201 protein-coding genes, 1 tRNA gene and 1 other RNA gene (1 of these 203 cut by a window edge) are annotated in these 194,703 nt (G+C 66.7%); 90 read left to right on the plus strand and 113 right to left on the minus strand.

The features are described from left to right. A protein-coding gene (locus tag ACSQ3M_RS14480) for an ABC transporter transmembrane domain-containing protein (RefSeq protein ID WP_436150766.1) crosses the window boundary here: on the plus strand, window positions 1-376 show its 3' portion. It extends 1,403 nt beyond the left edge of the window; 376 of the gene's 1,779 nt are visible here — the last part of the coding sequence; its start codon lies off the left edge, out of view; the stop codon is at window positions 374-376. Here the strand turns inward: ACSQ3M_RS14480 and ACSQ3M_RS14485 are convergent. The 5 genes from ACSQ3M_RS14485 to ACSQ3M_RS14505 all read right to left on the minus strand — a co-directional run bounded on the left by ACSQ3M_RS14485 (window position 362) and on the right by ACSQ3M_RS14505 (window position 6,376). Further along, window positions 362-2,101, minus strand: coding sequence for an ankyrin repeat domain-containing protein (locus ACSQ3M_RS14485; protein ID WP_436150767.1), 1,740 nt, complete (start codon window positions 2,099-2,101; stop codon window positions 362-364). The two genes, ACSQ3M_RS14480 and ACSQ3M_RS14485, sit on opposite strands and share 15 nt — an antisense overlap. Before the next feature lie 383 nt (window positions 2,102-2,484). Then, window positions 2,485-3,675, minus strand: coding sequence for an ABC transporter substrate-binding protein (locus tag ACSQ3M_RS14490; protein WP_436150768.1), 1,191 nt, complete (start codon window positions 3,673-3,675; stop codon window positions 2,485-2,487). A gap of 39 nt (window positions 3,676-3,714) precedes the next feature. After that, a complete protein-coding gene (locus ACSQ3M_RS14495; protein ID WP_436150769.1) occupies window positions 3,715-4,737 on the minus strand; it encodes an N-acetylglucosamine-6-phosphate deacetylase in 1,023 nt (340 codons plus the stop codon). Between the two features lie 6 nt (window positions 4,738-4,743). Further along, window positions 4,744-5,487 (minus strand): glucosamine-6-phosphate deaminase, encoded by a 744-nt coding sequence (locus ACSQ3M_RS14500; RefSeq protein WP_436150770.1) that lies wholly within the window; start codon window positions 5,485-5,487, stop codon window positions 4,744-4,746. A 247-nt stretch (window positions 5,488-5,734) separates the two neighbouring features. After that, window positions 5,735-6,376, minus strand: a complete 642-nt coding sequence (locus ACSQ3M_RS14505) for a glutathione S-transferase family protein (protein ID WP_436150771.1) — start codon at window positions 6,374-6,376, stop codon at window positions 5,735-5,737. A 160-nt stretch (window positions 6,377-6,536) separates the two neighbouring features. Here ACSQ3M_RS14505 and ACSQ3M_RS14510 point away from each other — a divergent pair, with 160 nt between their 5' ends. The 3 genes from ACSQ3M_RS14510 (at window position 6,537) to ACSQ3M_RS14520 (ending at window position 7,633) form a co-directional block, all read left to right on the plus strand. Further along, the gene (locus tag ACSQ3M_RS14510) at window positions 6,537-6,818 is read left to right on the plus strand and encodes a putative quinol monooxygenase (protein ID WP_436150772.1); all 282 of its coding nucleotides are present in this window, start codon (window positions 6,537-6,539) and stop codon (window positions 6,816-6,818) included. 118 nt (window positions 6,819-6,936) lie between these two features. After that, a complete protein-coding gene (locus ACSQ3M_RS14515) occupies window positions 6,937-7,281 on the plus strand; it encodes an ArsR/SmtB family transcription factor (protein WP_436150773.1) in 345 nt (114 codons plus the stop codon). Continuing rightward, the gene (locus ACSQ3M_RS14520) at window positions 7,241-7,633 is read left to right on the plus strand and encodes a VOC family protein (protein WP_436150774.1); all 393 of its coding nucleotides are present in this window, start codon (window positions 7,241-7,243) and stop codon (window positions 7,631-7,633) included. Before ACSQ3M_RS14515 ends, ACSQ3M_RS14520 begins: the two co-directional genes overlap by 41 nt. Before the next feature lie 28 nt (window positions 7,634-7,661). Here the strand turns inward: ACSQ3M_RS14520 and ACSQ3M_RS14525 are convergent, their stop codons facing one another. The 15 genes from ACSQ3M_RS14525 to ACSQ3M_RS14595 form a co-directional block, all read right to left on the minus strand. Next, window positions 7,662-8,678, minus strand: coding sequence for a peptidoglycan -binding protein (locus ACSQ3M_RS14525; protein ID WP_436150775.1), 1,017 nt, complete (start codon window positions 8,676-8,678; stop codon window positions 7,662-7,664). A 52-nt stretch (window positions 8,679-8,730) separates the two neighbouring features. After that, entirely contained in the window at window positions 8,731-9,786 is a 1,056-nt protein-coding gene (locus ACSQ3M_RS14530) for a flagellar motor protein MotA (RefSeq protein WP_436150776.1), read from the minus strand. An 86-nt stretch (window positions 9,787-9,872) separates the two neighbouring features. Next, a complete protein-coding gene (locus tag ACSQ3M_RS14535; RefSeq protein ID WP_436150777.1) occupies window positions 9,873-10,661 on the minus strand; it encodes an inositol monophosphatase family protein in 789 nt (262 codons plus the stop codon). Between the two features lie 99 nt (window positions 10,662-10,760). Continuing rightward, complete coding sequence (locus ACSQ3M_RS14540; RefSeq protein WP_436150778.1) at window positions 10,761-11,687, minus strand: tetratricopeptide repeat protein; 927 nt, start codon at window positions 11,685-11,687, stop codon at window positions 10,761-10,763. Then, window positions 11,684-12,337: a thiamine phosphate synthase gene (locus ACSQ3M_RS14545; protein ID WP_436150779.1), complete on the minus strand. Its 654-nt coding sequence runs from the start codon at window positions 12,335-12,337 to the stop codon at window positions 11,684-11,686. The genes ACSQ3M_RS14540 and ACSQ3M_RS14545 overlap by 4 nt, the downstream gene beginning before the upstream one ends. Then, window positions 12,334-13,488, minus strand: a complete 1,155-nt coding sequence (locus ACSQ3M_RS14550) for a benzoate/H(+) symporter BenE family transporter (RefSeq protein ID WP_436150780.1) — start codon at window positions 13,486-13,488, stop codon at window positions 12,334-12,336. Before ACSQ3M_RS14550 ends, ACSQ3M_RS14545 begins: the two co-directional genes overlap by 4 nt. Next, complete coding sequence (locus ACSQ3M_RS14555) at window positions 13,488-14,321, minus strand: TIGR00282 family metallophosphoesterase (protein WP_436150781.1); 834 nt, start codon at window positions 14,319-14,321, stop codon at window positions 13,488-13,490. Before ACSQ3M_RS14555 ends, ACSQ3M_RS14550 begins: the two co-directional genes overlap by 1 nt. 185 nt (window positions 14,322-14,506) lie before the next feature. Continuing rightward, entirely contained in the window at window positions 14,507-15,082 is a 576-nt protein-coding gene (locus tag ACSQ3M_RS14560) for a 5-formyltetrahydrofolate cyclo-ligase (RefSeq protein ID WP_436150782.1), read from the minus strand. 7 nt (window positions 15,083-15,089) lie between these two features. Next, window positions 15,090-15,245: non-coding RNA, 6S RNA (ssrS, locus tag ACSQ3M_RS14565), on the minus strand. A 183-nt stretch (window positions 15,246-15,428) separates the two neighbouring features. Next, window positions 15,429-16,493, minus strand: a complete 1,065-nt coding sequence (locus tag ACSQ3M_RS14570; RefSeq protein ID WP_436150783.1) for a D-alanine--D-alanine ligase family protein — start codon at window positions 16,491-16,493, stop codon at window positions 15,429-15,431. A 149-nt stretch (window positions 16,494-16,642) separates the two neighbouring features. After that, window positions 16,643-17,068, minus strand: coding sequence for a hypothetical protein (locus ACSQ3M_RS14575; protein ID WP_436150784.1), 426 nt, complete (start codon window positions 17,066-17,068; stop codon window positions 16,643-16,645). 30 nt (window positions 17,069-17,098) lie between these two features. Next, a complete protein-coding gene (locus ACSQ3M_RS14580) occupies window positions 17,099-17,467 on the minus strand; it encodes a cell division protein ZapA (RefSeq protein ID WP_436150785.1) in 369 nt (122 codons plus the stop codon). Further along, complete coding sequence (locus ACSQ3M_RS14585; RefSeq protein ID WP_436150786.1) at window positions 17,467-17,775, minus strand: DUF4164 family protein; 309 nt, start codon at window positions 17,773-17,775, stop codon at window positions 17,467-17,469. The genes ACSQ3M_RS14580 and ACSQ3M_RS14585 overlap by 1 nt, the downstream gene beginning before the upstream one ends. A 173-nt stretch (window positions 17,776-17,948) precedes the next feature. Further along, window positions 17,949-18,476, minus strand: a complete 528-nt coding sequence (gene rcdA, locus ACSQ3M_RS14590; RefSeq protein ID WP_436150787.1) for a protease adaptor protein RcdA — start codon at window positions 18,474-18,476, stop codon at window positions 17,949-17,951. Window positions 18,477-18,909: 433 nt separating this feature from the next. Continuing rightward, on the minus strand, window positions 18,910-19,110 hold the full coding sequence (locus tag ACSQ3M_RS14595) for a DUF1192 domain-containing protein (protein WP_436150788.1): 201 nt from the start codon (window positions 19,108-19,110) through the stop codon (window positions 18,910-18,912). A 78-nt stretch (window positions 19,111-19,188) separates the two neighbouring features. Between ACSQ3M_RS14595 and ACSQ3M_RS14600 the strand changes: the two genes are divergently transcribed. The 3 genes from ACSQ3M_RS14600 (at window position 19,189) to ACSQ3M_RS14610 (ending at window position 21,984) form a co-directional block, all read left to right on the plus strand. Continuing rightward, window positions 19,189-20,187 (plus strand): NAD(P)H-quinone oxidoreductase, encoded by a 999-nt coding sequence (locus ACSQ3M_RS14600; protein WP_436150789.1) that lies wholly within the window; start codon window positions 19,189-19,191, stop codon window positions 20,185-20,187. Window positions 20,188-20,334: 147 nt separating this feature from the next. Continuing rightward, window positions 20,335-21,063 carry a DUF1013 domain-containing protein gene (locus ACSQ3M_RS14605; protein ID WP_436150790.1) on the plus strand — a complete coding sequence of 243 codons (729 nt, stop codon included), beginning with the start codon at window positions 20,335-20,337 and terminating at the stop codon, window positions 21,061-21,063. Window positions 21,064-21,099: 36 nt separating this feature from the next. Further along, window positions 21,100-21,984: an MBL fold metallo-hydrolase gene (locus ACSQ3M_RS14610; RefSeq protein WP_436150791.1), complete on the plus strand. Its 885-nt coding sequence runs from the start codon at window positions 21,100-21,102 to the stop codon at window positions 21,982-21,984. Window positions 21,985-22,000: 16 nt separating this feature from the next. On the opposite strand, the gene ACSQ3M_RS14615 is transcribed toward ACSQ3M_RS14610, so the two are convergent. From ACSQ3M_RS14615 to ACSQ3M_RS14625, 3 genes are all read right to left on the minus strand, one after another. Further along, the gene (locus ACSQ3M_RS14615; RefSeq protein WP_436150792.1) at window positions 22,001-23,695 is read right to left on the minus strand and encodes a methyl-accepting chemotaxis protein; all 1,695 of its coding nucleotides are present in this window, start codon (window positions 23,693-23,695) and stop codon (window positions 22,001-22,003) included. Beyond that, a complete protein-coding gene (locus ACSQ3M_RS14620; protein ID WP_436150793.1) occupies window positions 23,692-24,015 on the minus strand; it encodes a hypothetical protein in 324 nt (107 codons plus the stop codon). Before ACSQ3M_RS14620 ends, ACSQ3M_RS14615 begins: the two co-directional genes overlap by 4 nt. Before the next feature lie 95 nt (window positions 24,016-24,110). Beyond that, the gene (locus ACSQ3M_RS14625; protein ID WP_436150794.1) at window positions 24,111-26,027 is read right to left on the minus strand and encodes a propionyl-CoA synthetase; all 1,917 of its coding nucleotides are present in this window, start codon (window positions 26,025-26,027) and stop codon (window positions 24,111-24,113) included. Between the two features lie 183 nt (window positions 26,028-26,210). On the opposite strand from ACSQ3M_RS14625, the gene ACSQ3M_RS14630 reads away from it, so the two are divergent. The 3 genes from ACSQ3M_RS14630 (at window position 26,211) to ACSQ3M_RS14640 (ending at window position 29,223) form a co-directional block, all read left to right on the plus strand. Further along, the gene (locus ACSQ3M_RS14630) at window positions 26,211-26,969 is read left to right on the plus strand and encodes a sulfite exporter TauE/SafE family protein (protein WP_436150795.1); all 759 of its coding nucleotides are present in this window, start codon (window positions 26,211-26,213) and stop codon (window positions 26,967-26,969) included. Window positions 26,970-27,031: 62 nt separating this feature from the next. Then, window positions 27,032-28,660 carry an acyl-CoA synthetase gene (locus ACSQ3M_RS14635; protein ID WP_436150796.1) on the plus strand — a complete coding sequence of 543 codons (1,629 nt, stop codon included), beginning with the start codon at window positions 27,032-27,034 and terminating at the stop codon, window positions 28,658-28,660. 92 nt (window positions 28,661-28,752) lie between these two features. Next, on the plus strand, window positions 28,753-29,223 hold the full coding sequence (locus ACSQ3M_RS14640; RefSeq protein WP_436150797.1) for a hypothetical protein: 471 nt from the start codon (window positions 28,753-28,755) through the stop codon (window positions 29,221-29,223). 187 nt (window positions 29,224-29,410) lie between these two features. Here the strand turns inward: ACSQ3M_RS14640 and ACSQ3M_RS14645 are convergent, their stop codons facing one another. The 7 genes from ACSQ3M_RS14645 to ACSQ3M_RS14675 form a co-directional block, all read right to left on the minus strand. Beyond that, the gene (locus ACSQ3M_RS14645; RefSeq protein WP_436150798.1) at window positions 29,411-29,911 is read right to left on the minus strand and encodes a hypothetical protein; all 501 of its coding nucleotides are present in this window, start codon (window positions 29,909-29,911) and stop codon (window positions 29,411-29,413) included. A 27-nt stretch (window positions 29,912-29,938) separates the two neighbouring features. Continuing rightward, window positions 29,939-30,841, minus strand: a complete 903-nt coding sequence (locus tag ACSQ3M_RS14650; protein ID WP_436150799.1) for a diguanylate cyclase domain-containing protein — start codon at window positions 30,839-30,841, stop codon at window positions 29,939-29,941. Between the two features lie 110 nt (window positions 30,842-30,951). Continuing rightward, entirely contained in the window at window positions 30,952-32,055 is a 1,104-nt protein-coding gene (gene argE, locus ACSQ3M_RS14655; protein WP_436150800.1) for an acetylornithine deacetylase, read from the minus strand. A gap of 8 nt (window positions 32,056-32,063) precedes the next feature. Next, entirely contained in the window at window positions 32,064-33,011 is a 948-nt protein-coding gene (locus tag ACSQ3M_RS14660) for a DMT family transporter (RefSeq protein ID WP_436150801.1), read from the minus strand. Between the two features lie 8 nt (window positions 33,012-33,019). After that, window positions 33,020-33,739 carry an alanyl-tRNA editing protein gene (locus tag ACSQ3M_RS14665; RefSeq protein ID WP_436150802.1) on the minus strand — a complete coding sequence of 240 codons (720 nt, stop codon included), beginning with the start codon at window positions 33,737-33,739 and terminating at the stop codon, window positions 33,020-33,022. A 68-nt stretch (window positions 33,740-33,807) separates the two neighbouring features. Further along, a complete protein-coding gene (locus ACSQ3M_RS14670) occupies window positions 33,808-34,653 on the minus strand; it encodes an AraC family transcriptional regulator (protein WP_436150803.1) in 846 nt (281 codons plus the stop codon). Between the two features lie 228 nt (window positions 34,654-34,881). Continuing rightward, entirely contained in the window at window positions 34,882-35,070 is a 189-nt protein-coding gene (locus ACSQ3M_RS14675; protein WP_436150804.1) for a YdcH family protein, read from the minus strand. Window positions 35,071-35,301: 231 nt separating this feature from the next. Here ACSQ3M_RS14675 and ACSQ3M_RS14680 point away from each other — a divergent pair, with 231 nt between their 5' ends. The 5 genes from ACSQ3M_RS14680 to ACSQ3M_RS14700 all read left to right on the plus strand — a co-directional run bounded on the left by ACSQ3M_RS14680 (window position 35,302) and on the right by ACSQ3M_RS14700 (window position 38,687). After that, complete coding sequence (locus tag ACSQ3M_RS14680; RefSeq protein WP_057190632.1) at window positions 35,302-35,520, plus strand: YdcH family protein; 219 nt, start codon at window positions 35,302-35,304, stop codon at window positions 35,518-35,520. Between the two features lie 103 nt (window positions 35,521-35,623). After that, window positions 35,624-36,121, plus strand: coding sequence for a 5-(carboxyamino)imidazole ribonucleotide mutase (gene purE / locus ACSQ3M_RS14685; RefSeq protein ID WP_436150805.1), 498 nt, complete (start codon window positions 35,624-35,626; stop codon window positions 36,119-36,121). Then, window positions 36,118-37,218, plus strand: a complete 1,101-nt coding sequence (locus ACSQ3M_RS14690) for a 5-(carboxyamino)imidazole ribonucleotide synthase (protein ID WP_436150806.1) — start codon at window positions 36,118-36,120, stop codon at window positions 37,216-37,218. The genes purE and ACSQ3M_RS14690 overlap by 4 nt, the downstream gene beginning before the upstream one ends. Window positions 37,219-37,389: 171 nt before the next feature. Further along, window positions 37,390-37,644 carry a 30S ribosomal protein S21 gene (rpsU, locus tag ACSQ3M_RS14695; RefSeq protein WP_436150807.1) on the plus strand — a complete coding sequence of 85 codons (255 nt, stop codon included), beginning with the start codon at window positions 37,390-37,392 and terminating at the stop codon, window positions 37,642-37,644. Between the two features lie 194 nt (window positions 37,645-37,838). After that, window positions 37,839-38,687, plus strand: a complete 849-nt coding sequence (locus ACSQ3M_RS14700; RefSeq protein ID WP_436150808.1) for a tetratricopeptide repeat protein — start codon at window positions 37,839-37,841, stop codon at window positions 38,685-38,687. A 9-nt stretch (window positions 38,688-38,696) separates the two neighbouring features. Here ACSQ3M_RS14700 and ACSQ3M_RS14705 read toward each other — a convergent pair whose 3' ends face one another. The 19 genes from ACSQ3M_RS14705 to argH all read right to left on the minus strand — a co-directional run bounded on the left by ACSQ3M_RS14705 (window position 38,697) and on the right by argH (window position 55,071). Then, complete coding sequence (locus tag ACSQ3M_RS14705; protein ID WP_436150809.1) at window positions 38,697-39,551, minus strand: alpha/beta hydrolase; 855 nt, start codon at window positions 39,549-39,551, stop codon at window positions 38,697-38,699. Between the two features lie 88 nt (window positions 39,552-39,639). Next, entirely contained in the window at window positions 39,640-41,046 is a 1,407-nt protein-coding gene (locus ACSQ3M_RS14710) for an NAD(P)(+) transhydrogenase (Re/Si-specific) subunit beta (RefSeq protein WP_129159923.1), read from the minus strand. Window positions 41,047-41,051: 5 nt separating this feature from the next. Further along, complete coding sequence (locus ACSQ3M_RS14715; RefSeq protein WP_126115929.1) at window positions 41,052-41,483, minus strand: NAD(P) transhydrogenase subunit alpha; 432 nt, start codon at window positions 41,481-41,483, stop codon at window positions 41,052-41,054. A 25-nt stretch (window positions 41,484-41,508) separates the two neighbouring features. Further along, the gene (locus ACSQ3M_RS14720) at window positions 41,509-42,648 is read right to left on the minus strand and encodes a Re/Si-specific NAD(P)(+) transhydrogenase subunit alpha (protein ID WP_436150810.1); all 1,140 of its coding nucleotides are present in this window, start codon (window positions 42,646-42,648) and stop codon (window positions 41,509-41,511) included. A 133-nt stretch (window positions 42,649-42,781) separates the two neighbouring features. Next, entirely contained in the window at window positions 42,782-43,066 is a 285-nt protein-coding gene (locus ACSQ3M_RS14725) for an aa3-type cytochrome c oxidase subunit IV (protein ID WP_436150811.1), read from the minus strand. A gap of 182 nt (window positions 43,067-43,248) precedes the next feature. After that, a complete protein-coding gene (locus ACSQ3M_RS14730) occupies window positions 43,249-43,860 on the minus strand; it encodes a hypothetical protein (protein ID WP_436150812.1) in 612 nt (203 codons plus the stop codon). 57 nt (window positions 43,861-43,917) lie between these two features. Continuing rightward, window positions 43,918-45,282, minus strand: a complete 1,365-nt coding sequence (locus ACSQ3M_RS14735) for an ABC1 kinase family protein (protein ID WP_436150813.1) — start codon at window positions 45,280-45,282, stop codon at window positions 43,918-43,920. Between the two features lie 74 nt (window positions 45,283-45,356). Next, on the minus strand, window positions 45,357-45,770 hold the full coding sequence (locus ACSQ3M_RS14740) for an OsmC family protein (protein ID WP_436150814.1): 414 nt from the start codon (window positions 45,768-45,770) through the stop codon (window positions 45,357-45,359). A gap of 65 nt (window positions 45,771-45,835) precedes the next feature. After that, the gene (locus tag ACSQ3M_RS14745; RefSeq protein ID WP_436150815.1) at window positions 45,836-46,711 is read right to left on the minus strand and encodes a 3-keto-5-aminohexanoate cleavage protein; all 876 of its coding nucleotides are present in this window, start codon (window positions 46,709-46,711) and stop codon (window positions 45,836-45,838) included. Then, window positions 46,708-47,103 carry a type II toxin-antitoxin system death-on-curing family toxin gene (locus ACSQ3M_RS14750; protein WP_436150816.1) on the minus strand — a complete coding sequence of 132 codons (396 nt, stop codon included), beginning with the start codon at window positions 47,101-47,103 and terminating at the stop codon, window positions 46,708-46,710. Before ACSQ3M_RS14750 ends, ACSQ3M_RS14745 begins: the two co-directional genes overlap by 4 nt. Further along, entirely contained in the window at window positions 47,100-47,360 is a 261-nt protein-coding gene (locus tag ACSQ3M_RS14755; RefSeq protein ID WP_436150817.1) for an AbrB/MazE/SpoVT family DNA-binding domain-containing protein, read from the minus strand. The genes ACSQ3M_RS14750 and ACSQ3M_RS14755 overlap by 4 nt, the downstream gene beginning before the upstream one ends. Window positions 47,361-47,438: 78 nt before the next feature. Beyond that, the gene (locus ACSQ3M_RS14760; protein ID WP_436150818.1) at window positions 47,439-48,068 is read right to left on the minus strand and encodes a hypothetical protein; all 630 of its coding nucleotides are present in this window, start codon (window positions 48,066-48,068) and stop codon (window positions 47,439-47,441) included. Beyond that, the gene (locus ACSQ3M_RS14765; protein ID WP_436150819.1) at window positions 48,065-49,069 is read right to left on the minus strand and encodes a zinc-dependent alcohol dehydrogenase; all 1,005 of its coding nucleotides are present in this window, start codon (window positions 49,067-49,069) and stop codon (window positions 48,065-48,067) included. The genes ACSQ3M_RS14760 and ACSQ3M_RS14765 overlap by 4 nt, the downstream gene beginning before the upstream one ends. Before the next feature lie 10 nt (window positions 49,070-49,079). Continuing rightward, window positions 49,080-50,060, minus strand: a complete 981-nt coding sequence (locus ACSQ3M_RS14770; protein ID WP_436150820.1) for a Bug family tripartite tricarboxylate transporter substrate binding protein — start codon at window positions 50,058-50,060, stop codon at window positions 49,080-49,082. Between the two features lie 86 nt (window positions 50,061-50,146). After that, on the minus strand, window positions 50,147-51,040 hold the full coding sequence (locus ACSQ3M_RS14775) for a LysR family transcriptional regulator (protein ID WP_436150821.1): 894 nt from the start codon (window positions 51,038-51,040) through the stop codon (window positions 50,147-50,149). 80 nt (window positions 51,041-51,120) lie between these two features. After that, window positions 51,121-51,951, minus strand: coding sequence for an ABC transporter substrate-binding protein (locus ACSQ3M_RS14780; protein ID WP_436150822.1), 831 nt, complete (start codon window positions 51,949-51,951; stop codon window positions 51,121-51,123). 44 nt (window positions 51,952-51,995) lie between these two features. Beyond that, window positions 51,996-52,760 (minus strand): amino acid ABC transporter ATP-binding protein, encoded by a 765-nt coding sequence (locus ACSQ3M_RS14785; protein ID WP_436150974.1) that lies wholly within the window; start codon window positions 52,758-52,760, stop codon window positions 51,996-51,998. Window positions 52,761-52,765: 5 nt separating this feature from the next. Then, entirely contained in the window at window positions 52,766-53,659 is an 894-nt protein-coding gene (locus ACSQ3M_RS14790) for an amino acid ABC transporter permease (protein WP_436150823.1), read from the minus strand. Beyond that, window positions 53,656-55,071: an argininosuccinate lyase gene (argH, locus tag ACSQ3M_RS14795; RefSeq protein ID WP_436150824.1), complete on the minus strand. Its 1,416-nt coding sequence runs from the start codon at window positions 55,069-55,071 to the stop codon at window positions 53,656-53,658. Before argH ends, ACSQ3M_RS14790 begins: the two co-directional genes overlap by 4 nt. Before the next feature lie 94 nt (window positions 55,072-55,165). On the opposite strand from argH, the gene ACSQ3M_RS14800 reads away from it, so the two are divergent. The 4 genes from ACSQ3M_RS14800 to ACSQ3M_RS14815 all read left to right on the plus strand — a co-directional run bounded on the left by ACSQ3M_RS14800 (window position 55,166) and on the right by ACSQ3M_RS14815 (window position 59,458). Next, entirely contained in the window at window positions 55,166-56,071 is a 906-nt protein-coding gene (locus ACSQ3M_RS14800; protein ID WP_436150825.1) for a LysR family transcriptional regulator, read from the plus strand. A 55-nt stretch (window positions 56,072-56,126) separates the two neighbouring features. Continuing rightward, on the plus strand, window positions 56,127-57,020 hold the full coding sequence (gene rfbD / locus ACSQ3M_RS14805; RefSeq protein ID WP_436150826.1) for a dTDP-4-dehydrorhamnose reductase: 894 nt from the start codon (window positions 56,127-56,129) through the stop codon (window positions 57,018-57,020). Window positions 57,021-57,031: 11 nt separating this feature from the next. Next, window positions 57,032-57,910 carry a glucose-1-phosphate thymidylyltransferase RfbA gene (rfbA, locus tag ACSQ3M_RS14810; RefSeq protein WP_436150827.1) on the plus strand — a complete coding sequence of 293 codons (879 nt, stop codon included), beginning with the start codon at window positions 57,032-57,034 and terminating at the stop codon, window positions 57,908-57,910. 120 nt (window positions 57,911-58,030) lie between these two features. After that, on the plus strand, window positions 58,031-59,458 hold the full coding sequence (locus tag ACSQ3M_RS14815; RefSeq protein ID WP_436150828.1) for an FAD-binding oxidoreductase: 1,428 nt from the start codon (window positions 58,031-58,033) through the stop codon (window positions 59,456-59,458). A 45-nt stretch (window positions 59,459-59,503) separates the two neighbouring features. Here the strand turns inward: ACSQ3M_RS14815 and ACSQ3M_RS14820 are convergent, their stop codons facing one another. From ACSQ3M_RS14820 to ACSQ3M_RS14830, 3 genes are all read right to left on the minus strand, one after another. After that, window positions 59,504-60,982, minus strand: coding sequence for an aldehyde dehydrogenase family protein (locus tag ACSQ3M_RS14820; protein ID WP_436150829.1), 1,479 nt, complete (start codon window positions 60,980-60,982; stop codon window positions 59,504-59,506). A 109-nt stretch (window positions 60,983-61,091) separates the two neighbouring features. Then, complete coding sequence (locus ACSQ3M_RS14825; protein ID WP_436150830.1) at window positions 61,092-62,762, minus strand: thiamine pyrophosphate-dependent enzyme; 1,671 nt, start codon at window positions 62,760-62,762, stop codon at window positions 61,092-61,094. Between the two features lie 44 nt (window positions 62,763-62,806). Further along, entirely contained in the window at window positions 62,807-63,976 is a 1,170-nt protein-coding gene (locus ACSQ3M_RS14830; protein WP_436150831.1) for an amino acid aminotransferase, read from the minus strand. 152 nt (window positions 63,977-64,128) lie between these two features. Between ACSQ3M_RS14830 and ACSQ3M_RS14835 the strand changes: the two genes are divergently transcribed. Further along, window positions 64,129-64,596, plus strand: coding sequence for an Lrp/AsnC family transcriptional regulator (locus ACSQ3M_RS14835; protein ID WP_436150832.1), 468 nt, complete (start codon window positions 64,129-64,131; stop codon window positions 64,594-64,596). Between the two features lie 47 nt (window positions 64,597-64,643). Here ACSQ3M_RS14835 and hpaD read toward each other — a convergent pair whose 3' ends face one another. From hpaD to ACSQ3M_RS14850, 3 genes are read right to left on the minus strand one after another with little or no spacing between them, the layout of a single operon-like run. Then, the gene (gene hpaD, locus ACSQ3M_RS14840) at window positions 64,644-65,624 is read right to left on the minus strand and encodes a 3,4-dihydroxyphenylacetate 2,3-dioxygenase (protein ID WP_436150833.1); all 981 of its coding nucleotides are present in this window, start codon (window positions 65,622-65,624) and stop codon (window positions 64,644-64,646) included. 45 nt (window positions 65,625-65,669) lie between these two features. Next, window positions 65,670-67,208 carry a 5-carboxymethyl-2-hydroxymuconate semialdehyde dehydrogenase gene (hpaE, locus tag ACSQ3M_RS14845; RefSeq protein WP_436150834.1) on the minus strand — a complete coding sequence of 513 codons (1,539 nt, stop codon included), beginning with the start codon at window positions 67,206-67,208 and terminating at the stop codon, window positions 65,670-65,672. Next, window positions 67,205-67,600, minus strand: coding sequence for a 5-carboxymethyl-2-hydroxymuconate Delta-isomerase (locus tag ACSQ3M_RS14850; RefSeq protein WP_436150835.1), 396 nt, complete (start codon window positions 67,598-67,600; stop codon window positions 67,205-67,207). Before ACSQ3M_RS14850 ends, hpaE begins: the two co-directional genes overlap by 4 nt. Before the next feature lie 134 nt (window positions 67,601-67,734). On the opposite strand from ACSQ3M_RS14850, the gene hpaR reads away from it, so the two are divergent. Then, window positions 67,735-68,229, plus strand: coding sequence for a homoprotocatechuate degradation operon regulator HpaR (gene hpaR, locus ACSQ3M_RS14855; protein ID WP_436150975.1), 495 nt, complete (start codon window positions 67,735-67,737; stop codon window positions 68,227-68,229). 19 nt (window positions 68,230-68,248) lie between these two features. Here the strand turns inward: hpaR and ACSQ3M_RS14860 are convergent, their stop codons facing one another. Then, on the minus strand, window positions 68,249-69,169 hold the full coding sequence (locus ACSQ3M_RS14860; protein WP_436150836.1) for a dihydrodipicolinate synthase family protein: 921 nt from the start codon (window positions 69,167-69,169) through the stop codon (window positions 68,249-68,251). A gap of 100 nt (window positions 69,170-69,269) precedes the next feature. Here ACSQ3M_RS14860 and ACSQ3M_RS14865 point away from each other — a divergent pair, with 100 nt between their 5' ends. From ACSQ3M_RS14865 to ACSQ3M_RS14885, 5 genes are all read left to right on the plus strand, one after another. Continuing rightward, the gene (locus ACSQ3M_RS14865; protein ID WP_436150837.1) at window positions 69,270-70,016 is read left to right on the plus strand and encodes a FadR/GntR family transcriptional regulator; all 747 of its coding nucleotides are present in this window, start codon (window positions 69,270-69,272) and stop codon (window positions 70,014-70,016) included. Beyond that, window positions 70,013-70,981: a tripartite tricarboxylate transporter substrate binding protein gene (locus ACSQ3M_RS14870; protein WP_436150838.1), complete on the plus strand. Its 969-nt coding sequence runs from the start codon at window positions 70,013-70,015 to the stop codon at window positions 70,979-70,981. The genes ACSQ3M_RS14865 and ACSQ3M_RS14870 overlap by 4 nt, the downstream gene beginning before the upstream one ends. A gap of 189 nt (window positions 70,982-71,170) precedes the next feature. Then, window positions 71,171-71,644, plus strand: a complete 474-nt coding sequence (locus ACSQ3M_RS14875; RefSeq protein WP_436150839.1) for a tripartite tricarboxylate transporter TctB family protein — start codon at window positions 71,171-71,173, stop codon at window positions 71,642-71,644. Between the two features lie 6 nt (window positions 71,645-71,650). After that, window positions 71,651-73,156: a tripartite tricarboxylate transporter permease gene (locus ACSQ3M_RS14880; RefSeq protein WP_436150840.1), complete on the plus strand. Its 1,506-nt coding sequence runs from the start codon at window positions 71,651-71,653 to the stop codon at window positions 73,154-73,156. A 145-nt stretch (window positions 73,157-73,301) separates the two neighbouring features. Further along, window positions 73,302-74,066: an HpcH/HpaI aldolase family protein gene (locus ACSQ3M_RS14885; RefSeq protein ID WP_436150841.1), complete on the plus strand. Its 765-nt coding sequence runs from the start codon at window positions 73,302-73,304 to the stop codon at window positions 74,064-74,066. Here ACSQ3M_RS14885 and ACSQ3M_RS14890 read toward each other — a convergent pair. The 3 genes from ACSQ3M_RS14890 to ACSQ3M_RS14900 form a co-directional block, all read right to left on the minus strand. Continuing rightward, a complete protein-coding gene (locus tag ACSQ3M_RS14890; RefSeq protein WP_436150842.1) occupies window positions 74,063-75,022 on the minus strand; it encodes a Bug family tripartite tricarboxylate transporter substrate binding protein in 960 nt (319 codons plus the stop codon). The two genes, ACSQ3M_RS14885 and ACSQ3M_RS14890, sit on opposite strands and share 4 nt — an antisense overlap. 269 nt (window positions 75,023-75,291) lie before the next feature. Beyond that, window positions 75,292-75,768: a MarR family winged helix-turn-helix transcriptional regulator gene (locus ACSQ3M_RS14895; RefSeq protein WP_436150843.1), complete on the minus strand. Its 477-nt coding sequence runs from the start codon at window positions 75,766-75,768 to the stop codon at window positions 75,292-75,294. A gap of 313 nt (window positions 75,769-76,081) precedes the next feature. Beyond that, entirely contained in the window at window positions 76,082-76,246 is a 165-nt protein-coding gene (locus ACSQ3M_RS14900) for a hypothetical protein (RefSeq protein WP_436150844.1), read from the minus strand. A 23-nt stretch (window positions 76,247-76,269) separates the two neighbouring features. On the opposite strand from ACSQ3M_RS14900, the gene ACSQ3M_RS14905 reads away from it, so the two are divergent. From ACSQ3M_RS14905 to ACSQ3M_RS14945, 9 genes are all read left to right on the plus strand, one after another. Then, window positions 76,270-77,052, plus strand: coding sequence for a class II aldolase/adducin family protein (locus ACSQ3M_RS14905; RefSeq protein WP_436150845.1), 783 nt, complete (start codon window positions 76,270-76,272; stop codon window positions 77,050-77,052). 56 nt (window positions 77,053-77,108) lie between these two features. Beyond that, the gene (locus tag ACSQ3M_RS14910) at window positions 77,109-79,061 is read left to right on the plus strand and encodes an FAD-binding monooxygenase (RefSeq protein ID WP_436150846.1); all 1,953 of its coding nucleotides are present in this window, start codon (window positions 77,109-77,111) and stop codon (window positions 79,059-79,061) included. Between the two features lie 250 nt (window positions 79,062-79,311). Further along, the gene (locus ACSQ3M_RS14915) at window positions 79,312-80,343 is read left to right on the plus strand and encodes an ABC transporter substrate-binding protein (protein ID WP_436150847.1); all 1,032 of its coding nucleotides are present in this window, start codon (window positions 79,312-79,314) and stop codon (window positions 80,341-80,343) included. An 8-nt stretch (window positions 80,344-80,351) separates the two neighbouring features. Further along, complete coding sequence (locus tag ACSQ3M_RS14920; protein WP_436150848.1) at window positions 80,352-81,233, plus strand: ABC transporter ATP-binding protein; 882 nt, start codon at window positions 80,352-80,354, stop codon at window positions 81,231-81,233. Next, a complete protein-coding gene (locus ACSQ3M_RS14925; protein ID WP_436150849.1) occupies window positions 81,230-82,099 on the plus strand; it encodes an ABC transporter permease in 870 nt (289 codons plus the stop codon). The genes ACSQ3M_RS14920 and ACSQ3M_RS14925 overlap by 4 nt, the downstream gene beginning before the upstream one ends. Next, the gene (locus ACSQ3M_RS14930; protein WP_436150850.1) at window positions 82,099-83,025 is read left to right on the plus strand and encodes an NADPH-dependent oxidoreductase; all 927 of its coding nucleotides are present in this window, start codon (window positions 82,099-82,101) and stop codon (window positions 83,023-83,025) included. The genes ACSQ3M_RS14925 and ACSQ3M_RS14930 overlap by 1 nt, the downstream gene beginning before the upstream one ends. Window positions 83,026-83,098: 73 nt before the next feature. Further along, window positions 83,099-84,223: a RuBisCO large subunit C-terminal-like domain-containing protein gene (locus tag ACSQ3M_RS14935; protein ID WP_436150851.1), complete on the plus strand. Its 1,125-nt coding sequence runs from the start codon at window positions 83,099-83,101 to the stop codon at window positions 84,221-84,223. Continuing rightward, entirely contained in the window at window positions 84,216-84,680 is a 465-nt protein-coding gene (locus ACSQ3M_RS14940) for a cupin domain-containing protein (RefSeq protein WP_436150852.1), read from the plus strand. The genes ACSQ3M_RS14935 and ACSQ3M_RS14940 overlap by 8 nt, the downstream gene beginning before the upstream one ends. A gap of 135 nt (window positions 84,681-84,815) precedes the next feature. Beyond that, window positions 84,816-85,265: an RrF2 family transcriptional regulator gene (locus tag ACSQ3M_RS14945; protein ID WP_436150853.1), complete on the plus strand. Its 450-nt coding sequence runs from the start codon at window positions 84,816-84,818 to the stop codon at window positions 85,263-85,265. A gap of 64 nt (window positions 85,266-85,329) precedes the next feature. Here ACSQ3M_RS14945 and ACSQ3M_RS14950 read toward each other — a convergent pair whose 3' ends face one another. The 3 genes from ACSQ3M_RS14950 to ACSQ3M_RS14960 all read right to left on the minus strand — a co-directional run bounded on the left by ACSQ3M_RS14950 (window position 85,330) and on the right by ACSQ3M_RS14960 (window position 88,522). Beyond that, window positions 85,330-86,907, minus strand: a complete 1,578-nt coding sequence (locus tag ACSQ3M_RS14950) for a carboxylesterase/lipase family protein (protein ID WP_436150854.1) — start codon at window positions 86,905-86,907, stop codon at window positions 85,330-85,332. A 292-nt stretch (window positions 86,908-87,199) separates the two neighbouring features. After that, a tRNA-Glu gene (locus tag ACSQ3M_RS14955) sits at window positions 87,200-87,274 on the minus strand. A gap of 117 nt (window positions 87,275-87,391) precedes the next feature. Beyond that, on the minus strand, window positions 87,392-88,522 hold the full coding sequence (locus ACSQ3M_RS14960) for an alkene reductase (RefSeq protein WP_436150855.1): 1,131 nt from the start codon (window positions 88,520-88,522) through the stop codon (window positions 87,392-87,394). Between the two features lie 179 nt (window positions 88,523-88,701). On the opposite strand from ACSQ3M_RS14960, the gene ACSQ3M_RS14965 reads away from it, so the two are divergent. The 4 genes from ACSQ3M_RS14965 (at window position 88,702) to ACSQ3M_RS14980 (ending at window position 91,265) form a co-directional block, all read left to right on the plus strand. Continuing rightward, the gene (locus ACSQ3M_RS14965) at window positions 88,702-89,502 is read left to right on the plus strand and encodes a ComF family protein (RefSeq protein ID WP_436150856.1); all 801 of its coding nucleotides are present in this window, start codon (window positions 88,702-88,704) and stop codon (window positions 89,500-89,502) included. A gap of 56 nt (window positions 89,503-89,558) precedes the next feature. Then, window positions 89,559-89,819: a glutaredoxin 3 gene (gene grxC, locus ACSQ3M_RS14970; RefSeq protein ID WP_436150857.1), complete on the plus strand. Its 261-nt coding sequence runs from the start codon at window positions 89,559-89,561 to the stop codon at window positions 89,817-89,819. A 10-nt stretch (window positions 89,820-89,829) separates the two neighbouring features. Next, window positions 89,830-90,693 carry a carbon-nitrogen hydrolase family protein gene (locus ACSQ3M_RS14975; protein ID WP_436150858.1) on the plus strand — a complete coding sequence of 288 codons (864 nt, stop codon included), beginning with the start codon at window positions 89,830-89,832 and terminating at the stop codon, window positions 90,691-90,693. A gap of 74 nt (window positions 90,694-90,767) precedes the next feature. Continuing rightward, window positions 90,768-91,265 carry a DUF1178 family protein gene (locus ACSQ3M_RS14980; protein ID WP_436150859.1) on the plus strand — a complete coding sequence of 166 codons (498 nt, stop codon included), beginning with the start codon at window positions 90,768-90,770 and terminating at the stop codon, window positions 91,263-91,265. Between the two features lie 14 nt (window positions 91,266-91,279). Here ACSQ3M_RS14980 and ACSQ3M_RS14985 read toward each other — a convergent pair whose 3' ends face one another. Both ACSQ3M_RS14985 and ACSQ3M_RS14990 read right to left on the minus strand, forming a co-directional pair. Then, on the minus strand, window positions 91,280-91,768 hold the full coding sequence (locus tag ACSQ3M_RS14985) for a hypothetical protein (protein WP_436150860.1): 489 nt from the start codon (window positions 91,766-91,768) through the stop codon (window positions 91,280-91,282). Between the two features lie 85 nt (window positions 91,769-91,853). After that, window positions 91,854-92,438: a TetR/AcrR family transcriptional regulator gene (locus ACSQ3M_RS14990; protein WP_436150861.1), complete on the minus strand. Its 585-nt coding sequence runs from the start codon at window positions 92,436-92,438 to the stop codon at window positions 91,854-91,856. Between the two features lie 122 nt (window positions 92,439-92,560). On the opposite strand from ACSQ3M_RS14990, the gene ACSQ3M_RS14995 reads away from it, so the two are divergent. Genes ACSQ3M_RS14995 through ACSQ3M_RS15005 form a run of 3 tightly spaced genes read left to right on the plus strand, consistent with a single transcriptional unit; the run spans window position 92,561 to window position 95,025 of the window. Beyond that, window positions 92,561-92,959 (plus strand): MarR family winged helix-turn-helix transcriptional regulator, encoded by a 399-nt coding sequence (locus ACSQ3M_RS14995; RefSeq protein ID WP_436150862.1) that lies wholly within the window; start codon window positions 92,561-92,563, stop codon window positions 92,957-92,959. Window positions 92,960-93,004: 45 nt separating this feature from the next. Continuing rightward, the gene (locus ACSQ3M_RS15000; protein WP_436150863.1) at window positions 93,005-94,318 is read left to right on the plus strand and encodes an MFS transporter; all 1,314 of its coding nucleotides are present in this window, start codon (window positions 93,005-93,007) and stop codon (window positions 94,316-94,318) included. A 14-nt stretch (window positions 94,319-94,332) separates the two neighbouring features. After that, window positions 94,333-95,025 (plus strand): SDR family NAD(P)-dependent oxidoreductase, encoded by a 693-nt coding sequence (locus ACSQ3M_RS15005; protein ID WP_436150864.1) that lies wholly within the window; start codon window positions 94,333-94,335, stop codon window positions 95,023-95,025. Between the two features lie 7 nt (window positions 95,026-95,032). On the opposite strand, the gene ACSQ3M_RS15010 is transcribed toward ACSQ3M_RS15005, so the two are convergent. Then, window positions 95,033-95,695, minus strand: a complete 663-nt coding sequence (locus ACSQ3M_RS15010) for an RraA family protein (RefSeq protein WP_436150865.1) — start codon at window positions 95,693-95,695, stop codon at window positions 95,033-95,035. Window positions 95,696-95,726: 31 nt separating this feature from the next. After that, entirely contained in the window at window positions 95,727-96,971 is a 1,245-nt protein-coding gene (locus ACSQ3M_RS15015) for a PLP-dependent aminotransferase family protein (RefSeq protein WP_436150866.1), read from the minus strand. A 153-nt stretch (window positions 96,972-97,124) separates the two neighbouring features. Here ACSQ3M_RS15015 and ACSQ3M_RS15020 point away from each other — a divergent pair, with 153 nt between their 5' ends. Further along, the gene (locus ACSQ3M_RS15020; RefSeq protein ID WP_436150867.1) at window positions 97,125-97,649 is read left to right on the plus strand and encodes an Lrp/AsnC family transcriptional regulator; all 525 of its coding nucleotides are present in this window, start codon (window positions 97,125-97,127) and stop codon (window positions 97,647-97,649) included. Between the two features lie 12 nt (window positions 97,650-97,661). On the opposite strand, the gene ACSQ3M_RS15025 is transcribed toward ACSQ3M_RS15020, so the two are convergent. Continuing rightward, a complete protein-coding gene (locus ACSQ3M_RS15025) occupies window positions 97,662-99,002 on the minus strand; it encodes an amidohydrolase family protein (protein WP_436150868.1) in 1,341 nt (446 codons plus the stop codon). 331 nt (window positions 99,003-99,333) lie between these two features. Between ACSQ3M_RS15025 and ACSQ3M_RS15030 the strand changes: the two genes are divergently transcribed. Next, complete coding sequence (locus ACSQ3M_RS15030) at window positions 99,334-101,337, plus strand: methylmalonyl-CoA mutase family protein (RefSeq protein WP_436150869.1); 2,004 nt, start codon at window positions 99,334-99,336, stop codon at window positions 101,335-101,337. A gap of 181 nt (window positions 101,338-101,518) precedes the next feature. Beyond that, a complete protein-coding gene (locus ACSQ3M_RS15035; protein WP_436150870.1) occupies window positions 101,519-102,526 on the plus strand; it encodes a trypsin-like serine peptidase in 1,008 nt (335 codons plus the stop codon). 12 nt (window positions 102,527-102,538) lie between these two features. Here ACSQ3M_RS15035 and ACSQ3M_RS15040 read toward each other — a convergent pair whose 3' ends face one another. The 3 genes from ACSQ3M_RS15040 to ACSQ3M_RS15050 form a co-directional block, all read right to left on the minus strand. Next, entirely contained in the window at window positions 102,539-103,411 is an 873-nt protein-coding gene (locus ACSQ3M_RS15040; RefSeq protein ID WP_436150871.1) for an urea carboxylase-associated family protein, read from the minus strand. 73 nt (window positions 103,412-103,484) lie between these two features. Then, a complete protein-coding gene (locus tag ACSQ3M_RS15045; RefSeq protein WP_436150872.1) occupies window positions 103,485-104,177 on the minus strand; it encodes a J domain-containing protein in 693 nt (230 codons plus the stop codon). Window positions 104,178-104,278: 101 nt separating this feature from the next. Next, on the minus strand, window positions 104,279-105,913 hold the full coding sequence (locus ACSQ3M_RS15050) for a M14 family metallopeptidase (RefSeq protein WP_436150873.1): 1,635 nt from the start codon (window positions 105,911-105,913) through the stop codon (window positions 104,279-104,281). 103 nt (window positions 105,914-106,016) lie between these two features. On the opposite strand from ACSQ3M_RS15050, the gene ACSQ3M_RS15055 reads away from it, so the two are divergent. Next, entirely contained in the window at window positions 106,017-106,280 is a 264-nt protein-coding gene (locus ACSQ3M_RS15055) for a BolA family protein (RefSeq protein ID WP_436150976.1), read from the plus strand. 3 nt (window positions 106,281-106,283) lie between these two features. Here ACSQ3M_RS15055 and ACSQ3M_RS15060 read toward each other — a convergent pair whose 3' ends face one another. The 5 genes from ACSQ3M_RS15060 to ACSQ3M_RS15080 form a co-directional block, all read right to left on the minus strand. After that, on the minus strand, window positions 106,284-107,477 hold the full coding sequence (locus ACSQ3M_RS15060) for an MFS transporter (RefSeq protein WP_436150874.1): 1,194 nt from the start codon (window positions 107,475-107,477) through the stop codon (window positions 106,284-106,286). A gap of 61 nt (window positions 107,478-107,538) precedes the next feature. After that, window positions 107,539-108,708: an acetyl-CoA acetyltransferase gene (locus tag ACSQ3M_RS15065; RefSeq protein ID WP_436150875.1), complete on the minus strand. Its 1,170-nt coding sequence runs from the start codon at window positions 108,706-108,708 to the stop codon at window positions 107,539-107,541. 221 nt (window positions 108,709-108,929) lie between these two features. Further along, window positions 108,930-109,316 carry a DUF4087 domain-containing protein gene (locus ACSQ3M_RS15070; protein WP_436150876.1) on the minus strand — a complete coding sequence of 129 codons (387 nt, stop codon included), beginning with the start codon at window positions 109,314-109,316 and terminating at the stop codon, window positions 108,930-108,932. Continuing rightward, entirely contained in the window at window positions 109,313-110,266 is a 954-nt protein-coding gene (locus tag ACSQ3M_RS15075) for a glycoside hydrolase family 19 protein (RefSeq protein WP_436150877.1), read from the minus strand. Before ACSQ3M_RS15075 ends, ACSQ3M_RS15070 begins: the two co-directional genes overlap by 4 nt. Before the next feature lie 68 nt (window positions 110,267-110,334). Continuing rightward, entirely contained in the window at window positions 110,335-111,237 is a 903-nt protein-coding gene (locus ACSQ3M_RS15080) for an EamA family transporter (RefSeq protein ID WP_436150878.1), read from the minus strand. 188 nt (window positions 111,238-111,425) lie between these two features. On the opposite strand from ACSQ3M_RS15080, the gene ACSQ3M_RS15085 reads away from it, so the two are divergent. The 4 genes from ACSQ3M_RS15085 to ACSQ3M_RS15100 all read left to right on the plus strand — a co-directional run bounded on the left by ACSQ3M_RS15085 (window position 111,426) and on the right by ACSQ3M_RS15100 (window position 116,260). Next, window positions 111,426-112,994, plus strand: a complete 1,569-nt coding sequence (locus ACSQ3M_RS15085) for a serine hydrolase (RefSeq protein WP_436150879.1) — start codon at window positions 111,426-111,428, stop codon at window positions 112,992-112,994. Between the two features lie 13 nt (window positions 112,995-113,007). Further along, window positions 113,008-113,925, plus strand: coding sequence for a DMT family transporter (locus tag ACSQ3M_RS15090; RefSeq protein ID WP_436150880.1), 918 nt, complete (start codon window positions 113,008-113,010; stop codon window positions 113,923-113,925). A 5-nt stretch (window positions 113,926-113,930) separates the two neighbouring features. Further along, window positions 113,931-115,040, plus strand: coding sequence for a CobW family GTP-binding protein (locus ACSQ3M_RS15095; RefSeq protein ID WP_436150881.1), 1,110 nt, complete (start codon window positions 113,931-113,933; stop codon window positions 115,038-115,040). Window positions 115,041-115,165: 125 nt separating this feature from the next. Further along, window positions 115,166-116,260: a GNAT family N-acetyltransferase gene (locus ACSQ3M_RS15100; protein WP_436150882.1), complete on the plus strand. Its 1,095-nt coding sequence runs from the start codon at window positions 115,166-115,168 to the stop codon at window positions 116,258-116,260. Here the strand turns inward: ACSQ3M_RS15100 and ACSQ3M_RS15105 are convergent. The 3 genes from ACSQ3M_RS15105 to ACSQ3M_RS15115 form a co-directional block, all read right to left on the minus strand. Further along, complete coding sequence (locus tag ACSQ3M_RS15105; RefSeq protein WP_436150883.1) at window positions 116,232-117,848, minus strand: acyl-CoA synthetase; 1,617 nt, start codon at window positions 117,846-117,848, stop codon at window positions 116,232-116,234. The genes ACSQ3M_RS15100 and ACSQ3M_RS15105 overlap by 29 nt on opposite strands. A 198-nt stretch (window positions 117,849-118,046) precedes the next feature. Next, window positions 118,047-119,105 (minus strand): ABC transporter substrate-binding protein, encoded by a 1,059-nt coding sequence (locus ACSQ3M_RS15110; RefSeq protein ID WP_436150884.1) that lies wholly within the window; start codon window positions 119,103-119,105, stop codon window positions 118,047-118,049. 189 nt (window positions 119,106-119,294) lie between these two features. Then, entirely contained in the window at window positions 119,295-119,768 is a 474-nt protein-coding gene (locus tag ACSQ3M_RS15115) for an Lrp/AsnC ligand binding domain-containing protein (protein ID WP_152012054.1), read from the minus strand. A gap of 113 nt (window positions 119,769-119,881) precedes the next feature. Here ACSQ3M_RS15115 and putA point away from each other — a divergent pair, with 113 nt between their 5' ends. Further along, entirely contained in the window at window positions 119,882-122,998 is a 3,117-nt protein-coding gene (putA, locus tag ACSQ3M_RS15120; protein ID WP_436150885.1) for a bifunctional proline dehydrogenase/L-glutamate gamma-semialdehyde dehydrogenase PutA, read from the plus strand. Between the two features lie 121 nt (window positions 122,999-123,119). Here the strand turns inward: putA and ACSQ3M_RS15125 are convergent, their stop codons facing one another. The 3 genes from ACSQ3M_RS15125 to ACSQ3M_RS15135 form a co-directional block, all read right to left on the minus strand. Continuing rightward, a complete protein-coding gene (locus ACSQ3M_RS15125; protein ID WP_436150886.1) occupies window positions 123,120-123,584 on the minus strand; it encodes a hypothetical protein in 465 nt (154 codons plus the stop codon). Window positions 123,585-123,687: 103 nt separating this feature from the next. After that, a complete protein-coding gene (locus tag ACSQ3M_RS15130) occupies window positions 123,688-123,948 on the minus strand; it encodes a hypothetical protein (RefSeq protein ID WP_436150887.1) in 261 nt (86 codons plus the stop codon). 302 nt (window positions 123,949-124,250) lie between these two features. Then, window positions 124,251-124,601, minus strand: a complete 351-nt coding sequence (locus ACSQ3M_RS15135) for a hypothetical protein (protein WP_436150888.1) — start codon at window positions 124,599-124,601, stop codon at window positions 124,251-124,253. A gap of 760 nt (window positions 124,602-125,361) precedes the next feature. Here ACSQ3M_RS15135 and ACSQ3M_RS15140 point away from each other — a divergent pair. Next, window positions 125,362-125,739 (plus strand): GIY-YIG nuclease family protein, encoded by a 378-nt coding sequence (locus ACSQ3M_RS15140; protein ID WP_436150889.1) that lies wholly within the window; start codon window positions 125,362-125,364, stop codon window positions 125,737-125,739. A 366-nt stretch (window positions 125,740-126,105) separates the two neighbouring features. Here the strand turns inward: ACSQ3M_RS15140 and ACSQ3M_RS15145 are convergent, their stop codons facing one another. Next, complete coding sequence (locus ACSQ3M_RS15145) at window positions 126,106-126,948, minus strand: hypothetical protein (protein WP_436150890.1); 843 nt, start codon at window positions 126,946-126,948, stop codon at window positions 126,106-126,108. Between the two features lie 887 nt (window positions 126,949-127,835). Between ACSQ3M_RS15145 and ACSQ3M_RS15150 the strand changes: the two genes are divergently transcribed. From ACSQ3M_RS15150 to ACSQ3M_RS15160, 3 genes are all read left to right on the plus strand, one after another. Then, window positions 127,836-129,014: a phosphoserine transaminase gene (locus ACSQ3M_RS15150; protein WP_436150891.1), complete on the plus strand. Its 1,179-nt coding sequence runs from the start codon at window positions 127,836-127,838 to the stop codon at window positions 129,012-129,014. Window positions 129,015-129,185: 171 nt separating this feature from the next. Continuing rightward, complete coding sequence (serA, locus tag ACSQ3M_RS15155; protein ID WP_436150892.1) at window positions 129,186-130,775, plus strand: phosphoglycerate dehydrogenase; 1,590 nt, start codon at window positions 129,186-129,188, stop codon at window positions 130,773-130,775. Between the two features lie 54 nt (window positions 130,776-130,829). After that, on the plus strand, window positions 130,830-131,075 hold the full coding sequence (locus ACSQ3M_RS15160) for a DUF1902 domain-containing protein (protein WP_436150893.1): 246 nt from the start codon (window positions 130,830-130,832) through the stop codon (window positions 131,073-131,075). Here the strand turns inward: ACSQ3M_RS15160 and ACSQ3M_RS15165 are convergent. Then, window positions 131,033-131,938, minus strand: a complete 906-nt coding sequence (locus ACSQ3M_RS15165; protein ID WP_436150894.1) for a sigma-70 family RNA polymerase sigma factor — start codon at window positions 131,936-131,938, stop codon at window positions 131,033-131,035. The two genes, ACSQ3M_RS15160 and ACSQ3M_RS15165, sit on opposite strands and share 43 nt — an antisense overlap. A gap of 44 nt (window positions 131,939-131,982) precedes the next feature. Next, window positions 131,983-132,369: an antibiotic biosynthesis monooxygenase family protein gene (locus ACSQ3M_RS15170; RefSeq protein ID WP_436150895.1), complete on the minus strand. Its 387-nt coding sequence runs from the start codon at window positions 132,367-132,369 to the stop codon at window positions 131,983-131,985. Between the two features lie 239 nt (window positions 132,370-132,608). Between ACSQ3M_RS15170 and bla the strand changes: the two genes are divergently transcribed. The 4 genes from bla (at window position 132,609) to ACSQ3M_RS15190 (ending at window position 134,731) form a co-directional block, all read left to right on the plus strand. Beyond that, window positions 132,609-133,610, plus strand: a complete 1,002-nt coding sequence (gene bla / locus ACSQ3M_RS15175; protein ID WP_436150896.1) for a class A beta-lactamase — start codon at window positions 132,609-132,611, stop codon at window positions 133,608-133,610. 229 nt (window positions 133,611-133,839) lie between these two features. Continuing rightward, window positions 133,840-134,049, plus strand: coding sequence for a cold-shock protein (locus ACSQ3M_RS15180; protein ID WP_057191831.1), 210 nt, complete (start codon window positions 133,840-133,842; stop codon window positions 134,047-134,049). 149 nt (window positions 134,050-134,198) lie between these two features. Next, window positions 134,199-134,459 carry a 30S ribosomal protein S21 gene (gene rpsU / locus ACSQ3M_RS15185; protein WP_436150897.1) on the plus strand — a complete coding sequence of 87 codons (261 nt, stop codon included), beginning with the start codon at window positions 134,199-134,201 and terminating at the stop codon, window positions 134,457-134,459. A 23-nt stretch (window positions 134,460-134,482) separates the two neighbouring features. After that, complete coding sequence (locus ACSQ3M_RS15190) at window positions 134,483-134,731, plus strand: hypothetical protein (RefSeq protein WP_436150898.1); 249 nt, start codon at window positions 134,483-134,485, stop codon at window positions 134,729-134,731. 148 nt (window positions 134,732-134,879) lie between these two features. On the opposite strand, the gene ACSQ3M_RS15195 is transcribed toward ACSQ3M_RS15190, so the two are convergent. Continuing rightward, window positions 134,880-135,788: a DMT family transporter gene (locus ACSQ3M_RS15195; protein WP_436150899.1), complete on the minus strand. Its 909-nt coding sequence runs from the start codon at window positions 135,786-135,788 to the stop codon at window positions 134,880-134,882. Between the two features lie 113 nt (window positions 135,789-135,901). Here ACSQ3M_RS15195 and ACSQ3M_RS15200 point away from each other — a divergent pair, with 113 nt between their 5' ends. Then, window positions 135,902-136,783 (plus strand): type 1 glutamine amidotransferase, encoded by an 882-nt coding sequence (locus ACSQ3M_RS15200; RefSeq protein ID WP_436150900.1) that lies wholly within the window; start codon window positions 135,902-135,904, stop codon window positions 136,781-136,783. A gap of 208 nt (window positions 136,784-136,991) precedes the next feature. Here ACSQ3M_RS15200 and ACSQ3M_RS15205 read toward each other — a convergent pair whose 3' ends face one another. Together ACSQ3M_RS15205 and ACSQ3M_RS15210 are read right to left on the minus strand one after the other, a co-directional pair. Next, complete coding sequence (locus ACSQ3M_RS15205; RefSeq protein ID WP_436150901.1) at window positions 136,992-137,474, minus strand: hypothetical protein; 483 nt, start codon at window positions 137,472-137,474, stop codon at window positions 136,992-136,994. Between the two features lie 269 nt (window positions 137,475-137,743). Next, window positions 137,744-138,349 (minus strand): NAD(P)H-dependent oxidoreductase, encoded by a 606-nt coding sequence (locus tag ACSQ3M_RS15210; RefSeq protein ID WP_436150902.1) that lies wholly within the window; start codon window positions 138,347-138,349, stop codon window positions 137,744-137,746. Between the two features lie 78 nt (window positions 138,350-138,427). On the opposite strand from ACSQ3M_RS15210, the gene ACSQ3M_RS15215 reads away from it, so the two are divergent. The 4 genes from ACSQ3M_RS15215 to ACSQ3M_RS15230 all read left to right on the plus strand — a co-directional run bounded on the left by ACSQ3M_RS15215 (window position 138,428) and on the right by ACSQ3M_RS15230 (window position 143,664). Then, window positions 138,428-139,036 (plus strand): TetR/AcrR family transcriptional regulator, encoded by a 609-nt coding sequence (locus ACSQ3M_RS15215; protein WP_436150903.1) that lies wholly within the window; start codon window positions 138,428-138,430, stop codon window positions 139,034-139,036. Between the two features lie 81 nt (window positions 139,037-139,117). Beyond that, window positions 139,118-140,740 carry an ABC-F family ATP-binding cassette domain-containing protein gene (locus ACSQ3M_RS15220; protein WP_436150904.1) on the plus strand — a complete coding sequence of 541 codons (1,623 nt, stop codon included), beginning with the start codon at window positions 139,118-139,120 and terminating at the stop codon, window positions 140,738-140,740. Window positions 140,741-140,891: 151 nt separating this feature from the next. After that, complete coding sequence (locus tag ACSQ3M_RS15225) at window positions 140,892-141,803, plus strand: hypothetical protein (protein ID WP_436150905.1); 912 nt, start codon at window positions 140,892-140,894, stop codon at window positions 141,801-141,803. Window positions 141,804-141,984: 181 nt separating this feature from the next. Next, window positions 141,985-143,664 carry a mucoidy inhibitor MuiA family protein gene (locus ACSQ3M_RS15230; protein ID WP_436150906.1) on the plus strand — a complete coding sequence of 560 codons (1,680 nt, stop codon included), beginning with the start codon at window positions 141,985-141,987 and terminating at the stop codon, window positions 143,662-143,664. A gap of 222 nt (window positions 143,665-143,886) precedes the next feature. Here the strand turns inward: ACSQ3M_RS15230 and ACSQ3M_RS15235 are convergent, their stop codons facing one another. From ACSQ3M_RS15235 to ACSQ3M_RS15245, 3 genes are all read right to left on the minus strand, one after another. Beyond that, window positions 143,887-145,098: an amidohydrolase gene (locus ACSQ3M_RS15235; RefSeq protein WP_436150907.1), complete on the minus strand. Its 1,212-nt coding sequence runs from the start codon at window positions 145,096-145,098 to the stop codon at window positions 143,887-143,889. A 184-nt stretch (window positions 145,099-145,282) separates the two neighbouring features. After that, entirely contained in the window at window positions 145,283-145,861 is a 579-nt protein-coding gene (locus ACSQ3M_RS15240) for a tyrosine phosphatase family protein (protein WP_436150908.1), read from the minus strand. A gap of 88 nt (window positions 145,862-145,949) precedes the next feature. Then, window positions 145,950-146,516: a dihydrofolate reductase family protein gene (locus ACSQ3M_RS15245; RefSeq protein WP_436150909.1), complete on the minus strand. Its 567-nt coding sequence runs from the start codon at window positions 146,514-146,516 to the stop codon at window positions 145,950-145,952. A gap of 245 nt (window positions 146,517-146,761) precedes the next feature. On the opposite strand from ACSQ3M_RS15245, the gene ACSQ3M_RS15250 reads away from it, so the two are divergent. Beyond that, window positions 146,762-148,054, plus strand: a complete 1,293-nt coding sequence (locus ACSQ3M_RS15250) for an adenylosuccinate synthase (RefSeq protein ID WP_436150910.1) — start codon at window positions 146,762-146,764, stop codon at window positions 148,052-148,054. A gap of 31 nt (window positions 148,055-148,085) precedes the next feature. Further along, complete coding sequence (locus ACSQ3M_RS15255; protein WP_436150911.1) at window positions 148,086-149,309, plus strand: histidine kinase; 1,224 nt, start codon at window positions 148,086-148,088, stop codon at window positions 149,307-149,309. A gap of 15 nt (window positions 149,310-149,324) precedes the next feature. On the opposite strand, the gene ACSQ3M_RS15260 is transcribed toward ACSQ3M_RS15255, so the two are convergent. Together ACSQ3M_RS15260 and ACSQ3M_RS15265 are read right to left on the minus strand one after the other, a co-directional pair. Further along, entirely contained in the window at window positions 149,325-150,716 is a 1,392-nt protein-coding gene (locus ACSQ3M_RS15260; protein WP_436150912.1) for a hypothetical protein, read from the minus strand. Window positions 150,717-150,863: 147 nt separating this feature from the next. After that, window positions 150,864-152,486: a peptide chain release factor 3 gene (locus ACSQ3M_RS15265; protein WP_436150913.1), complete on the minus strand. Its 1,623-nt coding sequence runs from the start codon at window positions 152,484-152,486 to the stop codon at window positions 150,864-150,866. A gap of 72 nt (window positions 152,487-152,558) precedes the next feature. On the opposite strand from ACSQ3M_RS15265, the gene ACSQ3M_RS15270 reads away from it, so the two are divergent. Together ACSQ3M_RS15270 and ACSQ3M_RS15275 are read left to right on the plus strand one after the other, a co-directional pair. Beyond that, complete coding sequence (locus ACSQ3M_RS15270; protein WP_436150914.1) at window positions 152,559-153,152, plus strand: DUF1989 domain-containing protein; 594 nt, start codon at window positions 152,559-152,561, stop codon at window positions 153,150-153,152. A gap of 139 nt (window positions 153,153-153,291) precedes the next feature. Then, window positions 153,292-154,974 (plus strand): methyl-accepting chemotaxis protein, encoded by a 1,683-nt coding sequence (locus ACSQ3M_RS15275; protein ID WP_436150915.1) that lies wholly within the window; start codon window positions 153,292-153,294, stop codon window positions 154,972-154,974. 17 nt (window positions 154,975-154,991) lie between these two features. Here ACSQ3M_RS15275 and ACSQ3M_RS15280 read toward each other — a convergent pair whose 3' ends face one another. The 5 genes from ACSQ3M_RS15280 to ACSQ3M_RS15300 all read right to left on the minus strand — a co-directional run bounded on the left by ACSQ3M_RS15280 (window position 154,992) and on the right by ACSQ3M_RS15300 (window position 158,707). Further along, a complete protein-coding gene (locus tag ACSQ3M_RS15280) occupies window positions 154,992-155,753 on the minus strand; it encodes an ABC transporter permease (protein WP_436150916.1) in 762 nt (253 codons plus the stop codon). Next, window positions 155,750-156,676, minus strand: a complete 927-nt coding sequence (locus ACSQ3M_RS15285) for an ABC transporter ATP-binding protein (RefSeq protein ID WP_436093495.1) — start codon at window positions 156,674-156,676, stop codon at window positions 155,750-155,752. The genes ACSQ3M_RS15280 and ACSQ3M_RS15285 overlap by 4 nt, the downstream gene beginning before the upstream one ends. Before the next feature lie 296 nt (window positions 156,677-156,972). Further along, entirely contained in the window at window positions 156,973-157,470 is a 498-nt protein-coding gene (locus tag ACSQ3M_RS15290; RefSeq protein WP_436150917.1) for a hypothetical protein, read from the minus strand. 93 nt (window positions 157,471-157,563) lie between these two features. Continuing rightward, window positions 157,564-158,190 carry a hypothetical protein gene (locus ACSQ3M_RS15295; RefSeq protein WP_436150918.1) on the minus strand — a complete coding sequence of 209 codons (627 nt, stop codon included), beginning with the start codon at window positions 158,188-158,190 and terminating at the stop codon, window positions 157,564-157,566. Between the two features lie 37 nt (window positions 158,191-158,227). Next, window positions 158,228-158,707 (minus strand): DUF29 domain-containing protein, encoded by a 480-nt coding sequence (locus tag ACSQ3M_RS15300; RefSeq protein ID WP_436150919.1) that lies wholly within the window; start codon window positions 158,705-158,707, stop codon window positions 158,228-158,230. Between the two features lie 227 nt (window positions 158,708-158,934). Here ACSQ3M_RS15300 and ACSQ3M_RS15305 point away from each other — a divergent pair, with 227 nt between their 5' ends. Next, a complete protein-coding gene (locus ACSQ3M_RS15305; RefSeq protein ID WP_436150920.1) occupies window positions 158,935-160,227 on the plus strand; it encodes a DUF3422 family protein in 1,293 nt (430 codons plus the stop codon). A gap of 209 nt (window positions 160,228-160,436) precedes the next feature. Here ACSQ3M_RS15305 and ACSQ3M_RS15310 read toward each other — a convergent pair whose 3' ends face one another. The 5 genes from ACSQ3M_RS15310 to ACSQ3M_RS15330 form a co-directional block, all read right to left on the minus strand. Continuing rightward, window positions 160,437-160,994 carry a L,D-transpeptidase gene (locus ACSQ3M_RS15310; protein ID WP_436150921.1) on the minus strand — a complete coding sequence of 186 codons (558 nt, stop codon included), beginning with the start codon at window positions 160,992-160,994 and terminating at the stop codon, window positions 160,437-160,439. Between the two features lie 65 nt (window positions 160,995-161,059). After that, window positions 161,060-162,295, minus strand: coding sequence for an FtsX-like permease family protein (locus ACSQ3M_RS15315; RefSeq protein WP_436150922.1), 1,236 nt, complete (start codon window positions 162,293-162,295; stop codon window positions 161,060-161,062). Next, window positions 162,292-163,017, minus strand: a complete 726-nt coding sequence (locus ACSQ3M_RS15320; protein ID WP_436150923.1) for an ABC transporter ATP-binding protein — start codon at window positions 163,015-163,017, stop codon at window positions 162,292-162,294. Before ACSQ3M_RS15320 ends, ACSQ3M_RS15315 begins: the two co-directional genes overlap by 4 nt. Further along, window positions 162,995-163,411: a hypothetical protein gene (locus ACSQ3M_RS15325; RefSeq protein WP_436150924.1), complete on the minus strand. Its 417-nt coding sequence runs from the start codon at window positions 163,409-163,411 to the stop codon at window positions 162,995-162,997. Before ACSQ3M_RS15325 ends, ACSQ3M_RS15320 begins: the two co-directional genes overlap by 23 nt. Before the next feature lie 74 nt (window positions 163,412-163,485). Beyond that, window positions 163,486-165,225, minus strand: coding sequence for an alkaline phosphatase (locus ACSQ3M_RS15330; protein ID WP_436150925.1), 1,740 nt, complete (start codon window positions 165,223-165,225; stop codon window positions 163,486-163,488). A gap of 252 nt (window positions 165,226-165,477) precedes the next feature. Here ACSQ3M_RS15330 and ACSQ3M_RS15335 point away from each other — a divergent pair, with 252 nt between their 5' ends. Together ACSQ3M_RS15335 and ACSQ3M_RS15340 are read left to right on the plus strand one after the other, a co-directional pair. After that, entirely contained in the window at window positions 165,478-166,113 is a 636-nt protein-coding gene (locus ACSQ3M_RS15335; protein WP_436150926.1) for a class I SAM-dependent methyltransferase, read from the plus strand. A 155-nt stretch (window positions 166,114-166,268) separates the two neighbouring features. Next, complete coding sequence (locus tag ACSQ3M_RS15340) at window positions 166,269-166,886, plus strand: glutathione S-transferase family protein (protein WP_436150927.1); 618 nt, start codon at window positions 166,269-166,271, stop codon at window positions 166,884-166,886. A gap of 6 nt (window positions 166,887-166,892) precedes the next feature. On the opposite strand, the gene cynS is transcribed toward ACSQ3M_RS15340, so the two are convergent. Together cynS and ACSQ3M_RS15350 are read right to left on the minus strand one after the other, a co-directional pair. Continuing rightward, window positions 166,893-167,381: a cyanase gene (cynS, locus tag ACSQ3M_RS15345; protein WP_436150928.1), complete on the minus strand. Its 489-nt coding sequence runs from the start codon at window positions 167,379-167,381 to the stop codon at window positions 166,893-166,895. Window positions 167,382-167,488: 107 nt separating this feature from the next. Continuing rightward, window positions 167,489-168,430, minus strand: a complete 942-nt coding sequence (locus ACSQ3M_RS15350; RefSeq protein ID WP_436150929.1) for a pentapeptide repeat-containing protein — start codon at window positions 168,428-168,430, stop codon at window positions 167,489-167,491. A gap of 243 nt (window positions 168,431-168,673) precedes the next feature. On the opposite strand from ACSQ3M_RS15350, the gene ACSQ3M_RS15355 reads away from it, so the two are divergent. From ACSQ3M_RS15355 to rnk, 4 genes are all read left to right on the plus strand, one after another. After that, window positions 168,674-169,042 (plus strand): transporter, encoded by a 369-nt coding sequence (locus ACSQ3M_RS15355; RefSeq protein WP_436150930.1) that lies wholly within the window; start codon window positions 168,674-168,676, stop codon window positions 169,040-169,042. 122 nt (window positions 169,043-169,164) lie between these two features. Beyond that, window positions 169,165-170,157 carry an NAD-dependent epimerase/dehydratase family protein gene (locus ACSQ3M_RS15360; protein WP_436150931.1) on the plus strand — a complete coding sequence of 331 codons (993 nt, stop codon included), beginning with the start codon at window positions 169,165-169,167 and terminating at the stop codon, window positions 170,155-170,157. Continuing rightward, complete coding sequence (locus tag ACSQ3M_RS15365) at window positions 170,154-171,602, plus strand: aspartate aminotransferase family protein (protein WP_436150932.1); 1,449 nt, start codon at window positions 170,154-170,156, stop codon at window positions 171,600-171,602. The genes ACSQ3M_RS15360 and ACSQ3M_RS15365 overlap by 4 nt, the downstream gene beginning before the upstream one ends. Window positions 171,603-171,944: 342 nt before the next feature. Continuing rightward, entirely contained in the window at window positions 171,945-172,361 is a 417-nt protein-coding gene (rnk, locus tag ACSQ3M_RS15370; protein ID WP_436150977.1) for a nucleoside diphosphate kinase regulator, read from the plus strand. 6 nt (window positions 172,362-172,367) lie between these two features. On the opposite strand, the gene ACSQ3M_RS15375 is transcribed toward rnk, so the two are convergent. The 3 genes from ACSQ3M_RS15375 to ACSQ3M_RS15385 form a co-directional block, all read right to left on the minus strand. Next, window positions 172,368-173,678, minus strand: a complete 1,311-nt coding sequence (locus ACSQ3M_RS15375) for an FAD-binding oxidoreductase (RefSeq protein ID WP_436150933.1) — start codon at window positions 173,676-173,678, stop codon at window positions 172,368-172,370. After that, window positions 173,675-174,601, minus strand: coding sequence for a UbiA family prenyltransferase (locus ACSQ3M_RS15380; protein WP_436150934.1), 927 nt, complete (start codon window positions 174,599-174,601; stop codon window positions 173,675-173,677). The genes ACSQ3M_RS15375 and ACSQ3M_RS15380 overlap by 4 nt, the downstream gene beginning before the upstream one ends. 136 nt (window positions 174,602-174,737) lie before the next feature. Continuing rightward, on the minus strand, window positions 174,738-175,781 hold the full coding sequence (locus tag ACSQ3M_RS15385; RefSeq protein WP_436150935.1) for an MBL fold metallo-hydrolase: 1,044 nt from the start codon (window positions 175,779-175,781) through the stop codon (window positions 174,738-174,740). A 94-nt stretch (window positions 175,782-175,875) separates the two neighbouring features. Here ACSQ3M_RS15385 and ACSQ3M_RS15390 point away from each other — a divergent pair, with 94 nt between their 5' ends. Both ACSQ3M_RS15390 and ACSQ3M_RS15395 read left to right on the plus strand, forming a co-directional pair. After that, entirely contained in the window at window positions 175,876-176,802 is a 927-nt protein-coding gene (locus ACSQ3M_RS15390; RefSeq protein ID WP_436150936.1) for a tyrosine recombinase XerC, read from the plus strand. An 84-nt stretch (window positions 176,803-176,886) separates the two neighbouring features. After that, window positions 176,887-177,468, plus strand: a complete 582-nt coding sequence (locus tag ACSQ3M_RS15395; RefSeq protein WP_436150937.1) for a DUF4337 domain-containing protein — start codon at window positions 176,887-176,889, stop codon at window positions 177,466-177,468. 21 nt (window positions 177,469-177,489) lie between these two features. On the opposite strand, the gene ACSQ3M_RS15400 is transcribed toward ACSQ3M_RS15395, so the two are convergent. Further along, complete coding sequence (locus tag ACSQ3M_RS15400) at window positions 177,490-178,290, minus strand: SDR family NAD(P)-dependent oxidoreductase (protein ID WP_436150938.1); 801 nt, start codon at window positions 178,288-178,290, stop codon at window positions 177,490-177,492. A 208-nt stretch (window positions 178,291-178,498) separates the two neighbouring features. Between ACSQ3M_RS15400 and ACSQ3M_RS15405 the strand changes: the two genes are divergently transcribed. The 5 genes from ACSQ3M_RS15405 to ACSQ3M_RS15425 are packed head-to-tail and all read left to right on the plus strand — an operon-like array spanning window position 178,499 to window position 180,403. Beyond that, a complete protein-coding gene (locus tag ACSQ3M_RS15405; RefSeq protein WP_284172841.1) occupies window positions 178,499-178,822 on the plus strand; it encodes an ArsR/SmtB family transcription factor in 324 nt (107 codons plus the stop codon). Continuing rightward, on the plus strand, window positions 178,819-179,250 hold the full coding sequence (locus ACSQ3M_RS15410; protein WP_436150939.1) for an SRPBCC family protein: 432 nt from the start codon (window positions 178,819-178,821) through the stop codon (window positions 179,248-179,250). The genes ACSQ3M_RS15405 and ACSQ3M_RS15410 overlap by 4 nt, the downstream gene beginning before the upstream one ends. A gap of 2 nt (window positions 179,251-179,252) precedes the next feature. Continuing rightward, a complete protein-coding gene (locus tag ACSQ3M_RS15415) occupies window positions 179,253-179,507 on the plus strand; it encodes a hypothetical protein (RefSeq protein ID WP_436150940.1) in 255 nt (84 codons plus the stop codon). Between the two features lie 10 nt (window positions 179,508-179,517). Beyond that, a complete protein-coding gene (locus ACSQ3M_RS15420; RefSeq protein ID WP_436150941.1) occupies window positions 179,518-179,970 on the plus strand; it encodes a DUF1801 domain-containing protein in 453 nt (150 codons plus the stop codon). Between the two features lie 25 nt (window positions 179,971-179,995). After that, entirely contained in the window at window positions 179,996-180,403 is a 408-nt protein-coding gene (locus ACSQ3M_RS15425) for a DUF1801 domain-containing protein (RefSeq protein WP_436150942.1), read from the plus strand. Window positions 180,404-180,631: 228 nt separating this feature from the next. On the opposite strand, the gene ACSQ3M_RS15430 is transcribed toward ACSQ3M_RS15425, so the two are convergent. From ACSQ3M_RS15430 to ACSQ3M_RS15450, 5 genes are all read right to left on the minus strand, one after another. Further along, window positions 180,632-182,038, minus strand: a complete 1,407-nt coding sequence (locus ACSQ3M_RS15430; RefSeq protein WP_436150943.1) for an amidase — start codon at window positions 182,036-182,038, stop codon at window positions 180,632-180,634. Between the two features lie 27 nt (window positions 182,039-182,065). After that, window positions 182,066-182,923, minus strand: coding sequence for an ABC transporter permease (locus ACSQ3M_RS15435; RefSeq protein WP_436150944.1), 858 nt, complete (start codon window positions 182,921-182,923; stop codon window positions 182,066-182,068). Next, window positions 182,920-183,867 (minus strand): ABC transporter permease, encoded by a 948-nt coding sequence (locus ACSQ3M_RS15440; RefSeq protein ID WP_436150945.1) that lies wholly within the window; start codon window positions 183,865-183,867, stop codon window positions 182,920-182,922. Before ACSQ3M_RS15440 ends, ACSQ3M_RS15435 begins: the two co-directional genes overlap by 4 nt. 229 nt (window positions 183,868-184,096) lie before the next feature. Then, the gene (locus ACSQ3M_RS15445) at window positions 184,097-185,587 is read right to left on the minus strand and encodes an ABC transporter substrate-binding protein (RefSeq protein WP_436150946.1); all 1,491 of its coding nucleotides are present in this window, start codon (window positions 185,585-185,587) and stop codon (window positions 184,097-184,099) included. 184 nt (window positions 185,588-185,771) lie between these two features. Beyond that, window positions 185,772-186,509, minus strand: a complete 738-nt coding sequence (locus ACSQ3M_RS15450) for a GntR family transcriptional regulator (protein WP_436150947.1) — start codon at window positions 186,507-186,509, stop codon at window positions 185,772-185,774. A gap of 161 nt (window positions 186,510-186,670) precedes the next feature. Between ACSQ3M_RS15450 and uxaC the strand changes: the two genes are divergently transcribed. The 8 genes from uxaC to ACSQ3M_RS15490 all read left to right on the plus strand — a co-directional run bounded on the left by uxaC (window position 186,671) and on the right by ACSQ3M_RS15490 (window position 194,558). Continuing rightward, complete coding sequence (uxaC, locus tag ACSQ3M_RS15455; RefSeq protein ID WP_436150948.1) at window positions 186,671-188,074, plus strand: glucuronate isomerase; 1,404 nt, start codon at window positions 186,671-186,673, stop codon at window positions 188,072-188,074. Next, window positions 188,071-188,922 (plus strand): 5-dehydro-4-deoxy-D-glucuronate isomerase, encoded by an 852-nt coding sequence (kduI, locus tag ACSQ3M_RS15460; protein WP_436150949.1) that lies wholly within the window; start codon window positions 188,071-188,073, stop codon window positions 188,920-188,922. Before uxaC ends, kduI begins: the two co-directional genes overlap by 4 nt. Continuing rightward, window positions 188,922-189,686, plus strand: a complete 765-nt coding sequence (kduD, locus tag ACSQ3M_RS15465; RefSeq protein ID WP_436150950.1) for a 2-dehydro-3-deoxy-D-gluconate 5-dehydrogenase KduD — start codon at window positions 188,922-188,924, stop codon at window positions 189,684-189,686. Before kduI ends, kduD begins: the two co-directional genes overlap by 1 nt. Next, window positions 189,683-190,024 (plus strand): cupin domain-containing protein, encoded by a 342-nt coding sequence (locus tag ACSQ3M_RS15470; RefSeq protein WP_436150951.1) that lies wholly within the window; start codon window positions 189,683-189,685, stop codon window positions 190,022-190,024. The genes kduD and ACSQ3M_RS15470 overlap by 4 nt, the downstream gene beginning before the upstream one ends. A 95-nt stretch (window positions 190,025-190,119) precedes the next feature. Beyond that, window positions 190,120-191,103 carry a TRAP transporter substrate-binding protein gene (locus ACSQ3M_RS15475; RefSeq protein WP_436150952.1) on the plus strand — a complete coding sequence of 328 codons (984 nt, stop codon included), beginning with the start codon at window positions 190,120-190,122 and terminating at the stop codon, window positions 191,101-191,103. Between the two features lie 171 nt (window positions 191,104-191,274). Beyond that, window positions 191,275-191,808: a TRAP transporter small permease gene (locus tag ACSQ3M_RS15480; RefSeq protein WP_436150953.1), complete on the plus strand. Its 534-nt coding sequence runs from the start codon at window positions 191,275-191,277 to the stop codon at window positions 191,806-191,808. Window positions 191,809-191,811: 3 nt separating this feature from the next. Further along, a complete protein-coding gene (locus ACSQ3M_RS15485; RefSeq protein ID WP_436150954.1) occupies window positions 191,812-193,092 on the plus strand; it encodes a TRAP transporter large permease in 1,281 nt (426 codons plus the stop codon). Next, window positions 193,089-194,558, plus strand: a complete 1,470-nt coding sequence (locus ACSQ3M_RS15490; RefSeq protein ID WP_436150955.1) for a mannitol dehydrogenase family protein — start codon at window positions 193,089-193,091, stop codon at window positions 194,556-194,558. The genes ACSQ3M_RS15485 and ACSQ3M_RS15490 overlap by 4 nt, the downstream gene beginning before the upstream one ends. Window positions 194,559-194,703: the final 145 nt, after the last annotated feature.

Here is a 194,703-nt window from a genome sequence, read left to right on the forward strand (position 1 = left end):
CTTCATCCGGGCCTTGCCTGACGGCTACGACACCGTCATCGGCGAGCGCGGCGTCACGCTCTCGGGCGGCCAGCGCCAGCGTCTCGCCATCGCGCGGGCCGTGCTGAAGGACGCGCCGATCCTGCTGCTCGACGAGGCGACCTCGGCGCTCGATTCGGAAAGCGAGCGCGCCGTGCAGGACGCGCTCGACCGGTTGATGCAGGGGCGGACCACGTTGGTCGTGGCCCACCGGCTCGCCACCATCCTCTCCGCCGACCGCATCCTGGTGATGGAGGACGGGCGGGTCGTCGAGGAAGGCACGCATGCCGCCCTCGTCGCCAAGGGCGGGCTTTATGCACGCCTCGCCGCGCTCCAGTTCGGGCTAGAGGCTGCCTAGTAAGCCTGCCGGCTGGAGAGCCGCTTCCAGCAGCGTCGCGGCGTCCAGCAGCCCTCGCTTGCGAGCCGCCTGCGCGGGCGTCAGCTCCTGCTTGTTTCGCGCAGCCGGATCAGCCCCCGCCGCCAACAGGAATTCGACGAGATCGCAGGCGCTGGTGTCGTCGTCCGGCAGGCGGAACAGCGGCGGCTCGCCCGAGCGTGCCGGCGCATTGGCGAGTGCCAGCTCCTTGGCGAACAGGAGCTCCAGCCGCTCGATCTCGCCAGCCTCGCACAAGGCTTCAATATCGTGGCTGCGCGAGGCCAGATAGATCTGCGCGGCGCTTGCACCCTGATGGCGAGCCCAGCCGAGCGGGGTCGAGCCATAGCGGCGCTCGATCGGATCGATCTCGGCACCCGCCTCGACCAGCAGCGCGACAATCTCGATCGCGTCGCTGCCAGCCGCCTCGTGCAAGGCACGAACGCCGTCGCGCATCTCGGCATCCGGCGAGACGCCGAGATGTAGCGCGAGCGCCGCGATCTCCGGCTTGTTCTGCCGGATCGCGACCAGCAGCGGTGCCGGGGCGACCCGGAAATCCGGATTGCCGTCGAGCAAACGGCGCGCCTCGGCTTCATCGCCCCGCGCGATCGCAGCAGTGAAGGCTTCCTGCCCGCTGAGTTCGACCGGGCTCGCGCCGTTGTCGACCAGAAGGCGAACGAGATCGCTGCGGCCGTCGAGCATGGCCTGCTTGACCAGGCTCTGCTTCGAATAGGCGTTGACCGCCTGGGCCCGGGCACCATGGGCGAGGAGCCAGGCGGCCCGCCTGGGCTGTCGCGGCACGGCGTTGCCGAGCAAGTAATCGAGCGGCGGCGCCGGCAATTCGCGCACTGGTTCGCGCCAGCGCGCGCCCTCCCCGCGCTTCTCCGTTTCGCTCCAGAGCAGGTCAAGCCAGGTGACATCGTCGGCACCGAGCGACGAGTTGTAGAGCGCCTGGCCGTTGAGCGGATCGGCGCCGCGGGCGACCAGGAGCCGCGCCAGCGCCTCAGCCTGCGGATGCGAGGGCTGGTTGCTCTCGCCGCCGCCGATGATGCCGGTCAGCGGGGTGAAATGGTTGGTGCCGTCGCTGAACAGCGCGTTCGGATCGGCGCCATGGTCGAGCAGCAGCTGCGCGATCGCGATGCCGTTGCGCGACAAGGCTTCGTTCGGCAGGCGCGTGAAGGCGAGGCGAACCAGCGGCGTCCAGCCGTCGAATCCGCTCGGCCTGTCCGCGAGCGCGGCGTCCTTGCTGAGCAAGGCGCTGACGACACCGAGGTCATGTGCGGCGACGGCGGTATGGATGCTGTCGGCGGCGATCTCCGGATGCCGTTCGAGCAGGCGCTGGGCGAGCGCGCCGCGTGCCGGCCGGTCGGCCTCGTACTCGCCCCAGCTTTGCGTTCCCGGCCTGACGCCGTAGCGCAGCGCCGACTTTTCCAGGAACAGCGCGACGAGCGCGGCGTGTCCGCGCGCCGCAGCCTCGCGCGCCGCGAGTTCCTGCTTGAGCGCGGCCCAACTCGCCAGCCCGTAGTCGCGGGCAAGCGCATGCTGGACCTCGCGTAGCTTGGCCTTGCCGGCATGGTTCGGGATCAGCTTGCGGAAACGGGCGAGCGCCTCAGGCTCTCCGGCCGCGATCTCCTTCAGCCAGCGCTTGGCCTGGCGGCGGATCGTCTCGAGGTTCGAGCGGGGCGTGAGTTCGCGGGTGGGATCGGACATGGGTCTTCCTTCCGAGAAAAGCCTGATGTCCGCTCGACAGGCCGGAAGAAAGCGATGATGCGATGTCGTCGCTTGGATATGGGTGGGAGCAGGCTCCCTTGCCGCGGACTGGTGGCGCCCCATGCGCTCTGCGGCGATGAAAAGCGCATGGCGGCGGTGGAGTCAATCGCTGGCGATGCCCGGCCACAACGCCCTCTTCCTTCTCCCGGATGGGAGAAGGTGGCGCGGAGCGCCGGATGAGGGCCTGCGAGTAAACCAGAGAGGCAAGACGACAGCCACAGCCATAATGACTAGCGGCAGTCCCTCACCCCTGCCCCTCTCCCACCCGGGAGAGGGGTTCCTCGCGCTATCAGTCATGGTCGCACTGACCATGACGCCCGAGCTCACTTCGCCCGCTTGGCCCCCACCAGCTCGTCCCACTTCCTGAAGGCGACGACCATTTTGTCGGGCTTCAGCGGCAGCTCGATCGGGTTATTGGCGATGAGGTCGGCATATTCCGGCCGGCCGAACTCGGCGATGACTTTCTGGCTCGCCTCGGGCGCCAGCGAGAGCGGCACGTTCTTCACCGCTGGGCCGGGATAGAGATAGCCCTCGTCATAGGAATAGGCCTGCATCTTCGGCGTCAGCACATGCGCCATGATGTCGAGCACGACTGCCAGTCGGTCGTTCGGCAGGCCCTTCGGCACGCACATGAAGAAGGCGTCCGAGACCCAGTGGAAGCCCTTCAGTGTCTGGATCTTCGCCTCCTTGGGCACGATGCCAAGCGCGCGCGGATTGATGTCCCAGCCGGTGGTCGAGATGATGATGTCGCGCGAGCCGTCACCGAACTCCTTCATCGTCGCACCGGTGCCGGCCGGATAGTACTCGATGTACTGGCCGAGCTCCTGCAGATAGGCCCAGGTCTTGTCCCAGCCGCCGACCGGATCCTGCGGGTCCTTGTCGCCGAGGATGTAGGGCAGGCCCATCATGAAGGTGCGTCCCGGGCCGGAATTGGTCGGGCGGGCATACATGAACTTGTTCGGATTGGCCTTGGCCCAGGCCAGCAGTTCCTCGGCCGTGGTCGGCGGGGTCTTGACCCGGTCCGGCATATATTCCAGCAGCGGGCCGGACGGGTAGTAGTTGACGACGACGCCGAAGCCGTCGCCCTGGACCTTGTGCAGGTTGAGCGCGGCCGGCTCGTAATTGGCCTCGATGTTCGGGAACTTGTCAGAGAAGTCCGGCAGGATCTTCTGCCAGAGCTTCTGGTCGAGGCCGGCGGCAAGGCCGTCGCTGCCGGTCAGGATCAGGTCGAGGTCGACCTTGCCGGCATCCTGCTGCGCCTTGAGCTTGCTGGCGAGTTCGGGCGCCGGCGCCTTCACGAAAGCGATGCGCGAGACCAGCTTGGGATTGGCGGCGCGGTAATCCTCAAACGCCTTCTGCATCAAAGCGAGCGCACCGCCGACATCCATGACGCTGATGACGACGGGGCTCGTCGGCAGCGGCGGCGAGGCGGCGAATGCCGGGCCGCCAGCGGCAAGCGCGCCGAGGCCACCGAGAACGGTGCGGCGGTCGATGCCATGAAGATGCTTGGTCATTGCCTTCCCCCCTTTGTTGTCGCGCCGTTTCAGCGGCGCTCATGCGTCGTAGCGACGTTCCTGATCGGCGATGCGGACCCGCCTGACGAAAAGGTCATCCGACCACTCGACCTCGCCCTCCGCAAGCGCGATGCCATGCGCCTCGAGCGCCGGCCGGATCGCGGCGAGCGCGTGGCTTCCCGCCATAGCGAAGGCCTGCGCGGGCGTCGCGATGCCCCAGGCGACGACATTGCGCACGGCCTCATCCAGGCAGAGCGCCGAGCCGGCGAGCAGTCCCGCTTCCTGCCGGACCGAGCCATCCGGCATGCGATCGACGGCCATGCCGGCGAAATGATAGCGACCGACCGGCGCGGCGGCGGCCACCACCGCATCGGTGACCAGGATCGAACGCTCGAAGCCCTTGGCCCGGATCAGCGCGGCGAGCGCCCTGGGGTGGACATGGATGCCGTCGGCGATGAAGCCGGCCATCAGCCTGTCCTCCGCGAGTTGGGCGAAGATCGGGTTGGCGAGCTTGTGCAGGGTCTGCGGCAGGCCGTTGCCGAGATGGGTCGAGAGCGAGAGTCCGGCATCAGCTGCTGCCGAAACCTGATCGAAATCGGCGGCCGAATGCCCGATGGCGACGATTTTGCCGCCGTCGGCCAGAGTTTTCGTCAGCGCGACCGCGCCTTCGCGCTCGGCGGCGAGCGTCACCATCAGGATCGGGCGCGACAGGCCGCGTTCGACCTCGGCGATCAGCTCCGGCCTTGCCGCCGTCATCGCCTGCGGCGGGTGGCAGCCATGATAGCCCGGCGCGGGGTTCAGGAATGGGCCTTCGAGATGATAGCCCGGGCACATCAGCGGGCCGAGCCTGCTGCCGGCGACGGCCGCGTCGAGCGCGCGGAATCGCTCGGCCAGTTCTTGCGGATGGGCGGTGATGATCGTCGGCAGGCAGTGCGTGACGCCGGTCGCCAGCATCGCCTCCAGTGCCCGGTCGAGATCGGCCGCCGTGATCGCCGGGTCGTTGAAATCGACGCCGGCGAAGCCGTTGATCTGGAGATCGACGAGGCCGGGCGAGATGGGCATCTGCCCTCAGCCCTTTTTCAGCAGCGAGGCCGCCGGCGGGTCGAGGAACAGCACCGTGTTGGGATGGCGCTGCAGGATCGAGGCCGGGTGCAGCGGCGTGATCTCGCCTTCGAGCGCATCCTTCACCGCCTGCGCCTTGCGGGCGTCCGGCACCGAAAGCACGATCAGCTCGCTCTTCAGGATCTGGCGGATGCTCATCGAGATCGCCTGTTCCGGCACCGCGGCAAGGCTCTCGAACCAGCCCTCGCCGAATTGCTGGTTGCGGCAGGCTTCGTCGAGGGTGACCACGATATAGGGCTCGTCGGTCTCGAAATCGGCCGGCGGATCGTTGAAGGCGAGATGGCAGTTCTCGCCGAAACCGGCGAAGCAGAGATCGATGCGGCGTCCGGCGATCAGCCCATTGAGGCGCTTCGTCTCGGCGACGGGATCACCCTCGCCATTGACGGGGATGAAGGCCGGCTTGACCGGGAGTTGAGCGAGGAAGCGCTCTTCCAGATAGCCGCGGAAGCTCGCCGGATGGGTCTCAGGCAGGCCAACATATTCGTCGAGATGAAAGGCGGTAACCTTCGACCAGTCGATGCCCTCGGCGGCGACGAGATTCTGCAGCATCTCGAACTGGCTCGCGCCGGTGGCGACGATGATCGTCGCCTCGCCATGGCGGGCGATCGCGGCCCGGATCGTCTCCGCTCCGAGCTTCGCAGCCTGCCGTCCGAGCTCGTTCTTGTCTGGGGTGATGCGGATATCGATCATGCTGTTCCTGCCCGGCACGGCTACGGCTTTCACCGCGTGGTATACTACCATACAAGACCTCATGCTAGCACGCGCGGGAGGCGGCGCACCTATCGCAAAGGCATGACGCGCTGCAGCTTTTCGCAGGATTTGCGCGCATAGGTTTCGGCTACTCCGGGGGTTCACCCTAAGGGCGCCCGCGTAGAAGGGCAGCGGAGCGCTGGAGGTAAATTGCGGTAGCCTTCGACCCCAAGCGGAACTCTCAACTCTAAATCCACGGCTGCGGAATATGCTCTTGTGCATGGACCCGCTGCACGGCAGGTCGGTCGATCATGCGCTGCAAATAGGTCCCTAACTGTGGTCGACTGGCAGCAGAGCGAGGCATCCCGCGCGACCATCGAGCGAGGGTGAACAGGTAGGCATCAACGGCGGAATAGACGTCACCTAAAAACCAGGGACCACCATGCCGTGCCAGTTCTTCTTCCACGCGATCAAATTGAGCATCAACGCGTCGCTCCGCTGCTTCCCGCACCTCTGCTTGCGCGTCGGGGGATGCGGCGACCTTGTTGGGATGTAGATACAGCGACAGATTGGCATGTAGTGCCGTAGAGAGCCACATGAGCCACTTGTAGAATTGCGGCCTTAGCGCGCTGCCTTGCTTCGGTATAAGTGCCGTATCTGACTGCAAATCAAGCAAATATAAAATGATTGCCGTGCTTTCATAGAGAACGATGTCCCCGTCTTCGAGCGTGGGAACGAGACCATCTGGATGTAAGGTGAGGTACGATGGGTTTTTGCTTGGTCCCTTATGCAGATTGACGAATGATAATTCGTAATCGACCCCAATCTCTTCAATTACGATGTGGGCGGCAAGGCTTATGAAGCCTGGATAGTAGTGAAGACGCACCATGCCGAAGCCACTTTCTCGCGTATTCTGCGCTGACGGTCCTTAGCTGACGCCCCCAAGGATGGCGGTCAAGCTCATAAATTCGTCGACGAATGCCCGCATCCCACCCGCTCCGGACCCTCAGCCGACCCCGCGCGTTCCCCTCTAAACAGGAGCAACGCGCATGATCATCATCGCCGGCTACACACTGACCGAGGCCGACAAGCGCGACGCAGCCGTGGCGGCCCATGCCGAGATGGTGGCGCGGGCACGCCAGCATGAGGGCTGCCTCGATCTCTCGATCAGCGCCGATTCCGTCGACCCCGAACGCATCAACATCTTCGAGCGCTGGCGGGACCACCAGCCCCTCGATGCCTGGCGCGAGGTCGCCAACCCGCCCAAGGTCGAGCGGCGCGAAACCCGTGTAAAGCTCTATCGCACCGACAAGGCCGAGGAGCCCTTCTGAGCCAAGCGGCGCGGCCGCAGGCCAATCCAGATCGGTAGGCCGGGCATCAGGAACCAGCGGCCTCTTATCATGCAACCAGATAATTGCATGACGGATGCCCACGTGCTAGCAACGGCTCATGGATCTCGATCGCCTCTTCCGGGCGCTGGCCGATCCGACGCGGCGCCGCATGCTGGGCGAGCTCACCGAGCGGGACGGCCAGACGCTGTTCGAGCTGCATGTCCGCTTGGTCAGCTGGCACGGGGCGAGCCTGTCCCGGCAGGCCCTGTCGAAGCATCTGCAGCTGTTGGAGGAGGCCGGCCTGGTCCGAACCGAATGGCGCTGGCGCAGCAAGCATCATTTCCTCGAGCGCGTGCCGCTGCGGCAGATGTGGGATGTGTGGATGCGGCCGCTGGCCGAGCCGCCGGAGAAGGAGAGGACGGATGCCGATCAAGATCGTCGTGACGAGCGTGCTGGTCGATGACCAGGACAAGGCGCTGCGCTTCTACCGCGACATTTTGGGCTTTGTGCCGAAGCACGACATCCCGATGGGCAAGCATCGCTGGCTGACCCTGACCTCGTCCGGTGATCCGGACGGCGTCGAGCTCCTGCTTGAGCCGGACGAGCACCCTGCCGCGCAGCCCTGGAAGACCGCGCTCGTTGCCGACGGCATCCCGGCGACCTCCTTCGGGGTCGAGGACGTCCATGCCGAGCATGCGCGGCTATCGGCGCTCGGCGTCGCCTTCACCCAGCCACCGGTCCATCTCGGCCCGGTCACTACCGCGGTCTTCGACGACACCTGCGGCAACCTGATCCAGATCGCCCAGCGGCATTGAGGAGCTGGCCGCTGCGACGGTCCTTCCCTCACCGCTCGGTGATCTTGAACTCGATCCTGCGATTGCGGCGCCAGGCGTCGTCGTTGTTGGCGACGTCGAGCGGCTGGAACTCGCCGAAGCCGGTCGCGGCGATGCGGTCGGCGGGGATACCCTTGCTGACCAGGTATTCGACCACGGCGACGGCGCGCGCCGTCGACAGGTTCCAGTTCGAGGGGAACTGAGCCGAGCGGATCGGCCGATTGTCGGTGTGGCCGTCGACGCGCAGGATCCAAGGCAGGTCCGGCGGCATTTCGCGCCCGAGATCGACGATGATGGCGCCGAGCTTGTCGAGTTCGCCGCGTCCCTCCGGCTTCAGCACGGCCTGGCCGGCGTCGAAAAAGACCTCGGACTGGAAGACGAAGCGGTCGCCGACGACGCGGATATCGGGGCGGGTACCGAGCACCTGGCGCAGGCGGCCGAAGAAGTCGGAGCGATAGCGCGCCAGCTCCTGCACGCGCTGGGCCAGCGCGACGTTGAGGCGCGAGCCGAGCTCCGAAATGCGCGTCTGCGATTCCTTGTCTTTGGCCTCGGCCGCGCCGATCGCCTCCTCCAGCGCCGCAAGCTGGCGGCGCATGGCGACGATCTGCTGGTTGACCATCTCGACGGTCGCCTGCGCCTTGGCGGAGAGCTGCTTTTCGGCGTCGAGCGCCTTCTGCGTGTCAGCGAGTTGAGCAGGCGCATTCTTGTTCGAGGAATCGAGCAGGCCCTGCACACGTGAGCGCTCAGCCTGTTCGCTCGTCAGCGAGGATTGCAGCAAAGCGAGCGAATCCTTGGCTTCCTTGCCGGTCGATCGTTCGAGCGCGAGCAGGTCGCTGAGCTCGGAGATCTGGCGGTTCAGCCGGTCGAGCACCGTGTCCCGGCCGCTGATCTCCTGCGACAGGAAGAACTGGCCGAGGACGAAGACCGAGAGCAGGAAGACGATGCCGATCAGCATCGTCGAGAGCGCATCGACGAAGCCCGGCCAGAAGTTGGTCTCTTCCCGGCGATGCGCGCGTGAGAGGGCCATGCTCAGCCTTTCCTCCGATCAGCGCCTGCGATGCCGCAGCACCATGGCAGGGTCATGACTCGCCCACCCGTTCGGCGGCGAGGCGCTCGATCAGACGCTTGAGGTCCTTCTCGCGCACGGCCTGCGCCTCGACCCAGTCGCGGATGAGTTGCTGCTCCGAGCGCATATGCTGGACGAGCCCCTGGATGCCCTCGGCGAGATTGGCGAGCGCCTGCGTCGCGGCGCGGTTGTTGCCCCCGTCCTGCATCGCCGCCTGCAGCTTGTCGAGGCGCTCGACCACGACGTCGCCCGAGGCGGGCCCGGCGACCGACATCGCCGGCAGGATCGTCGCGAAGTTCGCTGTCGTGGAGCCGAGATAGTCTTCGACCTCGTTGCGGAACCGGCGCTGCGCCTGGCCGAGCTGCAGATCGAGAAAGCCGAGCAGAACCGCGCCCGCAATGCCGAACAGCGAGGCCGAGAAGGACAGGGCCATGCCGGCGAGCGGTGCGGCGAGGCCCGTCTTGAGCTCGTCGAAGAGCACGCCGGATTCCGCGCCGGTGCGCAGGCTCTTGATGACGTTACCGATCGACGAGATGGTGTCGAGCAGGCCCCAGAACGTACCGAGCAGGCCGAGGAAGACCAGAAGTCCAGCGATATAGCGCAGCACCTCGCGCCCGTCGTCGAGCCGGACCGCAATCGATTCGAGCAGCGTCGCAGCCTGGGCCGGGGCGAGCGTGCGACGCTCCAGCGCCGGCAGAACGGCGCCGAGCGGGCTGATCACCTGGTTGCGCCGGATCGCCACGCCCGCCGGATTGGCGGCGAGACGGGTGGCGGCGCGCGCCTCGCTATCGACGCGCCAGAGCTCGCGCAGCGTGATCAGTATGCCGACAGCGAGCGCGCCGAGGATCAGGCCGTTGAGGCCGGGATTGGCCATGACGGCGGTGATGAGGCTGCCGTGCAGGATGTAGACGAGGAAGCCGATCAGCGCGAGGAAGACCAGCGCGCGGAGAAAATAGCGCAGCGGACGGGAGAATCGGAACGTCTGCGGCCGATGCATCGCCGTCGCCGAGCTTCCCTCAGCCAGGGGCTCCAGCGGCTGGACCTCGGGGGCCGCCTCGTCATTGGCCATGCCTGCTCATCCGATCCGGTTTCGTCGCGGCGGCGACTGTCGCCTCCCGCCACGCAAGGATCAAGCAGGAAACGCCCTGCGTTTCGTCAAAGAACCGTCTTGAGGGCTGCGCGCAACGCCGGCTCGCCGGCTTCGTTGCCGCAGATTACATCCTTGGCTGATGTCGGCTGCTTGCCATCGAGCGTGCCGAAAGTGCCGCCCGCCTCGCGCACCATGACCGCGCCGGCGCCGAAATCCCAGGTATTGAGGCCGCGCTCCCAATAGGCGTCCATGCGGCCGGCGGCGACATAGGCGATGTCGAGCGCGGCCGAGCCCATGCGCCGGACATTGGCGAAGCGGCTCATCACGGCGCCGAGTTCCTTCAGGAAGAGCGGGTGCCCGCCCTTGCCGATATGAGGCACGCCCATGCCGATCAGCATATCCGGCGATTCGCGGCGGCCGGAGACGCGCATGCGGCGGTTGTTGACATAGGCGCCCTTGCCCTTCTCGGCGATGAAGAGCTCGTCCTTGGCGGCGTCGTAGACCACGCCGGCGATGAACTGGTTGTCGCGCTCCAGCGCCACCGAGATGTTCCAGTGCGGGATGCCGCGCAGGAAGTTGTGGGTGCCGTCGAGCGGGTCGACATGCCAGCGATTGCTCTCGTCGGTCCCGACGACGACGCCGCTCTCTTCCATGACGAAGCCGTAGCCCGGCCGCGCCTTCTCCAGCGCCGCGCGCAGGATTTCCTCGGCCTTGTGGTCGGCCTTGGAAACGAAGTCGCCCGGGCCCTTGGCCAGGACCTGCAGGTTCTCGACCTCGCCGAAATCGCGCTTCAGCGAACGCGACGCCTTCATCACGGCATCGGTCATCACGGTCATCAGGGGCGAGCGGATCATTATCAAAACCTCCGGCGCTCGAAGCGCGGCAGAATGGAACGGACTATCAAAGAGCGGCAGTCGTTGGACAGCGCCGGCTACGTGGCGCGAATTTCGCCGTCACTTGCTCGGTTGGCTCGGCGTCGTCAAGGCCGTGGCCTCGATCCGGTCGGCAGCGAGGCGGGCGGCACGGGCGCGCTGCTCCGGCGAAAGCCGCTCCAGAACCTGGTCGAGCGTGGCATCGGACAGGCCTTGCGCGCGGGCGGCGAGGTGCCAGGCGGCAGCTTCCGAGAGATCCGGGGAGATGGCGCGGCCGAACTGGTAGAGCTTGGCCAGGCGGTTCTGCGCGATGGCGTTGCCCTTGTTGGCGGCGCGGATGAAGAGCTTCACCGCGGCGCGCTCGTCCTTGGCGACGCCGTCACCGTTGAACAGCATGATCGCGTACTCGACTTCGCCGGCGATGAGGCCGCTGGCGGCGGCCTTGCCCATCCACTCGGCTGCGATCCCGTCATCCTGCGGCACACCGCGGCCCATCTTGTAGAGCACGGCGAGTGCATGCTGGGCGTCGCCGAGGCCGGCGGAGGCAGCAACCCTGAGGCAGCCGATGGCGCGCTGGTCGTCCTGTGGCTGCCCTGTCGCGAGCAAAGCGAGGGCGAGATTGTAGTTGGCGGCGGGGTGGCCGGCGGCAGCGGCTTTCTCAAGCAGGGCGCCGGCCTTCTTCGGCTCACGCGGCAGGCCGCGCCCCTCCAGCATCGCCATGGCGAGTGCAAAGGTGGCGTTGACATCGCCCTTGTCGGCCGCGAGCCGATACCAGTCTGCTGCGGCCTTGGCGTCGTCACGAACACCGAGTCCCTGGCGATAGATCTCGCCGAGCAGCGTCATCGCCGCAGCGTCGTTCTGATCGGCCTCGAGCCGCTTCAGGGCCTCCGACTGGGCACGCCGATAATGTCCGGCCTGATAGGCGCCGTAAGCGAGGTCCAGCACCGGCCCCGCCGCAGCGGCCGGTAATGTGAGCGTCAGGGCGAGCGCGGTCAGCGCAAGCCTCATCGCGCGATCCTGCGGGCGTGCTGGGCCGCGATCGCAGCATCGGCGTCGGTGACCGCAGCACGGATATCGACACCTTCGGCGAACACCCATTCGCCGAGCGCGACAAACTCGGCGCCGGTCTCGATCAGGGTCGGAACGGAATCGGCGTCCGGGCAATAGGCGATGCAGGGCGTCTCGAAGATCTCGGCCCACCAGGAAGCGCGTTCGATCACCGCCGGCAAGGGCGGCAGCGAACCGTCCGGCCGCGGCTCGCCGAACATGACGTAGTCGACGCCGGCCTCGCCCATATCCATGGCGTCATGGCGCGAGCGCAGGCCCCCTACCCCGATGATGCGTTCCTGCTTCAGGCTGGAACGCGCCTCGGCGATCACATCGGCACCTTGGGTCAAATGGACGCCGTCGGCGCCGCCGCGGCTGGCGACCTGGGCCGAGGCCTCGACCACCAAAGCGACGTTCTGCGCCTGCACAGCTGGAGCCAGCGCCTTGACCCGTTCGGTCAGGCTGCGCTCGTCGCCGGGCGCGAGCCGCAGCAGCACGGCGGCGACATCGCCGCCGGCGAAGGCCTGCATCAGGCGAAAGGAGATCGCGCCGGGATCCAGGATCGGCGGCGTGACGAGCATCAGGCGGGTGCGGGGCGGGTTCGTAGTCATGATCTTGCGCGCAAACGGCCTGCGGCGTGATCCAATGTCAAGACCATAAGCCCGGCGACGAGGCTCCAGAAGGCGGAACCGACACCGAACAGGGAGAGGCTCGAGGCCGCCACGGCGAAGGTAACGACCCCAGCGAAGCGATCCTTGTCGCTCCCCATCGCCTGGCCGAGCGCGCCCGTCAGCGAGCCGACGAGGCCGAGGCCGGCGACCGCGACGATCAGCGCCTTCGGCATGGCAAGGATCAGCGCGAGCAGGAGACCGGCGGTAGCGGCGATGGCGAGCCAGAGAAAGCCGTACCAGATGCCGGCCTTCCAGCGCTCCTTTGGGTCAGGGTGGGTGTCGGCGCCGGTGCAGATCGAGGCGCTGATCGCCGCCATGTTGACCATATGGGCTCCGGTCGGCGCCGTCAGGGCCGACATCAGGCCGGTGACGAACAGGCAGGAGGCGGTCGGCGGCTGGTAGCCCGCGGCGCGCAGCACAGCGAAACCCGGCAGGTTCTGCGCCGCCATGGTGACGAGATAGAGCGGGATGCCGATGCCGACGATCGCAGTCAGATCGAAATGCGGAGCGATCAGCTCGATATGCGTCAGCGCCACCGGCCCGGCCGGCAGCGTCGCGGTGCCGGTGGCGAAGGCAAGCGCGAGACCCGCACCCAGCGCCGCGATGACGCCGAGGAAGGGGTTCCACAACCGCGCCAGCAGGAAGATGACGAGGAGCGTCAGCACCAAAGCCGGCTGCAGCTTCATCTCGTCGAAGACGGCGACGACGAAGCGGAAGATCACGCCCGCAAGCATGGCCGCGGCGATGCTCATCGGAATGCGCTCGACCAGCGCACCGAGCGGGCGGAAGGCGGCGGTCGCCATCATCAGCGCGGCGGCAGCGAGGAAGGCGCCGACGGCCGAGGCCATATCGACACCGCTCGCAGCCGCGATCAGCGCCGCGCCCGGCGTCGACCAGGCGCAGATGATCGGCATGCGGTGCCGCCAGGACAGGATCAGGCTGGCGAGCCCCTTGGCGATGGCGAGCCCGGCGAGCCAGGAGACGGTCTGTCCCGGCGTTGCGCCGAGCGCCTGCGCGGCGGCGAGGATCACCGCGACCGAGGCCGCATAGCCGACGAAGACGGCGACAAGCGCGGAAAAGAGCTGCGACATCAGCCGCCCTGCTGATCCCAGGCCGTCGGCCAGGTTTCGGCAAGCGTCGCGCCGAGGCGAACGGGCCAGGCCCCTTTGGCGAGGCCAGTCCGGTCGTCGGTCTCGACGGCAATGCCCGACAATGTGCCCTCGCCGAGCGCCGGCTCCAGCCGCGAGCCCGGCGTCTTCTGCAGGAAGCGGCGGATCGACTCCTCCTTCTGCATGCCGAGGATCGAGTCGTAGTCGCCGCACATGCCGGCATCGGACTGATAGGCGGTGCCGGCCGGCAGCACGCGCGTGTCCGAGGTCGGGACATGGGTGTGGGTGCCGACGACCAGGCTTGCCCGGCCATCGAGATAATAGGCCATGGCGAGCTTCTCGCTGGTCGCCTCGGCATGCACGTCGACGATGACGGCGTCAGCCGCCTCGCGCAGCGGACAGGCGGCAAGCTCGCGATCGAGCGCCGCGAAGGGGTCGTCGAGCGCGTCCATGAACAGCCGGCCCATGACGTTGACGACGAGGACGCGCGCGCCGTTGCGCGCCTCGACCACGGTCGCGCCACGGCCAGGCGTGCCGGGCGGGTAATTTGCTGGCCGGATCAGGCGCGGCTGGCGCTCAATGAAGACCATCGCCTCGCGCTGGTCCCAGGAATGATTGCCGAGCGTGACGACATCGGCGCCGGCAGCGAGGGTCTCGTCGCAGATCGCCTCGGTGATGCCGAAGCCGCCCGCAGCGTTCTCGCCATTGATGACGACGCAATCGAGCTTCCAGCGCTCGCGCAGGCCAGGCAGGCGGTCCTGGACGGCGAGGCGGCCGGCGCGCCCGACGATGTCGCCGAGAAAGAGTAGACGCATGTCAATATCCAACGATTGGGCCGCCCCATCACGGCCCGTCCTGTCGCGCTTTCACGCAAAATGCGGTCGTCCCGGGCCCCCTCGGGCCACGCGGTACGACGTCGCGGTTTGGAGGAAAACACGGCGGGACAACTGCGTCTTGAATGAAAGGCGCGCCTGCTAATGACGTGATCACCGCAGCGAAATCAACCGCAGCGGATCGCTTCGTCCTGCGTCACGATCCAGTCGAGGCGGCGGTCATGCGCCTCCGCCGGAACTTCGGTGATCTCCTGCGCGGCATAGGCGATGCCGATGGTCAGGGCCGGCTCGAGCTCGGCGATGACGCGGTCGTAATAGCCCTTGCCGTAGCCGATCCGGTAGCCGCGCCGGTCGAAGGCGGCGAGCGGCACGATCAGAATTGTGGGCTTGACCTCCGGCTCCTCGGGGCTCGGCACCAGCGTGCCGAAGCCGCCGGGGACGATCGGCTCCCAGGGCGCCCAGCGCCGGAAAAGCATGCGCTTCTCGATGATCGCCGGCAGGCAAAGTGGCAACCCGCGCTCGTGCAGCGCTTCCAGAATCGGGCGCGGATCGGCCTCCGAGCGCATCGGCCAATAGGCCGAGACCGGCCCTTGCGCGAACACCGGCAGCGCCAGGGCGCGCGCGACGATCGCCTCGTCCCAGATCAGGCGCTCGTCGAGATCGAGGCCGTCGCGCCGGGCGAGCGCCTCGGCACGCAGCGCGGCCTTGCGAGGAGAGGGAATGGGAGAGACGGCATCGGTCATGGGCGAGTGCGGAGCCACCTTGGCCGTGGAGATTTCGATCCCGGGACACCTACAAAGTAGGTGGGCGCCGTGTGTCCGGGTCCAGGGACCCGGTCAGGGACAGCTCCCTAGGGAGTCGTATGGGCCCGGGAATACATAACTCGCACGCACCAGGCAGCCCCGCCAAGCCAAGGTAGGATGCATGCCGGCAAAGCGCCAGAGGCGTTTGGTGGAAGGTGTGGGAATTTCGTGCCGTTGGCAGGCCTGCCGATAACCTACCAATCTCCTCGCGGGTCGTCCCGGGCGACCGGAGGGAGACCCGGGATGACCAAGGATTGGGGGGCCACTCGCCGGCGGGCGGCCCGCCTCAGGCACCACGCGCGATCCCGTGACGGATCACCCGGTCGATCAAATCGGGATAGGCGATGCCACTGGCCGCGAGCGCCTTCGGGAACATGCTGATGTCGGTGAAGCCGGGAATGGTGTTGATCTCGTTGACCAGTGCGCTGCCGTCAGGCCGCAGGAAGAAATCGACGCGGGCCATGCCGTCGCAGCCAAGCGCGTAGAAGGCGCGCTTGGCGAGCACCTGCAGGCTCGTGATGACGTCCTCGGGCAGGTCGGCCGGAACCTCGACGCGGGCGCCGTCCTCGTCGAGGTATTTGGCCTCATAGGTGTAGAAGCCATGGCTGGCGGCGGCGACGATCTCGCCCGGCAGCGAGACGATCGTCTCGCCATCGGCCTGCTCCAGCACGCTGAGCTCGATCTCGCGGCCTTCGATGAACTCCTCGACCAGAACGACGCGGTCGTGCCGGAAGGCCTCGGCGAGCGCTGTCGCGAAAGTCTCGGCACTCGTCGCCTTGCTGACGCCGACCGAGGAGCCCTGCCGGGCCGGCTTGACGAAGAGCGGCAGGCCGAGCGCGGCGCTGGCCTCAGCGAAGCTCAGCGCCTCGCCCTGCCGGACGGTGAGCGAGCGGGCAACGCCCAGGCCGGCCTCGCGCAACAACCGCTTGGCGATGTCCTTGTCGAGCGCATTGGCCGAGCCGACGATGCCGCAGCCGGCGAGCGGGATGCCGGCGACCGCAGCCAGCCCCTGGACCGAACCGTCCTCGCCGTCGAGGCCGTGCAGCACCGGGAAGAGCACGTCGATCTTCTGGAGCGTTTGCGGCGCGGCCCCATCTTGCAGGCGCAGGAGACGCCCGCCCCCGCCGGGCAGCAGGCAGATCTCGGCGCCGTCCTGCGGGATCGGATCAGGCAGGACGCCGTTCTGCAGTTCGAGCTCGCGCCATTGCCCGGCCCTGGTGATCAGGATCGGCACGACGTCGTACTTCGCCTTGTCGATCGCCTTCACCACATTGGTGGCGGACATCAGCGAGACCTCGTGCTCGGCCGATTTGCCACCAAGAAGAATTGCCACCCGCACCCTGTCGCTCATCGTCCCTGCCTTCATCGAGTCGCTTCAGCTGCGAGCGTCAGTCGGGCATGATTGAGGAATTGCAAAGGCAGGCCGGGATAAAAAGGGAGCCAGGCGAGGCAGGCCTCCGGTCGATCAGTTCAAAGCCGTTTTGGCAAGCCCCTGCAACTTCACGTTTCCAGAGATTCACTCGATGGCCGCGGCCCAAGCCAAAATAGCTTGGTCCACAAGATAAAATATGCCGCGTACCAGCCGAAAAACATTGACATTCTTGTTATTTGCGAACGTGAATGAATAGTACTCCCAAGTAATGGGGCGCCATCTATCTCAATCTTTTTTGCCATAAGAACAAATAAAAACCCGATAAAGAGAAAAGCTAAAGTCAATATCTTAATTTCAATGATTTTTTCTTGATGATGAGTTTTGCGCATGAGATATGCGGCGATTGTAACCCAGAAAGTTATATAAATAACCCATTTAAAAATTATATCTTCAAAAAGAAATGGAATTAGCGCAGTAACAACAAAATCAACGATCAGAAGTGCAATGGCCGTCCGCGTTGTTTCGGCAGGGAATCTTAATTTCAGTGCCTTCATCGAATTGATGTCTGCATCTGCTTCTCAAAATCAACCCGTCTGCCCAGGCAGCAGGCTCCGCGCCACCCCCTCGATGCGCTCGGCAGCCACCAGGAGGGCTGCTGCCGCCTTCTCCTCGACCTCGCCGGCGCGTTGGTCGGCGCTACCCGCGTCGCCCTGGATCGATTGCAGCCGGCCTTCGAGCGTCTCGACCTTCTTCTTCAGCTCGCTGACCTCATCGGCGACCATCAGCGCCGCCATGACGTGCAGGCGCATGTCGCCGATCTCGCCGAAAGCCTGGCGCATCTCCTCGATCTTGCCGTCGTAGAAGCTAGCGAGCCCCTCCAGATGCGGCTCCTCGCCCTCGCCGCACGCCATGCGGTAGGCCTTGCCGGAGATGGTGACGTTGACCTGGGGCATCAGGCGTCCTGTTCGGCTTCTTCGTCAGGGCGGACTTCGACGCGCGCGATAACCTCTGCGAGCGCCGTCATGGCACGGTCGAGCTTGCGATCAACCTCTTCCGCGACGCCCTGGACCTGGCCGATCCGGGCCATGGCACCGTCCAGCTCGACGGCGAGGCGAGCGCGGTCGTCCTGCATCAGGGTCAGCTCGGTTTCGAGATTGCCACGGCCACGCTCGACCTCAAGCCGCCTGCGGGCGGCTGCTTCGAGCTGGCCGAGCGCGCTTTCGAGGCGCGACAGGGCGTGATCCAGTTCTGGAGACGCCACGCTTCCTCCTCTGCTGGCCGGCCAAGCCGGCTCATCCGATTCGGAAGCCTAGTTTAACAAATATGAGCGTGGAAAGCGCTTCGGGTGTCCCGAGAGCCCGTGCAGGAGCCTAGGCAGTGGATATCCTGCATTCAGCGACGGTGCGGATGGGTCGAAACGACGAGCGAGCCGCTTCAGCGCAGCAGACCGAGCCGCGCCTGCAGGCTTTCGAGCTGGCCGCGCACCGGGTTCACCGCGACGGGTCGGCCCGTACCCGACATCTGCTCCTCGAGATGGCGAATGCGCTCCTGCAGGCGGCTCGAATGGACGACGAGGTCGCGCAGGCGCTGCGGCAGGTGCTCCGCCTCGGCATTGGTCGGCTGCAGCATCGATTCGGCGATACGTACCCTGTTGTGCTCGTTGCGCGCCTGCTCGGCGCTCATCTCGCCCTCGGCAACGGCGCGCTGCACCAGCAGCCAGGAGGCGATCTGCATCAGGCGCGTCGTCAGGCGCATGCTCTCGGTCGCATAGGTCAGCGAGACCTCGCGCGGCAGCGCCGCCGACTCGGCACGCCCCTCCCCGTCGAGATAGGATGCGGTTGCCTCGACGAGGCCCATTCCTTCGCGGAAGAGCTGCATGAACGCGTCCGACTTGACGAAGCCGCGCGCGAACGAGATCGCGCCGTCCTCGGTCTCGGGCCTCAGCATCGTCAGATCGGTCATACCCATGTCTCCAATCGGCACAATGGCGCGCGATTAAAGGACGCGACGCCGACTCCTGCCGGGACATCGCAAGGATAACGCCATGGTGTTGTCTGCGCCGCGGTAACGTGTCGTTAAGGTTAACGATGCGATGGTCCGGCCCGGCGACGCCCCGCCCGCTCGGCCAGTCCGGGCCGCAGGCAAAAAAAGAGCCGCCCCGAAGGCGGCTCGAAGGTCAACAGGGAGGCGTCAAACAGAGTGGGCAGGAGCCACTCGACATCCAGACAAACTGGATGATGCGATTCATACTTTGGAATCGTTAAGCGACCGTTAACGGCGCTCGAAAATGCGACAAATTCGAACGATTCTGGTTCACCGCGTGAACCAGCTTCACGTCGAAGCGGTCGCTACAGGAGCTCGCTGAGCAATACGCCGTTCAAGGCGCGGTTCCGCCTCAAGCCTTCGCCTTGAAGAAGGCATCGGCGGCCGAGCGCGAGGCAGTCTTCTTCTCCAGCGCCTCCTTCAGCCGCGCGACCTCCGCTTCGAGAAGGGCGATCCGCTCGCCGAGCTCGGCGACGGCGAGTTGCGACAGGTCCTGCCCGATCTCGTGAACCCGCTTGGGCGCCGGGCGGTCGTCGTCGAGAAATCCAGCCATCGCAGCCTCGCCTTGCATCCTCCGGACGCGGGAGCTTAATCGGACGCGAACGCCAGCACCACAGGCGAGGAGATTGCCATGACCACCCTGCCCGCGATGATGACCGCCATCGGCTTCGATGCCCCCGGCGGCCCGGAGGTCCTTAAAGCCCAGCAGCGCCCCGTGCCGCGGCCCGGTCCCGGCCAGGTCCTGGTCCATGTCGCGGTCGCCGGCGTCAACCGGCCCGACGTGCTGCAGCGCATGGGCGGCTACGCCCCGCCTCCCGGCGCCTCCGATATCCCCGGTCTCGAGATCGCCGGCCGGATCGTCGCCCTCGGCGAAGGCGTCTCGCGCTACGAGGTCGGTGACCAGGTCTGCGCGCTCGTCGCCGGCGGCGGCTATGCTGAGTATGCCGTGGTCCATGAGGACAATGCCCTGCCGATCCCGGCCGGGCTATCGCTGGAGGAGGCCGGCGCGATCCCGGAGACCTATTTCACCGTCTGGACCAATGTCTTCCAGCGCGGCGGCTTGAAGAAGGGCGAGAGCTTCATGGTGCATGGCGGCACCTCGGGCATCGGCACCACCGCGATCCAGCTCGCCAAGGCCTTCGGCGCCACGGTTCTGGCGACCGCCGGATCCGACGAGAAATGCGCCGCCTGCCGCGAACTCGGCGCCGACCACGCCATCAACTACCGCAGCGAGGATTTCGTCGCCGCTGCGAAGGCGGCAACCGGCGGGCGCGGCGTCGACCTGATCCTCGACATGGTCGGCGGCGACTACATCAACCGCAACTACGACGCCGCCGCCGAGAGCGGCCGCATTGTCCAGATCGCCTTCCTCAACGGGCCGAAAGCCGAAGTCGACTTCCGCCGCCTGATGATGAAGCGGTTGACCCATACCGGCTCGACGCTGCGCCCGCGCACGATTCCCGAGAAGGCAGCGATCGCACGCGAGCTCGAGGAGAAGGTCTGGCCCCTGCTGACGGGACGGCGCTGCAAGCCGGTGATCCACGCCCGCTTCCCGCTCGAACAGGCAGCGGAGGCGCACCGGCTGATGGAGAGCAACGCCCATATCGGCAAGATCGTGCTGACGGTGTGACCTCTGTTTTCGCTTTCCGTGGACAGCGATCACGGCTTTGCCTATAACGCGCGCCATCCTGCTCATCGTTGATGATTTGGATGACCGGCCGGGGCGGCCGGTCTGCGCAAGAGAGCTATTGCCCTCGACATTCCAGGAGACGAGCCCGTGTCACAAACGCCGCTGATGCCGAAAGCCACCGCGGTCTGGCTGGTCGAGAACACCTCGCTGACCTTTGAGCAGATCGCCGAGTTCTGCAAATTGCATCCGCTCGAGGTTCGCGGCATCGCCGACGGTGAAGTCGCCGCCGGCATCAAGGGGCTCGACCCGATCACCTCCGGCCAGCTCACCCGCGAGGAGCTCGAGCGCGCCGCCAAGAACCCGGCGCACCAGCTCAAGCTCGCCGAGCGCAAGGTCAAGGTGCCCGAGATCAAGCGCACCAAGGGGCCGCGCTACACCCCGGTCTCCAAGCGCCAGGACCGCCCGAACGCGATCCTCTGGCTGCTGCGCAACCATCCCGAGCTGAAGGACGCGCAGATCATCCGCCTGATCGGCACGACCAAGACGACCATTGCCCAGATTCGCGACCGCACCCACTGGAACGCCCAGCAGCTGCAGCCGATCGATCCGGTCAGCCTCGGCCTGTCGTCGCAGATCGACCTCGATTTCGAGGTGGGACGCGCCGCCAAGGATCGTCCGGCCATGATCGTGCCGGAGATCGGCTCGACCCTGCTCCCCGCCGAGGTGACGACCGCGCCGCAGCCGGTGCCTGCCTCGCAGCCCTTCGCTGATATGAGCCGACCGAAGCGCGAGGAAGAGGAGAAGATCGACGTCGACTCCGTCTTCGCCAAGCTGAAGCAGCTCAAGCGCCCGGCCGAGGACGACGACGAACACTGAAGCCTGGACCGCTGGGACAACCGAGGGCGGGAGACAGTGACCACCGATCTCGCCTTCACCTTCCTCGGCAGCGGCGCACCACCCGTCAGCCTGCGCCGCGCCGGCCCCGCCCATCTTGTCGAGGCCGGTGGTGTCAAGGTTCTGGTCGATTGCGGCTCTGGCGTCAGCCAGCGCCTCGTCGCCGCCGGACATGCCGGGGCGCAGATCGACGCGCTCATCGTCACCCATGAGCATTCCGACCATCTGGTCGACTTCTACCAGCTCGTCGTCTCATCCTGGCACCAGGGCCGCAACCGGCCCTGGCGCGTGATCGCGCCGGAACCGGCGCTCGCCAATATGCGCGGGCAATACGAAGCCTTCGCCCGCGAACGCGCTTTGCGCATCGCCTTCGAGAAGCGACCGGACGCGACCGGTCTCGAGGTCGTCTTCGAGGAATTGCGCGAAGGTCCGGTAACCGGGCTCGGCGCTCTCGCTATCGAGGCCTTCCTCGTCGACCACAAGCCGGTCGAGCCTGCCTTCGGGCTCAAATTGTCGGCGGCCGGCAGCACTATCGTCTTCTCCGGCGACACGCGCCTGACGCCGTCGCTGAAGCAGGCTGCGCAGGGCTGCGACCTGCTGGTTTGCGAGGTCTTCATCGACAGCCAGATGCCGGTCACCGCCGGCGTGCGCTCGGCCGAGACCGTCGCCTCGGTCCAGAGCTATCACATGACCCCGGCAGTCGTGGCTGGTCTTGCCGAGCGCGCCGGCGTCAAGGCGCTGGCGCTGACCCATCTCGTCCCGCCGGGAGCCGACACAGCCGCGCTCTTCGCCGAGGTGCGCGCCGGCGGCTATGCCGGCCCGCTGATCGTCGGCGAGGATCTGATGCAGCTGGAATTGCCGGCGCGTTTGCTGCGCTGGAACGGCGCCGCCCTGGGGTTCTGATCACCGGCGCGAACACTCAGGCAGCCCGGCGCAGCCCCGCACGATCCTGCGCGCCGCCAAGCCGGAAGCCTCCTGCCAGTTTTGCAACCGCTTCGGCGGCCTCCGCCATGCCGCGCCCGGCGGCAGCGGTGCGCGCCGCCGCCTGGGCATTGTCCTGGGTGGCGGCATCGATCTCGACCAGCGCCCGCTCGATCGCGCCGACGCCTTGCGACTGCTCTGCTGTCGCCTGGCTGATCTCTCCGAAGGCCTGCGCGACCTCCTCGACCTCGCCGGAGATGGTGGTGAGGCTGGCGCCGGCTTCGCGCACCAGTTTCACCCCTTCGTCGACATGCACCTTGGTCTCGCTGATCAGTGCCCGCACGTCGCGTGCCGCATCGGCCGATTGCTGGGCGAGCCGGCGGACCTCGGTCGCGACCACGGCGAAGCCGCGGCCACCCTCACCCGCCCGCGCCGCCTCGACCGAGGCATTCAGCGCCAGGAGATTGGTCTGGAAGGCGAGCCCGTCCATGACCTCGACGATGTCGACGATCCGGCGCGACTGCTGATCGATCTTGTCGATGGCCTCGACGGCGCGTTCGGCCACCGCAACGCCGGCTCCGGCATCGTCGGCGGTCGCGCGCGCCTTGCGCGCTGCCGCCTGAACGATATCGGTGGTCTGGCGCACCGTTGCCGCGATCTCCTCGATGACGCTGGAGGTATCCTGGATCGCATTGGCCTGGCTTTGCCCGCGCTGCGACAGATCGAGCGTCGCCGAGAGGATGTCCTCAGCAGCCATGCGCGTCTGCCCTGCGTTCTGCACCACCGCTGCCAGCGCCCCGGCCAGCGCTTCCGTCGAGCGATTGAAGTTGCCGGCGACGGCGGCAAGCCGTCCCTCGAAGCGGGTCGACATTCGCGCTGTCAGATCGCCGTCGGCGAGGGCTGCGAGGGCCTGGTCTGTCTCGTCCAGGAAGCTCTCGCAGGCCCCGGTCAGCTCGTCGATGCCGCGCACCAGCGCGCTGAAGCGGCCGAGCTCGGCGGTCTGCGCGGTCCGGACTGAAAAGTCACCGCGCTTGGCCGCATCGACCACGACCGAGACCGCCTCGATCAACCGCGCCTCGATCTCGCCCCGGCCAGTTTCCGCCTCTGCGCTGTCATGGCGCAGCGCCTCGGCGCTCTCCTGGTTCAGCAGCGCCGTGGCCGCCGCCTCGTCGGCCTGGTCGAGTGCAGCCGCGAGCCGGTGCGCAATCCAGGTCAGCGCTCCCGCCTCCGCCAGCAAGATAACGGCATGGACGACGACGCGAAGAAACTCGCTGCCATCGGGGAACACCGCCGCCGGATAGGCGAAGTTGAGGACGAGGTGGTGCACCGCCACGACCGCGGTCGCAGCGACGATCGAGCGCCAGCAGCACCAGGCCGTCATCACCGCGAGCGCCGCGAAGAAAGCCATGTGCAGGTCGATCTGGTAGCGCGTGCCCTCGCAGGCGAAGACCAGCAGCGCCACCTGCCCGTTCACCGCGATGGTGGAGGTCAGGCGCGTCGAGAGGCCGATCCCATCCGAGCGCCAGGCCAGCGTCGTGGCTGCGGCCAGCAGGGTCGAAACCAGCCCGATCGCGAGCAGCGCCGGATGACCGGCAAACCAGGCGACGGCGCAGGTCACCGGAACCAGCAGCCATTGCCCCGCCATCAGCGGTTTGGCGAAGGCCCGGCGGAATGTCTCGAGGCTCTGGCTCATGGGGACCGTCTCGCTGAGATGAGGGGATCGCGCGCCTGGCCGGAACAGCCGCCGCCCAGCCCTGCCAGGACGAGCGCGGCGCCGGATTGATAGAGGCGCGTTGAAAAGCCGGGTATCTCCGAGCGGGCCAGCAAGCCGAAGCGGCCGATCGGGGCGAGGATGACGCCGTCTGCCAGGCTCACGGCCTCTACGGCTTGAGCGGAGCTGCTGGCGAGCACGAGCACGATCGCCCCGTCCCGCGGAGCCAGCACGACACCGACCGGCGCAAGCAACGCACCGATCGCCAAGGCCAGAGGTCCGACGTGGGGGCGAAGCGCCATCGTTTAAATCCGACGGGATAACCATCTGCGATCTTGAACGATTCTGTTTAAAACAACGTAAAGTTGTAAATTCGTCGAACTGCGCGGCGGCGCCTTCAGCCGAGCCCCCTCCCCTTCAGCGCGGTCCCGATCTCAGCCAGCACTGCGGGATCCTCGATCGTCGCCGGCATGGCATACTCCTCCCCATCGGCGATCTTCTTCATCGTGGCGCGCAGGATCTTGCCGGAGCGGGTCTTCGGCAGGCGCACCACCGTGATCGCGAGCTTGAAGGCAGCGACGGGCCCGATCTTGTCGCGCACCAGCCCGACCAGCTCCTTCTCGACCTCGGCCGGCGACTGCGTCACTCCGGCCTTCATCACGACGAAGCCGCAGGGCTGCTCGCCCTTGAGCGCGTCCCTGATGCCGACCACCGCACATTCTGCCACGGCCGGATGCGAGGCCAGTACCTCCTCCATGCCGCCGGTCGAGAGCCGGTGGCCGGCGACATTGATGATGTCGTCGGTGCGGCCCATGATGAAGACATAGCCGTCCTCGTCGATAAAGCCGGCATCCGAAGTGTTGTAGAAGCCGGGATAGATTTCGAGATAGGCGCTGCGGAAGCGGGCATCGTCCTGCCACAGCGTCGGCAAGGCGCCGGGCGGCAGCGGCAGCTTGGCGACGATCGCGCCCATCGTGCCAGGCGGAACCGGCTTGCCGCCCTCGTCCAGGCACTGGATGTCGTAGCCCGGCAGCGGCACGCTCGGCGAGCCATGCTTGATCGGCAGCAGCCCCAGCCCCACCGGGTTGCCGACCATGCAGGAGCCGGTCTCGGTCTGCCACCAATGGTCGACGACCGGCACCTTGAGCACCTCTTCGGCCCATTTCAGCGTGTCGGGATCGGCGCGCTCGCCGGCAAGGAAGAGCGTGCGGAACTGCGAGAGGTCGTAGTTCTTGAGAAATGTCGCCTGCGGATCCTCCTTGCGGATCGCCCGGAAGGCGGTCGGCGCGGTGAACATCGCCACCGCCTTGTGCTCGGCGATGACCCGCCAGTAAGCGCCGGGATCGGGCGTGCCGACCGGCTTGCCCTCGTAGAGGATCGAGGTCGCACCCAGCAGCAGCGGCCCATAGACGATGTAGCTGTGGCCGACGACCCAGCCGACATCGGAGGCGGTGAACATCACCTCACCCGGCTTCACATCGTAGAGCTGCGTCATCGTCGCCAGCAGCGCGACCATGTGCCCGCCATTATCGCGCACCACGCCCTTGGGCCTGCCGGTGGTACCGGAGGTATAGAGCACGTAGAGCGGATCGGTCGCGGCGACCTCGACGCAATCGGCCCTGCGGCCATTGGCGCGGGCGGCAGCGACCAGCGTGCGCCAGTTCTTGTCGCGGGTGACATGCATCGATGCGTCGACCTGCGGCCGCTGCAATACGATGCAGGCGTCGGGCTTGTGTGTCGCAAGATCGATCGCCGCGTCGAGCAGCGGCTTGTATTCGACCACCCGCGTCGGCTCGATGCCGCAGGTCGCGGTCATGATCAGCTTCGGGGTGGCGTCGTCGATCCGGGTCGCCAGCTCCTTGGCCGCAAATCCGCCGAACACCACCGAATGCACCGCGCCGATCCGCGCGCAGGCCAGCATGGCGATGGCCGCTTCCGGGATCATCGGCATGTAGAGGATGACGCGATCGCCCTTGCCGACGCCGAGATCCTGCAGCACGGCCGCGAGGGTCGAAACCTCGTCGAGCATCTGCGCGTAGGTGAAGCTCGCCTTGGTGCCGGTGACCGGGCTGTCGTAGATCAGCGCCGTCTGCTCGGCCCGGCCGTCGCGGACATGCCGGTCGAGCGCGTTGAAGCAGGTGTTGCAGCTCGCATCGGGGAACCAGCGGCCATAGATGCCAGCGCTCGCATCGAAGATCGCCCGCGGCGGCTTGATCCACTCGACGCCCTCCGCGATCCCGGCCCAATAACTCTCAGGGTCCCGCTGCCAGGCGGCATAGGTCTGCGCATAGCGGCTTGCATGGCTGGCAGTCATCAAAAGCGTTCCTCTCCGCCTGCATTCAGCCTAGAGCGTCATCGGAGATGCAGCGCCCAGCCGGATTTGGCGCGGACTGTGCCCAGTCCTGCCGTACGCATGCAAGCGTCCGCCTCTCAGACTTTCAGCGCAACCGCATGGGCTGTGCTGCACAACCGGCCCAGCCGGCAGCCGCGCGGGACGATGACCTTCGACCTCACCTTCTTCGCCGTCATGGTCCCGGCCGTCGTCCTGATGGGGCTGTCCAAGGGTGGCTTCTCGGGCCTCGGCCTGCTCTCGCTGCCGCTGATGGCGCTGCTCGTCTCCCCGGTGCAGGCGGCTGCGATCATGCTGCCGATCCTGATCATCCAGGACGTCGTCACTGTCTGGTCCTATCGGCGCGAATTTGACCGCCGGAACCTGGCGACGCTGCTGCCCGGCATGCTGCTCGGCGTGCTCGCGGGCTATCTCCTGGCGGCGAAGGTCTCCGACGCCATCGTCGGCCTCGCGGTCGGCGTGATCTCGATCGGCTTCGCGCTGCGCCGCCTCCTCGCCGGCAAGACCGCGGCGCAGCCGGTGACGAAGGCGAACTATGCGGCCGGGACGGTCTGGGGCGTGATCTGCGGCTTCACCAGCATGATCGCCCATGCCGGCGGCCCACCCTTCCAGATCTATGTGATGCCGCAGCGCCTGCCGCCAGCGGTCTTCGTCGGCACCGGCGCGCTGTTCTTCGCGCTGATGAACTGGATCAAGGTGCTGCCCTATTTCATCCTCGGCCAGTTCAGCGCGCAGAACCTCTCGGCTTCGGCCGCGCTCGCTCCGGTCGCGATCCTCTCGACCATTGCCGGCGTCTGGCTCGTCAGGCGCGTTCCGGCCGAGCGCTTCTACACGATCATCTACTACCTGCTCGTCGCGGTCGGCGTGAAACTGATCTTCGACGGCCTGCGTCCGCTCTTCGGCTGATTGCCCGCGGCGGGGCGCGCTTCTAGGCTGACCGACAACGACAGCCGGGAACGCCGAACATCATGCCGCTCTCCCCTTACGATACCGATCTCGATCGCAACCCGGCGAACTTCCAGCCGCTCTCGCCACTGCCCTTCCTCGAGCGCGCGGCGAGCGTCTTCCCGAACCATGTCGCTGTCATCCACGGCCCGCTGAAGCGCAACCACGCCGAGCTCTACGCCCGCACTCGCCGCCTCGCCTCGGCGCTGAAGCAGCACGGTATCGGCAAGAACGACACGGTCGCGGCGATGCTGCCGAACACCCCGGCCATGCTCGAATGCCATTACGGCGTGCCGATGTGCGGAGCCGTCCTCAACACGCTCAACACCCGCCTCGACGCCGCGATCATCGCCTTCTCGCTCGACCATGGCGAAGCCAGGGTGCTGATCGCCGACCGCGAGTTCTCGAAGACGGTCAAGGAAGCGCTGGCGCTCTGCAAGGTGAAGCCCCTCGTCATCGACTATGACGACCCCGTCTATGACGGGCCCGGCGAGCGGCTCGGCAGCGTCGAGTACGAGGACTTCCTCAAACAGGGCGACCCCGATTTCGACTGGATCATGCCATCGGACGAATGGGACGCGATCGCGCTGAACTACACCTCCGGCACCACCGGCGATCCCAAGGGCGTGGTCTACCACCATCGCGGCGCCAACCTGCTGGCGACCTCGAACGTGCTCACCGGCGGGATGGGCCGGCACCCGGTCTATCTCTGGACCCTGCCGATGTTCCACTGCAATGGCTGGTGCTTCCCCTGGACGATCTCGCTGCTCGCCGGCACCCATGTCTGCCTGCGCCAGGTCCGGGCCAAGGCGATGTACGATGCGCTGGCCGACCATGGCGTCACCCATATGTGCGGCGCGCCGATCGTGATGTCGGCGCTGCTGAACGCGCCCGATGCCGAGCGCCGCAGCTTTGCCCAGAAGGTCAACTTCTTCACCGCCGCGGCCCCGCCGCCCGAAGCGGTGCTCGCCGGCATGGCGCAGGCCGGCTTCAACGTCGTCCATCTCTACGGGCTGACCGAGGTCTACGGTCCCGCCGTCGTCAATGAATGGAACGGCGCTTGGGACGCCCTGCCCGGCGGCGAGCAGGCGGCGCTGAAGGCGCGCCAGGGCGTGCGTTATCCGGCGCTGGAAGGGCTCGATGTCCGCGATCCGGAGACGCTGGAGCCCGTGCCGCATGACGGCCAGACGCTGGGCGAGGTGATGTTCCGCGGCAATGTCGTGATGAAGGGCTATCTCAAGAATCCGAAATCGACCAAAGCCGCCTTCGAGGGCGGCTGGTTCCATTCCGGCGACCTCGGCGTGATGCATCCCGACGGCTACATCCAGCTCAAGGACCGCTCCAAGGACATCATCATCTCCGGTGGCGAGAACATCTCCTCGATCGAGGTCGAGGATGCGCTCTACAAGCATCCCGCCGTGCAGGCCGCCGCCGTGGTCGCCCGCCCCGACGAGAAATGGGGCGAGACGCCCTGCGCCTTCGTCGAGCTGAAGCCCGGTCAGAGCGTGAGCGAGGCCGAGATCATCGCCTGGTGCAAGACCCTGCTCGCCTCGTTCAAATGCCCGCGGACTGTAGTCTTCACCGAAGTGCCGAAGACCTCGACGGGGAAGATCCAGAAATTCAAGCTGCGCGAGATCGCGCGGGCACTGTGATGCCTCTGCACCGGGCAAGCAGCTCGGCACCGCACAAGAGCGGAAGGCTGATTGCAAGATCGATCACGGCTCCTGTCCTCGCACTGCTGGCCATGCTCGCGCCGGTTCGGGCGCAGGAGGCATCCGTCACCGGAAACTGGCAGGGCGCCTATGTCTGCGCGCAGGGGAAGACCGGGCTGACCCTGACGATCGACCGGCAAGACGGCCGCGAATTTTCCGGCGTGTTCCAGTTCTACGCCGTGCGCGAGAACATCACCGTGCCTGATGGATGCTTCACGGTCTCGGGGCGCATCAAAAACAGCGGGGCCGTCGACATCATCGGCACCACCTGGATCAAGCGGCCGGCCGGCTACATCACCGTCGACCTCCACGGGCGGATCATGTCGGGTGGGGCGAGCATGTCGGGCACGGTGGCGACACCCGGATACGGCAATCTCTGCTCCAGATTCGACCTGACCAGAACCGCCACCAAGCCGACAGTCGACGAAGCCTGCCGCGTCGAGGCTCCGGCGGTCAGCCAAGCTCCACGCCGCCGTGAGATTTCCCTCGCCGCAGCTCCCTGAAGTAAAAACCCCGCCAGCGCCCGCGATGGCAGGATCTGAGCTGCAGAGACTCAGAGCCTTAGCGCCGATCGCGGGAGCGATCCACGCCGCCCCGTCGACGCGGGCGATCTTCTCTTCCATATCAGATCGGAACGTCCCGACCTCTGCTCCGAGTTCGAGCGCCTGCTGCTCGACAGCTCATCGATAATCAGCTCGGGATCAGGATGTTGGAATAGTATACGGCAGAAAACGGAAAATCCTTGCTTCCCCAGTGTTGAAGTGCGCGGAAAAGCTTTTCGTAGTAGCCTCGCTCATAGGCTGATGAGGTAACCCACCAGCTGATATCGACCTCACACTGCGCCAGTTCTTCTGAAAGCGATATGCGCCTGCCCAGCGGGTAGAAGTAACAGCAGCCGAGATACTCCCGATCGAGGGTATATATTGCGTAGCTGAACGAGAATCCTTCGCGAAATTCGCACTCGTGCCAGACGAGATCGATGAAGTTGCCATCCTCGGTGACCGCAACCGTCGGCCAGCCACCGCCGCGGGTCTTCTGGATCAGCTCGATGCTCGCATTGATGCCGGCAACATCGTCAGCGAGATGTTCGCGACCGAGGACCGTCGCGACCAGATCCTCAAAGACCAACCGCGAGGGTGGCAGGAACTCCGCAGGCAGCGGGATGCGCTTTGTAAGTTGGGCATAGTCCACGGCCTTCTCCTGCTCGCCCACCTGCACTCAAGCCGACATCTGCCGGCCACGACCGCCGATCTTGGCATCGTAGAGGGCTGCGTCGGCGCGGTGATAGACCTCTGCGAGCGTATCGCCGGGCCGGATCTGCGTCAGGCCTGCCGAGAAGGAATAGTGGAGGCTGGGCTGCGACGGCAGGGATCCAGGCCGGCCGACCGCTCTGAACAGGCGCTCGATCAGGAGCTCGGCTGCCGCCGGCCCAAGTTGCGGCAGGATCAGCATGAACTCTTCGCCACCGACCCGGCCGAAGCTGTCGGCAGGGCGCAGATTCCTCTGCACGCTCTTGCTGAAATCGATCAACACCGCGTCGCCGAACTGATGGCCGAAACGGTCGTTGATCTGCTTGAAGCGATCGATATCGAGCAGCGCGACGCAGGTTTCGCCGCCCTCGCCGCGGCTCGCCTTCGCGATGACCTCCTGCAGCACGCTCATGCAGTGGCGCCGGTTCGAGATACCGGTCAGCTCGTCGGTCTGCGAGGCCTTGCGGGCGCTGTCCCGATCCTGCCGCAGGCTGCGTTCGCCGGTTCGCAGCTCGGTGATGTCGGATGCGATGCACAGCATCCAGCCGGTCGGCGACACCGTCTCAGTCATCCATAGCCAGCGGCCATCGGTGATATCGGTCTCGAAGGCGCGGTAGGCGGTTTTCCCGCGTCGGGACCGGGCCGAGGTCAGCCAGTGCTCGAAATCCTCGGTCGCGAAGGCGACGCCGCGGCGCTGCTCGAAATTGCGCCGCACGATCTCGGCCCAGCTGATCGCCTCGTCCACGGCGACGCCATAGGCCTCGCGATAGGCCGCGTTCGATCGCCGCAGGATGTCCTGGGGATCGAAGAGCGCCACGAGCGTGCCGCTGGTCTCGAAGAGACTCTCGGTGATATCGCCGAACAACGCCATGTGCGCCGCACTCCTGACGATACGTTACGCAGGAGTCTTTAGCGGCGGGTAAAACTGGGCCGTCGAAAGTGCAATGTCGGCGACGACATGGCTTGCCGGGAGTCCGCGCCTCACAGCTCCGCGGCTGCCCAGTCTCCGACGCGCGCCATGAAGCGACCCGCCGCCGCAAGCTCGGTGATGGCGATCCACTCGTTCGGCTGGTGCGCCTGCGCGATCGAGCCCGGGCCGCAGACCAGAGCCGGGATGCCCGCCTGTTGGAAAAAGCCGGCCTCGGTCCCGAACGGCATCGTGATCGGTGGCCATAGGCCGCCTAGATGGCGCGCTACGCCAACGGCTGGGTTGTCCGGCCCGCAGTTGAGCGGCGGTACGCGTGCAAGCGGGGTCGTCTCGACGCTCACCCCAGAGCCCAGCCCAGCCGCCAAGCCGTCGACCATCGCGAGCACAGTCTCCGCCGCGGCCGCATCGGGCGGCCGGAACTCCCAGACGACCTCGCAGCGTTCGGGGATGATGTTGATGGCGCTGCCACCCTCGATCCTGCCGATGTTGACGGTGGTTCGACCGCCGTCGCTCCGCCCTCCTCCGAGGGCGCCAAGGGCGGCCACGAGCGCCGCTGCCGGCTCGATCGCGCTGGCGCCGAGGCGCGGATCGCTCGAATGGGCGGCGCGGCCATGGAAGACACTGCGATAGCCATAGAAGCCGCGATGGCTGAGCCCGATACGCATCTGCGTCGGCTCGCCGATGATCGCGAGCGCCGGAATTGGGCAGTGCGCGAGCATGTCGGCGATCAGGAGCGGGACGCCGAGACAGCCGATCTCCTCGTCATAGGACAGGGCAAGGTGGATCGGCCGGCGCAACTCCCGTGCCCTCCAACTCGGGATTGCCGCAAGGCAGGCCGCGACGAAACCCTTCATGTCGACGGCGCCGCGGCCATGGAGGCGCCCATCCCGGCTGGCGAGAATGAACGGATCGCTCGCCCAATCCTGATCATCGACCGGAACGACATCCGTATGCCCGGAGAGGATGATGCCGCCCGGCGCATCGGGGCCGATCGTCGCGAGAATATTGGCTTTTTCGCCCGAGGCACCGCTGGTCAGGCGCACCCGCGCGCCCGCGCTCTCTAGGTAGTCGGCGGCCCAATGGACCAGATCGAGATTGGAGCGTCGCGATGTGGTGTCGAAGGCCACGAGCCTGCGCAGGATCTCGGTGGTATCCATGACTGCCCTCAGAGCTGGGACGCGCCGGGTTGCCGCGCCGACCGCGGCCTGGCGCCCATCCAGTTCCCGGTCGCAAGGAAGAAGCCGGCGAGGATCAGCGCCATGCCGACGAGGTGGAAACCGCGCACCGGCTCGCCCAGAACCGCGACCGCGAGCAAGGCCGTGAACAGCGCCACCAGATGAAACGAAACGCCGGTGACGCTCGGCCCGAGCGTCGCCACGCAGTGCCCCCAGAGGATGAAGGCGAGCAGCGAGGCGAACACACCGATATAGAGAACCGCCGCGACCGAGCCCGCATCGGTCGGAATGCGCGCACCCTGCATCAGCTCGAAGGCCCAGAACGGCGCGAGCACCAGGAGACCGGTGGCCATGGTAGCGGCCAGGAAGACGAGCGGGCTCAAGGCTGCTGGCTTGCGCCGCAGCAGGACGGAATAGATCGCGTAGTTCGCGACGGCGATAAGCACGAGGACTTCGCCGCCATCGGCCCGCAATCCGCCGAGCTGCTGCAGATCGCCGCGCGCGACGATCCAGACGACGCCGGCGAAGGACACGGCAATGCCGGCGAGCGTCCGGCCGGAAACGCGCTCGACCCCGAGCGCGAACGCGGCCAAGGGCACCATCAGCGGCAGGGTCGAGTTGAGGAAGGCGACGCTGGCGGCAGGTGTCGTCCGCAGAGCGAGATAGCCGAGTGCATTGTAGCCGGCGACGCCGAAGGCACCGCAGGCGACGATCAGGGCAAGGTGCTGCCGCAGCAGCGCCCTCTCCCGCCAGGCTTGCCGGCCGATGAAGGGGGCAAGGCAGGCCAGCGCCACGAGCCAGCGCCCGACCGCGAGCGAAACCAGCGGAAAGCTTGCGCCCAGCGCGCGGCCAAGGACGAGGTTTCCCGCCCAGAACAAGGGCGGCAGCCACAGCAGCAGGAGCGGACGCGCCCAGAGCCCTTTAAGGATGGCGAGCATGGCCGGCTTCACACGCCGTCGAGGCCGATGCGAAGGCGCCGGTTATGCCGGCCCTTGTTGTCGATCTTGAGGATGCGCAGCGGGCGCGACGCGCCCGTCGCCGCCAGATGCGTGCCGCCGCAGGCCTGGCGATCGAGCCCGGCGATCTCGACGACCCTGATCCTGCCATCGGCCGTCGGCGGCGGGGTGACCGAGCGCGAGCGGATCAGGCCGGCCTCGTCGAAGGCCTCGCCCTCGGCGACATAGGTTTCGCGAACCGGCAGGTCCTGCCTGATCACGTCGTTGATCGCGCCCTCAAGCCCGCGCAGACGCTCATTATCGGCCTCCGGCAGGTCGAAATCGATACGGGCGGTACCATCCTCGTTCATCTGCACGCCGGTCACGAGCGCGCCGTCAAAACCCTGGTAGACGAGCGCGTTGACGATGTGCAGATCGGTATGGAGCTCGCGCATCAGTTGCCGGAACGGACGATCGACCTGCGCAACCACGGCGCCCGAGGGCATGACCGGCTCGGCGAGCAGGTGCCAGATACCGTCCGCTTGCGTCTCGAAGCCGGCAATCGCGACCTCACCGCCCGACCATTGCAGCATGCCCCTGTCGGCGAGCTGGCCGCCGCCGCCGGGGTAGAACGGTGATCGGCCGAGCAGGACGCGGCCCGGCTCAGCCCCCACCACGGCGGTTTCGAGGTCGAAGACCTCCGGCTCGTCCAGGCAGAAATAGCGCGTCACCCGAAGACTCCTTTTCCATCAGGAGTCTGGCGGCCTGGTTCAGCGCGGTATTGGCGGAAATTGATCGATCAGCGGCTCGCACCGGCAACGCCTGCCCGCTGGTACTGCAAGGGCGTGATTCCGAACGAGCGCTTGAAGTGCCTGGTCAGCGCGCTCTGGTCATAGAAGCCGCTGGCCAGCGCCGCTTCGGCGATGGGCGCGCCAGCCTTCAACTGCCGGATCGCCGTCTTCAAGCGGAGCTGCGTCAGATAGGCGTGAGGCGTCAGCCCGACCGTGCGCTTGAACAGGCCGATGAGCTGGAACGGCGTCATGTCGACCCAGAGCCCCATCTCGTTCAGGGTCAGCCCGCTCTCGGTATGTTGCGAGATCATCCGCCTTGCCACGGATGAAACCGCCGTCTCGTCTCGCGGTACGATCGGGATGGATCGGGCGCCGTCGCCATGACGCTGGAAAAGCTGGCCGAAGCTGGCAACGAGGAGTTCGCGCTCTTCGAGTGGATCGTGACCATCGTCCAGGCTGCGATGCAGGCAGGAAAAGGCCGCGATCAGATCGGCATCGGCAAGGACATTGCGCGTGAAATAGGCTGGCTGCGCGATCCCGAGATCGGCGGTCACCGCCTCGATCGCGGGCTGCGTCAGGTAGAGCGAGCGGTAGCGCCAGCGATCACTCCGGCCCATGCGGCCGGAATGGGGCTCGGCCGGGTTGAAAACCAGTAGCACGCTCTCGCGGGCTTCATCGCTGCGGCCGCGGCTTTTGAACTCGGCGCCACCGCTCTCCGTCACGGCGACGACGAAGGCGTCGTGCTGGTGGGGCGCATAGTCATGCGTCGTGAAGTCGGCGTGAAGGCAGCTGAGGCCATCGACGCCGGGCGCGTTCCAGTAGCGCGTGGTGTTGCGTGTATCGACACGAGACAACGGCACATCCCTCTCGGCTCGACAAATTCTTGCACGATCGGTGGAGCGCGTCTCCCTCCCTGCCATGTAGCGCCGCCCGTATCGCCATTCTCGATCTCAAGCCCAGACGGCGACGTGCGAGCTAGCGACAGATGCCGGCGCTCGCGCTCAAAAAAACCGGCCCCTCTCGGGGCCGGTTGTCCGCATTGCGCGTGAGTTCGATGCGGGCCGCCGCGGCCCGCTGTGATCTTAGTGGAATGTCGGTGACGGCATGGTAAGCCGCACGCGCTCGATCTCATCCTTCAGCAGCAGCTTCTTTCGCTTGAGCTCGGCCACGCTGAGATCGTTCGACGAGGGGCTCGATACCGCCTGGGCGATAGCTTCCTCGAGCTGGCGATGCTTGCGTTCAAGCTCGACGAGATGTGTCTGCAGCGACATCTGGATCCTCCTGATGAGCATTCTGGCAGGGTGAACTCTGACACAGAGCCGGCTTCACGTCTGCGGGGCAGACGTGCACCGCACCATGAGTTTCTGTGATCCCTTCCGAGACCTTTCCCGAGGCGCGTGAATGCGAGCGAGCCGGCCCGCATCTGCACGGTCGGCACCCTTGCCGCGCCGTCCGCGCCTGCGCATAGTCGCGCCTGATCGCGGCGATGATGAGACGGCTTCATGGGATTCGAACTGAGCCAGGAGGAGATCGAAGTCCTGGAGGCGGAGCTGGCGCGGTTGCGCGAGGAGCATCGCGATCTCGACAGCGCTATCGACGCCCTCGAGCGGCTCGGGCCCGTCAACCAGATCCAGATCCAGCGGCTGAAGAAGCGCAAGCTCTATCTACGCGACCGCATCTCCTATCTCGAAGACCAGCTGACGCCGGACATCATCGCCTAAAGTACCGGAATTTCCAGAGAAACCCCGATTCCGCGCTTGCCTGTGATGCCGCCGCCGGTCTAGATCGCGCGCTTCCTCCCCTCTGCCGGGAAGCATGGATCTCATGGCCGAGCCGACCCCTCCCGTCGCCATCATCATGGGCAGCCAGTCCGACTGGGCGACGATGCGCCACGCCGCCGAGACACTGGGCGAGCTCGACATCGCCTTCGACGCGCGCATCATGTCGGCCCATCGCACGCCCGACCGGATGTATGCCTTCGCCAAGGGCGCCAGGGCGGAAGGGTTCAAGGTCATCATCGCCGGCGCCGGCGGCGCCGCGCACCTGCCGGGCATGACGGCTTCGCTCACCCCCCTCCCCGTCTTCGGTGTCCCGGTCGAGTCCAAGGCGCTCTCCGGCCAGGACAGCCTGCTCTCGATCGTGCAGATGCCCGGCGGCATCCCGGTCGGCACCCTCGCCATCGGCAAGGCCGGCGCGATCAACGCCGCCCTGCTCGCCGCGGCCGTGCTCGCCCTCTCCGACGCCGGTCTGGCCGAGCGGCTCGACGCCTGGCGCGCCAGGTTGAGCAATGCCGTCGCCGAACGGCCAAGGGACGAGGCATGAGCCAGCCTGATCCGCGCGGGCTCGGCCCCGGCGCCGTCCTCGGCATTCTCGGCGGCGGGCAACTCGCCCGCATGCTGGCGCTGGGCGCGGCCGATCTCGGTGTGCGCGCCCATATTTTCGCACCCGAGCCGGATAGCCCGGCCTATGAGGTCGCCGCCCGCCACACCATCGGCGCCTATGAGGACGAGGCGGCGCTCGCCAGCTTCGCCGACGCCGTCGACGTCGTGACCTACGAGTTCGAGAACGTCCCGGCCGCGACCGCAGCCTTCCTCGCCGCCCGCACCCCGCTGCATCCCGGCGCCCGGGCGCTCGCGGTGACGCAGGATCGCCTTACAGAGAAGCGCTTCGTCGCTGGGCTTGGCCTCGCGGTTGCGCCGTTCGAGGCCGTCGACTCGCTGGCCGATCTCGAGCAGGCCGTGGCCAGGCTCGGCCGGCCGGCCGTGCTCAAGACGCGGCGCTTCGGCTATGACGGCAAGGGCCAGATCAAGATCGCCGACGGCGTCGATCTGGCGCAGGCCTGGGACGAGATCGGCCATTTCCCGGCAATCCTCGAGGGCTTCGTCACCTTCTCGCGCGAGGTCTCGGTCGTCGCCGCCCGCGCCGCCGACGGCTCCTTCGCCGCCTTCGACGTCTGCGAGAACGAGCACCGCGACCACATCCTCGCCCTGACGCAAGTGCCGGCGCGCATCGGCTGGGCCGCCGCCGACGGCGCCATTGAGGCGGCGCGACGTATCGGCGAAGCACTGTCCTATGTCGGCGTCTTCGCCGTCGAGTTCTTCGTGGTCGAGGACAAGACCGGCGAGCATGTCGTCGTCAACGAGATCGCCCCGCGCGTGCACAATTCCGGACACTGGACCAGCGAGGGCGCGCAGACCTCGCAGTTCCACCAGCATGTCCGTGCCGTCTGCGGCTTCCCGCTCGGCGCGACGGCGCGGCGCGGCCGCGTGACCATGGAGAACCTGATCGGCGCCCAGGCACAGGACTGGCGCGCCCTTCTGGCGGAGCCCGGCGCGCATCTGCACCTCTACGGCAAGCGCGAGGCGAGGCCCGGCCGCAAGATGGGCCACGTCACCCGCATCCTCCCCGAGGTCGGCTGAGCGGAGAACATCCAAAACCCTCCAAAACTGCGTGTTTTAGCCGGTTTCGCCGCGGTGCGGCGTGGACAGCTCGCGGGAATTCTGGTATCCGAACCACCTTCTCGGCGATGTTTCCCTGGAGAGGTCGCCGCCCGGATTTTAGCTCCCCCGGCAACGACGGACACTAGAGACGTGCAGATTCTCGTTCGCGACAACAACGTCGATCAGGCGCTGCGGGCGCTGAAGAAGAAGATGCAACGCGAGGGCATCTTCCGTGAGATGAAACTCCGCGGCCACTACGAGAAGCCGTCCGAGAAGAAGGCACGCGAGAAGGCCGAGGCTGTCCGCCGCGCCCGCAAGCTGATCCGCAAGAAACTGCAGCGCGAGGGCCTGCTGCCCGCGCCGGTCAAGACCAAGCGTCCTGAGCGTCCAGCGCGGCCAGTCTGACCGGGCAACGAGGCTCTGTTACTGCTCCCCATACCACTGTGATATGCGTCCGCGCCTGGAGCTTCTCCGGGCGCCGTTGTTTTTGTAGCGTCGTTAACCAAACTTTGTCAGGGGTTGGGCGTTTTGGAAGATGGGCGGTGTGCCGCGGCGGTCGCGCCGAGTGGCAGGCAAGAGCTTGAGCGATGGGTAGGAACATGGTCACAGGCAGAAACTGGCTGATCGCGACGGGCCTCGCGCTCTCGCTCGCAGGCTGCGACACGGTGAGCATGGGCTCCGGCGCCGGCATCGCAGAACTCCAGACCGAGAACACCGAGGCAGCGAGCGTCAATATCGGCTCGCTCAGCGAGGTGGTCAGCCGCAACCCGAACGACCCTCAGGCCTACAACACCCGCGGCGCGGCCTATGCCCGCGTCGGTCGCTACTCCGACGCGATCTCCGACTTCACCAAGGCGGTGCAGATCGATTCCAATTTCGCGCCGGCCTATACCAATCGTGGCCTGGCGCTGCGCCAGACCGGGCGCAACGACGCCGCTCTGCAAGATTTCAATCGCGCGACCACGGCCAATCCGAACTACGCCCCGGCCTACATCGCCCGTGCCAATCTGCTGCGCGTGCAGGGCAATAGCCAGCAGGCGCTCGCCGACCTCAACACCGCGATCCGCCTCAACCCGGAAGCTGCCGAGGCCTTCCATGCCCGCGGACTGGTCTACCAGAAGGAAGGCCAGCACCAGCAGGCGGTCACCGATTTCGACTCGGTGATCGACCGCAATCCCTATACTGCCCCACCCTATATCGCCCGCGGCGAGAGCCTCAGCGCGCTCGGCAAATACGACCCGGCGCTCGAGGATTTCACCGCCGCGCTCAATGTCGACAACCGCAATGCCGCCGCCTGGGCCGGCCGCGGCTTCGCCTTCGAGAAGCAGGGCAAGAAGACCGAGGCGAGCGAGGCCTATCAGCGCGCGCTCGGCCTCGACGGCAACAACCAGATCGCCCGCGCCGGCTCGGCCCGTCTCGGCGGCGGTGGCGGCATGTTTCGCTTCTAAGGCACTCCGCTACCGCGTCTCCGCCGTCCTCGTTTCGCTGCCCGTCAGGCGGTTGGCGTCGAGGTCGGCGAGGAAGCGCCTGATCTCCGGCACGGAGCCAAGCGCCGGCAGGTTCTCGTGATTGCCTTCCGGGAAGCGGACGAAGCGCTTGGGCGGATTGGCGAGGGCGAACAGCGCCTTGCCCTGGCTGAACGGGATGGTGCCGTCGCGCTGGCCGTGAAGCACGAGCAGCGGCTCCTTGACCTTGCCGATGACCTGGTCGGAGCGGAACTGGTCATGCATGACCAGGCCAACCGGGATGAAGGGATAGAGCTGCTGCGCCACAGCGGCGGTTGAGAGATAAGGTGCTTCGAGGATCACAGCCTTGAGCGGGGCCTCCGCGGCGAGCTTCAGCACCACGCCAGTGCCGAGCGACTCGCCATAGCCGACCAATCGCTCCACGCCGAAACGCGCCACGGCCGCGGCATAGGCCGCGCGCGCGTCCTGCGCCAGCCCGTCCTCAGTGGGCGTGCCGGTCGAGCCGCCATAGCCGCGATAGTTCACCGCAAACAGGCCGGTCCCGTCCTGCGTCAGGGCGCGGAAACGCGTCTGCCGGATCGACCGGCTGAAATTTCCGGCATTGCCGTGGAAGAACAGCAGCACCGGCTTGCCGTCGCGTGGCGGCACCACCCAGGCGATCAGCCTCTCGCCATCGGCCGTTGTCAGCGTCGCCTCCTCGACGTTCGGCAGGTTGGCGCTGGCGGTCTCGGCGCGCGCCGGATTGCGCGGATACAGCATATCGCGCTGCTTGACGTAGAGCAGCGCCAGCACGGCGACATAGGCGCCGAGACCGCCGATCACGAGAAGCTTCAGGATCCTGCGCATCGCCAGTTGCCTTCGGCAGTCGCTCGAAACGAAAGGGCCGGCATCGAGCCGGCCCCTTGCAACATCGCTGTGACGATCGCTGCGCTGGTCAGTGCGCCATCGCCTTGACGATGTCGTCGGTGACCTTCTTGGCGTCGCCGAACAGCATCATCGTGTTGGGCCGGAAGAACAGCTCGTTCTCGACGCCGGCATAGCCGGCTGCCATGCCGCGCTTGATGAAGAGCACGGTCTTGGCCTTCTCGACGTCGAGGATCGGCATGCCGTAGATCGGCGAGGCCTTGTCGGTCTTGGCAGCCGGGTTGGTGACGTCGTTGGCGCCGATGACGAAGGCGACGTCGGCCTGGCCGAATTCCGAGTTGATGTCCTCGAGCTCGAAGACCTCGTCATAGGGCACGTTGGCCTCGGCCAGCAGCACGTTCATATGGCCAGGCATGCGGCCCGCCACCGGATGGATGGCGTACTTCACCTCGACGCCCTCCTTCTTGAGGAGGTCGGCCATCTCGCGCAGCGCGTGCTGGGCCTGCGCCACCGCCATGCCGTAACCCGGCACGATCAGGACCTTGGCGGCGTTCTTCATGATGTAGGCCGCGTCATCGGCCGAGCCCTGCTTGACCGGACGCGCCTCGGCAGTGCCGCCCGCACCGGCCGCAGCGTCATCGCCGCCGAAGCCGCCGAGGATGACGGAGATGAAGCTCCGGTTCATCGCCTTGCACATGATGTAGGACAGGATCGCGCCGGACGAGCCGACGAGCGCACCGGTGATGATCAGCGCCATGTTGCCGAGGGTGAAGCCGATGCCCGCTGCCGCCCAGCCCGAATAGGAATTCAGCATCGAGACGACGACCGGCATGTCCGCACCGCCGATCGGGATGATCAGCAGCACGCCGAGCGCGAAGGAGACCAGCACGATCAGCCAGAAGACGAGATGGCTTTCCGTCTTCAGGAAGATCAGCAGCATCACCAGCAGGGCGATGCCGAGGCCGATATTGATGCCGTGGCGCTGCGGCAGCATGATCGGCTTGCCGCTCATGCGCCCGTCGAGCTTGAGGAAGGCGATGATCGAGCCGGTGAAGGTGATAGCGCCGATGGCAACGCCGAGCGCCATCTCGAACAGGCTCGCGCCCTTGATCTTGCCGACCTGGCCGATGCCGAAGGCCTCAGGCGCATAGAGCGCCGCCGCCGCCACCAGCACGGCGGCGAGACCAACCAGCGAGTGGAAGAAGGCGACGAGTTGCGGCATCTGCGTCATCTGCACGCGCTTGGCCATGTAGGCGCCAAAGCCGCCGCCGATCGCGATGCCGAGGATGACGAGCAGCCAGCCGGAGAAGCCGGCCGGCGGGTAGAAGATCACCGTGGTCAGCACGGCGATCGCCATGCCGATCATGCCGTAGCGATTGCCCTGGCGCGAGCTCGTCGGGTGCGACAGCCCGCGCAGGGCCATGATGAAGAGGACGCCGGAGACGACGTAGAGAAGGGCGGCGAGATTGGCGGCCATGCGCGTCAGCCCTTCTTCTTGTACATCGAAAGCATCCGCTCGGTGACGAGGAAGCCACCGAAGATGTTCACCGAAGCCAGGATCAGCGCGATGAAGCCGAAGACCTTGGCCCAGAGCGGCCCGTCGCCCATCGCGGGCGCGGCCTGGACGCCGACTGCCAGCAGCGCGCCGACGACGATGACCGAGGAGATCGCGTTGGTGACCGACATCAGCGGCGTATGCAGCGCCGGCGTCACCGACCAGACGACGTAGTAGCCGACGAAGACGGCGAGCACGAAGATGGCGAGCCGGTAGACGGTCGGATCGACGCCGGTCGCGGCGCCGGCGGCGGCGGCGGCCTGCTCGGCATACTTCTCGGCGAGCTCGGCCGCTTGTTTCGCCAGGGCCGCGGCGGAGCGGGCCTGTTCGAGCGCCTGTTCGGGTGTCGGATTAGCCATGACGTGACACTCCCCTTTGTGCGCTTCAGGCCTTGGCCACGAAATTCGGGTGGACGACCGCGCCATCCTTGGTCAGGCAGGTCGCCTTGACCAGTTCGTCGTCCCAGTTCACCGCGAGTTTCTTCTCGGCCTTGTCGATCAGCGTCTCGACGAAGGCGAAGAGGTTTTTGGCGTAGAGACTGGAAGAGGTCGCCGGCAGGCGGCCGGGCACGTTGAGGTGGCCGACGATCTTGACGCCGTTCGGCGTGATCACGATCTCGCCCGGCTTGGCGAGCTCGCAATTGCCGCCGCGCTCGACCGCAAGGTCGATGATCACTGAACCGGGCTTCATGCTCTCGACCATCGCCGCCGAGATCAGCTTCGGCGCCGGGCGGCCCGGGATCAGCGCGGTGGTGATGACGATGTCCTGCTTGGCGATATGGCTCGCCGTTAGCTCGGCCTGCTTGGCCTGGTATTCCTTGGACATTTCCTTGGCATAGCCGCCCGCCGTCTGCGCCTGCTTGAACTCCTCGTCCTCGACGGCGAGGAATTTTGCACCGAGCGACTCGACTTGTTCCTTGGTGGCGGGCCGCACATCCGTCGCGGTGACGATCGCGCCCATGCGACGCGCCGTCGCGATCGCCTGCAGGCCGGCAACGCCGACGCCCATGATGAAGATCCTGGCCGCCGGCACGGTGCCGGCCGCCGTCATCATCATCGGCAGCGCCCGGCCGTATTCGGCGGCACCGTCGATCACGGCGCGGTAGCCGGCGAGATTGGCCTGCGAGGACAGCACGTCCATCACCTGCGCGCGGGTGATGCGCGGCATGAACTCCATGGCGAAGGCCGCGACATTGGCTTTCGCCAGCGCCTCGACCTGCGCCTCGCTGCCATAGGGGTCCATGATGCCGACGACGAGCGCGCCGGCCGGCAGGCCCGCGATCTCGCTTTCGCCCGGACGGCGCACCTTGAGCACGATGTCGGCGCCCTTGAGCGCGTCCTTGGCGTTCTTGGCGATTGTCGCGCCAGCCGCCTCGTAATCGCTATCGGTAATCCCGGAAGCGAGCCCCGCCCCCTTCTCCACTGCGACATCGGCCCCGAGGCCAATGAACTTGCGGACGGTTTCCGGCGTCGCGGCGACGCGGGTCTCCGCCCCTTGCGTTTCGGCTGGGACAGCGATGCGCATGGAGGCCAGGCCTTTCGGGCTTAGAGCCCGTTCCGATCAGCTTGCACCGCAAGATGATCGGTAAAACGGTCTCTGACTAAAAGCGAGAAACGGATTCACCGACCAGGTTGATCCAACCTGATCGGATCCGGCTCTAGTAGAGGAGGAGCGCGAGCAGCATCAGAACGAAGGGAACGAGCGTGGCGCGCCAGCCGATCGACGGGGCGGCGATACCGACGCCGGTGCCGATCAGGGTCAGCAGCGTGCCGATGATGGCGGTGCCCCAGGCATGCTTGGTGCCACCGACGGCGAGCGCGGCGACGATTGCAAGGCAAGCCACCGTGCCGACTTCGGCGAAGTGCACGAAGCCCGTATAGGTGCGCTCATGCTCCGGGTAGTCCATCTCCGGAATGTCGGCGGCGTGTCCGTGGTCGGCCATGAAAAAAGTCCCGAGTTTCACCCTATCCTGACGCCCTGTACCGCACCTGCCAAGGGTCGGCAACGGAGCGGCAGCTGCTGCAAGCCCACTTTATCGGCAGGCCTGTGATTTACCGGCACATTATTTGGGCGAGAAACTAATTTCAATCGATTGAATCGCAAGAAACCAAGAGCACAAGCCGCCTATGGCGTCAGTTCGGATGGAATATGTCGCGGATCGTAATGTCGCGGACGGTTCTTTTGCGTCCAACCATAGAATCCGGCGATGAACGCGCCACCGACAGCGACCGCAACGATCATGCTCGGCTCCCAGGTGAACAGCAGCAGGGCGAGCGGCAACGCCACAAAAAGCAGCCCGGCGATGACGAGCATCACCTGCATGAACTGGAGCTGCCCTTCGCTCACCCCGGCCGAGAAACGCACTGTTCCCACCGGCATCACCGCCAGGGATGCATGCAGATCGCGAATGAAGGCGGCATAGACGGGGTCACGCTGCTCATCTGGAAAGCCGAAGGCCGTGCTGCCGACCACCTGCAACGGCGGCGCCGCGCCAAAGCGGATCTGGCAGGAGCCAAAATCGCCATGCCGGGCGATGTGCGCGACCGACAGATGCACGCCGCTGATATCGGAGAGCGGCCGCGAATCCTCGCCGCTATCGACCGTCCAGATCAAGCGCTCGCCGACGAGTGCGACGCCCTCGTCGGACAGCTGGAGCGCGAGCCCGCCGGCGCCACGCCGCACGAACAGGCCATAATCGCGCCGCTGCTGCGTCTCGTCCTTGCTCGCGTCCGGCATTGCATCCCTCCGCCGAGGGATTGTGCCGGAGAGGCGCGGAATTGACGATTCCGTCGGTCAGGAGCTCCCGAGGCCCGCTGCCGCCAGCGCCGCACTTTGCTCGCTTGCCACCCGCGCGACGCTGAAAGCCTCGATCTCCTGCTCGAACAGGCGGTGGAAATTCAGCTCCGCGTCGAGATGCAGGAAGACGCCCCCTAGCCCGATCGCGGCCCGGTCCATGAAGACGAACTCACGCGGCACCGTCACCGGGCCCCGCGCCTTCAGCGCCGAGTGGACCTGGAACGCCTGCTTGCGGCCGTATTCCGACGGTTTGACACCCTCGGCAATGCGGCGCGTGCGATCCTCCAGCAGCGGGCCGTAGATGAACTTCGCCCAGATGTTGAGAGTGTCGATCAGCTCCTTGTTGAGCCCCTTGAAGCCCCAGACCTCATAGGCGTGGACGACGCGCGCCTCCTCGCCTTCGAGCAGGCCGCGATAGAGATCGACCACGCCGCCGACGAAGCTCGGCGGGAAGATGCGGATGCAGCCATAGTCGAGCAGGTTGATGCCTTCAGGTTCGCCGCCGTCCTGGAAGACCGTGTAGTTCCCAAGATGCGGGTCGCCATGGATCACGCCGTGATGGCTGAACGGCCGCCACCAGGCCCGGAACATCGCGGTCGAGATCCGGTCGCGAACCTCCTGGCTCGCCTGCTTGTGGTTGAGGATCTTGTCGCCCTCGAGCCAGCCCATGGTCAGCAGCCGCCGCGTCGACAGCTCCGGCACCACATCGGGCACGCGCACCTCGGGCGTGGCAGCCAGCATGTTCTGGTAGAGCGCGACATGCTTGGCCTCGCGGCGATAGTCGAGTTCCTCGCGGACGCGGGCGCTGATCTCCTTGGCGATCTCGCTGGTGTCGATCACCGCCCCCATGCGCCGGTGCAAACCGAACAGGATCTCGAGCTGGGAAATATCGGCCTCGACCGCCGATTCCATGTCGGGATATTGCAGCTTGCAGGCGAGCGGAGCGCCGTCGAGCGCGGTCGCCCGGTGCACTTGCCCGAGCGAGGCGGCCGCCGCCGGCTTCAAGTCGAATTCGGCGAAGCGCTCGCGCCAATTCGCGCCGAGCTCGGCCTGCATGCGGCGCTTGACGAAGGCCGCGCCCATCGGCGGCGCCTCCGATTGCAGCTTCTGCAGCTCGGCGGTGTATTCCGGCGGCACGACGTCGGGAATGGTGGCGACGAGCTGTGCCACCTTCATCAGCGGGCCCTTCAGCCCGCCGAGCGCCTTCGCCAGCGCCTCGGCATTGGTGGCGTTGCGGCCTTCCAGTCCGAACAGCTTGGTACCGGCGATGCGCGCCGCCACGCCCCCGACATTGGCGCCGACACGGGCGTAGCGCGCCGCGCGAGCGGAGAATCGGTTGGCTTCGCTATCGCGTTCGGACATTGAGGCTCACGGCGCTGTGACGGGCTGCACCCGATGTAGGCGCTCTGCCGGGGAAAGCCAGCCGACACGCTGTCTCAGGCGCGCCCGGCCTGCGCGATCGCCACCGGAAAGCCGCGGCCGAGCGAATTGGCGACCATGCAGATCGCCTTGGCCTTTTCGATGACGGCAGCAGCGTCTGAGCCGTCCTGCATCTCGCATTCGACCGTCATCGCCGCCGCCTTGGTCAGCAAAGGCGAGCCTTCCAGCTCGACCGTGACCGAGACCGCGATCCGCCCGAGCGCCGCGCCGAGTTCATGCGCCGCGTAACGCAGATCGTTGCAGAAGCAGCCGCCCAGAGCGAGCGCGAGCAATTGCGCACCGTTGAAGCCGAGCCCCATCCCACCGGCCCTGCCCTCCGGCCGATCGACGACGATAGTATGCGCACCCGCCCAGCCCATCGCCGCCTGCGTGCCCTCGACATTGCGCAGCTCGACCGTCACCGACGCCATGGCGTTCCCCTCGCATACCGGAAACGCAAGAGGCTAACCGCTGGCGGCGATCGCCGCCACTTCGGTCAAGCCGCTAGGCTCGCCCTGATCTCCGCCACGCTTGCGGGCCGGCCACCGGCTCGCTCGACCTTGCGGACCATATCGGCGATCAGCTGCGCATTGCTGCGGCTCTCGCCGAAGGGCGCATCCTCCAGCCCGGCGCGGATATGGACGCCGTGCGCGACTGCCGGCGGAATGATCTCGCTGAGGTCGACGCCCAACCCCGCGATCATCACTGGCGCCTGCGGCGCGCAATCCGCCAGCAGCGCAAGATGGGCTTCGAGCGCATAGGGCTTCGGCGGGAAGCCCCAGGCGAAGGCGTCGGAGAACATCAGCCGGTAGATCGGCGTTGGCATGCCGGGATAGGCTTTGGCCAGCGCCGCCCCGAGCCGGGTGAAGCCGGGTTCGTAGATCGCATAGCTCGGATGGATCCTGTGCGCCTGGGCGACCGCCATCCCCTCGCGGATATGCTCGCCGGGGTTCTGGTAGATGAAGCCCGGCTCTCCATCCGGAATGCCGGCGAAGGTCGTCCAGTTGCACGAGCCGGGATCGAGCACGCCCCATTCGACCAGGCCACGCTTCGCCAGTTCCTCCAGATGCGTGTATCGGCCCGAGCCGATCATATCGCCGGCATAACCCGAGCCGAGGATCGGGATCGTCGGATAGACGATCGCGTCGACCTTGGCCCTGATGCCCTCGATCGCCTGCGCATAGAGCTCCCAATCGTCGCGCTGGCGGCCGGTCTCGGTGTCATAGACATGCAGATGGACGATCGCCGCGCTGGCCTCGACCGCAGCGATCCCGTCGGCGACGATGTCGGGAATCGCGATCGGGATGCCGGGCTGGCGCTCCTTGCCCCAGGGGCCGTTGATCGCGGCCTCGATCCAGATCGGCGTGGTCATGCGGGCGCATCCTTCGGCCAGTTGTCGCGGATCCAGCGCGTCAGCCCCTCCTCCTCGACCTCGCCGGCCGCGAGCGCGGGGATGATGGCTGCTGCATCGGCTTCGCCAGGCGCGAACTCGATCCCGTTCAGCCTAAGAAACACGACCAGCGCCAGCAGCGAGACCCGCTTGTTGCCGTCGATGAAGGGATGGTTCTTGGCGATGCCGAAGGCATAGGCCGCAGCCAGCGCCGCCATGTCGGTCTCGCCATAGGCGAAACGGTTGATCGGTCGCGCCAGAGCCGATTCCAGCAGCCCTTGGTCGCGAATGCCGTCCGGACCACCGAAGAGCGCCAATTGCTCTGAATGGATATCGGCGACGACGTCGGGCGTGAGCCAGAACGGCTCGGTCACTTCGCCAGCTCGCGCAGCGCATTGGCGTATTGTTTCATCGCCTTGCGCGCGATCACCATGGTGCGCTCGTGCAGGTCGTCATGCGGCGTCAGCTTGAATGCGCCTTCCGGCTGCTCGACCACCGTCAGCTTGTCGCCTTCCGCCAGCTTCAGCCGCGCCAGCAATTCCTTCGGCAGGATGATGCCGACCGAATTGCCGATTTTGCGGACCTGCAGGACCATGGCCTGCTCGCCGGCAGGCTTCTCGGGCTTGTTCATGGCGTGCTCCCTGAGCGGCGTTATACAAACCGTATAACACAAACTCCGCCATCGCGCAGCTGGTGCCGGCCGGCCCAGTCAGGGAAAGCTCTCGATCCGCTCATAGATCAGGCCCGAGCCGGGAGCCGACAGAGCCTCGACCTGCACTGCATCTCGCATACCTTCGACCATGGCCCGAGCCGCCCCGGATGTTGCGGCGAAGACGAGCGCGACCGCCTCCTCCGGCATGCCCACCTGCTTCATGATCGGATGCCCGCCGGCATCGGGCGCGGCCCTGCCGAGCCGGATCGTCGCGGTTTTCTCGGTCTCCAGCCATTCAGCTGCTCGCATGGCGCTCGCATCGACCATGCGAAGCATGATGAGAACCCCACCATGCGGGCAATCGGCGCCGGCCACAGCGCGGCAGGCGAGCCGCAGCGGATTGCGCAAATGGGGCCGCATCGCCTCCGTGACCACATCGGGCTGCTCGGCAAGCCGGCGATAATCAGGCGAAGCGAGCACCGCGATATCCGCGAGATCGTAGACCGTGAGATATTCCGGCAAACCGCTGCTCGTCCGATAGCGTGTGGCGCGCAGGATGCCCCGCACCGTCAGCCGCTGCGGGACATGGTGGCCGCCATGCCAGCGTTCATAGGCCTCGCGCTGCTCGGAAACGACATCGTTGGCGAAGACGAGGAAAGCACTGCTTCCTGAAGCGGTGAAACTCATGGCTGCAGCATCACCTTGATTGCGGCCCGGCTGCGCATCAGGGCGAAGCCGTCCAGCGCCTCGCTCAGCGGCAGGCGATGGCTGATCAGCTTGCGAAAGCGCTCCGGCGCAGCGGCGATTGCCGCGACCACCTCGCCCCAGCGCGCCACCGGCGCGCGATAGGAACCGACCACGCTCTGCTCCAGCCGCACCATCGCGGTCAGATCGAAGCTGGCCGGCCGGGCGTGGATGCCGCAGATCACGAGAATGCCGCCCGGAGCGAGCAGGCACTGCGCCGCGCTCGCGACCTCCGGCACGCCAGTCGCCTCGAAGATCACATCGAAGCCGGCGGGTGCCAACGGTTCGCTATCGGCGAGCGCGTCCCTGGTATCGGCGAAACCGAGCGCGCGAGCGCAAGCCAGCCTCGCCGCATCGTCACGCCCGGCGATCGTCAGCGTGGCCGCTCCAGCCCGTTCGGCGAAGAGCGCGACGCCGAGCCCAATCGGCCCCGGCCCGAGCACGAGCACGCGCTTGCCCGCGACCACGCCGGCACGCGCCACCGCTTGCGCCGCGACAGTCAGCGGCTCGGTCAGCGCCGCAAGCTCCGGGTCGAGTTCGTCGGGCACGGGCACGCAATTGCGCGCCGGCACGCTCGCCAGGCTGGCAAAGCCGCCATTGCGGCGGATACCGATGCCGGTGCGCGCCGTGCAGCCGTCCTCGCCGCGCTGCCGGCAACCTTCGCAACGCCCGCAGGTCACCGAGGGCCTGACCACCACCCGCCGCCCGATCCACGCGAAAGGGCCACGCTCGACTCTGCCGGCAAATTCATGGCCGAGCGTGACCGGCATGGCGCTCGCCATCGCCTCATAACCAGGCGTCCAGTCGGCGATGTGCAGATCGGTACCGCAGATGCCGGCGGCCTCGACCCGGACGAGCACCTCGTCGTCATGGCCGAGAGAGGAAGCCTCGATCTCGCGGCAGACAAGCCCCGGCTCCGGCGCGGCCTTGCGGATGGCAAGCATTCCGGCAGGCCTACGGGTCGACCTTGACGCCGGCTTCCTTGACGACCTTGCTCCAGATCTCGCTTTCGCGCTTGAGGAAGCCGTCGAAGTCGAAGCCGACAGCAGCAGGAATCGAGCCGCTGGCCGCGAGCTTGCGTTGCAATTCGGTGTCGCCCAGCGCCGTCGCCAGCGCGGCGCGCAGCTTCTCCGTCAGCGCCGGCGGCGTGCCCTTCGGCGCCATCAGACCGACCCAGGCCGAGACGTCGAAATCGGCATAGCCCTGCTCGGCGACGGTAGGCACCTTCAGCAGCAGCCCGGCGCGTTCGCTGGTGGTGACGCCGAGGGCCTTCAGCGAGCCGCCCTCGACCTGCCCCGCGACCGCCGCCAGCGTCGCGAAAGTGACGTCGAGCGCCCCGCCCGCGACGTCGGCGAGCGATGGCCCTTCGCCGCGATAGGGCACGTGCTGCATCTTGCTACCGGTACGCATGGCGAAGAGCTCGCCGGCGAGATGGGCGACGGTCCCGGTGCCGCCCGAAGCGAACAGCACGGGTTCGGGTCGCTTCTTCGCCAGCGCCTCGAGGTCCTTCATCGTGTTCACCGGCGAATCCGGCCGGGTCACCACCACGAAGGGCAGCTTCGCCATCAGCCCGATCGGCACGAGGTCGCTGCGCCAGTCGAAGGGCATGCTGGCCCGCAGCGCCGGATTGATCACCATCGTCGTCGGCGCGGCGAGCAGCATGTAGCCGTCGGGATCGGCCTTGGTCACGGCCTGCGTGCCCGTCATCGTCGCGCCACCGCCGCGATTGTCGATGATGACGCGCTGTCCGAGGATCTGGCTGAGCGATTCAGCGATCAGGCGCGCGGTCACGTCGACGCCGCCGCCGGCCGCAAAGGTGACGATCAGGGTGACGGGCTTGGCCGGGTAGGATTGCGCCAGAGCCGGGCAGGCCATCGTGGCCGCCATGCCGGACAGGACGAACCGCCGGCTCACGGCCGGCTGACGCTTCTGCATGCTGGAATCCTCCCTGGATTTTCTGCGCGCACTCAAACGGAGCGGGCCGGCCACTTCAAGCGACGTTGTATTCCTGAGCTATAGCCTCAGGACATACAACCAGCTTGCAGCTCATCCTTCAGGCAATGCTCGAATTGCTCCGTCACCTCGCCACCCGCCGCGAGCGGGCGGTGCAGATAGGCCTCGTAGCGCCGGTTCGTCGGCACCGGCAGGCAGCGCAAACGCGACATGTCGGCGGCACGCGCCGAGAACTCGTCGACGATGCAGACGCCGATCCCGGCCTCGACCAGCGCGACCGCCGTCTCGGCGAAGCGCACCATATGCGTCCGGGCCGGCCTCAGCCCATGATCCGAGAGGATGCCGGCCGCCATGTCGCCATGGACGGAGCGCGGCTGGAAGACGATCCAGGCACGATCGGCGAGGCTGGCGAGACTAGCTTCGCCGGAGGGCACATCGTCCATGCCAGCCGGCATCAGCAGCACCGGCCGACCGCTGCCGACGGGCGTGCTGACCACCTCGTGATGCATGACCGGAAACAGTGTCACTGCCGCATCGGCCGAGCCGTCAAGCAGATAGGGCAGCACCTGGCTGACCGTCAGGATGTCGAGCTGCAGCGAGACCGTCGGCATGCGCGCAAGCAAACGCGCCAGCGCGGCAGGAACCAGCCCGCGGCCGATGCTGGGCGATGCGCCACAGCGGAAGACCGAGCGCTCCGGCAGCGCCGCTTGCGCCGCCCGCTCCACCGCCGAGCGCATCTGCTCGAAGGCACGGTCGATCTCGGCGAGGAAACGCGAGGCTTCCTGCGTCGGCGTCAGCCGACCACGGACCCGGTTGAAAAGCCTGGCGCCGAGCTGATCCTCCATGCGCAGGATCATCCGCGTCACCGTCGGTTGCGCGATGCGCAACTCGCGTGCGGCGCCGGCGAGGCTGCCGCACTGCATCACCGCCTTGAACACCTCGATCTGGCGGAAGGTCAGCACGCTATCCTCGCTGGCGCTCCGGCAAGGAGGCCGCCGGCATCGACGGCAGCGAAGCCGCCGAGGCCGGCAGGGTCAAGCGATCACTCGCCCTTGTTGACCGAGATCGGCTTCAGCACGTTGCTCGGCTGGACGTACTTGGCGACCAGCGCGTCATAGGTGCCGTTCGCCTGCAGCCGCTCCAGCGCGCCCTTGACCGCGTCGCGGAGCTGACCGCCCTCGGCCGTCTTCGGGAACGGGATGCCGGTGAGCGAGCGGGTGAAAGGCTCGCCGAGCGGGATATAAGTATTCGGCTCGAGCTTCTGGAAGTGGGTCATCGTCTCGCTGCCCTGAACGCCGCCCTGCAGGCGCTGCGTCTTGAGCTGCGTGCGGGCGTCGACCGAGCCCTCGGTGCCGACCACGGTGATCGCCGGCTTGCCCTTGGCGACGCAGTTGGCGTCGCTCCACTCGCCGATCTGCTTTGGCCAGTTGGTCGAGCGGCTGGCGCCGACGCTCTTGCCGCAGAGATCGTCGACTGACTTGATCGTCGAGGCGAAGGCGGTGACCGTGTAGAACTGCGCGCCCGAGACCATGTAGTCGACGAAATCGACCGTCTCACGCCGCGCCGGCAGATCGCTCATCCCGGCCATCACCATGTCGACGCGGCCGGTCGCCAGCGAGGGCAGCATCTGGGCGAAGGCGGTGTCCTGCCACTCGGCTTTGACGCCGAGTTCCTTGGCGATCGCCTCGCCGAGCTCGTAGTCGAAACCCGCCATCGTGTTGGTCGCCGGGTCCTTGTAGACGATCGGCGCATAGTTCGGCTGGGTCGCGATGACGATCTTGCCGGCGGTCTTGATCCGGTCGGGCAGAGCCTGGGCCTGGGCGGCGAGCGCGGTGCCGGCGAGCAGCGCGGCGGCGAGCGAAAGGCGAAGCATGATGGTCTCCCTCTTGTCTTTGCTTGGATTCGATAGGCTTGGATTCACTTGAGGACGGCGGCGATGAAGTCGCGAGTCCGGGCCTGGCTCGGCGCGACCAGCACCTGCTGCGGCGGCCCCTGCTCGACGATCTCGCCCTTGTCCATGAAGACGACGTCGTTCGCGACCTCGCGGGCGAAGCCGAGCTCATGGGTGACGACGATCATGGTCATGCCGGAGGCGGCGAGGTCGCGCATGACGTTCAGCACCTCGCCGACGAGCTCGGGATCGAGCGCCGAGGTCGGCTCGTCGAACAGCATCAGTTGCGGCTTCATCGCCAGCGCACGGGCGATCGCGATGCGCTGCTGCTGGCCGCCGGAGAGCTCGATCGGGTAGGCATCGCGCTTCTCGGCGAGGCCGACGCGCTCGAGCAGCGCCATGCCCTCGGCGATGATCTCGCGCCGCGGCCGCTTCAGCACGGTGAGCGGCCCCTCGACGATATTCTGCAGCACGGTCATGTGGTTGAACAGGTTGAAGCGCTGGAAGACCATGCCGGTCTTGAGGCGCTGGCGCGCGATCTCGACGTCGCTGAGCTCGTGCAGCTCATTGCCGACGCGGCGATAGCCGATCAGCTCGCCGGCGACCGTTATCGCGCCGGCGTCGATCTTCTCGAGCTGGTTGATGCAGCGCAGCAGCGTCGACTTGCCCGAGCCGGACGGGCCGATGATGCACTGCACCGCGCCCGGCATGACCGAGAGCGAGACATTGTTCAGCGCCTTCAGCCGGCCGAACTGCTTGGTGACGCTGGCGGCGACGACGATCGGGGACAAGGCGGTCACGCGGCGGCCTCCTCGGCGACCTGCGGCTTGGCGCGGCGCTCGCCCCTGCCCTTCGAGAAGGCGCGTTCGAGGAAGAACTGGCCGATCTGCAGGAGGGTGACGACGAGCAGGTACCAGCCGGCCGCGACGATCAGCAATTCGATGACGCGGGCATTGGCGTAATAGACATTCTGCGCATTGCGCAGGATTTCGGAAAACTGGATCACGCTGGCGACCGAGGTCAGCTTGACCATGCTGATCACCTCGTTGCCGACCGGCGGGATGATCACCCGCATCGCCTGCGGCAGCACGATCCGGCGCAAGGTCGTCAATCGCGTCATGCCGATCGCCTTGGCGGCCTCGGTCTGGCCGACATCGACCGAGAGAATGCCGGAGCGGACGACCTCGGCGGTGTAAGCGCCCTGGTTCATGCCGAGCCCCAGCAGCGTCGCCATGAACGGGCCGATCACGTCGATGGTGCGCCACTCGATCACGCCGGGGATGCCGATCGTCGGGAAGACCAGCGCCAGGTTGAACCAGAGCAGCAATTGCAGCAGCAGCGGCGTGCCGCGGAAGAACCAGATGTAGAACAGCGCGACGCCGCGCAGCACCGGGTTCGGCGACATGTACATGATCGCGAAGACGACCCCGAGCACGATGCCGAGCCCCATGGCGCAGGCGGTCATGATCAGCGTGTTGACGAGGCCGGCGAGAATGGCCGGCGCGGTGAAGAACTGCGCCACCACCGGCCAGGCGATCTGCCCTTGAGCAAACGCCTTCACCACCCAGGCCAGCACGAACAGGATCGCCGCCGCGGCGACCCAGCGCCCGTAGAAGCGCTTGGGAACGATGGTCAGGCCGGCGATCTCGGCTAAGCCGCGATCCGGCATGGTACGGGCTATATCGCTCATGCCGCGCCCTCCCTCGTCCATTGCGCGAAGCCGGCGAGCCAGACGCGGAAACGGTCGATCTGCTCGGCGACCCTGGCAGGGGCGGTGCCGCCATGGCCGCTGCGTGCCGCCACTGCCGCATCAAGCGTCAGCACTGTCAGCACGCTCTCGTCGAGGCGCGGATCGATCGCACGCAATTCCACCGGCTCCAGCCCTTCGAGCTCGCGGCCCATCTCCTCGCAATAGCGCACCAGCGCGCCGCTGATCTCATGCGCCTCGGCGAAGGGCACGCCCTTGCGGGCGAGATGATCGGCGACTTCGGTCGCGAGCGCAAAGCCGGCACCCGCCTGCGCCCGCATCACGTCGGTACGTGCCTCCATCGTCGCGACCAGCCCGGCGAAGGCCGGCAGCACTTCGCCGAGCACGTCGACCGCGTCGAAGGCGGCGCGCTTGTCTTCGGCGAGGTCGCGGTTATAGGCCAGCGGCAGGCCCTTCAGCGCGCCCAGCATGGCGACGAGATCGCCCGTGAGGCGCGCCGCCCGACCGCGCGAGATCTCTGCGATATCAGGATTCTTCTTCTGCGGCATGATCGAGGAGCCCGTCGCGAAGGCGTCGTCGAGCACGACCCAGCCGAACTGGCGCGAGGTCCAGAGCGTCACCTCCTCCGCCAATCGCGACAGGTTGGTCGCCAGCATCGCCGCAACGAACAGGAATTCCGCGACATGGTCGCGCGCGCCGACGGCGTCGACCGAGTTCTCGCAAGGGCCGTCATAGCCGAGCGCCTTGGCGCTGAGTTCGGGCGTCAGCGCAATCGCCGAGCCGGCGAGCGCCGCCGCACCCAGCGGCGAGAGCGAGGAGCGCTTCTCCCAGTCCTGCAGGCGGCTGGCATCGCGCGACAGCGCCTGGCCATGCGCCATCAGCCAATGGCCGAAGGTGACCGGCTGGGCGCTCTGCAGATGGGTGAAGCCGGGGCAGACCGAGGCTGCGTGCCGCTCGGCCTGGCTGGCGATCGCATCGAGCAGTTCGGCCAGCATCGCGCCGATGGTCCGCGCCTCGGCGCGCAGATAGAGCTTGAGGTTGTTGGCGGCCTGGTCGTTGCGCGAGCGCCCGGCCCTGAGCTTGGCGCCGGTTGCGCCGATGCGTGCGGTCAGCACGCGCTCAATGAAGGTATGGACGTCCTCGTCGCTCTCGTCCGGCGCGAGCGTCCCGGCAGCGAGATCACCGGCGATCGCCTCGAGTGCCGCGACGATCGTCTTGAACTCGTCCTGGCTAAGCAGCCCGGCGCGCTCGAGCTCGGCCGCATGCGCCTTGCCGCCGGCGATGTCCTGCGGCGCAAGGCGGGCATGGGCGCCGGCCGCGCTCGACAGTTTCATCATGCGCGGATCCGGCGGCTTGCGAAAACGGCCGCCCCAGAGACGCGTGGTCTGGTTCATGATGCTCTCCCCTTACGGAAAACACTGCCCCCTTGACCGCACAACCGGCAAACGAAACGATCTCCTCAAGGGTAGTCGCTGAAGGAATATCTGCTTGGCCGGTCGCAACCTCCCGCCATCGACCACGGCGCTCCGGGTCTTTCTTGCCGTCGCCCGCCTCGGTTCGACGGCGAAGGCGGCTGGCGAGGTGCACCTGACCCAGAGCGCCGTCTCCAAGCAGATCCAGGCGCTGGAGGACCATCTCGGCACGGAACTGTTCGAGCGCAGCCCGGCCGGGCTCAAACCGACTGAAGCCGGCACGATCTATCGCCCCTATGCCGAGGCGGCGATCGAGCAGATGGAGCGCGGTGCCCGCCGCCTCGCCGAACGTGCCGCGATCGGCCGGCCGATCCGCCTGCACATGATCGCCATCGCCGGCGAGCGCTGGCTGATGGAGCGCTTCCCGGACTTCGCCCAGGCCCATCCCGAGATCGACGTCCAGTTCACCAATTTCGTCAGCGAGAAGGAGATCGAGGAGGCCGATCTCGAGATCGTCCACGGCTTCGGCCCCTGGCCGGATCGCGAGTCGCATTATCTCTTCGGCCGCCGGGTCGCGCTCGTCGCCGCACCCGCGGCGCTCGAACGCCTGGGCGGCTTCGCCCGTGCCGCCGACATCCAGAAGATGACGCTGCTGCAGCATTTCCAGATGCCGGCCTTCTGGGCCGAGTTCACCGAGGCGCACGGCCTGCGGGGCGCCGTGCCGGCCCATACCGTGCGTTACGGCTATTATTCCGTGATCATCCGCGCCGCCGTCGCCGGGCTCGGCGTCGCGCTCGCGCCGCGCTGCTATGTCGCCGAGGAGCTGGCTTCAGGCGCGTTGGTCAATCCGCTCGGCCTCGATTTCGACAGCGCGACCGGCTGCTGGCTGACCGTCAATTCGCAGAGCGAACGCAGCCCGGCCCTCGACACGCTGGTCGCCTGGCTCTGCGAAGAGGCCCGCCGCTTCGAGGCCGCGGGTTGAGCCCACCGGACGCATGCTCTAGACCGGCCGCCATGCTTCCGATGGCGAAGGCCCGATGCGCATAGCCGTGACCGGACGGACCGGGCAGGTCGTCCAATCCCTTCTCGCCCACGCCGGGGCGGCCGGCGTCACGGTCATCGCGGTCGGCCGGCCCGAGCTCGATCTGGCGCAGCCGGAAGGCGTTCAGCAGGCTCTCGCGGCGGCAAGGCCCGACTGCATCGTCAACGCCGCCGCCTATACCGCTGTCGACAAGGCCGAGACCGAACCGGAGCTCGCCATGCGGATCAACGGCGCCGGCGCCGGTGCTGTGGCCGCAGCGGCAGCGGCCCTAAGCGTGCCGCTGATCCAGATCTCGACCGACTATGTCTTCGACGGCATGGCGCCGCGCCCCTGGCGCGAAGACGATCCGACCGCTCCGCTCGGCGCCTATGGCCGTTCCAAACTGGCCGGAGAGGACGCAGTCGCGGCCGCGACGCGTGACCACACCATTTTGCGCACCGCCTGGGTCTACAGCCCCTATGGCGGCAACTTCGTGAAGACCATGCTGCGCCTCGCCGAAACGAGAAACGAGCTCGGCGTCGTCTCCGACCAGTTGGGCTCGCCGACCAGCGCGCGCGACCTCGCCGACGCGATCATCACGGTCGCGAAGGCGCTCGTCGCCCGCCCCGGCGATGCCTCGCTGCGCGGCGTCTTCCATGCCGCCGGCACCGGCGAGGCGAGCTGGGCCGATCTCGCCGAGACCATCTTCGCCGCCTCGGCAGCTCTCGGCGGGCCGAGCGCCACCGTCAGGCGCATTGCCACGATCGACTACCCCACCCCCGCCCGCCGGCCGACCAATTCCAGGCTCGACTGCAGCCTGCTCGCGCAGCGCCACAGCCTGCAACTGCCGCCCTGGCAGGACTCGGTCGAGACTTGCGTCGCCACGCTGCTCGCGCAATCGCGAAGCTGAAGGAGCTATCGATGAAGGGGATCATCCTCGCCGGCGGCAGCGGCACCCGGCTTCACCCGATGACCATGGTGACGTCGAAGCAGCTTCTGCCGATCTACGACAAGCCGATGATCTATTACCCGCTCTCGACGCTGATGCTCGCCGGCATCAACGAGATCCTGATCATTTCGACGCCGGAGGATGCCCCGCGCTTCGAGGCGCTGTTCGGCACCGGCGAGCGCTGGGGCCTCAAGCTGTCCTATGCAGTGCAGCCCAGGCCGGAAGGGCTGGCGCAGGCCTATCTTATCGGCGCCGATTTCGTCGCCGGCGGCCCCTCCGCCCTGATCCTCGGCGACAATCTCTATTATGGCGATGGCCTCACCGACGTCCTGCACCGCGCCGCCGCCCGCACCAGCGGTGCGACCGTCTTCGCCTATCGGGTCAGCGACCCCGAGCGCTATGGCGTCGTCTCCTTCGATGCCGCCGGCAAGGCGCTCTCGATCGAGGAGAAACCCAAGGTCCCGCGCTCGCACTGGGCGGTGACCGGCCTCTATTTCTATGACGCCGAGGTGGTCGAGATCGCCCGCAAGTTGAAGCCCTCGGCCCGCGGCGAGCTCGAGATCACCGACGTCAACCTCGCCTATCTCGAACGCGGCGCGCTCAGCGTCGAGCGGCTCGGGCGCGGCTATGCCTGGCTCGACACCGGCACGCCCGACTCCCTCGTCGAGGCCTCCGAATTCGTGCGCACGCTGGAGCGCCGCCAGGGCTTCCGCATCGCCTGCCCCGAGGAGATCGCCTTCGAGAACGGCTGGATCGATCGCGAGCAATTGCGCGCGCTCGGTCAGGCCCTGTCGAAGAGCGGCTATGGCCAGTACCTGCTCGGCGTCGCCGGGCGCGACCACTCGGCCTGACGCCGCACTTCCCCCAACGGTGCAGAGCGCTCATGCTGCATCGGCTGTGGCGCAAGGTCATGCGCCAGTCGAGATTGCATCCGAGCCGCGCCGAAGACGTGCACGAGGATCGAAGACCCCATGAACGCCCCCGCCACCACGCCCGGCACCTCTCGGCATCCCGCCCTCGACGGACTTACCGCGTCTCTGCGTGAGCTTCTCGGCCCGCGCTGCTCAACCTCGGACAGCGAGCGCGAGCATCACGGCCATGGCGAATCCTATCATCCGGCCAAGGCGCCGGACGTCGTCTGCTATCCCCATACCACCGAGGAAGTCAGCCGCATCGTCGCGCTCTGCCATCAGGCCAAGGTGCCGGTGATCCCGTTCGGCGCCGGCACCTCGCTCGAGGGCCATGTCGTCGCGCTGCATGGCGGCGTCTGCATCGACCTTTCGCGCATGAACGCGATCACCGCCGTCAACGCCGAGGATCTCGACTGCACGGTCGAGGCCGGCGTCACTCGCAAGCAGCTCAATGAGCATTTGCGCGACACCGGCCTGTTCTTCCCGGTCGATCCCGGCGCCGACGCCACGCTCGGCGGCATGACCGCGACACGCGCCTCCGGCACCAATGCGGTGCGCTATGGCACGATGAAGGACAACGTCCTGGCGCTCACGGTGGTGCTCGCCGACGGCACGATCGTGAAGACCGGCGGCCGGGCGCGCAAATCCTCGGCCGGCTACGATCTCACCCGCCTGTTCGTCGGCTCGGAAGGCACGCTCTGCGTCATCACCGAGATCACGTTGAAGCTCTACGGCATCCCGGAAGCGAGCTCGGTCGCGGTCTGTTCCTTCCCGGACGTCGCCAGCGCCGTTGCCTGCGCCATCGAGACGATCCAGTGCGGCGTCCAGGTCGCCCGCGTCGAATTGCTCGACGAGACCTGCATGCGCGCGATCAACCGCCACAATAATCTGAGCTATCCCGAGACAGTCGCACTCTTCCTTGAATTCCACGGCACGGAAGCGGCTGTGGTCTCGCAGGCACAGATGGTCGAGGCGCTCGCCGAAGGCCATGGCGGCGAAGGCTGGCGCTTTGCCGCCAGCGCCGAGGAGCGCAGCAAGCTCTGGCAAGCTCGGCACAACCTGCATTACGCGCTGCTCGCCTTGCGCCCCGGCGCCAGCAGCTGGGGCACCGACACCTGCGTGCCGATCTCGCAGCTCGCCACCTGCATCACCGAGATCAGGGAGCACGCCAAGGATGCGCCCTTCCCGGTGACCGCCCTCGGCCATGTCGGCGACGGCAATTTCCACATGGGCTTCCTGATCAGGATGGATTCGCCGGACGAGATCCGCGAGGCCGAGCGGCTGAACGGCCTCCTGGTCAACCGCGCCATCGATCTCGGCGGCACCTGCACCGGCGAACACGGCGTCGGTTACGGCAAGGCGAAGTTCCTGCGCCGCGAGCACGGCGACGCCGCCGTCGAGGTGATGCGGACGCTGAAGGCGAGCCTCGATCCCGACAACATCATGAACCCCGGCAAGGTCCTGCCGCCGGCCCTCGATCGGGTCTAGGGCCGAGAGCCAAGCGGGAACGCTGGAGCTGCGTTCTCACCTCGCTCACAGCAGCGCAGTGACCACCTTTTCATGGGTCACGTCGTCGAGCCCGTTGCGCCCGTTCTCGCGGCCATAGCCTGACTCCTTGACGCCGCCCCAGGGCAGACGCGCATCGATCAGCCCGAAGCCGTTGACCCAGACCGCGCCGGTCCGCAGCCGGCGCGCCAGCAGATGCGTCGCGGCGAGATCGCGCGTGAAGATGCCGGCGTTGAGGCCGTAGCGATTATCGTTGGCGAGCGCGATCGCCTCATCCTCGCTGTCGAACGGGATCAGCGTGCCGACAGGCCCGAAGATCTCGTCGCGGGCGATGCTCTGCTGGTTGGTCCCGAGGAAGAGCGTCGGCTCGACGAAGAAGCCCTCGCGATCGAGACGCCGCCCACCGCTGATCAGTTCCGCCCCCTCGCTCTTGCCGGCCTCGACATAGCGCATGACACGCTCGACCGAGCGCGCCGTGGTCAGTGGCCCCATCGTGGTCACGGGATCGAGCGGATCGCCCAGGACCTGCGCCTGCATGATCGCCTTGAGCCCATCGGCGATGTCGCCGATCCGGGAGCGATGCACCAGGATGCGCGTTCCCGCGGCGCAGATCTGGCCCTGATTGGCGAGCAAACCCATGGCCAGCACCGGCAAGGTCGCAGCCGGGTCGGCATCGGCCAGGACGATCATCGGCGCCTTGCCGCCGAGTTCGAGGGTGATCGGCTTCAGCAGTTCCGCCGCCTCCCGGGCCAGGATGCGCCCGACGGTGCCGCTGCCGGTGTAGCTCAGCTTCGCCACGAGCGGATGGCGCACCAGCGCGGTGCCCGCAACGGGGCCAAGGCCGGTGACGACGTTGAAGACACCGGCGGGGAAGCCGGCCTCCTCGACCAGCCTGGCGATGTAGAGCGAGGTCAGCGGCGCCTCGTCGCCCGGCTTGAGCACGACGGTGTTGCCTGCCGCCAGCGCCGCCGCAGCCTTCCAGCCGACATACATCGTCGGAGCGTTGTAGGCGGCGATCGCGCCGATGACGCCGAGCGGCTCGCGGATCGTATAGGAAAAGGTCGGACGGCCGAACGCCCCGGCCGTCGGAATGGTGCGGCCTTCGAGCTTGTCGGCCCAGCCCGCGAAATAGCGGAAGGTGTCGATCAGGTTGGGCAGATCGGCATGGAACGCCATGCCGAAGGGCTTGCCGTTGTCGAGCGATTCCATCGCGGCGATCAGCGCGGCATCCCGCTCGATCAGATCGGCAAGCCGGTAGAGGAGCCGCCCGCGTTCGCCGCCGCTCAACCGGGACCATGGGCCACCATCGAACTGGCGATAGGCGGCCTGGACCGCGGCATCGACATCCGCCTCGCCGGCGGCCGCCACCCTGGCGATGGCCTTGCCGGTAGTCGGATTGACGACATCGAAGCGCTCGTCCCCACTCGCCGGCCGGAAGGCCCCGTCGATGAAGAGATCGGTTTCGATCGCCTCGGCGATCGTCGCGGCGTCAACTGGAGCATTCATCGTGCTTCTCTCCCAGATCAAACAATCGCGTTTCGGCGCAGGTCCCCGCTTGCCGTCGCGTGCAGGCGACGGCATCCGACCCCACGATGAAAAAGGAACTAGCCGCCGGTCAGTCGAACCGGGGATGGATGAACGGCCAGGGCGAGGCTTCCGAGCCGCGCTCGACCTCGACGACGATCAGGGTCGGCTCGTTCGAGGCGATCGCCTCCGACAGCGCCGGCCTCAGCGCCGTCGGCGACGTCACGCTGTGTGCCTTGACGCCGAAGCTCTCGGCCAGCCGGACGAAGTCGGGATTGACCAGCGCCGAGCCGATCTCGCGGCCGCCGAAGCTGTTGGTCTGGTCGCGCAGCACGTTGCCATAGGCGTTGTTGTTGAACAGGATCGTGACCAGCCCGATCCGCTCCTGCACGGACGTCGCCAGTTCCTGCACCGCGAACATGAAGCCGCCATCGCCGGTGACCGAGACTACGGCGCGACCCGGATGGGCGACCTTGACGCCGAGCGCCGTCGGGAAGCCGAAGCCGAGCGTGCCCTGATAGCCTTCGCTGACATAGGTGCGCGGCTCGTAGACCGGGAAGCCGAAATAGGAGGTGAAGCCGACCTGGCAGAGCTCACCGACGAAGAAGCCGTCGCGCGGCAGGACCTCGCGGATCACATCAAGATAAGAGAGCTGGGGTTGGACCTGCTCGGTCTCAGCTCTGGCCGATGTGCACAGCTGCTGCAGCTCGATTGCCCGCTCCGGTGCCGCTGAACTCCCGAGGCGGCGCACGGCCGCGAGCAGCGCCGAGACGGCTGCCTTGGCATCGGCGACGATGCCGATCGTCGGCACAAGCCGCTCCATCTCCTTGGGATCGATGTCGATGCGGATGAGCTGGCGCGCCTCGCCGGGATCCTGCACGTAGCTCATTGGGTTGGCCCAGCGCATATAGGGCGCTTCCAGGCGAGAGCCGATGCCGAGCAGGAGATCGGTCTGCTGCCAGCGCCGCGCCGCGGCATAGGAGGACAGGCTGAAAGGGTGGTCCTCCGGGATGGCGCCGCGTCCGCCGCGGAAGGCCGCGACCGGAGCGCCGACCGCTTCGGCCAGCGCGGCGATCTCGGCGCCGGCATCCTGCGCGCCAGTGCCCAGCATGATCAATGGCGAGCGGGCCGCGAGCAGCGCTCGCGCCGCGGCCTCGATCGCAGCCTCGTCCGCGACCGGGGCTGCATCTTGTGTCGCCGCGGGGAAGTTTTCGGGCGCGCTCCCCGCCCCGGCCATCACGTCCCAGGCCATCTCGACCGCGACCGGCCCGGGCCGCCCGCTCAGCATCTGCCGGAACGCCTCGGCGAGGATGGCGCCGGTGTCCTCGACCCGCTCGATCCGCTGCGCCCATTTGGTCACCGTGCGCAGCGTCGCCAGCTGGTCCGGCAATTCGTGGAGATGGCCGCGGCCGCGGCCGATGAAGGCGGTAGGCACCTGGCCGGTGATGCAGAGCACCGGCGCGTTGCAGCCGAGCGCTGTGGAGAGCGCCGCGGTGGTGTTGAGCATGCCCGGCCCCGGCACCACCGAATAGACGCCGGGCCGCCCGGTCGAGCGGGCATAGCCGAAGGCCATGTAGGCGCAGGCCTGCTCATGCCGGGCGCCGAAGGTCCGGATCGTATCCGAGCGCTGCTGCAGCGCATCGAAGAAGGCGTACATCTGGGCGCCGGGCAAGCCGAAGACGGTATCGACCCCGTTGGTGATCAGCGCTTCGACGATCGCGGCGCCGCCGGTCATCTGCTGCGGCAGAACAGATTTCAGCATGATCTCTGGCATCCTTGGCTGACTGGAAAGGATCGGGACGAGGCTCAGTTCCGGGAGAGCACGCCGACCGCGACCAGTGCTTCGACGAAGCGCGGCGCATCCTGGCTGCGGAGCCCGGCAAGGTTGATCCGCCCGCTCGGCACGAGATAGACCGCGTGCTGGGAGCGCAGCACCTCCGCCTGCTCGCGTGTCAGCTTGAGCGTCGAGAACAGCCCGCGCTGCCGGGCGATGCCGGCGAGCGCCGGGTGCAGGGCGGCGAGCGCGGAGCGAACCGAGTGGATGCGCTCGGCCATGCCGGTAAGCTCGTTGCGCCAGTTGGCGGTCAGCTCGTTGCTTTCGAGGATCGCGCGCACCACGGCGGCGCCATGATCAGGCGGCATCGACCAGCTCACCCGCGCCGCTGCGGCCATGTTGCTGGCGACAGCTACCGGCGTGCGCGACTTGACGTAGAGCGCCCCTGTCCGCTCGCGATAGAGGCCGAAATTCTTGTCGCAGGAATAGGAGACCAGCACCTCGGGGCAGGCCTCGACAATGCGCCGCGCCCCGGCGGCATCCAGATCCAGCGTCTCGCCGAGGCCCTGATAGGCGAGGTCGACGAAGGGAATAAGGCCGCGTTCGAGGCAGAGCGCAGTGACCGCCTCCCATTGCGCCGCGTCGAGGTCGAGCCCGGTCGGGTTGTGGCAGCAGCCGTGCAGCAGCACGACATCGCCGGCCTGCGCCGATGACAGCGCCGCCATCATCGCCTCGAAGGACAGGCTCTGCGAGGTCAGGTCGGCAAAGGCGTAGTCGCGCACAGCCAACCGGGCGGCCTGGAAGATCGGGGCGTGATTGGGCCAGCTCGGCAGGCCGAGCCAGACCTGCGCCTCCGGCCGCGCGGCGGCGATCAGATCGGCGCCCAGCCGCAGCGCGCCACTGCCGCCCGGAGTCTGGAAGCCGACGATATCGTCCTGCGGAATTCGCGCCCCGAAGACGATCGGCCTCAGCAGGTCGACGAAGACCGGGTCGCCCTCGATGCCGAGATAGGACTTGCTCGGCTGCTCATCGAGCAGGATGCGCTCCGCCTGCTTGACCGCGGAGAACACCGGCGTGCGGCCCTGCTCGTCGCGATAGACGCCGACGCCGAGATCGATTTTGCCCGTCCGCTGATCCGCCTTGAACGCTGAAATCAGGGCGAGGATCGCGTCTGCCGGCTTCGGCTGCAGGCTCTCGAACATGGTGGTCTCCCGATTTCAGTGAGCGTAGCGCGCGCCAGACGCAATGTCCGCGCTTTCCAGATGATGGAGCGAGCCGTCGATGCTAGCTTCCAGCGCAAATGGAGTATTCCGTGCGCGAAAGCCGCACAATGCTCGCCGCGGGGATATCGCACATGCTCGACGCTTATGACGTGAAGCTGCTCTCCGCGCTCCAGCGCAAGGGCGACGCCGCCCATGTTGAGCTTGCCGAGAGCGTCCACCTGTCGCCGAGCCAATGCGCCCGCCGCATCGAGCGGCTGCGCAAGCACGGCTATATCGAGAAGGTCGTCTGCCTGCTCAACCCGGCGGCGCTCGGCCTGCAGGTCATGGCCCATTCGCTGCTCAGCCTGCGGGCGCACGATGCCGCGCAGAACGCCTCGCTGCAGCAATTCCTGCTGGAGTCGCCGGAGGTACTGGAGTGCCATGCGCAGACCGGCGATGCCGACATGATCCTCAAGATCGTGGCGCGCGACTTGCCCCATCTCAGCGACTTCATCGACCGGCTGATCGCCGTCACCGGCGGCCTTGCCTCCCTGCGGACCGGCGTGGTGCTGAAATCGATCAAGACGACGACGGAGCTGCCGCTGCGGGCTATCGCCTAAGCGATAGCGCAAGGTCGACCGAAGGGCTCCCTGCGCCCTTGGGGACCTCAGGCCGCGATGATCGGAGACGCTGCGTAGGCCGGCTGGCGCACAGGCGTACCCTCGAAGGCGGTGCCTTCCTCGAACCAGCTCTTTGGCGCGGGGGCGCCCCACAGCGTCTGGCGCTGCGGATCGCGCAGATCCCAGCGGATCGGCTCGTGATCGGGATCGATCGTCTGATAATCCGAGCAATAGATCTCGATGCGGTGTCCGTCGGGGTCGCGGATATAGAGGAAGAAGGCGTTGGAGATGCCGTGGCGCCCCGGACCGCGCTCGATATTGCCGACATAGCCGGTGGTTGCCATCAGATCGAGCAGGTCGATGATGTTGAGCGGCGTCGGCACCCAGAAGGCAACATGATGCAGGCGCGGCCCCACGCCATGGGTGAAGGCCATGTCGTGGACACCGCCCTTGCGATGCATCCAGGCGGCCCAAAGCCGGGTGCAGTCCTCGTTCTCGGTGTATTCAGTCACCCGGAAGCCGATCTCGTTGTAGAACGCGACCGAAGCGTCGACATCGTCCGAGAAGCAGTTGAAATGGTCGATGCGCAGGGGTTTCACCCCTTTGTAGAGCGCGTATTTCTGGTGAACCGACGGCAGCTTGTCCATGCGGAAGTAGAATTCCAGCGGCACGCCAAGCGGATCGGTGGTGCGCAAGGTTCGCCCTTGATAGGGTTCCTCGACGAACTCGGCCTTCAGGCCTTTGGCACGGAAGAAGTGCTGGGCCTTGTCGAGGTCCTCCTCCGAGAAGACCTTGAAGCCGAGATGGCGGGCGGCGGGCTCGGCTCCCTTCTCCAGGACGATACAGTGGTGGCCGCGCTCTTCCATGGCCCGGAAGTAGAGCCGTTCCGGCGTCTCCTGCGTGAGCTGCAGACCGAGCGTGTCGCCCCAGAACGCCTTCGCAGCGACGAGGTCACGGACCGTCAGCACGACGTGGTTCAGGCGCACGATATGGAAGGACGGATTGAGGACGCTGGACGGGACGGGCATGGTTCCTCCTCGATATCGTTCTTTGCTGTCTTCTTGGCCGCAGCGTCAGATTCCCAGCCGCGGCACCTGGTGGGTATCGAAGGCCACGGCGACGTTCTTGGTCTCCATGTAGAAATCGAAGGAATAGTCGCCGCCATCCCGCCCGATGCCGGATGACTTCACCCCGCCGAACGGCGTCGGCAAATGGCGGACATTCTCCGAATTGACCCAGATCATCCCGGCGTCGAGGTCGCGCGCGACGCGGTGGGCGCGGCCGACATCGCGAGTCCAGATATAGCCCGCCAGCCCGTACTGGACGTCGTTGGCGATCGCGATCGCGTCGGCCTCGTCCTCGAACGGGATCATCGTCAGCACCGGCCCGAAGATCTCCTCCTGCGCGATCCGCATGCCATTGCTGGCATTAAGATAGAGCGTCGGCTCGACATAGTTGCCGGCGCCGTCCAGCGCCCGCCCGCCACCACAGGCGACACGGGCGCCCTCATCCCTCGCCAGAGCGGGATAGGACAGCACCTTCTCGGCATGGCGCGGATGGATCAGCGGCCCGATCTCGGTCGCCGGATCGAGCGGATGACCGACGCGCAGGCGCTTCACCCGCTCCGCGACCTTGGCGGAGAAAGCATCATAGATCGAACGCTGGACCAGCGCGCGCGACGACGAGGTGCAGCGTTCGCCATTGAGCGAGTAGATCATGAACAGCACCGCATCGAGGGCACGGTCGAGATCGGCATCCTCGAACACGATCACCGGGTTCTTGCCGCCGAGCTCGAAATGAACGCGCTTCAGCGTGTCCGCGCCTTGGCGCATGATGTGCTGCCCGGTCGTCGTCTCGCCGACGAAGGCCACTGCCTTGATGTCCGGATGCTCGGTCAGCGCCTTGCCGGCGCTCTCGCCGAGGCCGTGGACGACGTTGACCACGCCTACCGGAAAGCCGTGCTTGCGGATCGTCTCGTCCATGATCTCACCGAGCAGCGTGGCCGACAGAGGCGACCATTCGGCCGGCTTGTGGACGACCGTGCAGCCGGCGGCGAGCGCCGGTGCGATCTTCCAGGTCGAGAGCATGAACGGCGTGTTCCAGGGCGTGATCACGCCCACGGGGCCGATCGGTTGGCGCAGCGTGTAGTTGATGTGCCCCTCGTCCGGCAGCGACAGGCCGTTGCCGGCTTCCGGCGCCCGGTCGGCATAGAAGCGAAAATTCTCGGCCCCGCGCAGCGCCGCGTTCGACATGAAGCGGATCGCCTGGCCAGTATCGCTGCTCTCGACCAGGGCGATCTCCTCGGCCCGCGCCTCGATCGCATCGGCGATCGCATGCAGCACGGCGCGGCGCTTGGCGCCGGAGGCCTTCTTCCAGGCCGGGAACGCCTTGCGCGCCGCTTTAGCGGCCCGATCGATCTCGGCCTTGTCGCCGGCGGCGACGATTGCCTGGCGTTCGTTCGTTGTCGGGTCGAGCGTATCGAAGGTCGCGCCCGAGGCAGAGGCCACAGCCTCGCCTGCGATCAAATGCGGCACGGTGCCAGCCGTGAAGCGCTCCATCGCCTTGCGCGCCCTGGCGAGGTTCGCGGTCAGCTTCGTATCGGTTGCGGTCATGGCTTCGCCCTCGCTTTCAGGCGCTCGTGCAGGTTGTTGGTCTTCAGCGACGCGGTCCCGTCGATCTCGGAGACATCGAGACTGAGCGCGAGACCACGGCGCTCGAACGTCTCGGCGGTTTCGCGTTCGAGCACCGCCATCAGCGCCTCGGCGACGCGCCGGCGGGTCGCGGCATCGCGCCCCTCGCCGATCCGCACCACGACGGCGATGAAGGCGTTTTCAGGATCACCGTCGGCCACCAGATAGTGCTCCCGCCGCGCTGCGCGGGTCCGCAAACCAGCCAGTGGGAAGACACCGGTCTCCAGGGCAGCGGCGTGCAGCGCCTCAACCAATCGCATCGGGCGAACCTCGCCTTCGAGGTTGGCGGTATATTCGATGACGATATGGGGCACGTTGCTCCTCCGTGTCCAAATTAGATAACATGTTAAATTTATTGTCGCAAGCACGTTTGGCTCGGGCCGCCACCTCAGCTAGGGTGGCGCAAATCTCAGATGGGTTTCAAGGTTTGACCGACGATTCGAAGACCATGGGCGCCACGGGTCCCGCTGCGACCAGGCTAAGGCTGCGCCATTTCTCCAAATCGCTGCCGATGTCGCTGCTGCGCGCGCGGGAATCGGTGATGCGGCATTTCCGCAAATCCCTGCGCGAGTTCGGCGTGACCGAGCAGCAATGGCGCGTGCTGCGGGCGCTGAGCACCATGCCGCAGATGGAGGTGGCGGAGCTCGCGCGGGCGACATTCCTGCTCGGCCCCAGCCTGTCGCGGATCCTGGCGGATCTCGACCAGCGCGGCCTGATTCTCCGGACGGCCGACCCTGCCGATCTGCGCCGCTGGATGATCTCGCTCAGCCCCGCCGGCACCGCCCTCATCGACACGGTGACACCGGTGTCGGAAGCAATCTATCGCGAGATCAGCCAGCGCTTCGGCGCGGACAAGCTGGCCGAGCTGCAGAGCCTGCTCGCCGAGCTCGAGCAGGCCATGGTCGGCATCGGCAGCGACACACCGGCCGCCCCTGCCGATTGAGCGGAGCGACGGCCGGTCTTCAACCGCGACCGGCTGCCAGCGTTCCGGGGAAGACACCGAGCTTCCCGACATGCTGGCGAACAAGGTCCTCGCCGAAGGTCGTCGGTCGCATGGCGGGCGCACGGTCATGGATCGCGATACCGGCCCGCGCCCCGAAGATGCGCTTGCCATAGCAGATCAGGCTCTCCAGCGACTGCATCATGAACACGATGACAGGCAGGATGTCGCGATAGATGCGCTCGGCCTCGGCCTCATTGCCGGCGACGAAGGCATCATAGGCCCTGGTCGTGAAATCGATGATCTCGGGGGCGAGGATCATCCCGACGCAGCCGGCGCGCAGGTTCTCGATCAGCTCGAGCCCGCCGCGGCCGTTCATCACCGGCAGCCGGCCTTCGGTCGTCTCGATCAATTGCCGGATCTCGGTCGCCGGCCCCTCACCCTTCACCAGCTTGATGTTGGGATGCTGGGCGACGAGGCTGCGGATATCCTCCGCCGACAGGCCGCGGCCCATATAGGCGGGCGCGTTCTGGATCGCGACGGGCAGGTGCGTGGCATCGGCGACCCGGCCGAAGAAGCGGATATATTCGCCCGCCGCGAAACTGCCGACCATAGGCGGCTGCAGGATGACCCAGTCGGCCTTCGCCGCCTCGGCCGCCTTGACCAGTTCGATCTGCTCGCCGACCGAGGTGCCGTAGATCGTGAAGCCGAGCGGCTTCACGCCCCCGACATCCTCCGAGGTCCATTCCATCACCGTCCGCCGTTCGGGCACGGTCAGCTTGGAGACCTCCGTCGCTAGGCCGAGCGCGGCGATGCCATGGGCACCGTGTTCCAGGCAGATCTCGACCTGCCGCCGCATCGCCTCTCGGTCGAGCCGCTCCTGCGCATCGAACAGCGCGTAGAGGATCGCGTGGATGCCGGTGAATGCGGTCTGTGTGGTCATGATCACGCCTCGCTTCAATAGTCAGATGTTAAACATCAGATGAATGCTTGCGCGCAAGTCCCGGTCGTGACAGTTTCTCGCCACGGGAGGGAACAGCGGCATGCAGCGTGGCAGCAAGCCCGGAAAGATCGGCGCGATGGTCGCGGCACTCGGGGCCGCGATCGTGCGTGGCGAGATCGCGTCGGGAACCGTGCTACCGGCCGAGCCTGAGCTGGCCGAGCGCTATGGCGTTGGCCGCAGTGTCGTCCGCGAGGCCGTGAAGACCCTCGTCGCCAAGGGCCTGCTCACCGTGCGCCCGCGCCACGGCACGCAGGTGCGCGCCCAGCACGACTGGACGTTGCTCGACCGCGAAGTGCTCGGCTGGATGCGCAGCGAGGACGGGCTCGACCGCGACCTGCTGCTCGCTTTGGAGGAGACGCGCGAGATCATCGAGCCGGAAGCCGCGGCGCTGGCGGCGATCCGCGCTACGCCCGCGGACCTCGCCAGCATCCGCGCGGCGCTGGCCGCCATGGAGGCTGACCAAGACGATCCGCAAGCCGCCATCGCTGCCGACAAGCGCTTCCACCTTGCGATCCTCGACGCCACCAACAACCCGATCCTGCGCAGCTTCCGCGGCGCGATCGATACGATCCTCAGCGCGATGTTCGATTTCACCGTCGACGTCTTCGCCGGCAACCTCGCCAACCATGCCGCGGTCGTCGATGCGATCGCCGAAGGCGACGCCGAGCGGGCCCGCCAGGCAATGCGGCAGGTGCTTGGCTACACGCGCGACCACATGCTTTCCAGCCTCGCTCTCGCGAGTGGAACCAACCCGACCCAAAAAACCAAACAGGGAGAAACGCCATGAAATTCGCAAAGCTGCTACTCGCTGCCGCCGTCGCTGCGGTGTCGCTGCCCGCCTTCGCCGCCTGGCCTGAGCGGCCGATCACCCTGGTCGTGCCCTGGGCCGCCGGCGGCGGCACCGATGCGGTCGCGCGCATCCTCGCCGCCGGGCTGGAGAAGGAACTCGGCAAGCCGGTCAACGTCGTCAACCGGACCGGCGGCGGCGGCGTGGTCGGCCATACCGAGATCGTCAACGCCAAGCCGGACGGCTACACGATCGGTCTCGCGACGGCCGAGGTGACGACCTTCTATTGGTCGAACACCGCGCCCTTCACCTATGAGAAGCTGACGCCGATCGCGCTGGTGAATTTCGACTCGGCCGCCTTCAATGTCGCGGCGAACTCGCCCTGGGCCGATCTGCGCGCGGCACTCGACGACATCAAGAAACAGCCGGCCGGCAAGTACAAGCTCTCCGGCATGGGCGCGGGCGCCGCCTATCATCTCGCCTTCGCCGGCCTGATGCAGCTCGAAGGCATCGATCCCAAGGCGGTCGTCGTCGTACCGAGCCAGGGCGCGGCGCCCGGCTTCCAGGAACTGGCCTCCGGTGGCGTCCAGATCGTCCCTTCTTCCCTGCCCGAGGGCAAGCCGATGTTCGATGCCGGCCGCGTCAAGTCGCTGGCGGTGATGTCAAAGGAGAAGATCGGCGCCTTCCCGGCTGTGCCGACGGTCAAGGACGCGATCGGCAAGGATTATGAGGGCGGCACCTGGCGCGGCCTCGCCGCCCCGGCCGGCCTACCGGCTGACGTGACGGCCCGCCTCGTCGAAGCGACGGAGAAGGTCGCGAACTCCGAGGCCTACAAGTCCTTCCTCGCCGAACGCGGCTTCGGCTACGCCTTCGCCAAGGGCCCGGCCTTCGGCACCTTCCTCGCCACGCAGCACAAGAGCAATGGCGAGATCATGGGCGCGCTCGGCCTGCGCCTGCGCCAGTAGCAGCCACATCGTCATTCCGGGGCTTCGCGCCGCGAAGAGCCCGGAACCCATAACCGCGACGCAAGCAGGAAAAGCGCCTCCTGCTCAGCGCTTACTGGATATCTGCCGTGTTCATGGATTCCGGGCTCAGGCCTTCGGCCTGCCCCGGAAAGACGATGTAACACCGGGCAAGATCAGCGGATCCCAGTCATGAAGTTCAACGATCTCTTCGGAGGCCTCGTCTTCCTTGCCCTGTCGGGCCTGGTCGCGTTCGCCTCCTGGAACCTGCCGAACCCCTCGCAGCAGCCCCTCGGCCCCTCGGCCTTCCCGCTGATCCTGTCTGGGCTGCTGGCGCTCTGCGCCGCGATCCTCGCGGTCAATGGTGCCCGCACGACGCAAGCCGGCCCATTGGTCGGCCTTGCGGACTGGGCCCGCAGCGGTAGTGCGCTCGCGCGCCTGCTGCTCGTTCCGGCAGCCGTGATCTTCTACATGCTCTTCGCCGAGACGCTCGGCTTCCTGATCTGCGCGACGCTGATCCTCACCGTCCTCTTCCTCGCGGGTGGCACCAGGCCGTTGCAGGCCGTCGGGCTGTCGCTCGTGGCCGCGCTCGTCATCCACTCGATCTTCTATCTCGCCCTCAGCGTGCAATTGCCCTGGGGACCGCTCGAACCTTTGCGCTGGTAAGCCGCCATGCTCGACGCCTATGTCACCGCGCTGGGGATGGTTCTCGATCCCTATGTGCTCTTCGTCATCACCGCCTCGGCGATCTACGGCCTCGTCGTCGGCTGCATCCCCGGCCTCTCGGCGACGATGGCCACCGCGCTGCTGGTACCGCTGACCTTCTTCATGCCGCCGGTGCCGGCGATCGCCGCGATCGTCACCACTTCGACCATGGCGATCTTCTCCGGCGATATTCCGGGTTGCCTGCTGCGCATCCCGGGCACGCCGGCCTCGGCCGCTTATGTCGATGATTCCTACCAGATGACGCTGCAGGGCAGGCCCGAGCTGGCGCTCGGCATCGGCCTGTGGTTCTCGGTGCTCGGCGGCCTGTTCGGCACGGCGGTGATGATGGTGGCCTCGCCGGCCATCGCCGATTTCGCGCTCGGCTTCGGCTCGGTCGAGTTCTTCTGGATCGTCATGCTCGGGCTCGGCGGCGCCGTCTTCATCGGCTCCTCGACGCCGCTCAAGGCCTGCATCTCGCTGCTGATCGGCCTGCTGATCGCGATGATCGGCATGAACAACCCGGCCGGCCAGCCGCGCTTCACCATGGACTCGACCGAGATGCTCGGCGGTGTCTCGCTGATCCCGATGATGGTCGGCATGTTCGCCTGCTCGGAGGTGATGCGGCACATGGTCTCTGACGGCAGCGCCCCGCATGCCGTGGTCACGAAGATCGGGCCGATCTTCGCCAATATGTGGCGCCTGACCAAGCAATACCCCTGGCAGCTCATCCGCGGCAGCGCGCTCGGCACCATCATCGGCATCCAGCCGGGCAGCGGCGCCGACATGGCCGCCTGGATGTCCTATGCGATGAGCAAGCGCTTCTCGAAAACGCCGGAAAAGTTCGGCACCGGCCATCCCGAGGGCCTGATCGAGGCCGGCGCCTCCAATAACTCCTCGCTGGCCGGCGCCTGGATCCCGGCTCTGGTCTTCGGCATCCCCGGCGACTCGATCACGGCGATCGCCATCGGCGTGCTGATGATGAAGAACATGGCGCCGGGGCCGACGATCTTCGTCAACAACCCCGAGAACGTCTATGCGGTCTTCCTGGTCTTTGTCATCGCCAACCTGCTGATGCTGCCGCTCGGCTGGGCGATCATCAAGATCGCCACGCGCGTCCTCTCCGTGCCGCGGCGCGTGCTGATGCCGATCATCCTGCTCTTCGCCATCGTCGGCTCCTACGCGATCAACAATTCGCTGTTCGACGTCGGCGTCATGCTCGCCTTCGGCGTGCTCGCTTTCATACTCGAGGAGAACGATTTTCCGGTGGCGCCGGTGATCCTCGGCGTCGTGCTCGGACCGCTGCTGGAAGAGTATTTCATCAACTCGATGATCAAGTCCGACGGCAGACTGATCGGCCTGGTCGACCGACCGATCGCCGCCGTCCTCGCCGCGATCACGATCGGCATCATCGGCTGGACCGTCATCGCATCGCTGAGAGGTGGCAAACCTAGCAAGCAGCCCGCGCAAGGCTGACGTGGCGCAGAGCCACAGCAGCCCGGCGACCTGATGCTGCCTGGCTCCTTCACACGGCTGGGCTGGGCGGCTAAGGCGATACGTTGCACGCCGATTTCGGGCCGCTCGGTAGCGTCTCCGTGCAGTTCGTCTGAGAGGAAACGCCGTGGACCTGCCTCCCAACGCCTTCAAGGCCGCTCTTGCCCGCGGCGAACTCCAGATCGGGTTGTGGAGCAGCCTGTGCAGTCCGATCGCCGCCGAGATCATCGGCCATAGCGGCTTCGACTGGATCCTGGTCGACACCGAGCACTCGCCGAACGAGCCGCCGGCCGTGCTCGCCCAGCTTCAGGCCATGCAGGCCGGCACCGCGACGCCGATCGTGCGCCCGGCCTGGAACGATCCGGTGCTGCTGAAGCGCCTGCTCGATATCGGCACGCAGGCTGTGCTCGTGCCCTTCGTCCAGAATGCCGAGGAAGCCGCCAAGGCTGTCGCCGCCTGCCGCTATCCGCCGGCCGGCATCCGCGGCATCACCGTGAGCGGCCGCGGCAGCCGCTATGGCCGCGTGCCGGATTATCTCAAGCGCGCCGATGCCGAGATCTGCGTCCTCGTGCAGGTCGAGACCGGCGAAGCCTTGAGCCAACTCGAAGCGATCGCCTCGGTCGACGGCGTCGATGGCGTCTTCATCGGCCCGGCCGATCTCTCGGCCTCGCTCGGCCATATCGGCAATCCCGGCCATCCCGAGGTGCAGGCCGCGATCAAGGATGCGGTCGAGCGTTTAACGGCGCTCGGCAAGCCGGCCGGGATCCTGACCCCGTCCGAGACCGATGCCCGTCGCTATATCGAGTGGGGCTATCGCTTCGTCGCCGTCGGCTCGGATCTCGGGCTGCTGACGAAGAACGCCGACGCTCTGGCGAAAGCGTTTGCCCGCTAGCCCGGCTTGATGCCGGCCTCCTCGACCACGCGATTGGCGCGCTGGGTCTCGGCCTCGATGAACTTCGCGAAACTTGCGGCGTCCTCAGTCACGGCTTCGGCGCCGAGTGCTGTCAGCTTCTCGACGATCTCGCGATCCTTCGAGGCCGCCTGCACCGCCGCATTGACGCGCTGCACCGTCTCGGCCTGCAGGCCCTTCGGCCCCCACAGGCCGTACCAGAGCGTGAAGTCGATATCCGCCAGGCCGAGCTCGCCGGCGGTCGGCACGTTCGGCAGGAGCTTGCTGCGCTGCGCGCCCATGATCGCGAAGGCGCGGACTTTCCCGTCGGCGATGAACGACAGCGCCGAGCCAAGCGGGGCGACCATCAGCGGGACCTGGGCGGCAACCACGTCGGTGATCGCCGGGGCCGTACCGCGATAATTGACCAGTTCCGCGCTCGTGCCGGTGCGGCGCTTGAAGCTCTCGGTGGCGAGGTGGCCCATGCTGCCCAGCGCTGAATTAGCGAAGGTGTACTCGGCGGGCTTGGCCTTCATGTCGGCGATCAGCGCCGGCATGGTCGCGGGAGTCTTGGTCGAGCCGATCAGCACCATCGGCGAAGTCGCAAAGCGCGAGATCGGCGTGAAATCGCTCAGCGGATCGTAGGACACACTGCGCATCACGTGCTTCGCCATGATGTGGATGTCGGCATTGGTTAGATAGGTCGTGCCGTCGGGCGCGGACCTCGCGACGTCGGCGGCGCCGAGCGTATTGCTGGCGCCGGCCTTGTTCTCGACAACCCAAGATTCGTCGAGCGCGGGAGCGATACGCTGGGCATAGAGACGCCCGATGACGTCGATCGCGCCGCCCGCAGCAGCGGGCACGACGAGCCTTACGATCTTGCGTTGAGCAAAGGTGGTGCTGGGGGCGAGCGCGCTGGCGGCGAGCCCCATCAAGGCGACACGTCGTGTGATGATCACCAGGATTTCCTCCAGCTATGGCCGCCTTGCCGGCGGTTCTCGAGTCACGTCGAAAGGGCCGTCTGCGATCCCGATCTCGTCGTGGAGCGGGCCCGCCAACGACAGGCGCTGGCGGCTCCAGCCGATCAGCTCACGAGATAAGAACGCATACTCATTATCAGTATGCACCACATCTTGAACCTGTCAAACCGCATGCTCACGAACCCCGAGACATCAAAGCTCGTGAAACTGCCCTGACCGCGATCTCGATGTCGGGAAACGCCGGGCCGTCAGGCCGCGTCGGAGGAACGCACAGCAGCCAGTCGCAGCGGCACGCGCGAGGCGTCGTTGTTGAGCTCGACCAACTGCGCGAGCATCCGCATGAAGGCCTCGCGATCCTCGGGCACGAGCGGGGCGAGGATGCGCTCCTGGGCCCGCTGCGCCAGCGGCTCGGCCTCCTGCAGGACGCGCTCGCCCTTGGGCGAGAGATGCAGCACCTTGATGCGCTTGTCGTCCTTGCTGCCCGAGCGCAAGATCAGCTCCTTCGCCTCCATCCGCTCCAGGACATTGCCGAGCGTCGAGCGGTCGAAAGCGACGAGAGCCGACAGGCGGGTCGCGTCGATGCCGGGATTCTCGCGGACCGTGACCAGCGCCGCATACTGGACGGGCGTGAGGTCGACCGGCGCACATTCCTCGAGGAAGATCGAGACGGCGATCTGCTGCGCACGCCGAATGAGATGGCCGGGCATATGATAGATATCGTCCATCGGCATCATCACTTTGCTTTGGTGAAACAGCAGCAGGTCTCGCCGCCTGAATGTCAGAACCGCAGATTGTTTGTCAGCCGGCCGAGGTGAATATTACCCAGCCAGATCGGCGAGCTTCCGCTATAGATCGTATGCTTTCATTCCGTAAGCGGTCAAACTGAGCCCAACCCCACGGCCCGGAGCGACGGCGTATCTCGATCATCCATTCGCGCCCTCGGCCCCGCCCTGCAGTGCGCCACGACACCCGAAGCCCCGGCCCGGTTGACAGCTCAAAATCTGCGCGTATCCTGTTAATCAGTATACGGACGATCTATTAGAGATCGAGCAGATGGGAGGATGGCCCGGCGATTTCCGGCTTCGGGAATCCGCGCTGCCGCAATGCCTTCGCCCCCTCATCGATCTCTTCTGATTGTCTGCGCTGGCACGGCAAACCGACTGCTGCACCGGCATTGGCTGGCCTGTAGAACGCTTCGATCAAGGCGATTTCGGAGAGACCGACCTATGTGCACTTCCGACCATGGCAACCACCCCATCGCCGTCGACGTGGCCGATACCGCCACCGCCTCGATCGCGCCGTCACCGGAGATCGTTGCGGACCTCGTCGCGGCCAATCACATCCTGTTCGATCAGGGCGTCGTCGATGCGTTCGGCCATATCAGCGTGCGCCATGACGGCCGGCCCGACCGCTTCCTGCTCGCCCGCAACATGGCGCCGAGCCGGGTCGAGGCCGAAGACATCGTCGAGTTCACGCTCGATGGCGAGGCGGTGAACGCCAACGGCCGCAAGGTCTATCTCGAACGCTTCATCCACGCCGAGATCTTCCGCAAGCGCCCGGACGTGATGGCTGTGGTTCACAGCCACTCGCACTCGATCGTGCCCCTCAGCGTCGTCAAGGGCACCCGGCTCCGGGCGATGTTCCATATGGCGGGCTTCGTCGGCCAGGGCGCGCCTGTCTTCGAGATCCGCGAGGCCGGCGGCGACGCGACCGATCTCTTGATCAGCAACAATCATCTCGGCCGCGCCCTCGCCGAGCATTTCGACGGGCATGACATCGTCCTGATGCGCGGCCATGGCTCGACCGTCGTCGGCGGCTCGATCAAGCAGGCGGTCTACCGGGCCGTCTATGCCGAGCTCAACGCGCGCTATCAGCTCCAGGCGATGCAGCTCGGCGACGTCACCTATCTCACCGAGGGCGAAAGCCGCGCCTGCGTCGCCAGCATCGAGGCGCAGGTCCATCGGCCCTGGGAGATGTGGCTCGAACAGGCCCACGCCCGCCGGCGCTGACCGCGTTAGGCCAACGCAAACGCCTCGATCATTCCGCCTCGTTGAAGGGGGCCTCCATGCAGTTTCATCTCAACGGCTTTCGGACCGGCGATCCCGCCGTTTCCGAGCCTGCTTCCGATCTCCCGGCGTCCTCGGCCAGCGCCTCCCTGCCGAGCGAGGTCGATGTCCTCATCGTCGGCTGCGGCCCCGCGGGCCTGACGCTGGCGGCGCAACTGGCGGCCTTTCCCGAGATCAAGACGCGGATCGTCGAGCAGAAACCCGGACCTCTGGAGCTCGGCCAGGCTGATGGTATCGCCTGTCGCACCATCGAGATGTTCGATGCCTTCGGCTTCTCCGAGCGGGTGCTCAAGGAGAGCTACTGGGTCAACGAGACGGTGTTCTGGAAACCCGACGCGAACCAGCCTGAGACAATCGTCCGCAGCGGTCGCATCCAGGATGTCGAGGATGGGCTCTCCGAGTTCCCGCATGTGATCCTGAACCAGGCGCGGGTGCATGACTTCTTCCTCGACGTGATGCGGCGCTCCCCTAGCCGGCTGGAGCCGGACTATTCCAGGCGCCTGCTCGATCTGCAGATCGACACCGCCCGCAATGCCGACTGCAGCGCGTCATCGCACCCGGTGACGGTGCAACTGGAGCGCCTCCATCCCGCATATGAGGGAGAGGTCGAGACTGTCAGGGCGCGCTATGTCGTCGGCTGCGACGGCGCCCGCAGTGCTGTGCGCAAGTCGATCGGGCGTAACCTGCATGGCGATTCAGCCCAGCAGGCCTGGGGCGTCATGGACGTGCTTGCCGTCACCGATTTCCCGGATGTTCGGCTGAAGGCGCTGATCCAGTCCGCTGGCGAAGGCACGATCATCATCATTCCCCGCGAGGGCGGCTATCTGATCCGTATCTATGTCGAGCTCGACAAGCTCAGCGAGAACGAGCGGGTCGCGAGCCGCAACATCGGCGTGGAGCATCTGATCGCCGCGGCGCAGCGCATCCTGCGACCCCACTCGTTCGAGGTGAAAGAGGTCGCCTGGTGGTCGGTCTATGAGATCGGCCAGCGCCTCTGTGACAAGTTCGACGACGTGCCGGCCGACGAGGTCGGGCAGCGCCTGCCCGCCGTCTTCATCGCCGGCGATGCCTGCCATACCCACAGTCCGAAAGCTGGCCAGGGCATGAACGTCTCGATGCAGGATGCGTTCAACCTGGGCTGGAAGCTGGCTGCGGTCCTGCGCGGGCAATCCCCGCCACAGCTGCTGCACAGCTATTCGGCCGAACGGCAGGCGATCGCCAAGGAACTGATCGATTTCGATCGCGAATGGGCGAAGATGCTGAGCGCGCCCCTGAAGACCTCGGCCACTGGCGAGGGCGTCGATCCCAAGGAGGTCGAGGCCTACTTCGTCAGGCACGGTCGCTACACCGCGGGAACCGCAACCCGCTATGCGCCCTCGACCCTGACCGGCCAGGCGACCCATGCCGGCCTGGCAACAGGATTACCGATCGGCGCACGTTTCCATTCAGCTCCGGTGATCCGCCTCGGCGACGCCAAGCCGGTCGAGCTCGGCCATGTCGCGCAGGCCGACGGCCGCTGGCGCCTGTTCGCCTTCGCCGACAGGGCCGATCCGTCCTCGGTAACGTCTCGCCTGCGGGCGCTTTGCGACTTCCTGGCGGACGCGCCCTCCTCGCCCCTGCGCCGGCACACGCGGCCGGGCGACGACATCGATGCGGTCATCGACCTTCGCGCCATCCTCCAACAGGCCCACCGCGATGTCGCCGTGGAGACGCTGCCGAGCCTGCTCCTGCCCCGCAAGGGTCGGCTCGGGCTCGTCGACTACGAGAAGGTGTTCTGCCCCGACCTTCGCAGCGGTCAGGACATCTTCGATGCCCGCGGCATCGATCGCGAGCGCGGCTGCCTGGTGATCGTGCGGCCCGATCAGTACGTCGCCAATATCCTGCCGCTCGATGACCACGCGGCGCTAGCCGCCTACTTCGCCGCTTTCATGGCACCACAGGGTTCCCAGTGAACGTTTCTTAAAGAGAACGATACACCCGCAAACCGCCCCTGGACCCTCGCCTTCAATTGGAGAGGCGTGGATTTGTTGGCCAAGAGGATAAATCTTCCTCGGCCACTGCGCTCAGAGCAATAAACAACCCTCGCCATCTGTTCTTTAAAAAGAACATTCTCGTTGACGCTTGCGCCGTCGAGCCGCAAGTTTCGGCATGGCTCGGCGCGGTCTGGGGCACGGGCCGCCGCAGCGTTTTCAGGAGTTCGAGATGGCGATTTGGAACAACTTCTTGTCGCGCCGACAGGCGGCCGCACTGATGGTCGGCACGGCGCTGTCGTTCGGTATCGCCGGCGCGGCTTCCGCCGCGGAGGGCCAGTTGCGCATCGCCAAGCAGTTCGGCGTCGTCTACCTGCTGCTCGATGTCGCTGCCGAGCAGAAGCTGATCGAGAAGCACGGCAAGGCCGCCGGCGTCGACATCAAGGTCGAGTTCCTGCAGCTCTCCGGCGGCGCGGCAGTCAACGATGCCCTGCTCTCGAACTCGATCGAGATCGCTGGTGCCGGTGTCGGCCCGCTGTTCACGCTCTGGGACCGCACCAGGGGCAAGCAGAACGTCAAGGGCGTCGCCTCGCTCGGCAACTTCCCCTACTACCTCGTCACCAACAACCCGAATGTGAAGACGATCGCCGACTTCACCGGCAAGGACAGGATCGCCCTGCCCGCCGTCGGCGTCTCCGTGCAGTCGCGCGTCCTGCAGTGGGCCTCGGCGAAGCTCTGGGGCGACAAGGAATTCGACCGGCTCGACAAGATCAGCGTCGCCCTGCCCCATCCAGAAGCCGCCGCCGCGATCATCAAGGGCGGCACCGAGATCACCGGCCATTTCGGCAACCCGCCCTTCCAGGAGCAGGAACTGGCCGAGAGCCCGAAAGCCCGCATCGTGCTGAATTCCTACGAGGTCCAGGGCGGGCCGGCTTCCTCGACCGTGCTTTATGGCACCGAGAAATTCTACAAGGACGCGCCGAAGACCTATCGTGCCTTCCTCGATGCGCTCGACGAAGCCGCAAAATTCATCGCCGCCAACCCCGATGAGGCCGCCGACATCTATCTCAAGGCGAATGGCGGCAAGGGCGACCGCAGGCTCCTACTCCAGGTCATCAAGAACCCGGAGGTGACCTTCAAGGTCGAGCCGCAGAACACGCTCGGCCTCGGCCAGTTCCTGCACCGCGTCGGCGCGATCAAGAACGAGCCCAAGGCACTGTCGGATTACTTCTTCACCGATCCGCGCATCGCCGCGGGCAGCTGAGCGCCGGCATGACGCTCGTCGCCGAGAGACGGCCGCAGGACAGCCCGCTGCCTTCGCATCGCGCAGCCACACGGGCCGAGGCGGGGCAGGTCTCGTCCACCCTGCCCGCGCCGCTCCTGCAGGTCGACGGCGTCAGCCTCGAATACCGCACCGCCGAACATATCGTGCGCGCCACGCACCGGGTCGGCTTCGATGTCTACGAGGCCGACCGCTTCGTGCTGCTCGGCCCGTCCGGCTGCGGCAAGTCGACCCTGCTCAAGGCGGTCGCCGGGTTCATCGCCCCGGTCGAAGGCGAGATCAGGCTCGGCGGCCGACCGGTCAGCGGGCCCGGCCCCGACCGCATCGTCGTCTTCCAGGAGTTCGACCAACTTCCGCCCTGGAAGACCGTGTTGCAGAACGTCACCTTCCCGCTCACGGCCTCACGCACGCTGGCGCGCCGCGAGGCCGAAGAGCGGGCGCGCCATTATGTCGAGAAGGTCGGTCTCGCCAAATTCGCCGACAGCTACCCGCACCAGCTCTCCGGCGGCATGAAGCAGCGGGTCGCGATCGCCCGCGCTCTCGCCATGCAGCCGAGCATCCTCCTGATGGACGAGCCCTTCGCCGCGCTCGATGCGCTGACCCGGCGCAGGATGCAGGAGGAATTGCTCGCGCTTTGGGACGAGGTCCGCTTCACCCTGCTCTTCGTCACCCATTCGATCGAGGAGGCGCTGATCGTCGGCAACCGGGTCGCGGTGCTCTCGGCCCATCCCGGCCGGCTGCGGGCGGAGTTCAACAGCCACGAATTCGATCTTGCCAGCACCGGCGGGGCACCATTCCAGGCGGCCGTGCGGCGGCTGCACGAGCGGCTGTTCGAGCATGAACACGCCGGTGCAGTAGAGGCGAAGCCATGAGCCTCGCCCAGCCGCCGATCCGGCCGGAATACGACCAGCCGCTGCCGCCTTTCGTCGCGACGGCGCTCGAGCGTCCCCGTCCGCTGGTCGAGCGGCTCGCCGGGCAGGGCTGGCTGCGCAAGGGCCTGATCCTCGTCGTCCTCGCCCTGCTCTGGGAGGCGCTGGCGCGCTGGCAGGACAACGATCTGCTGCTGCCCACCTTTCTTGCCACGGTTCAGGCCCTGTTCGAGGGGCTGGCGAGTGGCGAACTGCTCCAACGCGCCCGGCTCTCGCTGGTCGTACTGGCGCAGGGCTATGTGGCAGGTCTGGCGCTTGCCTTCCTGCTGACGACGCTCGCCATCTCGACCCAGATCGGGCGCGATCTGCTCTCGACGCTGACTGCGATGTTCAACCCGCTGCCGGCGATCGCGCTGCTGCCGCTCGCGCTGCTCTGGTTCGGTCTCGGTTCGGGCAGCCTGATCTTCGTGCTGATTCATTCGGTCCTCTGGCCCGTCGCGCTCAACACCTTCGCCGGCTTCCAGGGCGTGCCCGACACACTGCGCATGGCCGGCCGCAATTACGGGCTCACGGGCCTGCGCTATGTCTTCGGCATCCTGGTGCCGGCGGCGCTGCCCGCGATCCTGTCGGGCCTCAAGATCGGCTGGGCCTTCGCCTGGCGCACGCTGATCGCCGCCGAGCTCGTCTTCGGCGCCTCCTCGGGCCGCGGCGGCCTTGGCTGGTACATCTTCCAGAACCGCAACGAGCTCTATACCGACAAGGTCTTCGCCGGCCTGCTCCTGGTGATCCTGATCGGCCTCACCGTCGAGAACCTCGTCTTCGCGGCGATCGAGCGGACGACGATCCGGCGCTGGGGCATGGCGCGCTGATGCCGTTGTCCTCGCTGACCCATGCCTTCCTGAACGGGTTCCCGACAATGACCGCTGCCTTGCACACCGCCGACGCCCCTCGTTCCGCGCTCTCGGAGGTTTCGGCTGAAGACGACGCACAAGCGCTGCTGCTTGCGCGCTATCGCGCCGAGGGCCAGCCGGAGCCGGCGCACTGGAACGAGGTCATCGGGCAGATCCTGGCGCATCGCTCGGTGCGCTCCTACAAGCCCGATCCGCTGCCCGAAGGCACGATCGAGACGCTGGTCGCGGCGGGGCAATCTGCCGCCAGCTCCTCGAACCTGCAGACCTGGAGCGTGGTCGCAGTCTCCGACCACGCCCGCAAGGCGCGCCTCGCCGAGGTCACCGGCAACCAGAAGCATATCCTGCAGGCCCCGACCCTGCTGGTCTTCCTCGCCGATCTCAGCCGTCTGGGCGAACTGGGAGCCGCTCATGAGCACACGGTCGACGCGCTCGACTATCTCGAAACCCTGTTCGTCGGCATCATCGACGCGGCGCTCGCCGCGCAGAACGCCGTTCTGGCCGCCGAGAGCCTCGGCCTCGGCACGGTCTATATCGGCGCGCTGCGCAACGATCCCGAACGGGTCGCCAGGGAGCTCGGGCTGCCGCCGAAGGTGTTCCCCGTGTTCGGCCTCTGCGTCGGCTATCCCGCTCCCGAGGTCGTCACCGGCATCAAGCCGCGGCTTTCGCCCGCTCTCGTCCTCCACCGCGAGCAATACGGCGCCGGCTACGCGCCGGAGCCGGTCGCGGCCTATGACGGCGCGATCCAGGACTTCCAAAGCGAGCAGAAGATCCCGCAGGTGCCGTGGTCGCGCCAGGCGCTCGCCCGCGTCGCCGGCCCGCAATCCCTGGGCGGGCGCGACCGCATCCGCGACGCCCTGACCGCGCTTGGCTTCGCGCTGCGTTGAGGTGCACTCACATCGGCGGCGCTATAAGGGTGCGGGAACGGAATGGCGGAGCCCTGCTTCGGCGGGATCGACGATGAGCTGGATCGAAGTCACCTATCATCTGCGCGGCGCGCCTGAGGATGCCGAAGCGCGCGCCCGGGCGATCGCCGTCGAGCAGAGCATCGAGATGCCGCCCGAAGCGGTCGACGATCCCTTCGTTCTCGGCGAGATCCTCGGCCGCGTCGTCGCAGTCGAGCCGAGGGGCAACGGCCTGCACGCGATCCGCGTCCTGCTCTCCGCCACGACGGTGGGCGACGATGCCGGCCAGCTTCTCAACATGCTGTTCGGCAACTCCTCGCTGCACGATGATCTGACGCTTGCCGACTTCGCCCTGCCGCCGGAGTTGCGGGCCGCGCTCGGTGACGGTCCGCAGATCGGCCTCGACGGCCTGCGTAAACGGGTAGGCGCCGGAGCGCGGGCCCTGACCTGCTCGGCCCTGAAGCCGCAAGGGCTGCCAGCGGAAGAGCTGGCGCACCTGGCGGAAGCCTTCGCGCTCGGTGGCATCGATTACGTCAAGGATGATCACGGGCTGGCGACACAACGCTACAGCCCGTTCCCGCGACGCGTCGCAGCCTGCGCCGCCGCGGTGCGCCGCGCCGTCGCGCAGACGGGTCATCCGACCCGCTACGTGCCAAGCCTCTCAGGCAGCCTCGACGCCGTGCGCGAGCAGTTGCGCATCGTCACGGAGGAAGGGCTCGACACCGCGATGGTTGCGCCGGCGATCCTCGGCCTCGCCAATGTCCAGCAGCTTCGCCGGGACTATCCTGATATCGCCTTCTTCGCCCATCCGAGCCTGGCGGGCGCGGCGCGGATCGATCCGGCCTGCCTGACCAAACTCTGGCGGCTCGCCGGCGTCGATGCGGTGATCTTCCCCAACCATGGCGGCCGCTTCGGCTATTCCGCGCAGACCTGCCGGCGCATCGCCGAGGCTGCGCTCGCGCCCGAGCCGGGACTAGCGGCGAGCGCCCCGGTTCCAGCTGGCGGCATGAGCGTGGCGCGCGTGCCGGAGATGCTCGACTTCTACGGCCCCGACGTCATGCTGCTGATCGGCGGCAACCTGCTCGCCGAAGGCGACAGGCTGAGCGAAGCCACGGCCGAGTTCGTCGCGCAGGTCCACCACCACTCGCAAGCGCAAGCCCGGGCAGAATCCCATGTCTGACGCCATCAAGGACGAGACATTGCTGCGCCGCCACGAAGACGGCTTCGGCTGGCAAGGCGTCGAGCGCCTCGCCTACAAGCAGGATGGCGATGCGCCGTTCCGCGACGTCTCCCGCCAGATCCTGTTCTCGCGGCCCGATCTCGCCGGTGAGCTGCGCTATTTCGAGGTCGGCCCTGGCGGCCATACCACGCTGGAGCGCCACGGCCATGTCCACGGCGTCGTCATCGTGCGCGGCCGTGGGCGCTGCCTTGTCGGCTCTGAGGTGAGCGAGATCGGCCCGCTCGACCTCGTCACCATCCCCGGTTGGACCTGGCACCAGTTCCGGGCCGCGCCCGACGAGCCGCTCGGCTTCCTCTGCCTGGTCGACGCCGCCCGCGACCGCCCTGCTTTGCCGACGCCGGAGGAGCTGGCGACCTTGCGAGCCTCGCCGGAGATCGCCGCCTTCCTCGACGGCTGAGCGCAGCCGCAACATCGTCGCTGGATGTCTGTCCGCTGAGAGCATCATTCTGCGCGTCCCCCTCCGTAACCGTCCTCGCTTTGCAGTCCCCGCAAAATAGATCGATATACTGTACCTCTATGCGGGGGGCCGGCAGTGCTGACCAACAAGGGCAAATACGGCATCAAGGCGATGGTCCACCTCGCCAGGCTCGAGGCCGGCGAGACCGCCCAGATCGCCGAGATCGCCCAGCGCAACAACATCTCGAAGAAGTTTCTCGACGCCATCCTGCTGGATCTGCGCAATGCCGGCATGCTGCGCAGCAAGAAGGGTCCGGGCGGCGGTTACGCGCTGGCGAAGCCGGCCCGGACCATCAAGGTCGGAGCGGTCATCCGCGCCCTCGAAGGGTCGATCGCGCCGATCGACTGCGCCAGTCAGTCGGCCTTCAGGCCGTGCCAGGATTGCGCTGACATCGAAGCTTGCATCGTCCGCTCGGTGATGCGGGAGGTGCGCGACGCGATGGCGGCAGTCGTCGACAATACGACCATCGCCGATCTCCTCGGCCGCGCCGCAGCGCGCAAGCCGGAGATCGATTTCGCGATCTAAATCTATGTCTCTAGTAGACGAATTATCACGAGAACCTATTTCAATTGGAGGGGTGCGGCTGCTTCTAGCGCTCCCAGACTTCGCAGGAATGGCGCTTCGCGAAGGCCGCATCCGCTTCGATCCTGTCGCCTTCGGGATGCAGGGTCATGGTCTCGACCTTTGGCCAATCGGCGGACGGCATGCTGCTCTTCGAGAAGCGGGCGACATAGCCCAGCATCCGGTCCGACAGGGCCTTCTGCGCCCGCGTCCAGGCAGGGGCGTCCGCCTGCTGCTCGTTCGGATAACCGCTCTGGAAAACGTATGGGATGTCCGAATTGTGAAACGGCCCATCGACGGGCTCGTCGACATGGAAGATCGTCGTCGGCGCCTTCGGATCGGCGAATTCGTAGGAGAAGACCGGAATCGCGCTCGAGACGACCTTGATCCATTGCCGGACCTCGCAACCCCAGCGATCGCTGGCCAACGCGATGTCCGTGCGGGTCGGGGAGCCATAGGTGGCGACATTATAGATCTCGGCGATCCGCGCGCCGTTCGGCCGTGACGCAATGGTCTTCGCCAGGGCGTCGGCACTGAGAGGCGGCTGGCCGCTAGCCCGGCGTGCCTGCAGGAAGAAGCCCTGCTCTTCGCTCGTGAAGCCGACCAGCACGGGCACCTTGTGGAACTCGCCGCGGCCAAACAGTGTCATCGGAGTCTCGGGGATGGTCTGCCTGTCGACGACCATCTGCCAGCCGGCCGCACGCGTCGCCGCGCCGCCGCCCGCCTCGAAGACCTCCTCTGTGGATTTCCCCCGCATGCAGGCGAGCAGGTCCGTGGCGGAGCTGCATCCGGCCTTCTCGACCATCCGCGTCGTCGGACCCTTCTGGCGCTCCTCCTCCGCTGAAACAGCGGAATGGAGCGGCCCAACCGGCAGGCTCATCGCGATCGCCCGCTGGAACAGGCCGGCACTCTCCGGCGAGACCATGTGCACCGCCACGGAATAGGCACCCGCCGATTGCCCGATGATGGTGACATGATCGGGATCGCCGCCGAACGCCCTGGCGTTCGCCTTGACCCAGCGCAGGGCCGCCTGCTGATCCATCAGCCAGAAATTGCTGCCCGATTGCGCGAAGGACGCCAGGCCGAAGGCGCCGAGGCGGTAGTTCACGCCGATCACGACATGGTCCGCCTTCTCGGCGAAGACTGAGCCGTCGATGTCCTGCGAGGCGCCTGCCACCGAGGCTCCGCCGTGGAACCAGACCAGCACGGGGCGCGGCGACGTTGCGGGAGCCGCCGGCCGGTAAACATTGAGATAGAGGCAATCCTCGTTGCGATAGAGCTGGATCGGCTTCACCCAGCCATTCTGGACGCATTTACTCGCATGGGCGGTGGCGGAACGGGTGCCCGGCCATGGTTTCACGGGCGCGGGCTTCGCCCATCGGAGCTCCCCGACCGGAGGTGCTGCGAAAGGTACACCGAGGAACTGATCGACGCCTCCTTTGGTGACGCCTTCCAGCGTACCGCCATCGACGGAGGCCTTTGGCCCCGCCTGTGCCGCCGAGAGACCCAGGCTCAGGCTGCAGGCCGCAGCCATTACGAGTTTGGCCGCAGCCCTGCCGAGAATGCCGCGCTCCATGGTGCCGCCCCTTGTTCTCGCGCCATCCATTGCAGCGTGGCGCCTGACTGGACAAAGTTTTGCCGCGCCGACGACATGCCGCAATCCCGATAAACGCTATGGATTCATAAGGCAGGGCTATCAATGCTGGGGCGCGGCACGCCCGGCAGCGACTGGAAGAATGACGAGCGCCCGCCGCCGCATCGATGCCGCGGATTCTGTCAGCCCTGCTGACGCGCTGGCGTCCAGAATAAGGTAGGGGCGCCGATCAGGAAGCGGCCGGGTCAGCCGCACGCCTTGTTAGACAGGGGTTCCCGGAAAAATTAGATACTCGGGGAAACCATGGCGCTCCCATGGGGAATCGAACCCCAGTTTTCGCCGTGAGAGGGCGACGTCCTAACCGCTAGACGATGGGAGCAGCGCGGCAAGGCCGTCCGTATAATCGGCACCGGACCGCGCTGCAAGCCCTTCCGTGCAGTCGTGGCAGAAAAACCTGCGGGCAGAAAACAATGTCCGCAGGAGCACGTCGGCTGCCTCAGCCCGCGGCGTGCGAGCGCTCGGCCGGCGCGAGCGCCGGATAGTCGGTGTAGCCCTTGCCGTCGCCGCCATAGAAGGTCGCGACATCCGGCGTGTTGAGCGGGGCGTCCAGCCTCAGCCGCTCCGGCAGGTCGGGATTGGCGATGAAGAGTCGGCCGAAAGCGATGAGGTCGGCCTCGCCCTTCTCAACCGTCTCGATCGCGAGTTCGCGGTTGAAACCGTTATTGGCGATGTAGGCGCCACGGAAGGCCTTGCGAAGCGCCTGATAATCGAAGGGCAGGTAATCGCGCGCATCGCGCGTCGCGCCCTCGACGACATGGATGAAGGCGATGCCGCGCTTGTCGAGCTCGGTGACGAGATGACCGAACAGAGCCTGCGGATCGGTATCGCGGGCATCGTTGGCCGGGCTCACCGGCGAGATGCGGATGCCGACGCGCTCCTTCGGGAACACCTTGGTCACCGCGTCGACCACCTCCAGCGTCAACCGCACCCGGTTTTCGATCGATCCGCCATAGGCGTCCTGCCGATGGTTGGAGCCGTCGCGCAGGAACTGGTCGAGCAGGTAGCCATGGGCGCCGTGCAGTTCGATGCCGTCGAAGCCGGCCGCCTTGGCGTTCTCTGCCGCCCGGACGAAATCGGCGATGATGCCGGGGAGCTCGTCGAGCCCGAGTGCGCGCGGCTGCGAAACCTCGGCGAAGCCGCTCTCGATATAGGTCTTGGTCTTGGCCAGCACGGCCGAGGGCGCGACCGGCGCCTGGTTGCCGGGCTGCAGCGAGACATGGCTGACGCGCCCGACATGCCAGAGCTGCGCGAAGATCCGCCCGCCCGCTTCATGCACTGCGTCGGTCACCGCCTTCCAGCCGGCGACCTGCGCGTCGCGATAGATGCCGGGCGTCCAGATATAGCCCTGGCCCTGCTGCGAGATCTGCGTCGCCTCGGTGATGATCAGCCCGGCGCCGGCGCGCTGGCGGTAGTACTCGACATTGAGCGCGTTCGGGGCATCATCGTGCTTGTTGGCACGGTTGCGGGTCAAAGGCGCCATGGCGACGCGGTTCTTCAGTTCGAGATCGCCAAGGCGGAACGGCGTGAACAGCCTGGGTGAGGTGGCGGAGGCACCGGCATGACTCATCGTGGCGATCCTTGTCGCGAGGCGGCCATAAGGCCGAGGGAGACATCCATGGCGCCAGTCACCGTCATGCGGGCCGGAGCCGTCGCAAGGAACATAGGCGACATGGCAGGAATTGGCAGGGGCCGACCTGTCCCGCTCACGAGAAGGCGAAGACGCTCTCTTCGCGGACCCGATCGCGCATGAGCCTTTCCGAAAATCCCGAGCACGTAGAAAAAACGCTCTTCTCGCGCTGGTTGCGTCGCGGGCGCAGCTGGTTGCGCAGCGGTACGACGGGCGTCGTCAGCCTCGTCTATCCGCCTTCATGCGTCAGCTGCCGGGCCGCCACGAGCGAGGCGCAGGGCTTGTGCCCGCAATGCTGGAGCGGGCTCAGCCTGATCGAGCGGCCCTATTGCGAGCGGCTCGGCACGCCGTTCGAGGTCGATCTCGGTCCGGGGCTGATCTCGCCGGCCGCGATCGCCGATCCGCCGGTCTTCGCCCGTGCCCGTGCCGCCTGCCGCTTCGACGGCACCGCGCGCGAGCTGGTGCACCGGCTGAAATATGGCGACCGGACCGAGCTTGCCCTGATGCTCGGGCGGATGATGGCGCAGGCCGGCCGCGAACTGATCGGCGAGGCTGACCTCATCGTGCCGGTGCCGCTGCATCGCTTCCGCCTGTGGACAAGGCGCTTCAACCAGGCGGCGGCGCTAGCGGCGACGATCAGCCGGCAATCCGGGCGGCCCTGCGCGCCGCAGGCGCTCACCCGTGTCAAGCGGACGAAGCAGCAGGTCGGGCTGACACGGGCGCAGCGCGCCGACAACCTCCAGGGCGCCTTCAAGGTCCTGCCCGCCATGCGCCCGCAGGTCGAGGGCCGGCGCATCCTGCTCGTCGACGATGTGCTGACCACCGGCTCGACGGCCAATGCCGCCTCGCGCGCGCTGCTGCGCGGCGGAGCGGGCGCGGTCGATGTGCTGACCTTCGCCCGGGTCGTGACGGAAGCGTGACGGCTCCCTATATTGCGAGGTGAAGTCGTCTTTCAGGACAGGCCCAGGACAGCAGGATGCCGCAGGTCACGATCTACACCACGGGCTGGTGCCCGTATTGCCATGCCGCCAAGGCACTGCTGACCAAGAAGGGTGTCGCCTTCGAGGAGATTGGCGTCGACGGCAAGCCGGCGCTGCGCCAGGAGATGACGGCAAAGGCCAGCGGGCGCACATCTGTGCCGCAGATCTTCATAGGCGAGCGCCATGTCGGCGGCTCCGACGACCTGCACGCGCTCGATGCGCGCGGCGAACTCGACCCGCTGCTCAAGGCAGCCTGAGGAGAAGCCGATGACCGCGCCAAGCTTCACCGCCGCCTGCGTCCAGATGCGCTCTGGCCGCGACCCGCTGCGCAATCGCGACGACGCGGTGCGCCTGATCCGCGAGGCGGCGGCGGCCGGCGCGCGATTTGTCCAGACGCCGGAGGTCACCAATCTCTGCGAGCGCGATACGAAGCGCCTGCGCGAGATCTGCCAGAGCGAGGATGAGCACGAGGTGCTGGCTGGGCTGCGCGAGGCGGCGCGTGAGACCGGGATATGGCTGCAGATCGGTTCGCTTTCGGTCAGGGTCGGCGAGAAGATCGCCAACCGCGCCTATATGATCGACCCCGAGGGCGAGATCGTTGCGCGCTACGACAAGATCCATCTCTTCGACGTCGATCTGCCCAATGGCGAGACCTGGCGCGAATCCAGCACCTTCTCCGGCGGCGACAGGGCGACCGTGGTCGAGACGCCTTGGGGGCTGATCGGGATGTCGATCTGCTACGATGTCCGCTTTCCCTATCTCTACCGTGCCGAGGCCGAGGCCGGCGCCTTCATGCTGACCGCGCCGGCCTGCTTCACCCGCCAGACCGGCGAGGCGCATTGGCAGGTGCTGCAACGGGCCCGCGCCATCGAGAACGGCGCCTTCATGATCTCGGCGGCGCAGGGCGGCCTGCACGAGGACGGCCGCGAGAGCTACGGCCACTCGATCATCGTCGATCCCTGGGGCCGCGTGCTGGCCGAGGCCGGCAACGAGCCCGGGCTGGTCATGGCCGAGATCGACCTTGCTCTGGTCGCGGACGCCCGCCAGCGTATCCCGACCTTGCGCCACACTCGGTCCTTCGCGGTCGAGACCCGCAAGGGCGATCAGCCCCGACTCGACGCGGCCGAGTGAGCATGGCAGCAAAACTTGTCGCGGAACGGCCGCGCCCCCATCTGCAGCCGTTCCAGCAGGCCTTTTGAAACAAGATGATCCGCTACACCCTGATCTGCGACAACGCCCACGAGTTCGAGAGCTGGTTTGCCAGCTCCGGCAGCTTCGAGGAGCAGGCGAAACGCGGCTTCGTCACCTGCCCGGTCTGCGACAGCGCCAAGGTCGAGCGCGCCGTGATGTCTCCCGCCGTGGCCCGCACCGACCGTGGCCGGCGCTCAGTGGAACCGGTAGCCGCGCCGGAAGCCGTATCCCCGGCGGCAGCCCCTGCCCCCGCTCCTGCCGCTCAGCCCGTCGCGCTGATCGGCGAGCGCGAGATGGCGTTTCGCGCCATGCTGACCGCACTGCACGAGCATGTCGCCGCGAACGCCGAACCTGTCGGCAAGAACTTCGCCGAGGAGGCGCTGAAGATTCATCATGGCGAGAGCGAGAGCCGCGCCATTTATGGCGAGGCCAGCGCCGAGGACGCCCAGATGCTGCACGAGGAAGGCGTCGAGTTCATGCCGCTGCCGCGCCTGCCGGAAGGCCGGAACTAGCGCCCACGCATGCGCTAGTTTGCAGCGGCCCCATTCTGCCTGCGCAGGTAGACGATCTGGACCGTCAGGCCGACGATCAGAATGACGAGAAGGCTCGCCTGCGCGCCCAGGAGGAGCGGCGAGTTCAACTCGGTGACGAAGGGACGGCCGTCCGGCACCCGGCGCAGAATTTCGCTGACGGTCGGCAGCATCAACAGGAACGCGCTCAGGCTCAGGCAGATTGTTTCGATGTACCTACCCGCGCGACCCAAGGCCTGAACCTGGCCGGCGCCATAGCCTGCAAGCAACAGCAGGATTGTGATCGCGCCGATGACGTACCCGACCGGCTGATGGGTGACGATGAAGACCGTCGCGCTGCCGATCAGCATCGAGACGAAGTAGACCACGCCAAGCGTCGACCGGGGTACGATGCGGCCATGTCGCGCGAACATATACGCGGCTGCCGGGATGGCTGGCAGAGCGGCGAGCGTGTGCACCCAGCCTAATGGCGAAATTCCAAACATTGGACAGTCCTTCCTGCTCGGTTGAAGTTCATCTACCTACTAATTGGTAGACAAATATGCGTGATCACTCCGCTCTCACCGGAGCTCAATGCCTGGTCATCAGTCGTTGCAGCAACGGATGGATCACGGCGCCGAACACCTTGGCATCGCCATGCGCGCGCGCCGACAGCATGGCTCCATGAATGGCAGCCATGAACATCTCGGCCTCGGCATCTGCCGTTGCGGCCAGTCGCAGGCTGCCCTCTCCGGCGCCGCGCGTCATGACCGAGCTCAGCCAGCCCGATAGCATTCGGAAATGAGCACGCACCTCGGTCACGACCTCTTCGGGCAGGACCGGAATCTGGCTCGCGAGCAGGGCGCAGATGCAGAACGGGGCGGTCGAGTCGACGATGCAGCTTTCCCAGAAGCCGGCATAAGCGCGCAACTGCGCAGCGGGATCGAGAATATCCCGCTCCAGCGCGGCGAGCCCCGCTTCGGCCTCGTCCCGATACCGCGCGACGAGGGTGCGGACCAGATCGGCCTTGCTGGGAAAATGATAGTGAATGCTGGCGTTGCGGATACCAATCACCTTGGCGATGTCGGCATAGCTGAAGCCATGGTACCCGCCCGCGACGATCAGCGAGCGCGCGCAAAGCAGGATATCATCAGACCGGTTGGCGACATTCGGCATATTCACCTACCTTCTAGTAGGTAAGATAAACAAGGCCGCAGCGATTGCAAGCCGGATGATTTCCGTGCCCCAGAGGGCTGTCGGGCTTGCAATTCTCCGTACGCGGGCATATACCCGCACCCATGTCGGTTCCCTGCATCTGCACGACGCTGCGCTCGGCCTCCCGCCGGATGATCGCCTTCTATGACGAGACGATCGCTCCGGTCGGGGTCAACATCGCGCAGTTCAGCCTGATGCGCTCGATCGCGCGCGTCGAGCCAGTGACGTTGACCGCGCTCGGCCGGCGCGTCGAGCTCGACCGCTCGACCATCGGCCGCAATGTCCGCGTGCTCGAGAAGATGGGCCTGGTCGTGCTCGGCCGTGGCGAGGACCAGCGCGAGGCCACGGTCACGCTGACCGAGGCCGGACACAAGGTTCTGGAAGACGGTGCCTCCCTCTGGGACGGCGCCCAGAAGTCCCTCGACGACCGTCTCGGCGTCGAATTCATGCGACAACTGCATGTCGCGCTCGATTCACTCTGATTTTTACATGCATATGCGGGCATATACCCGCAAAGGGAGCTACTGATGCCGACAGATCTCGCAGAACAGCCTCAACCCGTTGGCCTCGCCGCCGCCTTCGCCCGCCGCGGCATCCATTATGGCTGGGCCGTGGCGGCGGTGACCTTCCTCACCATGCTGGTCACCGCCGGAGCCGTCGGCGCGCCGGGCGTGCTGATCCTGCCGCTGCAGAAGGAGTTCGGCTGGGCGACCTCCGAGATCTCCTCGGCACTGGCGGTCCGGCTCCTGCTGTTCGGGCTGATGGCGCCCTTCGCCGCCGCCTTCATGAATCGCTTCGGCGTCCGGCCCGTCGCGATGGTGGCGCTGAGCCTGATCGCAGTCAGCATCCTCGGCTCCTTCGCCATGACGCAGCTCTGGCAGCTGGTGCTGCTCTGGGGGATCGTGCTCGGTTTCGGCACCGGGCTCACCGCCATGGTGCTCGGCGCCACCGTCGCGACGCGCTGGTTCGTGCATCGCCGCGGCCTCGTCGTCGGCCTGCTCACCGCCAGCACGGCGACTGGCCAGCTCGTCTTCCTGCCCTTGCTCGCGGCCCTGACCGAGCAGGTCGGCTGGCGCGCCGCCATGATCTTCGTGCTCGGCATGATCGCGCTCGCGGCAGTCGGCGTGCTCGCCCTGATGCGCGACCGGCCGGCCGATGTCGGCCTTGCCCCCTATGGCGGAACCCAGATCGTGCCGGCCCCGGCTCAGCCCGCCAGCCTCGGAGCCATGCTCGCCTCCCCGATCGTCGCGCTGCGCGAAGCGGCGAAGACAAGCACCTTCTGGATCCTGTTCGGTACCTTCTTCGTCTGCGGCGCCAGCACCAACGGCCTGGTGCAGACCCATTTCGTCTCGCTCTGCGGCGATTACGGCATGGCCGCGGTGACGGCGGCGAGCGTGCTCGCCGTGATCGGCATCTTCGACTTCCTCGGCACGGTCGGCTCCGGCTGGCTCTCGGACCGCTATGACAGCCGCTGGCTGCTGTTCTGGTATTACGGCCTGCGCGGGCTCTCGCTGCTCTTCCTGCCCTTCACCGACTTCTCCTTCTACGGGCTGTCGATCTTCGCGGTCTTCTACGGGCTCGACTGGGTCGCGACCGTGCCGCCGACGATCAAGATCGCCGCCGACCGCTTCGGCGACAAGGCGACGCTCGTCTTCGGCTGGGTCTTCACCGGCCACCAGCTCGGCGCCGCCGTCGCCGCCTATGGCGCCGGCTTCAGCCGCACCGTCTATGACAGCTACCTGCCGGCCTTCTTCATCGCCGGTGCGCTCTGCCTCTTCGCCGCCGGCTTCTGCATCATGATGCGCGGCGGCGAGCCCAAGCCCGTCCCCGCGGCCGCCTGAACGGAGACCTCGCAATGACCTCCCTCCCCTATCGCAGCGCCCTGATCGTCGGAGCAGGCTCGGGCATCAGCGCGTCGGTCGCCCGCGCGCTTGCCGCCCAAGGCATCAAGGTCGGCCTCGCCGCGCGCAATATCGAGAAGCTCGCCGCGCTCGCTGCCGAGACGGGCGCCGCGACCTTCACGGTGGATGCTTCCGATCCGGCGGCCGTCACCGGCCTGTTCGAGGCGGCGGATGCCCGGATCGGCGAGCCCGACATCGTCATCTACAACGCCAGCGGCCGACTGCGCGGGCCGATCGCGGAACTCGATCCGGCGGGGGTCGCGCAGGCGCTCGCGGTCACCGCCTATGGCGCCTTCCTGGTGACGCAGCAGGCGGCACGGCGGATGCTGCCGCATGGCCGCGGCGCGATCCTGCTCACCGGCGCTACGGCCGGCATCAAGGGCTTCGCGCTGTCGGCGCCCTTCGCCATGGGCAAGTTCGCCTTGCGCGGCCTCGCCCAGAGCGCGGCGCGCGAGCTTGGGCCCAAGGGCATCCATGTCGCCCATTTCGTCATCGACGGCGCTGTTCGCAGCACCCGTCATCCGGACGCGAACGACAACACGCTCGATCCGGACGCCATCGCCCAGAGCTATCTCGACGTGCTGCGCCAGCCGCGCAGCGCCTGGTCGCTCGAGGTCGAGCTCAGGCCCTGGGTCGAGAGCTTCTGAAGGCCGCTCAGAGCTTCTCGATCGGCGGCACCTTGAAGGTCTCGATCGTCGAGGCACCGCCGGCGAGCAGGACCTCCCATTCGGCCTCGGCCTTCACTCGTGCCAGGCAGGGCGCGAGCTTCGCCTCGACCAGGCCATGCGGCACGAAGACGAGCCCGTCATCGTCGCCGACGACGAGGTCATGCGGCGATACGGCGACCCCGCCGAAGACGATCGGCCCGTTGACGACGCCGCGCTCCATCGAGGACGGGCCGCGCGGCATGATCCAGCGCGAGAAGAAGACGAAGTCCGGCCATTGCGACACCGGCCCGACATCGCGCACCGCGCCGTCGACGACGACGCCGGCAATGCCCTTGCGCCTTGCCGCGCCGCCGAGCAGGTCGCCGATCATCGCCGCATCCTTGCGCCCACCGGCCGCGACCACCACGACATCGCCGCGCTCTGCGATGCTGATCGCATGGTGCACCGGCCCGTAATCGGCCGGCTCGCACCAGGCGGTGATCGCCTGGCCGACCAGCCGCTTGCCCGGTGCGAACGGCCGAATCGCCGGATCGGCATGGCCGGTGCCGCCGAGCTGATCGGCGATCACCGAACTCGGCACCGCCTGCCAGGCATCGATCAGTGCTTGCGGCAGGCGCGGATGGGCGGGCGTGGCGAGACGGGTCGGCATCGGCGTTTCCTCGATTTTTCTTTGATTGGACTCACGCCGCCCGGCCGGGCCGCTCGGCAAGCAAGCGTTGCACTGCCTGCGCCAGCCGGCGCACACCCTCGACCAGCACCTCCGGCGGCGAGCGGGTGAAATTGACCCGCATCGCGCTCTTCAGGGCGCCCGAGGGATCGAACACGCTCGATGGCACGAAGGCGACGTTCTCGGCCAGGGCGTGGGTATAGAGCGCGTCGGTGTCGATCGCCCCGTCCTTGGCCCGCATCCAGACGAACATGCCGCCGGGTGGTACCTCCCATTCGAACCACTCCGAGAGATGTGTCGCCGCAGCGGCGCACAGGGCATCGCGCCGCTCACGATAGGTCGCGACGATCTTCGGGATATGCTGTGCCTCGAAATCGCTCTCGATCATCTCCAGCGCGATCGCCTGCGTCAGCAGGCTGGAGGCGATGTCGGTCGATTGCTTGGCCAGCGCCAGCGTCGCAATCAGCGAAGTCTCGGCGACGACCCAGCCGACGCGCAGGCCCGGCACCAGGCTCTTCGACAGCGTGCCCAGATAGATCACCGGCCCGGCATAAGCGCCGTTGGGATGGCGCTGCGCATGATGAGCGAGGATGCTCGGCCCGGCCGGTCCGTCGAATTGCAGCGGCAGATAGGGATCGTCCTCGAGCAGCCAGGTCCCGGCCGCCTCGACCTTGTCGAGCAGGGCAGCGCGCTGATCCTGCGACACCAGCACGCCGGTCGGGTTGGAATAATTCGGCACGGCATAGACGAATTTCGCCTGCCGCAGCGCCGCGTCATAGCCAGGCGCCTGCAAGCTCCAGTCGAGCTTCTCATAGCGCGGCATGCGCGGGCGCCAGGCATCGAGCGCGCCGAGGTAGGTCGGGAACTGCGAGAGGATCAATTCGCCGGGATCGACCAAGGCCTTGCCGACGAGGTCGAGCCCCTGCATCGCGCCCGTCATCAGCAGCACGTTCTCTGGCCCGAAGCGGCGCCCGGTCGTCGCGGTGAAGCGCTCGGCGATCGCCGCCCGTAGTGCCGGCAGGCCTTCGATCGGCCCGTATTCGAGGATCTGCGTGCCCCAGCGCGTCAGCGCCCGCTCCTGCGCCGCGGCGATCGCCGCGACCGGATAGAGCTCGGCCGCCGGCAACCCGCCCGCAAGGCTGACCACATCTGCGCGCCCGCCGATCGCCATGAATTGCTGGGTGATGCTGTTGCCGGTCGAGAGCCAGCGGGCGAAGGCCGGCCGCTCTCCCGGCTGCCGCGCATCCGATATCACCATGATGCTTCCACCATTGTCTCTTGGGTCGACCGACTGTTTGCGTGAGCACTATAGCACTGCCGAAGTGAGAGAATCCGTGCAATGATCAGGCACCCTTTGCTATCGCCGCGATTTATCGCCTTCAAAGAGAAAAACTTGGAGTGAAACTCACTCATGATTGAGCTCGATCGGATCGACCGGAAGATCCTGGCCGCGCTTCAGCAGAACGGCCGCATCTCCAACCTCGAACTGGCCGAGATGGTCGGCCTCTCGCCGACCCCATGCAGCCGCCGCATCAAGCGGCTCGAAGAGGCCGGCGTCATCGAGGGCTATGCGGCGCGGATCAGCCCGGCGGCGCTCGGCTTCGGCATCTGCGTCATGGTCAGCGTCAAGCTCGCCAAGCAGAGCCCGGACGCCGCCGAGCAGTTCATGACCGCGATCCGCGACCAGCCCGAGATCACCGAGTGCCTGCTGGTCACCGGCAATGTCGACTATCTCTTGCGCGTCTGGGTCAAGGACATCGAGGCGCTGCGCACCTTCATCAGCGAAGCCCTGCAGGCGATCCCCTGCGTCGCCGAGACCTCGACGATGGTCATCTTGGACACGCAGACATCGAACCGGCTGTTGAGCGTCTCCGGCAATGCACAAGGCGGGAAAGCGCAGCTCGCCCGGTCCGCACGCGGTGCAGACCGGGCCTAGCGCTGTTCTTCCTTACGGCTTCGCCGCGACCTTCGCCGGAGCCGCCTTGTGCACGCGGCCATTGCTCATCACGAACAGCACGCGCTGCAATTCGGTGATGTCCTTGGCCGGGTCGGAAGCAACCGCGATCACGTCGGCGGCCTTGCCCGGTTCGAGCGTCCCGATCTGCTTCGACAGGTCGAGCAGTTCGGCGGCGTCGACGGTTCCCATGCGGATGGCGATATCGGCCGGGATCCCGGCCTTGACCATCAGCGCAAACTCCTCGGCATTCTTGCCGTGCTCGCTGACGCCGGTATCGGTGCCAAAGGCGATCTTGACGCCGCCGCGATAGGCGCGCCCGAGCATGTCGAGCATCAGCGGCCCGACCTGCCGTGCCTTGTCGCGCACCGCCGGCGGCAGGAAGCCCTCCTCATCCGCCATCCTCACCACGGTCGCGCCGGCGAGCACGGTCGGAACGAGATAAGCGCCGCTCTTCTTGAACAGCGCGATCGACTCGTCGGTGAGATAGGTGCCGTGCTCGATCGAATCGACGCCGGCTCGCAAAGCGGCATTGACGCCGTCGGCACCATGGGCGTGCACCGCCACCTTGCGCCCCATGGCATGGGCTGCTTCGACGACGCCCTCGAGCTCGTCATCGAACATCTGCTTGCCAGTGCCGGCGGCCGTATTGCTCAGCACCCCGCCGGTCGCGGTGATCTTGATCACGTCGGCGCCGCGCTTGATCTGGTTGCGCGCCGCATGCCGGCATTGCTCGCGGCCATTGCAGATGTTCTCGCCGAGCTCGGGGAAGACGTCGGGTGCAAAGCCATTGGTGTCGGAATGGCCGCCGGTCGCCGAGATCGACTGGCCGGCCGCAACGATCCGTGGCCCCGGCACTTGCCCCTTGCGGATCGCGTCGCGCAAAGCGAGCGCAGGCGCCCCGCGCGAACCGAGATCGCGCACGGTGGTGAAGCCCGCATCGAGCGTGCGCCTGGCATAGACGACGCCATCGAGCGCGACGTTCTCGCCGGTCTTCTTGACCCGCTGCAATTCGCTGTCGCGCGCCCGCTCGGAGGTGATGTGGACATGGGAGTCGATCAGGCCCGGCAGCACATAGCGGTCGCTGAGATCGACCACCGTCACCGCCTGTGCCGGGGCACCGATGCTGTCCGCCGTGACGAAACCGTCCTTGAGCTCCTGGATCAGGCTGTTCTTGATGATGAGGCTGGTCTTGCCGCGGGCCGGCGTGCCGGGCACCGCAAGCACTGCACCGGCGTGAATGATCGTCCAGCGGTCGCCGGCCGGCGCTTGCGCCAGGGCAGCCGGCGCCAGAACCGCGGTGAACGCAGCGGCGAGCACTATCGCTTTCGACATCGTTTCCTCCATTAGCGACGTCATCGCCATCAGCCATCCTGCCTTGTCGGCAGAGCCTGTCGGTCGTGTGCGTCGCTTGATCGTTGCGCAGGGATTTCCCTGCAGCTGGGAGCCAATCTGCGGACGACCGACGGAAGCAGTCAATCGACAGGATGGCCGGTCGCGCATGCCTTGGCCGCAACCCTGACGTGCTCCAGTCTACAGCCTATGCCGGCTCAACCGAGCCTTCTCCCATTGTCGTAGGCGACGGGGCGTCCCTCTGGCGTTATCTTCGCTGCAGTGCAACAATCGCGATTGCACGAGCTCAGAGACGGCACGGCAGGGAGCGACCATGAACGCGATCGATCCGCTTCGGAACCAGCCCCAGCGCGACAAGCCTTTGCCGCGCGATAAGCCCTGGATCTTCCGGACCTATGCCGGCCATTCCGACGCCACCGAATCGAACAAGCTCTATCGGGGCAATCTCGCCAAGGGCCAGACCGGCCTCTCGGTCGCCTTCGACCTGCCGACTCAGACCGGCTACGACCCGGACCATGTCCTCTCGCGCGGCGAGGTCGGCAAGGTCGGCGTTCCTATCACCCATCTCGGCGACATGCGGGCCCTGTTCGACCAGATTCCGCTGGCGCAGATGAACACCTCAATGACGATCAACGCGACGGCGGCCTGGCTGCTCTCGCTCTATATCGCCACCGCCGACGAGCAGGGCGCCGACCGCGCCGCCTTGCAGGGCACGACCCAGAACGACCTCGTCAAGGAATACCTGTCGCGCGGCACCTATGTCTTCCCGCCGCGCCCCTCGATGCGGCTGACCACCGACATCGTCGTCTTCACGGCGCGCGAACTGCCGAAATGGAACCCGACCAACGTCTGCTCCTACCATCTGCAGGAGGCCGGCGCCTCGCCGGTTCAGGAGCTGTCCTTCGCGCTCGCGACCGCGATCGCCCTGCTCGACTCGATCAGGGCCCGGCCCGAGGTCGCGCCCGAGGAGTTCGGCAGCGTCGTCGGCCGCATCTCCTTCTTCGTCAACGCCGGCATGCGCTTCGTCACCGAACTCTGCAAAATGCGGGCTTTCGTCGATCTCTGGGACGAGATCACGCTGAAGCGCTTCAATGTGCTGGAGGAGCAGCACCGCCGCTTCCGCTATGGCGTGCAGGTCAACTCGCTCGGGCTGACCGAGCCGCAGGCCGAGAACAATGTCTACCGCATCCTGATCGAGATGCTGGCGGTGACCCTGTCGAAGAAGGCCCGGGCCCGCGCCGTGCAATTGCCGGCCTGGAACGAGGCGCTCGGCCTGCCCCGCCCCTTCGACCAGCAATGGTCGCTGCGCATGCAGCAGGTGCTGGCCTATGAGACCGACCTGCTCGAATTCGGCGACATCTTCGACGGTTCGAAAGAGGTCGACGCCAAGGTCGAGGAGCTGAAGGCGGCCGCGCTGGCGGAACTGGCGAAGATCGACGCGATGGGCGGGGCGCTCGCCGCCGTCGAGAGCGGCTACATGAAGATGGCCCTGGTCGAGAACGGAGCCCGCCGCATCGAGGCGATCGAGCGCGGCGAGCAGATCGTCGTCGGCGTCAACAAGTTCACCACCAGCGAGCCCTCGCCGCTTTCGGCGGGCGAAGGCAATGTCGTCACGGTTCCGGATTCGGTCGAGATCGAGGCGGTCGGCCGGCTGAAGGCCTGGCGCGCCGCGCGAGACGGCAATGCGGCGGAGGCCGCGCTCGCCGAACTCGCCAGCGCCGCCAAGGAAGACCGCAACGTCATGCCGGCCTCGATCGCCTGCGCCAAGGCCAGGGTCACCACCGGCGAGTGGGCCCAGACCCTGCGCGAGATCTTCGGTGAGTATCGCGCCCCGACCGGCGTCGACACGACCAAGCTCGGCGACGATGCCGGGCTCGCCACCGTCAAGGCCGCCGTCGCCCTGGCAACCGAGACGCTCGGCCGGCCACCGCGCTTTCTCGTTGGCAAGCCCGGCCTCGACGGCCATTCCAACGGCGCCGAGCAGATCGCGGTGCGCGCCCGCGATGCCGGCATGCAGGTCTCCTATGGCGGCATCCGCCAGACGCCCGAGGAGATCGTCACCCAGGCACAGGCGACCGAGGCCGACATCATCGGCCTCTCCATCCTCTCCGGCTCGCATTTGCCGCTGGTGCGCGACGTCACGGCGCGGCTGCGTGTCGCCGGCATGAACGTCCCGGTCGTCGTCGGTGGCATCATCCCGCCCGATGACGAGAACGCGCTGAAGAACATGGGCGTGGCGCGGGTCTATACCCCGAAGGATTTCGCGCTCGACGGCATCATCGCCGACGTCGCGGGGCTGGCGGCGAAGAAGCGCTGAGAGCCGATCGCCTTCCCAGCTTCCGGCTCATGCGAAAAGCGCTCAGGGTTTCCCAAGCGCGTGCGGACGACTATCGTCCTGGTACTGCTCGGTCGTGCCCGCTTTCCGCGGCGCCGGCCCGTGCCTGAAGGTGGTCGTCGGCAGGGCCGCGAGGGACCCGCTTGAGGAGAGGAAGAAGCGCATGCCCGCATGGCTGCAGACCAATTTGACCGGGACCAACATCCGCGCCGCCTTGATCGGTGCCATGGGCCTCGCCCTTGCTGGCCCCGCCGCGGCCCAGACCATGGGCTTTGACCCCAGCGATTTCGGCAAGGTCAGCATGCCCAGGCGGCAGAGCACCGGCGACGCCGCGACCCAGATTGAGAACAACAAGGGCGCCTTCGAGCCGATCGCGGAGCTCGATCAGCGCGATCCGCTGGCCAAGATGGCAAAGCCGGTCGGGCGCATCGACATCCTGCTGAAGGACAACAAGACCGGCAAGCAGTCGGGCGCCCATTGCACCGGCGAACTCCTGCCGGGCGATTATGTGCTCACCAACCATCACTGCCTGCCGCAGAGCGGCGAGATGACACCGGTACGTGCCATCATCGTCATGGACTTCCTGACGCAGGACGGCAAAGGCGCGAAAGTCTTCGAGCTCGACCCCAAGCCGGTCGAATTCAATGCCAATCTCGACTACGCCATCGCCAAGGCGAAGGGCAATCCGACCGCGACCTATGGTTCGGTCAAGCTCGCCGCGACGCCGTCCGGCGGCGCTCCCTCGCTGATGGTCATCCACCATCCGGCCGGCCGGCCCAAGGTGATGAGCCGCTTCCGCTGCATGGCGACACGCCAGCAAGGCGAGGCGGCCGAGCTGCGCCATCGCTGCGACACGCTCGGTGGTTCTTCCGGCTCACTTCTGTACAATGCCACCAACTCGGGCATCGCCCTCCACAAGCAAGGCGGCCTCGCCCCCAACGACCCGAACAGCTACAACACCGCCACCAGCATGACCGCGCTGCTCCAGGCCAGCCCCCTGCTGCGCAAGATGGCCGGCGCGGGCGGACAGGCGCCATCCGGCGACGCACCGGTTGCGTCCAGCGGTGGCGGACAGGACGGCGACCAGCCGACTTCGACCGAAGGCACCCGCGCGCTGCGCGGCTCCGACAATCTCGATACCGACGGGATGAACTCGCTGCTGAAGAACTGAGGGTCTTCGCCCTCAGCTATCGGCCTCGCCGTGGCTGCGCCCGTAGGGGCTGCGCTGCGGCGAGCGCCAGCCTTCGAGCGTGACCGGATCGGCCTCGTAGACTTCGACCTTGAGCGGATGGCAGACGGCGACGTCGCTCGAATGCGTCTGGCCGCAATCGCCGCCCGGGCAGGCCGAGATCGCCCCGAGCAGATCGATCTCGGCGAAGAGCTCGAGGAAATCGCCCGGCCTGACCGGGCTCGCCTTCATGAAGTACTGCTGCGTGTCCTTCGTGAACCCGGTGCACATGAAGACGTTGAGCACGTCATGGACATGGTGCTCGACCTCGCGCGCCGGCAGCCCCCTCGCCTGCCCGAGCGCGCGGGAGAGGTTGGAATGGCAGCAATGGTGGTAGTCGCCGCCATTGCCGAGCAGCCGGTGGGTATAGGGATCGCAGCGCGTGCCGATCACGTCGTGCACGCCGCCGCCATCCTGGTCGAAGCCGTACCAGCCGAGCGTGTCATGGGTGATCGTCGCCATTGGCCGCAGATGCGGCAGATTGCTCCAGAGCCGGTCGCCAGTGCCGAGATGGGTCGCGTGCAGGGCCCGCGTCTTGCCGCTGAAGAAGCGCTCGTCGAGGTCATCGGCGTTCCACAGATTGAGGTCGCCGACCTGCGGCCCCTCGATGCTGACGACGCGGAAGAAATGGCCCTTCGGCACGTGGAAGCTGCCAGCTTCGCGCGGCGGTACGATGATCTCATCGCGCTTGGTCAGCGTCCGGCGGGCTCGCTCGAGCATCGCCATGTCGGCACCGGGCAGGCTGCCATTGGGATAGACCACGACCGGCGGCTTGGCCCGCCGCTCCGCCGCATCGACGGGGGCGATCATCTGCGAGTCCGTGGTCATGGATTTGCTCCGCCGACTGATATGTCTGCGGGTTCCTATCGGGACCGAAGGCCTCGGTCCAGACTGCGAAGCGCTAGACCAGTCCGTTCGTCTTGAGCGTCTGGTAGGCCTTGAGGATTTCCTGCAGCCGGCCTTCGCGTGAGCGGTCGCCGCCATTGGCGTCCGGGTGAAAACGCTTCACCAGCTCCTTATAGCGCGCCTTGATCGCGACGCGATCGGCGGTCTCGTCGAGATCGAGCGTCTCGAGCGCCTTCCTGGCCACCACACCGACGCGCGGCGCGGCCTGCTCCTGCTCGCGGCCGGTGCGGCCACGGAACAGGTTGAAGGCGTCCTGCATGTCCGCTCCATCCTGCTCGCTGGGACCGCGCCCGCGCTGCGCCATTCGGGCCGCGCTGGCATTGACGCCGAGTTTCCAGGTCGGCCGGTGGCCGATCTCCTCCTGCTTGGCGTAGGCCGCGAGCGCCTCGTCGTTCATGCCGGAGAAGTAGTTGTAGGTGGCGTTGTAGGCCTTCACATGCTCGAGGCAGAACTGGAAGAACTTGCCTTCCTTGCCGCGCCCCATCGGCGCACGGAACTCGCCCGCCTTGGTGCAACCGGCGTGGTCGCAATGACGCGCATCGGCTTCGACCACCTCTTCCGCTTCGGAAGGGCCGATCCTGATTCGGTCGAAAAGGCGCGAGTTGAAGTTCATCGTCTCATGGTTATGCGGGTGGAACGCCGTGGCGACAAGCCGGCCGCCGCGCGGATCGCTCTGCGCCTGCAGCAAGCAAATCGCCTTGGCGACAGCTTGACCCCGATTGCTTAAGGAACCCGGCTCGGCCGAGACGGCCGAAACCTCCCCCTAAATAGTGTTTCCACGCTCGAAACTCAACGGCCGCAGGCAGGATCGCCCCCGGCCGCAAGCACGAGCCTGGTTCCGCGAGGCACGCGATAGATTGGTGCTTCGCCTGAAGCCGGCGCAGTTTCCACCACCCCGACACCGACATGAGAGCCCGGAGAATCCGGCTCCAATGAGGCGGCGATGACATTGGCGCCTGTTTGCGTCATTGGCACGAAGACGGCATTGGCCGGCGCCTCGATCAGGCGCGGCCTGAGCTCGACCTTCACCGCCTGGTCGGGGTTGATGTTCTCGCGGTCGATCTTCTTCACCGGCCCCTTCTGCTCGACCATGAAGGCCTCGACCTCGATTGTCGCGGGACCACCGAGCGCACAGGTTGCGATGCCCTTGAGCTTGAGCGCATCGAGCGCCGCCTGCCCCGCCGGCAGGACGAGATAGCCCTCCGGCCGCGCCCGGCGGCTGGTCACCGTGACCTTGCGCGAGTCGCGGAACTCGACCGGGGTCGGCATATCGGCACCGGTCGCCGGATCGACGAGCGGGATCGCGACGGTCTCCGTCGCGATGCGGTGGCCGACGATCAGTTCGCCCTGGTTGCGCGCCAGCTCCGCCCGCGCCCCCTTCACCGCGTCCAGCACCACCCTGTCATTGTTCGCAACCGTGTCGAGCACGGCGCGCGAGATCACGTAATGGGTCGCGATGCGGCGTTCGAGGTTCTCCAGCTTCAGGCCGACGCCGCGTGTCTCGATCAGGAAGGAGACCGCGCCGGAGAGCCCGAACAGGTTGCGCGCGATGCCCGGCGCATTGCCGCCCATCGAGACGAGCTTGTCGTCCTTGCGATAGCTGGTGGTGAAGTACCAGAATGAGGAGAGGCCCTTCTCCGCCATCGCCTTGTCCATGGCGGGCTTGACCAGCTCGGCCGCGATCTTCGTCGTCGGCTGCGGCACGGCCGGATTGGTGGCGTAGAGGATCATCGCGTCGGCGGCATTGAGCCCGCCGAATTTCTCCAGCCAGCGATTGGCCACCGAGAACTCGTGCACGTCGACGATCACATCGGCCGGCAGTTCGGCGAGCTTGGCGTGCAGCGCCCGGGTCTCCGGCAAGGTCAGCAGCAGATGGTCGCGGTTGAGGTCGAAGCCGCTGGCGCCCGGCCGCTTGTCGGCCGCAGCCCCGTCCGGGTTGCTGCGCGGCACGATGACCACCACCAATTTGTCGAGCACGGAGCCGAGATCTCCGGTCGCCAGATCATGCGCCAAAGCCAGCATCGCCTCGGCCCCGGCGGGCTCGTTGCCGTGCTGCTGGCCGACGAACCAGACGACCGGCCGCCCCAGCGCCTTCAGCGCGGCAGGATCCTTCAAGCCCTCCTTGGAGAAGATCAGATAAGGCAGGTCGCGCCCCTGCTGCGATTGGCCGAGCGAGCCGAGCACGACCCGTCCCTGTCCCTTGGTGGCGAGATCGGCGACGAAGGCTTCGAGCTCGGCCTGCGTCGTCAGCCCGGGCGTGCCGCGCGTCAGCGCCGGCGTCGCGAGCGCGATCGGCACCGGCTTGTAGCGCGCCAGCACCGCCTCGCTCTGCTTGTAATCGGCGACGCGGCCCTCATCCTGCGCCAATGCGGGACCTGCGGCGACGGAAAGAGCCAAAGCGAGCATGCGCCAGATCGTCATCATCACCGCCTCCACGCGAAAGACGCGTTTCCGCCCTGCCCCTCAAGGACTATGAGACTGCCCCAGAAGCTGAGCAAGCAACTCGACAGGAGCCTTCATGCCGACCATGGCCGACCGGATCGCCGTCAAGCTCACCGCCGAGCTCGCGCCGGAGCATCTCAAGGTGATCGACGAATCGCACCAGCATCACGGCCATGCCGGCTGGCGCGAGGGCGGCGAGACGCATTTCCGCGTCGAGGTCATCTCGCCCGCCTTCGCGGGCAAGAGCCGGCTCGAGCGCCATCGCCTCGTCAATGCAGCGCTCTCCGAGGAGCTCGCCGGCAGCGTGCACGCGCTGGCGATCGTGGCGCGTGCGCCGGGCGAAGCCTGAGCCTCAGGTCGCGCGCCGCTCCGGTGTCGCCAGATAGATCGCGGTCGAGACGAGCAGCAGCGCCGCGAACACCCAGTGCATGTTGGCGAAGGCCGCCGCCGCATCGCGCCCAGCGGCCCGCTGGGCCGCGACGAACCAGCCGGAGCCCCACTGGATCAGCCCGGCTCCGGCGATGAACAGGAAGTTGAGGCAGGTCATGCCGCGCCCGACCAGATGATCGGGGAAGAAGACGCGCGCATGCGCCATCAGGATCGCATAGGTGAACCCCGTCCCCCCGACGATCGCAAAGAGCAGGATGGCACCGGCCAGCGACTGTGCACCGATCAGCGCCAGCAGCGCGAAGCCCGCGCCGGTCGCCACCGTTCCCCAGGCGACCAGCGCCTTGCTGCGGCCGGCCCGCTTCTGCAGGGCGCCATAGACGAAGGCGCCGACGACCATCATCGTCGCCATGCCGAGCGCCGCATGGCCGGCAGCAATCCCGTCGAGCCCGTGCACCTGCGTCATGTAAGGCGCGATCCAGAGGCCCCGTGCCGTCGCGATGATCGCGTAGCCGACGAGCGTGATCGGCGCGAGCAGCCAGAGCGGCCCGATCGCGACGATGCTCTTGAGACCTTGCAGCAGGCCCTCATGCTTGCCCGAGGCATCGGTGACCGGCGGCGGATCGCGCACCAGCGCCGCGGCGAGAACCGTCGCGAGCAGGAATGCCACGGCGAAAGCGAGCATGGTCGAGCGCCAGCCATAGGCCTGCGCAGCCAGAGCCAGCGGCGCCGCGCCGGCGAGATTGCCGAGCGAGCCGAGGCCGATGAAGATCGAGGTCAGGAGCCCAAAGCGCGCCGGCGCCTCTGTCCGCGCGAACAAATAGAGCGAGGCCATGAAGATCGGCGAGCAGCCGATCCCGACCAGCGCCATCGCCGCCGTGGCGGTGTTGGCGTTGCCCGCTTGCGCGAACAGGAAAGCGCCGACGCTGCCAAGCGCCATGGTCACTGCCACGGTCCGGCGCGGCCCAATCCGGTCGAGCGCCCAGCCGACCGGGAACTGCGCCAGCGCGAACGCCATGAACCAGGCGGCGCCGAGCAGGCCGAACTCGGCCGGCCCGATGCCGAGATCGCCCATCACTGGCCCAGCGATCACGCTCAGGAAGGAACGATAGAAGATCGACAGCACATAGGCCGGCAGTAGCGCGAAGAAGATGGTCACGCCGCGTCTCCGGCCAGTTTCAAAACGACCGCCGACCTGAATTCGTCGGCGGCCCCTCGCCTCACTTCACCCGCTCGAGCACCGAGACGTAGTTCGCGACCGCCGCGCCGCCCATGTTGAAGATACCGCCGAGGCGGGCGTCCTGCACCTGCATGCCCTCCGGCGCCTCGCCGACGAGTTGCATGGCCGAGAGCACGTGCATGGAGACGCCGGTCGCGCCGATCGGATGGCCCTTGGCCTTGAGACCGCCGGAGACGTTGACCGGCAGCTTGCCGTCCTTCTGGGTCCAGCCTTCCTTGATGGCGCGAGCGCCATCGCCTTCCTTGGTCAGGCCCATCGCCTCATATTCGAGCAGCTCGGCAATGGTGAAGCAGTCATGCGTCTCGACGAAGGAGAGGTCATCGAGCGCGACGCCGGCGTCAGCCAGCGCCTTCTGCCAGGCAAGCGCTCCGGCTTCGAATTTCAGGATGTCGCGGCGCGACAGCGGCAGGAAGTCCTGGACATGGGCCATGCCGCGGAAGCCGACAGCGCGACGCATCGTCTTGGCGGTCTCTTCGTCGGCAAGCACCAGCGCCGCGGCGCCATCCGAGACCAGTGAGCAGTCGGTCCGCTTCAGCGGGCCGGCGACGTAGGGGTTCTTCTCGCTTTCCTCGCGGCAGAAGGCGTAGCCGAGATCCTTGCGCATCTGGGCGTAAGGATTGTCGACGCCGTTCTTGTGGTTCTTCGCCGCGATCATGGCGAGCGCGTCCGACTGGTCGCCATGGCGCTGGAAATAGGAACTGGCGATCTTACCGAAAACGCCGGCGAAGCCGCCCTGAACATCGGCCTCCTGCGCGAGATAGGAAGCCTTGAGCAGATTCTTGCCGATCTCCGGGCCGGGCGTCGTCGTCATCTGTTCGACGCCGACCACCAGCACCACCTTGGCGGCGCCAGCCTTGATCGCACGCACGCCCTGATGCACCGCGGCCGAGCCGGTGGCGCAGGCGTTCTCGACGCGCGTCGCCGGCTTGAAGCGCAGCGCCGGGTCGGCCTGCAGCACGAGGGAGGCGGTGAAATCCTGGGCCGAGAAGCCGGCATTGAAATGCCCGAGCACGATCTCGTCGACCTGGTCAGCGGTGATGCCGGCATCGATCAGCGCATCGGTCGCGACGCGCACGATCAGACTCTCGACCGTCTCGGTGTCCTGCTTGCCGAAGGGGGTATGTGCCCAGCCGACGATTGCAGCGCTCATGACCTTCTCCTGATTAATGTGCAGATACACTGTATCTGCCCCTGTGCGCGTGCGGCTGCAAGCCGGCAAGCGCGCATTCCTCCCGTGCGTGGAAAGGCCAACGGAAGCTGGATCAAGTCAAGCCGAGGCAAGGCGCCACGCAACCGAGCGGTGACCACCCCTGCGGTCAGCACATGGCGGAACGCCGGAAGAACCTGCTGCTCCAGCCGGGCTCAGGCGCTCTAGCGCAGCGTCTTCTCGACGGCCGACAGCGCCTTGTCCTTCCGGCAGGCGGCCAGCGGCCTAGCCTTCGCGGAGACAATCTCGAGGACGTTCTTCTCCTCGGCATCGACCTTCACGGTCATGCATGCGCAGCCGTAGCCGTAGTTGCCGTTCCCGGATTTGCGCCATTCTCCCGCCTTGTAAGGCGGCGGCCAGTCGCCTTTAGCCTGGTGCCCGCCCTGCACGGCGATCGTCCATTCGCCATCCTTGTCGTAGAGCGAGGCATTGCCGGGGGTCGGATTGTCGAGCCAGCCGCAGCGCTGCGCGCTGCCCGGCTGCTGTGCAGCGGCGACGCCCGCACCGAGGATCAATGCTGCCGTCGCTGCGGCGAGTGACCCGCGGCTCATTGAAAGAACCTCGACTGGCTGGTGAACCGCGCCCCGGGCAGCGGCGCGCCGGCAAGGCTGGAATCGAACGGCGGCGCGAAGGTGATCGGCCGTTGCGGTCCGGCTGCGAGCAGCACCGCCTCGAACACCTCGGCGATCGCCGCGATGTCCTTGGCGTGGTCGGAGCCGTTCACCATGGCGCGCGCGCCGACATAATTGCGCAACTTGCCGCTGAAATAGGTCGAGAACTTGCGGCCATTGGCAAAGCCGTCGCCGGTGAGCATGCCATGCGACATCACCGCGTAAGCGATGGCGGGCGTCTTCACCAATTCCGGATCGAGCAGCAGATTGAGCCCCTGGCCTATGGCGGCGCCGGTCGTCGCATAGTTCGACCACCAGGTCAGCTGGACATAGCCGCGCCCGAAATAGGCGAGCTCGGCACCGGTGTCGTCGTTATAGGTCTTGTCGGCGGCGCCGCCATCGACAGTGCCCATCTTGGCACCCTTGGTCAGCTTCGAGACCACGCCGCCGGCTGTGACCTTGAACTGGTCGCCGTCCTGCTCGGTGATCCGGACGCTGCCATCGGCCAGCTTCGCGACCTTGACCGGCTCATGATATTTCCGCCCCTTGCCATGGCCGACCTCGTCGACCGGCGCCATCGTCATCAGCCAGGCCCGGCGCTTGAGCATGACGGCCTTGCCGGCCTTGTCGACCAGCGGCTTGCCCTTCTTGTTCTTGGCCTGAACGAACTGGGTCACCGGGCTCGTCGTCTCCCAGGCGACGGTCGCCAGCATATAGGCAGCCCAGCGGACATCGGTGATGCTGCTGTCCCGGCTGATCAGGCGCAACAGCACCAGCAAATCCGGAACTGCATTGGCGTTGTAGCGCGGCTTCTTGCTGAAACGGTCCCTGAATTCCTGCTCGAAAATACGCTCGTCGTAGGTTCCAACATAGTGATAGTTCGCCGCCATCGCCTGTCTCCCTGGGCCCTCCGCCTAGGGCGTACGAAGCGAGTGCGACAAATGCGTGGCTCGGTTTTTTAAATCGCCAGCAGCAGGAGCGCGCCGACCCCGGCGACGATCATCCCCATGCCGGTCAGCTCGCGCCAGCTCGTGCCTTCCGAGAAGATCCGGCGCGAGGCGATCTGCGCCAGCGGCACCTCGACCAGTCCGAGCGTGCGCACATTGGCTGCCGTCGTCAGCGAAAACCCGATGAACCAGCATTGCGAGGCAGCGGCGCCGAGGAAGCCGGCGGCGAGCGAACGGCGCCAGTTGCGCAGGCTGAGCATCAGTGCCGACCGATTGGCGACGAGCATGTAGAGCGTCAGGATCAGGGTCTGCAGCGCCAGGCCCAATGCGAGGATGGTGGTCGCCCGCATCAGGAAATGCCCGTCCGGCAAGGCCTGGATCGCGCCGCGGAAACCGATCGCCGAGAGCGCGAAGGCGGCGCCGGCGCCGATCCCGAGCGCCGCCGGGCGCAGGCCCGCAGCGCTGAGCTTGTCCCCCGGTTTCCACGACATCAGCACCACGCCGGCGGTGGCGACGACGATCGCTGCGAACTTCGCCCAGCCCAGTGCATCGCCGAGCAGCACCGTACCGAAGAGCGCGACCTGCACCGGCTCGGTCTTGGTGTAGGCGGTCGTCACCGCAAAGGAGCGCTCCCGCATCGCCGCCAGCATCAGCGCCGTCGCCAGGATCTGGGTCAGTGCCCCGAACACGGCGAAGCCAAAGGAACGCAGATCCGGCGTCGGCGGCAGCCTGCTGCTGACGAGGCAGACGAGGGCGAGGAAGATCAGTGCGAAGGGCAGCCCGAACAGGAACCGCACTTGCGTCGCGCCGACGACGCCGATCACTTCCGTCAGCGAGCGCTGGGTCAGGTTGCGCGCCGTCTGCAGCAGCGAGGCGACGAGCGTCACCGGTATCCACAGAAGGCTGAGACTCACGCGCTGGCATCCTGAAGAAAAAGCACCGCGGATGCTTTGGACCGCCACGCCCCGCTAGGCAAATCGCCCGATGAGGGGTAGGTATGCGTCATCAGCGAGGCAGAATTGTCGCCCGCCGTCTCGAAAATGCCTCAAGCGTCGCGTTGAAGCCCTCGACTCCCGCCAAGACAGGTTCAAGACCTCTGCCGATGATCTCATTCCGCCTCGCCGCCGGCGCCACGTTCGCCTCGCTCCTCGCTGTCGCCGCTCCGGCTCAGGCCGGCACGAGCGTAGTGGTCGACGCCTCGAGCGGCGCCGTGCTGTCGAGCGAGAGTCCGACCCAGGCCTGGCATCCGGCCTCCACCACCAAGATGATGACGCTCTATCTCGCGCTCAAGGCGGTACGCGAGGGCAGGATCGGGCTCGAGACCGCGATCCCCGCTTCGAAGCGGGCCGCCAGCCAGCCGCGCGTCAAGGTCTACATCAAGGCCGGCCAGGAGATCACGCTCGACAACGCCATGCGCATCATGATGGTGAAGTCGGCCAACGACATCGCCTATGTCATTGCCGAGGGCGTCGGCGGCGATGTCGAGACCTTTGTCTCGATGATGAACGCCGAGGCGCAGCGGCTCGGCATGCGCGACAGCCATTTCGTCAATCCGAACGGCTGGCACCATCCGGACCAGCAGACCAGCGCCCGCGACCTCGCCGTGCTCGCCATGGCGCTGATGAACGAGTTCAGCCAGTACTCCGATTACTGGAACACCGGTGCCGTCCAGCTCGGCAAGCAGGTGCTCAACAACACCAACGGTCTCGTCGGCCGCTATTACGGTATCAGCGGCATGAAGACCGGTTTTGTCTGCGCTTCCGGCTTCAACGTCGTCTCCACCGCGACACGTAACGGCCGCACCCTGATCGCCGTGGTCATGGGCGCGACCTCAGGCGCAGAGCGCACCGTCAAGGCGGCGCAGCTGCTCGACGATGGCTTCGGCAAATGGGGCGGCTTCGGCGGCAGCATCTCCAGCATGTCCTCCGGCAATGGCGGGCGCGCCTACAGCATCTGCGACAGCGTCCGCCGCGGCGGCCACGCGCTCGGCGACGACGCCGAGACGGCCGGACCGATCACCTTCACCAGCAGCAACTTCAGCCTCGGCGGCAATGCCGAAGGCACCTCGGACCGCTTCGCCGTAGCCGTTCCTCAAGGTGGCGCTTCCGGCTCGGTGCTGGGCCGCTCGCCCTCCGGCCGCATCACGCTCGGTCCGCGCGTCAAGTTCGAACCCCTCCAGGTCTCCTTCGGCCGCTCACCGGGCTCGGCCTCGGCACCACTCGCCGCCAATGCCGTGGGCAGGCCGAACACCCAGGTCGCACGCGAGACAATCCAGCCCGGCGCGCCGGTCGCGGCCGGGCTCGTCGCCGGCAGCCGCACCTTCTCCGGCAATGGCGCGATCCCGCCCTCCTCCTCCGCTTTCGCGCCGATCGCGCCGACGCCGGAGGAACGGCCTGCGGCAGCCGCGCTCGGCTCCGGCCCGATGCGCCTGCAGGGCGCGATCCAGCCCGGCGCCGCGACCCCGGCGAGCCTGCGCCCCGGCGCCGCGGCCGGCATCAAGGCTGCGAACAAGCCTGCCGCCAAGCCGCTGCTGACCAAGCCGACGTCGGACAAGGCAGCTCCGACCAAGGCCAAGCCGAGCCAGGCGCAGGCCAAGCCGCTCGCAAAGCCGCCGGTCCGGCCGGACGCGAAGCCGGCCGCCAAGCCCGACACTAATAAGCCCGACGCCTGACCCTGGCGCGCAGGTGCAAGAGCGCAGCGCCTCGTCGGCCCAGCATGGCCTCGCGCTGGCGCTTGCCTCCGCCGCCGCCTTCGGCACTAACATCGTCAGTGCCCAGCTCGCCGGCCATGCCGGGCTGAGCGGCCCGCTCATCGTCTTCTACCGGGTCTTCCTGATGCTGGCGCTCGTCGTTGGCGTCGCCGTGATCTGGCGCGCCAGCCTCGCCGTGCCGCGTCATCGCTGGTCGGCGCTCGCCCTCTTCGGCATCAGCACGGCTCTTACCGCCTGCGCCTATCTCTCCTCAGTCGCCTTTCTGCCGATCACGGTCGCGGCCGTAGTCTTCTATACCTTTCCCATCCTGATCGTGCTCACCGAGCCGCTTTTCACGCCCGCCCGCTTCAGCCTCGACCGGGTTGCGATCGCCCTTCTTGCCTTCGTCGGTGTCGCGATGGTGGTCGGGCCGGACTGGCATGGACTCGACCCGCGCGGGCTCGCACTCGCCTTGGGGGCCAGCGTGCTCGCGGCAGTGCAGTTCTTCTCGGCCGCGCGCTGCGGCGACACCGGAACTTTGCCCAAGCTGTTCTGGTCGCATCTCATCATCCTGCCAGTGACGCTGGCGATCCTCGTCCTCACCGGCCTGTTCCAGCCACCCTCTGCCTTGGCGCTCGCACCGATCGCAGTCGCGATCACGATCGGCGGTTATCTGATCGGCTTCCTGCTTCAGGTGCTGGCGCTGGCCCGCGTCGCGCCCGGCCCGGCGGCTCTCGCCTTCTGCGCCGAGCCGGTCTTCGCCGTGGCGATCGCCGCCGTCTTCCTCGGCGAGCGTGTCGGCTCGCTGCAATATGCCGGCGGCGCCCTTGTCGTCGCCGCGATCATCGCCAATGTAATACTGGAACAAAAGCGAACTCGCCGGCTGCCAGTGGCGGCCGCGCCAGGAACTTGAAGCGCATGTCCGAACGCCCCGCGCCGATCCCGCTGACGCTGCTGACCGGCTTCCTCGGCGCCGGCAAGACCACCTTGCTCAACCGTCTGCTCAAGGACCCTGCGCTCGCGGACACCGTGGTGCTGGTCAACGAGTTCGGCGAGATCGGTCTCGACCATCTCTTGGTCGAAGGCATCGAGGACGGCATGATCCTGCTCGCCTCGGGCTGCCTGTGCTGCACCATCCGCGACGACCTGATCGTCACGCTCGAGGACCTGCTGCGCCGGCTCGACAATGGCCGCACCGCCCCGTTCAAGCGTCTGGTGATCGAGACCACCGGCCTCGCCGACCCGGCGCCGGTCCTCAACGTGCTGATCAACCACCCCTATCTCGCCATGCGCTTCAAGCTCGACGGCGTCGTCACGCTGGTCGATGCGGTCAACGGCATGGCGACCCTCGATGCCCATCCTGAAGCGCTCCGGCAGGTGGTCGCCGCCGACCGGCTCGTGCTGACCAAGGCCGACATCGCGACCGACGCCCAAGCCGTCGACGCGCTGCGCAAGCGGCTCGGCGAGCTCAATCCCGGCATTGCGATCCTGACCCCCGATGCCCAGGCCGAGGCGCTCGTCGGCGCCGGCCTCTACGACATCGCCGAGCGCCCGGACGAGTTGCGCCGCTGGCTCGCCGCCGAAGCTCTAGGGGGTCACGACCATCACCACGATCATGGCGAGGCTCATGGCCATCACGGCAGCCACAACCATCATCACCACGACATCAACCGCCACGACGCCAGCATCCGCGCCTTCACGCTGACGGCCGAGACGCCGATCCGCGAGACGACCTTCGACCTGTTCTGGACCCTGCTGCGCTCGACCCATGGCGCGAAACTGCTGCGCCTGAAGGGGCTGGTCGCGCTCGCCGAGCATACCGAGGGACCGCTGCTGGTCCACGCCGTCCAGCAGATCCTGCACCCGCCGGTGCTGCTCCCCGCTTGGCCGGATGCTGACCATCGCTCCCGCCTCGTCCTGATCGTCAAGGATCTGGAGGAGGAAACGGTCGCCCGGCTCTGGTCCGCCTTCCTCGGCCGGCCCGTAGCTGCCCAGGCGCAGCCAGATCACCACCACCATCACGCCTGACCGGCCTGCCTCGCCCGGCCCGCTTCTTGGTTCGTCCCGCGCAGACCCCTGCGCCGTCCCGCGCCTGCGTGCCGATCCGGCACGAAAGCGCACCGAAGCAGGGCGAGCCGCGAAAGGGCTGCGCCATGCCGAACCTTGTCGCCCCTGCAATGCCAGCAGCACCCGAGCGGGCCCGCGCCGTCGAACCATCTGCTGACGGAAGCCCCCTCCGGCTCGAACGCCGCTCGCTCGCCGCCTGCGCCGCCATCGAAACCGAATGGCGCGACCTCGCCACCCGCGCCATCGAGGCAAATCCTTTCTTCGAGCCCGATTTCGCCTTGCCCGCCGCCCAGCATCTCGTCGATTTCCGCGACACGCCCGTGCTGCTGGTCTGGAGCGGCGCGGCCGCATCGCGGCGCCTGCTCGGCTTCGTCCCGGCCCGTCTCCAGCGCCGCCTGCTCGGTCATGACGAGCTGACCGGCTTGAGCAATCCTCGCCTCGGCATCGCCACACCGCTGGTTGATCGGGATCAGGCGGAACGCGTCATCGCCGCCCTGCTGCACGCCCCCGGCCGCTGGGGCCTCGCCAAGACGCAGAACCTCCAGCTGCACCGCCTCGATCTCGATGGCCCGTTCCTGCGCAGCGTGATGCGGGTCGCCCAGCACACCGGCCACGCCGCCTCGCTCGAACCGGCGCCGGATCCGGCGAGCATTATGGGCGCGCCAGATCTCACTTCTCTGCGCCACGGCCTGTCACGTCACGGCAAGCTCACCTTCGCCGAATCCGGCTCGCGCCAGGAGCTGCGCGACATGGTCGAGCTGCACCTGGCGCTCGAAGCCTCGGGCTCGCTGGCCCGCGCTGGCGCCGCCGCGCTTCAGGACATCCGCGAGAGCGCTTTCCTGCGCGCCATGACCCGCAATCTCGCCGGCTCGCATCGCTGCCGGGTCGGTTTGCTCAACCTCGACGACAAGCCGGTCGCCGGCGCGATCCTGATCGGCAAAGGCCCACGCCTCTGGCTCTATTCCGGCGCGGAGGATGATCGCTTCGCCAGCTTCGCGCCGCTGGCACAGCTCGTCACCTGGCTCGGCCGGCGCAGCCGTCAGCGCGAGATCGTCGGCGATGTCCCCGGCCCGCACGTTGTCACGGCGCCGCTGCGGCTCGGCGACATCCGGCTTTCTGTCACGACAGCCGCCTCCCGCCGCGCACCGCTCGTCATCCGGCGTCGCGCAGCAGCCGCCTGATGATCTTGCCGGTGGTGGTCATCGGCAATTCGCTGCGGAACTCGATCTCGCGCGGGTATTCATGCGCCGCCAGCCGGTCGCGCACGAAGCCCTGAATCTCCTTGATGAGCTGCGGCGAGGCCTCATAGCCGGACTTCGGCACGATGAAAGCCTTGACGATCTCGGTTCTGAGCGCGTCAGGCTTGCCGACCACCGCCGCGAGCGCCACCGCCGGATGGCGCAGCAGGCAATCCTCGATCTCGCTCGGCCCAATCCGGTAGCCAGACGAGGTAATGACGTCGTCGTCGCGGCCGACGAAGCGAATGTAACCCTCGCCATCCTGCGAACCCTGATCGCCCGTTGTCATCCAGTCGCCGATGAACTTGGCCTCAGTCGCCTCGGGCTTGCGCCAATAATGCAGGAACATCACCGGGTCGGGCCGGCGCACCGCGATCTGGCCCTCCTCCTCCGGCTCGCACACGCTGCCATCCGGCCGGATCACCGCGACCTCGTGGCCCGGCACCGCTTTGCCGATGAATCCGGGCTTGACCACGCCGATCGCGGCACAAGAGGCGAGCACGAGATTGCACTCGGTCTGGCCGTAGAACTCATTGATGGTGAGGCCGAGTTTTTCGCGGCCCCAGGCCAGCGTCTCGGCGCCGAGCGATTCTCCGCCCGAAGCGACCGTGCGTAGCTTGAGATCATAACGCCCGCGCGGGTTCTCCACCGCCCGCAGCATGCGCAGCGCCGTCGGCGGGATGAAGCAGTTTCGTACCCCGATATCGGCCATCAGCCGGAACGCCTCATCGGGATCGAACTTCGCCGCCGGCCGCGCCACGATCGGGACACCGTGATGCAGCGCCGGCAAGAGGTTGTTGAGCAGGCCGCCCGCCCAGGCCCAATCGGCCGGCGTCCAGAGCAGGTCGCCCGGCTGCGGCAGGAATTCATGCGGCATTTCCACCCCAGGCAGATGGCCGAGCATGACGCGATGGCCGTGCAACGCCCCCTTGGCGTTGCCGGTCGTGCCGGAGGTGTAGATCATCAGCGCCGGGTCGTCCGGCCCGCTGTCTACCGGCGCGAACTCCTCGCTTTCGGCTTCCAGCGCGCGGGCAAACCCCTCAGCTCGCCCATCCGCCCCGTCGACCGAGATCACCAGTTCGAGCTCCGGCAGCGGCTCGGCAATCTGGCCGAGCTTCGCGAGCCCGGCAGCGTTGGTGATCAGCGCCTTCGCCGCACTGTCCTGGAGTCGATAGGACAACGCATCAGCCCCGAACAGCGCCGCCAGCGGCACCGCGATGGCGCCGAGCTTATAGGCCGCCATATGCGCGATCGGCACATGCCGTCCCTGTGGCAGCAGGATCGCGACGCGGTCACCCTCCCCGACGCCGCGCCGGCGCAGCGCATTGGCCAGCCGGTTCGATTGCGCGCGCAATTCGCCATAGCTGACCTGCACGACCGACCAGTCGGGCTGCATTTCGAGGATCGCGACCTTGCCGGGCTCGGCTACGGCCCAGCGATCGCAGCAATCGACGCCGATATTGTAACGCTCCGGAATCCGCCAGCGGAAGGCAGCGCGCAGGCGCTCATAGTCGCGGATATCGGGAAGCATGCGGCAGGCCCTTGCTTAGAGCCGGATCCGATCAGATTGCATCAACCTGGTCGGTGAATCCGTCTCTCGCTTTTAGTTAGAGACCGTTTTTCCGATCAGCTTGCGGTGCAAGCTGATCGGAACGGGCTCTAGAGGGCCGGCACGATAGGCGAAGGCCAAACGCGTTGTCACCTTGGCCTAAAGTAAACCAGCGGCCGTTCAGAACGCCCGCTCGGCCTCCGCCGGCAGGAAGCCTTCGGCGAAGGCATTGCCAGCCTTCGCCTTGTCCTTGAACGGGAAGGTCAGCGCGATCTGATCGAGCGCCTTCTGCCAACGGACCTTGTCGATGCCACCGAAGCCGTTCGCCTTGACGTTCGGCGTCATTACATAGTGATCGAGCGCCATTCTGAGGCGCTGCATCTCGATCTCGGGGCGCGCACCCTCATTGCGCTGGAGCACGGCAGCGATCGCCGCATCGGGATCGGCGACCACATCCCGGACGCTGCGCGTGATCGCCCGCAGCAGGCCACGCACGGCCTGCGGCTTCTCCGCCAGCAGCTTCGGCGAGACGATCACGGCGTTGCCGTACAGCTCGACGCCATGATCGGCCATCAGCAGGGTGACGATGTCGTCGGCCGGCACGCCGCGCGCCTTCATGTTGACGACGGAGGTATGCGCGTAACCGAAGATCGCATCGACCTCGCCGGAAGCCAGCATCGGCTCGCGGACAGGAAAACCGATATTCTCGAGCTTGATCTTGGCATCGTCGATGCCGTTGACCTTCTTGAAGACAGGCCACTGCGCAAAGGCACCGTCGGCAGCCGGCGCGCCGAGCTTCTTGCCTTCCAGGCTCTTGGGATCAGTCGTGATGCCGCGGCTCTTGCGCCCGACGATCGCGAAAGGCGGCCGGTCATAGACCATCATCACCGCCTTGAGGTCGAGGCTGGGATTCTCGTCGCGGAAGCGGATCAGAGAATTCACATCGCCGAAGCCGGCGTCATAGCCACCGGTCGCGACCCGTGGAATGGCTTCGCGCGAACCTGTGCCGGCGTCGATCGTGACGAAGAGACCCTCGTCGCCGAAATAGCCCTTCTCCAGCGCAATGAGGAACAGCGCCGCCGGCCCCTCGAAGCGCCAGTCGAGCGTGAATTTGAGCTGCGTTGCGGCTGCGGCGGCCCCGGCAAATCCCGCCGACGCGGCCAGCGCGCCTCCGGCAAGAACGCGCCCGAAGCCGCGCCGCGACAACGGCACGTGAAACGGGGGGATCGCAGCGGACATGTCAGGCTCCGGAATGACGGCGGCCGATATGGGGCGGCAGCAACTCACGGACTCCGTTCCAGCAAACATCGTGCCGGAGAAGCATTCGCCTAGAAGGACCCAACTAGCCGGAAGGTCAAGCGGCAACAGGGCGAGAACACGGCGAAATCGCGGAAATGGTTACGTTTTTCTACGGCAGCGCTCCCAGAGTCACAGTGGCAGCGCCCCGTCCGTCTTGACCTCCTCCATCACCGCATAGGTGCGTGTCTCGCGCACGGCCGGCAGCGCCAGCAGGACCTCGCCGAGGAAGCGGCGATAGGCGTTCATGTCGGCGACCCGGGTCTTGACCAGATAGTCGAAGCCACCGGCGACCATATGGCATTCCAGCACCTCCGGCGCCCGCTTCACCGCCGCGGCGAAGCGCTCGAAGGCGTCGGGCGTCGTCTTGTCGAGATAGACCTCGACGAAAACCAGGAGATGCAGGCCGAGCTTCACCGGATCGAGCGTAGCGCGATAGCCGGTGATGAAGCCTTCGCGCGCCAGCCGCTTCAGCCGCTCACCCGTCGCCGTCGGCGACAGGCCGACCTTCTCTGCCAGCTCGACACCGGCGGCGCGGCCGTCGTTCTGGAGTAAGGCGAGCAGGCGCCGGTCGGTTCGATCGAGAACCGGATTATTCTCTGCCATCTGAAATTCCTGCAGGATTAATTGCGGCATAATCGCTGAAATCTCCATTGATATCCAGCCGGCTTGCGATGATTCTGCAGATCATCCCGCCGCCGAAATCCGGAGCTCTTTCCATGGCCGCCCCCGCCCCGCGACCTGCCGCCAGCACCGCGCCCGTCTTCCATGCTCCCTATGCCGAGGACGATGCCGCGATCGCAGGTCACCTGCTCTCCGGCGGACGGCGCGACCCGGCAGCCAAGGCTCGTATCGACGCGCGGGCGACCTCGCTGATCGATGCGATCCGCACCCGCAAGATCGGGCTCGGCGGTATCGAGGAATTGCTGCGCGAGTACTCGCTCTCGACCAAGGAAGGCCTCGCACTGATGGTGCTGGCCGAAGCCCTGCTGCGCGTGCCCGACGCCGCCACCGCCGACCGGCTGATCGAGGACAAGCTCGGCCAGGGCGACTTCGCCCATCACGAGTCCAAGTCCGACGCCTTCCTGATCTCAGCCTCGTCCTGGGCGCTCGGCATCACCGCCCGCATCATCCAGCCGGGCGAAACCCCGACCAGCATCATCGGCAGCCTCTCCAAGCGCCTCGGCGTGCCCGCTGTTCGCACCGCGACGCGTCAGGCCATGCGCGTCATGGGCAACCATTTCGTGCTCGGCCAGACCATCGAGGAGGCACTGAAGCGCGCCCGCTCCGGCTCCGGTAAGCTCTACCGCTACTCCTTCGACATGCTCGGCGAAGGCGCCCGCACGCAAGCCGACGCCGACCGCTATTACGCCTCCTACGCCGACGCGATCGACGCCATCGGCCGCTCGGCCGGCAATGACAAGCTGCCGAACCGGCCCGGGATCTCGGTCAAGCTCTCGGCGCTGCACCCGCGCTATGAGGCGACCAACCGCGAGCGCGTGCTGGCCGAGCTCACCCCGAAGGTCGTCGAGCTCGCCCGCCAGGCCAAGAAATACGACCTCAACTTCACTGTCGACGCCGAGGAGGCCGACCGGCTCGAGCTCTCGCTCGACGTCATCGCCGCTGTCATGGCCGATCCCTCGCTCGCCAGCTGGGACGGTTTCGGCCTTGCCATCCAGGCCTATCAGAAGCGTGCCGCCGCGGTGATCGACCAGATCGCCGCGTTGGCCGAGACCTACGACCGCCGGCTGATGGTCCGCCTGGTCAAGGGCGCCTATTGGGACACCGAGCTGAAGCGCGCCCAGGAGCGTGGCCTGCCCGACTATCCGGTCTTCACCCGCAAGGCGATGACCGACCTGAATTACGAGGCCTGCGCGAAGCAGCTCCTCGCCTTGCGGCCGCGCATCATTCCCCAGTTCGCCACCCATAATGCGCTGACCGTCGCGACCGTCGCCGAGATGGCCGGCGGCACCGAGCACTATGAGTTCCAGCGCCTGCACGGCATGGGCGAAGCGCTCTATGAGCGCCTGCTGCAGGAGGATTCCGGCTTCGCCTGCCGCACCTATGCGCCGGTCGGCGGTCACCAGGACCTGCTCGCCTATCTCGTTCGCCGCCTGCTCGAGAACGGCGCCAACTCCTCCTTCGTCGCGGTCTCCGGCGATCCCGACGTACCGGTCGCCCAGCTCTTGGTGCCGCCGGCCGACCTGATCGGCACGCCGAGCGCCGCCCGCCATCGCCGCATCCCGCTGCCGGCCGAGCTCTTCGGACCATCGCGCCGCAACTCCGCCGGCGTCGAGCTCGGCGACGCGGAGAGCCTCGCGACCCTGCTCACCGAGATCCACGCCGCCGCGGCCAAGCCCGTGCCCGACGCCGCGCCGCTGATCGACGGCAAGCCCGGCTCCGGCACCACCCGCGACGTGCTCTCGCCGATCGACGGCAAGCCGGTCGGCCGCGTCACCGAAGGCGATGCCGCCAGCGCCGAGAAGGCGATGGCCGCCGCCAAAGCCGGCTTCCACGCCTGGAACGCGACGCCCGCTCGCAACCGCGCCGCCTCGCTCCGTCAGGCCGCCGACCTGATGGAAGCGCGCCGCGGCCCGATCCTGGCGTTGCTCCAGTCCGAGGCCGGCAAGACGCTGGACGACGCCATCGCCGAACTGCGCGAAGCCGTCGACTTCCTGCGCTATTACGCTGCAGAGGCGGAAGCCAAGTTCGCCGTGCCGACCGCGCTGCCGGGCCCGACCGGCGAGGAGAACCGGCTGATCCTGCGCGGCCGCGGCCCGTTCATCTGCATCGCGCCGTGGAACTTCCCGCTCGCGATCTTCGTCGGCCAGGTCGCCGCTGCGCTGGTCGCCGGCAACAGCGTCGTCGCCAAGCCGGCGCCGCAGACCCCGCTGATCGCCGCGCTCGCGGTGCGCCTGCTCCACGAGGCCGGCATCCCCAAGACCGCGCTGCATTTCGCTCCCGGCGACGGCAAGCTCGGCGCTGCCCTCGTCGCGCACAGGCACGTCGCCGGCGTCGCCTTTACCGGCTCGACCGCGACCGCCCGCGCCATCAACCGGGCGCTTGCCGCCAAGGACGGGCCGATCGTCCCGCTGATCGCCGAGACCGGCGGCCTCAACGCCATGATCGTCGACGCGACTGCGCTGGCGGAGCAGGTCGCCGACGACGTCGTCCTCTCCGCCTTCCGCTCGGCCGGCCAGCGCTGCTCGGCGCTGCGCCTGCTCGTCGTGCAGGAGGACGTCGCCGACAAGATGGTCGAGATGATCGAGGGCGCTGCCCGCGAGCTCACCTTGGGCGACCCCCGTGAGATCGAGACCCATGTCGGCCCGGTGATCGACGCCGCCGCCAAGGAGCGCCTCGACGGCCACATCGCCGCGATGCGCGCGGCCGGCCGCGTCGCCTTCGCGGGCGAAACGCCTGCACTGCCCGGCACCTTCGTCGCTCCGCACATCATCAGGCTCGACACGGTCGCGGACCTCACAGCCGAGCATTTCGGCCCGGTGCTGCATGTCGTGCGCTGGAAGGCGGGCCAGCTCGACAAGGTCCTCGCCGAGATCGAGGCGACCGGCTACGGCCTGACCTTCGGGCTGCATTCGCGGATCGAGACGACGGTCGAGCTGGTCATCGACCGGCTCTCGACCGGCAACATCTATGTCAACCGCAACATGATCGGCGCGGTCGTCGGCGTGCAGCCCTTCGGCGGCCACGGGCTGTCGGGCACCGGCCCCAAGGCCGGCGGCCCGAACTATCTGCCCCGCTTCGCCACCGAGCAGACGGTGACGATCAACACCGCGGCGGCGGGCGGCAATGCTTCGCTGATCGCGATGGGGGAGTGAGCCTGAGCGTCATGCTCGGGCTTGACCCGAGCATCTCGGCCCGGAGAAAGCGCTGGTCAGTGCCAGCTGGTCCTGAGATTCTCGGGTCTGCGCTTTGCTCCGCCCGAGAATGACGGTGCCCTCAATAGCCGCGCGCCGGGCGCAGCGGCCGGCAGCCGCGCCGGTCGCAGGTGCTTTCCCAGACCCGGCCGTCCGGCGCGATGCAGCGGCTGGCATTGCAGTCGAAGCCCCCGCCGCCGCCATAGCCGCTGCGCCCGCCACCATAGCCGCCGCGATCATAGGTCTGGCCGGCATAGGGATTGTCGTCATAGCGCCGGCGGCGCGGCCGATCGTCGTCATAGCCGCCGCCATAGCCGGGCTGCGGGCCGCCGACGCGGCCGACCGGGCCGCTGCTCTGCCGGCAGCCATAGCGATCGCAGGTCGACTGGGTGTAGATGCCGGTGCGCGGATCGATGCAGCTCTGCGGCGAGCATTGCAATTGCACCTGCACGATCGGAGCTTGCGCCTGCAGCGGCAAAGCCGGCATGGCGAAGGCGGCGCCGGTCAGGCCGGCGAAGGCACAGGCGGCGAGAATGAGAGAGCGCATCGAAAGGTCCTCCGTTTCGAGCATCCTGCACCAGCCAACCTAAACGGTTGCTGACCGGCATTGCCAGCCTTCCGTTCAGGAAACTGGCCGGGCGCCGCCTTACTCAGCTCGCCTTCGCCACCGCCTGGCGCAGCCGCGCGATCGCCTCGTCGGCACCGGCCTTGACCTGGATGTCCAGCGAGCCGGAATCCTGCTCGATGCGGGCGATCAGGGCCTCGACGCTGAGCACCTCGCCGGCGGCGACGAGCTTCAGCACCGCATTCGACAGCACGTTCGGCCAGAAGGCCGCGCCGCCCTTGGCCAGGCCCTTGGCCTTGCGGCCCTCGAATTCCTTGGCGAGCTGTTCGGGGGTCTTCTTGGCCATGGCAGGGTTTTTCCGTGAATCGCGATTGAAGGCGAGCTTATAGCAGCCTGCCGGCAAAGAGCGCGCGGAACCTCGCCCCAACCTTCTCCCGGATGGGAGAAGGTGGCGCGGAGCGCCGGATGAGGGCCTGCGCTATCCGCAGAAGGCCGCAGCGGCTCCGTTGCACCCTGACAATAAGCGGCGGGCCCTCATCCCTGCCCTTCTCCACTGATCTCGGGTCTACCCGAGATCAGCACTCAAAGTGGTCGAAGTCGGGTAGACCCGACTTCGACGCGGGAGAAGGGTTCCCCGCGCTCATCCTTCTATCGCTCGCTCCCCATCCCGGGGATCGCCTCGAGCTGCGCCTTGTGCTGCGCGATCCGCCGCTCCGCCTCGGGCCAGGCTTGCCTGCCGTCGACGCCGGACAGGCGCAGGCGGATCGCCTCGCGGAAGGTCGCGCGCTGCTCGTCGGAGAAAGCGGTCGAGATGAACTCGCCGGCGCACTGGTCGCCATTCGGCCCGGTGCAGGCTTTTGCCCGCCGGCAGTCCTTGCGGCCGCAGAGGCGCCAGAGCTCCCAGATCGTCGCGATCTGGCGCAGCATGATCGGCCGCTCGCGCTGGAAGCGCTCGAATTCCTCGCGGGTCGCGCCGCGGTGGTCGGGATTGCGGGGCATGGGGGCTCCTTTCGACACGCGCGTCATGCTCGGGCTTGACCCGAGCATCTCAGGCAGAAGGGGGCTCTAATCCGCGCCTGCTGGTCCTGAGATTCTCGGGTCTGCGCTGCGCTTCGCCCGAGAATGACGCATGGGGTTTCCCGCCCGCAGGCTGATCCTGCGGGCGTTGTCACAATCGAGGGGCAGCGGAGCGCCGCGAGGCGCGTTTGGTATTCCGCTTCCATTGAGCCAGGAAGCGGCGCGAAGGGATTGAGCCACCCTCCGCACGCCCCGTGGCGCTCCGCCATCGGCGATTTTAAAGCCCCGGGCCGCGCTTCATTCGGATGCACCGCCGATCCCGCCCGCCGCCTTCGCCAGTTCCCCTCATCGGGTCGTCGCGTCGGCGTTCGAGCAGTTGATCATCGGCGAGCCGTCCAGCTAGCGAGCTCCTCGCGCAGGGGCCGTAGTACCCCCAGGTCGGTTCCCGAAGCCTCCCGGGAGCGAGGCGCAACCCTCGCCCGCAGGCGCCGCACCCACCCCGCCAAACGACATGCCTCCGGATGGCCGCCCCTCGGGGATGGGATACGCGGGAGTATACGGCGGATGGAGAGGGCGGGGATAAATCACCATCCTGTCCCCGCATCGCCCTCCCCGTCATGGTCGGGCTTGTCCCGACCATCCACGTCTTGCGACGTCGAAGGCAGGTGAAACAGGCACAGAATGCCCCGAACGGGCGCACCCACTCCGTCTCCGCAGTGCCCAGTCGAACCGCCGCAAAGACGTGGATGGTCGCCACAAGGGCGACCATGACGGGAGAGGCATTCGCGCCCTTGCCGGTGACCGGACCGCCCGCCATTCTGCCGGCATGAAGCGCAAGGGCGGCTGGGTCTACATCATGACCAACCGGCCGAACGGCACGCTCTATCTCGGCGTGACGAGCGATCTGGCGCGCCGCGTCCACGAGCATCGCGAGGGGCTGACCGACGGCTTCACCAAAATCCACGGCCTCAAGCGGCTCGTCTGGTATGAATGGCATGACGAGATCGAGGCTGCGATCCAGCGCGAGACCTCGATGAAGCGCTGGTACCGCGCCTGGAAGACCCGCACCATCATGGTGCGCAATCCGGACTGGAACGACCTCTACGACGAACTGGCGTGATTGCACCGAGCGCTATCCTATCCTCCTCCCGTCATGGTCGGGCTTGTCCCGACCATCCACGTCTTGCCACGCCGATGGCAGGCGAGCGGCTAGCAAATGCCAAACACCCAGCCTAACCGCCGCAAAGACGTGGATGGTCGCCACAAGGGCGACCATGACGGGGGGAGGGTCGAGGTGTCGGATGACGGTTTGCGGGCAGCGCCGCTTTACAGCGCCTTCAAGGCCGATTCATTCTCTCGCTAACGACGTGCTCGAGGTGCGCGAGCTCTTCGCCTGGGCCTCGATCGAGACGGTCGAGCTGAGTTACCAGGCGGGCGGAGCGGAGCACACCAAGCGGGTAAGGGAAGTGGTGATCGCTCCTCCGCTCTAGGCGAGAAAGTTCACGCCGATCAGATTGGTCCCGACATACGCGCTCTCGCCGCTCAACTGGATGCCGTTGAAGGAGAGGGAGGCCTTCGGTTCTCCGACGACATCAGGCGTCGCTCGGCCAAAGAGCTGCACGTCCGTTTGGTTCGCATGCGCCAAGGAGATGTCACCGCCGACGCTGGCCACTCCCCGCGCGACGATAGCTTCAAGAATATGAAGAGGCGCTCGGCCGCGACGTCCATAGGGATCGCCATGCATTTCAAATCGCGCCGCCTCTTCCTCATATTCGACGCGCTGGCCTAGTATCAGCGGCTTCGATGAGCCGACCGGATCCGTGATGGTCACAGCCACGTCGACACCGGGCTTGTCAGATTCTCGTTCGAGATGGGCGACACGGAAGCCCGCCGCGACAGGGCACCAGCCGAAGATCGCCGCTTCGAACGTGCCACGCTGCCCATTTGTGCTCGCAAGGTAGCTGCGCATGTATTCGCGGCCGAGCCTAGCACACAGATTTGCGGCGTCGGCGATACTCACCGGGGCCTGCGGATCTCCGTTCTGGTAGACCAGATTCTGCAAGAAGTTTGATGCCACGGCATAGGTTGAGATCGCCGGCAGGACGTCCCCCGCGAAAGCCATGCCCCACGTTGAGCGAAACAGAACGACTGACGTCAGTGAGGGGCCTGTTCTCGGCGTGCTGCACTTCACCGGAAGGAGGAAAATCTTACTGCCCTGGTCCGTCCGGATGGTTTGACCGCCTGTCGCACCCTCGGCGGAAATGCGAGTATCGGCGGCGCACCAGACCGCTCGATCATCGGGCTCGAACCAGATCGCTACGATCGTCATAATTGCACCACTTGATCCCTGCCGGTGCTCGGTCCAGCTATGATGCGTTGCCCGTCAGGTTGTTGTTTTGAGACGTTGCGTAATCCGCCTTTGACGGTCGTCTAGAGCGGCCTGCACGCGTTCCAAATGATTATCGAGTTCCCGATTTAGCTCCCAAAGCCGATCAGCTGCTGTGCGCAGAGCGTTTCGTTGAGCAATCATTTCGCTCGTCTGCTCCGCAAACCCTCTTGTGGCTGGTAGCGCGGCAAGTTGGTCGAACACTGCCTTAGAACGATCACGAAGCTCGGCCCACGTCGAGCGCTCCGCGTCGGTCAGCGGAACCGCAGCGAAATGGCCTGATCGAAGGGCTCGGTCGGCCATAGCACGAATTTGCCCACCTTCTGATCCAGGTGGATGTCCATCCCACGAAGAGGCCGCAGCTACCGATCTGCCAGTCGATACATCCATTGTTAGCGCTGAGCGAGCAGCAGCAATTTGCGACATTGAGCTGTCGACCTCGCTGAGCTCGGTTCTTAAATCCTGACGGAGCGATATTACCGCCTGCTGTGAGGCGATATTAACCGACCACCAAGAGGCTCCGAGCGCACCGATCGATACGGCAAGCGCTCCTGCTGAGATCCAATTCGGCAGGGGGATGGATTGAACCCAAGCGAGCAGTCGAACGGCCCTTGCGTCCATTGAAGCCTCCGATCACATGTTCGCTTCTCTTGGAGTATGTGGCGTCTGGGTTCAATTCGCGGACCTTCGCAAAACTCGATCTGTTGCCATTTGATTGTTCGCGCTACACCAGACACCAAGCTTGACTCCCCCCGCCCCTCCATCCTACGCCCATCGACGGGACACGCCGCCCCAACGCGGCGCGCCCATCTGTAAGGATGGAGACATCGATGGCGAATACGATTCCGGCAGCGCGCCCGCGCGTGCCGCATTTCTCGTCCGGCCCCTGCGCCAAGCGCCCCGGCTGGACCCTCAAGGCCCTTGGTGACGCAGCGCTCGGCCGCTCGCACCGCGCCAAGATCGGCAAGGACAAGCTCAAGCTCGCGATCGACCTGACCCGCGAGGTGCTGCAGGTCCCGGCCGATTACCGCATCGGCATCGTGCCGGCCTCCGACACCGGCGCCATGGAGATGGCGATGTGGAGCATGCTCGGCGCCCGCGGCGTCGACATGGTCGCCTGGGAGAGCTTTGGCGAGGGCTGGGTCACCGACGTCGCCAAGCAGCTCAAGCTGGCGGATGTCCGCACCTTCACCGCCCCCTATGGCGAGCTGCCGAACCTGAAGAAGGTCGACACCAAAAACCGCGACGTCGTCTTCACCTGGAACGGCACGACCTCGGGCGTCCGCGTCGTCGACGCCAGCTGGATCGCCGATGACCGCGAAGGGCTGACGATCTGCGACGCGACCTCGGCCGCCTTCGCCCAGAAGCTCGACTGGCCAAAGCTCGATGTCGTCACCTTCTCCTGGCAGAAGGTGCTCGGCGGCGAGGCCGCGCATGGCATGATCGTGCTCTCGCCCCGCGCGGTCGAGCGGCTGCTGACCTACAAGCCGGCCTGGCCGCTGCCCAAGATCTTCCGCATGACCTCGGGCGGCAAGCTCTCCGAGGGCATTTTTGCCGGCGAGACGATCAACACGCCGTCCATGCTCGCGGTCGAGGATTATCTCGACGCGCTCACCTGGGCCAAGAAGGTCGGCGGCCTCGACGGCCTGGTGAAGCGTGCCGACGGCAATGCCCGCGTCATCGCCAAGTTCGTGCGCGAGAACGACTGGATCGACTTCCTTGCGGTCAAGCCGAAGACGCGCTCGAACACCTCGGTCTGCCTCAGGTTCACCGACCCGGCGGTGACGGCGCTGCCGGCCGATGCGCAGGCGGCCTTCGCCAAGCAGGTCGTCCAGGTCATCGAGAAGGCCGGCGCCGGCTACGATCTCGGCCATTACCGCGACGCCCCTCCCGGCCTGCGCATCTGGTGCGGCGCGACCGTGCAGTCGCGCGACCTCAAGGCGCTGCTGCCCTGGATCACCTACGCCTTCAACGAGGCGAAGGCTTCGCTGGGCAAGAAGGCGGCGTAGGCGCCGCCCGTCATTCCGGGGCGCGGGCGAAAGCCCGTGAGCCCGGAACCCAGAACCGATGCGTGGCCTCGCTGGCCGCGTCCGTTCCGCCATTTCCTGATTCACCTGCGTTTCTGGGTTCCAGGCTCCTCGCTGCGCTCGGCCCCGGAATGACAGCGGAGTTCCATCCTCATGACCAAACCCCGCGTCCTGATTTCCGACGCCCTTTCCCCCGCCGCCGTGCAGATCTTCAAGGATCGCGGCATCGATGTGACCTTCGATCCGGCCCTCGGCAAGGACAAGGACAAGCTCGCCGCGATCATCGGCGACTATGACGGCCTCGCCATCCGCTCGGCCACCAAGGTCACCGCCAAACTGCTCGAGGCCGCGACCAGGCTGAAGGTGATCGGCCGCGCCGGCATCGGCGTCGACAATGTCGAGATCCCGGCCGCGACCAGCCGCGGCGTGATCGTGATGAACACGCCCTTCGGCAACTCGATCACCACCGCCGAGCACGCCATCGCGATGATGTTCGCGCTCGCCCGCCAGATCCCGGCCGCCGACATCTCGACCCAGGCCGGGAAATGGGAGAAGAACCGCTTCATGGGCGTCGAGATCACGGCCAAGACGCTCGGCCTGATCGGCTGCGGCAATATCGGCTCGATCGTCGCCGAGCGCGGCATCGGCCTCAGGATGCGCGTCATCGCCTTCGACCCCTATCTCTCGCCGGAACGGGCGGTGCAGCTGGGCGTCGAGAAGGTCGAGCTCGACGAGCTGCTGAAGCGCGCCGACTTCATCACCCTGCATGTGCCGATGACGGCGATGACCAAGAACATCCTCTCGGCCGAGAACCTCGCCAAGACGAAGAAGGGCGTGCGCATCATCAACTGCGCCCGCGGCGGCCTCGTCGACGAAGCCGCGCTGGCGGAACTGATCAAGTCCGGCCATGTCGCCGGCGCCGCCTTCGACGTGTTCTCGGCCGAGCCGGCGGAGAGCAACCCGCTGTTCGGCTTGGACAACGTCGTCTGCACGCCGCATCTCGGTGCCTCGACCAATGAGGCGCAGGAGAATGTCGCGCTGCAGGTCGCCGAGCAGATGAGCGACTACCTGCTCAAGGGCGCGATCACCAATGCGGTGAACTTCCCGTCGATCTCGGCCGAGGAAGCGCCGCGGATCAAGCCCTTCGTCGATCTTGCCGAAAAGCTCGGCTCCTTCCTCGGCCAGCTCACCGAGGCGCCGGTCAAGGGCATCCGCATCGAGTACGAGGGCGCGGTCGCGAGCCTGAACCTCAAGGCGATCTCGGCCGCTGCGATCACCGGCGTGCTTCGCCCCTTCCTGCCCGAGATCAACATGGTCAACTCGGCCATGGTGGCGAAGGAGAAGGGCATCGTCGTCGAGGAATTGACCCGCGACGTCGCCGGCAATCTCGAAAGCGTCATCCGCATCGTCGTCGAGGCCGAGGACATGCCGCGCCACGCCTCGGGCACGGTCTTCCATGACGGCAAGCCGCGCATCGTCGAGATCCGCGACATCGCCATCGACGCCGATTTCGCGCCGCACATGCTCTATGTCCGCAACGCCGACAAGCCGGGCTTCATCGGCCAGTTCGGCTCGCTGCTCGGCGCCGCCGGCGTCAATGTCGCGACCTTCAATCTCGGCCGCGACAAGCCGGGCGGCGACGCGATCTGCTATGTCGCCGTCGACGAGGCGATCTCGGACGAATTGCTCGCCAAGATCCACGAGATCCCGATGGTCAAGCGGGCGCGAAGGCTGAAGTTCTGAAGGCCGCTGCACGGTTGCGGTGCGCATGCTATCCTGTCCGAAATGGAGAGACGCATGCGCATCGTCACCTTCGATGTTCGCCGCGACGATGAGGCCGGCGTCTGGTACGCCAGCTCGACCAGCGACGCCGGCATCGTCACCGAGGCGGAGACGATCGAAGCCTTGCGCGAGCGGCTGACCCGGCTCCTGCCGGAATGTTTCGGCATCGAGGGCTGCCGGGTAGAATTGACGCTGTGCTGTGCGGAAGCGGACCTCGCTCAGCCCTCCGACGTCGCGATCTCGGCACTCTCGAGAACGTAACGCGCGAACAGGAAATCCCTGATCGCCACGATCTCGCCGCCGCGCCATTCCAGCGTCACGAAATAGAGCGGCCGGCCGCCGGCGTCCTGCGCGTCCAGCATCAGCACGGCCGGCCGTCCATCCACCGTTCCGACGGCACAACGCCAATGCGTCGCGACATCGTAGCGTCCGAAATAGGGAGCGACCTTGTCGCGGCCGCGCAGCTGCAGGCGATTGACGAGGTCGAGGCGCACATCCTCCGCCAACATGGCGCGAACGGCGTCGAAGTCATGGGCATTGAAGCGCGCGACATAGATCTCGAGCCGTTCGCGCTCGACCTTCGAGAGCGGCGGCGCTCGCAGCTCCGCAGGCTCGCCTGCGATCCCGGCGAGCCGCTGCCGCCCGCGCTGCAACAAGCCTTTCACGGCCGGCAGGCTCAAATCCAGCATCTGCCCGATCTCTTCCACCGAGAAGTCGAGCACGTCGCGCAGCGTGACGGCGCTGCGCTGCGCGACGGGAAGGCGCGCCAGAATCTGCAAGCTTGCCCGGGCGCCGAGCGGGTCGAAATCCGTCCGCTGCTGCGGGGCCATGTCGATATGTCCCTCGCCCTCGAAGGCGGCGCGACGCGAGCGCCGTCGCAGCGCATCGAGAGCGGCGTTGTGGGCGATGCGAAACAGCCAGCCGTCGGGATTTTCCCCCGGCCCGGCCTCGCTCCATGCTTCCGCCGCCTTCAGGAGAGCGTCCTGAACGACATCCTCGCCTTCGACCGACGCGCCCATCATACGGGCGCAGTAGCGATGCAGGGCCGGGCGCAACCGCTCGATCAGGCTGGCCAGCACCGTTTGCGCCGGATCCGGGGGCGACGGCGAGACAGGCGCCGTCATGGGCTTCCCGACAGTTCGTTCATTTCGCCGCCTTGCACCGCCATTTATCCTGCATGGGAGAAGGCGATATCGCAAAGCAGTGTTTCGACCGTGGCGAGCGCGCCGATCCGTTCGATATAGGCTTTGAAATACGCCTTCTCGCGAAAAGCGGCGATGTCGCCAATGCTGCGCCATTGTGAATAATTGACGAGCCGGCTTCCGTCCTTGGCGACGAGGACCGAGGAAGAGATCGACCCCGGCTGCTGGCTGAAGAAGGCTTCGGTGCCCTCGCGCAGGATCGCTGCGAGGCGCTGCTGATCCCCTGACTGAACCGTGAAGACGTTGACGAGGGCGATGCTGCCGTCACCGGCGGGAATCTTCGCTTCCATGGGAGCTCCTTTGGCTCGGTTTTGCGTGAACGCGGACATGGCGAGGCTGCCGGTGAGGACCATCAACGCTGCCCGACGCGAGACATTGTTCTTCGTCATATCGCAACCTCCATCCGCGGGATGCGTATCCAGTCGCCCTCGGCGCTTTCGAACATCCCTGCCTAAAGACGAACGCCGCGCGTCATCGGAACCGGATCGGCGCATTTTTTTGTTGCGCCCGAGCTTGCGGCACGCTGGAACGCCGCCGCACCCGCGCCGCAATGCCCCTTCTCTGTGATGCACAACGCCACAGGGAACCCACCATGCCTGCCCGTCTTCGCCTTGCTGCCTTGACCCTCGCCATCCTCGCCTCGCTCCCCGCCTCCGCCGATTGGGACAAGGCGCGGCTCGATGCCGAAATCCCGAGGATCGAGGCCGCCTCGCAGGGCCGCCTCGGCGTCGGCCTGATCGATCTGAAGGACCGCAAGAGCTGGTCGCATCGCGGGGCCGAGCCCTTCCCGCTGCAGAGCGTATTCAAGCTGCCGCTCGCGATCGGCGTGCTGCAGGCGGTCGAAGCCGGCAAGCTGAAGCTCGACCAGACCATTACCGTCACCCGCAACGATCTCTCGCTCTATCACAGCCCGCTCGCCAGGGCCTTCAAGGGCGAGCGCAACGAGTATCCGCTGCGCGAGTTGCTGGCCCGCTCGACCGGCGAGAGCGACAACACCGCCGCCGACCTCTTGCTGCGCCTGATCGGCGGCCCGCAGGCGCTGACCGCGCTCTTGAAGGATGGCGGCGTCAGCGGCATCTCGGTCGATCGCTATGAGCGCGTCTTCCAGCCCGAGATCTTGGGCCTGCCCGGCTATGGCTGGAACGCGACGATCGACACTGCGAAGTTCTACAAGGCGATCCAGGCGATTCCCGCTGCCGAGCGCAAGAAGCGCCTCGCGGCGACGCTGACCGACAAGCGCGACGCAGCATCGCCCGACGCTTCGATTGCCTTCCTCGAAGGCGTCGCCAAGGGCACCTGGTTGCGCGATCCCGCCCATTCCGCGCTGCTCGACAAGCTCATGCTCGAGGCCAAGACCGGCCCGAACCGGATCAAGGCCGGCCTGCCGACCGGGGCGCGTTTCGCCCACAAGACAGGGCTGGGCCCGAGCGCCAACGGGCTCAACCACGCCACCAACGATATCGGCATCGTCACCCTGCCGGACGGACGCCGCTTCGCCATCGCGGTCTATCTCGCCGGCGCGCAGGTCGGCGAGAAGGAGCGCGAGGCGGCCCATGCCGCGGTGGCGCGGCTGGCGGTGGAGAGCCTGCGGTAGAGCCATTGAATTGGCGGCAGGTACAGCAGGCATCGACCACCGGCCATCGATGCCCGGCAAAGTTGCGTTGACAAATGAAGGGCAAACCCCCATTTATGGCACTCGATCTAGGCCGAACGAATTGGCCCGCGCAGCTTCTGCGCACCGCTGACGACCTTCCTGCTCAAATCGAAAACGCGCGTGGCATGCTGCTGCGCGTGACCACCGCATCGCAAGAAGGAATATGATTATGGCCAGTGGCACAGTGAAATGGTTCAACGGGACCAAGGGTTTCGGCTTCATCCAGCCGGATGATGGCGGTCAGGACGTGTTCGTCCACATCAGCGCCGTCGAGCGCGCCGGCATGCGCGATCTCCGCGACGGTCAGAAGATCTCGTATGAGCTCGTCCAGGACAAGCGCTCGGGCAAGATGTCGGCCGACAATCTGCGCGCCGAGTGAGCTGACGCGCTGTCCAGCATAAGAGATCAGGGGCAGGCGACCGCGGATGTACCGGCGCCAGACCCGCTCCGCGCAGGATAGCTGAGGAAGGGTCGGGATCAGCCCGGCCCTTTTTTGTTTCCAAGAGACGTTTACACGAGGAAGTCCGAATGCAGGTTCTCGTCCGCGACAACAATGTCGAACAGGCGTTGCGCGTCCTGAAGAAGAAGATGCAGCGCGAGGGCGTGTTTCGCGAGATGAAGCGGCGTTCTGCCTATGAGAAGCCGTCCGAGAAGCGCGTCCGCGAGAAGGCCGATGCCATCCGCCGCGCCCGCAAGCTCGCCCGCAAGCAGGCGCAGCGCGAGGGCCTGCTCCCGGCGCCGAAGCCGAAGCCGCGTCCGGTCCGGCCGCCGCGCCCAGCGGTAGCCTGATTCAGGCCAGAGGAGCCGCAGCCATGGCAACCAAGGGACTCTCCACCGAGGAAGCCAAGCTTCGGGCGGAACGGAACTTCGCCAAGGTCGAGAAGCGGCGGGAAGAAGCAGAGAGCGCGCTCGAAGCCGTGCGCGCCGAACAGCGGGCCGTCGTCGAGAAGACGGTCAGGCTGCGCGCGCTGCGGCTTGCCAAGGAGGCTGCCGACGCCGCAGCCGCGGCGCTGGCTCCAGCCGAACCGGCGAAGAAGCCCCGGGTCCGGCGAGCGAAGTAGAACCTTCCAGTCGACCGCCACAGGCCGCCAGAACAACGTCTCAGCGCGCCTCGATGCCCGCGAGACAGGCGTGTAGCGCCCAGCTCTGTCATCGACGCGCCCGCCCCCTCCGTGAACTCGCGCTTGCGGCAGTGGCCGCCGCCCAGTGTCAGCGCAGCTTGCGCTCGGCGATCCAGATGCCGCCCAGCACCAGCACCAGCGCCAGCCCGTGATAGGCCGCGAGCTGCTCGCCGAGAATCAGCACCGCGAGCAGCGGCGCGAACACCGGCACGAGATTGACGAAGACGCCGGCGCGGCCGGGGCCGATCAGCTCGATCGCCCGCATGAAGAAGAGCTGCGACAGGATCGAGGGGCCGATCACGACATAGATCAGGATCAGCCAGCCCTTCAGCGTCGGCCAATAGGCCTTGCCGGTCGCGATCTCGGCGGCGAGCAGCGGCAGTGAAACCGCGCAGGCGACGATCGCCATCGCGGTGAAGAAGATCAGCCCGGGCATCGGCGGGCGGGTGCGGATGCCGACCGTGTAACCGGCATAGAGCACGGATGCGATGATCATCCACAGATCGCCGGGCAGGAAGCTGAGCTGAAGCAGGATGTGCCAGTCGCCGCGGCTCGCCGTGACCAGCACGCCAAGGATGGTGACGGTGACGCCGAGCGCCTGCAGGCCGCCGATCGGCGTGCGGAAGGCCAGGAAGGCGCCGAGCAGCACGAAGACCGGGATCGAGCCTTGCAGAATGCCGATATTGATTGCCGTGGTCGAATAGGCGGCGATGTACATCAGCGTATTGAAGGCGGTGAAGCCGAGGGCGCCGAGCAACGTCACCTTGAGCCAGTTCGCCTTCAGCGCCGGCCAGTGTTCGCGCAGGCCCTGGCGAAACAGATAGGGCATGACGGCGCAGACGAAGACCCAGCGCAGCGCGGTCAGCGTCATCGGCGCGATCTCGCCGACGGCGAGCCGGCTGGCGACGGCATTGCCGGCCCAGAGCAGGGTCGTCAGCGTCAGCAAGACATAGGCATTTGCCCAGACGCGCTGCGGAAGGGAGGCGGCGGGCTGCAAGATGCATGATCCTCATGTCTGCGAAGCACTTGCATAGCCTTGCCGGCCGCGCTTCTCCTATGAGAGGAGGCGCAATGCAGCCCGTCGCCGGACGCAAACGTGCCGAGGAAGCCATGAACGTGTTCAGTCGCAAACCGCTCCGCGTCCTCGTCGTTGACGGCTACAAGCGCGAGCAGCGCGAGGAATATGCCCGCGACTGGGGCGCAACTCCGTCTGAAGCCTATGCCGCCGAATTGCGCCGGATCGAGCCGTCCTTGGTGACGGATATCTGCCTGCCGGCCGACGAGGGCGCCAACCTGCCCGATGGCTCCGGCCTCGCCTCCTATGACGGCATCGCCCTGACCGGCTCCTCACTGCACATTCACAGCCCCGAACCGGCCGTGACCCGGCAGATCGAGCTGATGCGGGCGATCTACAAGAGCGGCACGCCCTGCTTCGGCTCGTGCTGGGGTATCCAGATCGGAGCCGTCGCTGCCGGCGGGACCGTCGCGCTCAATCCCAACGGGCTCGAGATCGGCTTCGCCCGCCGGATCAGCCTGACCGAAGAAGGCGCCCGGCACCCGCTGCTTGCCGGCCGGCCCGCCGCCTTCGATGCGCCGGCGATCCATTTCGACAGCATCGTTGCGCCGCCGGCGGACGCGACCATCCTGGCCTCGAACGCGATGAGCCCGATCCAGGCCGCCGAGTTCCGCCAGGATGGCGGCAGCTTCTGGGGCGTGCAGTACCACCCGGAATTCTCGCTCAGCCTCGTCGCCACGATCCTGCGACGGCACAGTGGGGTCCTGATCGAGCGCGGCTTCCGCAAGGACGAGGCCGATACGAAGGCCTGGCTCGCGGATCTCGACGCGCTCGACGCCGATCCTTCCCGCCGCGACCTCGCCTGGGCTCACGGCCTCGACGAGGAGGTGCTCGACCCCGTCAAGCGCGTGACCGAGCTCAGGAATTTCCTCGAGGCGCGGGTGAAACCGCAAGCGAGCGTGCGCGGACGGGCGTGAGACCGCCATGCTCGCCCCTGAAATGACGGGGCTACACCGCTGCCGGCAATCCGCCGCCGGCCCCGACAATGGACATGTCCATCGTCTGTTCGGGGCGGGAATCTGAAGTTCGTCCGCTGGTGCATCATTTCAACCCAGCACTCAACTCACTGGGGCACACCGCTGAACGCATCTAATCCGTAAATATACTCTTTGAGTATCGGCAGGCTCAAGAGTGAAACAATTGTATCCTTGTATCAGGTTTAGTTATGCATCTCTCGAAATGCTGCCCGATCGGGCCGATGCCGCTACGGAAATGCATCACGTTTGGAATGCCGGCAACATCGACGTAGACCAGCGCCATCTCGAACTCGTCAACAAAGGTGCTTGTCTTCGGCTTCCAATCGACTGATTCACGGGCATTTATTACTCTCGCATAGTCCTTGTAACCGCCCACCAAACACGCTGTACGCCAGTTCCCTTCGTTTAAAGTTGAGATGTCCAGCTCGTCGCCCTCTAGAAGAGCTCGACCTTTCAAAATCATGCGGTAGCGTTCCAGCTCGGACAGGAATTGCGAATATTGGGGGTTGTTTTCGCCGAGCAAACTGCGAGCGCCTAACAAGATCGCAGGGACCGCGAAAAGACTCACGAAGAGGCTAATGACAATTGCGCCTGCTAGAAGCTCAGCGAGGATGGCTGCGAGGCGAAACATCAGGATCCAATTGACTGAAGGCCTAAGCACATCGCCGCATACGAAGCTAACACGTCGTGACCTACCTCGGCAAAGGGACGAAATTCGCCATCGGCAGCCTGCCGACAAGCCGATCTTCAGATCGCCTCCGCCAAGAATTGTCGGTCTCGGTGAACTCTCGCCCTTGTGGCGAGCATCCACGTCTTGAACACCGCATTGCAGGAGGAAAGACGTGGATGGTCGGGACGAGCCCGACCATGACGGACATCGCGGTGTCTGGAATGACAGGACTACGCCGCGTCGGCCACCTTGGCCGCCATCGCCCCAAACACCTTGCCGCCGAGCGCACGCGCTGTATCGAGATGCGCCGACATCTCCGGCACGGGCACTAGGAATTCGGAGGTCACGACCGGCGCGCCGCAATAGCCGAAGATGCCGTGATCGATCTGCGTCTTCATCGCACCGTAATAGCCGTGGCGGGCGAAGGTGCGCATGTCGGCGCCCGCGAGCGCAACGAGATGGACCGGCAGGTGCTCCAGCTTCTTGATCGTCTTCATGTCCTCGAGCTCCTCATAGGCCCAGCCATTGGCGAAGACCCGGTCGATCCAGCCTTTCATCAGTGCCGGCATCGACCACCAGTAGATCGGATAGACCAGCACCAGCGCATCGGCCCGGTCGACCCGCGCCTGCTCGAAGGCGATGTCGGCGGGCTGCGCGATCTCGCGGCGATGCACGGAAAGATCGTTCAGCGAAAAGCGCGGATCGAAACCTTCCTTGGCGAGATCGGCGATCTCGACGCTATGGCCGGCGCCGGAGACGCCGTCGGCCAGCGCCTGCGCCACGGCATGGCTGAGCGAACCGGGATCGGGATGGGCGACGACGACGAGGGCGTGCATGGGAATGTCTCCTGGGTTGATTGCGATTGGCGCGCAATGGCTATATACTTATAGTAAGTTACTTTTGGTACATAAGACATGTCAAGCCTCGATACCGAACGGCCGCGCCGCCAGCGCCTGACGCGCGAGGATCGCCAGCGCCAGCTCATAGCGACCGCCTGGCGAATCGTCGGCGAGGAAGGCACCGACGCCTTGACGCTCGGCCGCCTCGCCGAGCGGGCCGGCGTGACCAAGCCGGTGGTCTACGACCACTTCACCACCCGCAGCGGATTGCTGATCGCGCTCTATCGCGACTTCGATTTGCGGGAATACGCGGTCATGGATGCGGCGCTCACCGGCAGCGAGGCGAGCCTTGCCGGCAAGGCCGGGGCGATCGCTTCATCCTATGTCGACTGCGTGCTGACCCAGGGGCGCGAGATTCCAGGTGTCGTCGCGGCCCTGGCGGGCTCGCCCGAGCTCGCCGCGGTCAAGCGCGACTGCGACGTGATCTTTCTGGAGAGGTGCCGGAGCCTGCTCGCGCCCTTCGCCGATGGCCGGACGATCCCGACTGCGGGCTTACGCGCCATGCTCGGCGCCGCCGAGGCGCTGTCGCATGCCGCCGCGACCGGCGAAGTCGGCGCCGAGGAGGCGAAGCGGGAGCTGTTCGAGACGATCACCGCCATGGTCGCACGCAGCGCAAAGGCTTGAGCCGGCCGCTTACGGGGTTCCACACGCGCCGCCGGCCCTGTAAGTCCGCGGCAACTCCAGTCACTCAGCGCTCCGGACATCATGATTCGCCTCGAAAGCATCGGCAAGCAGAACGGCCAGCAGATCATCTTCATCGAAGCCTCGGCGGCGCTGCAGAAGGGCGAGAAGGTCGGCCTCGTCGGCCCCAACGGCGCCGGCAAGACCACGCTGTTCCGGCTGATCACCGGCGAGGATCTGCCCGATGAAGGCCAGGTCTCGGTCGATCGCGGCATCACCATCGGCTATTTCAGCCAGGATGTCGGCGACATGGCCGGGCGCAGCGCCGTCGCCGAGGTGATGGATGGCATCGGCCCGGTCAGCGCGATTGCCGCCGAGCTGAAGGAGCTCGAGACGGCGCTGGGCGATCCCGACCGCGCCGACGAGATGGATGAGCTCATCACCCGCTATGGCGAGGTGCAGGGGCGCTTCGAGGAGCTCGACGGCTATGCGCTCGACGGCCGCGCCCGCGAGGTGCTGGGCGGCCTCGGCTTCAGCCAGGAGATGATGGAGGGCGATGTCGGCGCGCTCTCCGGCGGCTGGAAGATGCGCGTGGCGCTGGCCCGCATCCTCCTGATGCGGCCCGACGCCATGCTGCTCGACGAGCCGAGCAACCATCTCGACATCGAAAGCCTGATCTGGCTGGAAAGCTTCCTCGAGGGCTATGACGGCGCCCTGTTGATGACCTCGCATGACCGCGAGTTCATGAACCGGATCGTCGGCAAGATCGTCGAGATCGATGGCGGCACGCTGACCAGCTATTCCGGCGACTACGAGTTCTACCAGCAGCAGCGGGCCCTCGCCGAAAAGCAGCAGCAGGCGCAGTTCGAGCGCCAGCAGGCGATGCTCGCCAAGGAGGTCGCCTTCATCGAGCGCTTCAAGGCCCGCGCCTCGCATGCGGCGCAGGTCCAGAGCCGCGTCAAGAAGCTCGACAAGATCGAGCGCGTCGAGCCGCCCAAGCGCCGTCAGACCGTGCAGTTCGAGTTCCAGCCGGCACCGCGCTCGGGCGAGGATGTCGCGACGCTGAAGGGCGTGCATGTCCGCTATGGCAGCCGCACGATCTATGACGGGCTCGACTTCCAGGTCCGCCGCAAGGAGCGCTGGTGCGTGATGGGCGTCAACGGCGCCGGCAAGTCGACGCTGCTGAAGCTCATCGCCGGCGCCACGCAACCGAACGAAGGCACGGTCGTTGTCGGCGGCACCGTCAAGATGGGCTATTTCGCCCAGCATGCTATGGAGCTGCTCGAAGGGGACGAAACCGTCTTTCAATCGCTCGAAGGCTCGTTTCCGCAGGCTGGGCAAGGCTCGCTGCGCGCCCTCGCCGGCTGCTTCGGCTTCTCGGGCGACGATGTCGAAAAGCGCTGCCGCTTTCTTTCGGGTGGCGAGAAGGCGCGGCTCGTCATGGCCAAGATGCTCTATGACCCGCCGAATTTCCTCGTGCTCGACGAGCCGACCAACCATCTCGACATCGCCACCAAGGAGATGCTGATCACGGCGCTCGCCCAATACGAGGGCACCATGCTGTTCGTCAGCCACGATCGCCATTTCCTGGCGGCGCTCTCCAACCGGGTGCTCGAGCTGACGCCGGACGGCGTCCACAACTATGGCGGCGGCTACACCGAATACGTCGCCAGCACCGGCCAGGAGGCGCCGGGCTTGCGGAGCTGACGCGACCGGCTATTCAGCCGCGCTGCAGCCTTGTTGGCCTGCTGGCTTCGTGCAAATCTGATCCCTGCCCCTCCGACTATGCCTTTAAGCCTTCGCAAGCACAGGCGGCCTGACCGGCCGACCTCGGCTTGCTCGCGGATGGGGATGGCAGATGGCCGGCGATCTCGATTTGCTGATCGGAACCTGGACGGTCCGGGTCAAGGCCTGGGTCTGGGAATATGATTTCCGCAGCGATGGCGGCGTCGTCTGGCGCGACCAGGGCAGCATCGAGAGCGGCGTCGGCAACTGGGCCGCGACCTCGAAGCTGGTCAACATGTGGTGGAAGGGTTCGACGACCCGCGAAAGCTGGCAAAGGCCACTGAGCGCCAGCAACGACCACACCTGGTACGAATCTTCCTACTTCCGGGGAAAATACCGGATCGAGAAGACCGGCTTCATCCCGCCATCGCCAAGCCCGCCATCGGGGCCGACCGATGCCAACCGCATTGACGCCGCCTGGGAAGCGAGCCGCGCCTCGCTCCGCTTCGCGCTGACCCGGCTGAGGCTGCTGCAAAAGCAGATCAAGTTCTTCGAGGATTCCCACGGCAGCGAAGCCGCCTTCAACGAGTTGCGCAGGAACTTCCGGCGCGACATGGCGGTGATCTCGCGCAAGCTGCTGGTGCCGCCGAGCCCGATGGATCCGGCCTTCCGCAGCGCGCTGGCGAGCGCCATTGGCCTGATCGAGCAGAACCTCGCCTTGCCGAAATCGTTGAACGCGGCGCGCGCCGGCGGCAAATGCGTCGATCCCAGGCCCGCCTTCGCCTGGACCACACCGAGCCGGAAACCGCCGGACACGGACCTCTGCACCTCCTGGTTCTCCGCCAACGCCGATCTCCAGCGCGACGTCGTCACCCACGAGTATTTTCACACGGTCGGCCTCGGCGACATCTCGGTCTCGACGACCGCCAATGCCTTGGGCAACGCCAACACGATGGCCCAGGTCGTCGCCTTCCTGCACGACCGGGCCCGGCAGAAGAATTCCGACGGCAACGAGCAGATGGTCCCAGCGCTGCCAACGCCTTGACGGCTCCAGCCAGCAGCTGACGCAGCGAAAACCGCGCTGATACCGGCAAACGCCAGCCATCGTCGCCGGGCGGTGGTTGCGCCCTCGCGGCGCCTTTCCACCTTCCGGCCCAATTCCGCCCTCGCCGCGCCGAAATCCACCGGACAAATCGCGGCCATGTGATTTGTCGGGGGACAGCATGATGAAGACCGGACTGGCCGCAGCCTTGATTTTCGCGCCGAGCCTCGCTGGCGCCGCCGAGATCGAGTTCGCCTCTAAGATCGATCGCGTCACCGTCTATCCGGATGGCGCAGTGGTGACCCGACTCGGCAAGGCCGCGCTGTTGCAAGGCGCCTCGCAGATCGTGCTGCGTGGCCTGCCTGCCAGCGTCGATCCGGCCTCGATCCGCGTCGAGGCACAGGGCGACGGCGCCTTCTCGATCGGTGCGGTCGATGTCCGCCAGGTCCCGGGCGAGGCCCGCCCCGCCCTCGATCAGGCGTTGGAAGGCAAGATCCGAGCGCTGCAAGGCGAGAAGGCGAAGCTCGCCGGCGAGATCAGCGCGATCGAAGCCAAGCGCGCCACCATCGAGAACTTCGGCAAGATCGGCCCCGACAAGCTCGGGCCGGACGGCAAGGCGCTGCCTGTCAGCGACTGGCCGGCCGTGTTCGACGCGATCGGCACCGCGCTGGTCAAGGTACAGGGCGAACTGCTCGCGCTGCGCAACCGCATTTCCGATCTCGACGCCGAGATCGCCGCGCTGGAGAAGGCAAGGCCGTTGGCGCCGCGCGCCAGCCAGCCGAAGCGCGACGTCGCCATCGCTGTCGAGGCGAAAGCGCCGGTCGCGGCCGACATCTCCGTCAGCTACCGCGTCTCCGGCGCGAGCTGGCTGCCGGTCTACGAGGCGCGGCTCACCACCGGCAGTGCCAATGACGCCGCCGAGATCGCTTTCACCCGCCGCGCCGACCTGCGCCAGCGCACCGGCGAGGACTGGAGCGAGGTCGCCGTCGAACTGTCGACGACGCGTTCGGCCCAGGGCACCCGCGCCCCGGATCTCAACCCGTTGCGCATCGCCTTCTACGAGCCGCCGGTGGTCTACGAGGAACGCCTCCGCCGCAGCGCGCCCGCGACGGCGCGACCGGCAGCGCCCCTGGGCGCCGCGCCGGACGTCGACGCGGTCGTCGCCCCCGCCCCCAAGGAAGCCGAACAGCAGCGCGCCGAGGTCCAGACCGCGACCGTGACGGCCGGCGCCTATCAGGCGAGCTTCAAGGTGCCGGGCCGGGTCACCATCCCGCAGGACGGATCCAGCAAGGCGGTGGTGCTGACGCAAGCCAAGATCAAGCCGGAGCTCTCCGCCCGCGCCACGCCGGAACTCGAGGAGAAGGCCTATCTCGAGGCGAGCTTCAACCATGATGACGAGGCGCCGCTGCTCGCCGGCGAGGTCTATCTCCACCGCGACGGCGCCTATATCGGCAAGGGACGCCTCGGACAGGTCGCGCCGGGCGACAAGGTCGAGCTCGGCTTTGGCGCCGACGACCGCCTCAAGGTGACGCGCGTGCCGGTGCGCCGGCGCGAGAACGATTCCGGCTGGCTCGGCTCGACGCGCACCGATCAGCGCGAATTCAGGACGGTGGTGAAGAGCCTGCACGCCCAGCCGGTCAAGCTCACCGTGATCGAGCGCGTGCCGTTCTCGGAGAACAGCGCGATCACGGTCGAGCTGCTGTCGCAGAGCACGCCGCCGACCGAAAAACAGATCGGCGACAAGCGCGGCGTCTCGGCCTGGAGCTTCGAGCTCGCGCCCGGCGCGCAGAAGGAGATCCGCCTCGCCTACCGGATCAAGTATCCGGGCGACCGCGAGGTCATCTTCGACCAGACGCGGCGGTAGGCGGGCTCTCCCAGACTTCTTTGCGCAAGGCTGATCGCCTGAATTCCTCCCTTCCCCCTTTGGGGAAGGGTATGGGGATGGGGGTGGCACCGCTTGGTGATCGTCAGCAGAAGAGGGCCTCGGCAGCAGCGACAGCGCTACTAGCTTCAGTCGATCGCTCCGGCTTTACGACCCCCACCCCTGCCCCTCCCCACAAGGGGGAGGGGTTTCGCGCCCGACAACCTACTCAGCCGCGATCGCCTGCCAGCCCTGGCCGAGCTCCTGATCGACCAGGCCAACCCAGTAGCGCACGCCCGCCGGGATGATCTCGTCGTTGAAGTCGTAGAGCGGTGTATGCAGCCCCTTGAACGAGCCGTCGGCCTCGACGCCGTTGCCGATGCGCATGAAGGCACCGGGGCAGACCAGCATCATCTCGGCGAAGTCCTCGCCGCCCGTGCCGCGCCGCATCTCGCCGTCGACATGCGCAGGCCCGGCGGCGGCCGACGCCGCCGCGACCGCGACCTTCACCTGCTCGGCAGCGTTCACCAGCGGGCTGGTGCCGCGGTGATAGTAGGCCTGCGCCTCGCAACCCCAGGCCATCGCCGTCGCCGCCGCCAGCTCGGCGATGCGCCGCTCGACCAGATCGCGCACCTCCGGCGAATAGGTCCGCGCCGTGCCGCCGATGACGAGTTCGGAAGGGATGACGTTCGAGGCGTTTACGTCGCCGCCATGGATGAAGCCGACGCTGATCACGGCCGTGTCGAGTGGCGCGACATTGCGGCCGACGATGCCCTGCAGGCCGAGCACGAAATGCGCCTGCGCATAGGTGATGTCGGTCGAGCGATGCGGCTGGGAGCCGCCATGGCCGCCGACGCCGTGGAAGGTCACGCGCCAGGAATCCGCCGACGCCAGGAAGGGACCGACCGCCGTGCCGAAATGCGATGCAGGCACGCCCGGCGTATTGTGCAATCCGTAGATCGCGTCGCAGGGGAAGCGCTCGAACAACCCGTCGGCGAGCATGGCATTGGCGCCGCCGCGGCCTTCCTCGGCCGGCTGGAAGATCAGGTTGACCGTGCCACCGAAATCCCGGTTCTCGGCGAGATAGCGGGCCGCCGCGAGCAGCATGGTGGTGTGGCCGTCATGGCCGCAAGCATGCATGCGCCCGGGGAATTTCGAGGCATGCGGCAGCTCCGTCAGCTCCTCCAGCGCAAGGCAGTCCATATCGGCGCGCAGGCCGATGGCGCGCTGGCCCGGCTGGTTGCCGCGGATGACACCGACGACACCGGTCTGGCCGATGGTCTCGGTGACTTCGACGCCCCATTCGCGCAGCTTGTCGGCGACGAGCTTGGCGGTACGATATTCCTCGAGACCGAGCTCGGGATGGGCGTGGATGTCGCGGCGGATCGCCGTGAACTCGGCGTGATGTCCGCCGAGCCAGTCATCGAGCTTCGTCATGATTGTCGTTCCCCAGCCTGCGGCGTTCTTTTGCAAGCACGGCTCATGCCAGTGCCATTCGCCGCCTCCTCAATCTCATACGGCCGATTGCCGCCAAATCATTCTGCAAACACGGCAAAACAGCCATGCTTCAGGTGACTGACGGCAGATCAGGGGTGATGAGCACGGGCCGAGGTAAAGCCGTTCAGCCCGCCATCGCGACTTCGGCGCCGCGCCCGAGATCGGCCATCCACTGGCGATAGCGCGGCTGGGCTTCGAGCTGATGGGCATAGTGCCGGCTGAGCGCCGCGGTGAGCCGGCCGCCACGCTTCAATTGCGTATCGGCGAAGCCGATCATCACCGAGTTCGGCCAGGCCTGCGGCCGGATTTCGCGCAGGCGCGCGAACAGGGCGTCCTCGCTTTCATCGGCATGGACCTGCGCCATCAGCGACAGCATCGCTGCGGTCGAGCGCGAGATGCCCATATGGCAATGCACGAGCAGGTGTCCTTCCTGCCGCTTCAGCGCCGTCTCACGCAAGCTGGCGCCGAAGTCGAGTATCTCGGCGACATGGGCATCGGTCGGGTGCACACGGCCGTCCTGCGGCGTGATGATGTCGTGGAAGCGCAGTGTCACGCGCTCATGCGCACCGTAGGCCGCAAAGGACTCGAGCTCCGGCAGATCGGGATCGAGCAGCGAGAGGACATGGCTGACCTTGCGTGCGCTCTGCGCCGGCAGTTCCTCGATCCCGCAGATGGTGAGCATGGAAATGGCGATCGGCTGCATCGGCGTCGGTCTCACAAGGTTGCTGGCGCCGGGTTAATCCTCCCCGGCCGCCGCCGCAACCGCGATCGCCGCAAGGCTGCCCTGCCCGTCAGCGCCTGGCCTCATAGCGCAGCCACTGAATGCCTTCGCCCAGGGTCTTTGCCCCGGCGAGCGCAAGATTGCTGCGCACACCATCGGCGAAGAGCCGCCCACCAGCGCCGAGCACGACCGGATAGACCATCAGGTTGTAGGCATCGACCAGCCCGGCGCGCTGCAGGCCGTGGACGAGCTTCAGGCTGCCATAAACCAGGATGTCGCCGCCTTCCCGCTCCTTCAGCGCGGCGATGGCGGCGAGCGCGTCGCCTGCAAGGATCGAAGTGCCCTGCCACTCGGCCTTCGTCAGTGTGGTCGAGGCGACGTGCTTCGGCAGCGCGTTGATCTGGTCGGCGAAGGGGCTGTCGGTGACGTGCGGCCAGACCGCGGCGAAGGCATCATAGGTCCGGCGGCCGAACAGCAGCGAATCCGCGGCATCGAGCTCTTCCTGCTTCAGCCGCTCGCCTTCCGGCCCGCGCGAGAACGGACCGGTCCAGTCGCCGAGGCCGGAATTCTCCATGCCGACCGGGTCCTCGATGACTCCGTCGAGCGAGATGTACTGGGTGACGACGAGCTTGCGCATGCTGCTTCTCCGGTGATCCGCCGAGCAGCGCTGCGCTGCCCCTTCTGCCCAGGCGTCGAAGGAGAAACCGCGGAATCGACAGCGTCCCGAAAAATTCTTTCCCCGGCTTTGCTGCCGCCAGCCTTGACCTTGCCATGCTCTTGGCCGAAGAGGGCTTGCAAGGACCTCACCCGAAACCCCGGCCTTGCGCCGGGGTTTTTGTTCGTGCGGGCGCTTGCGCCAACAGCAAAGAGGGAATCACCTCCATGGCGAACGTGGTCGTGGTCGGCGCCCAGTGGGGCGACGAGGGCAAAGGCAAGATCGTCGACTGGCTGTCGAGCCAGGCCGATGTGGTGGTGCGCTTCCAGGGCGGCCATAATGCCGGCCATACCCTCGTCATCGACGGCACCGTCTACAAGCTCTCGCTGCTGCCCTCCGGCATCGTGCGGCCGGGCAAGCTCTCGGTGATCGGCAATGGCGTCGTCGTCGATCCCTGGCATCTGGTCGAGGAGATCGCCCGGCTGCGCGCGCAGGGCGTCGCGATCAGCCCCGAGAACCTGCGCGTCGCCGACAATGCGACCCTGATCCTGCCGCTGCATCGCGAGCTCGACCATTTCCGCGAGACCTCGAATTCGGCGCTGAAGATCGGCACCACCAAGCGCGGTATCGGCCCGGCCTATGAGGACAAGGTCGGCCGGCGTGCCATCCGCGTCATTGACCTCAAGGACGAGGCGGTCCTGAAGGCCAAGATCGAGCGCCTGCTCGCCCACCACAACGCGCTGCGCCGCGGGCTCGGCATCGCCGAGGTCGACGGAGGCGAACTGCTGAAACAGCTCATCGCGATCGCCCCCGAGGTGCTGCCCTATGCCGACACGGTCTGGGCTCTGCTCGACGCCCAGCGCCGCGCCGGCAAGCGCATCCTGTTCGAGGGCGCGCAGGGTGCCCTGCTCGACGTCGACCACGGCACCTATCCCTTCGTGACCTCGTCGAACATCGTCGCCGGCCAGGCCGCGACCGGCTCGGGCCTCGGCCCCTCCGCCGTCGGCTATGTGCTGGGGATCGCCAAGGCCTACACCACCCGCGTCGGCGAAGGCCCCTTCCCGACCGAGCTCTTCGACGAGATCGGCGAATTGATCGGCCAGAAGGGCAAGGAATTCGGCGTCGTCACCGGCAGAAAGCGTCGCTGCGGCTGGTTCGACGCCTGCCTGGTACGCCAGACGGTCAAGACCTCCGGCATCGACGGCATCGCGCTGACCAAGCTCGACATCCTCGACGGCTTCACGGAAATCAAGGTCTGCATCGGCTACCGGCTCGACGGCGAGATCATCGAGCATCTGCCGGCCGGCCAGAGCGACCAGGCCCGGGTCGAGCCGATCTATGAGGTGATCGAGGGCTGGGAAGGCTCGACCGCCGGCGCCCGCTCCTGGGCGGAGCTGCCAGCGCAGGCGATCAAATACGTTCGGCGCATCGAAGAGCTGATCGGTGCCTCCGTCTCGGTGCTCTCCACCAGCCCGGAGCGCGACGATACGATCCTGGTGCAGAACCCGTTCGAGGGTTGACGGACCCGAATAACGCGGACATGTGAGGCCAATGGCCGATTTCCACCCCATTCTGGCGCGTGCGATCGCCGGACTGACCGACAAGTCGCCGGAAGCGCGCCGCTCCGTCTACGAGCGGGCGCGCACGGCGCTGCTCGGGCAATTGCGCAGCCTCGATCCGCCGCTGTCGGAAGCCGACATCACCCGCGAGCGGCTCTCGCTCGACGAAGCCGTGTCGCGCATCGAGGCCGAGATCGCGCTCGCCGAGGCGATCGAGCCGAGCCTGCCGCCTTTGCTCGCGGACGAGCCGGTGCCCGCGCCTGCATCTCCCATTGCCCGCCCACAACCCGAGCCGAAGCCGCGCCAGGCCCTCCCGCAGGAGACGCCGCGCTTCGACGAGCGGGCAGCATCCCAGGAGGATGCGCAACCGATCCGCCCGCGCGTCGCGCCGCCGCGCAAGCGCAGCATCGATCCCGGCCATGTCCGCACCGCTATCGTCGGTGGCGGCGTCGCACTGGCCGTCGCTGTGATCGCGGGCGCGGCCTATTACGTCAACAAGATCGCGCCGCAGGACCAGCCGCCCCGGCAGCGGATCGAGACCCAGGCGCCGCCGACGCAGCAGGACCAGGCTGGCAAGATCAGCGAGCGCGCCGGTGTCGAGCCGGCACCGACGCCGAACCCGCAAACCGGCCAGCGCCCGAACCAGCAGGCGGGCGCCCAGCCGGGCAGCGACATCGCTGTCGCCCAACGCGCCATCCTCTATATCGAGGTGCCGGACGCAGCGCCGCGCATTGTCCAGGGTCGCGTCCTCTGGCGGCTCGACAGCGACATCACCGGCCCCGGCCAGCCGGTCGAAACTATCGTCCGCAGCACCATCGAGGTCGCCGATGCCGGCCTCTCGCTCGACTTCACCATCCGGCGCAACACCGACCCGGCCTTCCCGGCCTCGCATATCATCGGCATGCGCTTCACCACCACCGGTGAGGCCGCGAACGACGCGATCCGCGAGGTCGGCGTGCCGCAATTCAAGCTCGAGGAGGGCGAGCGTGGCGCTCCGCTTTCGGCGATCTCCTCGGCGCTGGGCGAAAACCTCTTCGTCGCCGCCCTGTCGAATGTCCCGGTCGAGGCCGAGCGCAATCTCGACCTGCTGCGCAACCGCAACTGGATCGACCTGCCGGTGCGCTTCACCTCCGGCCGGCGCGGCATCATCACCTTCGAGAAGGGCGGTGCCGGCAACCGGACCATCGCCGAGGCGCTGAGCCGCTGGCAGGGCTGAGGCGAGTACGACGCCTCAGCGCCCCTGGCCTGGTGCCAGCTGGCGCATGACTTCGGACATCACCGGATCCTTGCCGGCGGCATAGTCGGCAAAGCTCGGCGCAATCGTCACTGTCGGCTGAAGCGACCCCGCTGGCACGCCGTAAGCGTAGTTCAGCAGGAAACAGGTCGTGATCTGCGACAGGCCGCAACCCTGCTCCCAATCGTGGAACGCGGTCGTGTAGCGAACCGCGATCTTCGCGTTCGGCAGCAGGGTAAGCCCGCCTTCGCCCCAGAATTGCGAGCGGTCGCCCATGGCCTCGCCGACGAGGATGGCGCGCGCCCCGGCGAAACGCTTCAGCCTCGCCGCCGTGCTGATCGCCGCCGAGAAGGTGTTCGCGCTGGTCAGGATGAAGAGCTTGCCGGTCGGCGGCAGGAGCTGCGGTAGCCGGCGTGTGAAATCAGCCGTCAAAGTATAGTCGCCGCCACGGTTGAAGCGCAGGTCGACGATCGCGTTGCGAATGGGCTTCTTTGCGGCTTCGTCGAGCATATCGGACAGGTAGCGGGACGCACCGACCGGCGCCTGATCAGCGACGCGGTTGATCTGGACATAAAGCAGATCGGCTGCCGGATAGTCGTGCCAGTAGTTCGTGTCAGGACGCGAGAGGTAGGCCGGCAGCGCGGCGCCGTCGAGGACATGCCGCCACCCGGCTGGGCGGGCGGCTTCGATAGCAGGGCTGAGATTGCGCTTCGGCCAGAGCTGGGCGGTCAGGGCCGGATGCTTGGCAGCCTCGGCGGCAAGTTCGACAGAAGCTGCCCTCCCGTCGGCGAGGCGGATTTCGAAGGTGCTGCCATTCGTCGTTTCGGCGAGGCCGGCTGCATGGAGTAGCTCGGGCGAGATCAGAAAGTTCGGCACAAACTCCCGGGCGAGATTGGCGGGGCCGCCGACATAGGGACGCAGCGCCTCCACCAGCGCCGCAATCGCACGCCCGTTCACGCCGAGCACCTGCCCACCGAGAAGATGGCGCCTATCATCGTCGGCTGCAATCACGAAGAGCCCGTCGGCAAACCAGCCGAGACGGATCGGCACGGTGTTGAAGCCGTAGTCACCGGCGAGCCCAAGCACGTTGGTGTGGCCATTGTCGGCCAGGGCTGCAGCCTTCGCCGCCGCCATCGCCAGCCCGGCCCGGTCGAGATCGCCAGCCCGCGGCTCGATCGCGGCGACAGCCCGCTCGAATGCCGCCCGGCTCTCGTTCGTGAAACTGCGTTCGACCTCCGGCAGGCGCCGCAGATGCGCGAGGTCCTGCAGGTTCCTGTCCCGCGGCGAGACGGCCGCCGGGAAACTCTCCTGCGGATAACGCTTCAGCGTTGGATAGAGAATGACGGCAAGCGGCGCGGCGACGAGAGCAAGCGATGCCGCGGCGACCACCAGGAGCCTGAGCCCGCGTCGGCGCCATGATCGCCTGGGAACTTCACCGTCTCGTCGCATGGGCCTGACCGATCTCCGCCGGCTTCACGCTTACAATCGATCCGGACACAGGATGGCAGCACGAAGCCGCGCCGCCGCCCCGGCGACTCAGCCCCCAGCGACCTTCTGATAGTCCTTCACATCGGAGAAGCTGATCTCCGGCGCGCGCTCGGCGTCGTATTTCAGGGTGAATTGCGACGAGGCCATGAAGACCGGGTCGCCGTCTAGATCGTCGGCCATCGAGGACGGCTTGGCGCCAACGAATTTCTGCAAAGCGACCTTGTTCTCGCTCGAGATCCAGCGCGCGATGGCGAACTGGCAGGGCTCGAAATCCACGGGGAGCGAATACTCCGCCTCCATGCGCTCCTTGAGCACGTCGAGCTGGAGCGCGCCGACGACGCCGACGATGGCGGGGGCGCCGTCATGCGGCAGGAAGAGCTGGACCACGCCCTCCTCCGCCATCTGCTGCAGCGCCTCGCGCAGCTTCTTGGCCTTCATCGCGTCCTTGAGCTTGACGCGGCGCAGGATTTCCGGCGCGAAGCTCGGCACCCCGCGGAAGACGATGTCCTCGCCCTCGGTCAGCGTGTCGCCGATGCGCAGGGTGCCATGGTTCGGCAGGCCGACAATGTCGCCGGCATAGGCCTCCTCGGCGATCGAGCGGTCGCGGGCGAAGAAGAATTGCGGCGCATTCAGCGGCAGCGGCTTGCCGGTGCGCACCAGCCTGGCTTTCATCCCGCGCGAGAGCTTGCCCGAGCACACCCGCATGAAGGCGATGCGGTCGCGATGGTTCGGGTCCATGTTCGCCTGGATCTTGAAGACGAAGCCGGTCATCTTCGGCTCGCCCGCCTCGATCGTCCGCTTGTCGGCCGATTGCGCGCGCGGGCTCGGCGCAAGCCGCCCGAGCGCATCGATCAGGTCGCGCACGCCGTAGTCGCGCAGCGCCGCGCCGAAATAGACCGGCGTCAGGTGGCCCTCGCGGAAGGCCTCGAGATCAAAGGGCTTGCAGCCCTCGCGCGCCAGGAAGACCTCCTCGCGGAAGGTGTCGACAGCGCCATTGGGCAGGAGCTCGTCGAAGAGCTTGTCGTCCTCGCCGGCGACCGGCTGGCCGGCGTCGCTCTCGTCGCCCTTCTGGTTGCGGCGTAGCGTGTTGGAGGCAAGGTCGAGCGTGCCGACGAACTCGCGCCCGCGCCCGACCGGCCAGGTCATCGGCGCGACATCGAGCGCCAGCGTCGTCTCGATCTCGTTGAGCAGGTCGAAGGGATCGCGCGTCTCGCGGTCGACCTTGTTTATGAAGGTGACGATCGGGATGTCTCTGAGACGGCAGACCTCGAACAGCTTCTTGGTGCGTGCCTCGATGCCCTTGGCGGCGTCGATCACCATCACCGCGCTGTCGACCGCCGTCAGGGTCCGATAGGTATCTTCCGAGAAGTCCTCGTGGCCTGGCGTGTCGAGCAGGTTGAAGACCCGCCCGTCATATTCGAAGGTCATCACCGAGGTGACGACCGAGATGCCGCGCTGGCGCTCGATCTTCATCCAGTCCGACGAGGTCTGGCGCCGGCCGGCCTTGGCGCGGACCTCGCCGGCGAGCTGGATGGCGCCGCCGAAATAGAGCAGCTTCTCCGTCAGCGTGGTCTTGCCCGCGTCCGGGTGCGAGATGATGGCGAAGGTGCGCCGGCGCGCATGGGGCGCCGCGGCCTCGGCCGGGCTGTCGATGGTCGGGAGCTCGGTCATGGCCGGTGTGAAGACAGGATGGCGGCCGCCAAGTCAATCGCCCTTGCGGGGCCGCGCCCAAAGGAGACCAAGATGACCGAGTGGCATGTCGTACCGGCAGCGGGGGGTGTCGGACTTTGGCTTGCGCGCGGCGCGCTGCTGCGCGTCATCGATACCGAGGGCGGACAGACCGGCGATCTCGTCGCCTTCTCCCGCGACGGCAGCGAACGCCTCTCGAACGGCCGCACCTTCGATTATGGCGGCAAGATCTACGTCTCGACCGACGATGTGCTCTGGTCGGACCGCAGCAATCCGATGCTCACGATCCTGGCCGACGAGGTCGGCAAGCACGACTTCCTCTACACCGCCTGCAGCCTCGAAATGTATCGCATCCAATACGAGGTCACCGGCCATCACCCGAACTGCCACGACAATCTCTGCGCGGCGCTGCGCGAACTCGGCATCAGGCCGGAGCCGCTGCCAACGCCGCTCAACCTGTTCATGAACGTCGATGTCGCGGCCGATGGGCGCCTGCTGGTCGGTCCGCCGAGAAGCCGCGCCGGCGCCTCGATCGTGCTGCGCGCCGAAATGGACCTTGCAATCGCACTCTCTTCCTGCCCTGCCGCGACCTGCAATGGCGGCGCGCCGGCACGGCCCCTCGGCTACCAGATCGTCTCCGCCGCCTGAGGCGAGAGCGCAGACCGACCCCGCGGCGACCAGGATGCAGGCTGCTCGAACGCAAATTTAACCAGACCCCGCCTAGATGGGCGACGGGTTCCCAGCTGCGCACCATGATAAAGCCGCGGCCTCCTGACTCGCGACACAGATGGCCACGCTGCGCACCATCTCGAGCCAAATCCTGGCCGCGATATCCCTCCTTGTGATAGCCGCGGCCCTCGCCATCGGGCTCGGCGTCCATAGCCTCAGCCGTTATGCGACGACCACGAACGAGATGCAGTCGGTCACGCACCGCTCCGCCATCGCCGAGCGGATCAACGGGCTGGTGAACGCCGTCGTGATGGAGTCGCGTGGCATCTATATGAGCGAGGACGCCGCAGGAGCCGAGCGCTTCGCGCCACCCCTGCTGCAGAATCTCGCCGAGATCGACCTGCTGATGGCCGAATGGCAGCCGCTGGTCGAGGAGCAGGAGCGCGCCGACTTCGAATCCCTCAAAGCGCGCGTTCAGGAATTCATCCGCTTCCGGCGCGACATCGTCCGGCTCGGGCGGCAGGGCGCTACGGCGGCGGCACGCGTAGCCGGCAATGACGATGCCAATCGCGATAACCGCAAGGCGCTCAACGAAACGCTGAAGCGCATCGCTGGCAGTTATGACGGGCGCAGCACGGCGCTCGACACCCGGCTCGAAGCCATGCAGCGCGACAGCGTCAACCTGCAAATCGGTTTCGGCCTTCTCTCGATCCTGACCGGCCTCGGCCTCGCCGTCCTGGTCGTTCATCGCCGCGTCTCCCGCCCATTGCGCAAGCTCGCGACGACCATGAACAGCCTCGCCGCCGCAGAACCGGTCAGGGACGTTCCGTTGGTCCGGCGCCAGGACGAGATCGGCGGCATGGCGCGCGCGGTCGAAGTCTTCCGGGACAACGCCCTGGCTCGCGAGGTGCTTGAGGTCGCCGCCGCTCAGGAGGACGCCGGACGCGCCGCACGCCAGCAGCGGATCGCCGAAATCGTCGCCGCCTTCGATGCCAGGCTCACCGATGCTCTCGAAACCGTCGAGGCCGGTGCCCACACACTCGAGGGCACGGCGCGGACAGTGAGCGAGCTCGCCAGCGCCCGTACTGTGCAGATCGATGGAGCGCAGAACGCGTCCCAGGACGCGTCCGACAAGGTCCAGCAAGTCGCGGTGGCAGCCGAGGAACTGTCGAGTTCGATCGCCGAGATCGCCGACCGTGTGATCCGGGCGAGCGCCATGGTCAGCGGCGCCGCGCAAGAAGCACGCGACGTGAGCCAGCGCGTCGACGGTCTCGCCCGCGCCTCGGAGCGCATCGGCAGCGTCATCGACCTGATCCGCGACATTGCCGAGCAGACCAACCTGCTCGCGCTCAATGCGACGATCGAGGCTGCCCGCGCCGGCGAGGCCGGGCGCGGCTTCGCCGTCGTCGCCACCGAGGTCAAGACATTGGCGAGCCGCACCGCGGAGGCGACGAACAGCATCGCCAGCCAGATCGGGGCCTTTCGCGGCGAGGCCGCGGGCGCCGTCGATGCAATCGGCGCGATCGCCGCGACGATCATCGAAGTTTCGCAGCATACCACTGCCATCGCCGCCGCGACCGAGCAGCAGAAGAGCACCACCTCGGAAATCGCCCGCAGTGCCCAGGCGACTGCCGACGGCGCTGCGACCGCGGCCCTGGCGCTCGACAGCCTCGCCGGAGCCTCAGGCGAGGCGACCGGCGCGGCGTCCGACACGCTGCGCACCGCCGAGAACCTGGCGCGCGAGGCAGAGGCGCTGCGCGGCGCGGTGGCGACCTTCTTCGGTCAGATCAAGGCCGCCTGACGCCCCTCCGCCGGAGCTCAGTTCTTCAGCCGGTAGCCGGTCTTGAAGATCCAGGCGATCACCGCGATGCAGGCGCCGAGGAAGACCAGCGTCATGGTCAGGCTGACCGCGATGCCGACATCGGCGACGCCGTTGAAGCTCCAGCGGAAGCCGCTGATCAGGTAGACGACCGGGTTGACCAGCGTCACCGCCCGCCAGAACGGCGGCAGCATGTCGATCGAGTAGAACGAGCCGCCAAGGAAGGTCAGCGGCGTGATGATCAACAGCGGGATCGCCTGCAGCTTCTCGAACCCGTCGGCCCAGACGCCGATGATGAAGCCGAACAGGCTGAAGGTCGCCGCCGTCAGGATCAGGAAGAGCAGCATCCAGATCGGATGCTCGATCTTCAGTGGCACGAACAGGAAGGCGGTGGCGAGGATGATCAGTCCGAGGATCACCGACTTCGTCGCGGCCGCCGCGACATAGGCAAAGACCGCCTCCCACCAGGCGACCGGCGCCGAGAGCAATTCGAAGATCGTGCCGACGAATTTCGGGAAATAGATCGCGAAGGAGGCGTTGGCGATGCTCTGGGTCAGCAGCGAGAGCATGACCAGGCCGGGCACGATGAAGGCGCCATAGGGCACGCCGTCGATAGCGCCCATATGCGAGCCGATCGCCGCGCCGAAGACGACGAAATAGAGCGAGGTCGAGATCACCGGCGAGAGGATGCTCTGCAGCGGCGTGCGCCAGGTGCGGGCCATCTCGAAACGGTAGATCGCCTTGATTGCGTGCAGGTTCATGCGTTCGCCCTCAGCAGGCCGACGAAGATGTCCTCGAGCGAGGACTGGCTGGTGCGCAGGTCGCTGAAGCGGATGCCGGCGTCGGCGAGATCCTTCATCAACGCGGTGATGCCGGTGCGCTCGGCCTTGGTGTCGTAGGTGTAGACGAGTTCCTCGCCCTCGGCCTGGAGTGTCAGGCCGTAGCCGGCCAAGGCCTCGGGCACCGCGTCCAGCCGCGTCTGCAGGTGCAAGGTGAGCTGCTTCTGGCCGAGCTTGCGCATCAGCTCGGCCTTCTCCTCGACCAGGATGATCTCGCCCTTGCTGATCACGCCGACCCGGTCGGCCATCTCCTCGGCCTCCTCGATATAGTGCGTGGTCAGGATGATGGTGACGCCGCTGTCGCGCAGGCGGCGCACCAGCTTCCACATGTCCTGCCGGAGCTCGACGTCGACACCGGCGGTCGGCTCGTCGAGGAAGAGGATCTGCGGCTCGTGCGCCAGCGCCTTGGCGATCAGCACGCGCCGCTTCATGCCGCCGGAAAGCGTCATGATCTTGCTGTCGCGCTTGTCCCAGAGCGAAAGGTCGCGCAGCACCTGCTCGACGATGGCCGGGTTCTTCGGCTTGCCGAACAGGCCGCGACTGAACGAGACCGTCGCCCAGACTGTCTCGAAGGCGTCGGTGGTCAGCTCCTGCGGCACGAGACCAATCTGGCTGCGGGCGGCGCGGTAATCGCCGATGATGTCGTGACCATCGGCGAGGACCTTGCCGGTGCTCGGATTGACGATGCCGCAGACGATGCTGATCAGCGTCGTCTTGCCGGCGCCGTTCGGCCCGAGCAGGGCGAAGATCTCGCCACGCCTGATGTCGAGCGTGACGCTCTTCAAGGCCTGGAAGCCCGAAGCATAGGTCTTCGACAGGTCGGATATCTGGATGATGGGTTGCATGGGCGAAAGCTATACTCGCAGCACGGCAAATGGGTGAAGGCGGGATGGTGCCGTTTCGCCCTGCCGGCACGACATCCCGCGAAACAAGAATGGCCGGGCGAGCCCGGCCATAGCAAGTCCTTCTACCAGTTCCTGTCAGCGCATGAAGAACCAGAGCAGGATGATGATCGGGATCGGAATGCCTACCAGCCACAGAATGATCGAACGCATCGACGCTAACCCCTTGATTGTCATCGGATGAAGATGACGGGACAACGTCGCGAGCCGGCCGGCGGTTCCCTCGCGCAAAGCGGATCTTATTTGTAGGCGATGCTGTCGATGATGCCCTTCATCGCGGCGTCATGCGTCTTGTGACCGTCGAGCGAGGCCCAATAGGTCATCATGATGATCTTGCCGCTCGGGACGTTCGGATTGATCGCGACATAGCGGATGAGCGAATCGCCGTCCTTGCTCTTGGCCTTGAGCTCGGTGAACGACCAGGCCTTGCCCTTGACCTCCTGCTTCATCGTCTCGGAGGAGCCGGTGATGGTGACGCCTTCCTTGTCGAAATAACCGTTGTGCTCCTTCTGGAGCGTCTCGATCTGGTCCGGCGCGACCAGCTCGAACCAGAGGTAGATCTCATCGTCCGGCGTCTTGATCTCGACGCCGCGCTTGATTTTCGCAGTCGTCCAGGCGTCCGGCACGGTGACCACGGCGATGGGGTCGTCATCGGTGATCTGGAGTGCCCCGGCAAGGGCGGGCAAGCCGCTGAAACCGACCAGCGCGATAGCCAGTGCAAAAACAATCTTCAACATCGAAACTCCCCCGGGATCGGCTCGGCCCGCGAGCCCACGAGGCCAGACGTTGCGCTGCCACGCTTCACGCTGACAAGGCGCGCAAACCGCGATTCAGGCCAGTTCGGCCGCGCTCGGGTGCCAGAGCGGTTGATAGCCGTTCACAAGCGCGGCCAGCGATGACGGCGGCGTGACGACAGTGACCGAGTCAGCCGGCCGCTTCCGGCTCGCGACATAGCCGGAAGGCGACCAGAGCAGGGCCTCGGCCCCGCGCAAGGCGAGGAACTCGCCCTCCGGCGTGGCGATCATCGCGCCATCCGGCAGGCTCTCGGCCGGCAGCTTGTGCAGGCGCTTTTCCCGGCCATTGCGCCGTTCGCGATCGAGCCGCTCATCGATCACAGGAAAGAGCGGCACCTCGGCGAGGCCGAGCCCGGCGACTAGCGCCGCCCGGTAGGCATGCGCATCGGCGCGCCGGCATTCGACGCAAGGCCGGTGCCCGGCGGCGAGCGCCGTCACCTCGTCGCAGAAGAACAGCTCGGTATAGTAGCGGCCCCAGACATTGCGCTGCCGACCCTTGAACGAGAGCACGCAGCAGATCCACTGCTTGGTTGCAAACAGGCGCGTCGGCAGCGTTTGCGTCGCCGGATCGTGGAACTTGCCACCGCGATTGCCGAACAGCAGGCCGCGCGCCGGATCGGCGAAGAGCGAACCATCGGGACGGATGCGATTGGGCAGCGGCATGGGCGAAACCTAACCGTACCCCTGCCCAATCTCGTCATCAGTCTTCAGGTGGCTCCTCTGGCAACCAGTCGAAATCCCGCAACTGCACGAGCGTGTAAGCGCAGCTCTCGGGGAATGTCGCGAGCGGCAAGGAGGTTTCCTCCGCGGCTTCCGAGCGCGCCTTGGCATAGCTCCGCGATACGATTTCGCCCGCTTTGGCTGCCAGGGACGGGCTTTCGTCTTCGAGCGTCTCGATCTCGGTCCGCTGGGCCCGAATCGTGACCTGCCACGAAACGCTCCGCTTTTGCGGTTGGTACTGCCACTTCAGCAAGTGCCACATCAGCACGCGATAGGCGGAGGTCAGAGCGCGTTTGTCGCTGCGGCCCAAGCTCTCGATCTCCTCGATGATATTCGGCAGGTCGAGTTCGGAAAACCGACGCTGGCGCAGCAGCTCCGCCTGTTCGTAGCTCCAGAGATAAAAATCGGCCTCGTAATCCGAAGCCGGATCATAAAGCGGCTTCTGCTTGGCGTAGCCCATCATCGTGCTCCCGCGGACAGCGACAAGAATAGCGCGGACACGCGCAGTCACAAAGCGAACCGGTTATCGCCCGGCGTTCGCGCCCATTCTGTAGGAGAGTCGCGTGCCGCGCCGGATGGCTGCTGCCCTTGCGACACCGTGCCCGACTCGTCGTGCTCCTCGCTTTCCGGCAAGCTTCCAGCTGCGCGGACAAGCCGAAGGGCGAGCGCGCAAAGGGGCAGGACGGCATGGACCAGACGACCGAGGTTGCTCAGCCGCTCGTCGCGCACCCGTCGCGCGGCACGATCCTCGGCGAGATCCATGCCCGTCCCTTCGCGCCACTGGCGACACCGCAGCGGCTGCTGCACTTCGCCTTCATGACCGACCAGGCCCAGGCCGCCGCCGATCGCGAGGCCCTCGCCCGCTTCTGCGCCGAGCGCGGCGTGCCGGGTCCGACTGAGGGCGCCAAGCACCATCGCGCCCGGCTCAGTGACGTCAGCCTGCGCTGGGAGCAGCACAGCGAGTTCACCACCTACACCTGGGAATTGCCCTCGCCCGGCGCGCTGCCCTTCCTGCCGGCAAGTACCGTCCTGCCGCACGGCATGCACGCTCTGCCGCAGCCCGGACCGCATCTGGTGGCAGCCGACCTGCATCTGCTGCCCGAAAAGGCCGCGCCCGAGTTGGAGACGCTCTTCGACGCGGCGAGCCTCGCGGCCTCCGTTGTCGATGGCGAGGCGGCCATCGCCGCGACGGACTTCCGCGCCGGCGCCGACGGCTTCGTGCGCATCCTGGTGCTCGACCGCGAACTCACCCCGGCAAGGGCCGGCGCGCTGGCGCAGCGGCTGCTCGAGATCGAGACCTATCGCGTGCTGGCTCTGCTCGGCCTGCCGGAGGCGCACCGCCTCGCCCCCTCCGTGCGCCGCACCGAGGAGACGCTGGTACACATCGCCGGCACGATGACGCAGACCGACGGGCTCGACGCCGACAACGCCCTGCTCGACGAAATGACCGCCACCGCCGCGACGATGGAATCGGAAGCTGCCTCGTCGAACTACCGCTTCGGCGCCAGCCGCGCCTATGACAGCATCGTCGGCCAGCGGCTGGAGGCGATCGGCGAGACGCCCCATGGCGGCTGGCCGACCATCGCTGCCTTCCTGTCGCGACGGATGGCGCCGGCAATGCGCACCTGCCAGATGCTGCAGCAGCGCCAGCTCGATCTGTCGCGCCGGCTCGCCCGCGCCGCCAACCTCCTGCGCACCCGCGTCGACGTCGCGCTCGAACAGCAGAATCGCGATCTGCTCACGGCGATGAACGACCGCACCCGGCTGCAATTGCGCCTGCAGCAGACGGTCGAGGGGCTCTCGGTCGCGGCGATCGGCTATTATGTCGTCAGCCTGTTCGGCTATCTCGCCAAGGGCGCCAAGGATGCCGGCTACCTGCCGGTCGATATCGGCGTCGCCACCGCGCTGTTCGTGCCGGTCGCGCTGATCGGCGTCTGGCTGATGGTCCGGCGCATAAGGCGCGGCCATGGCGAAGGGTGAACCAGCGCCTGCTTGGTCTTGACTGAGCCGCGCCGTCATTCCGGGGCTTCGCGTCAGCGAAGAGCCCGGAACCCATGAACACGGAATCAGACGAGAAGGATCGTCGAATCAGTGCCTCTTTGATGCGCCATCGTGTTCATGGGTTCCGGGCTCGGGCCTATCGGCCCGCCCCGGAATGACGGCGTGGTTCCGCGTAAAATCAGCGGGCCCTAGCGCTGCACGATCACCTTGGTGCCGAGCCTGACGCGGTCGTAGAGATCCGTCACGTCGCGATTGGTCATCCTGATGCAACCCGACGAGACCGCAGCCCCGATCGTGTCGGGCTCATTCGAGCCGTGGATGCGGTAGAGGCTCGATCCGAGATAGATCGCCCTCGCGCCGAGCGGGTTCTCCATCCCACCTTCCATATAGCGCGGCAGATCGGGACGGCGCTTCAGCATCGCTGCGGGCGGGCGCCAGTCCGGCCATTCGCGCTTGCGCGTGACGGTCTTGGTCCCGGACCAGCTGAAGCCCTGCCGGCCAACGCCGACGCCATAGCGGATCGCCTGCCCCTGCCCGAGCACGTAGTAGAGCCGCCTTTGGCTGGTCGAGACCACGACCGTGCCGGGCGCCTGCTTGCCGCTCCAGGCCACCGTCTGGCGCGGCACCGGCTGTTCGCTGAAGATGTTGAGGAAGTCCGCGAGCCCGCGGCTGATCGGATTGGAATAGGCCGACGCAGGCGTAGCGAAGGCGAGAACCGTGGCAGTCAGAATAATGGCGCGCAGCATGATGATCCCTGCAACGCCCCCCGCCGGGATTTAACCGGAAGAGGCAAAGCGGGGTCAACCCCGACTTAGCCGCGCAAGCCGGCGGTGATCGAGCGGCGATAGGACAGCGCCGCCGGGATGAGCGCTGCGAGCGAGCCGAGCAGCAGGATCAGCCCGACCTGGGTCAGCTCCGGCCGACCGAGCGCGAGCGTGAGCCTCAAGCCCGTCTGCGCCTCGAACAGGCCGGAGACCGCGAGCGTTGCGGCCGCGCCCAACCCGAGGCCGGCGAGACAGCCTGCCGCCACCAGCCCGGCCATGCCGAGCCAGACGACGAGCAGCACATAGGCGCGTGGTGCACCGAGCGCGCGCAGCACGGCGTAGCGCCGTCGCCTCAGGCCGGTCACCGCGACGAGCAGCAGGAAGATCGCCGCCAGGATCAGCACCGCGTTGAGCAGCGAGGCGACGCTGAGCACCTGCCCGACGTCGCCAAGCGTGCGGTAGAGCCCGACCAGCACCTCGGCCGGGAAGAAGGCCATGGTGCCGCCCTGCCGGTAGCGCGCCCGCAGCGCATAGGCATCGGCAACCGCTCTCGGCTTCACTACCAGTGCAGGCACGCCGGGAATGCGCTGGCCGTCGAAGGGCGGGCCGAGCGCAGCGCCCTCGCCGGCATGGCCGTTACCGAGCCCGTGCACCTCCCAGACGCTCTCGACCGGCACCAGGATCGCCCGGTCGAAGGGCGAGCCCAGCCGCGGCAGGCGGCCGACCGCGACATAGGCGTGGCCCTCATGGCGATGGCTCGCCTCTTCGGCGTCGGCGACGCCACGCTTCGGCCAGTGCCCGGCGATGGCGTGCGAAGGCTCGATCTTGTCGCCCAGCCTGTAGGTGACGTCGGCGCCGAGCACCGCCTCGCCCTCGCGCGCGAACAGGCGCCCTTCGCTCGGTTGCAGGCGACCCCAACGGCCGGCAAAGGCGAGCGTCGTGCCGATCACCGGATGGCCGCGGGCGATGTCGCCGAAGGCGAGCGGCGCCACGGCGGCGACGCGCGGGTCGCGGGAAAGCTCGTTGAGCAGGCGCCCGTCGATCAGCGGCAGCGCGTCAGGTTGGAGATAGATCGCCGACATCACGAGTTGCGTCTGGCTGCCGGGCGCGCCGATCAGCAGGTCGAAATCATCGGCGGCCCGAGCCGAAGCCTGGCGCAGCGCCCGCTCCTGCGCACCGATGGCGACGCCGATCGCCACCGCCAGCGCGACCAGTGCCACGATCGCCGCAGCCGTCCAGCGCAACGCCCGGAGATCGGCGATGACCATCGGCAGCGGGTTCATGCCGCGTCCCTCAGGAGGAGCGGCTCGTCGCCTATCGCCGCGACATGCTGCATCCGCGCCAATAGCGCCTGGTCGTGCGAGGCGCAGAGCAGCGTCGCGCCGCTCTCGGCCGCGATCTCGACCAGCAGGGTCCCGACCTCCGCGGCATGGGCCGGATCGAGGCTCGCCGTCGGCTCGTCGGCGAGGATCAGCGCCGGCGCGTTGAACAAAGCCCGCGCGATCGCGACGCGCTGCTGCTCGCCGCGCGAGAGCACCGCAGCGCGGCGGCGCAGGTCCGTGAGGCCCATGCGTCTGGCAAGCGCGGTAGCACGCGCGACCTGGCTTTCCGTCCGCCGCCAGCGCGAAAAACTCGCCGGCAGGGTGATGTTAGCGAGCACGTCGAGCTCGGGCACGAGATGGAAGTCTTGGAAGACGAAGCCGACCGTCTCGCGCCGCCAGCGGTCGCGTGCCGCGCCGGGCAGCGAGGAAATCGCAACATCGCCCCAGCCGACACTGCCGGCATCCGGCGAGAACAGCCCGGCGGCGAGATGCAGCAGCGAGGTCTTGCCCGAGCCGGATGGGCCGCGCAGGCCGATCAGCGCGCCGGGAGGCACGACGAACTCGGGAACGTCGAGCACGCGAAAAGGCCGCCCGTCGCCATCGCGATGGTCGACCTGGACACCGGAGAAACGCAAGGGCCGGGCCGCGCCGGCCGGCTGCTCAGACGCTGTGGAAAGCGGCATCGACGAGCCTGATCTGGCTGACGAAGCCGGTCTCGGCATCGGTCGAAGAGCCGATCTCGAGCCGGCCGCTGACCGCGACCTTCTGGCCGGCGCTGACCATCGGCGTTGCCGCGCGCATGAACACCACGACGATGTCGACCGGCCAGTCGGCGTCCGACTGGCAGAACGGGCAGATCGCCAAGGGCTCGCGGGTCAACACGAAGAAATGGCTCTCCGGCTTCAGCGGCGGCGCCATGTAGCCGAGCATCCTGACCGGCTTGCCGCGCAGAAAGGTCGCCCGGTCGGAGAACTGGAAACCGAGCACGCCGAAGGATTTGTAGAGCCCGTCGAAGGTCAGGGTTTCAGCCTCCGCTGCGAGCGCGTGCAGCGAAACGGGCAACGCCGCGAGTCCCATGAGGAGCCCGCGGCGGGAGATTGTAGGGAGCAGGTGCGCCCGATGCGAGATCATGCGTCCTGCTCAATCATAGGTCACTTGCCGCCGAGGGCCAGCGCTTCCGCCATCACCCGGAAGACGAAGGTGTTCGGCTTGTGGCCACGGAAGCGCTCGGCGCCCGGGCCCATCGCGGTCAGCAGCACGTCGTCGGCCGCGTGGACGCCGGAGTTGGCCTCGAAGGGCAGGTTGCCCTGCTTGCGGGTCGCGAGCGGCCCGGTGCAGTCCTTCTCATTGGCGATGTTGGTCTTGCCATCCGGGCCCTTCACGGCCGGGACGCGTTCGCCATCGAGATAGGGCCGGCCGGTGTCGCAGGTGTCGGGATAGCTGCCGAAGGCGACGGCGAGGCGGCGCGAGGTATCGACCTTGGTCGGGTAGCCGTCGGCATCGCGCGGGCCGTAATTCGGCGGCAGCGACTCGTGGTAGGTGCCGAGCTTGTCGCGCAGCAGCTGGCCGGGACGATCGTCGTCATAGGTGCCGATGATCGAGATCGGATGGGCATGGTCCGGCACGACGATGATCAGCGTGTCGTTGCGATCGCCGGCGAACTCCTTGGCCGCCTTGACCGCGTTGTCGAGCATGATCGTGTCGAACACCGCACGCTCCCAGTCGAGGGAGTGGCTGTACTTGTCGATGCGGGCCGATTCCACCATCAGGAAGAAGCCGTCCTGCGCGCCCTTGAGCATCTCGAGCGCAGCCTTGGTCTGCTCGACCACGTCGGGCTGGTCCGGGAACTTCGAGATCGAGCCCTTCTTGGCCAGCCGCAGGTCGAAGGCACCGTCGATGTTGGAGGTGTTGTAGAGGCCGAGCAGCTTCTTGGAGCCGCCGGCGACAGCGGCGTTCATCTCGGTCTTGGTGGTGGCGAGCGAGTAGCCCGCCTCCTTGAACTTGGCGATGAAGTCGAGATCGTCGGTGCGCTTGGTGCCCGGGGTCGACTTCGGCAGGAAGTTCGGCGAGCCGCCGCCCATGATCACGTCGGGCTGCACGTCGAAGAACATCTTGACGATGTCGTTGAAGTCCGAGCGGCGGCGGGTATGGGCGACCATCGCGGCCGGGGTCGCATCCTCGATCTCGGAATTGGTGACGACGCCGATCGCCATGCCGGCGCGCTTGCGCTTGATCACCTCGGAGATGGTCTCGACCTTGGGGTGGTCGAGGGTCAACGCGTTCTTGGCGCAGTAGATGCCGAGCGCGTTGACGCAGGATTTGTGGCCGGTGGTGTAGGCGCTGGCGGAATTGGCGCTGTCGGTCACGATCGAGTCGGTGCCGGAGGTCGAGATCAGCGCCATGTTCGGCATGTCGTCGATGGCGAGCTCGCCGCCATAGAGGCCCTGCTCCCAGCCCTTCGACAGGATGCGGGCGGCGGTGCGATGCGCGACCGAGAGGCCGTCGCCGACGAAGAGAATGACGTTCTTGGCGCGGCGTTCCGGCGTCGCGTAGACGGTCCAGTTGACGGCCGCCTTCTCGTTGCCCTGCGTCGCCTCGATGACATACTGGCCGGCCGGCAGCTGCGCGCCGCGCAACCACAGCGCCGAATGCTTCTGGCCTTCCTCGTTCTGGACGAACTGCGCCTCGCGACCGAAGGCCTCGTTCACCGGCTTGCCGTTGATCGTGACCTTAACGTCGGCCGAGACCGGCGCGTTCGGGAACTCGACCTTGAAATCGAAGCGCGAGCCTTCGAGAATCTCGGCCCGGTTCAGCGGGTAGATGGTTTGCGCCGTCGCCGGCGCCACGCTGGCGAGCATTGCCGCCGCCATCAGCCAAGTTCGCTTCTGCATGATACCTCTCCGCCCCAGTGAAACCCGATCGCCGGTGCGTTAGGCGCGCCAGATGACATTATGATTACTGCTTGGCGAAAGATATTGTAACGTTATAACACTTCAATAAAAGGGCCTTCGACTTGAACCTGCTTGAACGGTGAGGTCATCTCTCGGCAACAGGACTGTGTGACCTCACGGCTGCCCTGCAAGCCAGGGCGACGAACCACACCGACTCCAATGCCGAGCCATCGCGCAGAATGGGAACACAGCATGACCACGGCGAGCGATGCCCGCTTCTGGGACCGATCCTCACGAAACTATGCGAAGTCGCGGATCTCGGATCAGGCCGGATATGAGCGCACGCTGGAGCGGACGCGCGCCCTGTTGAAGCCGGACGACAGGGTTCTGGAACTGGGCTGCGGAACCGGGACGACGGCGCTGCGGCTCGCAAGCGAGGTCGAAAGCTATCTCGCGACGGACCTCTCCACCGCGATGATCGCCATCGCCAACGAGAAGCACGCTGCGGACGCTGTCCCCGCTCTCGCCTTCCGCGCGGAGACGGCGGAGGCGCTCGCTTCGGAGGCAGCAAAGTTCGACGCCGTCCTGGGCTTCAGTTATCTCCATCTGGTCCGTGACCTCGGCGGCACGCTACGCAGCATCCATGCCCTGCTCGCGCCCGGCGGATTGTTCATCTCCAAGACGCCCTGCCTCGGCAACATGAACCCGTTCATCCGGCTCGCCTTGCCGGTGATGCGCGCCATCGGAAAGGCGCCCTATGTCAGCATCTTCCGGGCACGGGAACTGAGCGAGCTCATCGCCGCCGCGGGCTTCGAGATCCTCAACACGGAGGGCCATGCCAGTCGGGGCAAGGACAGCCGCCCCTTTATCGTCGCGCGCAGGAATTGACCCAGGCGACCGGGGCTGCGTGGAGCAATCCGCACTGACCCGCGTTTCGATCCAAGCCGGTCAGGCAGGGGCGCTGTCCTCCTGACAACTCCTGACATCAATAGCCCCTATCAGCCTCGCCCATCGCTCAGGGAAACGCCAAAAGGGACATCGCCATGCTGACCTTCTATCACGCGCCGCAATCGCGCTCCTTCTCGATCCTCTGGCTGCTCGAGGAGCTCGGCCAGCCCTATGAGATGAAGCTCGTCGATATCCGCGCCGAAGGCGGCCCGCCGGAAAGCTATCGCGCTGTCCAGCCGCACAAGAAGGTGCCGGCGATCGTCCATGACGGCACGACCGTCACCGAGCGCGCCGCGATCTGCCTCTATCTCACCGAGCAGTTCCCGGACGCTGGGCTGGCGCCGGCAGTCGGCGATGCCGACCGCCCGGCTTTCCTGACCTCGCTGGTCTATACCGACGCCGTGCTCGATCCGATCATCGCGACCGCAGTCCACAAATACCAGTATGAGGCGCGCAGCTTCTCCTTCGGCTCGCATGCCGACACGATCGCCAATCTCGCAAAGAAGCTCGGCGAGCAGCCCTATGCCGCCGGCGAGCGCTTCACCGCCGCCGACACCCAGCTCGGCGCCGGCCTGCATTTCGGCATGAACATCGTCGGCGTGCTGCCGCGCCTGCCGGTGTTCGAGGCCTATATGGGCCGGATGCTCGAGCGGCCAGGGCTGCAGCGGACCATGCAGAAGGACGGTACGCTCGAGCCCGGCCAGGTGCCCTGAGACGGATCAGTCTTCCTTGAAGCCGTAATCCGGAATGCCCTGTTCGTTGCCATAGTATTTGTACGGCAGGAACTTGCCGGACATGGCGATCCTGACCCGGTCGCCCTTGGGGTTCGGCTCGCGCTCGAAGGCGATGTTGAAGTCGATCGCGGACATGATGCCGTCGCCGAACTCCTCCTCAATCAGCGCCTTCCAGGCCGGACCATTGACCATCACCATCTCGTAGAAGCGGTAGATCAACGGATCGGTCGGCGGCATCGGCGTGCCGGTGCCGCGATAGGGCACCTCGTTCAGCATGCGCTTCTCGGTCTCCGAGAGGCCGAACAGCACTGCCGCCTTCTCGGCGAGGGGCTTCACCAGCTTCATCTGGCCGAGCAGGGCGCCGATCACCAGCACCTCCGACATGCCGCCGATCTCGTCGGTGATATGTTTCCAGCTCCAGCCCTTCTCGCGCTTGATGTCGAGAATCTTCTCGGTGAGCTCTTCGCGCTTCATCTCGTCCTCACAGATCGCAACCGCCAAGAGGGCGGCGGTCAGAGGAAGAGCTAGCAAGGTGTGGGCCAGAACCGGCCGGACTGGGTGGTGAAGCGGTGGTCGCCGGATCAGCGCCGGCCGAACTGCAGCTGTTCCAATGCCGCGATCTGCTGCGCGACTGGGGAGATTTGGGTCGCCAGCGAAATCCCCTCGAAATGCCGGCGGCCGCGGAAGCGGGCGCGCTCGAAATTCGAGCGGCCATCGAAGGCGGCATTGCTGAACCAGGCGCCACGGTCGAAGCGCGCGCCGGCGAACGTCACCAGCTGCCCGAAACGGGCCTCCTCGAAGCCGGCATTGCCGGCGAACTCGACCTCGCCGAAATCGGCCGCAGCGGCAAAGCGGCATTCGCCGAAGCCGGCCTCGCCGGCATGGCGCACGCCGCGGAATTGCGTCACGCCGTCGAAACGCGAACCGCGGAACCAGGCGTCGCCGGAGAATTCCGCCTCGACGAAGCAGGCCGTGCCCTCGCAGCGCATGTCGCGGAATTCAGCCGTGCCGTGGAGGGTCGCCGCGCCGAAATCGGCATCTCCGGCGAAGTGCGCCCGGTCGAAGAAGGCGTCACTGCGGAAGCTCGCATCGCGGAAGCTAGCCGGGCCGTGGAAATGCGCCTCGGAGAACCAGGCATCGCCGCAGAAGGCGCTGCCGGCGAAACGGGCAGCCGCCGGAAAGACGATGCCGGCGACGTTGAACTCACCCTCGAAGATCTCGTCGACCAGCTCGACATCGGCGAGCAGACGCCAGAGGGAAAGGAGCGGCCCGTCGGCGCCGATCCGACCGCGCAGCCGCGCCATCTCTTCGGCCCAGCCGTTCCAGCTTGCAGCCCCCTCGCCGAGCCGTGCCAGTGTCGCCTCGCGCCGCGCCGCCATGAAGGCGGAGGCCTCCGGCCCGGCCGCGCCATAGCGCGCCGCGCGCTGCGCAGCGGCAAAGCCGGCCTGATGCGACCGCGCCCAGGAATTCACCTGCAGCAGTTCGGCGCGCATATCGGGCACGAGCCGGAACAGACTGGCCATATCGGAGGGCACCCTCGGTTAACGATTCATTAGCCATAAGCGAGCCGGCGACATGGTTCAATCGTCGCGTTGTTCGCCAACGCCGCCTTCCGCGCGCGCCAGCGGGCGCATCTCCCGCGGGTTTCATCGTTCGGCGCAGCACACTCTTAAGGTTACGGGCCGATAACCACCTGTAGCGTAAGGCATTTGAAGTAGTTTCTGCGCGATCCAAGGCTGCATCTGCCACGCGGAACTCCAGCGCCGATGAATGCCTACCTGCCGTTGATCCTGTTCACGGTGCTGACCAACGCAGCGGCGCAACTGATGCTGAAGCGCGGCATGGGCGGAGTCGGGGCGCTCGACGTCGGCAATGACGGACTGATTCCCACCATCTTCCGCGTCGTCTTCAACCCCTTCGTCTTCGCGGGATTATGCATCTTCGTGGTCAGCATGGCCTCGCACCTGATCGTGCTATCGAAGGTGCAGATCAGCTACGCCTACCCGTTCTTGAGCCTCGCCTACGTCGTAGTGGCCGTTTACGCCTACTTCGTCTTCCAGGAGGATCTGAGCCCGGCGCGCATCGCCGGCATCGGCTTCATCGTCCTGGGCACCATTTTCATCGCACAGAGCTGAGGGACGTCATGGACCTGTTCGCCCGCTTCATTCTCCGTCTCGGTGCCCTCTTCGCTCCGGCTCAGCCGCAACTGAAGCCGATCCCGGTCCCGGCGCGCCGCCCCGACCAGCGACGCTGATCCATGAAGCACATTATCATCGGCGGCGACGGTTTCGTCGGCTCGCGCCTTGCGGCTGACCTTACAGCCATGGGCGAGGACGTCCTCGTCTGCGACATCCAGCAGAGCCCCCATCCGCACTACGGCAAGGTGCCGTTTCAGCGCGCCGACGTCACCGATCCGGCGAGCCTTGAGGCAATCGCGCTGACGCCTGATGATCTCGTCTACAACCTCTCGGCCAAGATGCTGTCGCCGATCGTAACTCGGAAAGAGCGCCACGACTTCTTCTGGCCGGTGAACTATCACGGCACGCAGAACATCCTGTCCTGGATGGAGAAGCACGGCGCTCACCGGCTCGTCCACTTCACCACCGACATGATCTACGGCCATTCGGTCACCGTCCCGCAGGACGAAACCCACCCGGCCAAGCCGCTCGGCGAATACGGCGAGAGCAAGCTCGCGACTGAGACGCTCTGCCAGAGCTACCGCGACAAGGGCTTCCGCATCCCGATCTTCCGGCCGCGCCTGATCATCGGGCCGGGCCGCCTCGGCATCCTGGTCAAGCTGTTCAAGCTGATCGACATGAACCTGCCGGTGCCGATGATCGGTTCCGGCAACAATCCCTATCAGTTCATCTCGGTGTTCGACTGCGCCAGCGCGTGCATTGCCGCCTGGAAGGCGGATTTTCCGAACAGCGCCTACAACCTCGGCTCCGACGATCCGCCTCCGGTCAGGAAGCTGCTCGGCGACCTGATCCGCCATGCCGGCTCGAAGTCGATCCTGCTGCCGACGCCGGCCTCGCTGGTCAAGCTGACGCTGAACGGGCTCGACGCGATCAACCTGCCGATCATGGACCCCGAGCAGTACATGATCGCCGACGAGATCTGCATCCTCGACACGTCCAAGGCCAAGCGCGAGCTCGGCTGGACGCCGCAACATCGCGACGAGGACATGCTGATGGCGGCCTATACCGAGTACCGCAAGGCCAGGGACGAACAGAGGAGGAAGGCCGCATGAGCATGCCCGCCTACAAGACGGACGAGCCCGCTGCACAGCCCTCGCGCCCGCAATTGCTCAGCGTCGAAGCCGCCAAGCAGCTCGACGCCCAGCAGGTCAAGGAGCTCTTCACCGCCCACATCAATCCGGGCCAGGTGCATTTCCTGAAGCTGCTCGGCTTCGACAAGATCCTCGTCGATCGCGCCGAGGGCATGCACTACATCACCAAGGATGGGCGGAAGATCCTCGATTTCTTCGGCGGCTTCTGCTCGGTCGCCTTCGGCCACAACCATCCGCGCATCGTCGCCGCCCGGAAGAAATTCCAGGACGAGAACCGCCATGAGATCTGCATGGCCTTCATGTCGCAATACGCCTCGGCCCTGGCGAAGAACCTCGCCACCATCTCGCCGGGCGATCTCGACATGGTCTTCCTCGGCTCGACCGGCTCGGAGGCGATGGAGGCGGCGCTGAAGGTCGCCGAGCAGGCGCAGGGACCGGCCAAGTCCAAGATCCTGCACGCCGCCAACTCCTTCCACGGCAAGACCAAGGGCGTGCTCTCGGTCACCGATTCCACGCTCTACCAATCGCAGTTCAAGCTCGTCGAGAACCGGGTGAAGGTGCCGTTCGGCGATATCGAGGCGGTGCGCCGGGCGCTCGAGAGCGACCTCAGCATCGGCATCGTCGTGATGGAGACGATCCAGGGTGGCGGCGGCATCGTCGAGGCGCCGGAAGGTTTCTGGCGGCAATTGCGCGCGCTCTGCGACAAGCACGGCGTGCTCTGGATCGCCGACGAGGTCCAATGCGGGCTCGGCCGCACCGGCCAGTTCTTCGCCTTCGAGCGCGACGGCGTCGTCCCGGACGTGACCGCGCTCGCCAAGGCGCTCGGTGGCTCCAAGGCGGCGATGGGTGCGATGATCGCCCGCCGCGAGCTCTACATGAAGGCCTATGGCAAGCCGAAGACGGCGCTGATCCACGCCCAGGCCACCTTCGGCGGCATGGGCGAAGCCTGCGTCTCGGCCATCGAAGCCCTCAACGTCCTCTATGACGAGGACCTGATGGGCAATGCCAAGCGCCAGGGCGACTATCTGATCGAGCGCCTCAACGAACTGCGCGCCAAGTACCCGACCCTGCTCAAGGAGATCCGCGGCCGCGGCCTGATGATTGGCGTCGAGTTCCAGGACATCAGCGAGGCGATGCCCTTCGGCGTGAAGCACATGGTCGCGCTGCTCGACGACAAGCTGAAGGGCTCGCTCTGCGGCTTCATCGGCGCGCTGCTGCTGAAGGATTACGACGTGCTCGTCGCCTTCACTGAATACAACCGCAACGTCATCCGGCTGGAGCCGCCGCTGATCGTCACCCGCGAGCAGTGCGATGAGTTCATCAACGCGCTCGACGACCTGCTCTCGCGCGGCATCACCCGCATCGTCACCGACTATCTGCGCAAGGTCGCGGTCGCCAAGGGCTGAGCCAGGTTGATTACTCCGCTTGTTGAAGGGCCGGCTCACGCCGGCCCTTTTGCTTTGTGTCCGAAGCACCACCCCACCTTGACAGCAAGGCGCCTGCCCCCAAGTCTATGGGTATGACGACGAAGCCCAGCCTCGTGATCCGGATCGCCCCGATCGCGGAATCCTAGCCCCGGACTCGGCCCGAGCGCGCCCCGAGTCCAGGGGCGCCGTCGATGCTGTCTCCCTCCGCTGCAGCACGATCCTCCAAGGCGTCTCTTCCCGAAGAACCTCTAGAATTTGCCGGTCGCGCTCTGGCGCCGCCGTCGCGCGCGCCATCGCAGGATACCAAGGCCCATGACCCAGCTGACCCAGAAGACCCATCGCAAGCCGAAGATCATCGTCGGCGAGATCGACCATGAGCGCTTGACCGGCCTCGCCACCACAGCACTTGAGCGCGTGCCCGAGGTCGCCGAAGAGCTGCTCGCCGAGATGGACCGCGCCAAGGTCGTCGCGCCGGGCAAGGTGCCGGCCGATGTCGTGCGCATGGGCTCCTTCGTCACCTTCGATTCCGACAGCGCCCAGCATCGCCGCGTCCAGCTCGTCTACCCCGGCGAGGCCGATATCGAGCAGGGTCGCATCTCGGTGCTGACCCCGATCGGCGCCGCATTGATCGGCCTTGCCGCCGGCCAGTCGATCGCCTGGACCGCCCACGACGGCAAGAAGCACGTGCTGACGGTGACGGCGGTCGAGCAGGCCGCTCCTGCGATGGCGGCCTCGTAAGCGGGATCAGGCGGCAGTGATCCGCCGCCAGAAGCTCGACGAGAAGCCGGGATCGATATGGCGCGCGAAGTCGCGCCAATGCGGGAACGAGGCCTCGAAGGTCGAAGCCGACATGCGCGCATCCTTGTAGGGGTTGACGCGCCCGCCGGCTTCGATCGCGATGCGGTCGAGCGCATCGAGCAGCTTCAGGGTGCGCTCGCCGCGATGCGGGAAATCGAGCGTCAGCGTCGCGCCGGGGATCGGGAAGGACATCATCCCCGGCGACGGCACATCGCCGAACAGCTTCAGCACGGTGAGAAAGGAGCTTTCGCCCGCCTTCAGCGTCAGCCGCAGCATCTCCTCGACCGCCTCGCGCGCATCCGCCATCGGCACGGCGCACTGAAACTGGCGCAGGCCCTTCGGCCCATAGGCGCGGTTCCAGTCGCGGACGCGGTCGAGCGGATAGAAGAACGGGCGATAGGCGATGCGCTGCGGCTCTGGCGTCCGCGGCTGGGCGGCGCGATAGAGCGCATTGAAGGCGCGCAAGCTCAGTCGGTTGATCAGCGAGACTGGCGGCTTCAGCGGGAACGGCAGGGTCGCCCCGGCCTTCGCTGGCGGGGCGTCGGAGGCCGGGGCATGATCGGCACGGAAGAACACGCCGCGCCCGAAATGCCGGCCGCCGGCGAGTGAATCGACCCAAGCAACGGTGTAGTCATGTGTCGCGTCGGATTCGGCGGCGATAGCGAAGAAGGCATCGAGCCCGTCGAACCGGATCGCCTCCTGCAACATCTCTGCGGAATCGACCGGCATCAGTTGCAGCTCGACCTGGGTGATCAGCCCGGTCAAACCCATTCCGCCGATCGTCGCGGCGAAGAGCTCGGCGTTCGCAATCGGCGAGCAGGTCAGCATCGAACCGTCCGATCTCGCCAGCTCGAAGCTGCGCACATGCCGCCCGAAGGTCCCGGCGCGGTGATGGTTCTTGCCGTGGACGTCGTTGGCGAGCGCCCCGCCAATGGTGACGAGGCTGGTGCCGGGGGTCACCGGCGGGAACCAGCCCGCGGGAACGCAGAGCTTCAGCAGCTCGTCGAGCAGCACCCCGGCCTCGCAGACCATGATCCCGGCCTCGACGTCGAAGGAGAGAATGCGGCCGAGTCGGCGAGCCGTGATCAGGCCGCCGCCATCGTTCAGGCAGGAATCGCCATAGGAGCGGCCATTGCCATAGGCCAGCACCGGCGGGTTGCTCCGGCGCCCGGCGAGCCAGTCATCCGGTTCAATCAGGGCGGAATCCCTGGCCTCCAGCCCGCCCCATGAGCGCAGGACGGCGCGCTCCTTGCTCACGGCAGCACTTTCGCTCCGAGCATGATCAAGACGACGACTGCACCCATCAGCTGGCTGCGCCAATCCCGGATCATGAACATCAGCGGATCGTCCGGCATATTGCCGCGCCGGGCCAGGAACCACATGCGCGCGATCTGGTAGAGGATGATCGGGCAGACCAGCCAGATCATCTCGGGATGACGGTAGAGCTGCTTGACCGCAGCACTGTCGACATAGAGCGCCATGATCAGCGCGCAGGTGCAGCCCGAGGCCATGCCGAGCTGCGACAGCGCCTCGATATCCTCGGCCTGGTAGCCGCGGCCCACCTTCTTCAGCCCGGACTGGTCCTGGGTGATGCGCAGCTCGGCATAGCGCTTCATCAGCGCCAGACTCAGGAACAGGAACATCGAGAAGGCGAGCAGCCAGGACGAGATTGGAACCGCTGCCGCCGCATTGCCGGCGATGATGCGCAGCGTGTGCAGGGCGGCGAGGCCGAGCACGTCGACCAGGAGCTTGCGCTTCAACACGAAGAGATAGGCGAGCGCCAGCACGAGATAGGCGCCCCAGGCCATCAAATAGAGCTCCGGCCGCGGCAGCAGCGCCGTCAGCGCGACAGAGGCGATCAGCAGGCCCGGGACCATCGCATAGGCCTGGGCCGTGGTGATCTCGCCGGCCGCGAGCGGACGCTTGCATTTGATCGGGTGGCGTCGGTCGGCCTCGACGTCCATGATGTCGTTGAGCAGGTAGATCGACGACGCCATCAGTGAGAAGGAGACGAAGGCGACGAGGCCGTAAAGCAGCGCCTTCGAGGCAAAGACATCATGGTTGAGCAGGATCGGCACGAAGACGAGGCCGTTCTTCGCCCAATGATGCGGCCGCATCGCCCGAAGCATCGCCGGTAGAGGCATCGTCCCCGTCTTCGTCACCTGCCGAACACATGACACGGGCCGGGCCGGATTCGTCCGGAACGCCGCGCGCTCATCACGTGCATTGATGCCCAGGGAATCCTAATTCCGCGTGGACCGGCGGACCCGCTACGCCCGCCTTCTCGGATCATCCTTAATTTAAAATGTGCCGATCTCAGCCCGCCGCGACCCGCATGATCCCCGCCTCCGGCTCTGCCCAACGCAACTCACCCTGCCGCAGCATCGCGTTCACATGCGCGAAGACCTCGCTGAAGGCGAAGGAGAGCTGATGCGGATCGAGCGGCCGGGTGAACATCACCGGCACCAGTTCGGCGACAGAATGCGGCCCCTTGGCCACCGCATCGGCGATCAACCGGCAGCGCTCGCCATGATGGGCGGCGAGCGCGGCACAGCGCTCAGCGAGGCCGTAGAACGGCAATTGGTGTCCGGGCAACACCAGCGTCCCCGGCGGGATCGCCTGCGGCAGCATGCTCAGCGAGCGCAGATAGAGGCCGAGCGGATCGCCCTCCGGGTCGACCGCCCAGACGCTGATGTTGGGCGTGATCTTGGCGAGGACCTGGTCGGCCGCCAGGAAGACATTGGCCTCCGGGCAATGGAACATCAGCTGTTCCGGCGCATGGCCGTCGCCCGCCAGCACGAAAAAGTCGCGCCCGCCGATCCTCAAGACGTCGCCGGCGACCACCCGGGTGAAGGTCGGCGGCAGCGGCGTGACCTGACGGAGATAGCCATGGCCGAGCGTCGAGACGACCGAAGTCACCTCGGCCGATAGGCCGTGGCGCAGGTAGAAATTCTTGTAGACCGGCGCTTCAGAGGCGCCGGGGCTGAGCGAGATGTTGAGGCAGCCGAGATAGCTGGTCTGGCTGGTCAGGAGCGGCGTGCCGAAGCGCTCATGCAGCCAGCCGGCGAGGCCGATGTGGTCAGGATGGAAATGCGTGACGAAGAGCCGGGTCAGCCGCTTGCCGGCGAGCGCGCCCGCCATCAGTCCAAGCCAGGCCTGCTTGGTCGCCTCGTCGCCGATGCCGGTGTCGATCACCGCGAAGCCGTCGCCATCCTCGATCAGGTAGATATTGACGTGATCGAGCCGGAACGGCAGCGCGATCCTGACCCAGAAGATGCCGGGAGCGACCTCGATCAGCTGGCCCGGCGCCGGCGGTTCGGGAAAGGGAAAGATCAGGCCATGCGGATCGGGAGCGTGCAATTTGGTCAGCCCTGAACAATTTCTTGAAGGTTCATAGCAGGCCATCATCTGGCCCGACAACGGTTGTTAAGCCTCGCGCGGCAAGATCGGCAGGATGAGCGATTTCGATACCCTCCGGCGCGACTGGCTCGCCCATCTCGGCCATGAGCGCCGGCTCTCGCCGAAGACGCTCGAGGCCTATGGCCGCGACATCGCCCAGTTCGCGACCTTCCTGACCCACCATCTCGATGCTGCCCCGAGCCTGAAGGCAGTCGCTGCCCTCAAGCCGGCCGACCTGCGCGCCTTCCTGGGCTATCGCCGCCGCGACGGTGTCGGCAATCGGACCTTGATGCGCCAGCTCGCAGCATTGCGCTCGCTGGCGCGCTTCGGCGAACGCAGCGGCCGATTGACCGCGGCCGCCTTCGCCGCAACGCGCGGGCCGCGACTCGGCAAGGGCCTGCCCCGCCCGCTCGATGCGAAAGCGGCAGCGGCAGTGACCAAAGCCGACAGCCGCGCCGGCGAGGAACGGCCCGAATGGGTGCTGGCGCGCGATGCCGCCGTCCTTTCTTTGCTCTACGGCAGCGGGCTGCGCATCTCCGAAGCGCTCGGCCTGAAGCGCTCGCAGGCTCCGGTGAGCGCCGCCGATGCGCTGACCGTGCTCGGCAAGGGCGGCAAGACCCGGATGGTGCCGGTGCTGCCCATCGTCATCGAGGCCATCACCACCTATCTCGCGCAATGCCCGTGGCGGCTCGCGCCGGAGGGGCCGCTCTTCGTCGGCGTCAAGGGCGGGCCGCTTTCGCCGCGCATCATCCAGCTCGCGGTCGAGGGTTTGCGCGGCTCGCTCGGCTTGGCCAGCAGCGCAACGCCGCATGCATTGCGCCATTCCTTCGCCACCCATCTGCTCGGACGCGGCGGCGACTTGCGCGCTATCCAGGAGCTGCTCGGCCACGCCTCGCTCTCGACCACGCAGATCTACACCCGCATCGATTCCACCCGCCTGCTCGCGGCTTATGATTCTGCTCATCCCCGGGCTCGGGGATAGTCCCCCCGCGACTTCCGTAAAATCGTCTTGATTCCGTCACCCGACCCGGCCATCAGGCAGGGACTTTCCGGGGGGAATCAGTTCGTGGCCTCAGCTGCACCAGACGTTACCGAAGACAATCAGCCGACCAGCAAGATCAACAAGCGCATCGCCCTCTTGATCGGCATTCTTGCGCTGTTGCTCGCCTTCTCCGAGATCGGCGGCAAGAACGCCGAGCAGGACGCGCTGTCCAAGAACATCGAGGCCTCCAATCTCTGGGCCTTCTTCCAGGCCAAGACGATTCGCGGCACGACGCTGCGCACCGCAGCCGAGGCGATGGAGATCGAGCTCGCCAATGCCACCGAGCCGGCAGCGCGCGAGCGCCTGCAGAAGCGCATCGATGGCTGGAAGGCGACGATCGCCCGCTATGAGTCCGAGCCCGAGACCAATGAGGGCCGCAAGGAGCTGATCGCCCGCGCCAAGGCGGCCGAGGCCAGGCGCGACATCTCCAGCGCTCGCGACGACAAATACGATATCGTCTCGGGCCTGCTGCAGATCGCCATCGTCGTCGCCTCGGCGGCGATCATCACCGGCGTCGCCCTGCTCGCCTGGACCGGTGTCGGCCTGGGAGCACTCGGGCTCGCGCTGATGATCATCGCCGAGGTTGCGCCGACCGCGCTGTTCTAACTTAGCGAGCGGGCGCGCCGCTCAGTAGTGGATCGCGCCCTTCGAGCCGCCGCCGCAGGCGATGGCGTCGCCATTGATCGCGACGCTGCGCGGTGAGGCGAGGAAGGCGACGATGTCGGCGACCTCAGCCATGTCGACCAGCCGGCCGATCGTGACATTGGCGGCCATCCGGCGCTCGACCTCTTCGGGCGCCATGCCGGACGCGGCCACCCGCGCCGCGACCACGCCCGGCGTCTTCTCGGTGCGCGTCGTGCCCGGATGCACCACGGTGACGTTGATGCCCTTCGGGCCGAGCTCGTCGGCAAGGTTCTTGGTCAGCGCCGCGACCGCCACATTGCGGATCGAGCCGATGGTCGAGCCGGTCAGGCGCGCCGCCAGCCCGCTGATGTTGATGATCCGGCCCCAGCCCTTGGCTTCCATCACCGGCGCGGCCTCGCGCGCCATCCTGAGATAGCCCATCACCTTGACGTTGACGTCGTCGAAGAACAGCGCGTCGGTGATCTCGGCGAGCTTCGGCGGCGTCGCCTGCCCACCGGGCTTGGCCGCGGCGTTGACCAGGATATCGAGCCCGCCCAGCGCCGCGACTGTGCCGGCGACCAGTGCCCTGACTGAGGCATCGTCCTGCGTGTCGACGCTGAGCCCGACGACCTTGCGGCCGGTCTCCTGCGCCAGTTCGGCAGCCGCGGCGTCGAGTTCCGCCTGGTTGCGCGCGGCGATGACGACATCGACGCCTTCCAGCGCCAGCTGCCGCGCAATGGCGCGGCCGATCCCCTTGCTGCCGCCCGTGATGAGGGCGCGCTTGCCGTTCAGCATCAGATCCATGGTGAAGTTCCTCGAAGACAGGAGCGGCGGGGCATGCCGGCATCGACGCCGGTGCTCCCTGCAGTTTCGCCGAGTATCCTGCTGGAACGACAAGGAGCGGTCCAGCGCGTCAGCCGCGGCCCTGCCCCGCATGGCCCACGAGAGCACTTGACCAACTCATATCTCTGTGGTTATGAATTAACCCATAGCCAACGGGTTATTGATCTCGATGCAGGATGCTCACGATCTACTGTTCAGGACGCTGGCCGACCCGACGCGGCGCGCGATCTTCGAGCGCCTGTGCCGGGACGGCGAGCAGACGGTTGGCGCCTTGACCGCGCAGGCCGGGGTTTCGCAACCGGCGGTCTCGAAGCATCTCGGCGTGCTGAAGCAGGCCGGGCTGGTGCGTGATCGCCATGCCGGACGCCAGACCCATTACAGCGCCCAGCTCGGCGCGCTCTCCCCGCTGATCGACTGGACCAGCCAGATGGCCGGGTTCTGGGAGGCGCGGTTCGACGACCTCGAAAATTTGCTCACAAGGATGGATCAATGAGCACTGCCACAACGCAAACGCGCTCCGTTACCGTCGAGCGCGAGATCGCCCATCCGCCGGAAAAGCTCTGGCGCGCGCTGACGCAGCCGCATCTGATCGCGGAATGGCTGATGAAGAACGACTTCGCGCCGATCGTCGGCCATCGCTTCAACCTGCGCGGCGAGTGGGGCGGCGTGCTCGATTGCGAGGTCCTCGACATCGAGCCGAACCGGACGCTGTCCTACACTTGGGACTTCGCCCATGAGGATCCTGCCTTCGATATGAAGAGCGTGGTGACCTTCACGCTCACCCCGACTGCCAAGGGCACGCTACTGCGCATGGAGCAGGCAGGCTTCCGGCCGGAGCAGAAGCAGGCTTTCGGCGGCGCCAAGGCCGGCTGGCAGGAATTCTTCGGCAAGCTGGAACAGCTGCTGGTGCGGGCGGAGTGACCATGTCGGCTCCCATATTTGGAAAGGACGTGCCCGTGACCTGGAGCGGCGTTATTCGGCAGGGCCATCGCTGGCTGGCTCTCATCTTCACGGCGACCGTGATCGCCAATTTCGTCGCCATGGCCCTGGGACCGCCACCGGCCTGGATAGTCTATTCGCCGCTGCTGCCGCTGTTCCTGCTGATCTTCTCGGGTCTCTACATGTTCGCGCTGCCCTATGCCGCCGGCTGGCGACAAGGGCGACGAGCAGAAGGCTAGGAGCGGAGCCATGGCCGGCAAGACCTCGAAGACGGCAGCGAAGCCGAAAGCCGAAGGCGGGCAACCCGTCCTGCTCTCGGGCGGCAATCCGCAGATCGCCAAGGGCTATGGCGAAGAACCGGTGCAGGCCTATATCGCCGCGATGCCGGGCTGGAAGAGCGCGCTTGGTGCTCGACTGGACGCGTTGATCACCAGCTCCGTCCCCGACGTCAGGAAAGCGGTGAAATGGAATTCGCCGCTCTACGGCGTCGAGGAGGGCCACTGGTTCCTCGGCATCCACGTCTTCGCGAAATACGTGAAGGTCGCCTTCTTCCGCGGCGCCTCGCTCGATCCCGTCCCGCCCGGCACCTCCAAGCAGAAGGAGGTGCGCTATCTCGACATCCGCGAGGATGACGAACTCGACGAAGCCCGGTTCACCGCCTGGGTGAAGCAGGCCGCCGCCTTGCCGGGCGAGAAGATGTGACGACGGTTGTGAGGATATCGGCCCCATGAAGCAGGCGAACGACAAGACGGACGACGGAGCCTCGGCCTCCCAGCTGACCGATGCCCGGATCGCGGAACTGACCGATTGGCGCGGTGCAACGCTCGCCCAGGTCCGCGCCATCATCCGGCAGGCCGATCCCGAGATCGTCGAGACCTGGAAATGGCGCGGTGTTCCCGTGTGGGAACATGCCGGCATCATCTGCACCGGCGAGACCTACAAGGCCGCGGTGAAGCTGACCTTCGCCAAGGGCGCTTCGCTCCCGGATCCTTCCAGCCTGTTCAATTCCAGCCTCGACGGCAACACCAGGCGCGCCATCGACATCCATGAGGGCGCTACGATCGACGAGGCGGCGCTGACGGCGCTGATCCGTGCCGCCGCAGCGCTGAACACGGCTGGGAAGAAGAAGGCTTAGACGGCCGCCGCTCCCTTCTCCCCTTGTGGGAGAAGGTGGCCCGAAGGGCCGGATGAGGGGTCGCGCCACGCATGCTCGTCATGGTCGGGCTTGTCCCGACCATCCACGCCTTCCTTCAAACCATGCGGTGTTCAAGACGTGGATGCTCGCCACAAGGGCGAGCATGACGGGAAGGGCGCGTGCCCCCCACCCTAACCCTCTCCCGCAGGGGGAGAGGGAATATCGTGCTCAGCCCACGGCGCTCGAAACCCGGGGCACCCGCGGCCACTCCGGCCCGGCCCCGCGCAAGCGCTCCCAGACCCGCGCCATCTGCAGCACGCCGAGATCGTCGAAGCGTTTTCCCGTGATCTGCAGGCCGATCGGCAGGCCGGATGCGGTCATGCCGGCATGCACCGAGATCGCCGGCTGGTCCGACATGTTGGCGGCGACGGTGAAGACGATGTGCTCGAAGGGCCGCTCGGGATCGTGGAGCGGCGACGCCAGCTCGGCGGCAAAGCTCGGCACCGGCGAGACCGGCGAGAGCACATAGTCGAAGGGCGCGGCCGCCTTCAGCGCCGCATGCCGGATCGCCAGCATCTGGCTCATGCCGCGATGGACCTGTGCCCCGGTCAGCGAGCGGCCGCGCTCGGCCCAGGCGTAGATGTAGGGCAGCACCTTGTCCTGCCGCTCCTTCGGCAGTGCGCCGATCTCGGCCCAGGCGCGCTGACGCCAGAAATCGTCGAGCCCGTCGAGCATGTCCTGCGTCAGGAAGGGCGGCATGATCTCGACGATCGCACCGGCCTTGCGGAAGGCGTCGGCCGCTTTGGCGATCGCCGCCCTCACCTCGGGCTCGACCGGCAGACCGATGCCGGCTTCGAGCTGAAGTCCGATCCTGAGCCCGCGCGGCTCGCGCTCGAGCGCGTCCCAGGCGATCTCCTGCGGCGGCAGGCACATCGGATCGCGCTCGTCCGGCTTCGACAGTTCGCGCATCATCAGCGCAGCGTCGGCGACGGTGCGCGTCATCGGCCCGGCGACGCGGCCGTAATAGGTCGGATCGATCGGCACGCGGCCGAAGCTCGGCTTGAGGCCGACAAGCCCGCACCAGCCCGCCGGCAGGCGGATCGAGCCGCCGATATCGGTGCCGACATGTAAGGGCCCATAGCCGGCCGCCCCGGCCGCGCCCGCTCCGGCCGAGGAACCGCCGGGATTCTTCGAGAGGTCGAACGGATTGCGGGCGAGTTCGTGGAAGCTCGACAGGCCGGAGGAGAGCATGCCGTAGTCGGGCATGGTCGTCTTGGCGAGGATGACGCAGCCGGCCTCGCGCAGGCGCTGGGCCGGCGGCGCGTCGGCCGCAGCGGGGGCAAGCTCCATCGCCGCAGTGCCGAGCGGCACCGGCACGCCTCTTGTCGCGATGTTCTCCTTGATCGTGCAGGGCACGCCGTCGAGCGGAAGCGCCTCGCCCCTGCGCCAGCGCTCTTCGCTCGCCTTCGCGGCGGCGCGGGCGCGCCCCGGATCATAGGCATAGAGCGCCTTCAGCGACGGCTCCCAGATCTCGATGCGTTGGATCACCGCTTCGGTGACCTCGACCGGCGAGAGCTCGCGCGAGCGAAAAGCCCTGAGCATGTCGACGGCGCTGAGGTCGGCGAACTCGATCATGAGGAAGGCTCCGCAAGCATATCCAGACTAATCCCGCGAACGGCGCATGCGCGGATCGACCGCGTCGCGCAAACCGTCGCCCAGCAAATTGAAGGCCAGCACCGAGAGCGCGATCGCCGCGCCCGGGAAGATGGCAAGCCAGGGCTGCGCCGCCATGAAGGTCTGCGCCTCGTTCAGCATCCGGCCCCAGGATGGCGCCGGCGGCTGTGTGCCGAGCCCGAGATAGGACAGGCCGGCTTCGGCGAGGATAGCGAGCGCGAACTGGATCGTCGCCTGCACCACCAGGACCCCGGCGATATTGGGCAGGACGTGCTGGCGCGTGATAGCCATTTCGGTCAGCCCGGCCGCGCGCGCCGCCAGCACATAGTCGAGCGCCCAGCATTGCAACGCCGCCCCGCGTGCCAGCCGGGCGAAATAGGGCAGGCTGAAGAGCGCGATCGCAATCACGGCGTTCATCATGCCGGGCCCCCAGACCGCGCTGATCATGATCGCCGAGAGCACGGCCGGGAAGGCATGGCTGAAATCGGCCATGCGCATGATCAGGTTGTCGAGCCACCCGTCGCGCCGGATCGCCGCGATCAGCCCGAGCGCGCTGCCGACGGTCAGGCCAAGCCCGACCGCACCGAGGCCGACCGCCAGCGAATTGCGCGCGCCGACCATGATCATCGAGAACACGTCGCGGCCGAACTGGTCAGTGCCGAACCAGTGCTCGGCCGAAGGCGGGCGCAGGCGCTTCAGGATCGCCATCTGCGTCGGCTCGTAGGGCGTCCAGAGATAGGAGATCAGCGCCATCGCGATGACGAGCCCGCCGAGCAGCAAGCCAGCCAGGAAGGACGGCCCGGCCCACCAGCGCCGCGGGCGGGAACGGGGCGCGACCGCGCTCATGTCGCCTGCCGCAGGCGCGGATCGATCAGCCCGTAGAGCAGTTCGATCGCGAAGTTGATGAAGACGACCAGGGCCGAGAACAGCATCACCAGGTCCTTGACCACGATCAGGTCATGCTGGGCGATCGACTGGAAGACGAGGCGGCCGAGCCCCGGCAGGGCGAAGACGTTCTCGATGATGATCGCGCCAGCCAGCAGCACCGAGAATTGCAGGCCCAGCACGGTGACGACCGGGATCAGCGCATTGCGCAGCACATGGCGCAGCATGGTGCGCCGCCGGCTTACGCCCTTGGCCCGGGCGGTGCGGACATAATCCTCCTGCATCGTCTCGAGCATGGCCGAGCGGGTGACGCGCGCGAGGATCGCCGCCTGCGGCAAAGCAAGCGCGACGGCCGGCAGCAGCAGTGACTTCAGCGCCGGCCAGAATCCGGCCTGCCAGCCCGGAAAGCCGCCGGCCGGCAGCCAGCCGGCGCTAACCGCAAAGACCAGCACGAGCAGGAGGCCGAACCAGAAATTCGGGATGGCGAGCCCGGCCTGGGCGAAGACCATCACAGCCGCGTCGCCGGCGCGGTTGTGATTGGCCGCGGCGAGCGCCCCGAGCGGGATGCCGATGGCGGAGGCGAGCAGGATCGCCATCGATGCCAATGGCAGCGTCACCACCATGCGCTCGCCGATCAACTGCGTCACCGGCACGCGGTAAGTGTAGGAGAGGCCGAGATCACCAGTGAGCAGGCCAACGATCCAACTGAAGAAGCGCAGCAGCGCCGGCTGGTCGAGCCCCATCTCGGCCCGTAGCGCCGCAAGCGCTTCCGGCGCCGCATTGAGCCCGAGCGTCACCGCCGCCGGATCGCCCGGCAAGATTTCCAGCACGAGGAAGATGACGATCGCCGCGCCGAGCAGCGTGGCGACGAACGACAGCAGCCGGCGGAGCAGGTAGGCGGTCATTCGCCACTCCGCTGGCTCTGACCGGACGAGGCGACGCGAAACGGATTTGAGAGGCGTGGGGAACCCTTCTCCCGTGTGGGAGAAGGGCAGGGATGAGGGCCTGCCCTAACCACAGAGGGCGCAACGGCGGTGCTCCGCTTATCGATCAGCGGCGGTCCCTCACCCCTGCCCCTCTCCCATCCGGGAGAGGGGTTCCTCGCGGATGTCCCGATCGTCATCGCAAGAACACCTACCGCCAGCGCACCTCCGCCAAAGGCGTCAGCGGCAGTGGCCAGTCGGTCCACATGCCATCCAGGTCGGCCTTCGCCACCGTGATCTTCGGCAGAATGAAGAGGAAGCCGTTGACCGCATCGCGCGCCAGCATGCGCTGGGCATCGCCATAGAGCTTGTTGCGTTCGGCCTCGTCGACGGTGCGGTCGATCTTTTCGATTAGCGCCTTGAACTCAGGATTTTTGTACTGGAAGTAGTAATCGTCGCGGGCATAGTTGGCGATGTCGAGCGGCTCGGTATGCGAGATGATCGTCAGGTCGAAATCCCTGGCCTTGAACACCCGCTCCAGCCATTGCGGGAATTCCAGCGGCTCGATCTTCGCCGTGATCCCGATCTGCGCCAATAGCGCTGCGACGATCTCGCCGCCGCGCCTGGCATAGGCCGGCGGCGGCAGGCGCAGCGTGCATTCGAAGCCGTTCGGGAAGCCCGCCGCTGCCAGCAGGCTCTTCGCCTTGGCAAGGTCGACCGGATAGGCCCCGGTCAGGTCGACATAGGCCGGGTGCAGCGGCGAGAAATGGCTGCCAATATAATCGAGGTCAAAGCCGTAGATGCCGAGCGCGATCGTCTTGCGGTCGAGCACATGCGAGATCGCCTGGCGCACCCGGACATCGCTGAACGGCGCCTTGGCGTTGTTGATCGCGAGGATGGTCTCGCCCTCGGTCTTGCCAAGCGTGACCTTGAGCTTCGGATCGGCCTTGAGCTGCGGGATCGCCTCCGGTGCCGAGAGGTTGGTGAAGACATCGATGTCGCCGGCGCGCAGCGCCGCGACCTGCGCCTGCGGATCGGAGATGAAGCGGAAGACCGCCTTGGCGAGCGAGGGCTTGGCGCCCCAGTACTCGTCGTTGCGCGTCAGTTCGAGCCGGTCGCCGCGGTTCCAGCGCGCAAACTTGAACGGGCCGGTGCCGATCGGATTGGTCTTGTTGTTGGCCGCCGTCGCCTGCGAGACGATGATCGCGTCGCCCCAGGACAGCCCGTAGACGAAGTTCGCCGTCGGCTGCTTCAGCGTGACCACGACCGTGACCGGATCGGGCGTCTCGATGCCGGCGATCGGCGTGAAGATCCAGCGCTGCGCATTGGTCGAATCGGGCGCGACGGCGCGCTCGAAGGAGAATTTCACGTCGCGCGAGGAGAACGGCGTACCGTCATGGAAGCGCGCATTCGGCCGAAGCTTGAATGTGTAGGTGAGGTTGTCGGCCGCGAGCGTCCAGCTCTCGGCCAGCGCCCGCACGAGCTTGCCGGTGCGGTCCATCGCCACCAGCCCCTCGAAGATGTTCTGCAGCACGACCTCGCGGATCGCTTGCGCTGCGCCTGAGGTCGGGTCGAGCGTCGGAGGCTCCAGCGTCATGCCGATGGTGACGCTGTCCTTCGCCTGCGCGAAGGCGGCAAGCGGAAGCTGGGTTGCGAGGGCGGCCAAGCCCGCTCCGGCCAGAAGATCGCGCCGCGTCGTCATCGTCCCGCCTCCATGTCGTTGCGACGCAAGATGGCGCGGGAGATGGGAGCGAGGCAAGTGCAGTGAAGAGGGCGTCATGCTCGGGCTCGCCCCGAGCATCTCAGGCCGGAAGAAGCTCCGATAGCGCCTCTCGTCACGAGATTCTCGGGTCTGAGCTTCGCTTCGCCCGAGAATGACCGCCCCGTCAGACGAAATAGTCCGGATTGCTCGCCGTGAGATCGACCAGGTCGGGCAGCAACGTGCCGAGATGCTGGCGCATTGCCTCAACTGCAGCGGTCGCATCATGCCGCCTGATCTCGTCGACGATGGCGAGATGCTCGCGGATCACCATCGCCATCCGCCCCGGCACCGGCAGCGTCATCCGCCTGCAGCGGTCGATCTGGCTCTTCGCCGCATGGGCGAGCTTCCAGACGCCGGGATAGCCGGCGATGTCGGCGAGCACCTCATGGAAGGCCTCGTCGGCGAGGTGGAAACGCTCCTGATCGTTGGCCTCATGCGATTCGTGCAATGTCGCGATCGTCGCATCGAGCCGGGCGATGTCGTCGGCGCTCGCGATCCGGGCCAGTACCTCGACGGTGGCGCATTCAAGCGCCTGGCGAATGAAGACCGCCTCGGGGATGGCTCCGACCGGGATGCGGGCGACGAAGGTGCCGGCCTGTGGAAAGATCTCGACGAGCCCCTCCTCCTTCAGCCGAATCAGCGCCTCGCGCACCGGCGTGCGGCTCATGCCGAAGCGCGCGGTAAGATCCTTCTCGGACAGGGCCACGCCCGGCCTGAGCACCATGTCGAGGATCTCGCGGCGGAGCTCGTCCTGCACGACGGAAGCGGCCGTGGCGCGGCCTGCGGACGCCGCCGCCAGGCGCTGCGGCTTACGCTCGCGGCGCAACCCGCCGGTCTCGCTTACCCCTAAAGCCCCTGACATCGTCCTATCCCGGCCATGATCGCTCCCTTATTGGACCACGATGCGCGCACCACGGCCAATCAGGGCGTAACACGGGCGAGCACCACAAACTAGTATATTAGTATATTGACGCACCACCGATGCCGGCCCTATGGTCCGGCCCGCCAGAGGAAACGCCAGCAATGCTGCTGCACGACGATCGTCTTTTGCCTGCTGAACCGGTGACCCGTGGCATCGCGCGGCGCCTCTATGCCGGCATCCGCGACCTGCCGATCATCTCGCCGCACGGTCACACCGATCCGCGCTGGTTCGCCGAGGACAAGCCCTTCCCCGATCCGGCGACGCTCTTCGTCAAGCCGGACCACTACATCTTCCGCATGCTCTACTCGCAGGGCATCCGGCTCGAACAGCTCGGCATCGCCCGCAAGGACGGTGGAGAGGTCGAGACCGATCCGCGCAAGATCTGGAAGCTGTTCGCCAGCAACTGGCACTTGTTCAGGGGCACGCCGACCAGGCTCTGGTTCGAGCACGCGGCCTGGACGATCTTCGGCATCACCGAGCGCCTCTCGGCCGAGAGCGCCGACCGAATCTATGACCGCATCGCCGAACGGCTGGAGCAGGACGAGTTCCGTCCGCGCGCGCTGTTCGAGCGCTTCAACATCGAGGCGATCGCCACCACCGAAGGCGCGCTCGATCCGCTGAAATGGCACGACATGATCAGGGACTCAGGCTGGGGCGGCAAGGTCGTCACCGCCTACCGTCCCGACAGCGTGGTCGATCCCGAATTCGAGGGCTTCAAGGGCAATCTCGAGCAGTTCGGCGAGCTGACCGGCGAGGATGTCGGCAGCTGGAACGGCTATCTCGAAGCCCATCGCAAGCGCCGCGCCTATTTCATCGAACGCGGCGCGACCTCCTCCGACCATGGCCATGCCACGGCCCGCACCGCCGATCTGACCGCGGCGGAATGCGAGAAGCTCTTTGCCAAGATCCAGAAGGGCAAGTTCTCGGCCGAGGACGCCGACGTCTTCCGTGGCCAGATGCTGACCGAGATGGCCAAGATGAGCCTCGATGACGGGCTTGTCCTGCAGATCCATCCCGGCTCCCACCGCAATCACAACCCCTATCTCTTCGAGCAGTTCGGCCGCGACATGGGCGCCGACATTCCGCGCGGCATGGACTATGTCTCGGCACTGAAGCCCTTGCTCGACGCGGTCGGCAACGAGCGGAACCTCACCGTTATCGCCTTCACCCTCGACGAGACCGTCTATTCGCGCGAGCTCGCCCCGCTCGCCGGCCATTACCCGGCTCTGAAGCTCGGACCCGGCTGGTGGTTCCTCGATGCGCCCGAGGCGATGCTGCGCTTCCGCGAGCTCACCACCGAAACCGCCGGCTTCTACAACACCGTTGGCTTCAACGACGATACGCGCGCCTATCTCTCGATCCCCGCGCGCCACGACGTCGCCCGCCGCTGCGACTGCGCCTACCTCGCCAAGCTCGTCGCCGAGCATCGGCTCGACGAGGAAGAGGCTGCTGAAGTCGCCCATGATCTCGCCTACCGCCTGGCCAAGGAGGCTTACCGGCTGTGACCAGCGCTACCAAGACCATCGACGAACGCCAGGCCGCCCATCCGCGCGATGTCCGCGGCTACGACACCGAGACACTGCGCCAGGACTTCCTGATCGAGCGCATATTCGTGCCCGGCGAGGTCGCGCTGACCTATAGCCATTACGACCGCATGATCGTCGGCGGCGCGATGCCGGCGGCGAAGCCGCTGACGCTCGATCCGTTCCCGCCGACCGGCACGCCCTTCTTCCTGGCGCGCCGCGAGCTCGGGGTGATCAATCTCGGCGGCGCCGGCTCGGTCACGGTCGATGGCGAGCGCTTCGACTTGCCCTCGCTCGACGCGCTCTATGTCGGGCTCGGCGCCAAGGACGTCTCCTTTGCCAGCACCGACCCAGCCAACCCGGCCAAGCTCTATTTGACCAGCGCCCCGGCGCACCGGCAGGCCAAGCACCAGCTTATCCGCAAGGAAGACGCCAACACCATCCATCTCGGCGCCAGCGAGACCTCGAACAAGCGCACCATCCGGCAATACATCATGCCGAACAGCACCGGCACCAACCAGCTGGTGATGGGCATGACGGCGCTGGAGCCCGGCTCGGTCTGGAACTCGATGCCCTGCCACACCCATACGCGGCGGATGGAGGCCTATCTCTACTTCAACCTCGACCCGGCCCACCGCGTCTTTCATTTCATGGGTGAGCCGCAGCAGACCCGCCATTTGCTCGTCGCCAACGAGCAGGCGGTGATCGCGCCGAACTGGTCGATCCATTGCGGCTGCGGCACCTCGAACTATTCCTTCGTCTGGGCCATGGCCGGCGACAATGTCGAGTTCACCGACATGGACGCCGCCCCGGTGGATACGCTGCGCTGATGACGACGCGCTCGTCCTTCTCGCTGGATGGCCGGACGGCGCTGGTCACCGGCGCCAATACCGGCATCGGCCAGGGCATCGCGCTGGCGCTGGCCGAGGCTGGCGCCAGGGTCGTCGCGGCCGGCCGCTCAAGCATGGCGGAAACGGAGAAGCTGATCGCCGAAGCCGGCGGAACCTGCTTCGCGCTTCAAGCCGATCTCCAGCAGAACGGCATCGCTGCACGTGTCGTCGCGGAGGCCACTGACCTTGCCGGCCCGCTCGATATCCTCGTCAACAATGCCGGCATCATCCGCCGCGCCGACGCGCTCGATTTCAGCGAGAGCGACTGGGACGAGGTGATGAACCTCAACCTCAAGGCCAATTTCTTCCTGGCCCAGGCCTTCGCCAAGGCGGCGCTCTCGGCTGGCCGCGGCGGCCGCATCGTCAACATCGCCTCGCTGCTTTCCTTCCAGGGCGGCATCCGCGTCGCCTCCTACACGGCGAGCAAGAGCGGGCTTGCCGGCCTGACCCGGCTGCTCGCCTGCGAATGGGCGGCCAAGGGCATCAACGTCAACGCGATCGCCCCCGGCTATGTCGAGAGCAACAACACCGAAGCATTGCGCGCCGATCCCGACCGCAGCACCGCGATCCTCGCCCGCATCCCGGCCGGCCGCTGGGGCAGGCCCTCGGACATCGGCGGCGCGGCGGTGTTCCTGGCGAGCGACGCGGCTGCCTACATCCACGGCGCGATCCTTCCCGTCGACGGAGGCTGGCTGGCCCGATGAGCGAACGTCTCAACTCCTTCTTCCAGCATGACGCTGACATCGCCTGGGAGCCGACCGAACCCGGCGTCAGGCGCAAGATCATGGCCTATGGGCCCGACCTGATGGTGGTGCGCGTCGTCTTCGAGACGGGCGCGATCGGCAAGGCGCACCAGCACCCGCACCGCCAGGCTTCGTATGTCGAGAGCGGCGTCTTCGACGTCACCATCGACGGCAAGACCAGCCGGCTTTCCGCCGGCGATACCTTCTTCGTGCCCGAAAACCTCGTCCACGGTGTCGTCAATATCGAGGCCGGGCAATTGATCGATTCCTTCACACCGATGCGGACGGAATTTTTGTGAGAGCTCGCCGTGCCGGCCGTGCCGGCGCGGCTCCCGTCAGGGGACAAGAACGACCGGAATAAGCCGGCGATCATTTTGGGGAGAGGATCAAGACCATGCTCAATCGACGGAGTTTCTCCGCGCTCGCCGGCGTCGCCTTCGCCGCGCTGCTCGCGACCTCGGCTCAGGCGCAGAACGTCACCCTGCGCTCGACCGACATTCACCCGACAGACTATCCGACGGTCGAGGCCGTCCGCCACATGAGCAAGCTGCTCGATGAGCGCACGCAAGGGCGGATCAAGATCAACGTCTTCCACTCCGCTCAGCTCGGCCAGGAGAAGGACACGATCGACCAGACGCGCTTCGGCGTCATCGACATCAACCGCATCAACATGGCGCCGTTCAACAACCTGATCCCGGCGACCAACGTGCCGTCCCTGCCCTTCATCTTCCGCTCGGTCGACCATATGCGGAAGGTCATGGACGGCCCGATCGGCGACAATCTCCTGAAGGACTTCGAGAAGCACGACCTGATCGGCCTCGCCTTCTACGATTCCGGCTCGCGCTCCTTCTACAACTCGAAGAAGGCGATCAACACGCCCGCCGACATGAAGGGCATGAAGATCCGCGTGCAGCAGTCGGACATGTTCGTCGCGCTCGTCTCGGCGCTCGGCGCCAACGCCACGCCGATGCCGTTCGGCGAGGTCTATTCGGCGCTGCAGACTGGCGTCATCGACGGCGCCGAGAACAACTGGCCGTCCTATGAATCGACCCGGCACTTCGAGGTCTCGAAGTTCTATTCGGTGACCGAGCACTCGCTCTCGCCGGAGGTGCTGGTGATGTCGAAGAAGAGCTTCGACAAGTTCAACGCCGCCGACCAGGCGCTGATCAAGGCTGCCGCCAAGGAGTCGATCGCCAAGATGCGCGAGCTCTGGGATGCGCGCGAGAAGGCCTCGGAAGCCAAGGTCAAGGCCGGCGGCGCCCAGGTCAATGCCATCGAGAAGCAGCCCTTCATCGACGCGATGAAGCCGGTCTACGACAAGTTCGTCACCGACGCGAAGCTCAAGGATATGGTCGCCGCCATCCAGGCGGTGAAGTGAGCTGAACTGCGGGGCGGCTTACGGGCCGCCCCGCCCGATTTTGTCATCCGGGACAAGCCGCAAAGCGGCGCCGATCCGGGGTCCATGCCTGAACCGTTCCGGCAAGGGTCCCGGGTCTTCGCTTCGCTGCGCCCGGGATGGCTCAAGAAATTAGACAGAACCGGACATCCCATGCACGCCTTCACCGCGCTTCTGACGCGCCTCGGCGCCAAGCTCAGCCTCTATGCCCTGTTCACCGCCGGCACCGGCCTCGTGCTGATGACGGTGATGGTCGCCTGGGGCGTGTTCGGCCGCTATGTGCTGAACGACACGCCGATCTGGGTCGAGGCCGGCTCGCTCTTCCTGATGTCCTGGTTCATCCTGCTCGGCGCCGCCGTCGGTGTGCGCGAGAGCGACCATCTCGGCTTCGAGGTCGGGCTCGCCATGTCGCCGCCGCGCCTGCGGGCCGCGCTCGTTCTCATCGGCGAGGGCCTGGTCTGCCTCTTCGGTCTGGCGATGCTCGGCTACGGCAGCCAGCTCGCCGCCGGGACCTGGAGCGACCGCATGCCGATCATCGGCATCTCGCGCGGCTGGGACTATGTCCCGATCGCCGCCGGCGGTGCGCTGATCGCGCTGTTCGCGCTCGAGAAGATGCTGCTCTTCGTCACCGGCCTGACGCAGGCCCCGCTCGGCTTCGGCCATTTCGGCTCCGAGCAGGAGGTCTGAGGAATGGAACTCTGGGTTCTATTCGGCACCTTCTCGCTGCTGCTGCTGATCGGCGTGCCCGTCGCCTTCTGCCTCGGTATCGCCTCGGTCGCGACCGTGGCCTATATGGGCCTGCCGCCGGTCGTCGTCTTCCAGCAGATGAATTCCGGCATGAACGCCTTCGCCATGATGGCGATCCCGTTCTTCATCTATGCCGGCGACCTGATGATCCGCGGCGGCATCGCCGAGCGGCTGATCCAGATGGCGTCGAGCCTGGTCGGCCATCTGCGCGGCGGCCTCGGCCAGGTCAATGTCGTGACCTGCACGCTCTTCGGCGGCATTTCCGGCTCGGCCGTAGCTGATGCTTCCGCCGTCGGCGGCCTGATGATCCCGCAGATGAAGAAGCGCGGCTACGACGCCGACTACGCCGTCAACGTCACGGCGAACGCGGCGATCATCGCGCTTTTGATCCCGCCCTCGCACAACATGATCATCTATTCGCTCTCGGCAGGCGGTAACATTTCGATCGCCGACCTGTTCACCGCCGGCGTGGTTCCCGGCCTGCTGCTCTGCGGCTCGCTGATGTTCGCTGCCTGGGCAGTGGCGGTGAAGCGCGGCTATCCGCGCGAGGCCTTTCCGGGCTTCGCCGCCGTCGGCCGCTATGTCGTCGTCGCCACACCCGGCATCCTACTGATCGGCATCATCTTCGGCGGCGTTCGCTCCGGCGTGTTCACCGCGACGGAATCCTCCTGCGTCGCGGTGGTCTACGCCATCCTCGTCACCGTCCTGGTCTACCGCCAATTGACCTGGACCGCCTTCGTCGAGGCGACGCTCGGCGCCGTCCGCACCACGGCGATGGTGCTGCTGGTGATCGGCACCGCCGGCGCCTTTGGCTGGCTGATGGCCTTCCTGCAGGTGCCGCAGGCGACGATCCTGGCGATGAAGGCGGTCTCCGACAACCCGCTCGTCATCCTGCTGATGATCAACATCATCCTCCTGGTCCTCGGCACCTTCATGGACATGGCGCCGATGATCATCATCTGCACGCCGATCTTCCTGCCGGTGGTCAAGGCCTTCGGCGTCGACCCCGTGCATTTCGGCGTGATCCTGATCCTCAACGCCGGCATCGGCCTGAACACCCCGCCGGTCGGCTCGGTTCAGTTCGTTGCCTGCGCCATCGGTCGGATCTCGATCGGCGAATCCATGCGCACGATCTGGCCGTTCTACGGCGCCTCGGTTGCCGTGTTGCTGCTGGTGACCTATGTGCCCGGCATCTCCCTCTGGCTGCCGAGGCTGTTCCATTGACGCGCCTGTCCTCCGCCACGCTCTCCGCCCTTCCGGCCGCCGTCAGGCGGCCGGGCTATGATCGCAGCAAGCTCCAGCCCGGCATCGTCCATCTCGGCCTGGGCGCCTTCACCCGCGCCCATCTCTGCGAGTTCACCGATGACGCGCTGGAGCAGGAATTCGGCGCCTGGGGCATCGTCGGCGCCAGCCTGCAGCGGCCCGACCAGCGCGACCGCCTGAAACCGCAGGACGGACTCTACACCTTCCTGAAGCGCGCCCCCGCCGGCCCCGAGCTGCGCATCATCGGCTCGGTGCTCGACGTGCTTGTCGCGCCCGAGAGCCCGCAGGCGCTGGTCGCGAGGCTCGCCGCGCCGGAGACGAAGATCGTCTCTCTCACCGTCACCGAGAAGGGCTACTGCCACGATCCGGCGACCGGCAAGCTCAAGGCCGATCATCCCGAGATCGTCCACGACCTCGCCAATCCCGATGCGCCACGCTCGGCCGTCGGCCTGATCGTCGCCGGCCTCGCCGCCCGCAAGGCCGCGGGCCTCGGCCCCTTCACCGCGCTCTGCTGCGATAATCTGCCGTCCAACGGCCACGTCCTCGCCGGTCTCGTCCGCGACTTTGCGGCGCTGCGCGACGACAAGCTCGCCGCCTGGGTCGAAGCCAGCGGCGCCTTCCCCTCGACCATGGTCGACCGGATCGTGCCGGCGACGACCGAAGCCGACATCGCCGAGGTGGCCGCCCTGCTCGGGCAGGACGACGCCGCGCCCGTGATCGGCGAGCCCTTCCGGCAATGGGCAGTGGAGGACGTATTTGCAGCGGGCCGGCCGCGCTGGCACGAGGTCGGCGCGCAGATGGTCTCGGAGGTCGCGCCCTTCGAGTTCATGAAGCTGCGCATGCTCAACGGCGCGCATTCGAGCCTGGCCTATCTCGGCTACCTCGCCGGCTACGAGACGGTCGCGGCCGCGAGCGGCGATCCGGTCTTCGCCCGCTTCCTGCAAGGCCTCTGGGCCGAGATCATCCCGGCCGTGCCGGCGCCGCAGGGTGTCGACCTCGCAGCTTACGCGAGCGATCTTCTCGCTCGCTTCCAGAACCCGGCGATCAAGCATCGGACCTGGCAGATCGCCATGGACGGCTCGCAAAAGCTGCCGCAGCGCCTGCTCGGCACCATCCGCGAGCGGCTGAAGGCCGGCGCACCGATCGATCATCTTGCGCTCGGCGTCGCCGCCTGGATGGCGTATGTCGCCGGCATCGACGAGAAGGGCCAGCCGATCGACGTGCGCGACCCGCTCGCGGCCGAATTCGCGCTTCGCGCCAAGGCCCTTGGCCGCGATGCCGTGGCGCTGAGCACGGCCCTGTTCGGCATCGTCGCGATCTTCGGCGAGGACCTGCCGCGGGAGGAGCGCTTCACCAGACTGGTGTCCCGCCATCTCGACAGCCTGTTCCAGAAGGGCGCGAAGGCGACGGCCGCGGCGCTGGGGTGAGCTCCGTTTGCTGCAACAGCCCACGCCAATGACTGAGGCGCGGGGAACCCTCTCCTGGAAGGAGAGGGCAGGGTGAGGTGTGGGCCGCTTGACTAGTTCCGCGAGCGCTCACCGCGCGGCCAGTTTCAGGTCAACGATTCAGCTC

This window comes from Allobosea sp. LjRoot90, from assembly GCF_964254315.1.
In the GTDB taxonomy this organism is placed as follows: Bacteria; Pseudomonadota; Alphaproteobacteria; order Rhizobiales; family Beijerinckiaceae; genus Allobosea.

Excerpts from the sequence above, each read along its gene's own strand:
- kduD (WP_436150950.1), top strand. The coding sequence starts at position 188,922 with ATGACGACGCGCTCGTCCTTCTCGCTGGATGGCCGGACGGCGCTGGTC.
- ACSQ3M_RS15410 (WP_436150939.1), top strand. The coding sequence starts at position 178,819 with ATGAGCACTGCCACAACGCAAACGCGCTCCGTTACCGTCGAGCGCGAG.
- ACSQ3M_RS15200 (WP_436150900.1), top strand. The coding sequence starts at position 135,902 with ATGAACGTGTTCAGTCGCAAACCGCTCCGCGTCCTCGTCGTTGACGGC.
- ACSQ3M_RS15320 (WP_436150923.1), bottom strand. The coding sequence starts at position 163,017 with ATGCCGCTTTCCACAGCGTCTGAGCAGCCGGCCGGCGCGGCCCGGCCC.
- ACSQ3M_RS15325 (WP_436150924.1), bottom strand. The coding sequence starts at position 163,411 with ATGGGACTCGCGGCGTTGCCCGTTTCGCTGCACGCGCTCGCAGCGGAG.
- ACSQ3M_RS14675 (WP_436150804.1), bottom strand. The coding sequence starts at position 35,070 with ATGTCGCTGCAGACACATCTCGTCGAGCTTGAACGCAAGCATCGCCAG.
- rfbD (WP_436150826.1), top strand. The coding sequence starts at position 56,127 with ATGCGCATAGCCGTGACCGGACGGACCGGGCAGGTCGTCCAATCCCTT.
- cynS (WP_436150928.1), bottom strand. The coding sequence starts at position 167,381 with ATGAAGCGCGAAGAGCTCACCGAGAAGATTCTCGACATCAAGCGCGAG.
- ACSQ3M_RS14570 (WP_436150783.1), bottom strand. The coding sequence starts at position 16,493 with ATGAGCGACAGGGTGCGGGTGGCAATTCTTCTTGGTGGCAAATCGGCC.
- ACSQ3M_RS14745 (WP_436150815.1), bottom strand. The coding sequence starts at position 46,711 with ATGACCACGCCGATCTGGATCGAGGCCGCGATCAACGGCCCCTGGGGC.
- ACSQ3M_RS14790 (WP_436150823.1), bottom strand. The coding sequence starts at position 53,659 with ATGAGCGATATAGCCCGTACCATGCCGGATCGCGGCTTAGCCGAGATC.
- ACSQ3M_RS14985 (WP_436150860.1), bottom strand. The coding sequence starts at position 91,768 with ATGTTTGGAATTTCGCCATTAGGCTGGGTGCACACGCTCGCCGCTCTG.
- ACSQ3M_RS15050 (WP_436150873.1), bottom strand. The coding sequence starts at position 105,913 with ATGATGACGATCTGGCGCATGCTCGCTTTGGCTCTTTCCGTCGCCGCA.
- ACSQ3M_RS15145 (WP_436150890.1), bottom strand. The coding sequence starts at position 126,948 with ATGACGATCGTAGCGATCTGGTTCGAGCCCGATGATCGAGCGGTCTGG.
- ACSQ3M_RS14860 (WP_436150836.1), bottom strand. The coding sequence starts at position 69,169 with ATGACCACACAGACCGCATTCACCGGCATCCACGCGATCCTCTACGCG.
- ACSQ3M_RS14740 (WP_436150814.1), bottom strand. The coding sequence starts at position 45,770 with ATGGCGTCGGTGACGGTCGAGCTGCGCAATGTCGAGGGCACGCAGGCG.
- ACSQ3M_RS14980 (WP_436150859.1), top strand. The coding sequence starts at position 90,768 with ATGATCCGCTACACCCTGATCTGCGACAACGCCCACGAGTTCGAGAGC.
- ACSQ3M_RS15440 (WP_436150945.1), bottom strand. The coding sequence starts at position 183,867 with ATGACCGCCTACCTGCTCCGCCGGCTGCTGTCGTTCGTCGCCACGCTG.
- ACSQ3M_RS15270 (WP_436150914.1), top strand. The coding sequence starts at position 152,559 with ATGACCGAGTGGCATGTCGTACCGGCAGCGGGGGGTGTCGGACTTTGG.
- ACSQ3M_RS14735 (WP_436150813.1), bottom strand. The coding sequence starts at position 45,282 with ATGTCCGAACGCGATAGCGAAGCCAACCGATTCTCCGCTCGCGCGGCG.
- ACSQ3M_RS14960 (WP_436150855.1), bottom strand. The coding sequence starts at position 88,522 with ATGAGTCATGCCGGTGCCTCCGCCACCTCACCCAGGCTGTTCACGCCG.
- ACSQ3M_RS14575 (WP_436150784.1), bottom strand. The coding sequence starts at position 17,068 with ATGAAGGCACTGAAATTAAGATTCCCTGCCGAAACAACGCGGACGGCC.
- ACSQ3M_RS14540 (WP_436150778.1), bottom strand. The coding sequence starts at position 11,687 with ATGAGGCTTGCGCTGACCGCGCTCGCCCTGACGCTCACATTACCGGCC.
- ACSQ3M_RS15360 (WP_436150931.1), top strand. The coding sequence starts at position 169,165 with ATGAAGCACATTATCATCGGCGGCGACGGTTTCGTCGGCTCGCGCCTT.
- ACSQ3M_RS15390 (WP_436150936.1), top strand. The coding sequence starts at position 175,876 with ATGAGCGATTTCGATACCCTCCGGCGCGACTGGCTCGCCCATCTCGGC.
- ACSQ3M_RS14760 (WP_436150818.1), bottom strand. The coding sequence starts at position 48,068 with ATGAGTTTCACCGCTTCAGGAAGCAGTGCTTTCCTCGTCTTCGCCAAC.
- hpaR (WP_436150975.1), top strand. The coding sequence starts at position 67,735 with ATGGGCGCCACGGGTCCCGCTGCGACCAGGCTAAGGCTGCGCCATTTC.
- ACSQ3M_RS14965 (WP_436150856.1), top strand. The coding sequence starts at position 88,702 with ATGAGCCTTTCCGAAAATCCCGAGCACGTAGAAAAAACGCTCTTCTCG.
- ACSQ3M_RS14515 (WP_436150773.1), top strand. The coding sequence starts at position 6,937 with ATGGATCTCGATCGCCTCTTCCGGGCGCTGGCCGATCCGACGCGGCGC.
- ACSQ3M_RS15340 (WP_436150927.1), top strand. The coding sequence starts at position 166,269 with ATGCTGACCTTCTATCACGCGCCGCAATCGCGCTCCTTCTCGATCCTC.
- ACSQ3M_RS14930 (WP_436150850.1), top strand. The coding sequence starts at position 82,099 with ATGCCGTTGTCCTCGCTGACCCATGCCTTCCTGAACGGGTTCCCGACA.
- ACSQ3M_RS15430 (WP_436150943.1), bottom strand. The coding sequence starts at position 182,038 with ATGATCGAGTTCGCCGACCTCAGCGCCGTCGACATGCTCAGGGCTTTT.
- ACSQ3M_RS15250 (WP_436150910.1), top strand. The coding sequence starts at position 146,762 with ATGGCGAACGTGGTCGTGGTCGGCGCCCAGTGGGGCGACGAGGGCAAA.
- ACSQ3M_RS15160 (WP_436150893.1), top strand. The coding sequence starts at position 130,830 with ATGCGCATCGTCACCTTCGATGTTCGCCGCGACGATGAGGCCGGCGTC.
- ACSQ3M_RS15100 (WP_436150882.1), top strand. The coding sequence starts at position 115,166 with ATGCCGAACCTTGTCGCCCCTGCAATGCCAGCAGCACCCGAGCGGGCC.
- ACSQ3M_RS14560 (WP_436150782.1), bottom strand. The coding sequence starts at position 15,082 with ATGACCGATGCCGTCTCTCCCATTCCCTCTCCTCGCAAGGCCGCGCTG.
- ACSQ3M_RS14640 (WP_436150797.1), top strand. The coding sequence starts at position 28,753 with ATGCTCGCGCCGGTTCGGGCGCAGGAGGCATCCGTCACCGGAAACTGG.
- ACSQ3M_RS14530 (WP_436150776.1), bottom strand. The coding sequence starts at position 9,786 with ATGGCCAATGACGAGGCGGCCCCCGAGGTCCAGCCGCTGGAGCCCCTG.
- ACSQ3M_RS15405 (WP_284172841.1), top strand. The coding sequence starts at position 178,499 with ATGCAGGATGCTCACGATCTACTGTTCAGGACGCTGGCCGACCCGACG.
- ACSQ3M_RS14880 (WP_436150840.1), top strand. The coding sequence starts at position 71,651 with ATGCTCGACGCCTATGTCACCGCGCTGGGGATGGTTCTCGATCCCTAT.
- ACSQ3M_RS15425 (WP_436150942.1), top strand. The coding sequence starts at position 179,996 with ATGAAGCAGGCGAACGACAAGACGGACGACGGAGCCTCGGCCTCCCAG.
- ACSQ3M_RS15225 (WP_436150905.1), top strand. The coding sequence starts at position 140,892 with ATGGCCGGCGATCTCGATTTGCTGATCGGAACCTGGACGGTCCGGGTC.
- ACSQ3M_RS14490 (WP_436150768.1), bottom strand. The coding sequence starts at position 3,675 with ATGACCAAGCATCTTCATGGCATCGACCGCCGCACCGTTCTCGGTGGC.
- ACSQ3M_RS15105 (WP_436150883.1), bottom strand. The coding sequence starts at position 117,848 with ATGCTTCCCGATATCCGCGACTATGAGCGCCTGCGCGCTGCCTTCCGC.
- ACSQ3M_RS15035 (WP_436150870.1), top strand. The coding sequence starts at position 101,519 with ATGCCCGCATGGCTGCAGACCAATTTGACCGGGACCAACATCCGCGCC.
- ACSQ3M_RS14990 (WP_436150861.1), bottom strand. The coding sequence starts at position 92,438 with ATGCCGAATGTCGCCAACCGGTCTGATGATATCCTGCTTTGCGCGCGC.
- ACSQ3M_RS15315 (WP_436150922.1), bottom strand. The coding sequence starts at position 162,295 with ATGAACCCGCTGCCGATGGTCATCGCCGATCTCCGGGCGTTGCGCTGG.
- ACSQ3M_RS14910 (WP_436150846.1), top strand. The coding sequence starts at position 77,109 with ATGCAGTTTCATCTCAACGGCTTTCGGACCGGCGATCCCGCCGTTTCC.
- ACSQ3M_RS15240 (WP_436150908.1), bottom strand. The coding sequence starts at position 145,861 with ATGCAGCCGATCGCCATTTCCATGCTCACCATCTGCGGGATCGAGGAA.
- ACSQ3M_RS14630 (WP_436150795.1), top strand. The coding sequence starts at position 26,211 with ATGACCTTCGACCTCACCTTCTTCGCCGTCATGGTCCCGGCCGTCGTC.
- ACSQ3M_RS15475 (WP_436150952.1), top strand. The coding sequence starts at position 190,120 with ATGCTCAATCGACGGAGTTTCTCCGCGCTCGCCGGCGTCGCCTTCGCC.
- ACSQ3M_RS15415 (WP_436150940.1), top strand. The coding sequence starts at position 179,253 with ATGTCGGCTCCCATATTTGGAAAGGACGTGCCCGTGACCTGGAGCGGC.
- ACSQ3M_RS14510 (WP_436150772.1), top strand. The coding sequence starts at position 6,537 with ATGATCATCATCGCCGGCTACACACTGACCGAGGCCGACAAGCGCGAC.
- ACSQ3M_RS14915 (WP_436150847.1), top strand. The coding sequence starts at position 79,312 with ATGGCGATTTGGAACAACTTCTTGTCGCGCCGACAGGCGGCCGCACTG.
- ACSQ3M_RS15365 (WP_436150932.1), top strand. The coding sequence starts at position 170,154 with ATGAGCATGCCCGCCTACAAGACGGACGAGCCCGCTGCACAGCCCTCG.
- ACSQ3M_RS14525 (WP_436150775.1), bottom strand. The coding sequence starts at position 8,678 with ATGGCCCTCTCACGCGCGCATCGCCGGGAAGAGACCAACTTCTGGCCG.
- ACSQ3M_RS14875 (WP_436150839.1), top strand. The coding sequence starts at position 71,171 with ATGAAGTTCAACGATCTCTTCGGAGGCCTCGTCTTCCTTGCCCTGTCG.
- ACSQ3M_RS14485 (WP_436150767.1), bottom strand. The coding sequence starts at position 2,101 with ATGTCCGATCCCACCCGCGAACTCACGCCCCGCTCGAACCTCGAGACG.
- ACSQ3M_RS15005 (WP_436150864.1), top strand. The coding sequence starts at position 94,333 with ATGACCTCCCTCCCCTATCGCAGCGCCCTGATCGTCGGAGCAGGCTCG.
- ACSQ3M_RS15255 (WP_436150911.1), top strand. The coding sequence starts at position 148,086 with ATGGCCGATTTCCACCCCATTCTGGCGCGTGCGATCGCCGGACTGACC.
- purE (WP_436150805.1), top strand. The coding sequence starts at position 35,624 with ATGGCCGAGCCGACCCCTCCCGTCGCCATCATCATGGGCAGCCAGTCC.
- ACSQ3M_RS14555 (WP_436150781.1), bottom strand. The coding sequence starts at position 14,321 with ATGCGTCTACTCTTTCTCGGCGACATCGTCGGGCGCGCCGGCCGCCTC.
- ACSQ3M_RS14835 (WP_436150832.1), top strand. The coding sequence starts at position 64,129 with ATGCTCGACGCTTATGACGTGAAGCTGCTCTCCGCGCTCCAGCGCAAG.
- ACSQ3M_RS14925 (WP_436150849.1), top strand. The coding sequence starts at position 81,230 with ATGAGCCTCGCCCAGCCGCCGATCCGGCCGGAATACGACCAGCCGCTG.
- hpaD (WP_436150833.1), bottom strand. The coding sequence starts at position 65,624 with ATGCCCGTCCCGTCCAGCGTCCTCAATCCGTCCTTCCATATCGTGCGC.
- ACSQ3M_RS15265 (WP_436150913.1), bottom strand. The coding sequence starts at position 152,486 with ATGACCGAGCTCCCGACCATCGACAGCCCGGCCGAGGCCGCGGCGCCC.
- ACSQ3M_RS14755 (WP_436150817.1), bottom strand. The coding sequence starts at position 47,360 with ATGAACAAGCCCGAGAAGCCTGCCGGCGAGCAGGCCATGGTCCTGCAG.
- ACSQ3M_RS15280 (WP_436150916.1), bottom strand. The coding sequence starts at position 155,753 with ATGAACCTGCACGCAATCAAGGCGATCTACCGTTTCGAGATGGCCCGC.
- ACSQ3M_RS14870 (WP_436150838.1), top strand. The coding sequence starts at position 70,013 with ATGAAATTCGCAAAGCTGCTACTCGCTGCCGCCGTCGCTGCGGTGTCG.
- ACSQ3M_RS15020 (WP_436150867.1), top strand. The coding sequence starts at position 97,125 with ATGATTGAGCTCGATCGGATCGACCGGAAGATCCTGGCCGCGCTTCAG.
- ACSQ3M_RS15015 (WP_436150866.1), bottom strand. The coding sequence starts at position 96,971 with ATGGTGATATCGGATGCGCGGCAGCCGGGAGAGCGGCCGGCCTTCGCC.
- ACSQ3M_RS15285 (WP_436093495.1), bottom strand. The coding sequence starts at position 156,676 with ATGCAACCCATCATCCAGATATCCGACCTGTCGAAGACCTATGCTTCG.
- ACSQ3M_RS14815 (WP_436150828.1), top strand. The coding sequence starts at position 58,031 with ATGAACGCCCCCGCCACCACGCCCGGCACCTCTCGGCATCCCGCCCTC.
- ACSQ3M_RS14730 (WP_436150812.1), bottom strand. The coding sequence starts at position 43,860 with ATGCCGGACGCGAGCAAGGACGAGACGCAGCAGCGGCGCGATTATGGC.
- ACSQ3M_RS14995 (WP_436150862.1), top strand. The coding sequence starts at position 92,561 with ATGTCGGTTCCCTGCATCTGCACGACGCTGCGCTCGGCCTCCCGCCGG.
- ACSQ3M_RS14545 (WP_436150779.1), bottom strand. The coding sequence starts at position 12,337 with ATGACTACGAACCCGCCCCGCACCCGCCTGATGCTCGTCACGCCGCCG.
- ACSQ3M_RS14495 (WP_436150769.1), bottom strand. The coding sequence starts at position 4,737 with ATGCCCATCTCGCCCGGCCTCGTCGATCTCCAGATCAACGGCTTCGCC.
- serA (WP_436150892.1), top strand. The coding sequence starts at position 129,186 with ATGACCAAACCCCGCGTCCTGATTTCCGACGCCCTTTCCCCCGCCGCC.
- ACSQ3M_RS15070 (WP_436150876.1), bottom strand. The coding sequence starts at position 109,316 with ATGAGCCGCGGGTCACTCGCCGCAGCGACGGCAGCATTGATCCTCGGT.
- ACSQ3M_RS14580 (WP_436150785.1), bottom strand. The coding sequence starts at position 17,467 with ATGCCCCAGGTCAACGTCACCATCTCCGGCAAGGCCTACCGCATGGCG.
- ACSQ3M_RS15025 (WP_436150868.1), bottom strand. The coding sequence starts at position 99,002 with ATGTCGAAAGCGATAGTGCTCGCCGCTGCGTTCACCGCGGTTCTGGCG.
- ACSQ3M_RS14500 (WP_436150770.1), bottom strand. The coding sequence starts at position 5,487 with ATGATCGATATCCGCATCACCCCAGACAAGAACGAGCTCGGACGGCAG.
- ACSQ3M_RS15180 (WP_057191831.1), top strand. The coding sequence starts at position 133,840 with ATGGCCAGTGGCACAGTGAAATGGTTCAACGGGACCAAGGGTTTCGGC.
- rcdA (WP_436150787.1), bottom strand. The coding sequence starts at position 18,476 with ATGACCGATCTGACGATGCTGAGGCCCGAGACCGAGGACGGCGCGATC.
- ACSQ3M_RS14950 (WP_436150854.1), bottom strand. The coding sequence starts at position 86,907 with ATGGATGGCGCGAGAACAAGGGGCGGCACCATGGAGCGCGGCATTCTC.
- ACSQ3M_RS14710 (WP_129159923.1), bottom strand. The coding sequence starts at position 41,046 with ATGGCCGCCAATCTCGCCGCCCTTCTCTACGTCGTCTCCGGCGTCCTC.
- ACSQ3M_RS14765 (WP_436150819.1), bottom strand. The coding sequence starts at position 49,069 with ATGCTTGCCATCCGCAAGGCCGCGCCGGAGCCGGGGCTTGTCTGCCGC.
- ACSQ3M_RS15130 (WP_436150887.1), bottom strand. The coding sequence starts at position 123,948 with ATGGCCAAGAAGACCCCCGAACAGCTCGCCAAGGAATTCGAGGGCCGC.
- ACSQ3M_RS15085 (WP_436150879.1), top strand. The coding sequence starts at position 111,426 with ATGATCTCATTCCGCCTCGCCGCCGGCGCCACGTTCGCCTCGCTCCTC.
- ACSQ3M_RS14895 (WP_436150843.1), bottom strand. The coding sequence starts at position 75,768 with ATGGACGATATCTATCATATGCCCGGCCATCTCATTCGGCGTGCGCAG.
- ACSQ3M_RS14905 (WP_436150845.1), top strand. The coding sequence starts at position 76,270 with ATGTGCACTTCCGACCATGGCAACCACCCCATCGCCGTCGACGTGGCC.
- ACSQ3M_RS15150 (WP_436150891.1), top strand. The coding sequence starts at position 127,836 with ATGGCGAATACGATTCCGGCAGCGCGCCCGCGCGTGCCGCATTTCTCG.
- ACSQ3M_RS15350 (WP_436150929.1), bottom strand. The coding sequence starts at position 168,430 with ATGGCCAGTCTGTTCCGGCTCGTGCCCGATATGCGCGCCGAACTGCTG.
- ACSQ3M_RS14625 (WP_436150794.1), bottom strand. The coding sequence starts at position 26,027 with ATGACTGCCAGCCATGCAAGCCGCTATGCGCAGACCTATGCCGCCTGG.
- ACSQ3M_RS14595 (WP_436150788.1), bottom strand. The coding sequence starts at position 19,110 with ATGGCTGGATTTCTCGACGACGACCGCCCGGCGCCCAAGCGGGTTCAC.
- ACSQ3M_RS15300 (WP_436150919.1), bottom strand. The coding sequence starts at position 158,707 with ATGGGCTACGCCAAGCAGAAGCCGCTTTATGATCCGGCTTCGGATTAC.
- ACSQ3M_RS14550 (WP_436150780.1), bottom strand. The coding sequence starts at position 13,488 with ATGTCGCAGCTCTTTTCCGCGCTTGTCGCCGTCTTCGTCGGCTATGCG.
- ACSQ3M_RS15065 (WP_436150875.1), bottom strand. The coding sequence starts at position 108,708 with ATGAGCGCTGCAATCGTCGGCTGGGCACATACCCCCTTCGGCAAGCAG.
- rfbA (WP_436150827.1), top strand. The coding sequence starts at position 57,032 with ATGAAGGGGATCATCCTCGCCGGCGGCAGCGGCACCCGGCTTCACCCG.
- ACSQ3M_RS14825 (WP_436150830.1), bottom strand. The coding sequence starts at position 62,762 with ATGCTGAAATCTGTTCTGCCGCAGCAGATGACCGGCGGCGCCGCGATC.
- ACSQ3M_RS15330 (WP_436150925.1), bottom strand. The coding sequence starts at position 165,225 with ATGCAGAAGCGAACTTGGCTGATGGCGGCGGCAATGCTCGCCAGCGTG.
- ACSQ3M_RS15170 (WP_436150895.1), bottom strand. The coding sequence starts at position 132,369 with ATGGTCCTCACCGGCAGCCTCGCCATGTCCGCGTTCACGCAAAACCGA.
- ACSQ3M_RS14620 (WP_436150793.1), bottom strand. The coding sequence starts at position 24,015 with ATGGCGCTTCGCCCCCACGTCGGACCTCTGGCCTTGGCGATCGGTGCG.
- hpaE (WP_436150834.1), bottom strand. The coding sequence starts at position 67,208 with ATGACCGCAACCGATACGAAGCTGACCGCGAACCTCGCCAGGGCGCGC.
- argE (WP_436150800.1), bottom strand. The coding sequence starts at position 32,055 with ATGGATACCACCGAGATCCTGCGCAGGCTCGTGGCCTTCGACACCACA.
- ACSQ3M_RS15220 (WP_436150904.1), top strand. The coding sequence starts at position 139,118 with ATGATTCGCCTCGAAAGCATCGGCAAGCAGAACGGCCAGCAGATCATC.
- ACSQ3M_RS15445 (WP_436150946.1), bottom strand. The coding sequence starts at position 185,587 with ATGACGACGCGGCGCGATCTTCTGGCCGGAGCGGGCTTGGCCGCCCTC.
- putA (WP_436150885.1), top strand. The coding sequence starts at position 119,882 with ATGGCCGCCCCCGCCCCGCGACCTGCCGCCAGCACCGCGCCCGTCTTC.
- ACSQ3M_RS14720 (WP_436150810.1), bottom strand. The coding sequence starts at position 42,648 with ATGCGCATCGCTGTCCCAGCCGAAACGCAAGGGGCGGAGACCCGCGTC.
- rpsU (WP_436150897.1), top strand. The coding sequence starts at position 134,199 with ATGCAGGTTCTCGTCCGCGACAACAATGTCGAACAGGCGTTGCGCGTC.
- ACSQ3M_RS14705 (WP_436150809.1), bottom strand. The coding sequence starts at position 39,551 with ATGCGCAGGATCCTGAAGCTTCTCGTGATCGGCGGTCTCGGCGCCTAT.
- ACSQ3M_RS15290 (WP_436150917.1), bottom strand. The coding sequence starts at position 157,470 with ATGTTGAAGATTGTTTTTGCACTGGCTATCGCGCTGGTCGGTTTCAGC.
- uxaC (WP_436150948.1), top strand. The coding sequence starts at position 186,671 with ATGCTGCTGCACGACGATCGTCTTTTGCCTGCTGAACCGGTGACCCGT.
- ACSQ3M_RS15295 (WP_436150918.1), bottom strand. The coding sequence starts at position 158,190 with ATGCCGCTGCCCAATCGCATCCGTCCCGATGGTTCGCTCTTCGCCGAT.
- ACSQ3M_RS14935 (WP_436150851.1), top strand. The coding sequence starts at position 83,099 with ATGAGCTGGATCGAAGTCACCTATCATCTGCGCGGCGCGCCTGAGGAT.
- ACSQ3M_RS14865 (WP_436150837.1), top strand. The coding sequence starts at position 69,270 with ATGCAGCGTGGCAGCAAGCCCGGAAAGATCGGCGCGATGGTCGCGGCA.
- ACSQ3M_RS14635 (WP_436150796.1), top strand. The coding sequence starts at position 27,032 with ATGCCGCTCTCCCCTTACGATACCGATCTCGATCGCAACCCGGCGAAC.
- ACSQ3M_RS14940 (WP_436150852.1), top strand. The coding sequence starts at position 84,216 with ATGTCTGACGCCATCAAGGACGAGACATTGCTGCGCCGCCACGAAGAC.
- ACSQ3M_RS14690 (WP_436150806.1), top strand. The coding sequence starts at position 36,118 with ATGAGCCAGCCTGATCCGCGCGGGCTCGGCCCCGGCGCCGTCCTCGGC.
- ACSQ3M_RS14535 (WP_436150777.1), bottom strand. The coding sequence starts at position 10,661 with ATGATCCGCTCGCCCCTGATGACCGTGATGACCGATGCCGTGATGAAG.
- ACSQ3M_RS15230 (WP_436150906.1), top strand. The coding sequence starts at position 141,985 with ATGAAGACCGGACTGGCCGCAGCCTTGATTTTCGCGCCGAGCCTCGCT.
- ACSQ3M_RS15305 (WP_436150920.1), top strand. The coding sequence starts at position 158,935 with ATGGACCAGACGACCGAGGTTGCTCAGCCGCTCGTCGCGCACCCGTCG.
- ACSQ3M_RS14505 (WP_436150771.1), bottom strand. The coding sequence starts at position 6,376 with ATGGTGCGTCTTCACTACTATCCAGGCTTCATAAGCCTTGCCGCCCAC.
- ACSQ3M_RS14660 (WP_436150801.1), bottom strand. The coding sequence starts at position 33,011 with ATGCTCGCCATCCTTAAAGGGCTCTGGGCGCGTCCGCTCCTGCTGCTG.
- ACSQ3M_RS15335 (WP_436150926.1), top strand. The coding sequence starts at position 165,478 with ATGACCACGGCGAGCGATGCCCGCTTCTGGGACCGATCCTCACGAAAC.
- grxC (WP_436150857.1), top strand. The coding sequence starts at position 89,559 with ATGCCGCAGGTCACGATCTACACCACGGGCTGGTGCCCGTATTGCCAT.
- ACSQ3M_RS15420 (WP_436150941.1), top strand. The coding sequence starts at position 179,518 with ATGGCCGGCAAGACCTCGAAGACGGCAGCGAAGCCGAAAGCCGAAGGC.
- ACSQ3M_RS15010 (WP_436150865.1), bottom strand. The coding sequence starts at position 95,695 with ATGCCGACCCGTCTCGCCACGCCCGCCCATCCGCGCCTGCCGCAAGCA.
- ACSQ3M_RS14680 (WP_057190632.1), top strand. The coding sequence starts at position 35,302 with ATGGGATTCGAACTGAGCCAGGAGGAGATCGAAGTCCTGGAGGCGGAG.
- ACSQ3M_RS15210 (WP_436150902.1), bottom strand. The coding sequence starts at position 138,349 with ATGCACGCCCTCGTCGTCGTCGCCCATCCCGATCCCGGTTCGCTCAGC.
- ACSQ3M_RS15000 (WP_436150863.1), top strand. The coding sequence starts at position 93,005 with ATGCCGACAGATCTCGCAGAACAGCCTCAACCCGTTGGCCTCGCCGCC.
- ACSQ3M_RS14975 (WP_436150858.1), top strand. The coding sequence starts at position 89,830 with ATGACCGCGCCAAGCTTCACCGCCGCCTGCGTCCAGATGCGCTCTGGC.
- ACSQ3M_RS15165 (WP_436150894.1), bottom strand. The coding sequence starts at position 131,938 with ATGACGGCGCCTGTCTCGCCGTCGCCCCCGGATCCGGCGCAAACGGTG.
- ACSQ3M_RS15190 (WP_436150898.1), top strand. The coding sequence starts at position 134,483 with ATGGCAACCAAGGGACTCTCCACCGAGGAAGCCAAGCTTCGGGCGGAA.
- ACSQ3M_RS14520 (WP_436150774.1), top strand. The coding sequence starts at position 7,241 with ATGCCGATCAAGATCGTCGTGACGAGCGTGCTGGTCGATGACCAGGAC.
- argH (WP_436150824.1), bottom strand. The coding sequence starts at position 55,071 with ATGAACCAGACCACGCGTCTCTGGGGCGGCCGTTTTCGCAAGCCGCCG.
- ACSQ3M_RS15435 (WP_436150944.1), bottom strand. The coding sequence starts at position 182,923 with ATGAGCGCGGTCGCGCCCCGTTCCCGCCCGCGGCGCTGGTGGGCCGGG.
- ACSQ3M_RS15355 (WP_436150930.1), top strand. The coding sequence starts at position 168,674 with ATGAATGCCTACCTGCCGTTGATCCTGTTCACGGTGCTGACCAACGCA.
- ACSQ3M_RS15055 (WP_436150976.1), top strand. The coding sequence starts at position 106,017 with ATGGCCGACCGGATCGCCGTCAAGCTCACCGCCGAGCTCGCGCCGGAG.
- ACSQ3M_RS15125 (WP_436150886.1), bottom strand. The coding sequence starts at position 123,584 with ATGCGCTCTCTCATTCTCGCCGCCTGTGCCTTCGCCGGCCTGACCGGC.
- ACSQ3M_RS15115 (WP_152012054.1), bottom strand. The coding sequence starts at position 119,768 with ATGGCAGAGAATAATCCGGTTCTCGATCGAACCGACCGGCGCCTGCTC.
- ACSQ3M_RS15215 (WP_436150903.1), top strand. The coding sequence starts at position 138,428 with ATGTCAAGCCTCGATACCGAACGGCCGCGCCGCCAGCGCCTGACGCGC.
- ACSQ3M_RS15235 (WP_436150907.1), bottom strand. The coding sequence starts at position 145,098 with ATGACGAAGCTCGATGACTGGCTCGGCGGACATCACGCCGAGTTCACG.
- ACSQ3M_RS15205 (WP_436150901.1), bottom strand. The coding sequence starts at position 137,474 with ATGTTTCGCCTCGCAGCCATCCTCGCTGAGCTTCTAGCAGGCGCAATT.
- ACSQ3M_RS14780 (WP_436150822.1), bottom strand. The coding sequence starts at position 51,951 with ATGCTTCGCCTTTCGCTCGCCGCCGCGCTGCTCGCCGGCACCGCGCTC.
- ACSQ3M_RS15075 (WP_436150877.1), bottom strand. The coding sequence starts at position 110,266 with ATGGCGGCGAACTATCACTATGTTGGAACCTACGACGAGCGTATTTTC.
- ACSQ3M_RS14615 (WP_436150792.1), bottom strand. The coding sequence starts at position 23,695 with ATGAGCCAGAGCCTCGAGACATTCCGCCGGGCCTTCGCCAAACCGCTG.
- ACSQ3M_RS15310 (WP_436150921.1), bottom strand. The coding sequence starts at position 160,994 with ATGCTGCGCGCCATTATTCTGACTGCCACGGTTCTCGCCTTCGCTACG.
- ACSQ3M_RS14820 (WP_436150829.1), bottom strand. The coding sequence starts at position 60,982 with ATGAATGCTCCAGTTGACGCCGCGACGATCGCCGAGGCGATCGAAACC.
- ACSQ3M_RS15480 (WP_436150953.1), top strand. The coding sequence starts at position 191,275 with ATGCACGCCTTCACCGCGCTTCTGACGCGCCTCGGCGCCAAGCTCAGC.
- ACSQ3M_RS15040 (WP_436150871.1), bottom strand. The coding sequence starts at position 103,411 with ATGACCACGGACTCGCAGATGATCGCCCCCGTCGATGCGGCGGAGCGG.
- ACSQ3M_RS15450 (WP_436150947.1), bottom strand. The coding sequence starts at position 186,509 with ATGTCAGGGGCTTTAGGGGTAAGCGAGACCGGCGGGTTGCGCCGCGAG.
- ACSQ3M_RS15095 (WP_436150881.1), top strand. The coding sequence starts at position 113,931 with ATGTCCGAACGCCCCGCGCCGATCCCGCTGACGCTGCTGACCGGCTTC.
- ACSQ3M_RS14715 (WP_126115929.1), bottom strand. The coding sequence starts at position 41,483 with ATGGCTAATCCGACACCCGAACAGGCGCTCGAACAGGCCCGCTCCGCC.
- ACSQ3M_RS15245 (WP_436150909.1), bottom strand. The coding sequence starts at position 146,516 with ATGCGCAAGCTCGTCGTCACCCAGTACATCTCGCTCGACGGAGTCATC.
- ACSQ3M_RS14830 (WP_436150831.1), bottom strand. The coding sequence starts at position 63,976 with ATGTTCGAGAGCCTGCAGCCGAAGCCGGCAGACGCGATCCTCGCCCTG.
- ACSQ3M_RS14700 (WP_436150808.1), top strand. The coding sequence starts at position 37,839 with ATGGTCACAGGCAGAAACTGGCTGATCGCGACGGGCCTCGCGCTCTCG.
- ACSQ3M_RS14600 (WP_436150789.1), top strand. The coding sequence starts at position 19,189 with ATGACCACCCTGCCCGCGATGATGACCGCCATCGGCTTCGATGCCCCC.
- ACSQ3M_RS15275 (WP_436150915.1), top strand. The coding sequence starts at position 153,292 with ATGGCCACGCTGCGCACCATCTCGAGCCAAATCCTGGCCGCGATATCC.
- ACSQ3M_RS15485 (WP_436150954.1), top strand. The coding sequence starts at position 191,812 with ATGGAACTCTGGGTTCTATTCGGCACCTTCTCGCTGCTGCTGCTGATC.
- ACSQ3M_RS15110 (WP_436150884.1), bottom strand. The coding sequence starts at position 119,105 with ATGTCCGCTGCGATCCCCCCGTTTCACGTGCCGTTGTCGCGGCGCGGC.
- ACSQ3M_RS15030 (WP_436150869.1), top strand. The coding sequence starts at position 99,334 with ATGAACGCGATCGATCCGCTTCGGAACCAGCCCCAGCGCGACAAGCCT.
- ACSQ3M_RS15400 (WP_436150938.1), bottom strand. The coding sequence starts at position 178,290 with ATGGATCTGATGCTGAACGGCAAGCGCGCCCTCATCACGGGCGGCAGC.
- ACSQ3M_RS14650 (WP_436150799.1), bottom strand. The coding sequence starts at position 30,841 with ATGGCGTTGTTCGGCGATATCACCGAGAGTCTCTTCGAGACCAGCGGC.
- ACSQ3M_RS14725 (WP_436150811.1), bottom strand. The coding sequence starts at position 43,066 with ATGGCCGACCACGGACACGCCGCCGACATTCCGGAGATGGACTACCCG.
- bla (WP_436150896.1), top strand. The coding sequence starts at position 132,609 with ATGCCTGCCCGTCTTCGCCTTGCTGCCTTGACCCTCGCCATCCTCGCC.
- ACSQ3M_RS14770 (WP_436150820.1), bottom strand. The coding sequence starts at position 50,060 with ATGCAGAAGCGTCAGCCGGCCGTGAGCCGGCGGTTCGTCCTGTCCGGC.
- ACSQ3M_RS15470 (WP_436150951.1), top strand. The coding sequence starts at position 189,683 with ATGAGCGAACGTCTCAACTCCTTCTTCCAGCATGACGCTGACATCGCC.
- ACSQ3M_RS15135 (WP_436150888.1), bottom strand. The coding sequence starts at position 124,601 with ATGCCCCGCAATCCCGACCACCGCGGCGCGACCCGCGAGGAATTCGAG.
- ACSQ3M_RS14920 (WP_436150848.1), top strand. The coding sequence starts at position 80,352 with ATGACGCTCGTCGCCGAGAGACGGCCGCAGGACAGCCCGCTGCCTTCG.